Genomic DNA, 230686 nt, shown 5'->3' with positions numbered 1-230686 from the left:
TTGTGCACACCGCGCGACTCGTCGTTGCGAGCCCATACCCCGGCGATGTGACCGCTCGGCGGGACAAAGGAGTTACGGCCGACCGACGGGTCGAAAACCTTGATCCACGGGTAGTAGAGCGTCGCGAACTTCGAATCGAAGCCGGCCGTGTCCATCCGCCAGTTCTTGATCTGCTGCGGCGACAGCCCGGGGGGAGCGTCCAGAATGGCGACCCGGTCGCCCATCAACTCGCAGTGCGCGATCAGGGCCTGCTGCACCGCGATGACGGTCTCGTCGTCGACGATCCCGCGCTGGTGGGCGCTCATCAGGTCGGGCACGGACACCATCGTGATCTCGTCGATGGCCTCCAGCCCGCCGAAGCCCGTCCGCTGGTCCGCGTCACCGATGTAGCTGTCGGCCGACACCTCCACCGCGCCGGACCCGGCCGGAGCGGGGGCCGAGCCTGCCTTGGCCGCGAGCACGACCGTACCGGCGTCGGGCTTTGTCGACGCAGCGGCCCGGCTGACCTCCTCCAGGGCGATGATCTGCGACTTCTCTTTGACCTTGGTGACGACGTTGTCCTTGCCACGGCGGGTGGACACCGAGGGGTAGCTCTCCTTCTCCTCCCCGTCCACCTTGATCACCAGCTTGAACGCCTCGCTCGGCGGCGCCTCGCCCTCCGCGCCGGCGACCTCGACGGTGATCTCACCGGTGACGCCCGGCAGGGCCCGCACCCGGAAGCCGCCGAGCACCGCCTCGGCTGCGGACGCACCGCCCGCGGTTCCGCCGGCGGACCCGCTCGACAGTTCACCCGCGCCGCCGTTCCCGCTGTCTCCGATGCGGACGACGTAGCAGTTCCCGCCCCCGTTGGCGAAGTACCCGTACACGGCCGACGCCAGATAAGACCCCTCGACGAAGTCGCCGAAGGCACCCACGTACTGGCTCCAGTTGGTGACGAGCGTCGGCTCGTTCAGGGGCCCTTGCGGGGCGAAGCCGAGAAACGCGGCGACCGAGGTCCCCACTCCCTCGATCGGTCGTGCCCCGGCCTCCAATTCTTCGACATAGACGCCCGGGGACAGATACGACGGCATATCCACTCCTCCTTGACCTGCGGTCGAAGCTGAGTCTGACTCCGGCCCGCGATCACCTGGAACGTGTCGTCGTCCGCCGCGCGGTGCACAGCCCACTGCCCGATCAGGCACCCCGTCCTTCCCCCGGCCGTACCCACCCCTCTCGTGTACGAGTGGGCACGAACCAGAACACTTGCGGCCATGAAGGCGGCGCCGGACAAAAAGACCAGCGCGAGGACCAGCGCGGCACCGGCCCACCAGGCGGCCCCTGCCCAGGCCCGGGCCACGGTCGAGGAACCGACCTCGCCCCTCGCGGCCTCGGGGCCGGAGAGCGCCCCTCCAGCGGGCCTCACCCCGCAGCAGTTGCGTCTGCTGCAGGCAGGGGCGGGGAACGCGGCGGTGGCCCGGCTGGTCGTGCAGCGCCAGGCGGCGGGTGCGCCTGCCGCGGACGCCCCGGCTCCGCCGGTCAAGACGCCGCCGTCCGCGTCGCCCGCCTTCCAGAACCTGAAGTCCGAGGTGCGGGTCAAGAAGACCGCGGCCTCCCGGCACGCTCCCGCCGCGACGGAGTCGAAGGCCGCACAGAACGCCGCCGTCGCCCCGCCGGACGACAAGCAGGCCCAGGGCAAAGCCGCGCAGGCCGAGAAGATGAACGCCGCCAAGCCCGGCGTGTTCGACAAGGCCGGGTTCATCGCCGCCGTCAACCAGGCCATCGCCGCGCAGGCTCCGAAGAACCTCGACGAGGCCGACAACTTCTCCGGGTCCGGCAAGGCGGAGGCGGTCAAGGGCCAGGTCAGTGGCCAGGTCAGCCAGGGCAAGGCCGCCTCGGCCAAGGAGATCGACACCGCCACGAAGGCGGGACCGGACCTGTCCAAGGCCCAGGACAAGCCGGTCACCCCGCTCACCCCCGACACTCCCCCGCCCGCCCCCGGCGCCCCGAACCCGGCGGGTGCGGTCCCCGCCACGCAACCGGACGCGGTCACCGACTTCTCCGGCGGTCCGCAGCAGGTCGACCAGCAGATGGCCGAGGCCGAGGTCACCGAGGACCAGCTCGCCAAGGGCAACGAGCCCCAGTTCACCGACGCCTTGGCCGCGAAGAAGGAGGGCGAGCAGCACTCCGCCGCCGCCCCCGGCGCGGCCCGCGGCGCCGAGGCCAAGCAGCTCGCCGCCGCCAAGCAGGGCGCGGCGGCCACCGGCGCCCAGGCGATGACCGGTCTGGCCGCCGCCCGGACCGCCACCGGCAAGCAGGTCGACGGCGGCAAGGGCGCCGCCAAGTCCGCCGACGAACGCAAGCGCGCGGAGGTCACCGCCCGTCTGCAGAAGGTCTTCGACACCACCAAGACCGATGTGGAAAGCACGCTGTCGGGTCTGGACAAGCTGGTCGACGAGAAGTTCACCACGGGCGAGAAGGCCGCGCGGGACGCGTTCACGGCCGACCACAAGCGCCGGATGGACGCCTACAAGGACAAGCGGTACTCCGGCTGGACCGGCAAGCTCAAGTGGGTCAAGGACAAGTTCGCGGGCATGCCGGAGGAGGCCAACCAGCTCTTCCAGGAATCACGCAAGCTCTACGTCGCGCAGATGCAGCAGGTCATCTCGTCCATCGCCGATGTCATCGGCACCGAGCTCGGCAGGGCCAAGGACCGTATCGCCAAGGGCCGTGCCGAACTCAAGGCCGAAGTCGACCGACTGCCCGCCGATCTGAAGAAGTTCGGCCAGGACGCGGCCAAGGACTTCACGGAGAAGTTCGACGGACTGGAAGCCGACGTCAACGCGAAATCGGACCAGCTCGTCCAGGACCTCGCGCAGAAGTACACCCAGGCCGTGAACGCGGTCGACGACGAGATCAAGAAGCTCCAGGACGAGAACAAGGGCCTCATCGCCAAGGCCAAGGACGCCGTCGTCGGTGTCATCCAGACCATCATCGAGCTGAAGAACATGCTGCTCGGTGTCCTGGCGAAGGCCGCGACCGCGGTGATGAACATCATCAAGGACCCCATCGGGTTCCTCCGCAACCTGGTCACCGCCGTCGCCGCCGGCCTTCACCAGTTCATCGGCAACATCACCGAGCACCTCAAGAAGGGCCTGATCTCCTGGCTGTTGGGCACCGCCGTCAGCGCGGGGCTGGCCCTGCCCGCCAAGTTCGACCTCAAGGGCATCATCCAGCTCATCGGCGGCATGCTGGGGCTGACCTGGGCCAACATCCGTGCCCGCATCACCCGCAAGGGCGTCCCCGACCAGGCGGTCACCGCGGCCGAACAGTCCGTGCCCGTCGCGCAGGCCCTGCAGAAGGAGGGCCCGGCAGGCGCGGTCGAACACATCAAGGCCTCGGTGGGCGACCTGAAGTCCACGATCCTGCAGAAGCTGACCGCCTATCTGATCCCCACCGTCATCGTCGCCGGCATCACCTGGATCGTGTCCCTCCTCAACCCGGCGTCGGCCTTCATCCGCGCGGTCAAGGGCATCATCGACATCGTCACGTTCGTGGTGACCCAGGGCGCCCAGATCATGCAGTTCGTCAACTCGGTGCTGGACGCGGTCATCGCCATCGCCGGCGGCGGCCAGGCCGGCGTCCCCGCCCTCATCGAGGGCGCCCTGGTCGCCTCCATCCCCGTCCTCATCGGCTTCCTGGCCGCCCTGCTGGGCGTCGGCAACCTGGCCAACAAGGTCAAGGAGGTCTTCCACGCGGTCGCCAAGCCGGTCAGCAAGGCGATCGACAAGATCGTGGACTTCATCGCGAAGGCCGCGAAGAAGCTGTGGGGCAAGGTAAAAGGGAAATCTCCCGCAAAGAATGACCCTCGGACATCAGCCGGAACACCAAAGAACAGCTCGACGGCTGCACTGGGGGAAGCGATGTCACTGGTCAAGCCCGGCGCAACCGTCGAGGAGATCAAGAAGGAACTTCCCGGAATCCGCCAAAAATACACCCTACGCACCCTCACACTCATCATCGACCGCACCCAAGACACCAAGACCGAAATTCATTTTCGAGCCGTCAATAGCCCTGGAATAGACAGCCCAAAGCAGACAGTCGACAATAGCGATGCAGGCGACGAGGAGGTTCGCCTGATCGACGACGGAAAAACGTCTGCGGACGACCGCAAGCAGCTACTCGCTGACGCCCGAAGTTTGATACAGAACGAAGCAGTAGTGCAAGCCGTACTGAATACATTTCGCACAAACCCCAGCAAGAAGAACATATTCGTATTCAAATCGATAGTCAGCAAGAAACTGGTCAACGGCTACCGCATCGACAAGAATATGGCCGGCCAGGAACTGCGGATGCACTACTTCGGCCTCCACATCGAGCAGACAGCGAAGGTGGAAGGGGTGCAGAGGGCAGGAAAATCGGGTGGCTCTATAGGGTCTGCGTACGTAAAGCCCATGGACATCAACGGAGACACTCCCGTACCGTCCTTGGCGCTCGACTTCTACGTGACTCCCAGCATCGAAAAGGCAGGAATCCGCGGCGTTGGCACTCAGTTGTTCAAGATCTCAGCTGATCATTTCCGCACTCAGCACAAGGCGGTCGCCGGCGAGTGGTTCACCTTCGACTGGTACAAGTCAGACCAGTTGGGACGCCCCGCCATGTCCACCAACTTGGTAAAGTACATAGAAGCGAGAAAAAACAAGCTGCCACCCGCAGAGGCAGTAAAGGAAACCTGGACATACAAGCGAGCCCGGGAGATCTATGGCGACGTCGACCTGCAGGTGGATGTCGAGGAGCTGGCAGACATATTCAACCCGCCTCCCAATACCCAGATCGTCAAGGTCCGAATGAAACCGCGAGCGTGAGCAATGGAAGTCCAACTCTTCGACGGCGAAGGCAGATTTATTTTTCGCATCAAGTTGTCCGAAAAGATTTGGCCCACCGTACGTCACGCTTTCCAAGATATGTCGATCACACTCGATGGCGAGCCGACAGCAAATTGGGACTGCGAATTCGCGCCGAATGTGACAGCTGGACTGCTGCGGGATCTCGAGGGAATACTGCTGCAGTATCGCGACCGCGCATTGGCCAGAAAGCGCGTTGGAAATTTCGGCGAAGTGACCGAGACCATCCTAGGTGAAAATCTATGGATCGATCCAAGGCATCCGGAGGACCAAGAGCTGCAGAGGTTGAACCTCCTCTTCGTTGCACTGCGCGATACCATCGAATCAGACCAACGGGTACATCTATTCACCATGCCTCACCTGGGTTCGATCGAGCACAGACTCGCCTGGCTACTGAGGGAAAATCCACAGGGGGTTCTTGAGCCAGACATTGCAGCACTCCTTTTCCGCTCTTTCCAGCAGCTTCAGGATGCCACCACCAATGAGCACATCAAAAGCTCACTCCGCCGCGACGCAGAGAAAATCACAGATACCCTCGAACAATCGATTCGTCTACTGATCAGCTGGCAACTCGCCCACCACTCACAAATCGGCGCGCTACAGGCAACCAAGAAGCTCGAGGTTGTCCTGATATAGAAACCGACACAGATCAGAGACTGCGCGCTTGCGCATTCCGTGCCGGTAGAGCACTTTCTGGCCGGGTGCAGGTTGTGTTCCAGGGGGCCGGTGTCGGTGGAGCGAACTCTCAGCCCGCCAATCGGCGAGACCGGAGCAGGAGTTGCGGCTTGGTCCTGCGGCGCACAGCTTCACCGGAGACCAGTGGTGCACGCCGAAGCGGGTCAGGAGCTGATCAGCCGGCTCTTCCACGTCGGCCACACGGTCCAGGGTGTGTGGAACTGCTCATACGTCACGGGTCGTCGTGCCAGGTGCCGGGGTGCCAGGCCGTCGAGCGGAACGAGGCGGCAGCCAGGCCCTGCCGGTGGTGTGGATCAGGCGGTCGGCGAGCCTGTCCGGGACCGGTTCAGGCCGGGGGCGTTCAGGGAGCGCCGGGTCCCCGGCCAGGCGACCCAGACGTCGGAACACCTCGCCGAGCCGCCGAAACCCAGCGGAATGCAGCCAGCCACGGCGGTTCCCAGCGTGTCTGTCGTTGGATGGCATCCGGCCCTGGTTCACGTCCTCCAACGGCAGTCCTGGGACCTGCTGCCCCTGGGACTGCCCTCCCACCGGCGTCGCGGCCACGGCAATGTGGCGGGTGCGCTCGGTGCCTTACCCCATCACTGGTGAGCCGTGAGTGCGCCAGCGCTTGTCCCCCATCCGGTCACGCGACGAGCAGGTCCATGTACTGGCCGAATTCGCTGGCCAGCGTCAGTCGGCCCAGTTTTTGGTATTCGCGTTGGACGGCGTGGATCAGCTGTCGCATGGTCAGCGGTGAGCCGGCCTCGGCGGTGAGGTAGGCGGCTGTGACGGCGATGGAGCGGATGTTGCCGCCGGCGAGTTCGAAGGAGGTGGCGCAGAAGGGGAGGTCGAGGTCGCCTGTGCCGGGGAGGAGGGGGGCCAGGCAGCGGTCCCAGAGAGCGAGGCGCTGCTCGGGGTCGGGGACGGGGAAGTCGACGACGAGGTCGAGGCGGCGGGTGAAGGCGTCGTCGAGGTTGGCGCGGAGGTTGGTGGCGAGGATGGCCAGGCCGTCGAAGGACTCCATGCGCTGGAGGAGGTAGGCGCTCTCGACGTTGGCGTAGCGGTCGTGGGCGTCCTTGACCTCGGAGCGTTTGCCGAAGATCGCGTCGGCCTCGTCGAAGAGGAGGACGCCGTTCACCCCGGCCGCTTCGGAGAAGATGCGCTCGAGGTTCTTCTCCGTCTCGCCGACGTATTTGTCGATCACGGTCGAAAGGTCGACGGTGTAGAGGTCGAGGCCGAGGTCGGCGGCGATGACCTCGGCGGACATGGTCTTGCCGGTGCCGGAGTCGCCCGCGAACAGGGCGACGACGCCCCGGCCGCGGGCGCCGCCGGGGCGCATCCCCCATTCGCCGAGGACACGGTCGCGGTGGCGGGCGCGAGCGGTGAGTTCGCGGAGCTGGGCGAGGGTGTCAGGAGGGAGGACGAGGTCGTCCCAGCCGACGGCGGGTTCGATGCGGCGGGCGAGGAGGTCGAGACCGGCGGAGTTCTGGGCGCGGGCGCCGCGGCGTACGTGATCGGGGCGCAGTTCGGCGTCGTCCAGGAGCGCGTTCTGGGCGGCGCTTCGGGCTGCCCGGGTGATCTGTTCGGGGGTGAGGAGGAAGGGGGCCAGGAGGTTCGGGATGTCGAGGGCGGCGGGCGCGGAGGTGCCGTACGCGGCCTGCCACAGCTCGGCTCGTACGGTCGGCTCGACGCGCGGGGCGCGCAGCAGCAGGGGCGGACGGGTGGACCAGGCGGCGTCCCACGGTATGCGGCCGACGAGGACGACGGGGACCGGGGTGTCCGTCAACTGCCGTAGCAGCGCGGCCCGTTCGCGGTCCCGGTCCAGGGCGTCGACCGGGGCGCAGACCAGACCGGCGCCGGTCAGCCGGGCCTCGCGCACGGCGGTGCGCACGGCGTCCACGGGGGCCGGGTCGCGGGTGAGTCGGGCCAGGTCCAGGGCGAGGGCGGGGCGTCCGGCCAGGGCGAGAGCGGTCGCGGCGAGGGCCGGGCCGGCGCCGCCCTGGTCCTCGCGCAGGTAGGCCAGGGGAACCTCGGCCGCGAGGGCTCGGGCCAGCGGGGCGGCGTCGCCGACGCCGGGCACGGGCGGGGCCGGGGTCAGCAGGTCGACGACCCGGGGGTCGGGGGTGTCGTCGCCGAGCAGGTGCGCGGTGATGCGGTCCGGTACGCGCAGGGCGCGCCCGAGGAACGGGCGGTCCGGGTCGTCGATCAGCAGCAGACCGCCGGAGAGCAGGGGCGCGGTGGCGCCGAGGCGGGCGCGGGCGGAGGCGTCCGCCGGGGACAGTCCGCACAGCGCCAGAGCCAGGCCGATGGACGGGCGGCGCCGGGTGACGTCGTCGTTGAGATAGCCGTAGAACGCTTCGAACCGGGCGTCGAGATCGGGCAGAAGGGCGATGAGCAGGATCTCGACGTCGAGGTCGGTCAGGGCGAGGCCGGCCGCCAGGCGGCGCAGGCTGGTGGGCGGGTCGGCGGTGTCGGCGCGCGTCTCGGCCTCGGCGTGCCGGTCGGTGTCCGTGCGGTCGGGGGCGGCGGGCCGGGGCGGCGTGTTCAGGAGGCGGTCGACGGCGTCGTCGGTGAGGTAGAGGCCCCGGAAGGCGTCGTCGGGGTTGGGGTCGGTCTCCCTGCGGGCGGCGACGGCGCGGCGTACGCGTTCCTCGACGAGGACCACCCGGTCCAGCAGGTGGCGAAGGCTGGGGTTCTCGGCGATGGGATGCTCCTCGCTCCGCTCGGTGGGTGCGCCGGGTGGGGTGCCGCGGGTCGTGCGTGGTCGGCCGCGCGGTCCCCCACGTCCGTCAGGGGGCGCGGGGCCGTGCCGCGTCTCGGCACGGCACCGCGTGCGGCACTTGGCCGGCGCCGACGGCGCTCGGGGTCAGCCGGGCCGCGCCGCCGCCGGGGCACGCCGTCCCGAGCCCGCGCCGGATCCCCCCGGGGGTCCTGACCACCGGGGCGCTCGGCGGCCCGTGCTCATTCGCGGACGCGCCGGACCCGCGCCGGCCGCGGGCGACGCGCCGCCGGGTCGTCCGCAGCGTCGGCTTCCCGCGCTCCGGTGGGGCCCTGGCCGGTGCGCCGGGTGTCCTCCATCCCGAGCCGCAGGCCGCCCTCCTCGGTGACCGGCGGCGCCGCCGGAGCGACCCCGGTGCCGACGAGGGGGAGGCTGATGACGAGGTCGAGGGAGGGCTTCAGCTCGCCGCCGAGCGCGCTCCACACGTCCGCGAACGCCCGGTCCTCGGGGGGCGGCAGCGCGATGGTCATCGGCACCGACAACGGAAGCCCGGCCAGTGAGCCGGTCATGTGCTCGGTGGGCATGGCGTCGCTGCTCAGCAGGCACAGCAGCAGGGACGACAGCAGGCGGTGTTCGTCCTCGGGGCGCCGGGTCCAGGCGGTGATCAGGTAGGACAGCTTGAAGTACCGGGGCGGGCGGTGCCGGGCGATGACGGTGCCGCGCTCGTCGTACTCGTTGGACAGGCCGCGGGAGCGGCGGCGCATGTCCTCCCGGATGTCGTAGAGGTAGAGGTTGACGGTGGGGGCGTTGACCTTGGCCGCCCACTCGCGGGTGGGTGCGTCGAACATGACGCTGACCTGTGTGCCGCTCAGGGCGTCGTTCCGGACGAGGGCGCGCAGTGCGTCGTCCACCTCGTGGATCACGGTTCCTCCTCCGGCGTTCTCATCCGCGGCCGATGAAGTCGGGTGGCTGGAGGCTGCGGGGCACGACGAGGACCTGTGGGCCGGTGACCGGGTCGTATCCGGGTCCTGTGGCGTTGAGCAGCCGTGGTCCGGTCCGGTCCTTGCGCAGGACGAGGACCTGGGTGCGGAACGTTCCGTCGGCGCCCACCCGTACCGGGACCGTCGCCGCGGTGATGCCCTGGCTCCACTTCAGTTGTACGACGGTGCCGGCCGGGAAGTCGCGGCCCTCGGCGAGGACGACGTCGCCGAGCCGGGCGACGGCGGGCCCGGCGGTCAGCACGGGCTTGAGGACGCGGAGCGGGCGCGTGTCGGTGTTGTTGGCGACGCGCGGGTCGGTCGGCGTGCCGACGACCCGGCCGGTGAGGGTGCCGCTGACGGCCTTGTCGTAAGAGAGCCGGGTGGTGACCTGGATCCGGGCGCCGGCCGCCAGGGTGCAGGGGAGGCGGGCGGTGCAGCGGTCCTGGAGGCTCACCATGGTGACGGGACCGGGTATCCCGGGGGTCAGGACGATGTTCGCGGCGGGGTCCGGTCCGGCGTTGGTGAGGGTGAACGTCGCCGTGACGGTGCCGCCGGTGAAGGCGGGCTGCGGGTTGACGGCGGCGGTCACGGCGACATCGGCGGAGGGCGCGACCGGCACGGGCGGGATCAGGACGACGGTCACGACGGCGGTGTCGCGGCCGGTGTTGCCGGCCTTGTCGGTCGCCGTGCAGGTGACGGTCGTCTTCCCGAGCGGGAAGTTCGACCCGGAGGGCGGGGTGCAGGTGGTGGGCAGGGTGCCGTCGACCACGTCCTGGGCGGTGGCGGTGTACGCGACGGGGACGCCGTCCGGGCTGAGGGACCGCACGGTCCGGTCGTCCACCTGGACGACGGGCAGGCCGTCGTCGACGACGGTGAAGACGGCGGTGTCGGTGCCGGTGTTGCCGGCGGCGTCGGTCGCGGTGCAGGTCACGATGGTCTCGCCGAGCGGGAAGGTGGAACCGGTCAGGGGCGTGCAGGTGACGGCCAGGGGTCCGTCGACGAGGTCCTGGGCGGTGGCGGTGTACTCGATCACGGCGCCGTCGGGCCCGGTGGCCGGCTCGGTGCGGTCGTCCACGGTGACCACGGGCGCGGTCGTGTCGACGACCGTGATCTCGGCGGTGTCGGTGCCGGTGTTCTCGTGTGCGTCCGTCGACGTGCAGGTGACGGTGGTCTTGCCGACCGGGAAGGTGGAGCCGGGGGGCGGTGTGCAGGTGACGGTCGTCGGGCCGTCCACGATGTCGACCGCGGTGGCGGTGTACTCGACGGCCGCGCCGGCGGGACCGGTGGCCTCCACCGTCAGGTCGTCGACGGTGACGACGGGCGGGGTGGTGTCGACGACGGTGACGACGGCGGTGTCCTTGCCGGTGTTCTCGCGGGAGTCCGTCGCCGTGCAGGTCACGGTCGTCGCGCCGATCGGGAACACCGAGCCCGACGGCGGCTCACAGGTGACCGGCACCGTCCCGTCGACCGTGTCCTGCGCCGAGGCGGGGTACTCCACGACCGCGCCTGTGGGGCCGGTGGCCTCCGCGGTGGTGTCCTCGACGGTGACCAGGGGGCCGGTCGAGTCGGTCACCGTGAACTCGGCCGTGTCGCGGCCGGTGTTGCCGGCGGCGTCGGTCGCCGTGCAGGTGACGGTGGTCTTACCGATGGGGAACGTCGAGCCGGAGGGCGGCTCGCACACCGTCTTGACGTCGCCGTCCACGATGTCCGTGGCCGTGGCCGGATACGTGATCACGGCGCCGTCGGGACCGGTCGCCTCGGCGGTGCGGTCGTCGACGCTCACCACCGGCGCGGTGGTGTCGACGACGGTGAACACGGCCGTGTCGCGGCCGGTGTTGCCGGCCTTGTCGGTCGCCGTGCAGGTGACGGTCGTCTTCCCGAGCGGGAAGCGCGTCCCGGAGGACGGCAGGCACGACACCGGGACGGCGCCGTCGACGTTGTCGCGCGCGCTGGCCGGGTAGTCGATGACCGCGCCGTCCGGGCCGGTGGCTTCCACCGTGCGGTCGTCGACGGTCACCACCGGGGCGGTCACGTCCTTGACGGTGATGCGGATCTGTTCCCGGTAGGCCGGTTCGGCGGTCGGGCCGAGGAGGAACTGGACCGTGCAGGACAGTGTGGAGCCCTGCGGCGCGTCCGGGGCCACCGTGATCCGCTCGCTGAAGGAGGCGGTCTGGCCGCTGGTCACCTGGACGCTCGTCGGCGAGAGGGAGACGCCCAGCGAGGGGTTGCAGTCGACGAGTCGGTGGCTGACGACGACGGGCAGGTTCGTCAGGCCCTGGACGATGGCGTTCGACACATCGCCCGCGTTGATGCCCTGGAGGTACGTGCCGCCGGTGGCCTGGGTGACCTGTCTGGCCTGGCCGGTCTGGTCGAGTCCGTTGCCGCCGACGCCGACGGCGAGGACCTTGACGCCGGTGCTCTGGAGGGTCTTGACGACGTCGGCGAACCGGCGTCCGTTGCTGGGGTCGTGGGTGGGGGCGTCACCGACCAGGACGACGATGGGGCTGGCGCCGTCCCTGAACGGGTTCCGGCCGCCGGCTCCGGTCGCCACCTCGTGGAGCGCGTTCCCCCAGTCCTCCGGCGTGTCGCCGCCGCCGGAGGCGGTCAGGGCGTTCACGCCGCGCTGGATGGCGGCGCGGTCGGCGGTGAATGCCTGGTGCAGCATGAAGAGCCGGCTTCCACCGCCCACGTCGCCGAAACTGGCGACGGCGAAACGGGAGTCGGGCTGCACGCCGAAGACCTGGTTGACGATCGTGGGCAGGTTGTTCTTCACATTGGTGATGACGCTGCCCATGCTCCCCGTGTTGTCCACCAGCAGCACCACGTCCGGCTTGGGCGGCACCGCCGGGGTCTGCACCTGTTTGGCGACGGTGATCGAGGCGCCGGGATTGAGGGACTGCTCCACCAGTGACGGCGTGACCGGGGAGGTCGAGGCCGCCGCCTCCGGGACCGCCGCCGTCGGGGTGGACGGAGAGGAGGACGAAGGGGAAGGGGAGGGCGAAGAGGAGGACGAAGCCGTCGCCCGGGCCTGCGGCGTCGTGTCTGAGATGCCGGCCCCTACCGCGCCGAGCGCGAGGACCGAGGCCATCAGGCCCGCCCTCAGCCGGAACAACCGCACGACTTCCCCTCCCGATCGGCGTCTGCCCAACCGTCCCCGGCGCCGCTCTTCGACGGAGCGGCGCATGGGACACGCGTTTGGGAAGTGCGGTCTGCCCTTCAGGGCAATCCGTCTCTCCCTTCGCCGCCGAGGCGGCGCGGCTTCCTCAGATCAGCCCTTGCCGCAGCGCGTAGGCGACGACGTGCGAGCGGTTGCGCAAGTGCAGCCGGGTGACGAGGTCGTGCAGGATGTTCTTGATGGTCCGTTCGGAGTACGCGAGTTTGGTGGCGATGTCCCCGGTGTCGTACCCCTCGGCGACGAGTCGGACGACCTCGATCTCCCGGTCGGTGAGCCCGCTGAAGTTCAGGCCGCGCGGCGCCAGGACCTGGCTCTGCAACTGGCCGACCTGCTCCAGCAAGCGGCCCAGCAGGTCCGCGGGAACGCTTCCCTCTCCCCTGGCCACGGCGTTGATCACCTGCACCAGCCGTTCCGGCGTCGCCTCGGACCGGCGCAGGACGCCCGCCACTCCGCACTCGGCGGCGCCGACCAGTTGCTGATCGTCGATGCGGGTGGCGACCAGCGCCACCCGGGCGGCGGTCGTCCGCCGGATGTGGCGCAGGGTCCGCAGCGACTCCTCGTCTATGGTGTCGACGACGACCACCACCACTGCGGCGGCCGGTTCCTCCCCCTCCTCCTGCAGCCGGATCTCCGGCCGAGGCCGCAGTTGGGTGGCGACCCCCGCTCTGGAGATCGGGTCATCTGCGCGCAGGCACACAACTATCCGGTCCACACCAGTCTCCCCCCTGGTCGAGCGCATCGCGGCGCGTCGAGCAGTATGCGGCAGGCGACTCCACGCAAAGTCAACAAGGCGTCAATGGGCACCTCAGCTTCCCGAAAGTCTTCCTGTCAGGCCCCTGCCGACCGATACCGCCGGCCTTATTGTGCCGATCATGACAACTGCGGCGAGCCTGGACACGACCGCTGTGACCGCCGAGCCTGGTGGGCTGATCCAAGTCCCCCTTCAGGTACGCAACTCCGGCAGCACGGTGGAGGAGTATCGCTTCGAGGTCGTGGGCCCGGCAGCGGCCTGGGCGACCGTCGAACCAACGAGCCTTTCGCTGTATCCGGACAGTACGGGCACGGCGGTTCTGGCATTGAGCCCGCCCCGAAGCCCGGATGTGCCGGCCGGGGACCTCCCGTTCGGCGTGCGGGTGGTGCCCACCAGCGCCCCCGACACGGCGGTGGTCCCCGAGGGCGTCGTCACGGTCCTGCCGTTCGCCGAGATCACCGGGGAGCTCGTGCCCCGCGGATTCGACGGCGCCTGGCGCGGCCGTACGGACGTGGCCATCGACAACCGCGGCAACATCCCGATGACGGTGCAGCTGGCGGCCCAGGGCGACAGTTCCCGGGTGCGGCTGGGCTTCGCCCGGGAGACCGTCGAGCTGCCGCCGGGTGCGGCCGAGCTGACACGGCTCACCGCGCGTCCGGCGCGGCGGCTGTGGCGCGGTGCTCCCGTCGTGCATCCCTTCCAGGTGGTGGCGAATCCCACGGGCGACGCGCCGCACGAATCGGTCGCTCTGGACGGCACCTACCAGCAGGACGCGATACTGCCGCGCTGGCTGCCGCGCGCCCTTGTGGCGGTGGTGGCCGCAGCGGCGGCCCTGGCCATCGTGTGGTTCGCCCTGCTGCGCCCGGTGGTGCGGTCGGCGGCGCGGGAGGAGTCCCAGAAGCAGGTGGCCGCCGTGCTGTCGCCCAGCCCCGGGGCGTCCGGCGCGGCGAGCGGCGGTGGCTCGTCCGGTGCGTCGGCGGGCTCCTCCGGAACCGGACAGGACGCGGCGGGCGGTGGCTCACCGAGCTCCGGCGCCGCGGCGGGATCGAATGCCGGAAGCACCGGCGGGGGCTCGGGCGGATCGGGCAGCGGAAGCGGCACCGGGGGAAGCGGGGGCGGAGGTGCGGTGGATCCGCGCAGTGCTCAGACCGGGGTCAAGGACTCGGTGGGCGGCGGCTCGACGGCCGACACGGTGTACCGCGTCCCGGCCGGTCAGGTGTTCGACCTGACAGACCTTGTGGTGCAGAACCCGCAGGGCGACTCCGGCACCGTCGTCATCGCCGCCGGCAGCCGGACTCTGCTGACACTGGCGCTGCAGAACTTCCGTGACCAGGACTACCACTTCGTCACCCCGATCGCGGTGCCCGCCGGGGGACGGATCACCATGACGGTGACCTGCAGTGAGGTGGGACGGCCGGTGGGCGGTCCGACGCCGTCCCAGTGCGACGAGTCGGTGCTGGTCGGCGGGACGCTGCGGGGGGCGCCCAGCGCGAGCCCGTCGCCCTCCGCGGCCTGACCGTGCGTTCGGGCAAGCGGGGTTGAGCCGGCTGGATCAGGCCCCCGGGCATGAGCCCGGGGGCCCCTGCCGGTCATTCCTCGCCGGACTCCTCCTGCTGCTCCTCCTCGGACCGCTGGACGAACAGCCCCTGTACGTCGGCGGGTTCCTCCTCCTCGGACTCCCGCTGGACCATCGCGGACGGCCCGGGTGCGGCCACCGCCCCCTCCGTGGCCTGTGCTGCCGGGGTCGGGGCGGACATGACACGGTCGGCATTGGCGCTGGCCTCCCGCTCATACCGGTCCGAGGGGTCGCTGACCCGGATCCCACCGGGTGCCGTGGTCCCGTCGACCGGGCCGCTGCGCTGCTGCATCACATGGGTCAGCTCATGGGCGAGCGTCGTACGCCCGGCATGGGACGACGGGTCGTAGGCATCGCGCTGGAAGACGACGTTGTTGCCGACGGTGTAGGCGTGCGCGCCGACCGACTTCGCGGACTCGTGCGCCGCGTCGCCCGTGTGCACCCGCACGTCGGAGAAGTCCGCGCCGAGCTTGTCCTCCATGTCGGAGCGGACGTCGGCGCCGAGGCTCTGCCCGGAGCCGGACCCGACGACTTCGTGCACGGGTGAGCGCTGCGGCGCGGGGGACTCCTCGTCCTGCTCCCGCTGCAGCATGGCGCCCACCGCACTGTTGCCGACGGCACGCTGCAGCGTGCCCATGCCGGACGGGCCCAGAACATCGGGGCGGCCTGCGGCTGCCGCTTTGAACAGCCGCGAGTCGTCGGTCTGGGACTGCCTGTGGCCGGCTTGCTGGTGGTCGTCGTCGTGCTCGTGGTCATGTACGTGGTCGGGCATTTTCAGCTCCCTGGAACGTCCATCGGCAGACCTCTCTCACTCTGACACTGCCTCAGCGTGCCCGCCCGGTACAGGCATGCGGCTGCCTACGGGAGTGCAGCCGCAGCTGCCCGATGAGGCAACCGTCGCCCAGGGGCCGGGTTCGGGGTCACGCCGCGGCGTCGCCGGGCGGCGGGGCGGTGGAGTTGCGCAGCACGAGTTCGGTGCCGACCTCCATGTGCTCCATGAGCAGCTTCTGCCCTTCGATGAGGGACAGCAGCGCGCGGGCTGCTTTCTGCCCCATGTCGTGCAGCGGCTGACGCACGGTGGTGAGCCCTGGAAAACTCTGTGCCGCCTGCGGAAGGTCGTCGAAGCCGACGACGGAGAAGTCGGTGGGTACGTCGAGGCCGCAGGACCGGGCCGCGTCGACCGCGCCGAGTGCCATCAGGTCGGCGCCGGCGACGATCGCGGTGGGGCGGTGTTCGGTGATCAGACGTGTGGCGGTGCGAAAGCCGCTGGCGTAGGAGAAGTCGCACGAGGCGACCAGTCGTTCGTCGACTTCCAGGCCGGCGAGTCGCATCGCGTCCTCGAAGCCCTGGAAGCGGATGGACGTGCTTTCGAGGTCCTCCTCGCCGCGGAGGTAGGCGATCCGGGTGTGGCCGAGGTCGAGCAGGTGCTGCGTGCCCTGACGCATCCCGTGGTAGTTGTCGACGGTCAGCCGGGGCAGCGGTACGGCCAGGCGGCGGGGGTCGATGATGACGCAGGGCAGCTTCTGCCGACGCAGCAGCTCGACCGTCTCGTCCTCCAGTACGGGGGCGATCAGCAGTACGCCGTCGACGAGGCCACGGGTCAGGAACTCGATGCGGTCCTTCTCGCGCACCGCGTCGTGGTACGAGGCGTTGACGAGCAGTTCCTGCTCGGCACTGGCCAGCTCGTCGGCGACGCCGCGGAGGATCTCCAGGCCGTACTGGCTGGTCAGATCCAGGGCGATGAGTCCGATGAGCCCGCTGCGGCCGTTCTTGAGGTTGCGGGCCGAGACGTTCGGCCGGTAGCCGAGTTTCCCGGCCACCTCCATGACGCGGCGTCGGGTCTCCTCGGAGGCTCCCGGCTTGCCGTTGACGACGTTGGACACGGTCATCGCGGAGACGCCGGCCTCCTCGGCCACCTGCGCGATGGTCACCCGCCCTGCCACCCGAACTCCTTCTGCCCGATCTCGGCCACCCGGCACGCGCAGACTTTAGAGCCTGGTCTTCGTCGCGCCAGCCACATACTCAGGAAAACTTTAACGATAAGTTGCACACGGGTCAACGGAACCTCCAGCGAGAGCACGGTTCGGCCCCGCGAACAGGGTGGACGTGACGGGCTTGCACGGAAAGCCCGGAAGATACGACCCCTCGCGCCAGGCGGGTCGGCCACGGAAAGTTACGTATAGATGTCGGCTAAGTTTTGCGTTACAGTCCCGGCCAACGGCAGGCACCGTTCGCCGCAACTCGGGGCGACCGGCCCTTTTCCACACGTATCAGCGCTGCACCCACACGGCACAGGCTGATCGACTCAAAAACCCCTTCAGACATGACAAGTCGGTCCGTACCGACGGGTGAGGTGTGCAATGAAGCGCTCTGGGAGACGTCTCGCGGTCGCCACCACGGTCGCCGCCATGGCGGTGTCGCTGGCCGCGTGCGGAGGCGGGTCGTCCGGCGCCTCCAGTGACGGCACGGTGACCATCCATGTGCAGGCATGGAAGGGCGGCGGCGCCGAGCCGGCCAACGTCGCGGAGATCAACAAGGCCTTCGAGAAGGCCCACCCCAAGATCAAGGTCGACTTCGAGTACATCACCGCGAACGACACCTACCTGCAGAAGCTCCAGCCGGAACTGCTCGGCGGCAAGGCCGGCGACGTCATCATGGTCGACACGGACAAGATGAAGAAGTGGGGCGCCTCCGGCTACCTCGCCGACCTCTCCAAGGAGTCGTGGGCGAGCAAGATAGCCCCGGACGCCAAGCCCTTCGCCCAGTCCGACGGCAAGACCCTCGCCATGCCGATGGAGCTGATCGGCATCGGCCTGTACGCCAACATGGACCTGCTGAAGAAGGCGGGCGTCACCGAGGTCCCCGCCGACTGGCCGACGTTCCTCGCCGACCTCGCCAAGGTCAAGAAGGCCGGCATCAACCCCATCGCACTGCCCGACAAGTCCGGCTGGACCGGCAGCTCGGTCTTCCAGGCCGCCGGATCGACCAGCGTCTACCAGAAGAACAAGCAGTGGGACGCCGACTTCCTGGCCGGCAAGGCCTCCTTCGACCCCGACTGGTCCGATCCCCTCACCCAGTTGAAGACCCTGGAGGACAAGGGGTACGTCAACTGGAAGAACCAGCTCGGCATCGACGAGTGGTCCCAGGGCTCGCAGGACTTCAGCGCCGGCAAGAGCGCCTTCTGGTACCAGGGCGCCTGGCAGGTCTCCAACGTCAAGAAGGCCGGCTTCCCCGTCTCCTTCGCACCCTGGCCCGGCGGCGGCCAGGGCACCAAGCCCAACGGGATGCTGTTCTCCGGCACCATGTGGGCCGTCAACTCCCAGTCCCAGCAGGGTGACGCGGCACGCAGTTACGTCGACTTCTGGTCGCAGAGCGCGAACCTCGCCCAGTACCTCGACGCCGAGCACGCGGAGTCGCCGTTCACCGGCGGCACGACGCCGGAGAGCACCGAGACGACGGCCTTCACCACCGCGTTCAAGGACGGCCGCTACCGGATCCTGCCGTCCGACTCCTGGTACGGCGCCACCGCCGAGACGGCGATCGGCTCGAAGATCCAGGCCTATCTGCTGGGCACGGAATCCGCCGCGCAGACGCTCAAGGACATCCAGACCGCGGCGTCCGCCAAGTAACCCCGCCCCCTGGTCGGCCGTGGCGGGGGCGAGGTCGGCGGTGCCGCCCGCCCCCGCCACGGCAGTCCCGGGCAAGAGGAGGATCCCCGTGTTCCATCGACGGCGCGCCACGATGGCCGCCTTCCTGCTTCCAGCGATCGTCGTGTACGGCCTGTTCATGCTGTATCCGCTGGCCCGCGGCGTCTATCTGAGCATGACCGACAGCCTGGGCGGCCCGATCGCGAACTTCGTCGGCGCCCAGCAGTACCGGACCATGGCCGACGACCCGGCCGTCACCGCCGCCCTGTGGCACACCGTGCTCTACGCGGTCGTCGTGGTGGTGGCGCAGAACGGCCTCGGTCTGCTCTTCGCGAGCATGCTGTTCCGCCGCCCCAAGGTCCGCCGGGCGCTCAGCGTCGTACTTCTCACGCCGACGTTGATCTCCCCGGTGATGGCCGCCTTCATCTGGTCGTACCTGTTCGCCCCCGAAGGCGGCATCAACGCCCTGCTGGACCTGGTCGGCCTGCACGGCCTCAACCACGTCTGGCTCGGCGACACTTCGACCGCCCTGTACTCGGTGGCCGCGGTCAACATCTGGATGTTCACCGGCTACTCCTGCGCGATCTTCCTCGCCGGCTATATGAACCTGCCGACCGAGCTCCTGGAGGCGGCCGCACTGGACGGGGCCGGCGGCTGGCGGCGCTTCGTCAGCATCGAATGGCCGATGCTCGCCCCCGCGCTCACCGTCAACGTGACCCTGAGCCTCATCGGCTCCCTGAAGGTCTTCGAGTTCCCCCTCGTGCTGACCAACGGCGGCCCCGCCGGAGCCACCGACACCCTGACCCTGCTGGTCTACCGGAACGTCTTCGGCGGCGGGAAGTTCGCCTACGGCGTCGCGCTGTCGGTCGTCCTTCTGGTGACCGTGGTCGTCCTGTCCAGCGCGACCTCGTCCCTGCTCCGGCTCCGTGAGCGACGCATCTGATGGAACCCGACGGAAACGGAAGCTGACGGATCATCACCATGACTTCAGACACCGCGACTTCAGACACCATCGCACCGGACGGCCCGCCGGTGTCCGGCCCCCGGCCCGCCGACCGGCACCCCGACAGTCGTAGGACGGCCAAGGCTCCCCTCGGCCGACGGCGCCGACTGACCGGCGGTCTCGGCACCGTGCTGCTGTGCCTGTGCACGCTGCTGTTCGTCCTGCCGTTCCTCTTCACGGTCGTCACCTCGCTGCGCACCGCCGCCGATGTCGCCCGCTCCCCGCTGGGCATCCCGCACTCGCTGACCCTGAAGAACTTCGCCGACGCCTTCGGCCAGATCCACTACGGGCCCAGCACCCTCAACACCCTGCTCATCACCGGCCTTTCGTGCGTGGCCATCACCGCGATCGGCTCGCTCGCCGCCTATCCGCTCGCCCGGATCACCCAGCACTGGTCCACCGCGGTGTACCGGCTGTTCATCCTGGGCACGTCCGTGCCGGTGTTCGTCGTGGTGGCGCCGCTGTATCTGCTGATGCGCGACCTCGGCCTGCTGGACACCTACGCGGGCGTCGTCCTCATCTACACGGCCCTCAACCTGCCGGTCGCCGTGTTCTTCTACACCAGCTTCATCCGCACGATCCCGGCGGACCTGGAGGAGGCGGCATCGATCGACGGCTGCGGCGCCTTCCGGACGTTCTTCACGATCATCCTGCCGCTGCTGCGCCCGGTCACCAGCACGCTGCTGACCTTCGTCGCCCTGCAGATCTGGAACGACCTGCTGGTCCCGCTGGTGTTCCTGCAGGACCCCGGCAAGCGGACCGTCATGGTCAACGCGTACTCCTTCATCGACCCGCACACCGTGCAGCCGACCACCCTCTTCCCGGCCGCCCTGCTCGGCGTCCTGCCGCTGCTGGTCATCTTCGCCTTCTTCCAGCGCCAGGTGGTCGCCGGTCTGTCCGCCGGCGCCGTCAAGTCCTGACCTCGCCGGTCCGCAGCCCCCTCCGCACCCGACGACCCCACCGTCCGAGGGCGACGCCCCCTGCCCCGACGCACCCCGATGTCCCGGAAGGACCCTCCACCGATGTATGTGGTCTCCTACTTCACCGACGCCGACGAGGCGCTCCACCTGGGCTACAGCCACGACGGCCACGACTTCGTGACCGTGAACGGCGGCCGGCCCGTGCTGCGCGGCACGGTCGGCACCGGCCGACTCCGGGACCCGTTCATCGGGATCGGCCCCGACGGCCTGTTCCATCTGCTGGCCACCGACGGCTGGACGAGCCCCTACATCGTCCACGCCACCTCGGCCGACCTGCTCACCTGGTCGGACCAGGAACTCGTCCCGGTCATGGCCGAGGTGGCGGGCGCCCACAACGCCTGGGCGCCGGAGTTCTTCCCGGACCGCCGCACCGGCCTGTACCACCTGCTCTGGTCCTCGGTCGTCGAGCCCGGCAGCAGCGCCGAGGGCCGCGACTACGAGCACGTCGGCCAGAACCACCGCATCTGGCACTGCACCACCGAGGACTTCAGAACGTACTCGGAATCCGCCCTCTTCTTCGACCCCGGCCACTCGGTCATCGACGCCACCGTGCGAGAGCTGGACGGCGGCGGATTCCTCATGGCCTACAAGGACGAGCGCGGCACCAACGACCTCGCCACCGCGCACAAGGACCTCCACCTGACCACCTTCGAGACCCCCGGCGGCCCGTACGCCGCCTCGACGGGACCGGTCACCCCCTCGGTGGTGGAAGGCCCGTCGATCTTCCGCCGCGGAGACGAGCTGGTCATGATCTTCGACCACTACCTGGAGGGGCGGTACGGAGCGGTCCGCAGCAAGGACGGCGTGGACTGGGAGTCCGTCGCCCTGACGCTGCCGCCGGGCATGCGGCACGCCTCCGTCCTCGAGACACCCGACCTGGCGGCGCTCCCGCCGCGGTGAGACGACCGCGGTCAGGCCCCGCGGTGCGGCCCGCGGCCCCGCCACAGACTCCGGGCGATCCGCTTCGGCAGCCGCCCGGTGCAGGAAGATCCGCGTCGCGGCCCGCGGCGCGCAGGACACCTTCACCCAGCAAGGAACGTCGCGATGAAGCGTCGCAGAACGGACCGCCCGGGCGTCCGGGCATCCCGCATCCTCACCCTGCTCGCCACCCTGGCGGGAGCCCTGCTCCTGCCGGCCCACACCGCCCTGGCCGCGGGTACCGCCCACTACGTCAACTGCTCGGCCGCCTCCAACGGCAGCGGCACCCAGGCCAGCCCCTGGAACTCGGTCGGCAGCGTCAACAGCACGTCCTTCACCGCCGGGGACAGCATCCTCTTCGCCGCCGGCACCACCTGCACCGGCCAGCTCACCCCCGGCGGCTCGGGCGCCTCCGGCAGCCCCGTCACCATGGGCTCGTACGGCACCGGCGCCAAGCCCGTCATCGACGCCAACGGCGCCACCGGCCCCGTCATCCACCTGCTGAACCAGCAGTACTGGGAGATCGGCGGCCTGGACCTCACCAACGCGGCGTCCTCGCCCGCCTACCGCTCCGGCGTCCTCGCCGAGAACAGCTCCGGCGGCGTCCTGCACCACATCCGGGTGCACGACATGAGCATCCACCACATCAGCGGTTGGTCGGGCGGCTGGTACGCCACCAACGCGGGCGTCGGCGTCCAGACCGACCACACCACCCCCGTCTCCACCTGGGACGACGTGGTGGTCGAGAACAACACCTTCGACCATGTCGACCGCATCGCGGTGGCCGTGACCCCCGACGCCGACGGCCAGGGCACCGGCCTGACCACCGGCACGGTCATCCGCAACAACACCATGACCTACGACGGCGCCGACGACATCCTCGTCGTGAAGAACGACGGCGCCCTCATCGACGGCAACAAGGCGGGCTACGGCGGCGCGAAGAACACCTGCCCGCCGTCGGGCCAGTACTGCAACGGCGCCTCGGCCGGCATCTGGATGTCCGGCAGCACCGACACCGTCGTGCAGAACAACGAGGTGTACTGCCATGTCAACGGCGCCGACGGCACCGGCTACGACGTCGACTGGGGCAACCACAACACCACGTTCCAGTACAACTACAGCCACCAGAACCTCGGCGGCTTCATGCTGGTGATGCCGCCCTTCACCATCGCGGGCGAGCCCACGTCGACCGTCCCGAGCGACGGCACGGTGATCCGCTACAACATCAGCGAGAACGACGGCACCAACGCGGGCTGCCCCGCCGCCGGCACCCCGACCCATGGCACGGGCGTCTTCCACTTCGTTGGCAACATCCCCAACCAGAGCGGCAGTTCGGTCGCCGTCCCGCTCATCTACAACAACAGCATCTACGTCAACCAGAGCGGCCTGAACACCCCGATCCTGTACTCGCGCAGGGGATCGAGCGTCACCGGCACCCTCTCCTTCCGCAACAACGCGGTCTTCAACTACGGCACCGGCGGCTACTTCACCACCAGCTCCGGCTCCGTGTACTCCAACAACCTCTTCTACGGCAACCACCCGTCCTCCGAGCCCACCGACTCGGCGAAGGTCGTGACCGACCCCCAGTTCCGCAACCCCGGCAACGCGGCCACCTCCTCCTCGTACACCGGCAAGAACGCCTACCAGGTCCACCCGTCCTCCCCGGTGATCCGGGCCGGCGCGGTCATCAGCGGCAACGGCGGCAAGGACGCCTTCGGCAACACGGTCTCCGCCACGGCCGCGCCCAACATCGGGGCCTACAACGGCGTCGGCGGCAATCTGCTCTCCAACGCGGGCTTCGAGACGGGGGCGTTGAGCCCTTGGACCCAGGCCGGCGGCGCCTCGTCCTCCGTGCCGAACACGAACGCCCGCACCGGCGGCTACGCGCTGACCACCGCGGCGAGCGGCAGCGGCGCCAACCAGTCACTGACCGTCCTCAGCCCCAACACCACGTATCTGCTGACCGGTTGGGCCAAGGTGGCGAACGCGGGTGAAACCCTCGCCATCGGCGTCAAGGGCTTCGGCGGCACGGAGACCTACACCAACATCGCCACCACGTCGTACACCCAGGCGGCGGTCCTCTTCACCACCGGCTCCGCCAACACCTCGGCCACGGTCTACTGCTGGAAGAACAGCGGCGGCAGCGGGGCAGGCTACTGCGACGACCTCGCGGTCGAGCCCCTGGCCTCCGCCGCCAACGCGGTCACCAACCCGGGCTTCGAGAGCGGCGCCCTGACTCCGTGGACCCAGAGCACCGGGACGGCGTCCGGTGTCGTCGCCTCGAACGCCCGCACCGGTACGTACGCCCTGCAGACCGGAGTCAGCTCCAGCGGCGCGATCCAGACGGTCAGCGGCCTCACCTCCAGCGGCGGCTATCTGCTCGCCGCCTGGAGCAAGGCGGCCACCGCCGGTGAGGAGGTGGCGGTCGGCGTCAAGAGCTTCGGCGGAACAGAAACGTATCTGCGGAACTCGACGACGTCCTACGCACAGCAGCCCGTCTTCTTCACCACCGGCGCCGCCACCACCTCGGCCGCGACCTACTGCTACAAGAACTCCGGCTCCGCGGCCGGCTACTGCGACGACTACACGCTGATCAAGCTCCCCTGACCCGACGACCGATTCCCGGCAGGAGAACCTGAGCAGTGGGCGGGCCGGTGGTAGGTGCGTCCGACCCGCCCACAGGAGAGGAGTCGATCAGGGAAAGCGGACGGTGACGGTGAGGCCTCCCGGGCTGCCGGGTTCGGCCGTCGCCTCGGTTCCGTGGGCCTCGGCGATGGAGCGGACGATGGCGAGGCCCAGCCCGTGGCCGGTGGCGCCGACGCGGTCCTGGGCGAGTCCCCGGAACGGCTCGAACAGGTCCGGTACCCGTTCTGCGGGCACGGTGGGCCCGTCCGATCGCGTCCTCACCCTGCGCAAGGGCAAGCTGACGGACGAGGCCCGACCACAGCCCCTCTGGTCGTAGGTGAGGGTGTACGCCGGTGCCAGGTGCAGCGCGAATCCGGCCGGGCCGCCGGACTCCTCGGCGAACTGTGAACGGCCCCGCCCACCACGACGTATACGACGAGGTGGGGGATGAGAACTCGGCCGTGTGGCACACGGCGAACGGCCGGTAGGCGAAGATGGCAGTCGTGTCACCTGATCATGTGACCGGGCACGAGAGACGTACCGGAGCAGGCCGGGCCAGCCACGCGGGAGCGTGTACGCGGGCCGGTCTGTTCGCCGTGCTCGGCACCGTGCTCGCGACCTTCGGGCACCACGCGGTCGCCGACGGCACAGTGCCCTGGCGGCTGGTGGCCGTGTTGATCGTGGCGCAGTTCGCGGCGGTCTGGCCGCTCGCGCGGCGCCGCTACGCGCCGGTCGCCACCATCGCCTGCACCCTGGCGACACAGGGGGCTCTGCACCTCGCTCTGTCCTACACGGACGGCGCTGCCTCGATGACGATGCCGCAGCACGCGATGCACGCCGGGCACATGGCGTCCGCCGCCGGGGACGGTCACTCCTGGCATCACGCGGGAGCGGCGATGACGGCCGTGCACACGCTCGCCGCGCTGGCGGTCGCGTGGCTGCTGCACCGGGCGGACGCGGGGATGACGGCGGCGCTCGGCACGCTGCACACGCTTGCCAGGGCGGCGGTGGCCGCCCTCGCCCAGGCGTTGCCGCGGGCGGTCGCCGATCCGGAGCGGGCACTGCTCGGGCTGCCCGCCGGGCGGACCGGCGCCTTCTTCGCGGTGGCGGCTCGGGCATGGGAAGAAGTACTGGAGTACGCGGTGGTTCGCAGGGGGCCACCGCGGCGGGAGCACCCTCCGGTCCTTCACCGGTCCCGGCCGCCCCGACGGGCGCGGGGCCGGATTCTCCCGTATCAGCAAGGAGTTCCCCTGTGTCCTTTGTTTCTGCTTTCGCCCGCCCGACGGCGCGTGCCGGCCGTCGTTTCGTAGTGGCCGGCGCCGTCGCGCTGACGGCGACGCTCGCCCTGGCCACACCGGCCGCGGCGCACGCGGAGGTCGAGGCCGACAATCCTCAGGCCCTGGCGGAGAACGTCACCCTGACCTTCGTCTGCGAGGCCGAGTCCGCCTCCGCAGGCTTCAAGGAGGTGCGAGTCGTCCTCCCGGCAGGCATAGCCCCCACCGACGTCACCCTCGGCGAGGCCCCCAAGGGCTGGAAGCTGACGGCCACCGAAGACGGCTACACCGTCGGCGGGCCGGCGATCAAAACCGGGGTCGACGCCGAGCACACGATCAAGGTCCGGCAGCTGCCGGATGCGAAGGAGCTCGCGTTCAAGACCATCGACACCTACAGCGACGGGGAGATCTCCCGCTGGATCGAACTGCCCACCGGCGGCAAGGAGCCCGAACAGCCCGCCCCGGTCCTGGAGTTGAAGGCCGCGGCGCCGGGAGCCAAGTCGGTCGCTCCGAGCCCGACAGCGACCCAGAGCACGGTGCCCACCACGGCCGCCGCATCCCCCTCCGCCTCCGCCTCCCCCACCGCAACGGAGTCGGACGCCACGCCGGCCGCCAGTGACACGGCCGCCGACGAGGACGAGGGCATGTCCTCCGGCGTCCTGGCCGGTGTGATCGTCGCCGTCCTGCTCGTCCTGGGCGGCGGAGCCTGGTGGCTGGTCAAGCGGCGGGCGGCCTCGTCCGAGAGCTGAGGTTCACCGCCGTCGCCCCGGGGCTCGACCGCCCGGGGCGACGGCCGACGGACTGCCGTGAACGTTCTGGGGTCGGCTCGCGTCACAGTGGCAGCCGAACCGAGGGAGTTCCCATGGCCGACGAACGTTCCCGTCCCCGTTTCGTCTCCGCAGCCGCGCTGGCCGCGACCCTGCTGTGCGCCACCGCAGCCTGCGAATCCTCGCCGTCCTCGGAATCCCCCGGGAAAGACCGGCCGAAGACCGCCTGGGTCGAGCCCGCCTCCTACACCTACACGCTGACATCGCTCACCCAGGTCCTGGCGGGAACCTTCCGCGTGACGGTCCGGAACGGCGCGGTGGCCGAAGCCGTCGGGCTCGACGAGGACAGCCGACGCCAGGCACAGGAGCAGCCGGATCGAATCCCCACGATCGGCGGGCTGTTGAAGACGCTGGCAGAGGCCCGCAGCGACGGCGCCGACACCGCGGACGCGGAGTACGCGGCCGACGGGCGCCCCGTGCGGATCTCCCTGGACCGGGACGAGAACTCCATCGACGACGAAGCCCAGTACACGATCAGCTCCTACGAACCCACCCCCGGCTAGCGCGACCGCTCCCACTCACCGGTCGGGCCCGGCGGCCGCGTCGCCCACAGGGACCGCTTAGCATCACCGGTGATGAGGAGCCGGGCGCAGTCGGCGCAGCACAGGACCCGCGGGGCGCGGTGGACCACGCACGTCACGTTCCTGTGCCCCGCCCTGGCCGTTCTGCTTGCAACTGCCGTGATGTGCCTGGGCTATGTGGCACACGGAAGCGGCGACCACGCCGCTGCGACGACGACCGCGGCAGGCGCTCCTGCCGAGCACCACTCGGCGCCGGCCGCATACGCGGGTGACTGTCCCTCAGGGGACGTGTGCTGCGCTCAGGCGTTCCACCACGTGACGGGAGTGCTCGTCGCACCCGTCCAGCGGTCCGCGGCGGTCCTGCCCCGTACGCCGGGCCTCCCCCGGCGGCCGGACGGCCCCACGCTCCTCGCCCGGCCTCCGCCGGCCGTCGGCGCTCCCGATCTTCACGTCCTCCAGGTGCAGCGGACCTAGACGGGTGCCGTGGCGCCGCGCACCCGCGCCCGCGCCGAACGCCATCCACTCACCCCCTGCACCCACCGCCGTACGGCGGGAAGAAGGGCTCAGCCATGAGCAAGACCAGCAAGAAGGCCGCATCCCTGTCCCGTAAGGCCCGCATCGAGGAGATGCGGCGCGCCGAGAAGGCCCGCGACCGCAGAAACCGCGTCTTCGCCATCACGCTCGGCACGGTCGTCGTCGCCGGGCTGGCGGGCTGGGGCGCGTACGCCGTCAACAGCGCCGACGAGAAGTCCGAGCAGCAGGCCGCCGCCGCGAAGGAGCCCGTCTCCGGCGAGAAGACGTGGAACGCGAAGAAGCTCACGCAGAACCACGTTCAGGGCCAGGTCGACTACCCGATGAACCCGCCCGTCGGCGGCGACCACAGCCAGGCGTGGATGACCTGCAACGGCACCGTCTACACGAAGGCCATAGCGAACGAGAACGCCGTGCACTCCCTGGAGCACGGGGCGGTCTGGGTGACGTACAACTCCAAGGTCGCCGAGGCCGATGTCAAGGCCCTCGGCGACAAGGTGGCCAAGACCCCGTACACGCTGATGAGCCCCGTCGAGGACCAGTCCGGGACGATCACGCTGTCGGCCTGGGGACGGCAGCTCACCGTGGACAAGGCGTCCGACCCTCGGGTCGAGCAGTTCCTCACCAAGTACGTCCAGGGCCCGCAGACGCCCGAGCCGGGAGCAGCCTGCACCAACGGACTGACGTCCGCATGATGCCGGGCCCGGCCTGCTGAGTCCGCCGTCGGACGCCGCCGCCCGGCGGCGTTCGGCGGCGTTCGACCGGGCCTCGAGCCCGGCTAGGGCGCCAGGACCAGCCGTCCCCGTGTCCCGCCCTCCGCGAGCCGGGCGTGGGCCTTGGCCGCGTCCGCCAGGGCGAACGTCTCGGCCACCCGCAGTGTCAGCACGCCGTCGTCCACCAGCCGGACCAGCTCCGCCAGCCGGGCCCCGTCGGCGGCCACCTCGACCGCGGCGGTCCGCACGCCCCGCACGGAGGCGGGCTGGGCCCCCGGGATCACCCCGGCGAAGGCGCCCCCGTCCCGCACCCACGCCAGCGCCCGCTCACCGAGCTGCGCCGCGTCCAGGACGGCGTCGGCCCCGCCGGCCGCGACCTCACCTGTGCTGAAGTGCGCGGCGCCGAGAGACCGTACGAACTCCTCGTCCGCCGGCCGGGCCACGCCCGTCACCGTGACCCCGCGGTGTGCGGCCAACCGCACCGCGAACCCGCCGAGCGCGCCCGCCGCCCCGGTCACCACCAGCGACTGTCCGGGATCGAGCGACAGCAGGTCCAGGGCCTGTGCGGCGGCGAGCGCGTTCAGTGGAAGGGTGGCCGCGTGGACGGTGTCGACCGTCGTCGGGGCCTTGGCCACCGCGGACGCCGGGACGACGATGTACTCCGCGTGCGAGCCCAGCTCGGCGCCCATGCCGTAGTGAAGCGCGACGACCTCCTCGCCCACCTGCCGGTCGGCTCCCGCGCCCACCGCGTCCACCGTCCCGGCGATGTCCCAGCCCAGCCCGAGCCGTCGGCCCGCCCCGCCGAACGCGCCGACGCGCACACCCGCGTCCACCGGGTTCAGCGCGGCCGCCGCCACCTTGATCCGCACCTCGCCGGCGCCTGGCTCCGGTGTCTCCACCTCGACGATCTCCACGGCCTCGGGCCCGCCGAACGAGGTCACCACAGCAGCACGCATCACACTCAACTCCCCATGTCAGGCAATTCGCGGCGGGGTCTTCGCCGCTGCGCACAACCCTAGGAAGAGTTAGTATCCAGGGGATAGTAGTTACCTGAAGGTGCCTACCTACCCATGAGGTGAGCCATGGCGACGAAGACGGCGGCCCAGCAGCGCGAACAGGCCCGGCACGAGTACGACGCGTTTCTGCGCAGCTGCCCCACCAACCAGCTCCTCGACCGCATCAGCGACAAGTGGATCAGTCTGGTCGTCGCCGCCCTCTCCGTCGGCCCCCAGCGCTACAGCGACCTCAACCGCACGATCGCCGGCGTCAGCCCCAAGATGCTCACCCAGAGCCTGCGCAGCCTCGAACGCGACGGCATCCTGACCCGCACGGTCACCCCGTCCGTCCCGGTCCGCGTCGACTACGAGCTCACCCCGCTGGGCAGCAGCCTCGCCCAGCTCCTCACCGCCGTGAAGACCTGGGCGGAGACCCACTTCGACGAGGTCCACGCGGCCCGCGACCGCTACGACACCGACCACCGCGACCCCGCCTGAAGCCGACGCCGTTGCGCCGCTGAGCCCAGCGCGAGCTGGATACAATTTGGGCACGAACGACTTCGCGCGATGCGGCCTCGCGGCTGCGAAGGAGTGTGCCTGTGCCCGGCCACCGATCCATCACCCAAGCCGAGAAACTGGCCGCGGCCAAGCTCGGCGGGGTTCCCGTCCGCACGGAGCGGATGGCCGCCGTCGCCAATATCTACCGCGCCGCCTCGGCGGTCCGGCAGCATCTGGAGAACTCCGTGCTGCGCGGCGCCGACCTCACCTGGACGGCGTTCGTCGTGCTGTGGGTGGTGTGGATCTGGGGCGAGTCGGAGACACGGCACGTGGCCGAGGAGGCGGGGATCTCCAAGGGGACGCTCACCGGGGTCTCGCGGACGCTGGAGAAGCGCGGGCTGGTGCGGCGGGCCGCTCACCCGACGGACGGCAGGCTGGTCCTGCTCAGCCTCACCGAGGAGGGCGAGGCGCTGATGCAGCGGCTGTTCCCCGCGTTCAACGACGAGGAGGGCTTCGTCACCGCGCAGCTGACCGACGAGGAGTGCCGCAGCCTCGCCGACGGACTGCGGCGCGTGGTGCTCCAGGTGGAGGAACAGGGCGAGGAACGCCGCCTGGCCCTCCTCGACGGCGCGTCCCCGGCACCGCGTCGCAGCGGCCGCCGTCCACAGAGCTGAGGCCGCGCGCCCTTTGTAGGCGTTGCCGAACCGCACGTGGACGGCGACGGCGTCAGCGTCTCTCGCGGGCCGCTCGCACGAGGGCGTCGAAGAGGCCCTGTTGGGCGGGGTCCTCGTGGGCGGTGTCCTCGGGGTGCCACTGGACGGCGGTGAACCAGCCTGGCGCGCCGGGAAGTTCGAGCCCTTCCACCGTGCCGTCGGCGGCGCGTGCGGTGACCGTGAGTCCTGCCCCGAGCCGACTGGTCCGCTGGTGGTGGTAGCAGGAGGCCAGGGCCTTCTCCGCGCCGGTCGCCTGCTCCAGCAGCGTGGCGCGCTGGATCGCCACCGGGTGCAGGAGGTGGCGGTGCTCGCGGTCCGGGCCGCCCATGTCCTGTTCCAGGGTGCCGCCGAGGGCGACGTCGACGACCTGCAGACCGCGGCAGATCGCCAGCAGCGGTATGCCCGAGTGCAGTGCGTGGCGGGCGACTTCGAGGTCGAAGGCGTCCTGGAGGTCGTCGACGTCGTACACGGCGTCATGGGTGTCGGCGGCGCCGTAGCGGTGTGGGGCCAGGTCGCCTCCGCCGGGGAGCAGGACGCCGTCGAAGCGGGCGAGGCGGGCGGCGACGTCCGAGTCCGCGGGGTGGATGCCCGCCGGTTCGCCCCCCGCCCGCCAGACGGCCTCGATCAGCGCGCGGGCGTTGACCTCGGCGGCGTACCGCAGCGCGGAGGTCGTGGCGGAGAAGCGGGCGGGGATCGCGATGAGCGGTCGCGGGGGCGTCGTCACAGCTGGATCCACGTGGTCTTGAGTTCGGTGTACTTCTCCAGGGCGTGGGCGGACTTGTCGCGGCCGTTGCCGGACTGCTTCACGCCGCCGAAGGGGACGGTCAGGTCGCCCTCCTCGTAGCAGTTGACCCAGACCGTGCCGGCCTTCAGGGCCCGGGAGACCTTGTGGGCGGTGGACAGGTCAGAGGTCCACAGGCCGGCGGCGAGCCCGTACTCGGTGGCGTTGGCGAGGCGTACCGCCTCCTCCAGGTCGTCGAAGGCGAGGACGGAGAGGACGGGTCCGAAGATCTCCTCCCGGGCGAGCCGCATGCCGGGGTCGACCTGGTCGAAGACGGTGGGCCGCAGATAGCTGCCGCCGGTGTCGGCCAGGGTGCGTTCGCCGCCGACGCGCAGCCGCGCGCCTTCTTCGCGGCCGGTTCCGACATGGCCGAGGACGCGTTCCAGATGGCTCTCGCCGACCAGTGCGCCCATCTCGGTGGCGGGATCCAGCGGATCCCCGACCCGCAGTTCCCGGGCACGCGCCACGATCGCCTCGGTGACGCGTTCGGCGACGGACGAGTGGACGAGCAGCCGGGAGGGGGCCGTGCACATCTCCCCCTGGTTGAAGAAGATGCCCCAGGCGGCGGTGGCGGCGGCCTTCTCCAGGTCGGGGGCGTCGGGGAGGATGATGTTCGGCGATTTGCCGCCGAGTTCCAGCCAGACGCGCTTGAGGTTGGAGTCGGCCGCGTAGCGCAGGAAGTGGCGGCCGACCGCCGTGGATCCGGTGAACGCGAGGACGTCGACGTCGGGGTGCAGTCCGATCGCCCGCCCGGCCACGGGCCCGTCGCCGGTCACCACGTTGAGCACGCCCGGGGGCAGACCTGCCTCGGTGGACAGCCGGCCGAGCAGCAGCGCGGACAGCGGGGAGTTCTCCGACGGCTTCAGCACGACGGTGCAGCCCGCGGCGAGCGCGGGAGCCACCTTCCAACTCGCCAGCGTCAGCGGGAAGTTCCACGGCACGACGGCGCCGACGACTCCGGCCGGCTCCCGGGTGACCAGGGCCAGCGCGTCGGGAGCGGTGTGCGGGGACTCGTCGGTCTGCTTGTCCGCCGACTGCCCGTACCAGCGGAAGGTGTTGATCGCGGCGCGCAGTTCGATGTCGTAGGCGTCCGTGATGGGCTTGCCCATCTCCAGGCTGACGGTCAGGGCGAGCTTCTCCCGCTGCTCTTCGAGGAGTTCCGCGATGCGCAGCAGGATCCGGCCGCGGTCGGCGGGGGCCAGACGCGGCCAGGGGCCCGTGTCGAAGGCCCGGCGCGCGGCGGCCACGGCCAGGTCGACCTCGGCGGGCCGGGCGTTCGCGACCTCGGCGAGGCGTCGCCCGTCGCGCGGCGAGACGACGGTGAACGTGGAGCCGCTGCCCGGCTCGTTCGCACCGTCGATGTGATGCTGTCCGGGCAGGCTCAGGTCCTTGGCGCAGTCTTCGGCGCGGCGTAGCAGCTCTTCGTGGGTCAGAGCCAGGCCTGGCATCCGCTTCCCCTTCGTGTCTGTTTCCTGTCCGTACGGCACCCGGGAGCGGGTGCCGGGTGCCGTACCCGACCATCGGCGCGGCGGCGGGATCAGCCCGCGGCTCGGGAGTTGTGCCGGGTCAGCCGTGCCGTGACGAGTCCCAGGACCAGCACGGCCGGGACCGACAGCTCGAGCCAGACGGCGGTGGTCCGGTCGCCGCCGATGAGCGTCGTGAAGTTGTCCAGGATGAGCCAGATCGAACCGGCGATGCCGAGCGCTCCCAGGATCGGCGCGATCAGTGTGTTCCAGGGCCGGCTGTCGACGCGCGAGCGGCGGAAGTAGACCACCACGGAGACCGAGGTCAGGAAGTACAGGAGCATGATCCCCAGCACGGCGATGCCGCTGAACCAGGAGAAGAGCGTCAGCACCGGGTCTTTGCCCAGCACCGCGAACGGCATGACCATCGCGACGGCGATCACGGTCTGCACGGCGCCGGCCGCCCAGGGCGAGTGACGCCGGTTGACGGTGGTGAGGCCGTGCGGCAGCAGTCCCTCGCGGCCCAGGGAGAACAGGTAGCGGTTGGCGGAGTTGTGGAAGGCCAGGATGCCGGCGAAGAGCGAGGTGGCCAGCAGGACGGGCAGCACGTCGTCGGTCCAGGCGCCGAACTGGGCGCCGATGGGTGCGAAGACGAACGATGCGGCGTCGCCGGACTCCACCGCCTTGCCCGCCTCGGCCGTGACCTGGGACGCGCCGTGCGCGGAGACCAGCATCCAGGAGGTGAAGGCGAAGAAGCCGGTGATCACCGCGAGGGACAGATAGGTGGCCCGCGGCACGGTCTTCTTGGGCTCTCGGGCCTCCTCGCCGTAGATGGCGGTCGACTCGAAGCCGAACATCGACGCCACGGCGAACATCAGCGCCACACCGGGAGCGCCCTGCAGTGCGGCGTGCGGCGAGAAGCTGTCGGCGACATTGAGGCCCTCGGGACCGCCGCCCTTGAAGAAGGTCACGAGGGAGAAGACGGTCAGGATGCTGAACTCCGCCAGGACGAAGACGGCCAGGACCTTCGCTCCCATCTCGATGCCGACGGCGCCGAGGATCTGGACGATCACCATCGTGACGAGCGCCCAGACCCACCACGCCACGTGCGTGTCGGTGTAGTGCTCGACCAGGCCGCTCACCGTCGCGCCGTACAGCCCGTACATGGCGGCCTGGATGGCGCAGTAGGCGAAGAGGGCGACACCGGCGCTGCCGGAGCCGGTCGGTCGGCCGAGGCCCTTGCCGATGTAGGTGTAGAAGGCGCCGGCGTCCACGACGTGGCGGCTCATGGCCACGAAGCCGATGGAGAACAGCAGGATCACGACGCCGACCGCGAGATACGCGGCGGGAACGCCGGCTCCGTTGCCTATCAGGATGGCGATGGGCACGGCGCCGGCGATGCCGGTCAGCGGCGCCTGGGCGGAGAGGACGAAGAACACGATGCCCAGGACGCCGAGCGAATCGGGCTTGAGCCTGCCTGTCATGGATGAATCTTGCGCGGTGTGCGGGGCAACCGCCGTCTGACTGTCCACTCGGATCACCTGCCGGGACGGGGAAGGGGACGGGAAGGTAAGCGCGGGGGGATTCGTTTCGATCCAAACGAGTTGCCTCATAGTGGGCTGGAACTATCCGTTTGGCAAGGGATCTGGTGGAGATTTGAAAAGGCCCCGGACGCGAGGCGTCCAGGGCCAGGAAATGCTCCGGTCAGACCGTCATGCGCCGGTCTCGCCGCCATTGCCGCCATTGCCGCCGTCGGCGCTGGCGCCGTCGGCTCCGTTGGCGTCGAGAAGCCTCAGCAGGGAACGCAGCTCCTCCAGGGCCGCGTCCGTGACCTCGGGCTCGCCGAGGACGAGTTGATGCAGCACGAGACCGTCGAGCGCGGCGAAGACCAACCGGGTCAGCGCCCGGTCCGCACCGGCCGGCAGCATCCGGCCGAGCTCGCGCTGGGCGGCGTCGAAGTACTCGTCGTACAGCTCGCGGATCTGCGGCAGCAGCTCCGGGCGGCGCCGGGACTCCAGCAGCAGTTCATACTGGAACGCCTGGGTGTCCGGAGTCGCCGTGACCATGTCGGACAGTCCGGTCGAGAAGTCCGCGACCCTGCCGGTGCCGGGCTCGAGCGCGCTGATGCTCAGCGAGGTGCGGATCGTGTGGGCGAGGGCCTCCTCGATCAGCGCGTCGCGCGAGCCGAAGTGATGCACGACGAGCCCGTGGGTGACGCCGGCCTCTTCCGCGACCGCCCGGTAGGTGAGCTTGCGCAGTCCGCCCCGCGCGACGACGCGTACGGCGGCGTTGAGCAGGGCTTCGCGGCCTTCGCCGTACTGCAGGCGCTTGCGGGGCTGTCGGCTCGGGGAGGCGTCCGCGGACTCGGTCATGCAGGCGACCCTATCCAAGCGGACCGCAGGTCACGTTCTCGTGTCATCGCCTGGGCGCGCGGATGCCGCGGAACTCCCAGTCGCCGCCGAGCGCGGTGGACAGCACCTCCTCCGACTCGGTGGGCTGGGCGCCGACGTCGGCACGGACGGCGGTCGGACCGGTGACGACGTGGTTGGTGAGCCGTCCGAGCCCTTCGACCTCGACCTCGACGACGTCGCCGGGCTGGACGGGGCGGGAGTTGGCCGGGGTGCCCGACAGGAGCACGTCGCCGGGGTACAGGGTGATCGTCCGGGCGATGTCGGCGACGAGGTAGTGCATGTCCCACTTCATCTCGTCGGTCGAGCCGTCCTGCACCACCTCGCCGTTGACGTACGTCCGCAGCCGCTTGCCGTGGAAGTCCCAGTCGGTGACCAGTCCGGGGCCGAGCGGGCACAGGGTGTCGGAGCCCTTGACCCGGAGCATGGAGCCGGCGTCGGTGTCGCGGAAGTCGTGCAGTCCGTAGTCGTTGGCGATCGTGTAGCCGGCGATGTACTCCCCCGCCTCGGCCGGGGAGATGTTCCGCGCGGTCCTGCCGATGACGATGGCGACCTCGCCCTCGTAGTTGAGCCACTTGCAGCCCTCCGGGCGCACGATCGCGCCCCGGTGGGAGTTGAGGGAGGAGGTCGGCTTGTGGAAGTAGGTCGGGGCGTCGGGCAGGCCGATGCGGAACTCGTCGACGCGGCTGCGGTGGTTGAGGTGGACGGCGATCACCTTGGAGGGGACCACCGGCGGGAGGTGACGGGCCTCCTCGATCTTGACACGGCGGCCGTCGCCGACGACGAGTTCCTCCCCGTCCCGGACGGTTTCGACGACGGCGCCGTCGACGAGGATGCGGCGGTATTCGGGCATGGCGGCCTTCCTAGGATCGGCGGTGCGGGTGGTGGGGCGCGGCGGTCACGGGGGCTCCCGTGCCGGTCCAGCCGTCGGCAGGGCGGTCGAACCAGAGGTGGACCTGGCCGGTGCCGACGGAGTTCTCGTACTCGCCGTACTGGCGGGCCCCGGCCGTGCAGGCCTGCTCACCGAGGGCGCCGGCCAGCATCAGATAGTGGAAGAACTTCGCCTCGGGCTTGAACTTCCAGAACTCGTCCATGGTGTCGAGGACCTTGTCGTGACGGCCCTCCTTGAACCAGGCGATGCGCTCGCGGTCGGCCTCGCGGGCTTCCGGGGTGCGGATGTGCACCGGGTCGCTGGCCTCGTGGTCGCGGATCTCGCGCAGCGGCCAGAACGTGTGCGAGAGCGCGCCGGAGGCGATGAGCAGGACCCGCCGGCCGGGAGTGGCGGCGATGCCGTCGGCCAGCGCCCGGCCGAGCCGCAGATGATCCTCCATGTCGCCGGTCTGGCAGACCCCGATGCTCACCCACCGCTTGTCGGGCAGCCCCTCGCCGAGGAACTTCCAGAGGTTCGTGGTCGCGTAGTAGACCGGCAGGTAGTCGTCCTCGATCGGGGTGATCCAGGTGCCGTGCCGGTCGGCGAACGAGGCGATGCTGTGGGCGAGTTCGGGATCGCCGGGGAAGTCGTACGGCATCCGGCACATCCCCCGCGGCAGCTCCTCGGAGGTGAAGAGGCCCGCGCGCCGCTGCTGTGCGGTGACGACGAACTCGACGGTGGTCGCCCAGTGGGAGTCGAGAACGACGACGGTGTCGTAGTCGTCCCGCTCGAAGACCTCCCGGCGGAGCCGGCGGAGTCCGGTGACGAGGGTGATCTCCTTGCCCTCGTTCAGCTCCAGCCGGTCGGCCTCCGGGAGCACGATGGTGGGGACATGCGCGAGCAGGCCCGCCCCGACGATCTCACCCATGGTTCGTCCACCCCTCGGGCGCGGTGACGGTGTTCTTCAGGTCGCAGTAGAAGTCGAAGCTCCAGGTGCCGCCCTCGCGGCCGACGCCCGAGAGTCGGGAGCCGCCGAAGGGGGCCTGTAGATCGCGGACGAAGAAGCAGTTGACCCAGACCGTGCCCGCCACCAGCTGTGCGGTGACGCGTTCGGCGCGCTCACGGTCGCCGGTGGCGAGCGTGGCGGCCAGTCCGAAGCGGGTGTCGTTGGCCAGGCGGACGGCTTCTTCTTCGGTGGCGAAGGTCTGCAGGGTCAGGACCGGGCCGAACACCTCCTCCTGGACGATCTCGGAGTCCTGGGCGACGTCGGTGAGAAGGGTGGGCGCGTAGTACTGGTCGCCCTTGAGGTGCCCGCCGATGACCGCGCGCGCCCCGGCCGCGATCGCCCGCCGCACAAAGCCGTCGATCTTCTCCAGCTGGCGGGGGTGGATGTTCGGGCCCAGGTCGGTGGCCTCGTCGCGCGGGTCGCCCTGCGTCAGCCGGGCGGCCTTCTCGACGAACCGGCGGGTGAACTCGTCGGCGATCGTCTCCTCCACCAGGAAGCGGGTGGCGGCCAGGCACACCTGCCCGGCGTTGTCGTACTGCTCCACCGCGAGGTCGACGGCGAGTTCGAGGTCGGCGTCCGCGAACACCAACAGCGGTGACTTGCCGCCGAGTTCGAGGCTCAGCGGGGTCAGGTTGGCCGCGGCCGACGCCGCGATGCGCCTGGCGGTCGGCACCGAGCCGGTGAAGCTGATGCGGCGCACGTCCGGGTGCGAGGTGAGCGCGTCGCCGATCTCCGAACCGTAGCCCTGGACCACGTTCAGCACCCCGGCGGGCAGCCCGGCCGCGGCGGCGATGTCGGCCAGCAGGGAGGCGGTCAACGGCGACCACTCGGCAGGCTTGAGGACGACCGTGTTGCCCGCGGCGAGGGCCGGGGCGACCTTCCAGGTGGCCAGCATCAGGGGCGCGTTCCACGGCGTGATCAGCACGCAGGGTCCCGCCGGATCCCAGCTGACGCGGTTGGTGTGACCGCGTGTCTCGAAGTCCTCGTGGTCCAGCCTCAGCAGCCAGTCCGCGAAGAACCGGAAGTTGTGCGCCACCCGGGGCATCACACCCCGACGGTGGGAGCGCAGCAGGGCGCCGTTGTCATGGGTCTCGACGATCGCGAGCTCTTCGATCCGCTTCTCGACGCCGTCGGCGACGGCGTGCAGGATGCGGGCGCGCTCGGCGGGAGAAGTGGCGGCCCAGGCGGGAAAGGCCTCCTTGGCGGCGGCGACGGCCGCAGCCGCCTCCACCGCCGTACCGCGGGCGATCTCGCCGAGGACGCTTGCGTCGATCGGCGAGACGTCGGTGAAGGTCGCGGCGGAGGCGACGCGCTCACCGCCGATCCAGTGCCGGGTGTCGACGGCGACCCCGGCCACCGTGAGCGTGTGTTCGGTCATGTCCGGTCTCCAAGTCCTGTGATGCGTACGGGGGTCACTCGGCAGACGCTTCGGACGTGCCGGACTCCAGCAGCCGCCCGCCGTCCCAGACCACGCCGACCTGGCGGTAGTACGCGGCAATCGGCTCCCGGATCTCCAGCCGGGCCAGCTCCTCGGTGGGCGCCTCGAACAGCTCCAGCTCGGCGTCGCCCACCCACGGCCGGCCGCCCTCGAACGACGCCGCCCCGGTCTCGATCAGCTCGTCCAGCGCGAGGCCCTTGCCCTTCTCGATGGACGGCAGCCAGCGGTGGTGGGCCATGGGATGAGCGTTGACGAAGCCGTTGGACTCGGCCGGCTCGCGCAGGGTGACCACCGTCTGCGCCAGCCGGCGGTCCGCCGCGGCCAGCGTCGCGCCGAAGCGGGCGCCCGCCTCGATGCGCGGAGCGGGCCCGTACGGATGCGGACGCGTCTGATGGATCGAGCCGAGCTTCTTCGGATAGCCCTGGTGCAGACCGCGGGCGACGGCGAAGTCCTTGTCGACCCAGATGTACACGCACCGCGAGTACGTCCGGCCCCGGTACTTGCAGCGGACGACCGCGAAGGCCTCCTTGTACTGGGCGAGCACCGGGTCGAGCAGCTCCGCTCCGGACGCCGAGCAGGACTGCCAGTCCGCCCAGATCAGCGCCACCGCACCTGGGTCCTCGTCGGCCAACTCCAGGGATTCGGGGAGCAGTTCGCGCACCCGGTCCGGGTCGGTGCGGTACTCGACGGTGAGCAGGTCGCCCGAGTACCGCCAGGGCGGCGAGGGGATCAGCGACGACGAGCCGGTCGCCGTCTTGGGATGGAAGTAACCACGGACGCTGGCCATGACAGGGGTTCCTTACGCGGTGAGGGCGGGCTGCTCGAGCAGTTCGGCGCGGTAGCGGGCGGCGGCGGACACGGCGGCGGGACCGCCGAGGGCGACGACGCCGACCAGCCGGTCGTGGCGGTGGTAGCCGATCAGGGCGTCGCCGTCCGGGTCGCCGTCCAGGACACGGACGTCGTCCTTGCCGAGCCCGGGCGCGCCGAAGGCCTGGAGCCGGAAGTCGTGCTGGTCGCTCCAGAAGGAGGGCAGCGGTGCGAAGGGGGCCGGGTCCGCTTCGGCACCGACGAGGTGGGCGGCCAGCGCCCTGGCCGCGTGCCTGGCGGTGTCGGTGGGGATGCACCAGTGCTCGACGCGGCGCGGCACACCGTCGTAGCGGGCGTTGGGGAAGCGGGCCACATCGCCGACCGCGACGACGTCCGGCCGGCCGCCGACGCGCAGAGCCGCGTCGGTGAGCACGCCGTCGGACAGGTCGAGGTCGTTGCCGTCCAGCCACTCGGTGTTCGCGAGGGAGCCGACCGATTCCAGCACGACGTCCGCGGGCAGGACCGTGCCGTCGTCGAGCGCCACGCCCGTGACCCGGTCGTCGCCCTCGAACCCGGTGACGCCCGTGCCGAGCGCGAAGCGCACTCCGCGTTCCTCGTGCCGCTCGAGCAGGGCACGTGCGACGAGTTCGCCGAGCGGGCCCACCATGGGCAGCGGGAGCGGGTCGACGACGGTCACCTCGGCCACGCCGAGTCCCACGGCGGTGGCGGCGACCTCGCAGCCGATGAAGCCCGCGCCCACGACGACCAGGCGCACGCCCGGTCGGGTCAGCTCCTCCCGCAGGCCCTGGGCGTCGTCGAGGGTGCGGACCGTGTGACGGCCGGCGAGGGGGCCCGGGCAGCGCAGCCGCCGTGGCCGCATGCCGGTGGCGACGACCAGACCGTCGTAGGGGATCGTCTCGCCGTCGTCGAGTTCGACGGTGCGCGCCGACAGGCCGGCAGCGGCGATCCTCGCGCCCAGGCGCCATTGCACGTCGGCCACGCTCGGGCGGAGCCGGAAGGCCAGCGATGCGAAGGGCGCCTTTCCGGCGAGGACCTCCTTGGAGAGCGGCGGCCGGTTGTAGGGCATGTGCGGCTCGTCCCCGACGATCGTGATCGCTCCGGTCCAGCCCGCCGAGCGCAGTTGTTCGGCGGCGCGCAGGCCGGCCATCGAGGCGCCCGCGACGAGGACGCGTCCGGTGGCGGTTTCGGTCATGGGGCCTCAGTCCTCGATCCGGATGGCCTGCAGGGGGCAGACGTCGGCGGCTTCCTCGACTTCGTCGCGCAGGGCGTCGTCGGGGTCGCCGACGTAGCCCAGACGCCCGTTCTCGTCGAGTCGGAAGACGTCGGGCGCGGCGAAGACGCACTGACCGTGGTCCTGGCACTTGTTCATGTCGACGACGACCTTCATGGCCGACCTCCAGTTCATTTGACTCCAAACAACATAGGAAGCGGCCCACCCCTGGTCAATACCTGTCCACCTGGATAATTTTATTGACACCACCCCTTGTGGACCCCTGGACCCCTCCCTATCGTTTGGCACCAAACAACATGGATCGGGGGGCGCCCCCGTCCATCCGCCCCCGAGGAGACATCGGTGAGCGCATCTCAAAAGCCGGACGTCGGCCGGCACCAGGAGCGGCTGGCCGCGGAGGGCATCGACGTGGTCCGGGTGACCTATCCCGATCTCATCGGCACCGACCGCGCCCGTGACGTCCTGCTCGACCAGCTGCCCGCGGCCTGCGCGCACGGGCTCGCCTTCTGTCGCGCCGTCTACCACACCTCACCGCAGGGGGACGTCGTCCCCGTGGCCGGCGGCCTGGACGCGGGCCTGCCCGACATCACCGTCCGCCCGGACCTCGACACCCTGGTCGCGCTGCCCTGGGAGCCCGGGGTCGCCGTCTGTCTCGGCGAGGCCGTGGACGCGGCGACCGGGGCGCCCGCCCCCGAGTCGCCCCGCGACCTGCTGCGCTCGGTGCTCGACCAGTGCGCCGAGCAGGGACTGCGCCCGGTCGTCGGCCCGGAACTCGAATACTTCCTCTGCGACGAGAGTCCGGAGACCGCGACCGGATGGAAGCGCTACTCCGGCGCCACGGGCGCCGTCTACACCTCTGGCCTGCGGGCCGACCCCGACAACCATCTCCTGCGGACCCTGCGCGCCCTGCGCGATCTCCGCATCGGCGCCACCACCGGCAATCACGAGTTCGACGGCGGCCAGTTCGAGATCAATCTGACCCACTCCGAGGCCCTGTCGGCCGCGGACCGCGCGTTCCGTTTCAAGAGCGCCGTCAAGGAGCTGGCCCGCAAGGAGGGCCGACTCGCCACCTTCATGGCCAAGCCGTTCAACGACGCCGGCGGCTCCGGCTTCCACCTCCACCTGTCGTGCGAGGCCTCCGACGAGGAAGGTGCCTACAACACCCTCGACGACCCTTCGGCCCCCTACGGGCTGTCCGCCACCGCGCGCCACGCGATCGCCGGCGTCCTCGCCCACGCACCCGCGCTGGCCGCCCTCGCCAACCCGACGATCAACTCGTACAAGCGCTTCGGCCCGGACACCCTCGCCCCCTGGCTGATCGACTGGGGTCTGGACAACCGCAGCGCCATGGTCCGCATCCCGCCCGAGCGCGGCGCCGGCGCCCGCCTCGAAATGCGGCTGGGCGACGCGAGCGCCAACCCGTATCTGCTGATCGCGGGCACGATCGCCGCCGCGCTGCTCGGCATCCGGGCGGGCGAGGAGCCCCCGGCCCCGCTGGAGGGCTACGGCTACGACCCGTCGCGGGCCGCCGTGCTGCCGACGACCCTGGCCGCCGCCCTCGACGCGCTGGAGGCGGACACCGCACTGGCCGAGGTGCTCGGCAAGGACTTCGCCTCCTCCTACCTCAGCTACAAGCGCAACGAGGTCGAACGCTTCCAACGGCACGTCACCGACTGGGAGTTCACCGAGTACGCCTACCACCTGTGACCTCCGGAGAACCGCACATGACCGAGATCCTCACCCCCGCCGCGAGCGAGCCCATGCGGCTGGCCGACGTCGACCTCGCCGACCTGGACAACTTCACCGACGGCGTCACCCCCTGGCGCATGTTCCACACCCTGCGCCACCAGGACCCGGTGCACTGGCAGCCCGAGGAGGCCCCCAACTCCGGCTTCTGGGCCGTCACCCGGCACGCGGACATCGCCCGCGTCGACCGTGACGCGGAGACCTTCACCTCCATGAAGTTCGTCAACCTCGAAGAGGTCGACGAGGACCAGATCAAGAAACGCGCCTCGATCCTGGAGCTCGACGGAGTCCGCCACCGCGCGCTGCGCAGCCTGCTCCAGCGTCAGTTCGGCGCGAGCGTGATCAACAGCTACGCCGACTTCCTGCGCGGGCTCACCGCGAAGACCCTGGACGCGGCCCTCGCCAAGGGCGGCTTCGACTTCGTCGCCGACGTCTCCGCCGACTTCCCCATCAACGTCCTGGCCCGCCTCCTCGACGTCCCCCCGGAGGACAACCAGCAACTGATCGACTGGGGCAACCGCATCATCGGCAACACCGACCCCGACTATGCGGACGTCCTGCTCGGCAGCGCGGAGAGCGAGAAGTACCGCGATCTGCCCTTCCGCTCCCCCGCCTCGCTCGAAGTCTTCGAGTACGGACGGGAGTTGGCCCGGCAGCGGCGCGGCGGGAACGGCGCCGACCTGGTCTCCAAGCTGGTCAACGAGACCCCGCGCGACGGCGTGCCCCTCTCCTCGCAGGACTTCGACAACTACTTCCTGCTTCTGGTGGTGGCCGGCAACGAGACCACCCGCCACACCATCACCCACTCCATGCTGGCCCTCCTCCAGCACCCCGAGCAGCTCGCCCGGCTCCAGGAGAACCCCGCCCTGATCCCCACCGCCGTCGAGGAGTTCCTGCGCTGGGCCTCCCCCGTCTACCACTTCCGCCGCACCGCCACCCGAGACGTCGAACTCGGCGGCAAGCAGGTCCGGGAGGGCGACAAGGTCGTCATGTGGTACGCGTCCGGCAACCGCGACGAGGAAGTCTTCGGCAACCCCTACGACTTCGACGTCGCCCGCGCCGACAACGACCACGTCACCTTCGGCAAGGGCAGCCCCCACCTGTGCCTGGGCAACCTGCTCGCCCGCACCGAGATCCGCATCATGTTCGAGGAGCTCATTCCCCGCATCGCCGACATCCGGCTGGCCGGCGCCGTCCCCCGAGTGCGCTCGAACTTCGTCAACGGCATCAAGAAACTGCCGGTCGAGGTGACCCTCGCCTGACCCGGACCCGGACCCGGACCCGGACCCGGACCCGGACCTGGCCCCGGACCCGCTCCCCCTACCTGTGAGGATCCACGATGCCCACTCCCCGTATGCAGCTCGTCCTCAGCGAGAACTGGACCATGACCGGCGGCCGCGCGGATCTGCCGACCGTGGTCCGCTGGGCGCGCGAGGCCGAGGACGCCGGATTCGACGCCGTCATGATCAGCGAGCACATCGTGCTCGGCCCGGACGCCGGGGCCGACGGCATCATGGGCAATCCCCGCGACTACGCGCTGCCCGGCAACCAGGACCCCTCCATGCCCTGGCCCAACTCCCTGATCCTGCTCGCCGCCATCGCCTCCGTCACCGAGCGGGTGGGCCTCGCCGCTTCGGCGGTGATCGCCCCTCTGCGCCACCCGCTGCTCCTGGCGCGCGAGCTCGGCACCCTCGATCTCCTCTCCGAGGGCCGGCTGACGGTGCTGCCCAACGTCAGCTGGAGCCGCGACGAATACGACGCCCTCGGCGTCCCGTTCACCCGACGCGGCAGGCTCCTCGACGAGCACCTGGAGATCTGGGCGAAGCTGTGGGGGCCGTCTCCGGTGTCCCATCACAGCGAGCACTACAGCTTCCAGGACGTCTACTTCGAGCCCAAGGCCCATCGCCCGAGCGGGCCCCGGCTGTGCTTCGGCGGGGCGGGCATGCACGAGGCGATGGTCCGCCGGATCGTCCGGTACGGCCATGCCTTCAACCCGCTCGGGCAGGTGCAGCCCGAGGAGATGCAGCGGCTCAAGGAGGCGATGGCCGCCGCGGGGCGGGACATCGCCGAGCTGGAGGTGATCGGCGGCACCCGCGCGGTCTTCCCCGACGACTCCTCCTGCGCCGACCTCGCGCAGGCTCTCGAGCCGATCCCCCGGCAGCTGGCGCAGGGCTTCACGACCTTCTGCATCAAGCCCTCGCAGTTCACGGACGACCCGCGCGCGGTGGGCGCGTTCTGCCGCGAGGTGATGCGCCGTGTGGAGTCCATGACCGCGTGACGGCGGCGACGCGGGTGCGGGCCGCCGCCGTCACCGCGTGGAGGGGCGGCGCAGGTGGGTGGCCAGGGGCCCTGATCTGGCAAGGCCCGCAGATCCTCGAGACTGATGCCGGCGGGCGTCGGGAAAGCTTGGGTGGAGCGACATTATGCTGGTGGAATGGTTGAGTCGCTGCCTTCCGCGGTCACGGGTCGGTGGCGGCGGAGCGCCGGGTTCATCGTTCGCGTCGGGCGTCGCACGCTCGTGGAATCGCTGTTTCTCCTTACCGCGCCGTTGAGCGCCGTTGTCGGTCTGCTGCTGGTGGTCGGCGGCCTGTGCGTCGCAACGGTCGGTTCGTTGTTGCCGAGCGGGGCGCCCGTCACCACCCGGGCGCTGGCGCTAGCGCGGTGGCCCGGCGATCTGGAGTGGTGGCGGATCGGCAAGGTGCGCTTCCGGACGGGCGGGGCACAGGGCGCGGGCCGGCGGCCGAGGTCGAAGGAGACGGCGGATACGGCTGATCCGGGGCTGTGGCTCGACCTGGCGCACGCGGTGCTGGTGCTCCCCGTCGTCCTGGTCACCTCGGTGGTGACGGTGTTGTGGTGGTTCGTGGGAGTCGCGACCGCCACGTACCCCCTGCGCAGCGAGGTCGCGCCTGAGCCGCTGCGACCGATGCCCCTGACCCTGTACGCGGGCAGCAACCGGTCCCACATCTCCCTGAGCCTGGGGCTGACGTCGCCGGCCGAGCGGCTCGCCTTCGCGATCACGCTGGCTGTGCTGCTGCTGTCCACCCTGCCGCTGATGACCCGGGTGTGCGTCGCCGCCCAGGCTGGTCTTGGGCAGGCGCTGCTTTCCAACATGTCCGCGTTGCATCGCAGGATCAGCGGTCCGGAGCAGGAGCGCGACACCGCCCGCGCGCAGGCCGTCGCAGCGGTGACGGCCGAGGCCACCGCCCTGCGCCGGCTCGAACGTGACATCCACGACGGGCCCCAACAGCAGCTGGTCCGGCTGGCGATGGAACTGGGCCGCGCCCAGCATCACTTCGACCGTGATCCGGAACTCGTCCGGGTCGCACTCGCCGACGCGGTCGTCCAGACTCAGCAGGCGCTGGACGAGCTGCGGGCTCTGTCACGAGGCATCGCCCCGCCGATCCTCGCCGACCGAGGGCTGCGGGAGGCGCTCACCGCCTTGGCCGCGCGCTGCGTCGTCGCCGCAGAACTCGACGTCGGTCCCATCGGCCGTCGGCTGGACGACGCCGTCGAGACGGCCGCGTATTTCGTGGTCGCCGAGGCGCTGACGAACGTGGCCAAGCACAGCCACGCCCGCCGGTGCATGGTCGGAATGCGCCGTGCCGAGGGAGTTCTGCGGGTGTGGGTGACGGACGACGGGGTGGGCGGAGCGACCTCCGCCAAAGGACACGGACTGCAGGGGTTGGCCGACCGGGTGCAGGCGGTCGGCGGCCGCCTGCGGATCAGCAGTCCCGAGTACGGTCCGACGACGGTCACCGCGGAGCTGCCATGTCGCTGACCTCGGGCGGAACAAGGCCTGACACACCGCCTGGCGCGCACTCGGCTCCTGCGGCCCGGGATCCACTGCGGATCGTCGTCGCCGATGACGCGGTGCTGCTGCGCGAGGGCCTGGTCCGCCTGCTCGCCGAGGACGGCCACGAGGTCGTGGCGGCGGTGGGGGACGGCCCAGCCCTGGTCGAGGCGGTGCTCGCGCACCGCCCGGACGTGTCGGTCGTCGATGTGCGGATGCCGCCGACGCATACGGACGAGGGCCTGCGGGCGGCGATCACCGCCCGCGGACAGTTGCCCGGCTCTCCGATGCTGGTGCTCAGCCAGTATGTGGAGGTGTCCTACGCATCTGATCTGCTCGCGGATGGTTTCGGTGCCGTCGGCTATCTGCTGAAGGACCGGGTCGCCAAGGTCGAGGAGTTCCTGGACGCCCTGTACCGGGTCGCCCGTGGTGCGACGGTGCTCGACCCTCAGGTCGTCGCCCGGTTACTGGCCGTACAGCGCCGGGACGACCCGCTGGGCGTACTGACCGCGCGTGAACGGCAGTTGCTGGCTCTGATGGCCGAGGGCCATTCCAACTCGGCCATTGCCCGGCGGCTGGTGCTCTCCGGCAGCGCGGTGGAGAAGCACATCGGCAATGTCTTCGCGAAGCTCGGTCTGCCGCCCGACGACGCCCAGCACCGCCGGGTGCTCGCCGTTCTCGCCTACCTCAACGCCTGATGGGCCATCACCATCCACCCTTGATTCTCTCCGCCCGCCCGCATGACGCGGATCACGTCCGAGGTGTGGCAGGCCATACCCCAAGTGGATGGCGGACCGCAGTGACCGGGTGAGCGCCGGCGCGAAATAGTCGTCATCACGCGCCATGGTGGCGATCAGTAGGGGGAAAAAATGAGACATCGTCTTGTGAGAGTGTTGGGGGCGGCGGTCGCGGTGGGCAGTGCGGTGTTGGGGGTGCTGTCACCCGCACACGCCGATTCGGCTGTTGCCAAGGGCGACGCCCAACGCGCTGCGGACGTAACTGCGTCCGTACTGCCGAATGCGCGATTCGTGCTTGCCGGGTTCGGGCTCGCCAACAGTTGGCGGGTCGATCGCCATCCGCGATTCATGGCCGACATCACCGGTGACGGGCGCGCGGACATCGTCGGTTTCGGTGACACCGAGGTCCAGACCGCCGTGGCTCGCGGGGACGGCACATTCGCGCTTGCGGGCGGTACCGCCGGTCTCGGATACGGCAACGGCTGGCGGGTCGGTCGGCATCCCCGCTTCGTCACCGACGTCACCGGTGACGGGCGCGCGGACATCATCGCCATCGGCGATGACGGGGTCTACACGGCCATCTCCCGTGGGGACGGCACATTCGGCCCGGCCCAGTTCGCGCTGAACGCCTTCGGGGCGAACACGAGGCTGCCCAGCGAGTTCTTCACCGGAGACGTCAACGGGGACGGCCGTACCGATCTCATCGGCATCAGCGATCGCCGGGTGGACATCGCCTTGGCGCAGGGAAACGGCGGGTTCGCCGCGCCCATACTCGCCACCACCGAGTTCACCACCGTCATCAGCACGTTCAGCAACTTCCGGGTCGTCGATGTCACCGGCGACGGACGCGCGGAGATCCTGGCGGTCAAGTTCGACACGTCAGCGCACATCGTGTCGGCCAGTCCGAGGAATGACGGAACTTACGCCGCGTCGCGGCGCGCGCAAACGAACGCGACATCAGCATTCCAGCTCATGGACGCGGTGACCGACGTCACCGGCGACGGCCGCGCCGACATCGTCGCATTCGGCCAGATCGAGCCTCAGTCGTACGTCGCGGTATCCAATGGAGACGGCACATTCGCCGACTTCAGAGTCGCCAGCAACGACTTCGGGGCGGGAGCAGGCTGGCGTGGTGACCGGCCTGAATTCGTGGCCGACATCACCGGAGACCGGCGCGGCGACATCGTCGGGTTCGGCACCGACGGGGTCTGGACGGCCAACGCGCTCGGCAACGGCACCTTCGGGACTCCGCAGCGCGTCGTCACGGACCTCGGATTCAACCAGGGCTGGCGAAACGCTCAGCATCCCCGCCTCGTGGCCGACATCACCGGCGACGGACGCGCGGACCTCATCGGGTTCGGCCAGGCCGGGGTCTACACGGCTGTGGCCCTCGGGGACGGCAGCTTCGGATAGTCGACGGAGCCTGGCGCTCCGTGAGCACAACCAGGGACAGGCCCCCGACCTTGAGGTGAGTCTCTCGTGACGGACAGCGGTCACGGCTGACCGATCGCCTCCGCAGTCGCGGCATCCCGGATCTACGAGGGCCCAGCCGGCGTCATGCCGACTGGGCCCTCTCACCTGAGCGGATGAGATGAGCGTCTGCTCCGGCGCCAACTGCACCCTCAAGCTCAGGACGCGGAGGCGCCCCACACCGCCCGGTACCCGGCCCGGTAGTCCGTGGAGCTCTCGAACAACGCCCCCTCGGCCGGCAGGTTGTCGTCCTTCGTGACGAGCGACCACCCCAGGCCCGAGGGGGCCGGCTGCGCGCCGGCGAACACCCGGTTCAGCGCGTCGGCCGCGGAGTACGCCAGCCGGCCGAGCGACGACCCGATGCACATCTGAACGCCTCTGCCCGTGCGCAGCGCGGACAGGGTGTCCTGCGAGCACTCCCCGCCGGCGGCGATCAGCCCGGGCCGGTTCGCCGTCGCCAGCGCCTGTTGGATCCCCGCGGTCACGATGAAGTCCTCGTCGACCGCCACCGCGTCGGCCTGCGGGGCCTTCAGCAGCGCGGACTCGAACTTCTGCCGGATCTGCGGGATGTCCTCGGGGGTGATGTCCACGGTGCCGACCACGCTGCACCCCTTACAGGTCGCGATCTCCTCGGTGAAGCCCTCGGCGAGGTACTCGCCCAGGGCCACCCCGCGGAAGCGCACATGCACCACCTTGGCCCTGCCCTTGGACTGCGCGATGATCCAGTCCGCCCGCAGCCTGCCCTGCTGCCGCAGGAACTCCGCGGTGGACGGCACGGTGGAGACAAAGGTCGCGTTGCCGTCGAACATCGACGCGCCCCCGCCCTGCCGAGGATCGCTGCAGTCGAAGGCCGACATTCCGACGATCTTCGTTCCGGCGCTCCTGGCCTCGGCCAGCGCCGCCTTCACCGGGGCGCAGTCGACCGCGTCGAGGATGATGCCCGACGCCTTCGCGGCGACGGCCTGACGCACACACGCGGCCCAGGCTCCGCCCGCGTTGTTGCGCCCGTCGCAGACCGACACCTTCCAGCCCAGGGCCTGCCCGGCCTCCTTCAGGCTCTTCGTCATGACCGCGATGTTGGGCACCTGCTCGAACGCGGACACGATCCAGACGTTCCTGCCCTGGACCGCGCTCGGTCCGGTGGTGGGGACCGGCCCGTCGATTCCCTTGACGGCGGCCTGCACGGCGGCCGTGGCGGCGGCGGGCGCCGTGCCTCCTGCGGAGGAGCCTCCTGCGGTCGAGCCGGTGGCGTCGGCGCCGGTCGACGAGCAGGCCGTCGTGCCCAGCACGCAGGCGACGGCGGCGGCGAGTACGGCTCGGCGAAGCGGGGATGAGTTGCGGTTCATGATCGCTCGTTCCTGTCCTGGGTGAGTGCGTCCGCGGCACGGTGGACAGGAGTGTGCGACCCGGTGCCTCCCCCCGATTGACGCCCACGGCACAGCGGTTGACCGCCACGGCAGTCCTGGACGGAGGCGAGCCGCGCGGCCGGTCCAGGTCTGCGCCGAGGCCGGTGCCGAGGACTCGCCGAGGGCTGTGCCGCGCCGGTCAACAGCAACGCCCTGACGGTCAACACCGTCGAAGAGGCCCCGGTCACACTCGACAGCCAGACACCCAGGGAAGGTGAACCGAAAATGAATCCCTTCGATTCAGCCGTGAGTCTGGCCCGCGCCGTCAGGTCCAGGCAGCTCAGCCCGGTGGAGCTCGCAGAAGCGTACCTGCGCCGCGTCGACCGCCACGACCCGCAGCTCAACGCCTTCGTGTGGCGCAACGACGAGGACGTCCTGCGCGCCGCGAAGGAGGCCGAACGCGCGGTCATGTCCGGCGACGAGCTGCCGCCCTTCCACGGGGTGCCGATCCCGGTCAAGGATCTCAACTCGGTGGCCGGACAGCCGAACACCTTCGGCTCGGCCGGCACCTCGGACGCGCCGAGCGAGGAGACGGACCTCAGCGTCGAGCGGCTGCTGGACGCGGGGTTCCTTCTGATGGGACGGACGAACACCCCGGAGATGGGCCCCATGTCCGTCACGGAGAACCGCCGCTACGGCGTCACCCACAACCCGTGGGATCCACGCTTCAGCCCAGGCGGATCCAGCGGGGGCGCCGCCGCCGCGGTGGCCGCCGGTCTCGCCCCGCTGGCCCAGGCGTCCGACGGCGGCGGCTCGATCCGTATGCCGTCCTCGGCCTGTGGCCTGGTGGGTCTCAAACCGAGCCGGGGGCGGGTGCCCATGCGGGTGCCGGCCTGGGAGCACTCGGCGACGGACGGCGCCATCACACGCCATGTCGAGGACGCGGCCGCCGTCCTCGACGTCATGTCGACCCCGGACCTCCTGGGCTGGTACCACGCCCCCGTCCCGCACCGGCCCTTCGCCGACGAGGTGGGAAGGGACGCCGGACGGCTCCGGATCGGGCTGCTGCTGTCCGCCCCGACCGGAGTGCCGGTGGACGAGGAGTGCGTCGCGGCGGCCACCTCGCTCGCCCGCACCCTCGAAGGCCTCGGCCACGAGGTCACCCCCGTCACACCGCGCTTCTTCTCCCAGGAGGCGGCCCAGGCGTACATCGAGCTCGTCATCCCGTCCGCGCTGCACCTCGTGTCCTACGAGCGGCCCGAGCTCGCCGAGCCCTATCTGCAGGAGCTGCGCGCCCTCGCCCTGACCCGCAACATCGCCGAGTACGCCCGGGGAATGGCGCTCCTGCACCGGGAGTCCCGGGAGGTCGTGGCGCAGTGGGGCCGTGACTTCGACGTCCTGCTGACCCCGACCATGGCCTGCACTCCCCCGCCCGTCGGCACCGTCGTCCAGGAGAAGAACGCCGATCCGACCGGGTTCCGGCTGACCGAGACCCAGATGATCTCCTTCACGTTCTTCGCCAACCTGACCGGCCTGCCGGCGATCAGCCTCCCCGTGCACCGCACCGCCGCGGGCCTCCCGGTGGGGGCGCAACTGGTGGGCGGCCCGTTCGACGAGGCCACCTTGATCCGGCTCGCCGCTTCCGTGGAGCCGCTGTACGCGTGGACCACCGCGGTCCCGGACGGCCTGCGATGAACGCCCCGCCCGAACCCGCCGTCCAGCCCGCCGTCCGACTCACCGGTATCCACAAGTCCTTCGGCGGCGTGCCCGTCCTGCGCGGGATCTCGCTCGACGTCCGTTCCGGATCCCTGCACGCGCTGCTCGGCGGCAACGGGTCGGGAAAGTCCACCACGTTGAAGATCCTGGCCGGGGCGCATCGCGCGGCGCCCGGCGGCGCCATCCGGATCCACGGCAAGGAGCATCCGACCGCCCACTACTCCCCCGCGCGGGCTCGCGCGGCCGGCCTGCGCTTCGTCCACCAGGATCTGGGCCTCGTCCCGGATCTCACCGTCGGCGAGAACTTCGCCCTCGAAGGCGGCTTTCCGCGCCGGTTGGGGACCGCCGTCGACTGGCGGGCGCTGTATCGCAGGACGCAGGAGCATCTGGACCGGGCCCGGGTGGCCGTCGACGCGCGCACGCCGGTGGGGTCCCTGCGTCCCAGCGACCGCACGCTGGTGGCCATCGCCCGCGCCCTGCGCGACGACGACCCCGCGATCACCCTCGTCCTCGACGAACCCACGGCCCGGTTGCCCCAGCACGAGGTCGATCTGCTGCTGCAGTCGCTGCGCGAGTGCCGCGAACGCGGTCAGACGATCATCTACGTCAGTCACCGGCTCGCCGAGGTCCTGGAGATCGCCGACCATGTGAGCGTGCTGCGCGACGGCGTGGTGACGGCGGACGTCCCCCGGTCCCGCACCGACCGGGCGGGCCTGATCGAGGCGATCACCGGCGCGACGCTCCCCGAGCCGGGGCCCGGAGCCGGAGTCGGAGTCAGGCGCCCGGAGAGCGTCGGGCCGCCGCTGTTGCGCGTACGCGCCCTGTCGGCCGGTGCCGTGCGGGCGGCGGATCTACGGGTGGCCGCCGAAGAGGTGGTGGGGGTCGCGGGCCTCGTCGGCTCCGGACGCACCTCTCTTCTGCGCGCCTTGTTCGGGGACCTGCGCGTCCGCGGCGGATCCGTCGAGCTGGCGGGCCGGCCGGTCACCGTGAGCGATCCGCCCGCCGCGATGCGGCTGGGCATCGCGATGATCCCGGAGGACCGGGGCGCGGACGCGAGCTTCATGGACCGACCGCTGTGGGAGAACATCTGCGCGGCCGGCCTGGGCGAGCACTGGCACGGCTGGCGGATCGACAAGCGCCGCGAGCGCGCCGAAGCCACCGCTCTCGTCGCCCGCTACGGGGTGAAGGCGGCCTCGCCCGACATCACGTTCGCCGCTCTCTCGGGCGGCAACCAGCAGAAGGCGGTGCTGGCCCGCTGGTTCCGCGGCTCCCCGCGGCTGCTGCTGCTCGACGAGCCGACCCAGGGTGTGGACGCGGCGGCCCGAGCGGACATCCACCGGTTCGTCCGCAGCCATGTGGCGGACGGCAACGCGGCCCTCGTGGCCAGTTCCGACTTCGAGGAACTGGCGGAACTCTGCGACCGGGTGATCGTCCTGCGCGAGGGGCGGACCGTCGCGGAACTCATCGGCGCGGAGCTCACCGAGTCCCGCATCTCCCAGTCGGCGCAACAGGATCGGACGGACGAACATGTCGACGCGCCTTGAATCCCCGGACCGGCAGCAGACCGTCACGGCGCCCGCCGAGCGGCCGACGCCCCTTCGGCATCGGCTCCTCGGACCCCGGTACGCCCTGACGCTGGTGCTGATCGCCATGATCGTCGCCTTCTCGGTGCTGCCCGCCTCGGGCACCGCTTTCCGCAGCCCGGAGAACATCCAGGCGATGCTCGCCAACCAGGCGGTGGGCCTGACGGTCGCCCTCGCCCTGCTGTTCCCCATGGCGGCCGGCTACTTCGACTTCTCGGTCGGGGCCGTGACGGCGATGTCCTCGGTGGTCGCGGCGACGGCGCTGTCCCGCTTCGGGCTTCCCCTGCCGGTCGCCGTGACGCTGGCGATCGTGTCGGGAGCACTCGTGGGCCTGCTGCTGGGCATCCTGGTGGCGGTCTGGGACATGAACGGCTTCATCGCCACGCTGGGCGCCGCCACCCTGCTCGGCGGGGTGATCTTCGCCTACACGGGAGGACTGCAGATCACCGACGGCATCCCCGCCGGCCTGACCGACCAGGGTTCCCTCGACATCGTCGGCGTGCCGCGGATCGCCGTACTGGCCGCAGTGCTGGCCGCGGCCGCGTGGTTCGTCACGAGCCACACCCCGTTCGGACGGCAGCTCTTCGCGACCGGGTCGAACGCGCGGGCGGCGGAGCTGGTCGGCGTGCGGGTCGTCCGGGTGCGGCTGCTGTCGTTCGTGCTGTCGGGCACGATGGCGGGGATCGCCGGGGTGCTGCTGCTGGCCCGGCAGGGCGCGGCCACCTCCGACAACGGCATGACCATGCTCTTCCCGGCGCTCACCGCCGTGCTGCTCAGCACCATCACCCTCGACCTGGGCCGGCCATCGGTGGCCGGCACCGTGATCGGCATTCTGTTCGTCGCCGTCAGCGTCAGCGGCCTCACCCTGCTCGGCGCGCCCGCATGGGTGGGGCCGGTGTTCAACGGTGGCGCGCTGCTGGCGGCGGTGGCCTTCACCCGGCTCGCGGCGGGAGCTGTTCGTTCGGGATGAAACGAGCTACTCTCCGGGCTCAGGAGGCCGATGAGCGATGAACCACGGGCTGCGGGAGCGCATCATCTTCGCGGATGCGCCCGACGACTGCTCCGGGCCGACGGAACCCGGGCCGACCGTGATCCTCCGGTCGCCCGGTGAGGTCGCCGAACCGGAGACCTTCTCCCTGGGCACGTTGACCTGCACCGCCTTCTCCTCGGGCGATCCCGTCGAGGTCGAGTCCGTCCGGGCGCAGCCCAGGGCGGGCATCGCCGTGGGTCTGGTGCTGGCGGGCGAGACCACGGTCAACCAGGCGGGCAGGTCGGTGGCCCTCGGGCCCGGTCAGTTCACGATGTACTCCGGGGCGCAGCCGTTCACCATCTCCGCGCCGGTCGCCCACTCCTACCTGGCCATCGCGGTGCCGCTGTACTCGATCGGACGGCAGTTGGTGGGACTGCCCGAGATCCTCGCGTCCTCCGAGCTCAACCGCACCACCAGCGGCTCGATCCTCTCCGCCGCACTGACCTGCCTGGCCGGCGGCCACACCGATCTGACGGCTCGCGCCCGGGTCGAGCACGGCAACGCCGTCCTGTCGCTGATCCACGCGGTGATCATGGACCATACGTCGGGAGAGCCGCCGAGCCGGAAGCTCTCCCTGTTCAACCAGCTCGCGCAGTGGATCGAACACCATCTGCGGGACGAGGTGCTGGACGCGGAACGACTCGCCGCGGCGCACCATCTGTCCACCCGGTACGTCCGCCATGTCTTCGCCGAGCAGCACTCGACGGTGTCCCGGTACGTGCGCCAGCGCCGTCTGGAACGCGCCTGCGCCGACCTCACCGACCCTCTGCAGGCCTCGCTCTGCGTCGCGGCCGTCGCCCGCCACTGGCGCTTCGACAACGCCTCCGTCTTCAGCCGGGCCTTCAAGGCCCAGTACGGCCTCGGCCCGCAGGCGTACCGGCAGGCGAACTCCCGCCTCTGAGCGGCGAGTTCAGAGACCTGCCTCCAGGACCCGGTCGGCGAGCCGCCGACCGGGTCCGGGCGTCATACGCTGAGCGCCGCCCGCACGGTGTGTTCGGCTTCCGTTCCTCCCGCTCCGGAGGACGTCACCCGGCCCGCCTCCAGGACGTAGTAGCGCTGAGCCGCCCGCATCGCGAAGCCCACGTGCTGTTCGACGAGGAGGACGGACAGGCCGCCGCGTCGCGTCAGGGCGAGGATCGTCTCCTCGATCTCCGCGACCACGGACGGCTGGATGCCCTCGGTCGGCTCGTCGAGGAGAAGGAGCCTCGGGCGGGTGATCAGGGCCCGGGCCAGGGCGAGTTGCTGGCGCTGACCGCCGGACAGCAGGCCGGCGCGACGGCCGGACAGCTCACGCAGCACCGGGAACAGATCCAGCGCCTCGGCGACGGCCGCCTTGCCCTCGGGGCGTCCGTCGGCGACGAGTTGGAGGTTCTCGGCCGTGGTGAGGTGCGGGAAGGACTGCTGGCCCTGCGGGACATAGGCCATGCCGCGGGCGACCCGCTCGTTGGGGGCGAGGCGGGTGATGTCCTCGCCGTCCAGCAGGACGGTCCCGCCCTTCGGCCTGATCAGGCCCATGGCGGCGCGCAGCAGAGTGCTCTTGCCGGCTCCGTTGTGGCCGAGGACGGTCGCCACGCCGTTCTTCGGGACGGAGACGGTCACGCCGTGCAGCACGGTGGTGCGGTCGTAGCCCGCCTGGACGGAACTGATCTCCAGCATGGTCGTCACGCCTCCTCGGCGACGGGTACGGCAGCGGGTTCGCTCACCGGCTCCAGGTCGGACGCACGTCCCAGGTAGACCTCCTGGACCTTGGCGTCGGCCTGGACCTCGGCGACCGAGCCCTCGCTGAGGACCTTGCCCGCGTGCAGGACGCTGACGCTGCGCGCGAAGGAGCGCATGAAGTCCATGTCGTGCTCGATGACGACGACCGTGTGGTCTTCGCTCACCCGCCGCAGCAGCTCGCCGGTGGCCTCGCGTTCGTCGTGGCTCATGCCGGCGACCGGCTCGTCGAGGAGGAGCAGTTTCACGTCCTGGACGAGGAGCATGCCGATCTCCAGCCACTGCTTCTGTCCGTGGGCCAGCACCCCGGCGGGGCGGTCGCGCAGCTCGGTGAGGCCGGTGGTCTCCAGGGCCTTCGTCACCGGCTCCGGTATGCCCTTGCGGCGTCGCAGCAGGGTCAGGGGGCCGCGCCCGGCGCCCGCGGCGATGTCGAGGTTCTGCAGCACGGTCAGTTCCTCGAACACGGTGGCCGTCTGAAACGTACGGCCGATGCCCTTGCGGGCGATTCTGTGGACCGGTCTGCCGAGGAGTTCCTCGCCGCCGAAGCGGACCGAGCCGGTGGCCTTGACCAGGCCGGTGACCGCGTCGACCAGGGTGGTCTTGCCGGCGCCGTTCGGGCCGATGAGGAAGCGCAGGTCGCCGGGGCGGATGTCCAGGTCGACGCCGTCGACGGCGGTGAACCCGTCGAACGTCACCCTGAGGTCGCGGACGGTCAGTCCCTCGCCGCTCATGCTGTCTCTCCAGTCGTACGGGTACCGGGGGTACCGGCAGGGGCACGGCGCTTGCGCAGGACGACGCCGAGGGAGGCCAGGCCGCCGGGCAGGAAGCCCACCGCCACGACGAACAGCAGGCCCTGGAGGTACGTCCACGCGGCGGGGAAGGCGTCGGAGAGCGTGCTCTGCGCCCAGGCCACGGCGATCGCGCCGAGCACCGCGCCCACCAGCGAGGCCCGGCCGCCGACCGCCGCGCCGATGACGAAGCCGATGGAGGGCACGATCCCGATCAGGGCCGGGGAGATGATGCCGACGGCCGGCACGAAGAGGGCGCCCGCGAGGCCGGCCATGCCGGCCGCGACGACGTAGGCGACGAGCTTGACGTTGGCCGGGTTGTAGCCGAGGAAGCGCACCCGCTCCTCGGAGTCCCGTACGGCGATGAGGAGTTCGCCGTAGCGGCTGACGAACAGCTGGCGGGCGGCGGCCATCAGCAGCAGCAGGACGACGGCGATGATGAAGTACACCGTGCGCTGGTTGACCGGGTCGTCGAGCGAGTAGCCGAGGAAGCCCTGGATGTCGGTGAGACCGTTCGTGCCGCCGGTGGTCGCCTGCTGGCCGACGAGCCAGATGGCCAGAGCGGCGGCCAGGGCCTGGCTGAGGATCGCGAAGTAGGCGCCCTTGACGCGGCGTTGGAAGACGAAGAAGCCGAGCAGCGCGGCGACCGCCATCGGCAGCAGCACGGTCATGGCGAGCGCGAAGCCCGGGTTGGCGAAGGGCTTCCACCACCACGGCAGCGCGTCGCCGGTGCCGTACAGCTGCATGAAGTCGGGCAGCGTCTCGCCGGTCGCGGCGGCGTCGGCGAGCTTGAGGTGCATGGCCATGGCGTAGCCGCCGAGGCCGAAGAAGACGCCCTGGCCGAGAACCATGAGTCCGCCCCGGCCCCAGGCGAGGCTGACCCCGACGGCGACGATCGCGTAGCACAGGTACTTCGCGAGGAGGGAGAGGCGGAAGTCGGAGAGGGCGACGGGGGCGACGGCGAGGAGGAGCACGGCGCCGAGGAGGAAGGCGCCGGGGACCCGGAGGCGTGCCCGCAGCGGGGTCGAGGGCTGCGTCGCGGCGGGGGGTGTGGGTGTGGTCGTCGTCATGCCAGGCTCCGGGTGCGCAGTGTGTACAGGCCCTGGGGTCGCCACTGGAGGAAGGCGACGATCGCCACGAGCACGATGACCTTCGCGACGCTGACCGTCGTCGAGTACTCGAGGACCGACTGGAGGACGCCGAGCGCGAAGGCGGTGATCACGCTGCCCTTGAGCTGCCCGATGCCGCCCACGACGACGACCAGGAAGGCGTCGACGATGTAGTTGGTGCCCATCGTCGGGCCGATCGGGCCGACCAGGGTGAGGGCGACGCCGGCCACGCCCGCGAGCCCCGAGCCGATGAAGAAGGTCATGCGGTCGACCCGGCCGGTGGCGATGCCGGACACCTCGGCGAGGTCGCGGTTCTGCACGACGGCCCGGATGCGGCGCCCCAGCGGGGTGAGCCGCAGGATCAGCGTGAGGGCGAGGACGCAGAGCAGGGCGAGGCCGAGGATGAACAGCCGGCTGCTGGCGAAGGTGACGCCGCCGCCGAGGGAGACGTTGCCGGTGAGCAGATCGGGCGCGTGGGTCTGCACGTTGGGGGCGCCGAAGACGTCCCGGGCGAGCTGCTGGAGCATCAGGGAGACACCCCAGGTGACCAGCAGGGTGTCCAGCGGCCGGGTGTACAGACGCCGGATCAGCAGCCATTCCAGCAGGGCGCCCATCGCCCCGGCGACCAGGAAGGCCACGGGCAGCGCGACGAGCAGCGAGAGGCCGGCGCTGCTGATGGACTTCTGCAGGACGTACGTGGTGTAGGCGCCGGCCATGATGAACTCGCCGTGCGCCATGTTGATCACGCCCATCTGCCCGAAGGTCAGGGTCAGACCGAGCGCGATGAGCAGCAGGACGGCACCGATGCTGATGCCGGTGAAGGACTGGTTGAGGACGACCGTCATGAAGCGGCTCCGGGTCGGGGACGGGAGTGCGGGCTTGCCATGGGCGTGACCCGGCCCCGTGCCGGGGCCGGGTCCCACCGCGGGGGTCCGGGGATCAGGACAGGCCGGAGGCCCAGTCGTAGCCCTTGAGGTACGGGTCCGGCTTGATCGGGCTGCCCGAGTTCCACACCTCGGTGATCAGGCCGTCCGCACCGACCTTGCCGATCCGGGCGGTCTTGTAGACGTGCTGGCTCGCGCCGTCGACGGTGACCTTGCCCTCGGGGGCGTCGAAGGTGATGCCGTCCGAGGCCGCCTTCACCTTGGCGACGTCGAACGAGCCCGCCTTCTCGACCATCGCCTTCCACAGGTAGACGGAGATGTAGGCGGCCTCCATCGGGTCGCTGGTCGGCTTGTCCTTGCCGTACTCGGCCTGGTAGGCCGCCACGAACTTGGTGTTGGTCGCGCCCGGCGTGGTCTCGTAGTAGTTCCACGCGGTCAGCTGGCCCTCCAGGTACTGGGTGCCGATGCTCTTCACCTCCTCCTCGGCGATGGAGACCGACAGCACCGGCATGCTCTTCGCGGTGAGCCCGGAGGACTTGTACTCCTTGAAGAAGGCCACGTTGCTGTCGCCGTTGAGGGTGTTGAACACGGCGTCCGCGCCGGAGCCCTTGACCTTGTTGACGATGGTGCCGAACTCCGTGGAGCCGAGCGGCGCGTAGTCCTCGCCGACCACCGTCATGCCCTTGGCCTTCGCATACGCCTTGATGATCTTGTTGGCGGTGCGCGGGAAGACGTAGTCGCTGCCGACCAGGTAGAGCTTGGTCAGGCCCTGCTTCTTGAGGTAGTCGAGCGCGGGCACGATCTGCTGGTTGGTGGTGGCGCCGATGTAGAAGATGTACGGCGACTCCTCCAGGCCCTCGTACTGCACCGGGTAGAAGAGCGGCGACTTGTACCGCTCGAAGACCGGCTTGACGGCCTTGCGGCTGGCCGAGGTCCAACAGCCGAAGGTGGCCGCGACCTTGTCGTCCTTGATCAGCGCCTCCGCCTTCTCCGCGAAGGTGGGCCAGTCGGACGCGCCGTCCTGGCTGACGGCCTTGAGCTTCTTGCCCAGCACACCGCCGGCCGCGTTGATCTCCTTGATGGCGAGCAACAGCGCGTTGTGGACGGTGACCTCGCTGATGGCCATGGTGCCCGACAGCGAGTTCAGCAGACCGACCTTGACGGTGCTGCCGGCGGTGTCCGCCTTGGCGGCGGAGTCCGACGACGTGTCACTGCCCGTCTTCGCGCCACAGGCGCTGAGGGCCGCGGACGCGCCGACCGCCGATATGCCGACCAACAGGCCACGTCTGCTGATGCTGAGCCCGGACATACGAAACCTCGACTCTGGGGAGGGAAGGAGCGGAACGCGCTTCAGGGAAGGGGGTGTTGGCGCACAGCCTGCGAGGAAACTGTTTCCGGAGAGTTTCGAAGCAATTGAAGAACAGTTTCCAGTGGAAGCAAAAATGTGGACCAAAAGAAATGATCCGCAGCCAATTAATGTTTCCCAGGGAAAGGATCTGTTTTCCTGTAGGCTCGAGCGGGCGACCCCGCGCGGGGATCAGCAGGGCTTCGAGCGGAGGAGTGCGATGGCGAGGCGGCCCCAGGATCTGCTCCGGCTGCTGACACGGGCCGAGCGCCTCTCCGTGCGCCGGGTCCAGGCCGTACTGGACGAGTTCGACTGCTCGGTGGAGGCATGGCGGGTCCTCGACCTGCTCTCCGACGGGCACGGGCACAACATGACGGCCCTCGCCGACCACGCCTTCCTGCCGGCCCCGAGTCTCACCAAGCTGATCGACCAACTCGTCGACCAGAACCTGGTCTTCCGCAGGATCGACCCCACCGACCGGCGCCGCGTCCTGGCCCACCTCACCCCGCGCGGCCGGCAGCGGTGGCAGCGCATGGCCCGTGAAGTGCGGGCCGACTGGGCCGAGTTGGAGCCTCTGCTCGGAGATCTCGGCGAGGCGGAGGGCGCACGGCTGGAGGTGCTGCTGGATCAGCTGGCGGCAGCGCTCGAAGAGGGCCGCAGCGCCGTCACGACAACTCGTGCGGAGCGCTCAGCTGGGCGAGAACGTTGAAGTCGAGCCCGTCCGCCTGCGCGAGGTAGATGCGCTGCCGCACGTGCCGGCCGTCCAGGCTCAACAGACCGCGCGGGCCTTCGTACGAGACGCGTTCTGCTGCCGCGCCGATCGCGGCCATGTCCAGGGCGCGCGCCCGTTCGATGAGCGCCGCGAGCAGCAGCACACCCTCGTAGCAGGACTCGCCCAGGCTGCCGGGGGTCGGCGCCTCCGGCCCGAAGCGGTCGGCGTACTGGCCATGGAAGTCCATGGTGTTCTGGTCGGCCAGCGAGGCGAAGAACCCGGCCGTGCTGAACAGGTCGACGGTGGCTCCCGGGCCGCTGCCCAGCAGCATGTTCTCGTCCATCAGCGTGCTCAGCCTAAGACTGCGCTGGTCGAGCCCGGAGGCGGCGAAGGCCCGGTTGAAACGGACCGCGTCACTGCCCACCAGGAGCATCAGCACGCCGTCGGCGTCCGCCCGCTCGATCCGCCGCAGCACGTCCCCGAAGTCCTCGGCGCCGAGGGGCAGGTACGCCTCGCCGCAGACCCGCCCCCCGCAGTCGCGCGCGTAGCGGCGGGCGGCCCGGGCGGTTCGCCGGGGCCAGACGTAGTTGTTGCCGACGACGAACCAGCGGCGCACGCCCCGGGTCTCGGTGAGCAGCCGCATCGCGGGCAGCAACTGCCAGGAGGGCGTCTCGCTCGTCATGAAGACGCCCTCGGTGCGCTCCCCGCCCTCGTACAGGGCCGTGTACACGTACGGCACACGATGCGCGACCCGTGGCGCCACCGCCTGCCGCACGGAGGAGATGTGCCAGCCCGTGACGCCCTGTACCGCGCCCGTCGCCACCAGGGCCTCGACGTCCTCGGCGACCTTGTGCGGGTCGGCCCCGCCGTCGACCTCGATGAGCCGCAGCTCCTTGCCGAGGACTCCGCCCGCCTTGTTGATCTCCTCGGCCGCCAGCCGTGCGCAGGCCTCACAGGTGGGGCCGAAGATCCCGGCAGGCCCCTGCATCGGGTACACGAGCGCGACGTTCAGGGTGGAACCGTCGGCCGTGACCCACTCGGGGGTGTGGAGGCGGAGCTGCGGCCGGTGCATGGGCACATGATTGCCTGACCGGCGTCCCCGCCCAAGAGCGGGTCCGCATCGAGAGACGATACGCAGGGCCTGGGTCGGCTGCGACGGTGGTCGGTTCAGACGTTGCGGCGGTACTGGCCCCCGACCTCGAAGAAGGCGTCGGTGATCTGCTGGAGCGAGCAGACCCTGGCGGCGTCCATCAGGACGGCGAAGACGTTGCGGCCGCTCACCGCCGCGTCCTTGAGCGCGACGAGGGCGGCGTGCGCCGGGTCGCGATGGCCCTCCTGGAAGCCGCGCACCCGCTCCAGCTGGGAGCGCTTCTCCTCCTCGGTGGCGCGCGCCAGCTCGATGACGCCGGGTTCGGCGGTGTCGGCGTGGGGGTTGCGGAAGGTGTTGACGCCGATGATGGGCAGGGTGCCGTCGTGCTTGCGCTGCTCGTAGAGCATCGACTCGTCCTGGATCCGGCCGCGCTGGTAGCCGGTCTCCATCGCGCCGAGCACGCCGCCGCGCTCGCTGATCCGCTCGAACTCCTGGAGCACGGCCTCCTCGACCAGATCGGTGAGCTCGTCGATGACGAACGACCCCTGGAGGGGGTTCTCGTTCATCGCCAGGCCCCACTCCCGGTTGATGATCAGCTGGATGGCCAGGGCCCGGCGGACGGAGTCCTCGGTGGGGGTGGTGACCGCCTCGTCGTAGGCGTTGGTGTGCAGGCTGTTGCAGTTGTCGTAGATGGCGATGAGCGCCTGGAGGGTGGTGCGGATGTCGTTGAAGTCCATCTCCTGGGCGTGCAGGGAGCGTCCTGAGGTCTGGACGTGGTACTTCAGCTTCTGCGACCGGTCGTTCGCCCCGTACTTCTCCTTCATCGCGACGGCCCAGATCCGGCGGGCCACCCGGCCGAGGACCGAGTACTCCGGGTCCATGCCGTTGGAGAAGAAGAAGGACAGGTTGGGCGCGAAGTCGTCGATGCGCATACCGCGCGCGAGGTAGGCCTCGACGTAGGTGAAGCCGTTGGCGAGGGTGAAGGCGAGCTGGCTGACGGGGTTCGCGCCGGCCTCGGCGATGTGATAGCCGGAGATGGACACCGAGTAGAAGTTGCGGACCTGGTGGGCGATGAACCACTCCTGGACGTCGGCCATCATCCGCAGGGAGAACTCGGTGGAGAACAGGCAGGTGTTCTGGCCCTGGTCCTCCTTGAGGATGTCGGCCTGCACCGTGCCGCGGACGTTCGCCAGTGCGTGCGCGCGGAGTTCGGCCGCCTCCTCGGGGGCGGGGTCGCGGCCCTCGGCGGCGCGGAACCGGTCGATCTGCTGGTCGATCGCGGTGTTGAGGAAGAACGCGAGGATCGTCGGCGCGGGGCCGTTGATCGTCATGGAGACCGAGGTGGTGGGCGCGACCAGGTCGAAGCCGTCGTAGAGCGTCTTCATGTCGTCGAGGGTGGCCACCGACACGCCGGAGGTACCGACCTTGCCGTAGATGTCGGGGCGCTCGCCGGGGTCGCGGCCGTAGAGGGTGACGGAGTCGAAGGCGGTGGACAGGCGGGTGGCCGGCTGGCCCTCGGAGAGCAGCTTGAAGCGGCGGTTGGTGCGGAACGGGTCGCCCTCGCCGGCGAACATCCGGGCCGGGTCCTCGCCGTCGCGCTTGAAGGGGAACACCCCGGCGGTGAAGGGGAAGGAGCCGGGGAGATTCTCCGCGCGCCAGAAGCGCACCAGCTCCCCGTGGTCGGTGAAGCGTGGCAGGGCGACGCGGGGGATCTTGTTGCCCGAGAGGGACTCGCGGGTCAGCTTGGTGCGGATCTCCTTGTCCCGGACCTTCACCACCTGCTCGTCACCCGAGTAGGAGGCCAGGACGGCCGGCCAGTTCGCGAGCTGCTCGCCCACGTCCTGCGGGAGCCGCCGACGGGCGTCCTCCAGCAGCGCCCGTACGTTGCCGGCGTCGGAGCCCGCCTCGACGAGCTCGCCCTCGACCGCCGCCAGGCGCTGCACCCGCCTCGCCGCCTCGGCCAGCCGCTCGGTGCCGGCGTGGTAGGCGCGTACGGTGTCGCTGACCTCGGCGAGGTAGCGCACCCGGTCGGCCGGGACCACCTGCCGGATGCCGGAGGAGTGGCGGACGTCGACCGGCGTGAGCGCGCCCTCGGTCAGCGGCAGTCCCCGCTCGGCCAAGGTGGCCTTGAGGTGCTGGTAGAGCGCGGTGACCCCGTCGTCGTTGAAGGTGGCCGCGGAGGTGCCGTACACCGGCATCTCCTCGGGCCGCATCCCGAACGCCTCACGGTTGCGGACGAGCTGGCGGCCGACGTCGCGCAGCGCGTCCTTGGCGCCGCGCCGTTCGAACTTGTTGATCGCCACGACGTCGGCGAAGTCGAGCATGTCGATCTTCTCCAGCTGCGAGGCGGCGCCGAACTCCGGCGTCATCACATACAGCGAGGCGTCGACGAACGGCACGATCGCCGCGTCGCCCTGGCCGATGCCCGGCGTCTCCACGATCACCAGGTCGAACCCGGCCGCCTTCACCACGTCGATCACCTCGGACAGATGCTCCGGCAGCTCACGGCTGCCGCGGGTGGCGAGGCTGCGGAAGAACACCCTGTTCCCGTCGAGGGAGTTCATCCGGATCCGGTCGCCGAGGAGCGCTCCGCCGCCCCGCCGCCGGGTCGGGTCGACCGCGATCACCGCGATCCGCAGCTTGTCCTGCTGGTCCAGCCGGAACCGGCGCACCAGTTCGTCGGTGAGGGACGACTTCCCCGAGCCGCCGGTGCCGGTGATGCCGAGCACCGGCACCGGCCGCGCCGAGGCCCGCAGCCGCTCGAGGAAGTCCGGGGGGAGCTTGCCGAGTTCGGCGCCGGTGACCGCGCGCGCGACCGCGAACCGGTCACCGGCGAGCACGGCGTCGACATCGGCCGACCCGCTCTCCCACAGATCGAAGTCGCAGTCCCGCACGACCGAGTTGACCATCCCGGCGAGGCCCATCCGCTGCCCGTCCTCCGGGGAGAAGATGGTCACCCCGCCGGCGCGCAGCCGAGCGATCTCCTCGGGCACGATGACCCCGCCCCCACCGCCCACCACACGGACGTGGTCGGCTCCCTGGGCGCGCAGCGACTCGACCAGGTACTCGAAGTACTCGACGTGCCCGCCCTGGTACGAGGAGACGGCCACGCCGTGCGCGTCCTCCTCCAGCGTGGCGTCCACGACCTCCCGAACCGAGCGGTTGTGCCCGAGATGGATCACCTCCGCGCCCTGGGACTGGAAGATCCGCCGCATGATGTTGATCGACGCGTCATGCCCGTCGAACAGGGCCGAAGCCGTGACCAGACGAACGGGGTGCACGGGACGATGCAGATCACTCATGGGGCCTTCCCCGATGTCCGGAAGAACGCTGACACCTAGATAGTAGGACGTCCTAGTAAATTCCTGGAAGCCGTGACGGCCATGTGACCAGCGGCACAGCGGAACGGCGGCCGACCCCGAGGGGGTCGGCCGCCGTGGTGACGACATCGCGATGCCGCTGGTCAGCCCGTGATCACCTTGTCGGTCGCCAGACTCTTCGTCCGTGCAGTGACCGTGCTGCTCAAGGATTTCGCGGTGCTGGAGACTCCCGCCTCGTCCGCGCCGGCCTTCTTCGCCTGCGCGGCGAGGGTGTCGAGCGCGTCGAGCGCGTATCCGGAGCCGTAGAACTGCTGGTACAGCTTCTTGTACGCGGCGTGGTACGGGGAGTCGAAGGCGTCCGTCGCCAGGAAGCGCTCCTTCAGGACGTTGCCGCCCATGCCGCCGCCTCCGGCGCCCTGTCCGGCGCCCTGTCCGGCCCCTTGTCCACCGCCGCCCTCGCCGTCGGCGTTGCCGTTGCCGTTGCCGTTGCCGGGGAATTCCGGCATGCCGGAGGGCGTCCCGGAGGGCAGGGTGTCGCCTTGCGGTGCTCCTTCCTGTGCCATCCCGCCGCCTCCGCCTCCGCCTCCACCTCCGCCCATGCTCGTGCTGTCGTCGGGCCCGGTGGTGACCGTGCCGCTGAAGGTCAGGTTGAAGTCCCAGCCCAGGACGGAGAACTTCTCGGTGCCGAGGTCGTACCAGAGCACGTAGTTCTTGCCCGGTCCGGCCATGTCGTCGAAGTTCAGGAGCAGGTTCTGCGTCGCCACGTACGCCGCGAAGGAGTCCACGTCGACGTACCTGTCGAGGTCCTCGGCGAACTCCTCGTCCGACGCCTGGTCGACCCACTTCAGGAGCTTCATCACCGGCGAGAGGTCCTGGCTGCCCTTCATGTTGAGCTGCTTGAAGGACGTCTCGTACTCGGTGGGATCGTCTCCCACGTAGTCGAAGCTCCCGCCCGCGCGGGCCTTGTACGCCACGCCCTCGGTCGCGATCTCCGAGTCGACGAAGTCCTTGCTCGGGTTCTCGACCATGAGCCGGGTCACGGCCGGGCGGTCGTTGACCTTCATGGCGGTGAAGGTGAACTCCTCCGCCGTCTGGCCGGACTTCGCCATGAGGGACAGCGACAGCGCCTCGTTCAGCGGCAGGGCCTCGTCCACGCCGGGGCGCAGCGAGAGCTCGCGGTGGCCCTGGTAGGCGCGGCCCTCGACGTACTCGTCGATGCTGATGAGCCAGGGCAGTTCCTCGGGCTTGGACGCGGAGAGGTTGAACTGCGTCATGCCGCCGCCCCCACCGCCGCCCATCATCCCGCCGCCCTGCTGACCCTGCTGCTCACCCTGCTGGTCCTGCTGACCTTGCTGCTCACCCTGCGGCCGGCCCTGCTGCTGACCGCCGTCCTGCCGGCCGGTGTCCTGCTGCTCGCCCGCCTGCGCCTGGGGGCCGCCCTGACGGCCGCCGCCCTGGCCGCCGCTGCGGAGGCTCTGGAGCGTGGAGTTGCCCTTGAGGCGGATGCCGACGTCGTTCAAGTACACGCCGTCGACGGTGAGGTCGGCCTCGATGTACTCCTTCTCGCCCTCGTCCTGGTACTTCTCCATCATGTCGTCGAAGTCGGTCTGGCTGTACTCGAGTTGGATCGAGTGCGCCTGCGACTCGTCGAACAGGTCGACCGCTCCCGTGATGTTCTCGGTGATCTCGTCCGCGTCCGCCGTGGAGGCACTGGTCACGAACGGCGTGACGCGCACGTCCCCGAAGAAGATCAGCAGGACGGCCATCCCCGCGGCCAGCAGACCGGCCGGCTTCCAGTGGTGGCGCAGCCGCAGCGGAACGCGGTGCACCAGCCGCTTGCGGGGGGCCGCCATCAGAGGTCCGTCTGGTCGTAACCGGTCAGCACCGTCACGCGCTGCCCCATGGTGCGCTCCTGCAGGGCGGCGACCAGCTCACCGGGCTCATGCCCCTTCTTGATCCGGACGGTGTAGAAGACCTCGGTCAGGGTTCCGCCGCGGATGGACTCGGTGGAGACCAGCTCGAACTCGTCGGTGTGGCGCAGGAGTACGTCCTGGATCGCGTGGGTGTAGTCCTCACCCGCGGGAACCTGGACCTTGACGACCTGACGCTGGACGTTGAGGGCGAACCAGTTGAACTTGCTCATCGCCAGGATGACCAGGGTGATCACGACACCGCCGACCGCGGCCAGGGTGTAGAAACGGGCGCCGCAGGCCATGCCGATGGCCATCGCCAGGAAGATGAAGCCGACGTCCCGTGTCTCCTTGACCGCGTTGCGGAAGCGGACCACGGACAGTGCGCCGACCAGGGAGAAGGCGCGGGCCAGGTTGGAGCCGACGACCAGCATGATCAGCGCGACGATCATGCCGACGATGACCAGCGTCTGGACGTACGACTGGCTGTAGGAGACGTTCTTGTGCGTGGCCCGATAGACGTAACCGATCATCGTGGAAAGCACGAAGGACAGGGTCATGGCGAGCACGATGTCGGTGACGCTGAACGTGCCGCTCAGGTCCTGAAGGTCGAGATTCACGAGTGGAGTGCCTCCGTGGTGCGATGCTTCGTGGGGGACGTGGGGGACGCGGGATACGTGGGGGTGGGGATGCTGACAGATGCCGGGAGCAGGTCCTCGTCCCGGACGTGGAAGACGGACCTGGGGGCCAGGCCGAACGCCTCGATGCTCTGGACGTACTTGGAGACCCGGATCAGGCTGAGGTTGCGCCTGGCCGCCAGGTCGGTGATCCAGTAGGGGGTGCGCTCGTTCACCTTCACCTCCATCACCGTCATGCGCGGCGGGATGATGAACCGGTTCTCGGGGTTCGCCGTGCCGAAGTGGAAGTCCCGGTCCCGGCCGCGGATACGGCGGTCGAAGGTGACGCGCAGCCCCATGTCCTGGTCGCGGCCGACCAGCGCCTCACGCTGGTAGCCGGTGACGGCAGTGGGCTGGAGGTTGAGCCTGACCACCAGCTCCAGGACCTCGTTGACGAAGGCCCGCTCCTTCGCGGAGTGCTCGATCAGCTGCCGCTCGTCGCACAGTTGCCGGGCGGTGGCGTACGGCAGGGTGATGCGGCGCTTCTGGGTGACCCGGTTGACCCGCTGCTTGATCTCCACACAGACCGGGGAATCGTCGGTGACGCCGTCCAGGTCTCCGTAGTGGCGGATACGCAGTTTGCGGCGGAACTTCAGGCCCTCGATCTTCTCCCAGTAGAAGCGGAGCTGAGGTGTGTCGTAGTACAGGCTCCACACGCCGTAGCCGCCGACCGGGCTGTGCAGGTCACGGTCCATCCGCTCGCCCAGCTCGTCGCGGATCTGCGCCGCCTGCTCCACCGGCACCAGGTACTTCAGCTCGTACCGGTTGAAGGCGTGGAGTCTGCTGGCCACCCGCAGCACCTCTTCGTCCGCGACCGCAGGCGGTGAACCTCCCGCCGTCGCGGGCGCCTTGTCGCCTCCGGTGCCTCCGTCGCCCGGACGGCGGCGCTTCAGCCAGCCAGCCATGACTCCCCTTCAGATGGTCGGCGATCAACTCCTTCCACGTAAGGAACCGGTAAGAAATGAAAGGCCGATGAAGGCCGTCTCTGAACGCAATGAGTACTGAACATGAACACACGGTTAATGAAGATGATCCCGATGTGGGCGCCGGACTTGTCGGGCGGCGCGCAGCAGATCCCGCAGCGCCAGTGCCGCCGACAGCGGAGTGACGGGCAGTGCGACATGGACGGTCCGGTGCAGGGCCCGGTCGGTGAGGGGACGGAGAACGAGTTCGTCGGGGACCGCCCAGGCGGCCAGCGAAGGGACCAGGGCCACTCCCAGCCCGGCGGCGACATAGCCGAACTTCCCGGTCCATTCCGCGATGCGGATGACTTTCCTCGGGGTGAAACCGGCGCGGGCGCACGCGTCGGCGAGCATCGTGGGGCGGTCGCCGTACGCGCCCTGCAGCCAGGCTTCGTCGTGCAGTTCACCCAGGTCGACGGTCTCGGCTTCGGCCAGGCGGTGTCCGCGCCGGAGGGCGACGAGCAGTTCGTCGTCGCACAGTTCGGTCGTCGTGACGCCGTCGGCCGAGGGCAGCCCGGACGGGTAGTCGCTGACGACGGCAAGGTCCAGCGACCCGTCCGACAGGCGGCGCATCAGCGTGTCGGTCGGGCCCTCGACGGCGACGATCTCGACCTCCGGTCTGGCCTCCTGGAGCGCTCGCAGGGCTGCGGGCACCAGCGAGATGTTGGCGGTGGCGAACGCGCCCACCTGCAGCAGCCCGCCGTGTCCCGCGTGCAGCACGGCCAGTTCCCGCTCCGCCCGCGACAGCCGGTCGAGCACGTCCAGGGCATGCCGGTGCAGCGCGCGCCCGGCGGGGTTGAGCCGTACGCCCCTCGGGAGCCGTTCGAACAGCGGGCCGCCCGCCTGCTGTTCCAGCGTGGCGATCCGCCGGGACACCGCGGACTGCGTGTAGCTGAGCCGGACCGCCGCCTTGGTGAACGACCCCGTCTCGGCCACCGCCACCAGCAGCCGCAGCGCATCGATCTCGAACACGTCTCCCCGCCCGTTCGTCGCGACACATTCCTCGGACACATTCCTCGGACGCATTGATCCCATGCAATCCAGTCGCTGGTGGAATGCCTTGCTCACTTCTACCGTCGAATGCACGGCGGTGCCCGGGAAGCTCGGAAGGTCCGGAGGATTCGGAAGGTCCGGCAAGGGGGACGGGCGCCGCCGCCCCATGCCCACCGGATCCAAGGGGGAAGTGTGCTGTTGTCGACGATGCTGGACGATCTGCGGGAGCTCGTGCTCTGCGAGTCGTTCTCGGCCGACCATGCCGCGGTGGCCCGCAGCGCCGAGGCGGTCGCCGCCCTCGGCACGCGGCTGCTGGGGACCGAGCCGGAGACGATCGTGATCGACGGAGTGACCCATCTGCGGTGGCGGTTCGGCGCCCCGAGCGTGCTGCTGGTGGGACACCACGACACGGTGTGGCCCATGGGCTCGCTCCAGAACCACCCCTGGTCGCTGGCCGACGGGATCGCCCGTGGGCCCGGAGTCCTGGACATGAAGGCGGGCCTGGTGCAGATGTTCCACGCACTGGCCTCACTACCTTCTCCGGACGGAGTGTGCGTGCTGGTCAACGGGGACGAGGAAATCGGCTCGCCCACCTCCCGGCAGCTGATCGAGGAGAGCGCGCGGGACGCTGTGGCCGCCTTCGTTCTGGAGGCCGCCGCGGACGACACGGGCGCGCTCAAGATCGCCCGCAAGGGCACCTCACGGTACGAGGTCGTGGTGCACGGCAGGGCCGCTCACGCCGGTCAGGAACCGCACAAAGGGATCAACGCCGCCGTCGAGGCAGCTCATCAGGTGCTGGCCATCGCCGGCCTCGAGGTCGCGACGGGAGCCGCCGACGCGTCCCGCTCCCTCCTGGGCGCCGCGACGGTCACACCCACCCTGGTGTCGGCAGGCAGCTCCCGCAACACGGTGCCCGCGCTGGCCCGGGTGTCGGTGGACGTGCGCGTGCCGACCCCGGCGGCGCAGGACCGGGTCGACGAACTCGTACGCGGACTCACCGCGCTGACGCCGGGCGCCCGCCTGGAGGTGCTCGGCGGTGGCCAACGCCCGCCCATGGAGCCGGAGTCCTCCGCCGAACTGTTCGCCCTCGCCTCCCGGCTCGCCGCGGAGCTGGGCCAGGAGCCGCTGCGGGGGCTCGCCGTCGGCGGTGCGTCGGACGGCAACTACACGGCGGCCGCGGGCTGCCCGACGCTGGACGGCCTGGGCGCCGTGGGCGGCGGCGCTCACGCGGACACCGAGCATGTCGAGGTCGCGCGCATGGTCCCGCGCACCCGGCTGCTCGCTCAGCTCATCGCTCGAACCCGGCAACGCCCCGACCGTGTCAGTGGCGGCCGTTAGCATCCCGGGCATGAGTGGACATAGTGCGTCGGCGGGCTACCGCGTCATCACCGTGGCCGAGGCGGAGGAGCGGTTCGGCGTCTCCGCCGACGTCAGTCATCCGTACCAGGACTTCGCCGACGAGCAGGAGATACGGCTCTACGAGGGCGGTCTGCATGTCACGGGCGGCTTCGACGCGGAGCCCGACGGCGACTGGGTGCCGTACAACACGATCGTGGACGGTGATCTGACCGTCGGCGGCGACCTGGAGTGGTGGGACTCGGCGAGCGGCAACTTCCTGCTCGTCACCGGCGATCTGCGGGCCCGCCATGTGCTGCTGTCCGGCTGTCCGAACGTGGTCGTCCGGGGGGACCTGACCGCGTCCGGCACGGTCCAGGGCAGCTACGGCGACGACGGCGGCTGCCTGGAGGTCGGCGGCCGCACGCACGCCCAGAGCGTCATCAGCACCCTGTACTTCACCATGCACTTCGCCGAGCAGCCGGACGCGCTGCTGATCACCGGCTCCCACAGCGTCAACTGCCCCGTCGACTTCACCGACGACGAGCTCGACGAACTCGTCCTGCCCGAACTCCTCGACAAGGACGGCACCGCGGACGAACGCGGCATCAGCGCCGCCCTCCGTGCGGGACAGCCGGTCCTGCGCCCCGGCATCCGGCCCAGCCATCTGCTCGCGCTGGACGAACTCGACGCCCTGCTGCCGCGCGCCGCGGAGATCACCGAACTCGACCTGTCGGAGCGCAAGCTCCGCCGACTCCCCGAGCAGCTCCACGCCTTCGTCAACCTGCGGGTCCTCTCCCTCGCCGGCAACAAAGACATCGACAGCCTGGACGAGCGCATCGGCGACCTGACCGCCCTGGAAGAGCTGAACGTCTCCGGTCTGCGGCTGACCGCCCTGCCGGCGAGCATCGGCCGTCTGCGCGAGCTGCGCGTGCTGAACGTCTCGCGCAACGAACTCACGTCCCTGCCCGAGCAGATCGGCGACCTTCCCCGGCTGGAAGTGCTGCGGGCCGGCGATCTGAGCTGCCCGGTCCCCGACGCCGTCGCCCGGCTGAGCACCCTGCGCGAGCTGGACCTGTCGAACCTGCAACCGGGCGAGTACAACTCGCCGGTCCCGTTTCCGCTGGCGGTGACGCGGCTGCCGGCCCTGCGCCGCCTCGACCTCTCGGCCATGTTCCTGGAGACGCTCCCCGACGACCTCCTCGCCCTGACCACTCTCGAAGAGCTGGACCTGCGCGGCTCGCTCTCCGCCGAGCTGCCCCGACTGCCCGACCTGGCCCGGCTTCCCCGTCTGCGGGTGCTGCGCCTCAGCGGCAACACACGCTGGTCCTTCCAGCCCGATCCCGATCGCGCACTGCTCTGCGGTGTCTGGGACATCACCACGCTGGAACACCTGGAGATCGACCGCTGGGGCCGGCGCACCGCGGGCGGCGAGGTGCTGCGCACCGCCTTCGCCAAGCTGCCCGAGGACGCGTTCGCCCGTATGCCCGGGCTGCGGCGGCTCGACCTGTCCTTCAACGAGCTGACCACCCTGCCCGAGTCCCTCTTCGGACTCCGGGACCTCGAAGCGCTCGACCTGCGCCACACCGCCCTCGACAAGCCGACCGCCGACCGGGTGCGCACCGTGTTCCCCGACGCCCGACCGGATCTACGCGAAGCCGACGCACACACCTGAGACCGCCAAGGGCTCGGGTCCGGTCGTCGCCGTCGGCTTCAGAATGAGGCCCCCGAGGGCAGAAACCCTCGACCGCGCCGGTGACCGCGGGCTCGACGGCAGTCAGCTTCGAGGGGCGGGCACCGGGAAGAGCAGGCAGCTGCTGGTGGCGTGGGCGAGCAGACGGTCCGTCGCGTCGAACAGCTGGGCCTGCGCGAGGGCGGTTTGGCGACTGCTGCTGACAACCGTGCCGACGGCGCGCACCGTGCCCGTGTCCACGGTGATCCGCCGCAGGAACTTCACGGTCAGGTCGAGCGAGGTGTACGCCATGCCCTGCGGCAGGGTGGACTGGACGGCGCAGCCCGCCGCCGAGTCGAGCAGGGTCGCGAAGACGCCGCCGTGCACGCTGCCGATGGGGTTGTAGTGCTCCTCGCCCGGCGTCAGGGAGAAGACGACCCTGCCGGGCTCCACCTCGTCCAGGGCCATGTCGAGGGTGGTGCCGATGGGCGGCGCCGGCAGCCTCCCCTTCTGCAGTTCGCGCAGGAAGTCGATGCCGGACATGCTCCCGGCGGCCTCCGCCAGGATCGCGGGATCCTCCCATTGATACGTGCGTGTTCGCCCCACGGCCCAGCGCCTTCCCTTCCGACCTTTTCATCCGACTGCTGCACCCGCAGCTCCGCGTCTGACTTCTTCGAGTGAAGCTAGCCTCCGGCTCACCTGACTGTCAATGATGAAGCCAGCCCGCTACGATGGCGGGATGGAGTGGCTTGAGGCGAGCACGGAGAACTGCCCCGTCCAGCGCACGCTCGACGTGGTCGGCGAGAAATGGACGTTGCTGATCCTGCGCGACGCCGTCAACGGAGTGCGCCGCTTCGACGACTTCCGCCGCCACATCGGCCTCTCAGAGGCCGTCCTCAGCGACCGCCTGCGAAAGCTGACCTCGGCCGGCATCCTCAAGACCGCCCCCTACCAGGAACCCGGCAGCCGCGCCCGCAACGAGTACCGCCTGACCCGTAAGGGCTGGGACCTGTGGCCCGTCCTGATGGCACTGACCCAGTGGGGCGAGGCGTACGCCGTCGGCTCCGAAGGCCGCCTGCTGGACGTCCGCCACAGCGACTGCGACGCCCCGGTCCGCGTCGTCGTCGAGTGCTCCGCGGAGCACTCGGCCCTCACCCCCGGAGAGGTCACCGCCCGGCTGGGCCCGGGGGCCGTCCGGCGGCGGCCGTAGTACTCCGTAGGGGTACGACAGGCCGCGGCCCGGCCGCGCGGGGCAGCTTCCCGTCGCCCGCTCCCGCGTATCACCTGTGCCGGGTGAGGTCCGGGGGCTGGTCCGGGCGGAGCATCACGGGGAAAGGGTGCCGTCAGCCAGTCCCCCGTCCCAGGGCACGCCGGGGAGAACAGTCCATGCGCTACGAGATCCGCGTCGACGGACATCTGTCGGAGACGCTGAAATGCGCGTTCCCGGAGCTGGACCAGGTGGTGATGTCCGGCCAGACCGTGCTGTTCGGACACGTCATCGACGAGGCGCATCTGTATGAGCTCCTGGACCGCTGCCAGAACCTGGGCCTGCGGCTGATGGAGATGCGTCAGCTGCCGGAGTGAGCGGCCCGAGCGGCGGCCCGGGCAGCGGGCCCGATCACCCCCGGTGGGTGACGCGGTGGGCGGCGGCGGGCGGCACGCTGATTCGGTCAGGTCACCACACACCGCCCCGTCGGCGGTACGGACGCGGCCCGGCGGACCGTGCGAGGAGGAGCCATGACCGTTTCGCATGGTCCGGCGCCGCGTTCCGGACCGGAGCAGGAACCCGGCGGGGCGGCCCCCGGAGCGGTGGGCGACGCCGCCGACGTGCTGGCCGCCCTGGGGCGTTCCTGGACGTGGATCCTCGGTTCCGCCGTCGTCACGCTCGTCCCCGGCATCCTGGTGCTGGTCTGGCCGGACGAGACGCTGCACGTCCTGGCGGTCCTCATCGGCCTGTATCTGCTCGCGACCGGGCTGTTCCGGTTCGTCGCCCTCTTCGCTCTCTTCGCCCACGAGGACCACGGCGGGCGGGTGACCGGGCTCCTGCTGGCCGTGCTGTACGTCCTCGCCGGGGTGCTGTGCCTGCGCAACCCGCTGCAGACCATCACCGCGCTCTCGCTGATCGTCGGCGCGCTGTGGCTGGTGTCCGGCATCCTCACGCTCTACACGGCCATCGCCGCCAGGGACCTGCCCCACCGCGGGTTCGTCCTCGCCCTCGCGGTGCTCGGCATCGTCGCGGGAATCGTCGTGCTGGCCCTGCCCACCGAATCGGCCCGGGCGCTGACCCGGCTGCTCGGTCTGTGGCTCGTCCTGCTCGGCCTGGGCGAGGCGGCGGTCGCCCTCGCCTGGCGGGCCGCGCTGCGCCGGGCGGGGGTCACGGACCCGCCCGGCGGAGCCCACACCGGCTCGAGCGCCTGAAACACCCGGGCGGAGCCATGGCTGCCGGCTCCGCAACAGGACCGCCCCACCCCGGCGAACCGGGCCATACGGTACGACCGACTACGGCAGGCCACGGGCGTGAAGCACCGACGGCTGCGCAAGGCGGGCCGTCCTGGTCGTGCCGGCCGGCGCCGAGGTGCTCGCCGCGACCGGCTGGTACCAGGCGGTCACCACCTAGCCGTACGGCCGTGGTCCGCGCCGCTGAGCGTGGGGCCGAGCGAGCCGCCCGGCCTCACCCTCCGGTCAGCCTCACCCTCCGAGGGTGAGGCACCCGCCGATTGCCGTGTGCACGCTGAAGACGGCACGGAACGGGCGCTCGCCCGGGACGGCCTTTCGGGCGCAGGCCCGGAACGGAGGAGAGAGATGAGCGGGCAGACATATCTCGCGTACGACTTTCCACTGCTGGGCGCCTTCTGGACGATGCTGGTGTTCTTCCTGTGGATCATGTGGTTCGTCCTGCTGTTCCGGGTCATCGTCGACGTCTTCCGCGACGACGACCTCAGCGGCTGGGCCAAGGCGGGCTGGCTGGTGTTCTGCATCGTCCTGCCGTTCCTGGGCGTGTTCGTCTATGTGATCGCCCGGGGGAAGAACATGGGCCACCGCGAGATCGCGCAGGCGCAGGAGCAGCAGAAGCAGTTCGACGACTACGTCCGGGAGACCGCCAAGGGTTCCGGCGGTAAGTCCAGCAGTGTGGACGAGCTCGCCAGACTGTCCGAGATCAAGGCCCACGGCGACATCACGGAGGAGGAGTTCCAGCGGGCCAAGGAGCTGGTCCTGAGCGACTACGGCCCTCCGGTACGCCACTGAGCCGACCGCCCCACGACACCGAGGACAGCGAATCGAGGCTAGGTCATGACTGTATCGCCCACCCCTCACGCACACACCGACTCGCACGCAGCCAAGCGACACTGGGCCGCGGGCCTGACGGTCTTCGCCGCCGTCACGCTCATGATCACCGGGGTGCTGGACATCTTCCGCGGGATCATGGGGATCGCCGAGGACGACGTCTTCGTCACGACGCCCAACTACGTCTTCCAGTTCGACCTCACCGGCTGGGGCTGGCTCCATCTGGCCCTGGGCGCGGTCGCGGTGATCGTCAGCCTGGGGCTGTTCCAGTCCGCCCTGTGGGCCCGGATCGGGGGCGTGGCCATCGCCGGACTCATCATCATCGCCAACTTCCTCTCCCTGCCGTACTACCCGGTGTGGTCGGTCGTGACGATCGCCCTGTCCGGGTTCATCATCTGGGCGCTGTGCGTGGACCGGCCCGAGTCGTACGGCGGCGACGGTGCACGGTGACGAACGAGCCGAGCGGATCGCGGACTTCATCGAGCCGCTGAGGGTGGAGCCGGGGTCGAAGGTCCGCCTGGGCCGGGACTTCGACCCTCGTGACAAGGCCGGTCTGAAGAAGCGGGAAGGGGTCGAACTGCTGCGGGCCGGGGTCGAGTTGCTGGCGGAGTACCAGCAACGGCTCGCCGCTCAGGACACCTACGGCGTGCTGCTCTGCCTGCAGGCGCTGGACGCCGGCGGCAAGGACGGAACGATCCGTCATGTGATGAGCGGCGTGAATCCGCAGGGCGTGCGGGTGAGCAGTTTCAAGGTGCCCTCCGCCGAGGAACTGGACCACGACTACCTGTGGCGTTACGCCGAACGGCTGCCCGAGCGCGGCGGGATCGCCATCTTCAACCGCTCGCACTACGAGGAGGTCCTCGTCGTGCGCGTGCACCCCGAGCTCCTCCTGCGGCAGCGGCTGCCCGGCCACGCGCGCGGATCGGGCGTCTGGAAGCGGCGGTACCGGGAGATCAACGACTGGGAGCGCCACCTCACGGAGAACGGGTTCAAGGTGGTGAAGATCTTCCTGAACCTGTCGAAGGAGGAGCAGCGCACCCGGTTCCTGAAGCGGCTCGATCTGCCGGAGAAGAACTGGAAGTTCTCCGCCGCCGACGTCCGGGAGCGCCAGTACTGGGACGACTACCAGCGCGCGTTCTCCAGGATGCTGTCGGCGACGAGCACGGAGTGGGCGCCCTGGTACGTGGTGCCGGCGGACCGTAAGTGGTTCGCGCGGATCTGCACGGCGGCGATCCTGGCGCACACCCTGATCGACATCGACCCCCGGTACCCGGAGGTGGACGAGGAGACCCGCAAGGACCTGCGCACCGCGAAGCGACGGCTGGAGCGGGAGGCTCCCGAGGGCCTGCCGGCCGACCCGTACGCGGCCCGGCATCCGTCGGCGGCGAAGAAAAAGCGCGGCTAGAGACCGCTGAGGGACCTGACCGGCCAGGATCGGAGGCAGGACGATGACGGTGCAGCCGGATTCCGTGGGCGTACAGCAGCGGGCTTCGCAGGGCGACGACTGGTACGCGCGTTCCCCGGCGGAGGTCGTGGCGGCGCTCGGCGTCGATCCGGCGGTCGGACTCACCGCCGCGCGGGCCGCCGAACTCCGCGCCGCGCAGGGCCCGAACGCGCTGCCGGAGGAGCGCCGGACGCCGGCCTGGCGGCGGTTCCTCGATCAGTACCGCAGCTATATGCAGCTCGTTCTGGTGGCCGCGGCGGTGGTCTCGCTGCTCATCCAGGAGTGGACCACCGCGGTCCTGCTCCTCGTGCTGACCCTGCTGAACGCCGTCGTCGGCCTGCGTCAGGAGGGCAAGGCCGAGAGCGCGATGAACGCGCTGAAGTCGATGATGAGGGCCACGGCGCGGGTGCGCAGGGACGGCACGGAGGCCGAGATCCCCGCGGAGCAGCTCGTCGTCGGCGACATCGTGCTCGTCGCGGCCGGGGACCAGGTGCCGGCGGACGGGCGCATCGTCGAGGCGAGCGCGCTGCAGATCGACGAGTCGGCGCTCACCGGCGAGAGCGTCCCCGCGGCGAAGGGCACCGCCGCGCTGCCCGGCGGAGGGCGGCTGCCGCCGGGCGACCGGACCAACACGGCGTTCATGAACACCCCGGTCACCCATGGCAGCGGGCTGCTCGTGGTGACCGCGATCGGCGCGGACACCGAGCTGGGCAAGATCTCCGGGATGCTGGCGGCCACCGAGAAGGAGGTGCCGCCGCTCACCAAGGAGCTCGACACGCTGACGCTGTGGATCACGGGTGCGGCCGCACTCACCATGATCGTGATGTTCGTCCTGGGGCGCAGCCGGGACGAGGCGTGGGACGCGCTGTTCGTCAGCGCGGTCTCGCTGGCCATCGCGGCCATCCCCGAGGCCCTGCCGACCGTGACCCAGGCGATCCTCTCCGTCGGGAGCCTCAACCTGGCGAAGCGGAACGCCATCGTGAAGGAACTGCCGTCGGTCGAGACCCTCGCGTTCACCTCGGCGATCAACTCGGACAAGACCGGCACCCTGACGATGAACCAGATGACGGCCGTCGAAGTGCTCAGTCCGACCGACAAGTACACCGTCTCGGGCACGGGTTACGGACTGGCGGGGAAGGTCCACCACGCCGCGGGGTCCTCCGCGGGCATCGAGGACGCGATCCTGCCGTATGTCGTGGCCAGCGACGCGAAGCTGGTGGACGGCCAGGTGGTGGGCGACCCGACCGAGGGCGCGCTGCTCGTGCTCGCCCACAAGGCGGGGCTGGACACGGACGCCACCAGGGAGTCGCTCCCCCGTCTCGCGACCCTGCCGTTCGACCCGGACTACAAGCTGATGGCCACCTTCCATTCGACCCACGACGCCGACGGCCGTCCCGTCGTGCGCTGTTTCGTCAAGGGCGCGGCCCCGGCGGTGCTGGCGCGGGCCGCCACCGCGCTCGCGGCCGGCGCGACCGTCCCGTGGGACGCCGGTCTGCAGGGCCGCGCCGAGACGGCGATCGAGCGGATGGGCGGCGAGGGACGCCGGGTGATGGCCGCGGCCACCCGGGACCTCGACCCGGCCGGGTTCGACGCGGACGGCGACCTGCTCGCGTATGTCACCGAGCTGCGGGTGAGCAGTCTCGTCGGCATGGTCGATCCGCCCCGCGACGAGTCGAAGAAGGCCGTCACGGACGCCCGGGCGGCGCACATCCGGGTGCGCCTGGTGACGGGCGACGACGTCACCACCGGGACGGCGATCGCCCGGCAGATCGGCATCCCCGGCGAGGCCGTCCTCGGCGCCGACTTCGCCGCGATGAGCGAGGCGGAGCGGCTGGCCCGCATCGACGACATCGGCGTCGTGGGGCGGGTCGCGCCGGAGCACAAGGTGCTGCTCGCCGACACGCTCAAGAAGAAGGGCGACGTCGTGGCGATGACCGGGGACGGCGTCAACGACGCGCCCGCCATCAAGGCCGCCGACATCGGCATCGCGATGGGCAGCGGCACGGACGTGGCGAAGAACGCCGGCCGCATGATCCTCTCCGACGACGACTTCGCCACCATCGTCTACGCCGTGGAGCAGGGCCGCACGATCTACGACAACCTCACCAAGTACATCCGGTTCGTGCTGCTTCTGCTGGTCACCTTCGTGCTGACGTTCCTCGGGGCGACCGTCCTGAACATCGCGGCGGGTGAGCCCTTCACCCCGCCGCAGGTGCTGTGGATCCACTTCGTGGTCAACGCGTCCTTCGGCTTCGCGCTCGGCTTCGACCGGGAGAGTCCCGGGCTCATGAGCCGCAGGCCGCGACCGCGCGGGGAGTCGGTGCTCACCCGGTCCGTGCTGGTGACGGTCGGGCTGGGCGGTCTGGCGATCACCTGCGCACTGCTCGGGCTGATCAAGCTCGGCCAGGCCCACTTCGACAGCGTCGAGACCGGTCGGTCGATCGCGTTCACCGCCTTCGCGCTCTGTCTGATCGTGGCCGCGTTCGAGTGCCGCAGCGAGACGGAGTCCGTGCTGACGCCGGCCACCTTCGACAGCAGGCAGATGAACTGGGTGGCCCTGACCCAACTCGTCCTCGCGGTGGCGGTGACCCAGTTGGACGGCTTCCGCCGCATCCTGGGGACGACCGAGATCGACGCGCGGCAGTTCGGCTGGGCCCTGCTGAGCGCCGTAGCGCTGCTGCTCGTATGGGAACTGGGCAAGCTGCTGGCCAGGCGGTCGCGGCGGGCCGTACGGTCGGGGGCGGCGGAGCGGGCCGTGGAGGTCGGGTGAGCATGAGTGCCGGATGAGTCGGGGGGCGGCCACGCGGTGCTGTCCCGGCTCCGGGCCGTCCCCGGGATCCGTGCGCTGTCGTCGTACCGGCGCGAGTGGCTGGTCAAGGACCTGATCGCGGGGATCGTCCTGACCACCCTGCTGGTGCCGCAGGGCATGGCGTACGCCGAGTTGGCGGGTCTGCCGGCCATCACCGGCCTGTACACGACGATCCTCTGTCTGCTCGGCTACGCCGTGTGCGGGCCGTCGCGCATCCTGGTGCTGGGCCCGGACTCCTCGCTCGGACCGATGATCGCCGCCACCGTGCTCCCCCTGGTGGCGGCGGACGGGGATCCCGACCGGGCGATCGCCCTGGCCTCGGTGCTCGCGGTCATGGTCGCGGCGATCATGATCCTGGCCTCGGTGGCGAAGCTCGGCTTCATCGCCGACCTGATCTCCAAACCGACGATGATCGGCTACATGAACGGCCTGGCCCTCACCATCCTGATCGGCCAGCTGCCCAAACTCCTCGGATTCAAGGTCGACGCGGACAACCTGATCGGGGAGTGCGTCGGTCTCGTGCAGAAGCTCGCCGACGGGGCCGCGGTGCCGGCCGCCGCCACGGTCGGCGGTTGCGGGATCCTCCTGATCCTGGTGCTCCAGCGGTGGCTGCCGAAGGTCCCCGCGGTGCTCGTGATGGTGGTCCTGGCGATCGCCGCGACCGCGGTCCTCGACCTCGGCGAGCACGGCGTGGACCTGGTCGGGGAACTCCCCGAGGGCTTCCCGCCGTTCACGATCCCCGACGTCCGCCTCGCCGATCTCGCGCCGCTGCTCGGCGGTGCGCTGGGCATCGCCCTGGTGTCGCTGGCCGACACGATCTCCAACGCGTCGGCGTTCGCGGCCCGCGGCGGGCGGGAGGTCCGCGGCAACCAGGAGATGACCGCGATCGGCGTGGCGAACCTGGCGGCCGGCCTGTTCCAGGGCTTCCCGGTCAGCGCCAGCGGATCCCGCACGGCGGTGGCGGAACGGGCGGGGGCCAGGAGCCAGCTCACCGGAGTCGTCGGGGCCGCGCTCATCGTCGTCATGCTGGTGCTGGCGCCGGGCATGTTCCGCAACCTTCCCCAGCCGGCCCTCGCCGCCGTCGTCATCACCGCCTCGCTGTCCCTGGCCGACCTGCCGGGGTCGGTACGGCTGTGGCGGCAGCGCCGGGCGGAGTTCCTGCTGTCGGTCGCCGCGTTCCTGGGGGTGGCGCTGCTCGGCGTCCTGGAGGGGATCGCCATCGCCGTGGCCCTGTCCGTCCTCAATGTGTTCCGGCGCGCCTGGTGGCCGTACAACACCGTGCTGGGACGGGTGAAGGACCTGGAGGGCTACCACGACATCCGCTCCTACCCGCACGCCGAACAGCTCCCGGGCCTGGTGATCCACCGGTTCGACGCCCCGCTCTTCTTCGCCAACGCCAAGGCCTTCCGCGACGAGATCAGACGGCTGGCGCGCACGGAGCCGAGGCCGCGCTGGATCGTGATCGCGGCGGAGCCGATGACCGACGTGGACACGACCGCGGCGGACGTTCTGGAGGAACTCGACCTGGAGCTCAACGCCGAGCACATCCACCTCGTGTTCGCCGAACTCAAGGACCCCGTGCGGCGCAAGATCGAACGGTACGAACTCACCCGCACCATCGACCCGCGGCACTTCTTCCCCACCGTGGAGTCCGCCGTCGTCGCCTTCCGGAAGTTGTCGGGAGCGGACTGGCCGACATGAGCCGGGCAGTGAGCCAGGCGCGGCCGGCCACGCCTGCGCGGCCTATTCGTCGCTGCGGACGTAGGTGTCGCAGAGGTCGCGGACGGCGGGTGGCACGGGCGATCGGTGGGACCACCCGCAGACGGTGCCCAGGTCGTAGGAGGGCTGCGGCCGGGCGGTGCTCGGGCGTTCGGCCGGACGGCGGGGTGCGGCCGGAGCCGCGGGCCGGTGACGGGTTCGCGGGGGCGTGACGGGCCGCGGCTGTGCGGGGCGCACCGGTGTGCGCGGCCGCGTCGGAGGGTCCGCGCGCGGCGCCCGGGGCCCGGCGGTGCCGACGGAACGCGGCTCGGGGGCGGGGCGGTCCTGACCGGCGTGCTGTTTCGGCGCCCGGGTGGGGGCCGTGGTGACCAGGGCGGTGCGGGCGGACGCCTGGCTCGGCGCCGGGACGCGGGACGGCGTACGGGCGGCGGCCGGGGCCATGGCCGGGGGCGGCGGGGCATGAGAGGGGACGGCGACGCAGCCTGCGGTGAGCAGGGCGGCGGCGAGGGCGGCGACGGCGAGGGGGTGGCTCATGCGCATGCCCCCAGGGTGGCGGCGCGTCGTATGACGCCGGGGCCGCCTCGCTGATGATCACCGGCACGGGTGATGTGCGGGGGCGGGCAAGGCAGAGCCGTGCCCCGAGCCTCAACGAGGGTGCGGCTGCCGGAGGTTGAGGCGGCCGGGGCGCTCGTGCCGCGTGAAGTTCCGACCGGTCGCAGCCGGCCGGGGCAGCAGAGGAGCCGACCGGTCGCGAGGTGGTGGGCGGAGGCCGGTGCGCGTCGAGGGTGCGCAGGTCGTCGGCGGAACGTACGGTGGCGTCCTGGTGTTCGACCTTGACATGGTGGAGGCGGCATGGCCGGCAAGAAGGCGGCGCAGCTGCCGCGCAAGCCGTACGAGAAGGAACTGCTGCGCCTGCAGACCGAGTTGGTGAAGCTGCAGGAGTGGGTGCGGGCGACGGGCGCCCGGCTGGTGGTGGTCTTCGAGGGGCGGGACGCGGCGGGCAAGGGCGGCACCATCAAGCGGGTCGCCGAGCATCTCAACCCGCGCGTGGCACGGATCGCGGCCCTGCCGAAGCCGACCGAGCGGGAACGCAGCCAGTGGTACTTCCAGCGGTACGTCGAGCATCTGCCGGCCGCCGGGGAGATCGTGCTGTTCGACCGGTCCTGGTACAACCGGGCCGGGGTCGAGCATGTGATGAACTTCTGCACGAAGGAGGAGTACCAGCTGTTCCTGCGGCAGTGCCCGATCTTCGAACGGATGCTGGTGGAGGACGGGATCCTGTTGCGCAAGTACTGGTTCTCGGTGAGCGACACCGAGCAGCAGGAGCGCTTCCGGCGCCGGCTGGAGGACCCGCTGCGGCGCTGGAAGCTGTCGCCGATGGACCTGGAGTCGATCACCCGCTGGGAGGCCTACTCCCGGGCGAAGGACGAGATGCTGGTCCACACCGACATCGCCGAGGCGCCCTGGTTCGTGGTCGAGAGCGACGACAAGCGCCGGGCGCGGTTGAACACGATCGCCCACCTGCTGGACTCGCTGCCGTACCTCGACGTGCCCCCGCCGGTTCTCGAACTGCCGGAGCGTCCGGCGTCGACCGGCTACGAACGCCCGCCGCGCGATCTGCAGACCTACGTCCCGGACCACGCGGCGCGCCTCTGAGCGGCTGACGTACGCGGGGCTCGTGCTCGGCCATGGTCAGGGTCATGATTTCCTTTGGATCATGAGGCCGGACGACGGAAGGCGGCAGATGTCGCAGGGCTCGGGCAGACAGGTCTCGGGGTGGCGCCGGCTGCTGCCCGGGCTCGACGCGCTCCTGGGATACCGGCGTTCGTGGCTCACGGGCGACCTGCTGGCCGGCGTGACCGTGGCCGCGTATCTCGTGCCGCAGGTCATGGCCTACGCCGGGGTGGCCGGGCTGCCGCCGGTCGCCGGACTGTGGGCGATCCTCCCCGCGCTGGCGCTGTACGCGCTGTTCGGTTCCTCGCGTCTGCTGTCGGTCGGCCCCGAGTCCACCACCGCCCTCATGACGGCCACCGTGGTCGCGCCGCTCGCCGCCGGGGACCCCGGGCGTTACGCGTCGCTGGCGGCGGCCCTCGCGGTCACGGTCGGGCTGCTGTGCCTGATCGCCCGGGCGGTGCGGCTGGGCTTCCTCGCGGACCTGCTCTCCCGACCCGTCCTGATCGGCTATCTCGCGGGCGTGGCCGTCATCATGATGACGGACCAGCTGCCCAGACTGACCGGGGTGAAGAAGTCCGGCTCGGATTTCTTCCCCGAACTGTGGTCCATCCTCACTCACCTGCCGGACGCGCACCTCGCCACCGTCGTCTTCTCCGCGACCGCCCTCGTCTTCCTCTTCCTGACGGCCCGTTACGTGCGCGTCGTGCCCGGCCCGCTGGTGACGGTCGTCCTCGGCACCACCGCCGTCGTGGCCTTCGACCTCGACGACCGCTACGGGCTCAAGGTGATCGGCGACGTCCCCTCCGGCCTGCCCGGTCTCGCCGTCCCGGACCTGAGCGAGCTGCCGCAGCTCGTCCTGCCCGCGCTCGGGGTGCTGCTGGTCGCCTACACCGACTTCATCCTCACCGCGCGGGCGTTCACCGCCCCCGACGACGACGGCCCCGGCCTGGACGCCAACCAGGAGTTCCTCGCCCTGGGCGCGGCCAACCTCGGCGCCGGGGCGCTGCACGGCTTCCCGGTCAGCAGCAGCGCCAGTCGCACCGCGCTCGCCTCCTCCGCGGGCGCCCGCAGCCAGGCGTACTCGCTGGTGGCGGGGGCGGTGGTGCTCGGCGTGCTGCTCTTCCTCAGCCCGCTGCTCGCGCGGACGCCCGCCGCGGTGCTCGGCGCGCTCGTCGTCTACGCGGCGGTCCGCATGATCGACCTCGCGGGCTTCCGACGGCTGGCGTCCTTCCGCCGCCGGGAACTGCTGCTCGCCCTCGGCTGCCTCACCGGGGTCCTCGCCCTGGGCATCCTGTACGGGGTGATCGTGGCGGTCGGTCTGTCGGTGGCCGAGCTGCTGACCCGGGTGGCCCGGCCGCACGACGCGGTCGAGGGCACGGTCCCCGGGGTGGCCGGCATGCACGACGTCGACGACTACCCGCAGGCCCGTACGATCCCCGGTCTGCTCGTCTACCGCTACGACTCACCGCTGTTCTTCGCCAACGCGGAGGACTTCCGGCGGCGCGCCCTGGCCGCCGTCGACGAACAGAGCGACCCCGTGCGCTGGTTCGTCCTCAACACCGAGGCCAACGTGGAGGTGGACATCACCGCCCTCGACGCGGTCGACGAACTGCGCCGCGAGCTGACCCGACGCGGCGTCGTGTTCGCCCTCGCCCGGGTGAAGCAGGACCTCCTGGACGACCTGCAGGCGTACGGCCTCGCGGACGCCGTGGGCACAGACCACATGTTCCCGACGCTCCCGACCGCGGTGTCGGCGTACCGCCGATGGCTGACAGCGCACCCCGGGCAGCCCGAACAGCTCTGAACGGTCGGCGTGTCAGGCGGGGCGGGCCATGCCGTCGAGGCGGCGGTGCCGGGACTCGTCCAACCGGAGGTCGGCCGCGGCCAGGTTCTCCTTCAGGTGGGCGAGAGAAGCCGTGCCGGGGATCGGCAGCAGGACCGGGGAACGGGCGAGCAGCCAGGCCAGCAGGACCTGCGGAGCGGTGGCGCCGAGTTCGGTGGCGACGGCGTCGAGCACGGATGCCGGGCCGGTCGCCGCCGCGGCGACGGGGCGCCATGGGAGAAAGGCGATGCCGGCGGCTTCGCAGGCTTCCAGCACCGGCTCGTACTCCCGGTCGAAGAGGTTGTAGCGATTCTGCACGCTCGCGATCTCGGCGGTCCGCCGGGCCTCGGCCAGCTGTGCGGCGGTGACCTCCGACAGCCCGATGTGGCCGACCTTCCCTTCCTGCCGGAGTTCGTGGAGCGCGCCGATCTGTTCGGCCAGTGGAACCTTGGGATCGATCCGGTGCAGCTGGAGCAGGCCGACGCGCTCGGTCCGCAGTCGGCGCAGCCCCTGCTCGACCTGCGCGCGCAGGCTGTCCGGCCGTGCGTCGTAGGCCCAGCCCTCGGGGCCGTCGGACCGGACGACCCCCACCTTGGTGGTGATCAGCAGATTGTCCGGGTACGGATGGAGGGCTTCGGCGAGGAGTTCCTCATTGGCGCCCCATCCGTAGAGGTGGGCGGTGTCGATCAGGGTGACACCCGACTCGACGGCGTGCCGGGCCACCGCGACGGCTGCGTCCCGCTCGGGGCCGGGTTCGGTCGGCAGACGCATGGCGCCCCACCCGATCCGGGTCACCCGGTATTCGCCTCCGATGAAGAAGGCGTCGGGTGTCTCAGGCGTGTCAGGCGGGTCAGGCGTGCGCGAAGTCATCGGTTCCCCCTAGTCGTCGGGCGGTGGTGCCGACGACACGGTAGTGCGGTGGTGCTGTCGCGGCCGGAGCCTCGTTCGGCTCGGCGGTCAGCCAACGGAGCCGGTCGGCCGGCGGTCCCGGCTCGCGCACCGTCGGCTCCGTGTCGGCGAGGATCGTCACGTGCAGGTCCGGGAGTGCGTGCAGGGGGGTCAGGTCGACGGCGGGGGCGGCGGCGAGCCGCAGATCGAGGGTGAGTCTGCGCAGCGAGGGGAACGTGGTCGTCAGTCCGTCGAGGTCGGGCTCGTTCACGAGGGAGGGCAGCTTCAGGGCACGGATCCGGGGCAGTGCCGGAAGTCCGCGCAGTTCTTCCCCGGGGTCGGTGATGGGGAGTTGGAGGGCGAACAGCTTCGGCAGGGCCGCCAGTTGGGCGAAGAGTTCGTTCAGTGGGGTCGGCTGCCAGACGGCGAGGCCTTGCAGGCCCGTCCACCGGTGCAGGGCGTCCGGTTGAAGGTCCGGGCTCGACACCGAGAGTCGTGCCACCGACGGGTTCGGCGGTGGCAGCTGCGCGTACAGTCCGATCGGCAGCCCCTGCAGATGCAGTTCGCGCAGTCCGTCCATCGTGGCGACGACCTCGAGGTCCTCGGGGAGCAGGAGCGAGGCGTCCAGGCCGAGGGTGGTGAGACCGGAGCCCGCGAGGTCGCAGACGTCCACGATCCGGGCGGTGGAGTCGACGATCAGATGCTTGATCCCCGGGCGCCCGCGCAGGAAGGACAGATCGGTCAGGGCCGGGTTGCCGGTGAGGACCAACCGGTCGAGCGGGGTGTGGGGCAACTGCCGGTCCAGCTGGGCGGCGGGGAACGCTCCGTCGACGACGACACGCGTGAGCGCCCCGAGGTGGTGCAGGGGCTGGAGCATGTGGTCGCGGTCGACCAGGATCTCCAGATCGTCCAGCCGCATGCCGGCCAGGACCTCACGCGCGTAGGGCTCGGCCGGGAAGTCCCCCCATGCCGAGGCCAGGAACTGGCGCAGCGGCCGGCTCGGCTGTGCCGCGTACGCACGCACCAACGGGAGGCAGCCGACAGTGCCGATCTTGGACAACGTCGTGGCCACGAGGAGTTGCACGCCCTCGGGCAGACCTTCCGGGCCCGGAAGCACGGGCAGGACATAGGCGCCCAGTTTGGCCACTTCGGTCGCCTGGAGCACGTCCTTGGGCGGCATGAAGGCCTTGAGGCGCTCCGCGACGGCCTCGCGCTTGTCGTGCGGAAGGAAGACGGCCTCGGCCGCGCAACTCGCGGCAAGGAGGTGCAGGTTCCAGCGCTGGTGCCCGTCCTGGGCGTCCCCCTGGGCCACCAGCTGGTCGACGACCTTCTCGATCTCGGACGTCCGACAGTGGCCGATGGCGAGCAGGACGACGTCCTGCCACTCCTCCTGGCCGGCGTGGCCCAGCAGTTCCTGCAGACAGTCGCTGTCCTGGAACTCCCGTGCGGCGAGGTAGTCCTGGAAGGTGCGGTGGATGAACTGGATGCTGTCCTGGGTGCGTTCCTCGAGCACCCCGCTGCGGTTGAGCATGTGCCGCAGGACGGCGTCGACGGAATGCCGCACCGCGTGCATGCCCCGAAGCACCGGAATCAGCTGCCGCTCGGCCTGTTCATGGGACAGCTGCGTCTGACCGTTGCGCACCAGCCAGACGGCGATGCGCTGGAGCAGGAGCTGATGCTCGTCCCAGGCAAGGGTGACGCCCTCCGTGTCGGGGATCTTGCGGTGCGCGTCCCGTTTTCCCAGCAGCATCTTCAGCGCCGCCATGTACAGCTCCGGGCGGCTGACCGGGAGGTCTCCGGCGTTGCGCCGGTGCAGGGCGCAGATGACCGCGCACAGCAGAGGGGTGCGGGCCAGGTTGCGCAGTGCCGGGTTGCTCGTGAACTTTCCCTTGAGCGCGGCTTCCAGTTCGGCGAGCTGGCCGTTCTCCTCCGCCGTCACCGACCGGTCCAGGCGTGCGGTGTCGTGCCAGGCGTGCACGAAGGTCTGGATGTCGGCGTCCCGCATCGGCAGCAGGCGCAGCTCCCGGAAGCCCTCGTGGCCGAGCCAGTTCATGCCCACGGCGAGCGGGCGCACCGTGACGAGGCAGTGCAGGCCGGGGTGCTCGGACAGCAGATCGCCGAGCCATTGGCGGGCGTCCGTCCGGTCGCCACGGGGTACCTCGTCGAGGCCGTCGACCAGCAGGAGCCCGCGTCCGGCGGCCAGCACCCGGCGGGCCCAGCCGGGCGGGGCGTCGTCCGTCATCAGCCGGGCGGCCCGGTCGAGTTCGCCCGGCCGGGGCAGACCGTCTCCCCTGGCCCGGAGGTTGCGCATGGGGACGACGAACGGCACGAGTCCGTTCAGCGGTGCGAGGCTGCCGCCGAGCGTGCCCGAGGCGGAGTGCGAGGCGAGCCACCACACCAGCGTGGTCTTGCCCGCGCCGGCCTCGCCGCGCAGCAGCACGTACGGTCCCCCCTGCGCCAGCAGGTCGTCGACGCGCCCGGGGCGGGACGGAGCGCCCGGGGACGCCGATGACGGATGTGCCGGCTGAGTGCTCTCCGCCTCCAGATGGAGGTAGGCGGTGTCCAGGTCCCAGCGGGACTCATGGGCGGTGAGCTCGTCGAGTCCGATGATGTCGATCTTGCGATAGCGGTTCTTGACGGCCCGCCGGTACTCCTGCTCGAACTCCTCGTCGCGGCGGTGCGTCTCGGCGACGTCCTCCAGACGTGGCAGGAGCAGCCCGGTCTCGGCGCCTGCCGACGTCCGCAGCTGCTCGGTCAGGTGCTCCGTTTCGACGGGAGCCGCCTCGATCCGCATGTGGTCGCGCCCACGCGGGACTTTCGTCACGATCCCCAGCAGCACCCCGCCGGCGAAGACCGGGGCGCCGGAGAGCCCGGCGAGCGGGGACGAGCGGCCGTCCGTCTCGGCCGCCGGCTGACGCCGGAACTCGCAGACCATGACGTCCGGCCGCAGTCGGCTCGCCATGGGAAGCACGGTGACCTCGTACTGGTCGCACTCGATCTCAGCGCTGACCGGGTCGCGTTGTACGGCCGGAAACCCGATGATCTGGCAGTCGGCGACAGGCTGCGACGTGGCGATCCGCCCCAGCCGGGTCCGGCCCAGCGGCTGCAGAAAGTCCTGCCCTGCCACCTCGTTGCGCGTCCGCAGCAGGGCGAGGTCTCGATCGGTGTCGATCCACTGCACCTCACAGGTCACCCACTCGGAACTGCGCGGGTGGATGATCCTGGCGGTGCGCGGCGGCCGGGTGGGGAGGAGGACGAGCTTGGGCGGCCTGGCCCGGAGATCCTTGACGCCCTCGGGATGCCGTACCCGTGCTCTGGGCGGCCCGGTCAGCACATGGGCCGCGGTCAGGACGTGCCGGGGGCCGATCAGCACCCCGGTGCCCTGTTCGTCACCGCTGACCAGGACGACCCGATCGGCCGCGGAGACTGCGCGGAGCACGGCGGCGTCCCTGTCCCCCATTGCGCCCCCCGTATCAGACCCTTCGAACCTTTGAGGCCAGCCCCTGAGATCGCGAATCTACCCGGGACGGCGCACTCCAGTCACGAAGGTCGGCCGAGGGTGAGCAGTTCCTCGTAGAAGCCGCCGAAGCCTCGGTCGGGGTCGACGAGGTGGATCTCGAGGATCCAGTGGCAACGGCGCCCGGCCTTGTCGGTGCGGCGCAGGGGGGTGTCGTTGGCGGGGGTGATGTACGACTCCGTGTCCGCGCCGTCGATCCACTCGTGCGGGAACTCGCCGACCAGGTGCCCGGCGTGCCAGCCGCCCAGCTCCCACCCGGCCTCCTTGGCCAGCCGCTGCACCTCGGCGTGCAGCCCGGCGCCGGTGATCCCCGGATCGGCCTCGAAGAAGCGCCGTCCAGCCGCGAACACCTCGGGCAGGTCGTCCCGCAGCCGGTGCTTGACCGGGTCGTCGCCCAGGACGAAGGTCCGCCCGAAGTCGGCCTCGTACTCCTCGAAGATCGGCCCGAAGTCGGCGAACACGATGTCGTCGGCGCCGATCACCCGGTCCGGTGGGTTCTCCCGGTAGGGCTTGAGCGTGTTCGGGCCGGAGCGCACGATGCGCTTGTGCCAGTGCCGGGTGGTGCCGAACAGTTCGTTCGCCAGGTCCCGCACGCGATCGCTGACCGCCCGCTCTCCCTCGCCCGGCGCGACCAGCCCGCGCGTCTCGATCTCCGCGAAGAGCCGGGCGGCCTTCGACTGGGCGTCCAGCAGCCGTGCCGCGCGCGTGGGTTCATCATCAGCCATGGTGGCGAACGTACGGTTCCGGGTCCTTCCCGGGCAATCGAATACGGCAGTCCGGCCGCCTCAGGCGCCGTGCCGACGGCGTACGGGCCCTCTCCCCACGCTCTCCTCCACGCCCTCCCCACGCCCGCTTCACGTCCACGCGGTGTAGGCGCCGTCGACGCGGATCTCGTCGATGCCGCTGATGTGGCGGGCCCCGCAGCGGTCCTGGGGCAGCACGAGCTGGGGGCCGGCGCGGTCGAGCGGGGTGTCGTCGACGGTCACCGCGAGCAGGACGGGAGCGCGGCCGAAGTCCGGGTCGATCTCCGCCCACGACAGCAGGGCGTGGTGACCGTCCGCGCCGCGTACGGCGATCAGGAAGCGCAGCCGGTCCTTGCGGCGGGCCGGGTCGAAGACGGGACCGGCGTCGACGAGGACCTCGTGCAGGAGCGGTCCGGTGAACGTGTGGCGCTGGACGCCGCTGGTGGCGCACTCGAAGCTGACCTGTGCCCGGCGCTGGGGCCAGGCCAGCAGTTCGGCCACCGTCAGACGGCCCGGGCGGGCCAGGTCACCGGCGAGAACGACTTCCGCCGCCAGGCCGGCGGCCGTGCCGGGGGCTGCGAGGGACTGACTCACGGGCTTCCACCTCCCGAATGACGGTACCCGGGCGGACGTACCGTACAAACGCACATGCCAGGCCAATGAATCCGTGATCCAGCTCATGCAATGCCACAGGAGACTTACACCTCGCATTTGCGGCACTATGATCGACGTATCCGCACGGTCGGTCGCAGTAATTCGGTCGCAGTAATAGGGAGTAGATCCGTGATGACCCGTTCCACGCGCCGGACCCGCCGGACCTTGCAGGCGGCCGCCGCGGGAGCCGCCGCGCTGCTCGCCCTGAGCGCCTGCTCCTCGTCCGACGACTCGGCCTCCACCACGTCGGGCTCCTCGGCGTCGGCGTCCTCCTCGCCGAAGCTGTCCGGCACGGTGACCGTGTTCGCGGCGGCCTCGCTGAAGGAGAGCTTCACAGCGCTCGGCGCGGCGTTCGAGAAGGCGAACCCCGGCACCAAGGTCACGTTCAACTTCGGCGGCAGCGACACCCTCGCCGCGAGCATCACGGGCGGCGCTCCGGCCGATGTGTTCGCCTCCGCCAGCCCCAAGACCATGGCCATCGTGACGGACGCGAAGGACAACGCCACCGAGCCGGCCACGTTCGTCCGCAACCAGCTCGAGATCGCGACCCTGCCGGGCAACCCCGACAAGATCGCCTCCCTCAAGGACCTCACCAAGTCCGGTCTGAAGGTCGTCCTGTGCGACAAGACCGTGCCGTGCGGCGCCGCCGCCCAGAAGGCCCTCGACGCCGGCAAGCTGAAGCTGACCCCCGTCTCCTACGAACAGGACGTCAAGGCCGCCCTGACGAAGGTCGAGCTGAAGGAGGCCGACGCGGCGGTCGTGTACAAGACCGATGTGCACGCGGCCGGTGACAAGGTGGAGGGCGTGGACTTCCCCGAGTCGGCCGACGCCATCAACGAATACCCCATCACCCTCCTCAAGGACGCCCCCAACGCGGAGGCCGCCAAGGCGTTCATCGCCCTGGTGCAGTCCGCCGAGGGCCAGCAGGTCCTGACCGAGGCCGGGTTCCTGAAGCCGTGACCTCCCCGCACGACAAGTCCGCCGCCGTGGCCGACACCCTGAGGGGCGGGCCACGGCGCGGACGTGTCCGGGCACGTGGACCCGCGAGCGGCCGGGGCGTCCCGCTTCCGCTGCTCGTGCCCGCGCTGCTGGGGCTGACGTTCCTGGTGCTGCCGCTGATCGCGCTGCTGGTGCGCACGCCCTGGCGCAGCCTGCCGGCACAGCTGACCAGCACGGAGGTGTGGCAGGCACTCCAGCTGTCGCTGGTGTGCGCCACGGCCGCCACCGCCGTGAGCCTGGTGATCGGAGTGCCGCTGGCCTGGCTGCTGGCCCGGGTCGAGTTCCCCGGACGCGGTCTCGTGCGCGCCCTCGTCACCCTGCCGCTCGTCCTGCCCCCGGTGGTGGGCGGTGTGGCGCTGCTGATGGCGCTCGGCCGCAACGGGATCGTCGGGCAGTGGCTGGACGACTGGTTCGGGATCACGCTTCCCTTCACCACGGCCGGAGTGGTCGTGGCCGAGGCGTTCGTGGCGATGCCCTTCCTGGTGATCAGCGTCGAGGGCACCCTGCGGGCCGCCGACCCCCGCTACGAGGAGGCGGCCGCGACGCTGGGCGCCTCCCGCTTCACCGCGTTCCGCCGGGTCACGCTGCCGCTGATCGCGCCGGGCATCGCGGCGGGCGCCGTGCTGGCCTGGGCCCGGGCGCTCGGCGAGTTCGGCGCCACGATCACCTTCGCCGGCAACTTCCCCGGCCGTACCCAGACCATGCCCCTCGCCGTCTATCTGGCGCTGCAGAGCGACCCGGAGGCGGCGATCGCCCTCAGCCTGGTGCTGCTGACCGTGTCGATCGCGGTGCTGGCCGGGCTGCGCGACCGTTGGATGACCGCCGGATGACACACACCGAGAAGTCCGCGCAGGGGGCCGTCGAGGGGCCGAGTGCCGGAGGAACGGGCGCCGAGAGTCCGGATGCCGGAGGAATGGACGCCGAGAGTCCGGGTGCCGGAGGAATGGACGCCGAGGGGCTGGACGCACGTCTCGTCGTCGAGCGTGGCGCCTTCCGCCTCGACGTCGCGTTGACCGCCGCGCCCGGTGATGTAGTCGCCCTGCTCGGCCCGAACGGCGCCGGCAAGACGACCGCCCTGCGGGCGCTGGCCGGCCTGGTCCCGCTGACGGGCGGTCATCTGCGCCTGGACGGCGCCTCGTTGGACCGTATGCCGCCGGAGTCCCGCCCGGTCGGCGTCGTCTTCCAGGACTACCTGCTCTTCCCGCACCTGTCCGCGATCGACAACGTGGCCTTCGGTCCGCGCTGCCAGGGGGCGAGCAAGGCGGAGGCCCGGGCGCAGGCCGCCGAATGGCTGGAGCGCATGGGCCTGGCCGCCCACGCCGACGCCAAGCCGCGCCGTCTCTCCGGCGGCCAGGCCCAGCGCGTCGCCCTCGCCCGGGCCCTGGCCACGCATCCGCGACTGCTCCTCCTCGACGAGCCCCTCGCCGCCCTCGACGCCCGCACCCGACTGGAGATCCGCGCCCAACTCCGCCGCCACCTGGCCGAGTTCGAGGCGGTCGCCGTCCTCGTCACGCACGACCCGCTCGACGCGATGGTGCTCGCCGACCGGCTGGTCGTCGTCGAGGACGGCCGGGTCGTCCAGGAGGGCTCCCCGGCCGACATCGCGCGTCACCCGCGCACGGACTACATCGCGCAGTTGGTCGGCCTGAACCTCTACAAGGGCCGGGCGGACGGCCATACGGTCCTGCTCGACGCCGGCCCCGCGATCACCACCACCGAACCTCTGACGGGCCCCGTGTTCGTCGCCTTCCCGCCCAGTGCGGTGACGCTCCACCGCGACCGGCCCACCGGCTCCAGCGCCCGCAACCTCTGGACTTGCGAGGTCGCCGGCCTGGAGACCCACGGCGACCAGATCCGCGCCGACCTCACCGGCGAACTCCCCCTCGCCGCCGATCTGACGACCGTGGCCGCGGCGGAACTGGGCCTCCACCCGGGCGCCCGCGTCTGGGCGACGGTGAAGGCGACGCAGACCCACGCGTATCCGGCCTGACGCGACACGGTACGGCGTGCGGCGTCAGACCTGCGGCGGGCGGGCCGGACTGCGAGAGCCAACAGCCCGCTCAACCCCCAACGCACCCCCAGGCCCCCCCCGGGCCCCCAGGACCCCGGCGGCTGACGGCGCGGAGGCCCCGCCTCTGCGCCCCGCGCGCGTCAAAGCGCTCCTGCGGACCCGCCGCGACGACGGGCAGTGCCTCGTCGGTCCGCATGATGGTCCGGCAGGCCCGCCGCCCGGTGCGTGCACGGCCTACCGGTACAGGGGCGGCCGCTCGGTCAACTCCACCTCGACGCGCCCGCCGTCCCGTTGGGACCGCACGCCCGCCTCGCACACGGCCGCGGCGGCGTAGCCGTCCCAGACGCTCGGGCCGGTGATCTCCCCGCGGCGGGTGGCGTCGACCCATGCCTGGACCTCGCGGTCGTAGGCGTCCTCGAAGCGTTCGACGTAGTCCGGTGCGATGCGTCCGCTCCAGCGGCCGTCGGCGTTGACCCGTGGCCCGTGCTCGTCGCCGATGCGCGCGGTACCCCGTTCGCAGACGGCCTCGGCCTGCACCTGGTAGCCGTAGCCGCAGTGGCCGAAGATCTCGACGTCGACGACGGCGCCCGACTCGGTTTCGAAGAGGACGAACTGTGGGTCGCTCATGCCTGCGGGGGCCTGGGACGAGGGCGTCGGCTTGTGCACGGTGACCGCTGTGATCTCCTGGTCGAGGAGCCAGCGTGTCACGTCCATCTCGTGCACCACCGAGTCGTTGATGAGCATCTCCTCGGTGAACCACGCAGGCATGGCCGGGTTGCGGTGCCGCTGGTGCAGCATCAGCGCCCGGCCCAGCTCGCCGCCGTCGAGAAGCCGCTTGAGCTGGAGATACTCGGTGTCGTAGCGGCGCATGAAGCCCACCTGGATGCGCCGGTGGCCGAGTCGTTGTTCCGCCTCCAGGACACGGAGGGCGGAGGCCGCGTCGGGCGTGAGCGGCTTCTCGCACAGCACTGGCAGGTCCCGGCCGAGCGCTTCGAGCAGGGCCGCCTCGTGGGCGGGCCCGGGTGCGGCGATGAGGACGGCGTCCACGTCCTGCGCTGCCATGGCGAGCATGGGGTCGGTGTACGCGGTACAGCCCTCGATCGCGTCGGCCAGGGTCCTGACGCGTTCCGCGTCGATGTCCGCGACGGCCGTCACGCGGGCCCCGCTGATGACGTGCTGGAGTCTGCGGACATGGTCCGCGCCCATCTTGCCGGTGCCGACGACGGCGACGCGCAGTGCTCGCTGAGATGACATGAATGACATGGATGACATGTTCCGATGTCTCCGGTCACTTCGGCGGTACGACGGTGATGACGACGTCGCCGATCTTCTGCCCGGCCCGCACGCCCGCCGTCCTGAGGAACGACAACACGTAGTGCGAAGCCGACTTCTCGGCTCAACTACGCTGGGCGCCAATGACGTTCATGGACACGCCACCATCGCCGTCCGACGCGGAGCGGGCCGACGGATCAGCGGTCCTGATCGGCGCTCCGGCCGGGCAGCCGGAGTTCGCCGAATGGGCGGCACTGCGTTCGCACGGCGTGGGCCGGGCGCGCACCGCCGCATCCTGGCCGAGCGTCGCGGTCGAGGGCACCCGCGGGCAGATCCGGTTCTCCCGCACGCCGGGCATCGGCGTCTGGCAGTGGGCCCGGCCGTCGGTCCAGGTCGTCGATCGCGACCCGGCGGAACCCGATCGCTTCCGGATCCGCCACACCGGCTGAGGGAGCACGGAGGTCCGACTCCCCGGTTCGACCGACAGTCCGACCCGGCCGACGGCCCGCCTGCTTATCCGTTTGCCGCCGGCCGGCCCGGTCGGATAGGAAGCTTGCATGCTTAGGGGCGACAAGGTCGGGCTCAGGGCCCGGCACGAGGACGACATCCCGATCCTGCGGGCCGAGCTCTACGACGACGTGGTCAACGCCTCGCGGGCCGAAGGCCGGCCGTGGCGGCCGATCACGCCCGGCTCGAAGGACTCGCGGCTCGTCGTGGACGACAAGGAGCAGGGGCACGTCCCGTTCTCCGTGGTGGAGCTGGACGGCGGCACACTGGTCGGCACCGCGACGCTGTGGGGCATCGACAACCACAACCGGTCCGCGCACATCGGCCTCGGACTGCTGCCGTCCTCCCGCGGCCAGGGCTACGGCACCGATGTGGTCGCGGTGCTGTGCCACTACGGATTCGTCGTGCGCGGTCTGCAACGCCTGCAGATCGAGACGCTGTCGGACAACGCCGCGATGCTGCGCTCCGCCGAGCGCAACGGCTTCGTCCGCGAGGGCGTGCTGCGCTCCTCGGCCTGGGTGATGGGCCAGTTCCTGGACGAGGTGCTGCTCGGGCTCCTCGCCCAGGACTGGAAACCGGACCCGCAGGGCTAGGGCCCGAGCGCTCAGGGGCGGCCGCCCTGCGGGACCGGCAGGGCGTCGAGTTCGGCCAGGTCGTCGGCGCTCAGCCGGACGTCGGCGGCGCCGGCGTTGTCCAGCAGGTACTTCGGCGTCTTGGTGCCGGGGATGGGGACGACGTACTCGCCCTGTGCCAGCACCCAGGCCAGCGCCACCTGCGCCGAAGTGGCGCCGATGCGCTCCGCGATCTGCTTGACCCGGTCGGCGATGGCGAGGTTCCGGGTGAGGGCGTCCGGCTGGAAGCGGGCCAGCCCGCGGCGGAAGTCGTCCGGAGGCAGGTCGTCGAAGGACGCGAAGCGGCCCGTCAGAAAGCCCCTGCCGAGCGGCGAGTACGGCACGAAGGCGATGCCCTGCTCCTGGCAGTACGGCAGCACCTCGACCGTCCAGTCCCGCGTCCACAGCGACAGCTCGGACTGCACCGCCGTGATCGGGTGCACGGTCTGGGCCCGCTTGATCTGCTCGACGTCCACCTCGGACAGGCCGAGGTGGCGGGCCTTGCCCGCGGCCACCGTCTCGGCCAGGGCGCCCACGCTCTCCTCGATCGGCACGGCCGGGTCGACGCGGTGCAGGTAGTACAGGTCGACGTGGTCGGTGCCCAACCGCTTGAGGCTCTCGTCGATCGAGCGGCGGATGTGTTCCGGTCGGCCGTCGTTGCCCACCACCGCGTTGCCCTGCTCGTCGCGGGTGAGGGCGCCGACCTTGGTGGCCAGCACCGCCCGCTCGCGGCGGCCGCCGGCCAGGGCCCGGCCCAGCAGTTCCTCGTTGGTGAAGGGGCCGTACACGTCGGCGGTGTCCAGCATGGTCATGCCCAGGTCGAGAGCCTGGTGGACGACCGAGATCTGGGTGTCGATGTCGCGGGGAGCGGCCTGGTCGTAGGCGTGGCTCATGCCCATGCAGCCGAGTCCGATCACGCCGGTCTCGGGGCCGTTCGGTCCGAGGGTGGTCGTGTGCATGAAGGCTGGTCCTTTCCTTCCACAGGGTCGTTCGGTGGGCGGAGGTGCTCCATGAAAGCGTCCGTGGCGACGCCGTGCCAGTCCTCCCCCTCACAGCCGATTATGATCTTGGTCATGACTGTGCAGAGCTTTGACAAGACGCCTTCCCGCAAGCAGCGACTTCAGGAGAAGCAGCGCCGCCAGCTGGCCGTGGTCGACACCGTGGACAAGGCCGAGGTCAAGGTCCACAAGGCGGAGGCCGAACTCGCCGTCGCCGTCTCGGAGGCGGTGCAGGTGTTCGGCGGCGAACTGGCCGCATCCGAGGAACTCGACATGCCCATCGAGGCGATCCGCCGTTTCCTGCGCATGGTGGAGGACGAGCCCGCGGATTCCGCCACGGACGAGGAAGCGGACCTCGTCACGGCGTAGGCGCCACGTCAGACTCGTGTTGCCGCGGCAGGGCGGGCGGGTGTACCGGCCGCCCCGGTCGGGTGGGCTACCGGGCGTGCGAGAGGGCCCAGTCGAGGGCGTGGTCGGCGACCTCCTCCCAGCCCGGTGCGGCGGGCAGCAGGTGCGGCCTGCCCGGGAACTCCTTCACCTCGGTGACCGTGTTCGACTTGTAGTGCTTGGCGTTGGACTGCTGGACCTTGGGCGGCATCAGGTGGTCCTTCTCGCCGGAGATGAACAGCAGCGGGACCCGGGCGTCGTTGTGATAGTCGACGTAGATGCTCTGGTGGCCGGGGCGCAGGGTGGCCAGGGCGCTGTCCCAGAAGATGCCGCCGGAGGCGGGGATCGCGTACCGCTCGTACAGCGCCGTCGACTCCTCCTCGGAGAGGGTGTTGGCGAAGGCGTAGTGCCACTGCTGCGCGGTCAGACCGACCGCCCGGTGCCGGTTGGCCGGGTTCTTCAGCACCGGGAAGGCCGCCTTGATCTGGGTCAGCGGCACCACCGCGACCCCTTCCGTGGGCGCGGAGGAGATCGCCACCCCGGCCGCGCCGAGGCCCCGGTCGAGCAGCAGCTGCACGAACACGCCGCCGGCGGAGTGACCGATCAGGACGGGCGGCTCGTCCAGCCCGCGGACCAGGGTCTCCAGGCTCGCGACGATCTGCTCGACGGTGACCTTCTCGATCGGTGCGGGATCGGCGTTGAGGGCCTCGACCTCCGCCTCGAAGCCCGGGTAGGCGGGCGCGAGGACGCGGTATCCGCGCTTCTTGTAGTGGTCGACCCAGTGCTCCCAGCTGCGGGGTGTGACCCAGAAGCCGTGGATGAGGACAATGGTGTCCGGGGTGCTCATGGCTGCTGCTCCTTCCGGAGGGTGTCAGCGGGTGGCGCGGTACGCGGGGTCGATCTGCCGTACGACGACGTCCGGCCGGGACATCATCACGACGTACGAGGCGCCCTTGACCTGGGCGGATCCGCTACCGGCGCGCTCCGCCACGAACCGCTGCAGGGCGGGCGGGACGACACGGTCGGCGCCGACGACGACATACCACGACGGTAGGCCCTCCCAGGCGGGTACGCCGCTGGGCCCTGCCGGAGTCCCCCAGCCACTGGCGACGCCACTCCCGACACGGCGTACTCCCCCGAGCCGAGCCGTAAACGCACGAGCCGTAACCGCGTGTCGCGACCGGCTCGCGGATGGGAGGGTGTGAGGGCTGCTGTCCACTCGACGGAAGAGAGCCCTTCGGCATGGCCGTCATCCACCACACCACCCTCAAGCCGACCAAGCTGGAACTGCTCACGTCCTGGCTGCCCTCCCGCCCGTGGTACGGCGGCGGGGCGGGCCGACCGGAGTTGACCAAGGCCGGCGGCTTCCGGCTGGACGATCCGCAGGGCGCGGTCGGGATCGAGTTCATGGCGGTCACCGACACCTCCGGCAGCCACCCGGCCGGTTACCTGGTGCCGCTCACCTATCGCGGCGCCCCGCTCGACGGGGCGGAGCACGCCCTCGTCGGCACCATGGAGCACGGGGTGCTGGGGCGGCGCTGGGCCTACGACGGCTGCCACGACCCGGTGCTGGTCGCCCAGTTGTCGGCGCTGTTCGAAGGCCGGGTCCAGGCCCAGGACCAGAACACCACCGACGCCCCCGACCGGGAGGTCACCCACTCCTACACCGGTGCAGCCCCTCTCCCCACGGACTTCGGCGGCACGGTCACCGACGACCGAGAGGGCACCGAGCTGGCTGCGCCGCAGGGCATCACCCTCCGCTTGCACCGCGTCCTGCGCCCTGTCCCGGACGGCCGGTCCCTCCCTCCGCAGGGCACGACCGGGCATCTCGCCGGCGCCTGGCGCCTACCGGACGGCACCCGCGCCCGAGGGCTCTTCGCCACCTTGCACACCAGCCATCCCGCCTAGGGCTGCCCCGGCGGCCAGATGCTCATCGCCGCAGGAGGTCGAACGGAACGTCCCGCCACAGTGCGCGTAGGGCGCAGGCGGTGTCGTCGTTCGTGTGGTCTTCCGGGACGGACCAGAGCCTCACCGTCGTGGCGGCGTCGGTGACCGGGGGCCAGCCCGGGTCTCCGCAGGCGGCGAAGTCGGCCCATGCGCGCAGCATGCGGCGGGACAGGGCACGGTCCTGTTCGTCGGGGGCGGCGCCGATGAGGAAGGCGGCGCCGTCGGCGTCCAGGTTGCCGAAGGCGAAGGGGATGTCGGCGGTGTGCCAGGGTCGGGTCTCGCCGCTCGGGGTGGGGCGTCTGCGGGCGAAGCGCGACAGGTGCGCCCGGCCGCCGGCCCGCACGTGATGCTCGGCGAGCCGGGTGCTGTACTCGCCGAACGTCGCGTCGCCGAACAGTGCGAGGTAGCGGTCGAGGACCGGGGCGTCGGGCAGCAGCGCACGGTAGCCGGGGACCAGGGACTCCGGGAGGCGGAGAGCCCTGGCGAAGTCGGCGAGTTCCGACTCCGAGGTGACCTCCCGTACTCCTCCGACCTCGTGCAGGAACCAGTACTCCTCCAGGGTGTGGCACACCAGGAGGTCCACGTCACGGGAGACGCCGGAACCCAGCGCGGAGAGCGGGTCGACGGGCAGTACGTCGCCGTCGACGACAGGCTGGAAGAGCACCGGGTCGTAGGCCTGGACCGCCGTGACGGGATCGTCCCCGCACTGCGCGGCGACGTTGTCGGAGGCGGCCAGCAGCCGCTGCGGCGAGACGGAGCGCAGTCCGTCGCCCGTCGGGGCGACCGCGGCCTCGGAGGCGATCCTCGAGGTGATCGCGGCGGCGACCTCGACGGTGAAGAAGGCGTTGGGCACGCTGTGGACGATGGCCCTTCGGAACAGGCCACGGGCCTCTTCCATCGCCATCAGGCAGGCGATCGATCCCGCTCCCGCGGAGTGCCCGGCGACGGTGACCCGGTCGGGGTCGCCGCCGAACTCGGCGATGTTGTCCCGGACCCAGGCCAGCGCGGCCGTCTGATCGAGCAGTCCTCGGTTGTCGGGGAAGCCCGGCACATGGCCGAACCCCTCGAAGCCGACCCGGTAGTTGCAGCTGACCACGACCACTCCGGCACGGGCGAGCGCGGTGCCGTCGAAGTCGGGCTGGGCGGAGGAGCCGAAGGTGTAGGCCCCGCCGTGGATCCAGAACAGCACGGGCAGCGGGCCGCCGTCCGGCGGGGGCCGCGTCCACACATTGACGGTGAGGACGTCCTCGTCGCCGGGGCGCCACACCGGTGACCCGGGCAGCTCGACCGACTGCGGCGCGATGGGTCCGAAGTCGCCGCAGTCCCGCGGCGTGCTCCAGCCGACGACGGGCTGCGGCCCACGGAAACGGTGGCGGCCGAAGGGCGCGGCGGCATACGGGATGCCGAGGACGACCGTGCCGCCGTCCGGTGAACGCCTGCCGCGCACACGGCCGTTCGTCGTCCGGAATTCCGTCCCTGCCGGTGTGTTGTCCCCCATGCGCCACCAGCCTCTCACGGGGAGGCGGTGGCCCACCCGGAATGATCCGTGGTCACGGACCGGCTCGGCGCGGCGCGGCCGCTGACCTGTTGCCTCGGCTCTCGGCGATCACTAGAGTCGGCCGGGTGACTGCCGGGTCGGCCATGGGCCATGCACGAGTGAGGTTCCCGGCCTCGGCGTGAGCGCGAGGCGGGCAAGAGCCCCGCCGCCTTTTCCGAGTCCTTCTGCCCGGCGCCCGTCTGCGGCGCTGCTTCCAGCGGATCCCAAGACCCGGAGACACATCACACATGTCGAACGAACAGCAGTACCCGCACGCATCCGAGCTGCCGACGGCCTCCGTGCAGTTGAACCACACCGCCGTGTACGCCAGGGACCGGCAGCTCTCGGCCGAATTCCTGGCCGTGGTCCTGGGGTTGAAGGTCGGCGCTCCCTTCGGGCCGTTCCTCCCTGTCGATCTCGGCAACGGTGTGACACTCGACTACTACGAGAAGCGCGACGAGTCGATCCAGTCGCAGCACTACGCGTTTCTCGTGCCCGACGAGCAGTTCGACAGCATGATCGCCCGCCTGGAGGCGGTCGGGGTCACCTACTACGCCGACCCCAGCCACACCGAACCCGGGCGGATCAACCGTCTGTTCGGCGGTCGCGGCGCGTACTTCGCCGACCCGGACGGCCACAACCTGGAGATCATGACCCGGCCTTACCTCCGCCCCCGCGATGTACGGATCTGATCAAGAAACCGCAGCTCGTTCGTGACTTTGTGCGCGTTCGGTTCCGGCGGCCACCAGGCAGGCCGAAGTGCCGTCTAGATCAGCGAAATGTCCATTGGACGAGCCGCTGTCACGTGACGCCACCCGGCCCGTCCTGTCCCGAAACGGTGTCCCGCATTGAACGTTCGAGTCTTGCTCACCCGCCGGTCTCTCGCCGCCGGCACGGCATTCGCCGGTGTCGCCGCCGCTGTGCTGGTCGGCCAGGGCGGGCTGCACACGGTGGTCGGGTGCGGGATCGCCAACGACGCCACGCCGTCCCTGACCGCCGAGGACTGGGTGGCCAACGCGGACCATGCCGTCGTGGCTACGCCGACACGTGAGCAGGACACCGACCGCCGCGACTTCCGGACGGGACCGGTCCGGTACCGGACCGACCGCACGGTGACGCTCCGCACGGACAGCGTGCTGTGGTCCGCCGACTCCCCGAGACGTGCGTTGGGCGAGAACTTCGACATGGCGGCAGCCGGTTGGAACGTCTACCGGAACAGCGGCACACGCATCAAGCGCACGACCGCCGAGGCGCCGCGCCTGGAACCCGGCCACACCTACCTCCTCGCCCTGCGCTGGACCGATGAGGGTTGGACCGTCCTGGGCGAAGGCGCTGCGGTGCCCTTCGACGACCACACCGTCGGCCAGGGCGAATGGTGCGGACGCACCCTCTCGAAGGAGGACGTGGCTCTGGGCGAGGTCTTCTCCCGCTCCGACGACCACAGCCTGGAAAAGACCGTGCACGGCCAGGACGAGGCGGCGGTGACCCGCGAACTGCGGCGCGCCCTCGACGCGTAGTGCGCTCGAGTCCGCCGCGGCCGGCGAGAGCGCCGGCAGCCCGCTCACTACGCGGTGCTCGTACGACGATGATCTGCCACGCCGGTCGCTGCGGCCCGCGCCGCCTCGACCCTCCCCAGCACCTCCGCGCTGTCGACGAACTGGTCCACGGCGCCGACCGTCGGCAGCGCCCGGACCGCCGGATCGCTGACGCGGTCGAGCAGCGCCGCCGCGAAGCGTCGGCACGTCGTCGTGGCCGGGTCGAGCGGATCGGTGAGTTCGCGCTGGTTGTGCAGGCCGGCGACAGCCTCGAACGCGGCCGTCAGATGCTGTTCACGGCTGTGCCGGTCCGTCGCGGCAAGGACTGCGGTGAGGGCCGGAGTGAGCTGCGGGCCCGCGGAGGTGCGGGCGAAGGCGCTGCCGAGCCACTGGTCGCCCGGCGGGTAGTGACGGTCCATCAGGAGGCACAGGCGCATCAGGTCGCGCACGAGACGGGCGGCGACGACGGCGGAGCCGAGTTCGTCGCCCGCCTCGCCGCAGCCGTCGACGAGGGCCTCTTCCTGGGCGATGCGCTGCCACTGGCAGGCCAGCACATACAGCCACAGGTCGCGCGGATACCAGCGCAGGGCGGCGCGCAGCGGGGCGAGTACACCCAGGCCGTCGTGGAAGACGGCGCCGGCGGTGACTCCGGCGAGGAACTGCGTGGGGGTGGCCAGCCAGTCCAGCGGGGTGATGTGCGACGAGGGGGCGAAGCCGAGCGTGGCCGTGAACCAGGAGGAGACATGGGTGACTTCGACCGTGCGGTGGACCGGTGCCTGAGTGAGGTGCGTCGGCCGGCCGTGGAAGGTCTTCGGGAGGTGCTCGGCGAGGTGGTGTCTGATGCGTCCCGCATGGCGGGAGACGTCCCCGGAGCGGAGGAAGAGCTGCAGGCGCGGGACGCGTTCGTGGTGCGCGGAGTGTGCGGTGTCCAGGCCGAGCACCTCGGAGCCGGAGCCCAGACGCGCGGCGGAATGAGGTATTCCGGGTGCGGCTTCCTCCAGTAGAGGGCGTATGAGCTCGGTGTAGAAACGGCGGGAGAGTTCTAAGCCAGGGATGAAGGGCGGCATATTCGTGATGCTCATGTGAAGGGCCTTGCCGATCCGGTGACGATCATGCGCCGGAATCCGGGCCCACGCGACAAAGTTTTCGGCCGCCGTCGCCGGCGGGCCTCCGGTGCACGGCCGCTCGGCCCCGCCGACGGGTCGCAGCCGTCGCCTGCGTACCGTGGGCGGTACGAGATGAAGGAGAGTTGGCGGAGTTGACCTTGGTGGATCTGTGGTGAACCGTACCCCCGTGCCCGGGTCGCGCCGTGTTCGGCGACGTCCGCCGGTCCCCGTACCGCGCGCCCAGGACAGCTACGGTCCGACATTCCGCGAGGTGCTGCCGGGCTTCCTCAAACTGGGCCTGGCCGTCGGTCTGTCGGTCGCGCTTCTCGCCTGGGCGCACCGGCTCGGCGTCCTCGGCCTGACTCCGGGACTGGCCGTGCTCGGTGCGGTCGCCGTGGTTCTCACCCGCTGGCGTCGTGCGGCGGTTCGCCGCCGCCGCGGCGTCTACACCGCCGCGGAGCTCGTACTCCTGGACGACGACCAGCTGATGGCGGCCGTCGAACGGATACTGCGGCGCGACGGCTGGGACGCCATCGCGATGCCGAGTCGGGGACGGCCGCGTCTGTACGCGCGCGACAGTGGCGGCCGACGGCTCGATGTCGTCCTCAGCCCGGCGGAGAACCCGGCGGACGACGAGGCCCGGACCCGTCTCCTTCCCACGGAAGAGTCCCCACAGCCTCCGGACGACGAGGCGATCCGCCTCCTCGTGACCAGGCCCTCGGCCGGCCGCACCGATGCCGCACGGCCGCCCCTCCCGAACCACGGCGTTCTGCTCGGCGGCCGTCACCTGCAGCGGTGGGCCGCCGGAACGCCGCTGGACGAGCTGGTCCTGCTGGAGAGGCGCGACAAACCGCAGGGATCCCGGCCGAGTTGAGTCATCGCGCCCGGGCACCCCGAATCTCCTCGCGGCGTGGTGGCTCGGGGGCTGGTCAGAGCTGGTCAGGGCTTGGCGGGTGATCCGTCGTGCACGACCGGCACCTCCCGGGCCGCGTCGAGTCGGGTGCGCAGGTGTGCCGCGTCCTGGCCGGGCGGCAGGCCGTAGGCGCGGCGGTACTCCCGGTTGAACTGGGTGGCGCTGACGTATCCGACCGCCTGCGCGGCCTGCACCGCCGTCACTTCGCCCGCGAACAGTCGCCGTCGTGCCTCCTGCAGCCGCAGGTGTTTCTGGAACTTCAGCGGGCTCATCCCGGTGGCCGCCTTGAAGTGCCGGTGGAGCGTGGCCGGGCTCATCCGGGCCACCTCGGCGATCTCGTCGATGCCGAGGGGCTCGGTGTAGTGGTCGCAGATCCAGCGGGCCGTGGTGCGGATCCGGGCGGCGGCGGAGTCGGACAGCGACCAGTGGCGCAGCACAGGTCCGAGGGGGCTGCGCAGCAGCCGGTAGAGGATCTCGCTCTCGATGCGGGGAGCCAGGGGCCCGATGTCCTCCGGGGTGTCGAGGAGCTGGATCCACCGGGTGACCGCGTCGACGAGTTCCGGGGCCATCGGCGCGGCGATCTCCGCGGTGGCGGGCTGTGGCGCCGGCGGGCCGGCTTCGTCCAGTTCCAGCTGCACGGCGGCGAGGGCCCGGTTGTCGAGCTGCATGACCGCGGCGCGGTAGGGCACCTTCTCGAAGGCGGCGGTGACCGGCAGGTCGAGGGTGACCAGGAGCATCTGGCCACGGGGGGTGGCCCAGCTGCGGTCTCCCGCCACGGTCCGCTTGGATCCGTCGGCGATGAAGCAGATCATCGGCTCGTACGTCACATGGATCGGCTCGATGAGCTCGTCGAGCGCGACCAGGGACAGCCTGGGCACGGCGGTCTCCGACCACGGTCCCTGGCAGTGCCGCTCGATGGCGTGGGCGAGGCGGTCCAGCATGAGTCACACCCTTCGGGCGTTCGCTTCCCTTGAGAGGATCAGGCAATCCTATGCGAGCAGCGCCCCATGACGTCCGGGCGCCGCGTTCCTAGCGTTGAGGTATGACACAGCACGACAGGACACTCCCCCACCGCAGGCTCGGCACCCAGGGTCTGGAGGTCGGCGCCGTCGGCCTGGGCACAATGGGCATGACCATGGCCTACGGCACCCCCGACGAGCAGGGCGGCCTCGACACCATCCGCCGCGCGTACGAGCTCGGCGTCACGTTCTTCGACACCGCCGAGCTCTACGGCATGGGCACGGGCAGCAACGAGCAGCTGCTGGGCCGGGCCGTGAAGGCCTTCCGCGACGACGTCGTCCTCGCCACCAAGTTCGGCTTCGACCTGAGCGATCCGAGCAATGTCGGGGCCCCGGACAGCCGTCCCGAGCGAATCCGCACGGTCGCCGAGAACAGCCTGCGCTACCTCGGCACCGATCACATCGACGTGCTCTACCAGCACCGGGTCGACCCGGACGTTCCCATCGAGGACGTGGCCGGCACGGTCGGCGAGCTGATCGCCGAAGGCAAGGTGCGGTACTTCGGGCTGAGCGAGGCCGGCCCCGACGTCATCCGGCGCGCCCACGCCGTACAGCCCGTGTCCGTGCTCCAGACCGAGTACTCGGTGTTCGAGCGGGCCGTGGAGGTCGACGTACTGCCGGTCGTCCGCGAGCTGGGCATCGGCTTCGTGCCGTACTCGCCGCTGGGCCGCGGCTTCCTCACCGCCGCCGTGAAACCGGCCGCCGAGTACGACGAGGGCGACATGCGCAGGTGGGACGAGCGCTGGCAGCCCGGGAACTACGAGAGGAACCTGGCCGCCGTCCGCGAGCTGACCGCCCTGGCGGAGGCCAAGGGCATCGCGGTCACCCAGCTGGCCCTTGCCTGGCTGCTGGCCCAGGGCGACGACATCGTGCCCATCCCGGGCACCCGCAGCCCCCGGCGCCTGGCGGAGAACGTCGCCGCCGCGCACGTCACCCTCACCGCCGAGGACCTCGCCCGCGTCCAGGAGCTCCTCCCCCACGGCGCGGCCGGCGCCCGCTACCCCGCGGCCTACATGCCCACCTGGTAACAGCCGCACCCCCACACCCCGAACGAACGCCGTGCCGGACACAGAACGCCCGGCACGGCGCGGGCGCGGGCGCGGCACAGCGTGACATCGCCTTGGACTGCAGGTCCAGAGCTGGACACTCTGTCCAGACCCGGTTATCGTTTCACCCCGTGAACACCCCGAACACCCCGAACACCCTGGCCGATCCCGACACGCCCTTCGCCGTCGTCGACGTGCACAGGGCCCTGCGGAACATCGACCGCCTCGCAGCCAGGGCGTCCGGGCTCGGCGTCGCCTTGCGCCCGCACGTCAAGACCGCCAAGAGCCTCGACGTCGCCGCCCTCATGAACGGCGGCACACCCGTCACCGTCTCCACCCTCGCCGAGGCCGAGGCGTTCGCCGACGGCGGCTACACCGACATCACCTACGCCGTCGGCATCGACCCGCACAAGCTGCCCCGCGTGATCGCGCTCCTGCGCCGTGGGGTCACCCTGCGCGTCCTGCTGGACAGCACCGAGCAGGCCACGTCCGTCGCCAAGGCCGCCCGCGAGGCCGGCCTCCGCATCCCCGCCCAGATCGAGATCGACTGCGACGGCCACCGCGGCGGCCTCAAGACCGACGCACCCGCGCTCGTCGACATCGGCCGGATCCTGCACGACGCCGACTGCCTGGACGGCGTCCTGACCCACGCGGGCGAGTCCTACTTCGCCTACACCCGCCAGGAGCAGCGGCTGGCCGCGGAGAACGAACGCGACACCGCCGTCACCGCCGCCGAGAAGCTGCGCGCGGCCGGGCTGCCGGTGCACACCGTCAGCGTCGGCTCCACCCCCACCGCCCACGCCGCCGAGGACCTCACCGGAGTCACCGAACTGCGCGCCGGCAACTACGTGTTCTTCGACCTGGTCATGGCCGGACTGGGCGTGTGCCGGCTCGACGATCTGGCCCTGTCGGTCGTCGTCACCGTCATCGGACACCGCCCCGAGTACGGCTGGATCCTGACTGACGGCGGCTGGATGGCCATGTCCCGCGACCGCGGCACCGCGAACCAGTCCCAGGACCAGGGCTACGGCCTGGTCGCCGACCTGTGGGGGAACCTCGTCCCGGGCCTGGTGATGAGCGCCGCGAGCCAGGAACACGGCACCCTCACGGCCCGCGACGGGGCCGTCCTGCCCGATCTGCCCATCGGCACGCGGCTGCGCATCCTGCCCAACCACGCCTGCGCGACCGCGGCCCAGCACCGCGGCTACCACGTCGTCGACAGCACACTGCCGACGACCGACGCACCCGCCGTCCAAGCAGTCTGGGACCGGGTCAGCGGCTGGTGACCGGCCTCGGCTACGGCGCGCCCGGAAGGCGTACCGACTGGGCGTGCCGGAACACGTCGCGTGGATCCCAGAACGCCTTGGCCCGCTGCAGCCGCGCGTAGTTGGCCCCGTAGTACAGGTGGTGCCAGGGCTGGCCGTCCTCCGGGTCGTTGAACGCGGGATCGCCCAGGTCGACGTCGGGGTAGTTGATGTAGCAGCCGTCGGTGTTGACGTCGGGCGACTCCGGGGTGGGCAGCACGGGCACGCCGCCGGTCTCCGCGTACATGTCCTGGTAGAGCTCCCGGATCCACTCCAGGTGCGGTGCGGCGATCTCGGGGTCGGCCAGGGCGTCCTGGTAGTCGAAGACCCCGTCGTGGTTGGCGTCGTCGTCCCAGCTCCAGTAGGTCTGATACTGGAGTTTGAGCACGGACGAGCGCTGCGGCACGGCGGTGGCGAACGGGTCGACGTCGTTGACCCGGCCCCCGTAGGAGTCGACCTGGACCAGGGCGTCCTCGTTCGAGTAGCCCGTGGTGAGGCGGTCGAAGAGCACGCCGAGCTGACGCTCGGTGAAGTTTCCCGTGTGATAGGCGGACTTGTACTTGCCGCACCGGCTCGGGCCGGAGCCGTTGAAGTTCTGGGTCGCCGTCAGCCAGGGCAGCCGGGTGGGGATGAACTGGTCGCTGAGCGGCGGTTGTTCGCCCATCGGCAGGTCGAACACGGCCTGCGGGTACTCGGGCTCGGGGGCGATCCAGTTCAGGAAGCAGTTGAGTCGCTCGATCGAGTCGTCCCGGGTGCCGTCGAGCTGGACGACCAGTCCGATCTTGCCCTTGGCGAGGTTCGTCAGCTTGAACAGCGTGAACAGATCGCTGTAGTCGAAGTCGCGCAGGCACCCGGGGCCGCCCTCCCCCGTGCGCTCGGCCACGAAGAACTCGCCGTAGCGGTGCACCAGGGACTTGAACTTGTCGGGGTCCCCGTCGGGCCCCGCGAAGAGGCTCCAGTCCCAGGCCACCGCCCTGGTCAGCACCTGGGAGGGCGGCTCGGGCAGGCCGCGGAACCAGTAGCGGGTGACGACGCCGAAGTTGCCGCCTCCGCCTCCGGTGTGCGCCCACCACAGGTCCTGGAGCGCCGGCTCCGGGGAGTCCTTGCGCGCCACGGTGACCTCGGCGTGCGTCCGGTCGCGTACCGTGACCACCTCCACGGCATACAGATAGTCGACCGTGAGCCCGTGCAGGCGGGAGAGCAGACCGAAGCCACCGCCCGAGATGTGGCCGCCCGCTCCGACGGAGTAGCACGAGCCGCCGGGCAGGGCGAGGCCGTAGCGCCGGTACAGCTGGGTGATGCTGTGCCAGTTGGTCGCGCCCGCCTCGACGCAGTACGCCTCCATCTCGGCGTCGTAGTGGACGCCGTCCATGGTGCTGACGTCGAGGATGACGGCGACGTCGTCGCCGCAGACGAAGTTCTCGTAGCAGTGCCCGCCGGAGCGGACCGTGATCCGGCGCGGCGGGGAGGCGCTGCCGGCCGTGCCGGGGAGGTAGGTGTTGAGCGCGGCGACCACATCGGCGGTGCTCGTGGCCACCACCACGTAGTCGGGGCTGGCGACCCACCGCTGGTTGAAGCCCCGGCGGAGCGCCTCGTAGCGGGGGTCGCCCGGACCGACCTCGGTCGGGCCCACGGGCGGGAGTTGACGGGGCGCGGCGGGCATGGCGATACCTCCACAGCAGACGACGGGGGCGGGCTACGAAACGCGGATCACGGAAGTCAGGTCACGAAAGGCTATTGACTCGTCACGTTCCGTGACTCCGCCGTTCGGGTGACGGCCGCGGGCGCAAGGAGCAGAGCACCGTGACACCCGCGCGCTCCCGCACGCCTGCCGAGAGTCCGACGGCGCGCTGCACCCAGACGTGCGAGCCCTCGCATGAACCCGTCGCCCCGCCGGTGTGCCGGGTCGGCCTTGCGCGGGCGCTCCGCGAGCATGACCCACGCGAACCTGCCCCGGCAAAGGTCTCGGGGGTCGCCGAGGAGAGGGAGCACCGTGAGCGTCAGCCGTCGGGCTGGTCGGCGGTGCACGGGCTGCCCTTCGCGCCGCGCTCCGGCGGTCACGACTACGCCGGCTACTCCACCACCCGCGGCCTGCTCATCAGCCTGCGTCGGATGAACGGCGTGACGGTCGACGACACCCGGCTGCTGCTCGGCGGCGGAGCGACCAACTCGGATGTGTACGCCGCCCGGGCCGCGAACCTCTACTTCCCGGGCGGACGCTGCCCCGGAGTGGGGGTCGCCGGGCTGACGCTCGGCGGCGGTCTGGGTTTCAACGACCGTAAGTGGGGCCTCACCTGCGACCGGCTCGCCGAGACCCGGGTGGTCCTCGCGGACGGCTCACTCGTGCGGGCGTCGGACACCGAGAACCCGGATCTGTTCTGGGCCTGCCGGGGCGGGGCAGGCGGCGACTTCGGCATCAACACCGGCTTCGTCTTCGACGCCACCTCGGTCGCCGATCAGGTGGCCACGGTCTTCGAGCTGTCCTTCGACCCGAGAACCGCGGTCCGTCTGATGGACATGCTCCAGGAGCTCCTGCGCTCCGACCGCGGCAACGACTTCGACATCCGGATCGGGTTCAAGAACCCCGGCGACGAAACCCCTGCCGTCATCGCCGTACTGGGCCAACGGCTGGGCACCCAGGACGAGTTGAACGCGCTGCTGGCCCCGGTGCTCGCACTCGGGCCGACCCGGCGGTTCATCGAGCAGCGCCACTTCTGGGACGCGCAGGAACGCCTCATGGAACAGCCCGGACCGGGCAGCGCCACCGCCTCCAAGTCCCTGGCGCCGAACCGGTGGTTGAGCCCGGGAACCGTCGAGTCCATCGTCGAATGGGTCCGCGCCTGGCGTCCCGGCACACCCGGGAACGCCGGCTACGTCACGCTGTTCGCGATGGGCGGCAGCAGTGGCGAGCCGACGGCGACCGACACGGCGTACCCGCACCGCGACGCCACGTTCGTCATCGACATCGGCACCCACTGGGACCCCGCCACCCCGCCCGAGGTCGTCCAGGACCTGCTCGCCCAGACCCGCGCCATGCACCGCACCCTGCGCCGCGACCTGAGGACCTCGGCGGCCTACGTCAACTTCCCCGACCCCGACCTGCGACAGTGGCAGACCGCGCACTACGGCCCGAACTACGACCGCCTGCTCGAGGTCAAGCACAGGTACGACCCCACCGGCCTGTTCCGCTACGACCAGGCGATCGGCGTCCAGCCCGTATGAAGGCCGCCCACTGCTCACCACTTCGCTCCGAACGGTTCCGTCCTTGCTGAAATGCAACAATGCATGCCTCATCCGTAGTATCACTACGAACGACAGGGCAGCAGTAACTGCTGGCGCGGGCTCCCGGCCCGTGGCCTGTTGGGGCCATGAAGGAGCGTGAAGATCATGTCTGAGACCACGATCGAACCAAACGGGGTGACCTCCCAGTACGCAGCTCAGGTGACCGGCGACCTGGAGCGCAACCTCAAGGAGCAGGAACTGCTCGCCGATGAAATCGCCGCACTGCAAGGGAAGTTGGCGGCCCTGGAGCAGGACCGCACCGTGCTGCTGAACGTCCGGCAGGCCCTCGGCGTCGAGCCCGCCCCGGCCACGGCGGTACCCGCACCCCGCGAGGAGGCGGCCCCGGCCCCCGTCGTCGACGCCCCCAAGAAGACGACGGCCAAGAAGTCCGCCCCGGCCGCCCGCAAGTCGGCCGGCAAGACGCGGACGCCCCGCACGGCGACCGCCGAGCCGGCTCAGCCCTCGCTGGTCTCCCTGGTCCGCGAGCACCTGGCCGGTCAGGACGAACCGCGCTCCGCGGCCGAAGTGGCCCAGGCGCTGGGGCAGCTGCATCCCGAGCGCGGCATCAAGACGACCGTCGTGCGGACCACCCTCGAAGGGCTGGTGGCCAAGACCCACGCCCAGCGCAGCAAGCAGGGCACGTCCGTGTTCTACACCTCCCCCGATGCCTCGTCGCGCGCTGACGAGCAGGACCAGGACCAGTCTGCTTGACCCCCGACACCCGAACTGCATGGAACGATCTGTTGCAGGAGTTCCGCCCGCCGCACTCCGACTCGGACCCCTACACACCGGCGATGTGGACCCTGCTACAGGCCGCAAGTCGACACCCGCTGCTGCGCACGATGCATCCCGGGCTGTCGACGACCATGCTCACCTTCTCCCGGACGGATGACTTCTCCGCACGTGAGGGCGAGCGTTTCCCCGTCATCGGCGCTGCCGCCGGAGAGTTCGGCGTGTGCGCCTATCCCGTCAGCGAGGACAACATCCTGCTCGTCACCGACGATGTCGAGGAGGCCGTCGCCTTGGCTGCCCGCCTCTTGGCCGAGCAACTCGGCTCCTCGACACCGTCCGAGAATTCGACCGACCGATGACAGCGCTGTTGCTGCCCACCTCCATGGACGGGGACGGTTGCGGTCGGCGGCCAGGTGCGGTCAGCTCGCCTCGGCGGTCGCGGCGACGCGGAAGCCCACGGTCGAGTAGCGGCCCGACGGGTCGCGGCCCTCGCCGCGGTAGAGGGCGGTGCAGCTGTTGAGGTTGGCGTACCAGGAGCCGCCGCGGATGGCGTTGACCTGCTGACCCATCTCACCGCCGTGGGTCGCGGTGATCACGGAGGTGGTCCACTCCCAGCAGTTGCCGCAGAGGTCCAGGACGCCGTCGGCACTGGCCCCGCCGGGGTAGGCGGTGACGGGGGTGGTGTAGCCGCCGGTGGCGGTCAGGGCGTCGTAGACGTCGGTGTAGATGAAGCCGGTGCGGCTCGCGGTGACGTTCCAGCCGGCCACGGTTCCGGTGCTGCCGATGGAGAGGATCTCGGAGAGGGGAAAGCTCCGGCCGTACAGGTCGGAGCCGGTGGCGGTGTAGGTGGCCAGGTCCGAACCGTGTTCGGCCAGTTCGTAGGCGGCACACACCGCCATGTAGTTGTAGTTGCTGGTCAGGACGAGGTCGGAGTAGGTGGTGCCGGCCTGGTCGCCCCAGGGGTAGGCGAGGGCGTCGGGGCCGGAGGCGGCGTTCTCCCACTCGGCCTCGGTCGGCAGGCGGAAACTCCAACCGGCCGCGTCCGCCTGGTCGTTGAGCCAGTCGCAGTACGCGGTGGCCGAGGCGAGGGAGATCGCCAGGACGGGGTGATCGGCCTTGCCCTCGGGGTAGGTGCCACCGTCCCAGTAGGCGGGGGTCTCACGGCCGGAGTCGGTGACGAAATCCAGGTACTGGGCGTTGGTGACCTCGCAGACGCCGAGCCAGTAGGCGGCGTCGATGGGCGAGGCCTCGCCCGAGCCCGCCGTTCCGGCGACGTCGGTGGCGAAGACGAAGGACGGGTCGGCGGCGATCTCGACCAGGTCCTGACCCGCCACCGCAGTCATGGTCGTGGTCGGTGCGGCGGCCCGGGCCGGCCTCACCAGGCCGGCCGTACCCGCCAGCGAGAGGAGGGCGAGGAGGGTCCTTCTGCTGATGCCTGGGGCGGTCGCGTTCATGACGGCTCCTGAGGATGAAGGCGTGGCGCTTATCTGCGCATGGCTGATACTCCATCAGCACCCGCCACCTGTCGACACTTTGACCACAAAGTCTCTCGATACTGAGCTGTGAGCATCACAGCGTCGACAGTTTGCAGTGCGACCCTCACTTCACCGGTTCACGCGCCCGACCCCTGGTGCAGACCGGCGGCCGCATCCGCCGCCTGCCGTGTGACATGGGCGGCCGCGCGAGCGGCCCGTCCGGTGACTCGCCAGGCGACCATGCGCAGGGCGGTGGCCGGGGCCGGAGGGAAGACGCCGAGCTGGCCCAGCATGGTGATGTCGTCGCGGACCGCCTCGTGCCCCACCACCTTGCCGTCGCGGAGATCGAGGACATGGATCTGCTCGAAGTCGATCTCACGCCCCGTAGGGGGGATCGCCTGGTCCAGGACGCCGTCGCGGAAGCGGACGAAGGGGCCGGTGTGACGGCCTTGCATGCGCAGCCGTATCCAGACCTGGTCGTCGTTGCCGGCCGTGGCGAGGTCGGGGAAGCGCAGGTCACTGAAGGCCGACCGCATCCACGCGCCCGAGGCGAGGACCCCTGCCGGTCCGGGCGTCGCGCACGCCAGGGGCGACACGGCGGCTTCGCGGTTGCGGAAGTCCTTGTGCACGACGTCGACGGCCAGTTCCGGATCCCCCGTTGCGAGGATCCGGAAGAGACCGCGAGCCAGGTCCGTGGCGTCCATTCCCATGTTTTTTTCCGTGCCTTCCATCGACTGGGCTGCTTGTGGTGTGCGCGCTGTGGAATTGAGGTTATAGGACGCCTAATGAATAGGGAAACGATGCCGTCATGTTGGCTACCATGACGGCATGCCCACCAAGCGCCCGTACGTCTCCCCCCTGCGTGAGCAGGCCGCAGCGCAGACGCGTGCGCTGATCCTGCGGCGGGCGGCCGAACTGTTCGCCGAGCGCGGCTACGGGCGGGTGACCGTGGCGGACATCGCCTCGGCGGCCGGCGTCGCGTCCAAGACCGTCTTCGCGAGCGTCGGGAGCAAGGGCGACATCCTGGACCAGATCGTCGACCTGGGCGTGGCGGACTCCGGCCATGAGCAGGCCATGCGGCACATACTCGCCTTGCGCACACCCGAGGCGGTTCTCGAGGCGCTGGCCCATGGCACGCGGATGGGCAACGAGGGCCAGTTCACGGTGCACGAGGCCATCCGCAAGGCGTTGCCGGTTCACGAGACCGGCGAGGCGCTGTGGGAGCGGGCCACCGCGGCGTATCGGGGCGCACTGCGTGCCACCGCCCACCACCTGCACACCCTGGCTCCGCCGCCCTCCTGTTCGGTGGCGGAGACGGCGGATCTGCTGTGGTTCTGGTTCGGCCCCAATGGCTGGCGGACGCTGGTGGTCGACAACGGCTGGTCATGGGACCGGGCCGAGAAGGTTCTCTACCGCCTCGCCGTCGCCGGTCTTCAGTGAGCCTCATCAGAAAGTGCGGACAGTGAGCACGTAAGTGGGCGTGCGGACGGCCCGAGGGAGTCACCTTCGAGCGGCTTCTCGCTTGCGCCGATCATCCGCCGCCGCGCACCCCGAGCACCCGCTAGCTTCCTGCTCTCGATCCGTTCGACGCGCCGACTGCGCCGGACGGGACGGGCGTTGCGCCGGAAGCACCGCGAACACCGCGCGCGTACGCCCGTGTTCATCGCGGCCCGCGCCCCGGGCCCTTCGGAGGGGGAAGCATCCATGTCCCGTATCGCCGCCGCAGTCTCCCGCGTCTCCCGGCGCAGGCATCGGACGAGTGTCTGGGCGGGAGCGGCCACCGCGGCCGTCGCAGCGGTCGCCACGACGCTCGCGGTGGCTCCGCCGGCCGCGGCCGCCACGTACCGGTACGACTGTCGTCGGCTGTCCGGAACCGGTTCCTACAGCAGTCCGCTGAACCTCGGCAATGTCACGGGCCGGACCGTGGTGGCCGTGAACTGTCCGCCGCTGACGTCCGGGGCGGGGTACGCGAACCGCTACTTCGGCTTCACCCTCACCCGGCCCGCCCGGGTGCCGTCGTACGCGGGCGCGTCCTTCGTCCTGAACCAGGTCCAGAAGTCCGCCGTCAACCCCTCGTTGAGCTCGGGTCCGTACACGATCATGCATACCGGCGCGGGGCTGTGGACATACGACCGCAACGGCGCGTTCAACGGGCGCTACCTGCCGCTGGCACCGCTGCCCGGCGGACGTGGGGTGCTCGCGGCGGGCACCTACCGGCTCAACCTGCAGAAGCTCGACTCGCCGCTGCGCTCGTTGAGCACCCCTTGGTTCGACGTCGTGGTCTCGACGCCCTGACCCCGGGCTGACCGGCCGAGGCCGGTCCAGGTCCGAACCAACCGTGCCGCCAAGGCACTTGGACACCTCGGCGTCACCCGGAATTCCTGATTCAGTGTTTCCGGAGGGGATGCAAGCGCGTTCTATGTAGCTAGATTTTGGCATGCATGCAACACGCCCACCCCCGCATCCCCTCTGGAGACACTCCCCCATGCGCAGACTCCTTGCCTGTCTGGCGACCGCCGCCGCGGCCCTCGGCGGGCTCACGGCAGCCGCTGCTCCGGCCGCGGCCGCCACCTCAGGCAGCTTCAGCGTGCTCACCTACAACGTCGCCGGACTCCCCGAGGCAATCTCCAGCGCCTCCACCCCGCGTGACACGAGCACCACCGAGATCGGCCGGCGCATCGCCCCCTACGACATCGTCAACGTCCAGGAGGACTTCAACTACCACGCCTACCTCTACTCCACGGACACCCACCCCTACCGCACCGCGACCAGCGGGGGCGCGGGCATCGGCAGCGGGCTGAACACCGTCTCCGACTATGCGTGGGACGGCGACGACTTCGAGCGCTCCGGCTGGAACGACTGCCAGCTCGACTCCGGCGACTGCCTCACCCCCAAGGGCTTCACGTTCATGCGTGAGCGCCTCGCCGAGGGCGTCTACGTGGACTTCTACAACCTGCACACCAACGCGGGCACCAGTGACGGCGACCTCGCGGCGCGCGCGGCCAACCTCGCCCAGCTCACCTCCTTCATCTCCACCCACTCGGCCGGCAACGCCGTCGTGGTGATGGGCGACACCAACACCCGCTACACCCGCTCCGGTGACACCATCGCCGAGTTCGCCGCGGCCAACGGACTCACCGACGCCTGGGTCAAGCTCATCCGCGGCGGCGTGGCCCCCGCCAAGGGCAGCGACGCACTGGTCTGCGACCAGACCGGGGCCACTGTGCCCAACACCTGCGAGGTGGTCGACAAGGTCCTCTACCGCGGCAGCAAGCTGGTCACGCTCAACGCGAACTCGTACAACAACGAGCACGCCGCCTTCCTCACCAGCGACGGCAAGATGCTCTCCGACCACGACCCGATCTCGGTCGGCTTCAGCTGGTCGCAGAACGCGGACTTCCAGCTCAGCGAGCAGTTCGGCGGCCCGCACGGCGACTACTACCAGGACATCGACAGCGTCCCGGCCGCCGCCCGCGCCACCAAGATCTCCCTGAACGCCGGATCCCGCGTCGACCAGGTCGGCATCACGCTGAGCAACGGCACCACCCTCACCCACGGCGGCACCGGCGGCACCGCGTCCTCCCGGACGCTGGGCAGCTCCGAGTACGTGACGACCGCGTACCTGTGCCAGGGCGTGAAGGACGGGCACACCCGGATCTTCTACGCCAAGTTCACCACCAACCTGGGCAACACCCTGGCCGGTGGCACGACCACCTCCGACTGCACGACGCGCACCGCTCCCTCGGGCTGGCAGATCGCCGGCTTCCACGGCCGCGCGGGCGACGAGCTCGACAAGGTCGGCTTCATCTACACCAAGCGCTGATCACCTGCCCGCCCCGGCCCGCTGTCGACGACCGCCCCGTCGACGGCGGGCCGACCGCATACTGGCGACATGCATCTCGGGGTGGTGGCAGGGATCCTCTACTGCGTGCAGTTCAGCAGGGAGCTGGACGACGACGAGGTCGCGCGCATCACGCGCATGACCTTCGAGCAGCCGCTCTACGGTCTCACCACCGAGGAGCAGTACGAGGGGATCGAGGCGGCCCTCGCCGTCGACGACTGGCAGGACGCGCTGTCCTGGCAACCGCACACGGAGCCGGTGGTCCGGGACTTCCTGCGGCGCGTGCTGGAGCGTCTGGACGCCCAACGGCCGTGGCCGGAGCCCCCGTTCCGCAATCTCGGCTACTCCCGCTGGCAGGAGTTCCGCCAGGGGACGCCCCTCGCCCGGCTGCGGCTGTACGCCCCCGCGCAGGATCCGATGCACGTACGGCTGCGCACCGTCCCGGGCGACGAGGACCGGCTGCGGGGAGTCGTCCTGCGCCTGCGGTCAGGCGACGAAGTCGCCCTGGTGGCCTCGCCGGCGCCGGACGGCGAGGAGGCCGTGCTGATGGCCGTGCCGCCGCACCGGTCCGCGGCGGAGATCGTCGAGGCGTTCGTGAGCTGCACGGGGTACGCGCGCGAACGGGTGTCTGCGGCGCACGGGTGACCCGTCAGTGGGACTCCCGGCTCACCTCCGAGCCGCTGGAGCCGATGAGGAAGTCCAGGTCGGCGCCGGTGTCGGCCTGTTGGACGTGGTCGACGTAGAGGCGTTCCCAGCCGCGTCGGGGGTTGGCGTAGCCGGTGACGGTGGCCGCGTCGGGGCTTCTGCGGGCGAGTTCGTCGTCGGGTACGTCGAGGTCGATGCGGCGGGCGTCGACGTCGAGGGTGATCCAGTCCCCGGTGCGGGCCAGCGCGAGGGGGCCGCCCGCCGCCGCCTCCGGGGCCACGTGCAGGACGACGGTGCCGTAGGCGGTGCCGCTCATCCGGCCGTCGCAGACCCGGACCATGTCGCGGACGCCCTGTTCGAGCAGTTTCCTCGGCAGCGGCATGTTCGAGACCTCGGGCATGCCCGGGTAGCCCTTGGGGCCGCAGCCGCGCAGGACGAGGACGGAGTCGGCGTCGACGTCGAGATCGGGGTCGTCGATGCGGGCGTGGAAGTCCTCGACGGAGTCGAAGACGACCGCCCGGCCGCGGTGGCGCAGCAGATGCGGGGAGGCCGCGGCCGGTTTGACGAGCGCGCCGTCGGGGGCGAGGTTGCCGCGCAGGACGGCGATGCCGCCCTCGGCGACCAGCGGCTTCGCGCGGGTGCGGATGACGTCGTGGTCCCAGATCGGGGCGTCGTCGAGGGAGTCGACCAGGGGGCTGCCGGTGACGGTCAGCGCGTCGGGGTCGAGCAGGTCGCGTACCTCGCGCAGCACGGCGAGCAGACCGCCCGCGCGGTGGAGGTCCTCCATGAGGAAGCGGCCGGCGGGCTGGAGATCGACGAGCACCGGGACGCGGGAGCCGATGCGGTCGAAGTCGTCCAGCGACAGGTCGACGCCCAACCGGCCCGCGATCGCCAGGAGATGGACGACCGCGTTGGTCGAGCCGCCGATCGCGGCCAGCGCCACGATCGCGTTGTGGAAGGACGCTTTGGTGAGGAAGGCGCCCGGTCGGCGGTCGGCGGCGACCATGTCCAGCACCAGCCGGCCGGTGTCGTGCGCGGCCGCGAGCAGCCGGCTGTCCGGGGCGGGGGTCCCGGCCACCCCGGGCACCACCGTGCCCAGCGCCTCCGCCACCAGCGCCATCGTCGAAGCGGTGCCCATCGTGTTGCAGTGCCCGCGGCTGCGGATCATCGCCGACTCGGAGCGGACGAACTGCTCCTGGGACAGCGTGCCGGCCCGGACCTCCTCCGACAGCCGCCACACGTCCGTGCCGCAGCCCAGCGGCGTGCCGCGGAAGGTCCCGGTCAGCATCGGGCCGCCGGGCACCACGACCGCGGGCAGATCCACCGAGGCGGCGGCCATCAGCAGGGCGGGGATCGTCTTGTCGCAGCCGCCCAACAGGACGACGCCGTCGATGGGGTTGGCCCGCAGCATCTCCTCCGTGGCCATCGCGGCCATGTTGCGCCAGAGCATGGCCGTGGGCCGCACGTTCGTCTCGCCCAGCGACACCACGGGCAGGTCCAGCGGGATGCCGCCCGCCTCGTACACGCCGTTGCGCACCGAGGCCGCGACCTCGTTCAGGTGCGCGTTGCAGGGGGTGAGGTCCGAGGCGGTGTTGGCGATGGCGATCTGCGGCCGGCCCGTGAACGCGTCGTCCGGCACTCCGCGGCGCATCCACGCCCGGTGGATGTAGGCGTTGCGGTCCTGACCGGCGTACCACTGCGCGCTCCGGAGCCTGACCATGGAACCTCTTCCAATAATCGGTACGGCTGTCTAAAGTTCGGAACGCGATGGAGCATACGCAGACGTACGACGGATCGACAGACCCCGACAGCGGACGGCTGGTGGGCTCCGACAGGGTGCTCGCGGTCCTCAAGGAACTCGCGCGGCACCCCGACGGTGTGGGCCTGGACGAGCTGACCCGGGCGATCGGCAGCCCGAAGCCGACGGTGCACCGGGCCCTCGGCGCGCTGCGCCGGGCCGGTCTCGCCGACCAGGACGCCCGCGGCCGCTATGCGCTCGGGGACGAATTCCTGCGCATGGCCTTCGCCCACCACGAGGCCCGGCCCGAGCACGTCCGCGTCCGCCCCGTGCTGGAGGCGCTGGCGCACCGGTTCGGCGAGACGGCGCACTATGCGGTCCTGGACGGCCGTGAGGTCGTCTACCGCGCCAAGGTCGACCCGCCCAGCGGAACCGTCCGGCTCACCTCGACCGTCGGCGGCCGCAACCCCGCACACACCACCGCGGTCGGAAAGCTGCTGCTCGCCCGGCAGTTGGGCACCCTGGACGAGGTCGAGGTCGAGGCGTGGATCGGCGACTCGCTCCTGGAGCGGCGCACGCCGAGGACCCTGTGCACGGCGACCGTCCTGCACCGCGAGCTGCGCGCCACCCGTGAGCGGGGCTACGGCCTCGACGACCAGGAGAACGAGATCGGCGTCAACTGCCTCGCCCTGCCGGTGTATCTCACCTCGCCGACGACCCCGTCCGGAGCCGTGAGCATCAGCGCCCTCGTCTACCGGACGCCGCTGACCGCCCTCGTCGACGCGCTCGACGAGATCCGCTCCCTTCTCGGCCCCCTCGCCGAGCCGCACTCCTGAAGCCCCGTCCCTCATCGCATCGACCGAACCCTGGAGTCCGACCCGTGTACCTCATGCGCATCGGCGCCCCCGGCGCCGAGAAGCCCGTCGCCCGCGTCGACGACGAGACCTACGTCGACCTCTCCGACGTCGTCGCCGACTTCGACGAGGCGTTCTTCGGGTCGGGCGGCATCGACCGCGTCCGTCCCGTCGTGGCCGAGCGGGCGGCGGCGGGCCGGGTGTCCCGCTTCGCCGGGGAGCGCGTCGGCGCGCCCATCGCACGTCCGCACCAGCTCCTGTGCATCGGGCTGAACTACCGCGACCACGCGGCCGAGAGCGGCATGCCCGTTCCCGACGAGCCGATCCTGTTCACCAAGTCGCCCAACACCCTCATCGGCCCCGACGACGACGTACGCATCCCGCGCGGCTCGACCAAGACCGACTGGGAGGTGGAGCTGGGCATCGTCATCGGCCGCCGCACCAGCTACCTCGACTCGGTGGACGAGGCACGCGACGCCATCGCCGGCTACGTCGTCGTCAACGACGTCAGCGAGCGGGCGTTCCAGCTGGAGCGGGGCGGGCAGTGGGCGAAGGGCAAGTCGGCCGAGACGTTCAACCCGGCGGGCCCGTGGCTCGCCACCGCCGACGAGATCGACGACGTCCTCGAACTGGAGATGTGGCTGGACGTCAACGGGGTGCGCCGGCAGAGCGGCAGCACCAAGACGATGATCTTCGACCCGTACTTCATCGTGCACTACCTCAGCCAGTTCCTCGTCCTGGAACCCGGCGACCTGATCAACACCGGCACGCCGCCCGGCGTCGGCATGGGCCTCAACCCGCCCGTGTATCTCCGGCCGGGCGACGTGATGGAACTGGGCATCCAGCACCTCGGCGCCCAGCGCCAGCACGTGCTCGGGCCCCGGTGATGTCCCGCCGCATGCGCGCGTTCGTGCTGACCGCCCCCGGCGCGTACGAGGTCCAGGAGGTCCCGGCGCCGGTGGCGGGCCCCGGCGAGGTCGTCGTCGACGTCGAGCGGGTCGGCGTGTGCGGCACCGACATGGAGTTCTTCACCGGCGCGATGGCCTACCTCCACCAGGGTCACGCCGACTATCCGATGCGGCTGGGCCACGAGTGGTCCGGCCGGGTGGCGTCGGTCGGGGACGGCGTGGACGCCGGCTGGCTCGGTCGACGGGTCATGGGCGACACCATGCTGGGCTGCGGCGGCTGCCGCCGCTGCCGTCGGGGCCGGCAGCATGTGTGCGAGCAGCGGCAGGAGGTCGGCATACGCGGCGACCGGCCCGGCGCGCTGGCCGAGCAACTCGCCGTGCCCGCCTCGTCGTTGCACGCCCTGCCCGACTCCGTCGACGCCGTGCTCGGCGCCCTGGTGGAGCCGGGCGGCAACGCCCTGCGCGCCGCTGAAGCCACCGCGACCGGAGCCGGAGACCGTGCCCTGGTCCTGGGCCCCGGCACCATCGGACTGCTGGTCGCGATGTTCCTGCGCGCGGCCGGCACGGAGGTCCACCTGATGGGCCAGACCGAGGGCTCGCTCGCCTTCGCCCGCACGCTCGGCTTCGAGCACGCCTGGACGCGGACGTCCGCCCCGGACCTGCCCTTCGACGCGGTCGTCGACGCCACCAACGCCGTCGAACTGCCGCAGTGGGCACTGGAGTCGGTCGAGCCGGGCGGCCGTCTCGTGTACATCGGGCTGGCCGGCGTGCCGAGCAGGATCGACACGCGTTCCCTCGTGCTCAAGGACGTCACCGCGGTGGGCGTCCTGTCCGCCTCACCCGGTCTGGACGCCGCCGTCCGCGCCTACGCCGACGGATCCGTCGACCCCCGCCCCCTCGTCGCCACGACCGTGGGCCTCGACGAGGTCGGCGCGGTGCTCGCCGGTGAGCGCCCGGACCGGGCCGGACCGGGCCCCAAGATCCATGTCGACCCCCGGCCCGGCGGTCCCGCTACAGCCCGGGCCTGACCGTCCTGCGCCACAGCTCCCGCGCCTCCGCCGCCACTCCCGGCACCGCCAGCAGCAACGGCTCGTCGTACGCCGGGAGTCGCGGCGTCGCCGTCGCGCCCGCCTCCGTCGCGATGAGGAGTGCGGGGAGGCCGTCCACCGGGTGGAACGCGCCGATCGCCGCGGCCGAGGCGCGCCCCGCGGCGACCTGGACCAGGGACAGGGCCGTCGAGCCCATCACGCGTACCGTGCAGTGGCGGTCGGCCAGTTCCGCCAGCAGGGCGTCCTGGCCGGGCCAGTGCGCGTGCGCCGCCCACTCCGTCATGAAGACGTGGCCCGTCAGCGTCGCGCGGTCCGCCGCCCTGATCGGGGAGCCGTTCAGCTGTGCTCCCCCGCCCCGGGTCGCCGTGAACACCTCGCGCCGCCACGGGTCCGCCACCACGCCCAGCAGCGGGCTCCCGTCCGGCTCGGCCAGACCCATGGAGAAGGAGCACCAGCCGAGTCCGTGCGCGTAGTTGGTCGTTCCGTCCACGGGGTCGATCACCCAGTGCGGCGCGCCCGACACGCCCGGCTCGACGCCGTACTCCTCGCCGTCGATGCCCCAGTCCGGGAACTCTCGCCGCAGCGCCGCCCGTACATGCCTCTCCACCTCTTCGTCGGTGTCCGTGACGATGTCCGCCGGGCCCGCCTTCTCCCGGACCGGACCGGTCGGGGCCGCGCCCGTGCCGGTTCCGCGGATCGTCCGGCACGCCCGATCGGCCAGCTCCACGGCCACCCGCAGGGCGCGGTCCACCTCATGTTCGGTCACAGCTCTTCACCACTCCGTTTCCGTCGACGCCGACGATCGCCTCCATACCCCAGGAGAGCAGCTCACAGTGCCGCCGTCCGGACGGGACGACGGACAGCCCACGGCCACGGTCTGAACATCTCGGAGTTCGTCGGGGTCGCCGCTCGCTGCGCGATTACCTGACGGGTAATCGACCGTCGCCCCGGAGCCCGGCACAGTGATCACACGGCCGCGCCGACACCGCGGCTGCGGACCGGGACCGACCGAGGAGAACTCCATGACCACGTACGCAACCGCCGCCGAGCGCTACTTCGCCGCCTGGAACGCCGACGGGGCCGAGGCGATCGCCAAGGCCGTGTCCGAGGCCTTCACGGAAGACGCCACCTACACCGACCCGCTGGCCGACGTGGCGGGCCACGACGGCATCGCCGCCGCCATCGCCGGCGCCCAGGGCCAGTTCCCGGGCTTCGCGTTCCGGCTGAAGGGGGCGGTGGACGGCAACCACCACATCGCCCGCTTCTCCTGGGACCTGGTGTCGAAGGCCGACGGCTCCTCCCCGGCCGGCGGTTCCGACGTCGTCACGCTCGCCGAGGACGGCCGCATCAGCACCGTCAGCGGCTTCCTGGACCGGGTGCCGGGCGCCTGAGGACGGCAGAGGCACACATCGGGATCGCGCGGGCGGTCGGCGCGACGGCACTCACCGCGGACGGCTCCGTCGTGGCCTCCTGCCTGATTAGGGACAATGCCGTCGTGTTCGGCAGGATGGGGGCCATGACCGAGATCCGTACCCCCCGCCTCCTCCTGCGTCGCTGGCACGACGACGACCTCGCGCCCATGGCGGAGATCAACGCGGACCCCCAGGTCATGCGCTGGATCGACGACGGCGCCGTACGCGACCTGGAGCAGACGGCGGGGGACATCGAGCGGTGGGAGGAGGAGTGGGACGAGGAGGGCTTCGGCCTCTTCGCCGTCGAGCTGCTGGCCTCGGGCGAACTGGCCGGCTTCACGGGCCTGTCCCTGGTGGAGGGCCTGCCGGACGTACCGGCCGCCGTCGCGATCAGCTGGCGGTTCGGCTCGTCGTTCTGGGGTCAGGGATACGCGTCCGAAGCCGCCCACGCCACCTTGGAGTTCGCGCTCCAGGACCGCGGTCTCGACCAGGTCATCAGCGTCACCCGGGCGGGGGACGACGCCTCCGAGAACATCATCCGCAAGCTCGGTATGACGGAGGAGCGGGAGACGGTCGATCCGGTGTACGGCTTCCCGCTGCGCGTCCATGCCATCGATCTCACCGAGTTCGAGGGCTGAACCGGCTGAGGTAGGCGCCGATGGGCGGGCCGACGACCTTGCCCGCCCGCAGGATGTGGTGACCTCTCAAGAAGGTGTCGGTGACCTGGGCGGTCAGCTCGAAGCCCTCGAACGGGGTGTACTCCTGCGTCGACTCCGACTCCGCGGCGCGCACGGTCCAGGTGCGGTCCGGGTCGACCAGGGCGATGTCGGCGTCGAAGCCGGGGGCGAGGCTGCCCTTGGCACGCAGTCCGTAGCGCCGGGCCGGGTTCCAGGAGGTCAGCGCGGCAATCCGGCCCAGGGGCAGGCCGCGCCTGGTCCCCTCGGTGAGCAGGCCGGGGAGCAGGTACTCGGCGCCGCCGAAGCCGGCCTTGGCGAGGAAGACATCGTCCGAGGGCTCGCCGAACTTCACCTCCTCGCGGCAGCACGCGTGGTCGCTGACGACCCAGTCGACGGTGCCGTCGAGCACGTGCTCCCACAGCGCCTCGACGTCGTCGCGGGGCCGCAGCGGCGGGTTGACCTTGCCGCCGAGGCCGTGCGCGGTGGTGATGTCGGCGAGCAGATGCCCGACGGTCACCTCCCGGCGGAAGTCGATGTGCGGGAACGCCCGGCTCATCCGTACGGCCGCGTCGACCGCCTTGCGGGACGACAGATGCAGCAGGTTGATCGTGGGCAGCCCGGTCTCGTGCGCCAGGTAGGAGGCGACCGCGACCGCGAGGCCTTCGGAGTGCTGCGGCCGGGAGGCGCTGTAGGCGGCGAGCCCGGTCAGGTCGCCCGCCTCCTCGACCAGCCTGGTGTAGGCGGTCATGATCTCGGCGGTCTCGCAGTGCAGGGAGAGCGAGATCTCGTCGGCGAGGTCGGGGAACCGCTCGCGGGCGGCCTGTACCCCGCGCATGACGAACTCGAAGTGCGCGTAGTCGTACCGTTCGTCCTCGGGGAGCATCAGAAAGGCGTTCTGGTCGGCCGACCTGCCGTGGAGGCCGTGGCTGCCGTAGAACATGAAGACCTTGAACGAGGTGACGCCGAACCGTTCGATCAGGTCGGGAATCTCGTCGATGTGAGCGCGTGAGATCGGCGCGAGATGGAAGCCGTAGTCGACGTGCGCGCGGCCGGAGGCGGCGGCCAGCACCTCGGGGAAGAAGTCGGCGTACGCACCGGCCTTGTTGAGGTAGTAGCGGCCGGTCCGGGTGTAGGTCAGGGCGCTGGTGACGCCGCCCTGTGCGCTGGCGCGGCTCTCGGTGGCCGCGTCCTCGGGCAGCGGGTGGTAGATCCCCCAGTGCTGGTGGGCGTCGACGACGCCGGGGAACGCGAGCCGTCCGTCGGCGTCGACCACCCGACGGGCGCCTTCCGTGGCGATGTCGGGGGCCACGACGGCGATCCGGCCGCCGCGGACGGCGATGTCCGCGGGGCGGGCGTCATCGTGGTCGTGGGTGACGACACGGGCGTTCTTCACCACCAGGTCGTACGCGGTCATGCCGGCCTCCTGCCGCTGTCGTCCCAGGTTGGTCATGCGCCGATCACCCGGTTCTCCTCGGCCCAGAAGACGAGCCGCTTCTGGGCGAACCGGATGACGAAGTGGGCGATCAGCCCCAGTACGGAGAGCACCACCAGGACGGCGAACATCCCGGCGATGTCGAAGTTGTAGTTGGTCTGGAGCAGGAGGTATCCGAGTCCTTCCTTCGCGCCGATGAACTCGCCGACGACGGCGCCGAGGATCGAGAAGACGATGCCGATGTCCAGGCCGGCGAAGAGGAACGGGAGCGCGCTCGGCAGCCGCACCATCCGGAACACCTGGAAGCGGCCGGCGCCGAACACCGTGAGCATCTGGATCCGGTCGGCGTCGGCCGAGCGCAGTCCCTCGATCACGTTGACGAGCACGGGGAAGAACGAGATCACCGCCGCCATGACGACCTTGCTGGTCATGCCGAAGCCGAACCAGACGACGAACAGCGGCGCGAGCGCCACCTTGGGCACCGTCTGGAAGGCGACGACGTACGGCATGAGAGTGCGCTCGATCAGCCGCACCTGCGAGATCGCGGTGCCCAGCGCCAGCGCCGCCGCCACGCCGAGCAGAAAGCCGTACAGCGACTCCAGGACCGTCACCTTGAGATGGCCCCAGAACAACGGGTCCGCCAGCTGCGTGCGGAGGGCGGCGAGGATCTGTGAGGGGCGCGGCAGCAGGTAGTCGTCGATGCCGAAGGCGGGGACGGCGAACTCCCAGGCCAGCATGACGACGACGAAGACGGCGGGCACGAGCAGCAGTTCGGGGCGCTCCCGCAGCTGCTCCCGCAGATCCACGCGCAGCCGCTTGCGGAGTCGCTCGGGGTGCCGCTTCATGAGTCGATCGCCCAGGTGGCGTCGAAATGCCGGCGGATCCGCTCGACGAAGACTCCGGCCCGGTCCGAGGCCATCGCGCGGAGTGTGCGCGGGCGTTCGAGCTCGATGTCGACGATCTCGGCCATGCGGCCGGGGCGGGGGCTGAGCACCACGACCCGGTCGGAGAGGAAGACGGCCTCGGGGATGGAGTGGGTGACGAACACGACGGTCTGGCCGCTCTCCCGCCAGATCCTCAGCAACTCGACGTTCATGGACTCGCGGGTCAGGGCGTCGAGCGCGCCGAAGGGCTCGTCCATCAGCAGCACGGCCGGGTCGTGCACCAGGGCCCGGCAGATTCCGGCGCGCTGCTGCATCCCGCCGCTCAGCTCATGCGGGTGTCTGCCCTCGAAGCCGTCGAGGCCGACCATCGCGAGCAGCCGCTCGGCGCGCTTGCGGTACACCGAGGCGTCGAGCTTCCGCACCTCCACGGGCACCATCACGTTCTGCAGCACGGTGCGCCAGGGCAGGAGGGTGGGCGTCTGGAAGACCATGCCCACCTCGGGCAGCGGGCCCGTCACCTCGCGATCGGCGACGCGGACCGTGCCCTGGCTTCTGGGGACGATCCCGGCGAGGATCTTCAACAGGGTGGTCTTGCCGCACCCCGAGGGGCCGACGACCGAGAGGAACTCGCCGCGTCGGACCGTGAAGGTGACGTCCGAGAGGGCGTGGGTCGGCTCGGACCTGCGCGGCCGGTAGGTCTTGTGCAGTCCGGTGACCTCGATCCAGCGGTCTTCGTCCACGCTCACCCGGCGGACTTCGCCTTCGCGATCACGGGCGCGGGGTCGAAGTCGTTCGCGCCCTTGAGCAGGCTGGGGTCCCACAGTTGCGGGAGCGGGACGTCCTCGGTGAGCTGGCCGGCCGTCCTGGTGTAGGCGACGGTCTTGTTCCACTCCGTGTCGCTGATCGCGCCCCAGTCCTTGAAGCTCTCGGGCTCACCGGCGGCGGGGACGGCGGTCTTGATCCACGCCTGAAGGGTCCTGGTGTCGTCGGCGATGCGGTCGTCGGCCTTCTTGCCGGTCAGCAGCTGGGGGAAGGCCCGGTATCCGTCGCGCATGGCGGCCTCGGGGTTGACGGCGGAGAAGAGCAGTGCCTTGTAGGAGGCGCGCAGGTAGCGCGTGAGCACGTCCTTCTTGTCCTTCAGGGTCTTCTCGGTCACCGCGTAGGTGAGGGAGCGGATGCCGTCGAACGCGTCGGAGTTGTCGAGATAGCGCAGCTCGGCACCGGTGTTCTCGATGGTGGCGTACGCCTGGGTGTACAGGGCGAGCACGTCGACCTTGCCGTCCTGCAGGGCGGCCAGGGCCGGTGCGCCCACGCCGACCGGCAGCAGGTCGACGTCCTTGGCCGCGTCCAGTCCGGCGTCGTTCACGTACGCGCGGGCGTAGGCGGCGGAGCCGGAGGCGAGGCTGATGACGCCGATCTTCCTGCCCTCGAGGTCGGCCGGGCTCCTGACCTCACTGCCGGGCCGGACGGCCATGCGCCACGGCCAGTTGCGCACCAGGCCCCCGATGGCCTTGACGGGGACGCCCTTCTCCCGTGCGGCGAGGACGGCTCCCGCGTCGGCCGGCGCGATGTCGGCGCTGCCCGAGGCGACGGCCTGGACCGCGGCCACCGACCCGTCGGTGTTGATCACGTCGACTTTCAGCTTCTCCTCGGCCAGATAGCCCTCGGCGTCGCCGACCGCGTGGGTGGCGACCTCTTCCTTGGGGGCGATGACGGCCGAGGGAACGGCGAGTCGGAGTGCGGCCCGGGCGTCCGGGTCGCCGTCGGAGGACGACGAGGGCCCGTCCGCGCAGGCGGAGAGCACCGCGAGGACGGCGACGCCGAGACCGAGTCGTAAGAGCGGTTTCATGTTCCGTGCCTTTCGTTGCCGTGCCGCTCGATGAGGTCGGCGGCGGTGCGCAGCCCGTCGCGGGCCCGGATGGTCGTGGAGGCTTCCGTCAGCCTGTGCCGCAGGCGGGTGTCGCCGAGCAACTTCGCCAGGGCGCCGTGCAGTTGGGCGTCGGTGAAGCGGTACGGGTCGAGGCGGACGCCGTAGCCGAGCTCGGCCAGCCGCTGGGCGTTGTCGTACTGGTCCCAGAACAGCGGGAGCACGATCATGGGTTTGCCGAAGTGGAGGCTCTCGGTGGTCGTGTTGTTGCCGCCGTGGGTGATGACGAGGTCGACGAGCGGGAGGATCCGCGTCTGGGGGAGGAACTCCGCGCCCCACATGGTGGGAGGCAGCTCGATCTCGTCGTGCAGCGGCCCCTTGGAGACGATGTAGCGGTGCGGGGTGCGCGCCAGGGAGTCGATGATCCGGCGCATGAGGCCGACGTCGGCGGAGCCGAGGGAGCCGAGGCTGAAGTAGATCAGCGCGCTGCCCTCGGGCCGTTCGGCCGCCTCCGGCGGCAGGGTGAACTTCTCGTCGGTCTCGCGGACGGAGGAGTCCAGCCGGTGCCAGGAGGGGCCCAGCGGGCGGGCTTCGGCGTAGTCGGCGAGCTCCGGGTAGAGGTAGAGGTTGAGGTCGCCGTCGTGGATGAACTCCAGGTCGGGCAGCGGTCTCGCGCCCTGGTCCACGACCCAGGCGGCGAACTCGGCCCAGATCTCGCGGTGGGTGCGGTCGTACTCGGCACGGAACTCGGCCCAGCCCGCGCGGTCGCCGGCCGGGTACCCGGAGAAGGGCGGCGGCACGTGTTCGCCCTTCATCTCCAGCGGGTTGCAGGAGACGATGCGCACGAAGGGGACGTCCGCCGTGGTCAGGGCGGGGAAGCAGACGACGTTGTCCTCGACGATCACGTCCGGCCGGACCCGGTCGAGGATCTTCCTGAGCTGGGGTTCGCAGTACCGGGCGCCGGCGACCAGCTCCTCCCAGACCGGTCTGACCCAGGTGCCGAGCTGTTCGATCGTGGGCTTTCTGAACTCGGGGGCGGTGTCCCGTACGAAGTCCTTCCAGAACTGGCCCGCCTCCTGGGGCTGTTCGGGCGGCGGGGCCAGGTCGACCAGGTCCTCCTCGAAGCCGAGCGGGGCGAGTCTGCCCTTCCAGGACGCCTCCGCGGCGAACACCACGCGGTGCCCGCGGCGGCGTAACACGTCTCCGATGCCTATGCAGTTGTTGGTCGGACCGTAGGCGCTCTCCGGTGCGAAGAGGATGGTCAGGGTTCTGTTCAAGGGGGTCGAAGGGGTCAAGGGGTGTCTCCCGTCGTCTCGATCAGTACCGCGTCCTCCGGGTCCCAGGACAGCGCGACGCGGGTCCCGGAGGTCACCGTGGCCGGGCCCGGGACGGTCAGCAGGACCGGCCGGTCGAGACCGGGGACCGTGACCGCGATCCGTGAGGAGCCGCCGAAGTAGCTGATGTCCAGCACCGTGCCGTGCAGGGGAGCGTCCGCGTCCCGGGCGGCGAGCCGGATGCTCTCCGGGCGTACCCCGACCAGCCCCGCCGTGTCGCCGGCCGGAGCGGGCAGGACGCCGACGCCGGGCACGTCGAGTCCGCCGACGGGCAGCAGCCGTCCGGAGAAGACGTTGTTGGCGCCGACGAAGCCCGCGACGAACCGGCTCCGGGGGCGTCGGTAGAGCTCGACGGGGGTGTCGACCTGCTGGACGCGTCCGCGGTCCAGGACGGCGATCCGGTCGGCGAGCGACATGGCCTCCTCCTGGTCGTGGGTGACGACGAGGAAGGTGATGCCCACCTCGTGCTGGAGGCGTTTGAGCTCCAGCTGCATCTCGGCGCGGACCTGTTTGTCGAGCGCCGACAGCGGCTCGTCGAGCAGCAGCACCCGGGGTCGTTTGACGATGGCGCGGGCGAGGGCGACCCGCTGCCGCTGCCCGCCGGACAGCTGGTGCGGCCGTCTGCGGGCCTGTGCGGTCAGCCCGACGGTGGCGAGCACGGCCGCGACCCGTTCGCCGATCTCCGCCCGGGCGAGCCCTTCCCGCGCCAGCCCGTACGCGATGTTCTTCGCCACGTTCATGTGCGGGAACAGCGCGTACGACTGGAACATGAGGTTGACCGGCCGCCGGTGCGCGGGCACGCCCAGGAGGTCCCGGCCGTCGAGGGCGACCGTGCCGCTGTCCGGGGCCTCGAATCCGGCGAGGACACGCAGCAGGGTCGTCTTTCCGCAGCCGCTCGGGCCGAGGAGGGCGAAGAACTCGCCCTCCGCGATGTCCAGGCTCACCCCGTCCAGGGCGGTGACCTCGCCGAACCGCCGGGTGACGGCGTGGATCCGGATCACAGCGCCTCCGTCGGTCGGCTGACGCGCTGGGCGGCGATCACCACGGTGAAGCTGACCGCGAGCAGCAGGGTGGCGAGCGCGTTGATCTCCGGGGTCACACCGAACCTGATCATCGAGTAGACGACGATCGGCAGGGTGGGGTCCTTCGGGCCCGCGGTGAAGAAGGCGATGACGAACTCGTCGAGCGAGAGCGTGAACGTCAGCAGCGCGCCCGCCACGATGCCGGGGGCGAGGGTCGGCAGGGTGATGCGCAGGAACGTGGTGACCTCGCCCGCGCCGAGGTCGCGCGAGGCCTCCTCCAGGGAGGGGTCGACGTGGGCGATCCGGGTGCGGACGACGGCCGTGACGAAGGCGAGGCCGAAGACGGTGTGGGCGAGCAGCACCGAGTACAGGCCGAGGGTGGCCGAGACGAGCGAGTAGAGGGCGAGCAGGCCGATCGCCGGCACGATGTCCGGCAGGACGGCGGGCAGCGCCGACAGGGCGGGCAGCAGCCGCGAGCGGCTCGCGTGGCGGGCGAGTCCCACGGCGAGCAGCGTGCCGAGGACGGTGGACAGGGCGGTCGCGCCCGCGGCCACGATCAGCGTGTTCGCCAGACCCCGCAGGACCTCGTCGTCGTCGGCCAGCGTGCCGTACCAGGCGGTGCTGAACCCGGACCACTCGTAGGGGCTGTCCGAGCGGTTGAAGGACATCACCACGAGCACCACGACGGGCGTGTAGAGGAACGCGTACGTCACCCACAGCGGGAGGAGCCTCACCCGGCGCATCAGCGGCCGCCCAGCCGGCGCCCGGCCCAGGCCTGGGCCATGAGCAGCAGGACCAGGAACGCGATGAGGGCGAGGGCCAGCACCGAGCCGAACGGCCAGTCCCGCGCCGTGAGGAACTGGTCCCGGATGAGGTTGCCGACCATCACCGTGTGCCCGCCGCCCAGCAGTTCGGGGACGACGAAGTTGCCGAGGCTGGGCACGAAGACGAAGACACAGCCGGTCAGGACGCCGGGCAGGGTGTGCGGAAAGGTCACGCTCCAGAACGTGCGGGCCGGGCGCGCGCCCAGGTCGGCCGAGGCTTCGAGCAGCCGGGGGTCGACCCGCTCGATCGCCGAGTACAGCGGCAGCACCATCAGTGGGAGATAGGCGTAGAGGAGGCCGAGGACGACGGCGGGCTCCGTGTAGAGGAGTTTCAGCGGCCGGTCGATCACCCCGATGCCGGTGAGGGCCGAGTTGACCACGCCTTCGCTGGACAGCAGCACGATCCAGGCGTAGGCGCGGATCAGGAAGTTGGTCCAGAACGGCAGCACGACCAGGACCAGCGCGACCGTGCGCCGACGGGCGGGCAGCCGGGCGATCGCGTACGCGGTCGGGTAGCCGAGGAGGAGCGCGAGCAGCGTGGTGACGCCGGCGATGCGCAGCGAGTCGGTGAGGACGCCGACGTAGAGGGGGTCGGCGATCCGGGTGAAGTTCTCGCCGGTCGCTCCGTCCTCGTAGGCGATCCCGCCGAAGCGGCCCCGGCGGAAGAGCGTGTAGCCGATCAGCAGGGCCAGCGGCAGCAGGAGCAGGACGGCCAGGTACGACAGGCCCGGGCCGAGCAGGACGAGACGGGCTCGCACGCGTGGTCCTCCGGCCGCCTTCCCCCGGCGGACCATCAGCCCGCGGTGACTTCCGTGACGATCCGGGCGTACGCCGTCGCGGCGTCCCCGAGGTCGACGGCGGACTCACCCTTGAGCAGTTGCTCGGGGGTCATGGTGAGTGCCGGGTAGCTCTTCAGCAGGGCAGGGTCGAGTTCGGCCATGGCGGCGGTGTTGGGGACCTTGTAGAAGATGTTCGAGGCGACCCAGGAGTGCACCTTCGCGTCGAGGACGTAGTCGATGAAGGCGTGCGCCGCCTCCTTGTTCTTCGACGACTTGAGGACGACCATCGTGTCGGTCCACAGGTCGCTGCCCTCCTTGGGGACGACGAAGCCGATCCTCTTGTCGTCGGTCGGGCACCAGCCGTCCCAGGCCTCCGCCAGCACGGCCTCCCCGGACTTGAGCCGGTCGCCGAAGGTGGTGTCGTCGTAGGCGAGGAGCCCGTCCTTCGCGGTGAGCAGCAACTCCTCGACCTGGGCGAGCTGTTGTTCGTCGGTGGTGTTCACCGAGTAGCCGAGCGCCTTCTGCGCGGGGAGGAAGAGCCAGCGTTCGGTCTTCAGCATGGTGGCCTTGCCCTTGACCGCGGCGCGCGGCTTCAGCAGGTCGTTCCAGCTGTCGGGGGTGTGGCCGACGAGGTCCTTGCGATAGCAGAGGCCGGTGGTGCCCCAGGTGTACGGGACGGAGTAGACGTTGCCCTTGTCGTGGGCGAGCCGCGCGGCGAGCGGGTCCAGGTTCTTCAGATGCGGGACCAGATCGTGGTGGACGGGTTCGAGCAGCCCCTGCGCCGCGAGCGCCTGCGCGTACTGGCCGGAGACGAACGCCACGTCGATGCCGCTGTCGGCGGAGGCGGTCAGTTTGGCGACGATCTCCTCGTTGGTGCTGTGCTTCGCGACGGTCACGGGCGGGCCGACGGCCGACTCGAACCGGGCGGGAAGGTCCTCCGGCAGATAGCCGTCCCAGTTCGAGACGGTGAGCCGCTGTTTGCTCAGGTCCGCCTCGGGGTCGAGTGACGCGGAGGCGGCGGGGCCGCTGCCGCCGGGTCGGCCGTCGCCGCCGCAGGCGGGCAGCAGGAGCGCGAGGGCGGCCGCCGTCGCCGCTGCGGACACATGCCTGAACCTCAGTGCGCCTGACACGCCACTCCCTTGCTGTCGAGATCAGCCGGCTGAGCGTGGGTGGTGCCCGGTTCGCCGAACGGCTCACGGGCAGGCATCGGTTTCCGGAGTCTCGCACCATTGGCATGCACCGGGCAAGACGGCCTTTTCGTCTGGCACTGTTCTCGTCCCGTGCGGACGGTGGAGTCCGATACGCTCCACGGCGTGAACGACAGCCACCCCGGCCTCCGATGGGAATTCCTGGCCGAACGTCCGGAATGCGCAGGCTTCCTGACGGTACGAAACCGTACATACCGCTACCCGGACGGCCGCCAGGACCACTGGGACATCCTCTGCGGGCCGCGTACCGTCGCGGTCGTCGCCTTCACCGAGGACGGACAGGGACTGCTCGCCCGCCAGTTCCGGCCGGGCCCCGGACGGGTCCTGGACGAACTCCCGGGAGGCGTCGTCGAGCCGGACGAGACGGTCGAGGCCGCGGCGGCCCGGGAGCTCCTCGAGGAGACCGGCTACCGGGCCGGGAGCGTCGAGCTGGTCATGAAGACCTACCTCGCCTCGTACGCGACCCACGTCCGGCAGGCGGTGCTCGCCCGGGACTGCCGCAGGGTGGCCGCGCCGAGCCCGGACGCGGCCGAGTTCATCGAGCCGGTCGTCCTCCCGAGGGCCGACTACGTACGGCACGTGCTCACCGGCGACCTCACCGACGCCGACATGGGCCTGGCCGGGCTCGTCGCGGCGGGGCTGCTCGCACCGGTCGCGTGAACCCGCGCCTGGGCGTGGCGACGGGTCAGCCGCGCAGGCCGGTCAGCAGCCGGTCCGCGGTCTCGGGGTCGGTCTCCACGTAGAGCCGGGTGCAGGGTTCGGTCGCGGACGGCCGGACCGCCACCCGGCCGTGCCGGCCGTCCTCGAAGACGGCCGTGGCGTCGGCCCGACCGCACCGGTCCCGACGCCAGCCCGGCAGCAGAGCGCGGACGTCGGACAGCACCTCGTCGGCCGGCCGCCGCAGCGCCCGGGTGAACTGCCGGTAGGGGTGGAGCCGCCGTAGCTCCGCCACCGCGTCGTCGACCGCCTCGCAGCCGGGGAAGGTGCGCAGCAGCAGCGACAGCGCGGCCAGGCTGTCGCGCTCGAAGTAGCCGTCCCCGTTCGTTCCCGACCAGACCAGGGCTCCGTTGGGCTCCAGTCCCAGCACGGCGGCGCGGTCGGACCGCCAGTCGGCGAGGACGTGCTGGAAACCGACCTCCGTCCGGGTCACCGCGACCTCGCGGCCGGTCTCGTCCGCCGCTCGGGAGATCATGAGCGGCGCCACGTCCGTGGTGATCAGCCGTCGCACGGGCAGGCCCGCGCGCAGCAGGATCGCGGCCTGTTCCGCGCTGCCGACGGTGCGGGAGCGCCGGGTGTACAGGACCAGGCGGTCGCCGTCGCCGTCGACCATCGCCACCAGCCCGCCGCCCGGTTCCCCCGCTGCGCGCAGGGCGCGGTCCGCGCCGGAGTCGGCCTGGGGGCGCAGGGTGGGGTCGGGGGTCTGTCCGGCGAAGAAGGGCAGCGGCCGGGCCCGGGAGAACATCAGTTCCGGCAGTCGTGCGGCCAGCTCGCCGACCGCTCCGTGGGCGGCGTCGACGATCAGGGCGCCGTCGAAACGGGCGGCGGCGTCGGCGAGCGGCCGGCCGACGGCACGGGTGTAGGGCTCCAGGACGTCGAGGGTCCGATGGGGGTGACGGGGGATGTCGAGGGCGACGTCTCCGGGGGCCGCGCCCTGCCCCGCCTTGCAGCCGTGTCCGTGTTCGTCGCGCAGTTTGACGCCGAAGTAGCCCGGCGGGTTGTGGCTCGCCGTCATGACGACCGCGGCTCGCAGGTCCGGGTCTTCGTGGACCAGGCGCCCCAGGGCGGGCGTGGGCGCCGGGCCCGTGGCGAGGACGCACCGGACGCCGCGGTGGGCCAGGGAGTCCGCGGCCAGGTGCGCCAGTTCGCGGGAGCCCGCGCGGCCGTCGTGGCCGACGAGGACCGCCCGCTCGTCGGCGGAGGCGAGTCCTGTGAGGACGGCGAGCAGGTCGCGTTCGGACCAGTCGGGCCCGGGCGTGCCCCGCAGGCCGTCGGTGACCGTGGACAGCGAGCGCATCACGTGCCTGCCTTTCTTGTCGGCGGCGGCGACAGCAGACGGCCGAGACGCCGGGGAGCGTCCGCGCCTGCCGCTGTGGCCAGCCATGCGTCCAGGGCGGCGGGCCGGACCGCTGTTCCGTCCTCGTCCGCCGCGGTGCGGAATCCGCCGCCGGCCGCTGCGACGGCCACCGCTCCCGGCGCGTGGTCCCAGGGCGCGGCGACCCCGGCCCGCGGCGGCAGGACGGCCGCCCCGGCGCGGGCCAGGGCCACCAGCGCGAGCTTGACCCCGGCCGTGGGCACCGGCCGTACCTCGTACCCGTCCAGCCGGTGCCGCGCCAGCGCTTCGCGGACTCGGCCGACGTGCCGCGGGCCGGTCAGCACACAGCGCGGTCCGAACCACGGCAGGGCGTCGACGTCTCCGGCCACGTGCAGGGTTCCGGCCGCGGCGGTCAGCCTCACCCGGTAGGCGGGCAGGTCGAGCACGGAGGCGACGGGACGGCCGCCGTCGACGAGACAGACGCCGATGGCGTAGCTGTCGCGGCCGTCCAGGAAGGGCGCGGTGCCGTCCAGCGGATCGATCAGCAGACAGCGGTCCGGGGTCGGCTCCAGCGTGCCGCGCTCCTCCTCCGCGACGACCGGGAGGTCCGGCCAGCGCTCGCGTGCCGCGTCGATCAGCAGGCGTTGGAGGCGCAGGTCGAGGTCGCAGACCGGTTCCACCCCGCCGAACACGTTGTTCTTCGAACGCGGCTCGGTCGGGGCGCGGCGGAAGTCGGCGACGACCGCCCGGCACTCGTCCAGCGCCCGGCCGACGGCATGGCCGAACACGGGGAACGGAGGGATCGGGGGGACCGGGATCGGGGGGACCGGGATCGGGGGGATCGGGGGCTTCATCCCGACACCGCCGCCGCGTCCGGCCGTTGCAGTCCGCTGCCGAGCAGCGGGTCGGCCCGCAGCGGAAAGGCGCCCGCGATGTCCTCCAGGACGTGCGGGGCGCCCGCCCAGACGTCGGCCAGGCGCAGCAGCGACTCGGCGCGGTCGTCGGGGCCGTGGTGGAGGGAGGTCCACGGGGCGCGCTCGGCGAGCCGCTCCAGGAAGTTCCGGCGCAGGACGTCCGGCGGGCGGAACAGGGAGCCGTTCAGCACGAGGGCGTAGGGGGCGTTCGGGGCGACCCGCGCGGTGCGCAGTGCGGCCAGCGTCCCTGCGACGAGTTCGTCGGCGGCGGCGTGGACGAGTCCGGCGGCGACCGGGTCGCCGCCGCCCGCGCAACTCAGCACCTGCCGGGCGAACTCGGCGACGGCGGGCTTGGCGCCGTCCCGGTACACCGCGGCGAACAGCGCCTCCCCCAGCGGAACGCGGGCCGTCGGCGCCGGGTGCGGGTCGCACCACTCGCGGGCGGCCTCGGTCAGGGCCGTCGGGGCCCCGCGGCCGTCCAGCGCGCGCACGGCCGCCCGTAGGCCGGCCACGGCCAGATGGTGGCCGCCGCCCTCGTCGCTGAGCAGCCATTCCAGTCCCGACGCCCGGGACCAGCAGGGCCCGTTGCGCACGGCGAACCCCGTTCCGGTTCCGGCGACGACGGCGCAGACCGGCACACCGGCGTCGACGGACAGCAGCGGCGGAACGATGTCGTTCGTCACCAGCACGGGGGCCGCGGCGCGGCCGACGCGGTGGACGGCCGTGCGCAGGAGTCCGGTGAACTCGTCGGCGCACCGGGCCGTCGAGGCCGCCCCGTGCGCCGCGATCACGGCCCGCGGCGGTGCGTCGACGGCTGTCTTCCGCTGTATCTCGGCGAGCAGCCGGACGAGTTCGGTGAGCGCGCGTTCGCCGCCCACCGATCGCGGATTCGTCGAGCGCCCCTCGGCGACCGCCAGCACCGCGCGGCCGTGGGTCAGCGCCGCCCAGGTGCGGCTGCCGCCGCCTTCGAGCAGGATCCGGTCGCCCTCGGCGCCCGTCACCGCGTGCTCCAGGTGTCGAGCCGGGCCAGCGCCTCGTCGAAGGCCGAGCGGGGAATGTCGTCGACCACGGTGCACCGGCCGGGCGAGCGGGGGACGACGAGGTGGAGCACCCCGTTGCGCACCCTGCGGACCGTGTCCAGCTCGTCCCAGACGCGGGGCCGCAGTTCACGGGGCATGGTGATGGGCAGCCGGTGGTCGATCAGGAGGGCGAGGATGCGGTCGGCGTCCCGGGCGCGGGAGCGTCCCGTGGCCAGGCCCACGCCGGTCGCCACGGCCAGTCCGGCGGCGACGGCCTCGCCGTGCGGCACCCGGAATCCGCTGACCGCCTCATAGGGATGGCCGAAGCAGTGCCCGAGGTTCAACAGTCGGCGCAGGTCGCCCTGTTCGAAGGGGTCGGGACCCAGCAGGTCGAGCTTGGCCCGGAGCGCGGCGCGGACGATCGCCTCCCACGGCAGGTCGCTCAGCTCTCGGCCGACGCCGTCCTCGAGGAGGGCGAAGAGCGCGGGGTCGGCGATCAGGGCGACCTTCACGACCTCCGCGAGTCCGTTGGACAGGTGATGGGGGGACAGGGTGCGCAGCAACTCCGGGTCGACGAAGACGGCCACGGGGTGGTGGAAGGCTCCGATCAGGTTCTTCGCGCCCTGGTAGTCCGCGCCGCCCTTGCCGCCGACGGCCGCGTCGACCTGGGCGAGGAGGGTGGTCGGGAGCAGGGCGTAGGGGATGCCTCGCATGTAGGTGGCCGCGGCGGCGGTGGTCAGGTCGCACACCACGCCGCCGCCCAGGCCCAGCACCAGGGTGCGCCGGGTCGTGCCCGCACGGTGCAGCGCGTGCCAGAGCAGGTCCAGGCCGTCCGTCGTCTTCGCGGACTCCCCCTCGGGCACGAGCACCGTCTCCCGCGCGAGCCCGCTCTGCCTCAGCACCGCGTCCACCGCCGGCAGATGGCACCGCGCCGCCCCACGGTCGGCGACCAGCACGAGACGGTCCGCGCCCTGCTGCTCCGCCAGATCGCGCACCATGACGCCGATCCGGCCCAGCAGTCCGCTCTCCACGTGCACGAGATAGCGGTGAGCGCGGTTGACCGCCACGTCGAATCCGCCGCTCTCGGTGTCGCGGTGCAGCAGCCGCGAGAGGCCCGGCATCATCGGAGTTCCTTCAGCACGCGCTCGGTGACCGCGTCCGCGGACAGGCCGGCGGCCTCGAAGAGGGACCGGCTCGGCCATCCGGCGATGCCGTAGCCGTCTGCGCCCAGCGCGATGCCGCCCTCCGGGAGCAGCGAACCGAGCACGCCGGAGGGCGCGTTGTGCAGGCTCACCGCCAGGGCGCCGGGCGCGATGTACCGCTCCCGTCCGGCCCGCGGCAGCCGGCCGAACCTCGTCGGGCTGACGACCTCCAGGACCCGCACGGCCCGGTCGGCGTCGCGGGCGAGCCGCTCCGCCACGTCGAGCGCGGTCTCCCGCATCGCTCCGGCGGCCACCAGCACCACCTCGGGGCGGGGATGGCCGCGTATCTCGCGCACGCCGTCGTGCAGCGGCGCCCCGGCGCAACTGCCCAGACCGTGCCGCACCGGCACCGCCTCGTGCGGCAGCCGCAGATAGGCGGGACGTCCGTCGGCCAGGGCCTCGACCGCCAGTGCCTTCGCCGTGTTGATGTCCGCGGCTTCGAAGACCTCCAGTCCGGGCAGCGCCAGCAGGGCGGCGAGACAGCCGTCGGACTGGACCATGGGGCCCAGCGGATCGCCCAGCCCGCCGGAGGTGCCGACCAGCAGCACCGGCAGTCCGGGGAACACCAGGGACTCGCGGATCTGGTCGAGCATCCGCCAGTAGAAGCCCTCCATGGAGAACAGCACGGGCGCCAGGCCGCCGGCCGCGGCGCCGCCGGCGAGCGAGGCCGCGTCCTGTTCGGCGATCGCGCACTGCAGCACGTCGGAGCCGGGGTCGGTCCAGTGCCAGGAGCCGGTGCGTTCCATGCGGGGCAGCAGCCCGGAGTTGCGGATGGCGTCCGGCGCCATCCACAGCATCGGCAGGCCGGAGAGTTCCTCGGCCAGTTCGGCGCCCAGCGCCTTCTTGGCGACCACGACATCGCCGACGGGATGATCCGAAAGTCGCTGCAACAGTGCGGAGCGGGTACGCCACGCGGCGCCGGCGGCCTCGGGTTCGGGCACGGCGCGCGGCCCCTCGCGCAGTCGGCGGGCCGTCGGCCGCCGGGCGTCGACCACCGCGAGCGCCCGTTCCAGGAGCGCGCCGGTGTCCAGCGCCGGGAGGTGCTCGGGCGACGCCTCGGCGCTCAGCGTGTTGCCGCCCTCCACGTCCGCGGCGAGCCCGCGGCCCTTGACCGTGCGCAGGACGAGCACGGTGGGGCGCGGGTCCTCGGTGGGGCGGAGTTCGCGGGTGAGGGCGGCCAGGTCGTGTCCGTCGACCTCCCGGACGCACCAGCCGAACCCCGCCCAGCGGGCCGCCCATTCGTCGACCGGCAGCCGGATGACACTGCCCGAGCCGTTGGCGTCGACCAGGGCGACCAGGTTGCGCAGCCCCAGCCTGGCGGCGGTCATGGCCGCCTCCCACACCTGCCCCTCGGTGCACTCCCCGTCGCCGAGGACGACGAACGTGCGGCGCGACCGCCCGGCCCTTCGGTCGGCCAGCGCCAGCCCCGCGCCGAAGCTGAGGCCCTGGCCGAGAGCGCCGGTGCTCATCTCGACCCCTGGGAGGGAACCGCGCCGGGGCATCCGCGGCACCGGGTGTCCGACCTGCCCGAAGCCGGTCAGCTCCTGCCACGACATGCCGGGCATGGCGCCGAGGGCCCACAGTGCCGCGTACCAGGGCGCGGCGGCGTGCCCCTTCGAGTAGACGAGCCGGTCCCCGTCGTCGGTCCCCAGCGAGGTGGCGCCGGAGAAGTAGAGCGCGGTGACGGCCTCGACGGCCGAGGAGCTGCCGCCGGGATGCTTGTTGGCCGCCAGCACCCATGCCCTGATCCCCTCGGCGAGGGTCTCCAGTTCTGCCGGGCCGGGTGTCGAGTGAGGCGTTCGCGTCATGCCGTTTCTCCTTACTCGGGTTCGTCACGCGGGTTCGTCACGCACGTTCGTCGTGCGGGTTCGTCACGCGGGTTCGTCGTGCGTCGGGGCGGAGACGAGCAGCCTGCGCAGATGGCGCCGGCGGTCCGTGAAGGCGGTGCGGGCGTGCATCATGCGCCAGTTGTCCCAGATGAGGACGGCCCCCTCCTCGATCTTCACCGCGAGCCGGTGCCCGGCGAAGAAGCTGCGCGCCTGCGTGATGTAGTCGGCCATCAGGTCGTCGTGGTCCACGCAGCGTTCGTCACAGGGCACCCGCACCACCAGTGCCTCCGGGCGGTGCTCGACCAGGGGATGCCGGCATTCGTAGGCGACGCCGGCCCGCGCGAGGACGTCGGTGGGCCGCCAGGTGTACTCCCGCTCCGCCAGTCGTTTCACCTGGTCGGACGGCAGCCCGGCCACGAAGGCGTACCCGTCGGCGAGTGTCGTCTCGCCGCCCGGTCCGGCGGCCTGGCGGACGCACCACAGGGCCTGGTAGCGGGGCGGCGGCCCGGGAAACTCGAACCACTCGGTGTGCGCGAGCAGTTCGCGGGTGTTGGCGGGCAGGTGGACGGTCTCGTCCGCCGCGGGGTCGGGCGTGACGTCTCGGACGATCCGCCCGTCGTACTGGGGAACGACCTGTCCCAGGCGGCTCAGCTGGGCCAGGTGGTCGAAGGCGGGCGGTACCCGGCGCACGTACACCCGGCCCGTCGCGGCGAGACACTCCCTGACCCGGCGCACGTCGAGTTCGCTCCCGCCCGACGACGACTGGTCGATGACGGCGACGCCTGCGTTCACCGGCTCTCGCCTCCCTTCATGGCCAGGACCGCGGGCAGCACCTCGCGGGCCAGCAGTTCGAGGTGTCGGAGGTCGCCGAAGTCGACGACCTGGTGGTAGACGCGGGTGACGCCGAGCGCGGCGTAGGCGGCGAGCCGCTCCACCACCTGCGAGGGGTCGCCCGCCACGGTTCCCGCCGCACCCCTCTCGCCCGCACCTCTCTCGCCCGCACCGCTCCCTCCGGTGCAGTGCAGGCGCAGCAGGACGGAGTGGCGCAGGGACGCCGGGTCGCGGCCCACCGTCCGGCAGGCCCGTCGTGCGGCCTCGACGGCGGTCCGGGCGTCCTGCACCGAGGGGCGGGCGATGTTGTGCTCGTCGGCGTACCGCGCCGCGATCAGGGGGGTGCGCCGCGTGCCGCGCCCGCCGACGACCAGGGGCGGCATCGGCCGCCGGTCGGGGCGTTCCCGCCACAGGCGGCGCACGATCTGCAACTGCTCCTCCAGCACCGCGAACCGCTCCCGTGCGGCGCGCAGCGGAATGCCGAGCGCCTCGTGCTCCGCGGCGAACCACCCGGCGCCGAGGCCGAGTTCGACGCGCCCCGCGCTCATGTCGTCCACCTGCGCCACCATGGCCGCCAGGACCGTGGGAGGCCGGTAGGCCGCACAGGTGAGGAGGCTGCCGAGCCTGATCCGCCGGGTCTCGCGGGCCAGGCCGGCGAGCGTGACCCACACGTCGGTGGTGACGGTGCCCGCGGTGCTGCCGGGCCGGTGGTCGAGGAAGTGGTCGGATCGGAAGACCCCGCCGAAGCCGAGCTCTTCCGCCGCCTGCGCCACCCTCAGCTGCTGGGCGTAGGTCGCGCCGCACTGGGGCTCCATGCTGAGGTAGAACTGCACGCCCGATCCCCCCGTCATGAGGTGTCCCCGGCCGTGTCGACCAGGCGGTCCCGCCGGTCCGGCGAGGGCCGTCTCAGAAGTTCCGCGTACAGGCGGTCCGTCGTGCCGAACACCGAGGTCGACAGCAGGGTGTGGGCGGGCACCACGGAACCGGGCAGCAGGACCGAGGACACGACGGACGCGTGCGGTCCGATGACACAGCCCCCGCCGATGACGGTCGGTCCGTGGATGCGGGCGCTGCGGTGCACCTCGACGTCCGGGCCGATGAGGACGGGGCCGTGGGCGACCCGCGCGACGTCGCCCGCCCCGCACGGACCCGCCGGGGGCAGATAGCGGCTGGCCGAGGATCTGCCGGTGAGCGCTTCGATGTTGCTGTCGTAGAACCGCTGCGGCACTCCCACGTCCCGCTGGTAGACGGCGCCCGCGTCGAAGACGCCCAGGGGCAGGTCCCGGGTGGGCAGGCGTGGGAGCACCTGCTCGGAGAAGTCGCAGAAGCCCTGCGCGGGGACGAGGGAGAGCGCGCGGGGGTCCACCACCCAGGCGCCCGTGGACCCCAGGCGCGAGGGACTGGCCGCTCCCGGCTTGAAGAGGTAGGCCGAGGCGAACGGGCCGTCCGCGACCAGGAAGTCCCCGTCCCACCGCGCGGGGTCCTGCGGGGTGACCGCGACCGTGACGGCCGCGGGGTGCGCCCGGTGGTGCCGCACGAGTGCGGCGATGTCGACGCCGGCGATGATGTCGGCCGGGACGACGACCGCCGGAGCGTCGGCCAGGTAGGCACGGTGGTCGCGCAGCGCGCCGCCGGTTCCGGACCGCCGGTCCTCCCACAGGAACTCCATGTGCGGGCGCGGGTCTTCGAGCGGCTCTTCGAGAGCGCGGACGTAGTCGACGACGGGCCGGGTGTCGGGGCCCACCGTGATGCCGATCTCGTCGACGCCGGCCTCGCGCAGGCTCTGGAGCACGTACCACAGGACCGGCCGGTTGGCGACGGGCAGCAGTGCCTTGAGGACCGCCCGGGAGACGGGGCCGAGCCGGGTGGCGCGGCCGTTGGCGAGGATGAGTGCCTTCATGCGGTCAGCCTCCGTGCGAGGAAGCGGTCGGGCGAGGAAGCGGTCGAGGTCTACGAGGTCACACGTGCTCGGCGAGCAGGATCCTGCGCAGGTGCCGCACCCGGTCGGCGAAGGCCTGGCGGGCGTGCATCATGCGCCAGTTGTCCCAGACCAGCAGCGCCCGTTCCTCGATGCGCACGGCGATCTCGTGGTCCTGGAAGAACTGCCGGCCGCGTGCGAGATAGCCGTCCATGAGCGTGTCGAAGCTCTCGCAGCGGTCGTCGCAGGGGAAGCGCACGATGAGTTCGTCCCCGACCGGTTCCAGCAGCGGGTGATCGGCCTCGAAGCGGATGCCGAGGCGCTGGAGGACGGCGCTGGGCGTCCAGGGGTACACCGAGGCCTCCAGCCGGCGCCGCTCGTCCGGGCCGAGCCGGTCGACGAACTCGTAGGCGTCGGCGAGGGTGGTCTCACCGCCCGGTCCCTCGGTCTGCCGCACGCACCACAGGGCCACGTACCGGGGCGGGTTCCCGGGATACTCGAACCACTCGGTGTGCGGCATGAGTTCGCGGGTGTTGGAGGCCGAGTAGACCGAGTTGTCGACCGCGGACTCCGGTCGCACCTCGCGTACGACGACGCCGTCGAACTGGGGTATCGGCGCGCCGAGCCGGCTCAACTGGCCGACGTAGTCGAAGCCTTCGGGCACCGGCCGGACGTACGCGTAGCCGTCCCGGGCCAGTGCCTCCTTCACTCGGGGCAGGTCCAGTTCCGTGGTGGAACCGGCGGTCAGGTCGATGGAACTCACGGTCTCGGTCATGCTTCACTCCGATCGTTCAGTCCGTTCAGGTCGGTTCACTCAGGTGCGGCGGGTGCCGGTGAGCACGTGGTGCAGGCGTCGGGGCAGGTACCAGGCGAGCAGCCGGAACCGGTGCCACCAGCCGTACTCGAGCGTGGCCAGGGCGAGGAGGTACTCGTGCACCCTGAACGCGCGGTGTGCGCCGGGCAGGAGGGCGGTGCGCCATGCGCCGGCCTTGGAGCCCAGGAAGAGGTTGGCGGTGATGATCTCGTCGTAGGACTCCCGCAGCCTCGCGTCGGTGACCTCGGGGCCGCCGTTCGCCCGGTAGCCGTCGCGCAGGGCGCGGTGCCGATAGCTCAACATGCCCTGCAGGTCGCCGGTCTCCTGGAACCAGGTCGTCGACTCCTCGGCGTGGGCCTGGTTCTCGCGGGGCCGGCCGCCGCGCAGGGCGCCGAGGCTGTCGCGGACGTCCTGGAGCGCCCGGTAGGCCGCCACGGACCGGCTCCGGTCCTCGGCCGCGTCGGCGTCGGCGTCGGCGTCGGCGTCGGCGTCGGCGTCGGCGTCCGCCACGGGCTCCGGCATCCGGGCGAGCAGCCGGCGGGCGAGCGGGCGCAGGTCGGGGGTGCGGTGCATGTGCTCGATGACCCTGTTCAGGGTCTCCTCCAGGGCGTAGGACTCGTCCGTGCCCTCGGCGACATGGCGTCGGCACCGTCGCAGCCACACCCAGGCGGGCAGCAGCCGTCCCTGCGCCCACAAAGACGCGCCGATGCGTTCGGCACGCAGGAAGTGGTCGGGGCCGTCGGCCGGGGCCCGCCACCACATGCGGCGCAGGGTGCTCCAGGCGCCCGCCTCCCACAGCAGCCGGGAGCGGACGGCGCGCAGCTCGACGGGGTCGTCGGTGCCGGTGGCCTGCGCGTCGAGCAGTCGGCGGACCTCCCGGTGCAGGCCCAGCGAGCGGTACAGGAGGAAGGTCGCGCGGCGGCGCTCGGCGTCGGTGACCGGCAGTGCGGGGTCGGCCGTGGCCCGGCGCGGCGGGTCGCCCAGCGGTTCCAGGCCCCAGCGGCGGGCGATCTCGCCGACCAGGAGGTCGGTGGGCCCGCACAGGACGTGGACGTCGGCGCCGGCCCGGCGCAGCAGGGTCTGCAGGGCGATCGGGTCGCGTTCGGGCACATGGGGCTCGTGGCCCGCGTGCATGACCCACAGCACACGCAGTCCGTGCAGGGCGTCCGGGGGGAGCGCGGCGACGAACCGGTCGACGTCGAAGTAGTCGCTGCCGCTGTAGCCGAGGACGAGCACGGCGCGGTGGGCGGACAGCAGGCGCCGCAGCCGTTGGATCTCCGCGTGCGGGAAACCCGTCCGGATCAGGCTGAGGGTGGCGCCGAGCGCCTTGCCGTCGGGCGAGTCGGCGAAGGAGCCGTGGAAGTGGTGGACCGCGTCATGGGGCACGGGCCGGCCGTGGCGGGCTTCGTAGGCGCGCTCGACGCAGGTGTCGAAGTTCGCGGTGACATGCCGGCCGCCGAGGGCGAGGTGCCCGGCGGCGAAGGCGTGCAGCCGGTTCGGCACCGCGCTGCGGACGTCGTCGAGGATGTCGAAGGTGCCGGGGGAGGCGTCGGGGCGGGCCCGGGCGGCGGCGTCCAGCGCGGTCTCCAGCCGGGGCAGCCGGGAGGTGGGCAGGGTGGTGTCGTAGGCGCACAGGGGGCTCGTGCGCAGGCCGACCACCTGGTGGTAGGTCAGCACCCGGGCCAGCGCGCCCGCTTCGAAGAAGGCGTCGAAGACCCGCCGGGTCAGTTCCGGCCCGCTGGGCAGGCTGGTGGGCCCTTCGACGGAGATGCCGGCCCCGGACCAGATGAGCACCTCGTCCGGGTCGAGGCCCTCGAGCAGCGCCGCGGCCTCGGCGACCGCGGGAACCGGGGCCGTCACGACGCACCCGCCTGTGGATCGCCGTCGGAGGACGGAGACGGCGGGGACGGCGGGGACGGCGGGGACGGCGGGGTCGACGGCGGCGACGGGTTCGGGGCGCCGGGCAGGGCCGCCTCCCAGAGGGCGTCGAAGCGGCGCAGCCAGTACTCGTACCAGTGGGGTGAGGACCGGCGGTCCAGGACCACATGCATCCGCTCGTTGATCGTGCCGTCGGCGAAGCCGTGGAACTCGACGACGACGGTGCCGTCGACGCTGTCGCCGTCGACGACGAGCAGGCTGAAGCCCGGGTTGAACGGCAGTCGGCGGCAGGCGAAGCCCTCGATGCCCTCGAGTCGTCGCAGGGCGCGCAGCGAACTCTGCAGCGCGGCGCCGAGGTCGAGGTTGTCGTCCAGTTGGGTGGCGGCGTCCGCGACGGCGCGGGGGGACGAGTCGAGGAGGACGATCCGGACGGTCCCGCCGCGTTCGAGGATCAGCCGCCGCAGGTCGTCCGCGCCCGCCAGCACGTTGATCGCGGAGGGGCCGTAGACGCGGAGGTCGCGGGCGCCGTCGAGGAGTTTGCGCAGCGGGCCCAGGTCCTCCCGGCGGCGCAGCACCTCGTCCGGTGTGGCCGGCGGCCGGGCGGGCGGCACCGCCGTCCGGAAGACGAGCAACGCCAGGGCGCCCACGGTGAACTGGGCCAGTCCCTTGGTTCCGACCTGGTTGGAGAGGCCCAGCCCGACGAGGGCCAGCCCCAGGAGGAAGAAGGCGTACGCCTCGATGTGACGGCCGTGCCGGATGTCGTCCACGACGCGGCCGATGCCTCGACGCAGGTTGTCCACTCGCGTGCCTCTTTCGCATGAGCTGCCCGGTGCTGTGCCGGTTGCTGTCCCGATTGCCGACCTTCACGACTGAACCGGCTGCCGCCGAGCGGCGACAAGGCGTGTTCGTGTCCGATCCGGGCCGTGTTGTGTCGGGAGCGTGTTGGATGCGGGGGGCCGGTGGGGAGGACAGGTGAATGGCGACATGGCAGAGCGGGTCCGGCACGCCCGCGGGGATAGATCTGTGTCTGACGGCGCTGCACCGGCGCGGCGTCCTGGGCACCGTGGCCGTGGTGAACGCGTTCCGGGCGGCGTATCCGGACTACGAGCGGTCGGACTCGCTGGTCAAGGCGATGCTCAACGGCAGCCGGGAGCCCCGACCCGACTTCGTGAACCGGCTGGCCCGGCTGGCCGGGGTGCCGGTGCGTCAGGTGTTCGCGCAGCTCGGCTGGTTGCCGCCCGAGGAGGCGGCCACGCCGAGCGTCCCCCATCTGATGCGGCAGCTGCGCACGGGCATCGCGGCGGCCGGTCGGCTCGCCCGGGACGTGGAGGAGCCCGGGTTCGACCGGGCGCCGGCCGCGGCCGCGGCGGCGGTGCTCGCGGACCGGCACGCCGCCGGCCGGTTCACGGTCTCGCTGTCCGCGGTCGAGTCGGGCAGCCGCTATCGCGCCCCGCTCATGGACGTGGCCGAGTTCCGGCTGCGGGCCGGAGCGAAGCCGCTCGCGCAGTACCGGGCGATCGCCCTCGCCGACGGCGGGCTGCCGGGCGAGACCCTGGCCGCGGTGCGGCGCGCGGAGGCGGACGGCCACTCCGACTACTGGACGGTTCGACTGGAGCTGTCCGCGCTCACCCACCGCACGCTCCGGCACCGCGGCGAGTACAGCTGGCAGGGACAGCCCGGCAGCCGGGTCTGGCTGGACGCCGAGGACGGGCACCGGCCGCGGCATCTGCTGGTGCAGGACCGGATAGCCGGGCTGCGCCGGGAGGCGGTGCCGGCCGCGGCCGCCCGGTGGAGCGAGCGGGGCGTCGTCCCGATCGTCGTGATCGGTCACCGTCCGCTGGCCGGCGGGGCCGCCGCGCTGCTCGCGGAGGCGCTGGGGCTCGGTTACGTGCTGCCGCGGTCCGGCGAGGAGATCCTCGACGACGGGATGTTCGTACCGGTCCTGCGCACCCCGGTGCACGGCCGGGTGGAGGCCTGGCTGTCGGTGGCGGAGCATCTGCGCGGCCGGGCGGCGGCCGGAGAGGCGTGGCCGGCGATCGTCCTGACCCGCCCCTATGTCTTCGCCGACGTCGACCGCTACGGCCCGCTCGCCCTGCGGGAACTGCTGCGGCTGCCGGCTCATGTCGTGTGTGTGCGGCCCGCCGAGGCGATGCTGCGCTGGTGGGCGGCGCGCCGTGCGGGAGCGGGTCCGGCCGGCGCCTTCGACGCGGCGGCCTGGGTGGAGCGCGAGCTGCGGGTGTACGAGACGCTGGAGAGCGTGCTGGGCGAGCGGCCCGCGGCACGGACGCTGCTGGTACGGGTGCCCGAGCCGGACGGCCCGTTGCCGGTGGACGGGTGGGGCTGGCCGGACGAGGTGAGCGATCTGCAGCCACGGCTGGCCTGGGCGGTGCTGGACTGGCTGGACCGGACCGCCAACCGCCGGGGACCGAAGCTCTCCGGGCTGCTGCGGCCGGGGCTGCTCGCGGAGTGGGCGCCCACTCTCGACGAGGATCCCGGGGTGTCCGCGTTGGCGCGGTGACCGGTTCGGTGAGCCGCGGTCGGCTCGGAAGACTCAGAAGACGTCGTCCGGTTCTTCCGGATCTGCGCTGCCGTGTACGTGGTCGGTGCTCATCGGTTCACCTCCCTTCCTGTGCCTGATGTCCGTGTTCCTGGGGACCGAGGCCGCGTTGCCGCCCGGCTGAAAGCTCCCCTCGGTGCCGGGCGGCGCGGCGGCCCCGGTCCGAGGAAGCCACTCCCCGCGGACCGGGGACAACCTGTTGCCCCGAGCCCGGACGAGCCCCGACAGTGGTCGGACAAAGCCGGACACGTCCCACAGGCCGTGCCACCGGCTCATACAGCTTCGGGGGAGGACGAATGTCCGAGAGACAGAGCGGGCACCATCGACGCCGTGATGACTGCGATCCGAGGGCGATCACCTCGGTCTCGGACTTCGCCCACCAGTTGACGCAGGCGCGCCTGCGGGCCGGACTCACCGTGCGTCAGGTCGCCCGGGCGGTACGGGTCGCGCCGAGCACGGCCGGCGACTACTTCTCGGGACGCCATCTGCCGCCGGTGCGAGCCCCCCACCTGCTCACCGCCATCCTGGCCGTGTGCGGCATCGAGGCCCAGGAGTCGCTGGACCACTGGCACGAGGCCCTGGTCCGGGTGCGGATGGCGCCGGGGCGGCCCCCGGCCGGCGCCCCCGCCCCCTACCGCGGACTGCAGGTCTTCGAGGAGGAGGACGCCGACTGGTTCTTCGGCCGGGAGGAGCTCACGGCCACCCTGACCGGGCGGCTGCGTCTGCTCGCCGGTTCCGGCGGGGGCCTGCTCGCCGTGGTCGGCCCCTCGGGCTCGGGCAAGTCGTCCCTGTTACGGGCCGGGCTGATTCCCGCGGTCCGCGGCGGGGCGCTGACCGGCCCCGCGGGCGGACCGGGCACCTCGGACGGGGTCGTCCTGATGGTCCCGGGCCGTGACCCGGCGGAGGAACTGGCGGCGCGGCTGCGGGAGTTGGGCGCAGACCGGTCGCCGCTGGTGGTGGTCGACCAGTTCGAGGGGCTGTTCACCATGTGCGGCCGCCCGGACGCGCGCTCGCGCTTCACCGAACTGCTGGGGAGCCTGCGGCCCGGACTCGTCGTCATCGGGCTGCGGGCCGACTTCTACGCGCAGGCCCTGCGGTTCCCGCTGCTCGCCGACGCCCTGCAGAACCGGCAGTTGGTGGTCGGCCCGATGAGCCCCGACGAGATGAACCGGGCGATCACGGGACCGGCCCGCAAGGCCGGCCTGGAGATCGAGAGCGGCCTGGTGGAGCTGCTGTTACGGGACCTCGCGCCGCGCGCCTCGTCCGGCGGCGACGCCGACCCGGGTTCCGCCGCCCACGACCCCGGCGCCCTGCCCTTTCTGTCCCATGCCCTGCACGCCACCTGGCAGCGGGCCTCCCGCAGCCGGCTCACCGTCGCCGCCTACCGGGACAGCGGGGGCATCCGGGACGCCGTGGCGCACACCGCCGAAGCCGTGTTCGCCGAACTGTCCGACGTACAGCAGGACATCGCCCGGCTGATCTTCCTGCGCCTGGTGCATGTCACCGACGACACACTGGTCTCCCGGCGGCGCGCGCAGTGGGGCGAGTTGCTCGACCGGGCCGAGGGAGCGCGGTCGGCGGAGCCGACGGCCGTCCTGGCCGCCTACGTCGAGCAGCGGCTGATCACTGCCGACAGCGACACCGTGGAGATCTCCCACGAGTCGCTGCTCACCGCGTGGCCACGGCTGCGGGACTGGATCGGCGCCGACCGCGACGGGCTGCGCGTCCATCAGCGGCTGACCGAGGCGGCGCGCAACTGGAAGGAGTCCGGGCGGGACGCCGGTCTGCTGCTGCGCGGCACCTCGCTGGCGCTGACCGGTGAGTGGGCGGCCGACGCCGCGCACCGCGATGCCGTCAACACCGACGAACGCGTCTTCCTCGATGCGTCGTTGCTGCACGAGGAGCAGGAGCGGCGGGCCGCCCGCAACCGCACCCGCAGACTGCGCCAACTGCTCGGCGTGGCGCTGGCCCTGGTGCTCGTCGCCTGCGGTCTTTCGGTGTACGCGCAGCGTCAGCGGGACCGGGCGGACCGGGCCCGGACCGAGGCCGTGTCGCGTCAACTGGCCGCGGAGGCGGGCCGGATCGGCGGGCACGACCCCTCGGTCAGCGCCCAACTGGCGCTGGCCGCCTACCAGACGGCACGGACGCAGGAGGCGCGCGCACGGCTGATGGACTCCTCGGCGGCGCCCTCGGCCACCCGGTTGAACGGCTTCACCGGGCTGGTGCAGTCCGTGGTGCTCGACAGCGGGAGACGGCTGCTGGCCGCGGGATCGTCCGACGGCACGGTCCGGTTGTGGAGCACCACGGACCGGACCCGGCCCCGGCGGCTGGCCCGGCTGCGCGTCTCCTCCCGACTCGCCGTCTTCGCGGTCGCGTTGAGCCCCGACGGGCGCACCCTGGTGGCCGGCGGCGGGATGGGCCTGCTGCACCGCTGGGACATCTCCGACCCGGAGCGGCCGAGCCCGCTGCCCGATCTGCCCGGGAGCCCGGACGCCACCGTCTACTCGCTGGCGTTCGCCCCCGACGGGCGGGGGCTGGCCGTGGCGGGCGCGGATCACACCGTCCGGCTGTGGGCGGACGGGCGGACGGCGGGCGCCGCCGCGCCGCCGACCGTGTTCCGCGGCGGCGACGACTACCAGCAGTCGGTGGCCTTCAGCCCCGACGGTTCGCTGATCGCGGCGGCGGGGCACGACGGGAAGACCCGGCTGTGGCGCACCGCGGGCACGGGCCGGGAGACGCCGATCGCGACGCTCGGCGGGTTCGAGGGGCCCGCGCTGGGGGTGGCCTTCAGTCCCGACGGCCGTTCCCTGGCGGTGTGCAGCCAGGACCGCACCACCCGGCTCTGGGACATCGCCGACCCCACCCGTCCGCGCGCCGCCGGCACTCCCGGCGGCAAGGCCACCAGCTGGCTCAACGCCGTGGCCTTCAGCCCCGACGGCGGCTCGCTCGCCATCGGGGGCAGCGACGACGCCGTCCGGCTGTGGGACCGCGATTCCGGTTACGTCACCGCGACGCTGCCGCATCCGGGGGCGGTCACGTCCATGTTCTGGTTCGACCGGCAGACACTGGTGACCGGCTGCGCCGACGGCGTCCTTCGCCTGTGGTCGCTGCCCGCCCCCGTGCTGACCTCGGCGCAGGGCGTCAACGCCCTCGCCTACAGCCCCGACAGCAGACTGATGGCCATCGGCACCCTGGAGCTGCAACTGTGGGATCTCGCCCGGCATCAGCCGGTCGGCAGGGCGTGGAGTCCCGGCGCCGACGCGTTCGTCCAGTCGCTGGCCTTCTCGCCCCGGGGGCGGACCCTGGCGGTCGGCTACAGCGACGCGATGGTGCGTCTCTTCTCGTACACGCTCACCGGTGATCTGACCCCGCTCGGTCCGGCGTTCCGGGTGGCGAAGAGCGGCACCGTGGAGTCGCTGGCCTTCAACCGGTCCGGGACGATGCTGGCCTCGGGCGCCGACGACTCCACCGTACGGCTGTTCGATACGAGCAGGCCGGCTCGGGTGAAGGCGCTGCGCACGCTCGCGGGAGCCACCGACGCGGTGCTGTCGGTGTCCTTCACGCCGGACGGACGGCACATCGCCGCCGGCAGCATCGACCGGGTCGTCCGGGTGTGGGCCACCGCCGGGAAGGACACCCGGCCGCTGGTGTCCCTGGGCGGGCCGACGGGCTACGTGTGGTCGGTGGCGTTCAGCCCCGACGGACGGCTCCTGGCCGCCGGCAGCGCGGACCGCACGGTGCGGATGTGGGACACGCGCGACATCCGCCGTCCGGTACGCGTGGGCCCCGAGCTGACGGGCTTCGCCAGCTATGTGTACTCCCTGGCGTTCAGCCCGGACGGCGGCACCCTCGCGGCCGGCAGCACCGACTCCACCGTGTGGCTCTTCGACGTGACCGCTCCCCGCAGGCCCGAGGTGCGCGCGGTGCTGACGGCCGCCTCCGGCCATGTCTACGCGGTCGCCTTCAGCCCGGACGGCGAGAGTCTGGCCGCCGGCGGCGAGGATCACACCGTCCGGCTGTGGAAGACGGACACGGACGCCATCGCACGCCATCTGTGCGAGAGCCGGGGGGACCCGCTCAGCGAGTCCGAGTGGCAGCGTTTCTCCCCGTCGGCCGCGATCGAGCCGAGCTGCCGGTGAACCGGCCCGTCCGGCGCCCGTCGGTCCTCGGCCCTCGGTCCCCATGTCGCGCCTCGTGTCGGCGGGTCGGCGTGTCAGTCCGCGAATTCCGGAGGGAGCAGTCCGCCCACCGGAAGGAGATCGAAGAAGTCGTGCTCGGCCGCGGGCGCGTACCGCACGATTCCCGCGAAGCGGGGTTCGCGGACGGTGACCTGCGCGATCGCCTCGGGAGCGGCGTCGTCCAGCGACTCGCACACCGTGCCGTGCCAGTACCCCGCGCTGTTCAGCGCGTCTGCCGTCCCCTCCGCCGGTTCGCCGGAGGAGGAGAGGTTCACCGCCAGGTACAGCCGCTGGACGCCCTTGTCCGCGCAGGCCCGCGCGAGCCGCCTGCCGGTGAGTCCCTCGCCGCCGCTCTCCCCCGGGGCGAACTGCGCCAGCATCACCAACAGCGGAGCCTCGCCCACGCAGGGCCAGCTCTGTGCGAAGGAGAAGACGCCCGGGTCCCCCGGCTCCAACTCACCGCTGTTCTGCGGCCCGTAGCCGATGCCGGCGCCGGATCCGGGCCGGACGCGCCCGTCGAAGTAGGCCCACCGCCAGCCCTCGGCCCGTCCGTCGGCGTTGCCCGCCTCCGCGCCCTGCCCCCAGCCCAGCATGTAACGGGTGTCGCGGACCTTCGGCGTGGCGGGCACGTCCGGCGGTGCGCTGATGCCCGCGTCATAGCCGTCCTGCCAGGCTCTGAGCTCGACGGGCACGAACACTCCGGGCTCGTCCGGGACCGGGTGGGGGTTGTGCTGGGGCATTCCTGCCTCCTGGTTCGTGGCTCGTTGCTCGTTGCTCCTGGCTCGTGGTTCGTGGCTTGCGGTTCGTTCACCAACTGGGCTTCGCGACATTGCCGTAGACCCAGCTGGACCCCGTCGACATCTCGAAGTGCAGGTGCGGTCCCGTGGAGTTGCCCGTGCTGCCGACCTTGCCGAGCTGCTGCCCTGCGGCGACCTTCTGACCGGACTTCACCTGCTTCTGCGAGAGATGGCAGTAGGTGTAGACATGGCCGTTGTCCGCTGCCAGGCCGAGCCACTGGCCGTACCCCTTGGGGTCGACCTTCGAAAAGGCGATGGTGCCGCTGCGGACGGCGACCACGGGGGTGCCGACCTTGGCGGCGTAGTCCTGACCGGTGTGCCGGCCGACGCCGTCGGGCTTCCACTTGTACGGTCCGGGGCTGAAGAATGCGAAGGTGACCGGGTGGCCGGGCACGGGCGAGGGCACATGTCCCTTGCCGGTGGGTGCGACGGCGCCCTTGCAGTTGACGGCGAAGCCTGCGGCGCGGCCGAGAGCGGTCAGCGAGGTGCAGCCGGGTACGCCGTCGGCGTCGCCGCCCTTGAAGCCCTGGGCGATCTGCTCGGCCCGGTAGGCGGCCTTCGTCTGCTCGCCGAAGAGGCCGGTGGGCCCGTCGGGAATCTTGCGACCCCGCTTGATCAGGGCCTTCTGTACGGTACGTACATCCTCGTTCTTCTTGCCGAACTGGACGTTGGACAAGGCGACCATGGGGAGCTCCTAGTAGCCGTGGGCGGCCCGGTGCGGATCCGCCTGCTGCACGCGTGCGGCGAAGTTCGAGCCGGACCGGTTGACGTGATAGCGGTCGCGGACGTAGTTGACCGTCGCGCACATGTCCGCGACCACGTCGTAGGGCGTGGTGGCTGTGCCTGTCTGGTGGTAGGCGGCGAACGTGGTGGGAATGCACTGGGTGGCGCCCCGCGAGCAGTTCTGCGGGTGGCCGTCGGGGGCCTTGCGCCCGCGCGCGTTGACGTCGGACCTGTTCACCCGACTCCCGGGGGCGTTGTGGGAGGACTCGCGCGCGGTGATCGTGGTGAGCGCCGGGACGCCGAACTTCGGGTCCATGCCGGTCAGTCGGCACGCTTTCTGGGCGTACCGCTGCATGGCTGCCAGGCCGGAGTCGTCCCCGGGGTCGTGGTAGGTGACCTGGGCGAGGGTGAGCCGTCCGTTCCTGGAGGGTGCGGCGACGCCCTTGCAGTCGACGGCGAAGCCTGCGGCGCGGCCCAGTGCGGTCAGCGAGGTGCAGCCGGGCAGGCCGTCGGCGTCGCCGCCCTTGAAGCCCTGGGCGATCTGCTCGGCCCGGTAGGCGGCCTTCGTCTGCTCGCCGAAGCGGCCGGTGGGCCCGTCGGGAATCTTGCGACCCCGCTTGATCAGGGCCTTCTGCACGGTACGTACATCCTCGTTCTTCTTGCCGAACTGGACGTTGGACAAGGCGACCATGGCGGCCCGGCTCCTCTCGTCAGTTCCAGCCCGTCACGGTGAGCCGGACGCGCGCGTCGGCGCCGAGGATGTCCACGGTGGTGTCGGGCAGCCCGATGTCGGCGACCCACGTACCGAGGGCGGGGTCCTGGTCCTCGAGGGCCGGGTTCGTCGGCACGTAGTCCCTGATGGGGCCGTCGATGTCCGAGTTCCAGGTGGCCCACACCTGGGAGCCGCCGGCATCGGTGCCCACGTCGACGACGAGGATGTCGTCGAAGTCGGCTGTCTGCTCGATGTGGTCGTCGAAGTCGAAGATGCCGTCGTGGTGCTTGCGCAGGGACAGGATCCGCAGATGCAGCGCGTAGCGCATCGCGTCGGAGCCGTTGGGGCTGATCAGGCGCGTGGCCAGGAAGGTGGTCGCCAACGGGACTCCCTCGGGATCCGGTGCGGTGAACGGCAGTTGGATCGGACACCACTGGGCGCTCATCCGCTCGTGCATCGCGATCTGCAGACCGCGTATCGACAGGCGGACCTCCGCCTGCCATGCGGTGTCCGCGTTCTGCTGCAACTGGTGGTCGACCAGGGCGGCGTGCACCTTGAGGTCGCCGAACAGGAACCGCCGAAGATTCTGGTAGCCCTCCTCGGAGTTGACGAGTCCGTAGCGTCCGCTGTGGCTGCGGTGCACATAGGCACGTTGGGCTCCGGGGACGTACGCGTTGTCGATCTGCACCAGCCCGTCGCTGCGGGCGCCGACCGCGGCGGACGACAGCCCGTGCGCCACGTCGTAGTCCTGTGGATTCGTGCCGACCAGGCAGAAGACCCGGTCGAGGGGGAAGGCGAACGGCTGCCCGTCGCCGGCCGGCATCGCCCGAGGATCCCAGCCGTCCGGCGGCTCGTCGCCCGAGCCCGCGCCGGGCGTCAGGTACTGGTACATCCGCTCACGGCCGAAGATCTCGGCGCCGTTGATGCCGATGGCGTCCCGCAGCCGCTCCAGCACGCCGAATCCGAGGTCGAAGGTGATGCCGCCGTGCGGGGTGCCGTAGGTGAAGAGGTCGGCCACGCAGTCGGTGGGCTCACGCCCGGCGTCCGGAAGGATCTTCTGGATCAGACAGCGGCAGATCAGGCCGCCCATGGAGTGGGCGACGAGATGGACGCTCGGGGCCCCGGACTTCGCGGTGACCTTGTCGATCAGCTTCAGCAGATCCCGGGCGGCGTCCTCCATCCGGAATTCCTCGGGCTTGCCTCCCCAGGTGCTCGCCGAAGGGTCGTAGAAACGGTGTATCCAGATGGTGTTGGGCGGGACGCCGGCCTGGGTGTCCAGGAAGAGCTGCTGACTGCCCTCGACCAGGATCTGATACTGCTGGTCCTTGTGGAGGCGCAGCAGCGGGCCCTCGAACTGGTAGAAGCCCGGCTTGTTCTCCGAGCCGATACGGATGTGTGTGGAGCCCGCGTTGAACCCGTAGAACGGGTCCGTCACGGCGCCGTCGATGCCCGACTGGCCGCCGGCGAAGCCGCGGACGTAGATGATGGGCAGATTCTGGGGGTTCGACATGGCGTCCGCCCGGGGTCAGCCTTCACCGATGCCCGGCAGCCAGGTGTCCGGGTGGTCGATGAAGATGTTGGAGACATATCCGCCGAGCGCGGGCACGAACGCCCACGCGTCGTTGCTGTGACCCGCCGTGTCGACCCGGTCGCCCCGGGCCTGGCAGGTCACCGTCACCGGAGTCGGCGCCGCCGGCACCGCGACGACCGGAGCGTCCAGGCGGGGCTGCGCCCGTACGTTGACGCTGGTGCCCCAGGCCTTGAGGGTTTCCAGGCTGTTCGCGGCTCTCCAGGACATCGCGACCTCCAAGCGGGAAAGTCCGCACAGTGGCGAAGGACGCTGTTGCGCCGCGGCCCAGGCTACGAAGCCGCCGTCAGCACGGCGTCACCCTGTCGTCACCGGGCAGGCAGGCCCGCCCGACGGAGTTGCAGAGCCTGGCCGGCGGCCCGAAACTGGGGATGGAGGCCTCCTCGACTCAAGTGGCACGCCGCAAGTGGCAGGCCCTCGGCGCAGCACCAGGCCCTAGCGAGGCGGTCAAGTTGGTGTCTCCTCCCCCACGGTTGCGGTTGCTCGGCCAGTTCCGGCTGGAAGTCGGCGACGAGACCGTCGAGCTGTGCCGCAACGGCCAACGGCTCCTTGCGTTCATGGGCCTGCGGCAGCGGGTGTGCCGCACGGTCCTCGCCGGCACCCTGTGGCCCGAGGTCACCGAGGAGCACGCCAGGGGCAGCCTGCGCACCACTCTGTGGAAGCTGCCGCGCGGGGAGCCGCCGCTGATCGGTTGCTGCGGAGACTCGCTGCGGGTCGCACCGGCCCTGTGCGTGGACGTCCACACCCTCACGCAGACGGCGCTCGGCGTGGTGCAGTGCCGCGACCCGGCTCTGCACGCGCTGCCGCCGCAGGAGCTGCTGCTCGGCGAGGACCTGCTGCCGGGCTGGGACGAGGACTGGGTCCTAATGGAGCGGGAACGCCTGCGCCAACTGCGGCTGCACGCGCTCGACGCGCTGGCCGAGGCGCTGATCCGACAGGGGCGGCCGGCCCTCGCGATGGAGGCGGCGTGGGCGAGCGTCCGCACGGAACCCCTACGGGAAAGCGCCCATCGGGCCGTCGTGTCGGCGCATCTCGCGGAGGGCAATGTCAGCGAGGCGCTGCGCCACTATCACGCGTTCTGCCGCCTGCTGAACGAGGAACTGAGTGTCGATCCCTCACCCCGGTTCACCCGGCTCCTCACGGAACGACTGTCTCAGCGACGTTCCTGACGACGAAAGGAGGCCTGTTCCTCCACGGCCGCGCCGATCCCCGACAGTGTCGGGGCCTGGTCCGGCGAGGCCGCCAGCCGAGGCAGGACGAAGGTCCACAGCTGCGTCACGCGCTCCACCGACAGCCAGTCCCGGTCCTCCGCGCCCAGCACGTCGAACCCCGCCGTCGCCGCCACGATCGCGGTCGTCGCGGCGTCGGCCGACACATCCTGCGCGAGTTCCCCCGCATCCTGCGCCTGCACCAGGAGATCGTGCACCCACAGCCGCCACCAGTGCAGGATCTGCGCCCCGCTCTTGCGGGAGGGATCGCCGCTCAGCCGGAAACCCGCCCTGATCAGGGGATCGCCGACCATGGCCAGGAGCAGACTGCAGGATGTGTGCAGGAGCGACTGCAGCAGCGTGTCCGCCCCGCTGCGACAGCGCTCCGCCAGCCTCTGCGCGGAGTCCGCCGCCAGCCGCTCCACCTCCCCCGCGAGATCGCTCTTGCTGGCGAAGTGAAAGTGCAGGGCGCCGGTGCTCACTCCGGCCCGCTCGCTGATGACGGGAAGGGAAGCTCCGACATAGCCCTCCGCGGCGAACACCTCGGCCGCCGCCCGGACCAGGGTCCGACGTGTGTGCACCGCCCGCGCCTGCCTGACCATCACGTTTTCCTCCCTCAGCCCGCACGGGCAACGGAAGACCGCGCCCCCTGCGCCCGCCGAAACGTGGAGAGCATCCCACCGGGACCCGCGCGAAGTAAACCGCATGTTCGGTATATTTGGTGCTTCAGTGGCGCGCTTTCGGCATGATGCCGCCGGACCGGGCCGGTCCGGCGGCATCCTCGGCAGAACGCCTCCCCGGTCAGTCGTGCGCGGGCGCGAGCAGTACGGGCAGCGAGCGGTAACTGTTCATCAGGAAGCTGGGCAGCGGCTGGAGTTCATCCGGTCGGCAGGCGAGTTCCATCCGGGGGAAGCGTTCGAAGAGCGCGGCGAACGCGCTCTCCGCCTCCACCCCGGCGAGCGGAGCTCCCATGCAGCGGTGCGGTCCATGGCCGAAGCCGAGGCCGTCGCCGTCCTTGCGCAGCACGTCGAACCGGTCGGCGTCCGGTCCGTAGCGCTCGGGGTCCCGGCCGCCGGCCGCGAAGGAGACCAGGATGGCCTCGCCCTTGCGGATGAGCACCCCGTCCAGGTCGATGTCCTCGACGGCGAACCGCATCGGCGAGTACGCGCCGGGCGTGTGCACCCGCATGGTCTCGGTCACCACGTCCTGCCAGGTCGCCCGCCCCTCCCGGACGTGCTCCAACTGCTCGGGCCGCAGCAGCAGCGCCCCCACCGCGTTGGTGATCAGGGCGGCGGTGGTGTCCTGTCCTCCGGCGATCATGAGGAAGAGGGTGCCCAGGAGTTCCTCCTCGCTGAGCCGGTCGTCCTGGTCACGCGCCTCGATCAGCAACGACGTCAGATCGTCGCCGGGTTCGGCCCGTTTGGCCTTGACCAGCTCCGACAGCCGTACGAAGGCCTCCAGGCGCGCCGCCTCGATCTCCTGCCCGCTGATCGTCGTGCCGAACACCGTGTGCAGCGCCGCGCACAGGGCGTCGGTCGCCTCGCCCTGCGGCACCCCGAACAGCTCGCAGATCACCCGCATCGGCAGCAGCTCCGCGAACGAGGACCGCAGATCCACCGGCACACCCGGCCGGGCCGCCGCGAGCCCGTCGGCGAGCCCGTCGACGAGTTCGCCCGCGATCTGCGCGACGCGCGGTCGCAGCGCCTCCGAGCGCCGTGCGGTGAACGCCGCCGCCACCAGCCGGCGCAGCCGGGTGTGCGAGGCGCCGTAGGCGAACAGCATGTTCTCGTTCACCACCCACGGGTACAGCGGCCACTCCTCGGTGATTCTTCCCTCGATGAACTCGGGCCAATGCAGGCGCGCGTCCTTCGAGACCCGGGAATCGGTCAGCAGCCGCTCCACATACTGCTGCCGCAGCACCGCCCAGGCCACCACACCCCCCGGCAACTCCACCTGTACCGCGGGTCCCTTGGCCCGCAGCATCGCCGCCTCTCCCGCGAGGTCACGCCCCGTCACATCAAGGGCGTAAGGGCAGGCAGTCGTATTCATCGTCGTACTCCCTGGGGTCGTCTTGCGGGCTTCGGCAGTCGCACTCGCCCGGCGAGCCGTTCACCCCACACCACTCCCCGCGTCTCACCACCCCCAACCACCACTCCCGACCACCGCTCCACGGCAGCCGGTCAGCCGGTGGACTGGGGCTGCCTCGCCTCCCCGGTCGACCGCATGGCCTCCTCATAGACCCGGGCGCCGCGACCCGGCGTCGTGTCCAGCTGCAACAGCACCCCCGGCACCGCGACCCCCGCCATCAGGTGCCGCTGGAGGTCCGCCACCCGCTCCGGCAGGTCCGCGTGCCCCGTCATGACCTTCGACAGCACCTGTACACCCGTGAACGCCCCCACGAACATCCGCGCGGCGGCGGCCACATCGATGTGCGGCAGCAGTTCCCCCCGGTCCTTCGCCCGCCCCAGCACCTCCGCGTTGCGAGCGATCCACCCGTTCATCGGCACCCGCCGGTCCAGCCCGTCGCTCGGCGCTCCCTGATCCACCGTCAGACGGATGCTGCCCTGCACCAGCGGATCACCCATCCACAGCAGATGCGCCAGCACGAACGCCTCGTCCAGCCCCTGCTGCAGCATCAACTCCCGCGTCGGCACGGCCGGAACGGCCTCCAGCTGACAGGCGAGCACCGCCTGCGCGAGCTCCTCCTTGGAGGCGAAGTGGAAGTACAGAGCGCCCTTGGTCACCCCGGCGCGGGCGAGGATCCCCGCGATCGTCGCCGCCTCGTACCCCACCTCCGCGAACACCGCCGCGGCCGCGACGAGGACGGCCCGCCTCGTTCGCACGGCCCGTTCCTGCAGTGCCACGCCCCACCTCCGAGGTAGCTTCCCCGCGATTTCCGGCTTCGGAAAATATACCGACAGGTCAGTCTCCTGCCACCGCGTGGGGCTCGCGGCCTCGCCCCCGGGACGCCGGAACAGAGAGCACCAGCCGTACCAGATCCGCTCATCCGACACAGCCACCACTGAAATCCCGCCATCTGCGCCCTTGCGGTTTGCCGATTTCTGTCTTGATTACAAAACCGGTAGGTCCGTATCTTCTGGCTCACTGCACATCCAGACATCCAGTTTCCGGATCTGCGACAAACGGGGAGAGGGTTCATGGCCCTTTTGGCATTCCACAGCGGAGAGCGCCCCACCGGGCCACACCGCGTCGACGACGTCGGCCCCGTCACTGAGACCGTCCATGAGCTGACCCGGCTGCTGTTCGACGAGGACGGCGAGGGCGAGCGGGTCCACGCCCCCTGGCGCCGGCTCATCGCCGAGGACGTCTTCCGCCATCGGCCCGGCCTCACCCCCGAGCAACGCGCCGCGCAGTCCTACACCTGGCTACGCCTGGTCAACGACACCCTCGACGACCCCGAATCCCTCGCCACCGACGTGGCCCTCCTCACCGCCCTGCACGAGTGGGCGGCCATCGTGGAGGGGGGCGGAGGCCTCACCACCGTCGCCAGCATCCACTACAACCTCTTCCTCGGCAGCCTCCTCGACCACGACGCCGACCCCCTGAGAGACCTGACCGAGTTCACCGCCCTGCGACGCATCGGCACCTTCCTGTGCACCGAGCTCGACCACGGCAACGACGCGCCCGCGCTGGAGACCACCGCCCGCCTCGACCCCGAGACCGGCGGCTTCGTCCTGCACACCCCCCACCCCGGCGCCGCCAAGTTCATGCCCAACACCAGCGCCCTCGGCGGCCCCAAGTCCGCCGTGGTCGCCGCCCGTCTGCTGATCGACGGCCGTGACCACGGCATCTTCCTCTTCCTGACGCCTCTGACCGACCACAGCGGCCCCCTGCCCCACATCACCGTCACCCCCCTCCCGCTGCGTCCGAACGCCCCCGTCGACCACTGCCTCACCTCGTTCGACCAGCTGCCGCTGCCCCGCCAGGCCCTGCTGCAGGGCGAGCACGGACGCCTCGGTCCCGACGACTGCCTCACCAGCAACCTCGGCAACCGGCGAAAACGCTTCCTCACCTCCATCGCGCGCGTCACCGCCGGGAAGCTCTGCATGAGCGCGGCGGCCGTCGGCGCCTCGCGCGCCGCGCTCGCCATCGCCGTCCGCTACGGCGACCACCGTCGAGTCAGCGGGACCCGGCCCGGTCAGCGCATCCCCATCAACACCCACCGCACCCACCACGGGCGACTCCTCCAGGCCGTCGCCGGCGCCTATGCCATGACCTTTCTCCACCGCTCGCTCACCGCCGAGTGGACCCGCCACACCGCCGACGACCGCACCCGCCTCGAACGTCTCATCGCCCTCGCCAAGGCCTGGATCACCTGGCAGGCCCGCACCATCGCCCTGGAGGCCCGTGAGCGTTGCGGCGCGCAGGGACTCCTGCCCGCCAACCACCTCGCCGGCTTCCCCGAGTACATCGAGGGGACCATCACCGCCGAGGGCGACAACCTCCTCATCACCACCAAGGCGGCCGCCGAGCTCCTGCACCACCCGCCGACTCCGCCCGCCCCCGACCCCGGCCCGCCCCACCTCACCAACCCGCGCTTCCTGCGCAACCTGCTCGCCCACACCGAGCACTCCTTCCACGCCCAGGCCCACAGCGCGCTGCGCAACGGCCCGGCCCACGACCCGCAGGCCCGCTGGAACACCGCGTCGGCGCCCGCCCTCCAGCGAGCTCACACCCACACCGCTCTCCTGGCGGCCGACGCCCTGCTGGCGGCCCTCACCCACACCGCTCACCAGCCCACCCGTCAGCTCCTCACCGAACTGACCACCCTCCACCTCCTGGCCCAGCTCACCCCGCACACCGGCATCCTGCTCGCCGACGGGCACATCGCCCCCCACCACATCCACGAGCTCCCCGCGACCGTCGACGCCCTCACCGACAGCCTCCAGCCCCGACTCACCACCCTCACCGAGGCGTTCGACCTCCCGCCCCAGTACCTCGACGCCCTCCCGCTCATCTCCACTCGATGAGCGGGAGCGGCTCCCGCAACAGGTGTGCTGTTCGGGCAGGCTACGGCTTGCGGCCCACGCCGCAGTAGGCGTCGACAGCGACGGCGAAGTTGGCTGAATCGTCGTGGTCGGCACGCCACTTCGTCACCTGGACGATCCCGGGTTCCACCAGCTCCAGCCCGTCGAAGAAGCCACCGATCTCCTCGATGCTGCGCACGTAGTACGGCACGGCGCCGCTCGAGTTGTAGGCCTCCGACGCGGCGATCATGCCCTCGCTGGTGGCGGTGCTGTCGCTGATGACCAGGTGGCTTCCGGACGGCAGGCCGGCCATGAGCCGCCGGACGAGGTCGCGCGCCTGCTCGTAGTCGGCCACGTGGCCCAGCGTGTTGAGGATCATCAGGCCGACCGGCCGGGAGAAGTCAAGGGTGCCCGCGGCGGCTTCCAGAACGGCTTCCGGGTCGTACAGGTCCGCGTCCAGATAGGCGGTCTTGCCTTCCTTCGTGCTCGTCAGGAGGGCGTTCGCGTGGGCGAGCACGACGGGGTCGTTGTCGACGTACACGATGCGGGCGTCCGGGGCGACGCGCTGGGCCACCTGGTGGGTGTTGTCGGCGGTGGGGAGACCGGTGCCCACGTCCAGGAACTGGCGGATGCCCTGCTCTCCGGCCAGGTGGGTCACCGCACGGCCCAGGAAGTGCCGGCTGGTGACGGCCACGTCGACCAGCCCGGGGAAGATCTCCTTGATGTGGTCGCCTATCTCCCGGTCGACCTCGTAGTTGTCCTTGCCCCCGACGAAGTAGTTCCAGAACCGGGCCGAGTGCGGCTTCGACGTGTCGATCCGGCCGGGTGTTCCCACAGTCGCGTCGGTCTGGGAGGTGGAATCCGACACAGCAAAGCCTCCTGCACAGGTACGTTGATGATCAGGGGCTCCAACCTAGGCGAACTTCCTTTCGACGCATGGACGTTGAGAGCGCTTGCCATCGCACGGCATGAGGTTTCGGCCAAGTCGGGGGCCGGGCGAGGCGGGCCCCCGACGGTCGCTTCAGGCGGCTGTGTAGCCGAGTTGGCGCCTCATGTACGGGGTCATGAGGGTCTTCGCCTTGGCCAGTACCGAGGTGCGGCCGCCCAGCACCGCGCTCTCGCCGCCCGGCACCGGCAGCAGGGTCAGTCCGTCGGCCGCGCCGAACGGCACGATGAGCGGGGTGCGCTGGATCGGCCGGTAGAGGCGGGGCTCCTTGCGGTGCCTGCCGGAACTGTGCAGCTGTACGCGGATGTTGTGGGCGGCGAGGTCGGCCTGGGCGAGCGCGGCGGGGGTGATCTTCAGCTCGGTGGCGTCGTTGACGTCGCCGACCGCGAACACGTCCGGACGGCCGCCGACCCGGAGTCTGCGGTCGACCTTGACGTGGCCGCCGGGGTTCAGCCAGTCGCCGTGTCCGGCGAGGCGCAGCCAGAGCGTGTTGGGCGTGGTGCCCGTCGCCCAGAAGGAGACGTCGGCGTCGACGATGTTGCCGTGTGCGTCGCGGTAGGTGCCGAAGTCGTTGCCGGGGGACATGAACGAGTCGAGGCGGACCTCCACGTCGTGGGACTCCAGCCAGGCCAGCGCCTTGCGCCCGGCCCGCTCGCTCCCCGTGGAGTGGAGCAGGGTCGGCCCGGAGTGGGCGAGCGTGACCCGGGCGTCCGGCCGGGCCAGGCGTATCTCCGCGCTGAGTTCGACGCCGGAGGGGCCGCCGCCGACGACCAGGACATGTCCGGCGGCGGCGATCTTGCGCTGGTGACCGGCGAACGACTTGATCGTCTCTTCGGTGGTGGTTCCGGTGAAGCGGGCCGGTTCGGGGTAGTCGGCGCCGGTGGCGATCACGACCACGTCGTAGGGGAGCCGCTCGCCCGTCGCCAGTACGACCTGCCGTTCGTCGGTGTCGATGCGGGTCGCCTTCCCCACCACCACGCGGCCCTCGTGCAGGAGTCGGTCGTACGGGATGAAGGGGGTCATCGACCACTCCGGGCGCACGCCGGCGCGGAGGGAGGATATACGGTGGAAAAAGACCTCTTTGCGGTCCACCAGGGTGACCCTCGCGGTCGCGTCCAGCCGTTTCGCCAGCCGGACGCCCGCGTAGCCGCCACCGATCACCACTACGTCGCCGTCGCGCACGCGCGTCTCCTGTGCATGGGGGGAAAGCGAGCGGCACGGCGCGTGGACTGCCTCGGCCACTCGAACTGCCGACGAGCGTAGCGTTTGAATTCTCAAGTTCGCAGGGAACGATGTGGACGTTCCGTGAAGCACTGCGTGTTGGCAGGTGTCACCAGCTTCTGAGATCGGCGTCGGCGGCGGCCGTCACGACGCGGTCCCGTTCGGCCGGTGTGAACAGGCCCTCGGACAGCCAGGCGTCGGCCAGGCCGCGGACCGCGTCCACGAAGCGGGCGGAGGCCGTGAACGGCGCCTGCGCCCACAGGACGTCGAGGAAGGTCAGGCCGTCGCCGCGGGCGCGGTTCGGCACGCCCGAGTCGGTCGCGCCGAAGACGACGACGGGCTCCGTGCGCTTGAAGTAGGCGTGGTAGCGGGTGTCGTCCGCGAGGTGGAAGGGGGCCAGGGTCAGGCCGTGCGTGGTGAAGTGGTGCGGGCGGCCCTCGGGGCGGATCGGGTCGGCGAGGTCGCCGCGCAGCGTGAAGTCCTTGTAGAACGAGAACGCCCGCAGGCTCGTCGCCCGGCTCCGCGCGACCAGCAGGATCGGTCCGTGGAACAGCGACTGGACCGTCGGATCGTCCGGGGCCCTCTCGATGCGCAGGCGGTAGGGGGCGGACACCGTGACCCGGTCGCCGCGCTGCCAGGTCCGGCTGAGGGTGAGGTAGCTGCCGGGCACCGCCCGCGCCTGCTGCCGGACCCCGTTGACGGTGACCGTGAAACCGGCCGTGGCCCAGGACGGAACCCGCAGCTTCAGGTCGAGGCTGCCGCCGCCCTCACGGAACGTCAGGGTGCGGACGCCTTCGGTCGGGTAGGCGCTCGTCTGCTCGACGACAAGGCCCCGCTCCGGCCACCGCAGCGTCGAGGCGAGGTAGAGGTTGACGTACAGGGCGGCGCCGTCGGCGGAGTGGAAGTACACCGAGTCCTGGTACTTGGTGTGGTTCTCCATGCCGGTGCCGCCGCAGCAGGTCCCGGTGTTGCCGTACTCGCGCACCACTCCCGGGCCCATGCCGACGAAGTAGGTGACCTCCGGACCGGTCGAGCCGACGGCGTCCCGACGGGAGGCCAGGATGTGGTTGGTCAGGCCCCGCTCGTAGTGGTCCAGGTAGGCGGCGTCCGGCTCGTGGAAGAACAGCTGCCGGCTCAGCTTGAGCAGGTTGTACGTGGCGCACGTCTCGGCGTTGTTGTCGCCCAGGGTGGCCGCGACGGCGCCCCGGGCGCGGAACATCTCGCCCTGGCCGGTGCCGCCCAGGCTGTAGGTGCGGGGGCCCGCGACCATGCCCCAGAAGTTGCGGGCCGCCGCCGCGTACTGCTCCTCCCCCGTGTGGTCGAACAACCGCAGATAGCCGGTGAACTGGGGGATGTGCTGGTTGGCGTGCCGGCCCTCCAGGATGTCCCGGTCGGCGGCGCAGGCGTCCAGCAGCGCGGTGTTGTCGAAGCAGCGGGCGGCGGCGAGGTGTTCGGGCCGTCCGGTGAGGGCGTGCAGGTCGGCCAGCACCTCGTTCATCCCGCCGTACTCGCCGGCGATGTAGATCGACCACATGCGCTCCAACTGCGCCTTGGGCAGCCGGCCGAGTCTGCTGTGCACCCAGTCGCCCATCGTGGACGCGACGGCGAGGGCCTGCGCGTTCCCGGCCAGGGAGTGCGCGTCGAGGAGACCGCGCATGATCTTGTGGCAGGTGTAGTAGGGCGCCCAGATGGTGGGGTAGGTCGTGTAGCTCTCCAGCAGGATGAACTGGGTCTCGGGGTAGGCCGCCAGATAGCCGGGGTGGGTGGGCTTCGGCGAGCCGTGGTCCGCGAACGCCTGCTGGCAGAGGGCGAGTTCGGCCACGAGATGGTCGAGCTTGGCCTTGAGGGCGGCCTCGCGTGTGTCGGCGTACGCCTGGGCCACGAGGGTGAGGAAGTGTCCGGCGTAGTGGCCGCGCAGATTGCCGTCGGCGGTCTCCCAGCCGCCGGGCGGCTGGGCGCCGCGGGTGTCGAGCCCCGCGTTGGCGCGGAAGACGGCCAGGATGCGGTCGGCCGGGTAGGCCCGGGCGTAGCCGAGCAGCAGGTCGCGCTTGCGGCGGAACACGCCGTCGCCGAGGGCGACCTGGTCGAGGGGGAAGGGCTGTACCGCCCAGGTGGAAGGGGCTGGTGCCGCCGGGGCGGGGGTGACTCGGTCGCGTGCCGTTCGGTCGGGTGTCGCGGCCTGCGCCGCGGGGGCGGCGGCTGCGAGTGGGCCGACGGCGGCGCCGCCTGCGGCCAGTTTCAACACCTTGCGGCGGGTGGGGGGTCGGGACATGTCTCGGACTCCGATCATCGGTCGTCGGTGCTGTCCGGCCGTGAGTCGTGCGTCGGCAGCCACACCCTCATCGTCGAGGGCCCGCGGTTCGCCCAGGAGTGGTACGGGACCAGGACGATCCCCGCGCGCCCGGCGGCCGAGGGGCCGGTGGCGGCGTCGAACGGGCGGTACGGCCAGGGTTCCTCGGACTGTGCGTCGTCATCGGTTGCGTCCCCGTCGACCACGACGGTGCCGTCCGGACCGTCCTGCGGTGCGGTGGACGGATCCACTCGTACGACGTCGACCTCGTGGCCGTACGGGAGGTCCACGGACTCGGCGCAGTACACCAGGGGCCCGCGCTCGACGGCAAGGGTGCCTCGTACGGCGTCGATGCGCGGGTCGGGCGCGGTCCAGCGCGGCCGTACCGGCAGGTCGAGGCGGATCTCGTCGCCGGGGCGGAAGACCTGGGTGACGGTCGCCGTCCCGGGGGCTGCGGCTCGGCGCGATCCGTCGGGGGCGGTGAGCCGGGCGGCGCTGCCCCGCGTCCAGTCGGGGACGCGCAGGGACAGGGTCCACGGGTGGTCCGGGGCGCGGTCGACGCGTACGGTGACGCTCCCGCCGTGGGGGTAGTCGGTGCGCACGGTCAGTGCGAGGCCGCCGGTGGCGATCTCCGCGTCGGCGTACTGGTGCAGTTGGATGCCGTGGTCGTCCGCCGTCGCCAGGTAGGCGGGGAGGAGGGCGAGGGTGCGTGCCACGTTGGTCGGGCAGCAGGACACCGCGAACCAGGGGGCGCGCAGGCTCGACTCGGCGCGCGGGCTGTCGGTGTCGGCCGGGGGGACGGTGCCTCGGCGGCGCCGGTGCAGGGTGTTGGCGTAGAAGAAGGCCCGGCCGTTCTCGGCGGGTGAGGTGGCGACCACGTTGAAAAGGGTCCGCTCGGCCAGGTCGGCGAAGCGCGACTCGCCGGTGGCGAGCAGCAGCCGCCAGCTGAGCATCACGGAGGCCACGCCGGCGCAGGTCTCCGAGTAGGCGCGGTCGGGCGGCAGGACGAAGTCGTCGCCGAAGGCCTCGTCCCGGTGGTGGGAGCCCATGCCGCCGGTGAGGTAGGTACGCCGGGCGACCGTGGCCTCCCACTGTCGTACGACCGCGGCGAGCAGATCGTCGTCCCCTGTCTCCACCGCCACGTCGACCGCGCCGGACGCAAGGTAGAGGGCCCGCACGGCGTGGCCCCGGAACACGGTGGCCTGCCGCACGGGCAGGTCGTCCTGGTAGTAGACGCGGCCGAACTCGCCGTCGGCGAGCGTGCGACGGCCTCGGCGGTCGACGAAGAGCCGCGCCTGGTCGAGGTAGCGCTGCTCCCCCGTCGCCCTGGCCAGTTCGACGAGGGCCGGTTCGATCACCGGGTGCCCGCAGACGCGCTCGATGCCGCCCGGGCCGAAGGTGGCGCACACATGGTCGGCGGCCCGCCGGGCGATCTTCGCCAGCTCTCCGTCGCCCCCGGCGCGGATCTGGGCGACGCCTGCCTGGATCAAGTGGCCGTAGCAGTACAGCTCATGGCCCCATTCGAGGTCGCTGTACCGGGCCTGCTGGCCTGGCCGGTCGAAGGCGGTGTTGAGATAGCCGTCGGGTTCCTGGGCGGGGGCGATCGCCTCCGTGATCGCGTCGAGCGCGTTGCCGTGTCCGCCCTCCCAGGCCATGGCTTCGAGCAGCTTGTAGACGTCCGAGTCGGCGAACTCCCGTCCGCGCCTCTCGTGTTGGATGCGCCCCGCGACGGCGGCGCGGAAGTTGCCGATCCAGCGGACGCGTTCCATCCAGTCGTGGCAGTGGTCCAGCGTGGCGGTCGCGTTGGTGTGCCGGCGCCGGGCCCAGAATCCTCCGGTGATCCGGACCTCGTCCAGGCCGAGCGGTCGCAGTCGGCCGCGGCTCGGCGCCACGGGCACTGCGGACCCCACGGGCCCGACGGATGCCCCCTGCGTGTTCTCCTTCACCGCGTCATCCCTTCAGCGCACCCGACATGAAGCCCCGCACGTAGTGCCGTTGCAGCAGCAGGAAGAGGAGCAGACAGGGCACGGCGAGGACCACCACCCCGGCTTCGGTGGCGCCGTAGTCGACGGCGCCCATGCTCTGTTGTCGCAGGTTCGCGACGGCCAGCGGCAGGGGCGCCTTCTGGCTGTCCGAGATGAGGATCAGGGGCGCGATGAAGTCGTTCCAGGCCGCGAGGAACGCGAACAGCCCCACCGTGATCAGCCCTGGCCGCACGGCCGGAAGCAGGACCCTGCGCAGCGCGCCCGCCGTGCCGCAGCCGTCGACGAGCGCGGACTCCTCCAGTTCGCGCGGCACCGCCTCGAACGAGATCCGCATCATGAAGGTGGCGAACGGGAGTTGGAACATCGTCAGCACCAGGCTCAGCCCGAACAGCGAGTTCTGCAGGTGCAGCCTGCCGAGCAGCACATAGAGCGGGATGAGCAGCGTGGCGTAGGGAACCATGAGGATGGCCAGGGTCAGCAGGAACAGCAGGTTCTTGCCCGGGAACTCGAAGCGGGCGAAGGCGTAGCCGCCGAGCAGGGACACGCCGAGGGTGAGGGCGACGGTGAGCGCTGAGACCAGGGTGCTGTTGCCGAGGTAGCGCCACAGCCCTGCGTCGTAGTCGAGCAGCGTCCGGTAGTTGCCGAGGCCGTAACCGGTTTCCTGCGCGGTGCCGGGCTGCGCGCCGACCGACGCCCAGGCGTTCCACACCAGGGGAAAGAGGAAGATGACGGCCAGTCCTCCGGCGACGACGTAGTAGGGCGTCCGGCCGAGGGCTCGGGTGAGCACCGGTGACTCCTTTCCGCGAGAGGCGCGGGTCATGACTCGTCGGCGTGGCGCAGACCGCGGAACTGCAGGACGTTGAGCAGCAGCAGTGCGGCGAGCACGAGGATCGACAGGGCCGCCGCGGTGCCGAGGTTCAGCCGCTGGAACGCCTCGCGGTAGATCAACTGCACGACGGTGACGGTGCTGTTGTCCGGTCCGCCCTTGGTGAGGACGAAGAACTGGTCGAAGGCGAGCAGCGATCCGGTGGCACAGAGCAGCAGGGACAGCGCGAGCGACGGACGCAGCAGCGGCAATGTGATGGAGCGGAAGATCTGGCCTCTGCTCGCGCCGTCCGTCCGGGCCGCCTCGTACACCTCGTGCGGGATGCGCTGGAGGCCGACGAGCAGGATCAGCATGTAGAAACCGGCGAACTTCCAGACGATGAGGAACACCGTCGACAGCAGGGCGGAGGTCGGCGTGCCGAGGAAGGACACCGGGTCGTCGACGAGGCCGAGCTGCTCCAGGATGCTGCTGAGTGGCCCGGTGGTGGGGCTGTACAGGCCCCAGAAGAGCAGGGAGGCGGAAGCGAGGCCGAGGGCGCCGGGCAGGAAGTAGACCGTGCGGAAGAAGCCGGCGCCGGGACGGGACTCCTGCACGAGCAGGGCGAGGAGCAGGGCCAGGCCGAGCAGGACGACGGTGACGATCACGGTGTAGAGGAGGGTGAAGCGGACGGCGGGCCAGAACAGGGTGCTGTCGGTGACGTCGGTGTAGTTCTCGGGGGCGTTGGCGCCCTGGTTCCCCGCGAGCAGCGGCCAGTCGCTGAGCGACATCTGTCCGACGAGGAGGAGGGGAAGCAGGAAGAAGACGGCGACGAACAGGGCCGTGGGCGCGGCGTAGCCGAGGCCCTGAAACGTGCGGGAGGCCCGCACTTCAGTCGGCCAGCGAGGCGGTGACCGCCTTGTTGTCCTTCTCCACCGACGCCCCGTCGCCGAAGACGGCGTCGCGCATCAGGGACAGCCAGGGCCCGTTGGGGTCGTTGAAGGTCTGGCCGAACTTCAGGGCATACGGGGTGCGGCCGTCCGCCACGAGCTGGTTGACGGCGACCAGGCGTGGGTCCTCGGCCGAGTACTTGTTGGCGGCGAGGTCGGTGCGGGCCACGACGTCCTTGTGTGCGGCGACGACGTCGACCTGTGCCTCGTCGCCCAGTGACCAGGCGAGGAAGTTCCAGGCCTGGTCGGCCGACTTGCTGGTGGCCGAGATGCCGATGGCGTCGCCGCCGACGAAGGTGGACCTGCCCCCGTCGGGGCCGGGGATGGGTGCGACGCCGAGGTCCAGGTTCTTGGGCATCAGGCCCAGGGTGGTCGACGGCATGGGCATGATGCCGACCTTGCCCTTCGGGAAGACGCCGGTCCAGGTGGCGCCCGTCTCGTCGCGCGCGCCGGGCGCCACGATGCCGTCCTTCACCCAACCCCGGTAGGTGTCGTAGACCTTCTTCGCGGTGGCGGAGTCGAGGTTCGCCGCGGTGCCCTCCTCGTTCAGCACCTCCTCTCCCCCGGCCCAGATGGACGGCCACCAGGTGAAGACGCCGCAGCCGCCGCAGTTGCCGCCGAAGAAGGTGCCGTCGACCCCGCCGCCCAGCGCGTCCACGGCCCGCGCCTGTCGGTCCCATTCGGCGAGGGTGGTCGGCGGCTTCGCGGGGTCGAGCTTCGCCTTGCGGTAGAGGTCCTTGTTGTAGAAGAGCACCGACAGGTCGAGGGTGTGCGGGACGACGTACTTCTTGCCCTCGTACGTGCCGGCCCTGATGTGGGACTGGGCCAGCGCGTCGGCGAAGGGCAGGGCGTCGATGCGCTCGGTGAGGTCGGCGAAGAGGCGGCTGGTGGTGTAGTTGGGCACGAACACCACGTCGGAGGCGAAGAGGTCGGGAAGGTCGCGGGAGCCGGCGGCCGCGCCGACCTTGGCCTGGTAGTCGTCGGTGGGGATGACGGTCAGTTCGATCTTGTTCTTGTGGCCCGCGTTGTAGGCCTTGACCAGCGCCTCGCTCTGCGGCCGGGTCGCCGCCCGGGTCCACATCGTCAGCGTGGCGCCGTCGTCGACGCCGGTGGCGTCCGCCGGGCTTCCTGCCGCCCCGCCGTCCGAGCCGCCGCCGTCCCCCGACCCGCAGGCCGTGATCAGGCTCGCGGCGGCGAGGAGCGCGACGACGCCGGCGGCGAGCCGGCGGATGGGTCTACGTGGTCCGGTCGTGCTCCCCATGACGATCCCCCTAGTGTGGGTTCTGCGACGGAAAGGAACCGAAAAGGCTTTCTGAAAGCTAGAACTCGACTGATGGTCCGTCAATCCCCTTGGCCGGAACCGCTGTCGGGGTGGAGGGCGAGGCATCGCCGAAACCTGTGAAACCGCGCTCGACGCACTCCGCCCGAAATCTTTCGCGTACGGTTTACGCACGCAACGCGAGACAGGAGCCCCTCCATGACACCGGCCGCCGGCCCCTCCCGTTCGCATCCCGCCACGCTCAGCGACGTCGCCCGGCTGGCCGGCGTGTCCATCGCCACCGCCTCCAAGGCCCTCAACGGCCGCAGCCAGGTGCGCGCCGAGACCCGGCAGCGGGTGATCGAGGCGGCCGAGCGGCTGGCCTTCCGGCCGAACCAGCTGGCGCGCGGCCTGCTCGTCGGGCGGTCGGGCACCGTCGGTCTGCTCACCAGCGACCTGGAGGGCCGGTTCAGCATCCCGATCCTCATGGGTGCCGAGGACGCCTTCGGCGCGGGCGAGGTCGCGGTCTTCCTGTGCGACGCGCGCGGCGACGCGATCCGCGAGCAGCACCATGTCCGCGCGCTGCTCGGGCGCCGGGTCGACGGTCTGATCGTGGTCGGCAGCCGCACCGACCCGCGTCCCTCCCTCGGCCGTGAACTGCCCGTCCCCGTGGTCTACGCGTACGCGCCGTCGGACGATCCGGCGGATCTGTCGATCGTCCCCGACAGCGTCGACGCCGGTCGGATCGCCGTGGAACACCTGCTGGCCTGCGGCCGGACCCGGATCGCGCACATCACCGGCGACCCCGGGTACCTCGCGGCGCAGGAGCGGGCCGAGGGCGCCGCGGCCGCGCTCGCCGACGCCGGTCTCGCCCTGGTCGGCGAACCACGGTTCGGGGCCTGGTCGGAGGGGTGGGGCCGGGCGGCCACCGCACTGCTGCTCGACCGGCAGCCGGACGTCGACGCCGTGCTGTGCGGCAGCGACCAGATAGCCCGTGGAGTCATGGACGTGCTGCGCGAGCGTGGTCACCGGGTGCCGGAGGACGTGGCGGTCATGGGCTTCGACAACTGGCAGGTGCTGACCGCCGCCTCGCGCCCGCCGCTGACGAGCGTCGACATGAACCTGGAGCAGGTCGGGCGCGCGGCCGCGCACGCCTTGTTCACCGCGATCGGCGGAGCCCGCCGCTCGGGGATCGAGACGGTGCGCTGCCGGGTGGTCATCAGGGGCTCGACGGCACCGCTGTCCTGAAGCGAACGCTGTCTTGATGCGAACGCCGTTCGCTCACAGGTCTCTTGACACTGCATCAGCTCGCTTCTACGTTGCGAAAACCTTTTAGGTGCCCTTTCCGTGCCTCTCGTCACCCCCACTCAGGGAGCCTCCGATGAGAAGACCGCACGCCTTGTTCGTCGCCCTGGTGCTGATGCTCACCTCGCTGCTCGCCGCGCCGTCGGCGCATGCCGCGCAGACCATCGGGTTACCCACCTTCACCGGCCCCGCCGTCCCGTCCCCGCCCGTCGCCTACACCCCCGGCGACATGATGCGGAGCATCTACGACGCGGAGAGTTCGGGAACCGATTTCTGGATGGACCGGCTGCTGGCCCGCACCGGCGACGACCCGGCCGGGCCCTGGCTGATGAGCCGGGGGCGCGCGGTCTTCATGAAGACCCACAACCCCGCGGTGCTCGGTTTCGGCGGTCAGGTCGCCTACTGGGAGAGCATCAGCAACAACAACGCCTACACGGTCGCGATCACCCCGGGCACCTTCACCGAACAGGTGTCGCAGCGCCGACAGACGCCCAGTCACTGGAAGAGCGTCCACACCACCGGCTCGATCACGGTCACCCAGACCAAGTTCATCACCGACAACAACGTGGCCGTGACCAACCTGTCGATCAAGAACAACGGCACCGGCTCCAGCACCCTGCAACTGCGGGCGACCTCGCCGTACGCCACCTCGGGCACGGGAGTTGAGCTGACCGGCCAGGTCAACGCCTACAACAACCTCACCACCATCCGGCCGAGGCTCACCGGCGACGGCTTCAGCGTCTCCAGCGGGGGTCTCAACCGCTCGGTGACCGTCGGCGCCGGAGCCACCGTGACGGCCAAGGTGGTGATGGGCTTCGTCACCGACGAGATCCCCGAGTCGCTGACCGAGTACAACGCCTACGCGGGCTACTCGGCCGACACCGCCTTCGCGACCCATGTCAGGGCCTACAACCTGTGGTGGGCGCAGAACGTGCCCTACATCGACGTACCCGAACCGGCGATCAAGAAGAACGTCTACTACCGCTGGTGGTTGATGCGCTTCAACAACCTCGACGCCGACATCCCCGGGCAGACCTTCCAGTTCCCGACGTCGACCGAGGGCGTCCTCGGCTACAACAACGCGATCGCGCTCACCCAGCCCATGCACATCGACGACCTCAAGTACCTGCGCAACCCGGCCTACGCGTACGGCGACTGGCTCAGCGCCGGCCAGACCTCCAAGGGCGGCCGTTTCCTCGACAACCCCGGGGACCCGGAGAACTGGTCCAACAGCTACACCCAGTACATCGCCGAAGCGGCCTGGAAGAGCTATCAGATCCACGGCGGACAGCCCGCGATCGCCGGCAACCTCGCCCGGTACGCCGAGGGTGACGTCAAGGGCCAACTCGCCTACTACGACCACGACAACAACAAGCTCATCGAGTACGACTGGGGCGCGCTGACGGGCAACGACGCCGACGCCGTCTCCTTCCACTGGAAGCCCGGCAACATGGACCGCGCCGAGTCCGCCTACCAGTACAGCGGCGCGCTCGCCGCCGCCGAGGCCTACGAGGCGATCGGCAACACGGCGAAGGCCACCGAGATGCGCACCCTCGCGACGCAGATCAAGGACGCCATCGTCAACGTGCTGTGGAACCCCAGCCGGCAGTTGTTCGAGCACCGGTTGAAGTCGACGAACGAGTGGGTGCCCTGGAAGGAGATCAACAACTACTACCCGTTCGCGGTAGGCGCCGTCCCCAACACCACTGCCTACAAGCAGGCGTTGCGCCTGTACGACGACCCGGCCCAGTACCCGATCTTCCCCTTCTACACGGCCAACCAGGTCGACAAGCAGGCGGCGGCCGACGCCGGGGAGCCGGGATCCAACAACTTCTCCACCATCAACTCCACCGTGCAGTTCCGGCTCTACTCCTCCGTGCTGCGCAACTACTCCAACTCCTGGATGAGCGCGACCGACTACAAGAAGCTGCTCTACTGGAACACCTGGGCGCAGTACATCGGCGGCAACACCCAGTGGCCCGACGCCAACGAGTTCTGGGCCGACTGGAACGGCACCGGCATCGACTACCGGTCCTGGATCCACCACAACATCCTGGGCAGCAGCAACTGGACGGTGATCGAGGACGTCGCGGGGCTCCGGCCGCGCAGCGACGCCAAGGTGGAACTCTCCCCGATCGACATCGGCTGGAGCCACTTCACCGTCAACAACCTCCGCTACCGCAACGCCGACCTGAGCATCGTCTGGGACGACCCGGCCGACGGAGTGGTCCGCTACCCCGGTGTTCCGGAGGGCTACTCGATCTACGTCAACGGCAACCGGGCCGCGACCGTCAACTCGCTGGTGCCCTTCACCTGGGACCCGGCCACCGGTGACGTCACCACGAGCGGCACGGTCACCCACCACATCGCCGTCGCCGGTCTGCAGGCCCCCAACCAGGTCGTGCAGAGCAGCCCGCGCATGGTCGACATGCTCGCCAAGGCCGGCGTCGACCTGACCGCCGACCTCACCGACCTGGCCGCCGGGGCGACGGCGTCCGCCTCCTACACCGGCTCCGGCAGCAGCACCTCCGGCGCGGTGGACGGCTATCCCACGAACGAGCCGTTCTGGGGCGCGGGCGGGTCCGCCAACAGCCAGGACTGGTACGAGCTGAACTTCGGCGCCGCCCGCACGCTGAACGAAGTACGGCTGTACTTCAAGGACAGCCGCCCGGCGAGCACGACCTACCGGGCCCCGTCCGCCTACACCATCCAGTACCACGACGGCAGTTCCTGGGTGAACGTCCCCGGCCAGACCAAGAGCCCGGCGCTGCCACGGGCCAACTACAACCTGGTGCAGTTCCCGGCGGTGAACGCCCAACGCGTACGGGTCCTGGCCACCAACGCCTCCGGCGCCAAGACGGGCCTCACCGAGGTCAAGGTGTTCAACCGGGGCGGCGTCCAGCCACCCCAGCCACCCGCCAACCAGGCGACGTCCGCGACCGCTTCGGCGTCGTACACCTCCCCCTGGGAGAGCGTCGCCGCGGTCAACGACGGCATCGACCCGCCGTCGTCCAACGACACGGTGAACCCGCGCTGGGGGACCTGGCCGGAGACCGGCCAGCAGTGGGCCGAGCTGACCTGGCCGACGGCGAGGACCCTGAACAAGGCCGAGGTGTACTTCTTCGACGACGACCAGGGCATCGACATGCCGACCGCGTGGAAGCTGCAGTACTGGAACGGCAGCGCCTACGTCGACGTACCCGGCGCGAGCGGCTACCCGCTGGCCAAGAACCAGTACAACACCGTCGGCTTCACCGCCACGAGCACCACACGCCTGCGGGTGCTGCTCACCGGCAACGGCGCCAACTCCGTCGGCCTCCTCGAAGCAAAGGTGTACGGACCGTGACCCGTTCCAGATGCCTGTCCGCACTCATCGCCCTGTTCACCGTGGCGGTCGCGTTCCTCGTGGCGCCGCCCGCCTCCGCCGCCGTCGCCTTCACCTCGACCGGCGTGAACCAGAACGGCGGCAACTGCCTGGACCTGCCCGGCAGTTCGACGACCAACGGCACTCAGCTCCGAGCCTTCACCTGCTCCTCGGGCGCGAACCAGAGCTTCGGCTACACCCTGGTCTCCGGGACGAGCGACACCTACACGGTCACCGCGCAGTCCGGTCAATGCGTCGACGTCTACGGGGCGTCCACAGCCGACAATGCGGCGATCATCCAGTGGCCGTGCCACGGCGGCACGAACCAGCAGTGGCGGCTCGTTCCCGTAGCGGTCTCCGGAACGGACAAGACCTTCAACCTGGTCTCCGTGAGCTCGGGCAAGTGCGTCACACCGAGTGGCGGTTCCTCGGCGTCCAACACCGACCTGGTGCAACTGCCGTGCGCCACCGCGAGCGGCAGGGTGTGGCGGCTGCCCGCCTTCAGCGGTGGCGGCACGACTCCGCACACGTTCACCAACCCGCTCTCCCAGCACGGCCCGGACCCCTGGCTCACCTACTACGACGGGTACTACTACCTCGCCACGACGACCTGGAACTCGACGGTCACCATGCGCAAGGCGAGCACCCTGGCGGGGCTGGCCACGGCGACCGACCAGGTGGTCTTCAACCTGACCCGGCCGAACGGGGCGGGCACGATGTGGGCGCCGGAGTTCCATCTGCTCGACGGCCCCGACGGCAAGCGGTGGTACTTCTACTACACGGCCGGGCGTGAGCCGTACGACCTGGGCACCCAGCGGATCCATGTCCTGGAGAGCGCGGGCCTGGACCCGATGGGTCCCTACAGCTTCAAGGCCGACCTGCTCGACCCGACGCAGGACAACACCTGGGAGCTGGACCCGGGCATCCTGCAGCTCAACGGCCGGCTGTATCTGCTCGGCACCTTCTACAACGGCTCGCAGCCGATGTTCATCCGGCCGCTGTCGAACCCGTGGACCGCGAGCGGCACCCGCCGCGTGCTGTCCACCCCGACCTACAGTTGGGAGACGGTCGGCGGCGCGGTCAACGAGGGCGCGGAGGTCCTGCAGCGGGGCGGCAAGACGTTCATCGTCTACTCCGCGAGTCACTGCTCCACGCCCGACTACAAGCTGGGGATGCTGACGTACAACGGAACCGGCGACCCGCTCGACTCGGCCTCCTGGGTCAAGTCGCCCAACCCGGTGTTCCAGCGCTCCAACGCCAACGGCGTCTACGGCCCCGGCCACAACGGCTTCTTCAAGTCGCCCGACGGGACCGAGGACTGGATCGTCTACCACGCCAACAACTCGGCGAGCGGCGGCTGCGACATGAACCGCACCACCAGGGCGCAGAAGTTCACCTGGAATGCGGACGGCACTCCGAACTTCGGCACCCCGGTGGCCCTGGGCGTCCCGCTCACCTCGCCGTCGGGCGAGTAGCGCGAGCAGCGGTCGTCGGTCAGCGCAGTCCGGCGAGGAACGGCGCGAGCGTGTGGATCAGCGTGTTGTGCGCCGGGGCGGCGAACAGCGGGTCGAGGTGGTTCATCCCGTCGTCGGTCTCGTAGACGGCGTACGGGACCCGGGAGTCGGCCACGACCTCGCGGGTGGCCGAGACGATCGTCCCCTTGGCGTAGCTGGTCTGGAACGCGTACAGCGGGGTGTCGAGAGCCTGGGTGTGGAACAGTCGCAGGCCCAGTGAGCGGGCGAGGTCGGAGTCCGCGTACGGGTCTGCGACGTCCAGGTCCACGGACAGGCGGGCCGGCCAGTACCACTCCCACACCGCCGGTGTGGGACCGCCCGCGTATCCGGCCGCCACGCGGCTGAGGGGAGTGATGCCCGTGTCCACCCAGCCGCGGACGTCGACGCTCTCCGCGAGCCGGCCCGAGTGCACGCTGATGACGTTGGGCCAGCCGAACCCGGCGTCCACCAGGGCGCCGAGCAGGCCTGCGTTGGTGACGGGGACCGGTGGGCGCAGGGCGTCGGGCATCCTGGGTTGCAGGACCGAACGTCCCGCCGGGTCGGTGTGGGCGTACCGGCCCGCGAGCTGGTACCAGATCTGGGTGCTCTCCGCCCGGTCGCCCAGCCCGACGCCGCTCAGGGTGAGGTCGAAGACCGCTCCGCCGTCGATGGCGGCGAGACGTTCGCGCACCTCCTCCGGTGCGTTGTGTATCGGGTCGCCCGTCCCGTCGAAGGACCCGCGCACCCCGCCGTCGATCAGGACGAGAGCCGTGAGCTCGCGGTGGCCGGGACGGCCGTCGAAGTCCCAGGCGGCGTAGGTCATCGCGGTGGTGGCGCCCCAGGAGTGGCCACCGAGCACCACGCGGCGACGGCCGCCGCAGGAGGCGGTCCGTACGACCGTGTCGAGGTCCTCCAGGGTGCGGGACAGGCCCCACCGCGCGGCGAAGGCGGAGGCTGCGGGGTCCTGCGAGCGGTAGTGGCCGTCGAGGTAGTAGGCGGCCGGGTCGGCGGTGGCGAAGCCGGAGCGGTCTGCGAGGTTCTCCTCGCGCCGGTCGACGGCCCACACCTGCACTCCGGGCACGGACGCGACGAGGTCGCGGGCGAGCTGCCGGAAGTCGTTCGCCGCCCCGAAGAATCCCGGGACCAGCACCAGGACGGTGTGCGCGCGGTCGGGGCCGACCTTGAGGACATGGACCCGGTCCGTTCCGGCCGGACCGCCGCCCGCGCCCACCGCCAAGGGAACGTACGGCTCCGGGCCGACCGCCGAGCGCGGCCGCCCGGCTCCGACGGCCGGACCGCTCAGGCCGGACGCGAGGGCGAGCCCGCCGACCGTCGCGCCCAGCAGCGCCCTGCGTGACAGAGGCCGGGTCATGCGGCGCACCCGCCCACGCGCCGGGTGCCGAGCGCGATGTCGTCCATGCGGACGTCGTACGAGGAGGGGGCGGGGTCGGCCTGGTAGAGCTGCCAGCCCAGCTTGAGCGTGTCCATGCGTGGGAAGACGAAGTCGTCCGCCGTGCCGCCGTGCTGCTTCGTGGAGACGGTCAGTTCGGACTGCTCCACGCCGTCGAGGTAGACGGTGACGCGGTTGTCGCTCGCTTCGAGGTGGAACTCGACGCAGGACCAGGCGGCGGCCGTGGCGGGGGCGGAGGTCTTCCAGGACGTCCAGTCGCCGGTGGGGCCGAGATCGGAGCCGACACCCCAGAAGTTGCCCCGGTCGGTGGGGGCGTACTGGCCGCCCAACGGGCGTACCAGGGTGGGGACGTCGGAGCCGGAGGCCTCGGCGATCGTCCAGTGCGCCCAGTCGGGGGCCGTGGGGAACCGGTCCACGCGCAGTCGCAGCCGGGCCCAGAAGCTGTTGCCGACGGGTGCGAGGTCGGAGAGCACGAGGAAGGCGCGGCCGTTGCCTTCGGTGCGCAGCCGCAGTTCGCGGCCGTGGCCGGTCGAGCCGGGTTCGACGGTCAGCGAACCGTGGGAGGTGTCGGTGGTCCAGCCGCGCCCCGCGGTCACCGGACCGAGCGGGAGACGGTCGAAGCTCTCCCTGACGAAGGTTCCGTGCGGGGCGGGGGCGGCCGGGGCGGAGGGACTTGCCGAGGCGGTGGGGGGTATCGCGAGCAGCGCGGCCGAGGTGGCCGACAGCGCGGCGGCGATCTTCCGCATGCGTGTCATGGCCACAGTGTGCAACATGCGACACAGCGGTCACACAGCCTGGTCCCCCAACAGCAGCCCGGGGCTTGCCGGTTGGGGAACGGAGGGCGCACCGGCACCGGCACCGGCACCGGCATCAGTCGGCTTGCGGATCAGGAGCAGCGCCGCGTCGTCGTGCAGGCGGCCGCCGACATGCGCCAGCAGTTCCTCGTGGATCGCGCCGAGCGTACGGGCCGGCTGGTCGCAGAGGTGGCGCGCCAGTCCGTCGACGAGCGGATAGAACTCCCGGTCACGGTCGCGGGCCTCGATGACGCCGTCCGTGTAGAGCAGCAGCTGGTCGCCGTCGGCGAAGGGCAGCGTCTGGAGGCTGGGGGTCTGGTCGGTGAGGGCGCGCAGGCCGAGGGGCGGGGCCGGATGGGCGGTCTCCACCGCCGTGACGTCTCCGGACACAGGCATCAGCAGCGGGGGCGCGTGTCCGCAGTTCACCATTTCCAGCTGCCCGGGCCGCGGGTATCCGGCGACGACGGCGGTGACGAAGTCGTCGGGGCCGAGGTTGCGGGCGAGACTGCGCTCGATCCGTTCGACGACGGCGAGGAGATCGGGTTCGTCGTAGGCGGCCTCGCGGAAGACGCCCAGGACGAGTGCGGCGGTCCCCACGGCCGGCAGCCCCTTGCCGCGCACATCGCCGACGATCAGCCGCACGCCGTAGGGGGTGGGCAGCAGCGCGTAGAGATCGCCGCCGATCCGGGCCTCGGCGGCCGCTGCGCTGTAGCGGACGGCCACCTCGAAGGGGCCGACCGTCGCCGGGACGGGCTTGAGCAGCGCGTGCTGGGCGGCTTCCGCGACCGACCGGACGGCCGCGAGCACCCGTTCCCGGCGCGAGCGCAGGCCGGCGGCCAGGACACCGGCCAGGGTGACGGCCGTCAGCGCGGTCAGCACGGCCGCCAGCTCGGGGCCGGGAGCGTCGTCCCGGATGCCGAGGGCCGCGCCGAGTCCGGCGGCGAGGAGGCCGACGCAGAGGACACCGCGCGGCCCGTTGGTGGCGGCGGCCAGTGCGGGGCCCGCCGCCAGCAGGGGCAGCCAGATCATCCCCGCTCCGCCGAGGAGGTCGCCGAGCACGATGAGGAAAACGATCAGGACGGGGAGGACGGGGAGCACCGGCAGGACGGCGCCTGCCGCTCGGTGTCGGTACAGGTCGTGGTTCCGGGCCTGACTCACTTCGTCCGCAGTCCTCATCTGTGCGCCGGGGCAATGTCGAAATGTCCGTTTCATTCAGGAAACCGGTTACCTCGGGCCCTTACAAGGATCAGATTTTCAGATAGTGAACGATCACCCGGTGAGCGAAAGACCCCTGGTCACGCGGCTTGCGGTCGGGATCAGCCGGGCTCGGATCTGCTCCAGTCGGGGCAGCCGGTCCGCGGGCAGGGAGACGCCGAGCGAACCGAGGGTGTCACCGCTGTAGACGGGGACGGCGACACAGACCGTGCCGAGGGCGTACTCCTCCAGGTCGGTGACGGCCGGGGCCACGGGAGAGGAGTCCAGCTGCCGGAGCAGTACGGGGGCGCTGGTGATGGTCTTCGGCGTGAGGTCGGACAGACGGTGCCGGGAGAGGTAGTCCTGGCGGGCCTCGTCGTCCAGCTCCCGCAGCACGCTCTTGCCTAGCGCGGTGGCGTGCCCGGCGTCCTCGAAGCCGACCCACAGGTCGACACGGGGCGCCCGGGGGCCGTCGACGATCTCCGCGACCCGGATCTCGCCGTCTTCATAGAAGGTGAGGTATGCGGCGGTCGCGAACTCGTCCCGCAGCGCGGCGAGCGTGGGGCGGACCCGGCTGAGCAGCGCCTGTCCACGGCTCGTGGTGTGCAGTGACTGCAGCCGGTCCCCCAGGATGAACCCGCCGTCCTGGAGTTTTCGCAGGTAGCCGTCGTGGACCAGGGTCCGCAGCAGGTGGTACGTGGTGGCCAGGGGCAGCTCCGTCTCACGTGCCAGCTGTTTCGCCGGCGCGCCGTTTTCGTGTGCGCTCACCGCCTCCAGCAGCCGGAAGGCCCGCTGCACGGAGCTGATGAGCGTGGGGCCGTCCCGCGCACCCATACGACCAGCGTGCGCCGTCCACCCGGCACAGGCAAGGCGGTCGAAGATCAAGTTAGGGTGTGGGGCGAATGCGCCGCGGTCGATGCGACGAACCGCGGTCGCGAAGGACTTGCCGCAGGGGGACGGGGATGAGCGAGCTCTACGCGGGCGCAGAGACCGACGTCGAGGAGGTCCTGCCGCCGCCCGGGACCCGCGAGCTCCCGGAAGCCGACGACACCGCGGAACCCGTCGAACCGCTGGACGACCACGAACCCGGCGACGCGGAGAGCTCCGTGGCGGAGCCGGAGGCTCCGGACGAGGCCGCCGACGACTCGCAGCCCTCGCCGGAGGACGACGAGGAAGCCGAGCCGCTCGAACCGCTCGACGCCGATGACACGGACGAGGCGGAGGAGGCGGAGGCGGAGGCGGAGGAAGCGGCCGACGGCACGGACGAGGCCGAGGGCGTCTCCGAGACCGATGCGAAGATCGGCGAGCTCGAGAAGCAGGGGCATGGGCCGCAGCGTCACCTTCATCCGACCTCGGAGGCCCTCAAGGAGCGCAAGGGCGAGCCCAAGACCGACGCGAACGACGACGTGGTGATCAAGAACAACGGCCATGTGCGAACCATCAACCACGTGAACCCGGAGACCGGCAGCACTCAGGACGTCAAACCGGACGGGACGACGAGTCCGCACCGGTGCGGCGACTACGCGACGAAATTCACGAACGCGGAGGACTACGTTCTCGCCGAGGAGTATCTGCGCGAGAAGGCGATCGACTCCGGGGATTTCAAGGTCACGGCCAGTATCGAGGAGATCTTCGGCCCGGGAGACCACTCGGACAGGTTCGAGGGCTATTACGTCGACCCGGACAACCCGACAGGCGCGGACGATTCCGTGAACCATCTCCCCGTGGACTTCGAGGACGGTCATATCGTCGCCGTCTACAACCCGGGCACCGGTGACCTGCACACGATGTACCCCAATCCCGAGCCGGGACGACACCCTTAAAGGAGACACGTATGGACGCCAGGACCAAGAAGTTCATCGGCAGTGCCTTCGGACCCGACTATGTGAACGAGCCCGAGGTTCTCAAGGAGGGGATTCAGCGGAGTCTGGCCGATCCCGGGCCCTTTTCGAAGGCCTCCGAGGCCCAGCGTGACGGATTCGCCGAGGTGATCCGCACACGTGGGCTGTCGCTCGCCGAATGGGAGGACCTCACGGAGGGAGTGCTCTCCTTTTCCGGCGAGGACGATCTGTACGCCTATCTCGAGAAGGCGTACGACTATTTCTTCGGTGACGCCGCGGAACTGCCGCCCCACCCCGGGGACTGACGGACCAGTTCCTCGTCGCCCCCCTGCGTCGCCTCCCCCCACCGGGGAGGCAGGATGGGGGCATGAGCGTAGTCAAGATCAACGTACTGACCGTGCCGGCCGAGCAGCGGGAGACCCTCGAGAAGAGGTTCGCCGCGCGGGCCCACGCCGTGGAGAACTCCGACGGTTTCGAGTGGTTCGAGCTCCTCCGCCCGGTCGAGGGCACCGACACCTACCTCGTGTACACGCGGTGGCGTGACGAGGAGTCCTTCAAGGCATGGCTGGAAGGGCCGATGAGGGCGGCGCACCGGGGCGGCGCGGAGGGCGAGCAGGCCAAGCCCGCGGCTTCGGGCTCGACCCTGTGGTCCTTCGAGGTGGTGCAGCAGGCGGCGCCGAAGAGCGAGTAGTCCCTCTGAGGGCCGGTCCGGACGGCGGGTGGACGCCGTGGCGTCCACCCGCCTGGGGCCGTCAACCGCGGTAGACGGCGATCTCGGTCAGCGTCGGGGTGTACTGCTCCGTCGCGATCTTCCCGGTGAGCGCCACCCGCAGCCGGGAGGTCGTCACGGTGCCGAAGCCGGTCACGGTGAGGTCGTGCCCGATGCCGGTGGCACGGCTCGCGAAGGTGACCCAGGCGCCGGTGGCGGCGTTCCATCGCTGCAGGTCGAACGACTGCACCCGCGGATTGGTGCCCGAGTCGGTGTACTCGTCCAGGTAGATCTCGTCGAAGGCGGTGTCCGCGCCGAGGTCGATGTCGAGGGTGATCGGATAGGCGGCGGCGTCCGCGGCGGCCCAGCGGGTCGTGAGACTGCCGTCGGTCAGCTTGTCCGCGGTGAGCGTTCCGTTCGCTCCCGGGTGGGTCGAGCTCGCCGTGACCGGTCTGCCGAGCGCGAGGTCGACCCGGTTGTCCGTCTCCTCCTCGATGGGGTCGTCGTCCACCGGATCGGGGACCCGCGGGCCGATCCGGCTCTCGGCGATGCCGATGTCCGGTGCGTCGCCGTAGTAGAGGGGCGTGCCCAGGAAGTCCTCCGCGCCCAGGTGCGGGTTGTAGCGGCCGGCGTCGACGAGCGGGGAGTCGTCGCGCAGCGCGAAGTGCGCCGCGGCCTCCCGGATCCGGTCCACGCCCGCTCCGGTGACGTAGTCGGCCGGGTCTCCGACGAACCGGGGATCGGCCCGGGTTCCCCTGGGGTCGGCCGGTTCCTGGGTGGAGTGGGCGCCGCCGGCCTCGTAGTAGTCGTTGTTCGAGAAGACGGCCTGTCGTAGCGCGCCGGTTCTGCGGTACCAGGGCGTCGACGTCGTCGTCGAGGTGTTGTAGAAGATGTTGTTCAGGAAGTAGACCCGGCTCAGGAACGTCTCGTCGTGGACGTAGTCGAGGTCCGCGCCGTCGTAGACGAAGGTGTTGTTCGTGACGTACGTCGGCGAGTAGTTCGTCGACAGCATGTTCTTCACCAGGACGCCGTTGTCGTTGACGCTCAGGTTGTAGCGGGCGATCGAGTTCGAGCTGTTGCCCATGTAGGCCATCCAGCCGGCGGCGTTGTCGTGCGAGTAGTTGAACTGGTACGTCACGTTGAAGTTGGTGTACTCGAGGTCCCAAGGGGTGCCGTCGTACTCGTTGTTCGGGCCGCCGTAGACCTCGTTGTACTGCATCACCGAGTCGGCCCCGGCCCACAGGTAGAGCCCGCAGGAGACCGCGTCGTAGCGCTTCAGGAACCCGTTGACCTCGTTGTACTCGACCGTCATGTTCTTGGTGTTCGCGAGCTGGATCGCGCCCTGGCCGATGCTCTCGGCGTAGTTGTGGCCGATGTAGACGTCCCGGCTGTACAGGTCGCGGGTGCGCACCCAGAGCTGTTCCCAGCCCTCGTGCCACTTCCCGCTCTCGTCGTACTGGCCGGCGTTCGCGCCGTCGGCCGCGAACCAGTTGAACGCGAACTGGACGGCATGCAGTTCGACGTTCTCGAAGGTGTTGTTCTCGATCCGGACGTCCTTGAAGTGGTGGCCGCCGGTGCCGTAGTCCTTGTAGCTCTTGCTGCCGAAGACCTGGAAGTCGACCGCGCCGTAGTGGATCTTCTGCCAGTGGCTCGGGCCGTCGAGGTTGTGGACGAACACGTTCGAGATACGGAAGTGGTCCATGACGCTGTCCGCGCCGGCGGCCAGCAGGTCGGCATTGATCGAGACCATGATGCCGTCGCGGACGTACGTCCCGTCGGTGATGTCGGTCGCGAAGTCGTCGTCGTTGGACAGTTCGACGTTGTTGATGTCCCAGTACTGCTGGTTGCGCAGCACGATCGAGCCGGTCAGTCCGACGGTGGCCGGGTTCTTGGTGCCGTCGGCCCTGAACGGGCTCGACACCTTGCCGTTCGTCGCGATGTACGGCCGGCCCGCGTTCGGGTCGCCGTACGCCGAGACGGTGATCGGCCTGCCCGTGCTGCCCGAGCCCTTGGGCCACAGCTGCTGGTCCTGCCACTGCTCGCCTGCCTTGAGCAGGATGCGGTCGCCGGGCGCGAACGTCGTCGCGTTGGCCTTCGCGAGGGTCCGCCAGGCGGTCGCCGGGGAGGTGCCGGCCGCGGTGTCACGCCCCAGCGTGGCGTCGAGGTAGTAGTCCTTGCCGCCGGTGGTGTTCGGCGTGTTGCCCGGCCAGACGGCCTTGACGGCCACGCGGGCGGGGGTGCGGTGCGGGACTGTCGTGGCCTGCGCCGCGGGCACGAGCGCGGCGACGAGCAGCGCGGCGAGCAGGGCGACGAAGCCCGCGTACAGCATCCGTACGGAGCGTGGTGGTCCGGTGTCGACGGGTCTCATGGCTGCACGTCCTCTGCGTTGATGGCGTCCACCGCCGAGGTGTCGACATCGATGTCGCTGTGGTCGACGCGGCGCTGGAGGTACTGGTCGAACTTCTTCTCGACGAGCGACTGACGGATCCGCCGGGAGTACTCGGCGAAGGCCTTGTCGTCGTCGACGTCCTCGCTGACGAGCTCGTAGTAGGTGATCTGGCCGGTGCCCGGGACGGGGGCGGAGATCGCGCCCGGTGCGAGCGGGCCGAGCACCGCCATGAGGTCCTGGTCGTGGGCGTTCGGCCCGGTGGAGCCGCCGCCGTCGTAGGTGCCGGTCGTGAGCCTGGCCCCGGGTTCCCGGGCGGCGACGGCCGCGAGGCTCCCGGCGGCGGTCACCCGCCGTTGCAACCCCGCGGAGTGGTCCGCGGGTGCGTCGGCCGGCACCGGCACGACGAGCTGCCTGTACTGGTAGGTGGTCGCGTTGGCGCTCCAGTCGTCCCGGTCGGCGGCGAAGGCCTTGCGGACCTCGGCGTCGGTGACCTGGAGCGGGGCGTCGGCGCCGCCCGTGCCGAGCTGCTTCTCGAGGTTCGTGGTGAGCTCGGTGAGCCGGTGGGTGTAGTACTCCTCGGGGGAGAACCGTGTGACGCCGTAGACGGTGCGGCCCGCCGCGATGCCCGCGGCACGGGACCGGTTCTCGTCGGACAGCTCGGCGAGGAAGTCCGCGTGGTCCACCGAGTCGACGAGCCCCCGTTCCTTCGCGAGGACGAGCGTGGTCTTGTCCCGCCAGATCTCGTCGAGCGCACGGGTCTCCAGCCGCTGGAGCGCGGTCTTGTCACCGGCCTTCGCGTTCCAGTCGATCGTGCCCCGCAGGCGGTACTCGTTGCGCAGTTCGTTCTGCACGGTCGGCGCCAACCGCCGCATGTGGAAGAGGAGTTCGTCCCGGGTCACGGGGTGCCCGTCGAGGGAGGCGACCCGGTCGGTGGTGCGGTGGCCGAGCAGCGTCAGACCGGCTGCGGTCAGGGCGACGAGGGCGGTGCACAGGCCTGCGACGATCAGGGCGACGGCCCGGCGCGAGAGCCTGCGGGCGGTGACCGGCGTACGGGACGGGCTCGCCGCGCGCGAGGCGCTCGGCCTGCGCGAAGTCTTCGGCTTGCGGGAAGTGCTCGGCTTGCGCGGGGTGCCCTGTCCGGGCAGCGTGCCCTTCATCAGGCCGCTCCGATCGCGGCCACCCGGGCGACGACCGGGGTGTCGCGCGCCTGCGGCACCTCGACCCGCACGGCGTCGACCTCGGCCGGACGGAACGTCAGGAAGCGCTGGTGGCCGACCGCGTTCGCCTCGGCGAGCGTCGTCCAACGGCCGTCCCACCGGCGGCCCCGGATCACGACGTGCTCGATGCGCTGGCCCTGGGCGATGTCCTCGCCCACGACGACCGCCTCGACCGTGCGGGGTCCGGCGAACTCCAGGGTGACACTCGGCAGGGGATCTGGCGCGTTCGGCCGCCAAGGGGCGCCGCCCCTGCCGGGCCACGCGGTCGCCGCGTCGCCCGCCGTACCGGAGGAGACCGTCACGGTCGCCGCCTCGATCCGCCGCGCGCGGAAGTCCTCGATGCGCCGCCCCAGTTGCTCCAGCACCGCCACGTCGGCGCCGCGCAGCCGACCGTCGGCGGCCGGCGGGACGTTGAGCAGGAAGCAGGAGTTGCCGCCGACGGCCCGCTGGTGGACGGTGAACAGCTCGTCCACGGTGCGGACTTCGGCGTCCTCGGCCGGATGGTGGAACCAGCCGGGCCGGATCGAGGTGTTGACCTCGGCCGGGTACCAGACGAGGTCGTCCTCGTGCCCGGCGAGCGCGGCGCGGCTGCCGAGGTCGCGGTCGTCGCTGCGCACGAGCCGGGCGAAATGGCCGTCGTCCGCCTGCTGGGAGCGGTCGGCGGTGCGCTCGGCGTCCTGGAGCGCACGCGGTACCACGCTCCACTCGTCGGGACGGGTGTCCCCGGCCTCGTTGCCGCACCAGCGGACGTCGGGCCCGCACACGCTGATGACCGCGTCCGGCTGGAGCTCGCGGACCACCGCGTAGTACCGCTCCCAGTCGTAGAACTGGCGCCTGCCGTCCGGGCCCTCGCCGTTCGCGCCGTCCAGCCATACGGAGAACACCGGCCCGTAGCGGGTGAGGAGTTCGGTGAGCTGGGCGACGTAGAAGTCGTCGTACGCGGTCCCGGAGCCGTAGGACGCCTCGGTGCGGTCCCAGGGGGAGAGATAGATCCCGAACCGCAGGCCGTGCCGTCGGGCCGCCGCGGCGACCTCCGCGACCACGTCGCCTGCGCCGCCCCGCCAGGGCGACGAGGCGACCGAGTAGGCCGTGGCGTCGCTGGGCCACAGGCAGAAGCCGTCGTGGTGCTTGCAGGTGAGGATCACTCCGGTCATCCCGGCGCTCTGCAGCGCCGTGATCCACTGGTCGGCGTCGAGGCCGGCCGGGTCGAACAGCGCCGGGTCGTCGTGGCCCTCGCCCCACTCCCGGTCCGTCATGGTGTTCATGCCGAAGTGCAGGAAGCCGTAGAACTCCATTTCCTGCCAGTCGAGTTGGCGCTCACTCGGCCGGACCTCCGCCAGCGCCCGCCCGGTCTTCGCCGCCGCGGTCACCGGAACCGCCGGTTGTAGGAGGCGAGCAGGGCCAGCAGCGCGGCCAGCGCGCCGAGCATGACCGCGAGGTGCCCCCAGCCGACCGTCGTGCGCGCGGTGACGACGAGCGTGACGCATGCTGCCGTGACGAGCGTACGGGCGGCGACCAGCAGCGCCGTACGCGTCGAATCCTTCATGTCGGTTTCCTTCCGGGGTCGCCTGCGGGGGGGGCGGTCAGCCCTTCACGCCGCCGGCCGCGATGCCCTCGATGAGCCGGCGCTGGATGACCGCGTAGACGATGAGGACGGGCACGATGACGATGACCATGCCGGCGTAGAGACGCCCGTAGTCGGCCGCCGCCTTCTGCGCGGTGAACAGGTTGAGCAGGCCGACCTGCAGTGTCTTGCCCTCGCCGGGGAGCAGGGTGAGCGAGATGATGAAGTCGTTCCAGTAGGCGAGGAAGTTGAACAGGATGGCGGTGGTGACCGCCGGGCGCGCCATCGGGAGCATGATCCGGGTCATGATCCGGAAGCGGGAGGCCCCGTCCAGGGCGGCGGCCTCCTCGTACTCGACCGGTATCGACCGGAAGTACGCGGTGAGCAGATAGATGGTGAACGGGATCGACGTCGCCGCGTAGACCAGCGACAGGACCGCGGGGTTGTCGATGAAGAAGCCGTCGGGGAAGACGTCGACGAGCGCACGGTCCCAGTCGACGAGCATGAGGAAGATCGGTACGACGATGTAGTTGACGTTGACGAACAGGCCGCCCAGCAGCGCGATCTCCACGAGGCGGCGGCCGCGGAACTCGTACCGGGCGACGACATAGGCCGCCGGCACGGAGACCGCCATGACGAACACCAGGCCGAGCAGCGTGACGAGCACCGAGGTCAGGAAGTACCGGCCCATGTGCGCGGTGACGAACGCGTCGGAGTAGTTCTGGAAGTGCAGGCTCCTGGGCAGGGTCCAGGGGCTGCCGAAGAACTCGCCCTTCTGTTTGAGCGAGGCGAGCAGTACCCAGGCGACCGGCACGGCGATGGCCAGCGCGAGGGCGACGACGAGGGCGTGGGTGAGCAGCCGGGCGGCGCGGGGGCGAGAGACGGGGGGTGTGGTCATGGGTGTCCGTCCTCAGAACTGGAGTGGCTCGCGCCGTGTCGCCCGGCTCACCAGCAGCGACACGAGGAACGAGAACGCGAAGACGACGACACCGATGGCCATGCCGTAGCCGTACGAGGAGTTCGTGTACGCCTGCTTGTACATGTAGTTGAGCAGGACGTCGGAGGAGCCGTCGGGGCCGCCGCCGGTCATCGCGCGGACGAGGACGAAGCTGAGGTTGACGGAGCTCATGATGAAGAAGGTCAGCGTGGTGCGCAGGGTCTGCCAGATGAGCGGCAGGGTGAGGGCGAAGAACTGGCGGACGGCGGACGCTCCGTCGAGTGCGCTCGCCTCGTAGAGCTCCTCGGGGATGCTCGCCATGCCCGCCATGTAGAGGACCATGTAGTAGCCCAGCGACTGCCAGACCATCGCGATCGCGACGGAGTAGATCACGAGCTTCTGGTCGCCGAGCCAGATCTGCTGCCAGCTGTCGAGGGAGAGCAGTCGGAGCGTGCCGTTGAGCAGGCCGTTCTTCTGGTCGTAGACGGCGGAGAAGATCGCCGCGATGACGACCACCGAGAGCACGTTCGGAATGTAGAGGACGAAGCGGTAGAGGCCCCGGCCGCGCAGCTTCTGCCGGGTCATGATCGCGGCGAGGAACAGGCCCGAGCCCATCGTCACGACGGTCACCACGACGAGCAGCGCGACCGTGTTCTGGAAGGCGCGCACGAACTGGTCGTCGTCCAGGAGGCGGCTGAAGTTGTCGAGGCCCACGAACCGCAGGTCCGGGGAGAACCCGCTCCAGGTGTAGAGGGACATCCGGAACACGTTCACGGTCGGGACGACCATGAACACCGCGAAGAGCACCAGTGCGGGCAGCAGACAGGCGAGCACGAAGCCGGTGTTGCCTCGCTTGCGGCCCGGGCGGGGGCTCGCGGGTGGCGGTGCCTGCCGTTTGTCCGGTGCGGGTGGGGTGGAGAGGGGGGTCGCCGTGCCGGTCCGCACCTCAGTCGCCCGCCTCGCGCAGCTTCTCGCTGGCCTCGCTCAGCGCGGACTGCCACTTGTCCTCGGTGGTGTCGCCGCTGATGACGCTGTTGGCGGTGTCGAAGAGCGTGGCCTTGATGTCGACTCCCTCGACGGGCGCGGTGCTCGCGAACCCGCCGACGAGCGCGGCGACCGACGGATCCTCGTACACCTTGTAGAACTCGGCGTTCTCCCCGGTCAGGCCGGCGGCGATGCCCTCGATCGGCTGGATGGCGTCGGACTTGGCGAAGGTCTTCGCCGCCGCGTCGGAGTAGAGATAGGCGATGAAGTCCTTGGCGGCGTCCTTGTTCTTGGCGGCGCTGGGGACCCAGACCGACTCGACCGACGTCGTGATGTAGCGCTTGCTGCCCGCAGTGACGGCCGGCAGCGGTGTCAGGGCCCACTGGAAGCCCGTCGCGCGGGGCGCGTCCGCCATCTCGCCGACGATCCAGGTGCCGTTCGGCATGAACAGCGCCTTGTCGTCGAGGATCAGCTGCTGGTTCTTGGTGAAGTCCTGCTCGTTGGCGTACCCGACGGTGGTCGGCGCGGCATAGCTCAGCAGCCGCGTGGTGATGTCCAGGGCCTTACGGGCGTTCGCCGACTTCCAGACGTCCTTCTTGTACGTCATGACGTCGGTGTAGAACTGCTCTCCGCCGATGTCGGCGAGGAGGGCGAAGAAGTACGAGTCGAGGTAGCCGGCGGTGGGGTAGGTGAACAGGGGTATGCCCTGCTTCTTGGCGGTGTCGCCGAGCGCGAACATCTCGTCCCAGGTGGCGGGCGTCTTCCAGCCCTTCTTCTCGAACAGGCCCTTGTTGTAGAAGAGTCCGGTCGGCGCGTAGTACATCGGCATCAGATATGTCTTGCCCGCGCCGTAGGGGTCGGTGTTGAGGTTGCCGACGATCCCCTCGGTGAGCTTGTCCCCCACGGTCTTGTCCTCGCCGGGGACCTTCGTCTTCAGCACCGGTGTGAGGTCCTCGAGGGCCTTGTCCTTGATGAGGGTCTCGGTGAGGGCGGCCTTGCGGCCCTGGCCGAGGACCACGACGTCCGGGTAGCGGCCCGCCTTCATGTTCGGGGTGATCTCGTCCTCGATGCTCTTCGAGATCTGCAGCTGGACATCGATGTCGGGGTGCGCGGCCTCGTACTCCTTGATGACCTGTGTGTACATGGCGCGGCCGTAGCCGCCTTCGAGGGCGGCGACCTTGAGGGTCGTCCGGCCGGAGTCCGAGCCGCTCCCGTCGCCGGACGAGCAGCCGGCGAGCAGTCCGAGCACGGTGACCGCGGTGCCCGCGAGGACGAGCGATCTCCTCATAGGGGGTCCTTCCCATGGACAGAACAAGCCCGGTAGCCACCCGGATTGTTACGGTGGCACCGATAACATGAGGCCTTACGGTGGCACCGATCCCAGGCGGACGCAAGGGGCCCACGGGAGCCTTTTCGGGATACGGGTCAGGAGCGGCGCGGCGGGGCCGTGGAGTCGCGCACCGACAGCGAGGCGGTGCCGGCCGGCTGGTCGACGCCGGCCTCGTCGCCGTGCAGCAGCAGGGCGACGGCCGCCGCGCCGTAGCGGTAGAAGTCCTGCCGCACGGTCGTCAGCGACGGCGAGCAGTAGGCGGCGAGGGCGATGTCGTCGACGCTGACGATGGACACGTCCTCGGGGACCGAACGGCCGCGCTCGCGCAGGGCGCGGATCACCCCGAAGGCCATCTCGTCGCTGGCGACGAAGACCGCGGTCACTTCGGGGATCATGGCGATGATCTGCCCCTGCCGGAGGCCCGAGTCGGGCGACCAGTCGCCCTCCAGGACCGGCGGCGGCTCGATCCCGGCCGCGGTCAGGCACTCCTGCCAGCCCTGCCGCCGCTGCCGTGCCTCGATCCACTCGTCGGGCCCGGAGACGTGCCAGACCTGGCGGTGGCCGAGGTCGAGCAGGTGCTGGGTGGCGATCCGGCCGGCCTCCTGCTGGTCGATGCCGAGGACCCGGGCCCCCGCGGTCCGCGAGCCGTCGAGGGTGACGGTCGGGATGTCGCGGGTGATGTCCTCCATCTTCGGCGTCACGGAGATGAGCGGCACGGCGATGACGAAGCCGTCGACGCCCTGGTCGGCGAGCTTGGACAGGGAGCGCTCCATCAGGCCGGTGTCGAGCGCGGCGATGGTCGCGATGTTGACGGCGTACCCGGCCTCGCCCGCCGCCGCCTCGACGCCGGCGGTCACCGCCGAGCGCGAGTAGTACCCGCCGGACGCCAGCAGCACCAGTCCCAGGGTGTGGCTGCGCCCGGAGGACAGTGCCCGGGCGGCGCTGTTGAACCGGTAGCCGGTCTGTTCCACCGCGGCGAGGACGCGCCGCCTGGTGTCGGGGTTGACGTTCGGCGAGCCGCGCAGCGCGCGTGACACGGTCTGCGCCGACACCCCGGCGGTCCTGGCCACGTCGGCCATGCTCGGCTGCCTCGGCCTCTCGACGCCCTCGGTCATGGCGCGCCCCTCTCCCGCGGCCTGCCCGCGACGTCGTCCCTGTGGCTGATCCTATCCGTCTTGTTACGCATGGCATCGATAACATACGCTCGCCCCGTGACTGAGCCGAGCACGACCCCCATCTCCCCGGCCCACACCACGACCGCCGCGCTGACCTGGCAGGGCGGCCGCCTGTACCGGCAGGGCGTCCCCCATCGCATCCTGTCCGGGGCACTGCACTACTTCCGCGTCCATCCCGACCTCTGGCGGGACCGGATCCGTCGGCTCGCCGACCTCGGGCTCAACACGGTCGACACCTATGTGCCGTGGAACTTCCACCAGCCCCATGCGGATCGGGCGCCGCGCTTCGACGGCTGGCGGGACCTCGAGCGCTTCGTGCGCACGGTGGACGAGGAGGGCCTCGACGTCGTCCTGCGACCCGGCCCGTACATCTGCGCGGAGTGGTCCAACGGCGGCCTGCCGAGCTGGCTCACCGGCCGGGACGTCGCGCTGCGCAGCTCGGACCCGGCGTTCACCACGCCCGTCGGCCGCTGGTTCGACGAGCTGATCCCGCGCCTCGCCGCGCTCCAGGCCTGCGCGGGCGGGCCGGTCGTGGCGGTGCAGGTGGAGAACGAGTTCGGCAGCTTCGGCGACGACCAGGCCTATCTGCGCTGGAACCGGCGGGCGCTGATCGCGCGAGGCATCCGGGAACTGTTGTTCACCGCCGACGGACCCACCGAGCTCATGCTGGACGGCGGCACCCTGCCCGGGACCCTGACGGCCGTCACCCTGGGCTCCAAGCCCGACGCCGCCCGGGAGCTGCTGGCGGCGCGGCGACCGGCCGAACCGTTCGTGGTCGCCGAGTTCTGGAACGGCTGGTTCGACCACTGGGGCGAACGGCACCACGTCCGCGAGGTGGAGAGCGCGGTCGGCACCCTCCGCGGCATCCTCGCCGACGGCGGCAGCGTGAGCATCTACATGGCGCACGGGGGCACCAACTTCGGACTCTGGGCCGGCGCCAACGAGGACCAGGGGCGACTGCAGCCCGTCGTGACGAGCTACGACTCCGACGCGCCGATCGCCGAGGACGGCGGTCTCACCGCCAAGTTCTTCGCCGTGCGCGAGGCCCTGGGCGCCCACGGCCCCCTCCGCTCCCCCGCGCGTCTGCCCACGCTGGCCCCGGCACGCGTCCCGCTCGCCCACCGTGCCGACCTGCTCGCCGGACTCCGCTCGGCGTCGGCACCGGCCTCGACCTCGACCGGGGCGCGCCCCGCCACCTTCGAGCAGCTCGGGCTCGACGCCGGCATGGTGCTGCACACCGCGCATCCGCGCATTCCGGCGGGCGAGCACCGACTGCTCCTCACCGACGTACGCGACCGGGCCCTGGTCTTCGTCGACGGCGCCCTGCTCGGCGTCGCCGACCCCGGCGCGCCGCAACTCCCCCTGCACGGAACGGGTGCGGTCGTACGCCTGGAGGTCCTGGTGGAGAACCTCGGCCGGGTGAACTACGGGCCGGGCATCGGCGGGCACAAGGGCCTGCTGGGCCCCGTCCTGGTCGACCGGCGGATCGTGCACGGCTGGGACAGCACTCCGGTCGCGCTGCAGGAGTGGTCCACTGCGGAGCTGTCCGAGGCGGTCCGCGGCGGTCCCGCGACCACGGACGCCGGGTTCGCCGTCGCGACAGTGCAGGTCGACTCGCCCGCGGACACCTTCCTCGCGCTGCCGGGGTCGAGCCGCGGCCTCGTCTGGGTCAACGGGTTCCTGCTCGGCCGCTACTGGGAGATCGGGCCGCAGGTCACCCTGTACTGCCCGGCGCCGCTGCTGCGGGCGGGCGAGAACACCGTGACGGTCCTGGAACTGGAACGGCTCGGCGGAATCCTCGAGTTGCGCGACCGCCCCGAACTGGGACCGCCGCAGGAGTACGTGGAGGAGTTCGACTGACGCGGCCCGCGTGTGGCGAGGCCCGCGTGACGGACGTCGGCGCCGCCCGGCCGGCGCCGTCAGCTCTGGGTCGGGGCGAGCACCACGAAGTCCGCGTCGGACGGGTCGAGGCAGACGGCGAGACGGCCGACGCCCTCCGCGTCCTCCGGTCCCATCTGCACGGTGCCGCCGTTGCCGGCGACGGCGGCGACCGCGGCGTCGCAGTCGGTGACGGCGAAGACCGGATGCCAGTACGGCCGTCCGTTCGCCAGGGCGAGGACCTCCTTGCCGACCTCCATCAGACCGCCCTGCATGCGCGCCTCGGGCGCAACCCCCGCCGGGGTGATGAGCGTGTACGTGCCGCCGCCGCCCGGCATGGCCATGTCGCTGTACTCCCAGCCGAAGACAGCGCCGTAGAACTTCTTCGCGGCCGCTGCGTCGCTCGTGTAGAGCTCGGTCCAGGACAGTGAGCCCGGCTGGTCCGCCAGCTCGAAGCCCGCGTCCTGCCCCGGCTGCCAGACGGCGAACTGGCCCCCGAGCGGGTCGCTGTACTGCGCCATCCGACCCCATTCGTCGAGGTCCCTCGTCGGCACCCGCACCGTGCCGCCCGCCCGCTCGACGGCCTGGGACGTGGCGTCCGCGTCCGTGACCCGGTAATAGATCATCCAGGCGGAGCGCGCGCCCTCCTCGGTGAGCTTGCCGAGCCCGGCGACGACCTTGCCGTCCTTGCGGAACATCCCGCCTTCCATGTCCTCCCCCGCGCCCTCCATCTCCATCGGCTCGTACGCCCAGCCGAGCACCGCGCCGTAGAACGCCGCGGTGGCCGGGACGTCGGGGGCGCCGAGGTCCAGCCAGCAGGGGGCGCCGGGGGTGAGGTCGGTGGTGATCACGACGGTTCCCTTTCGCAGGTGCTGTGTGTCACCAGCCTGACACCCGACACCGCCCGTCGCGCGTCGGCTGCCTCCGTCGCCGTCCCGCGTCTCCCCTCGCCCGTCCCGCGTCTCCCCTCGCCCGCCGCCCGTCCTCAGGTGACGGTCAGTCCGTAGGCCCGGTCGAAATGCTGGGCCACGAGGTGTCCGGCCCCGTCGCAGGAGAGCTGCCAGTCGTTGACGCCGGTCTCGCGGCCGTCGGTGAAGTTCCACAGCAGGCGGCCGGAGGCGGCGTCGATCGCGTAGAAGCCGTTCTTGTTCTCGAAGGCCGGGACGTAGAGGGTGCGCGCCCCCACCGCGATCGGGTTCTCGACATTGAGGCGGGGAGTCTCGCAGAACCAGCGCCGGGAGCCGTCGGCCGCGTTGAAGGCGTGGACGCCGTAGGGGTCGGTGCCGGTGGCGTAGACCGTGTTGCCGGCCGCCCCGAGGGAGGCGTACATGCCACGTTCGGCCTTCGTCGACCAGCGGGGCTTCCCGGTGGTCAGCTCCAGGGCGAGGAGCTCGGAGCCGATGGCGAAGACGGTCTGGCCCAGCACCGCAAGGCCCGGCCGCAGGTCGTAGCCCACCTGGTGCCGCCAGCGCAGGCTGCCGCCGTCCCGGCTGTCGCGGACCGAGACATTGCGCAGTCCGTCGGCGTAGACGAAGTACTGGGAGCTGATGACGGGCTTCAGCGCAACGCCGACGTCCTCCGGGTCGATCGGTATGACGAGGGCCTGGCGGGCCGTGAGATTGACGCCGAAGACCGCGGCGGTGGAGGTCGCGACGCCCTGCTCCGCCGACTGACGCTCCAGACTGGCCCCGAGGACCACGGCGATGGAGCCGTCATAGCTGCCGAGCAGCTGATCGAACTGGTAGTCCTGGCCGAAGTCGAGGGTGAACCGCTCGGCGCCGCTGGCCACGTCGACCCCGATCAGGGTCGCGCCGGTGCCGAGCGCGACCGCGGCGCCGTTGGTCAGCACAACGGGGGTGGGCGAGAGGCTGATGCCCTGGTAGACCCATTTGGGCTGAGCGCCGTTCTTCACGTCGAGGCAGATCATGTTCCCGGGGCGGGTCTTCAGCAGGGCCGTGCCGTTGCTGAAGACGGCCGGGGCCTGCAGCAGCGGGCCGCCGCGGTAGACCCAGGTCGGCTCGGGGGCCGGGCCGAGCGGGCGCACCGTCTGTCCGCCGGTCCTTCCTCGGGTCACGAGGGCCGCTCCGCCGACGAGGGCGGTGGCGGCCGCGGCGGCGAGGATCACACGCCGGGTGACGGCGGAGCGGGCGGGGGCGCGGTGGTTCACGGGCGTGGCGGAACGTTCCGGCAGTGCCTCCTCCGGGCGCGAGAAGGACTCCGCTTCCGCCGGCCCTGAGCCCTCCCCGGCAGTCGGCTGCGCCATGCCGGCGGCTCCGACGGCATAGGTGCCGACGCCACCCGTTCCGCGGGCGCAGCCCTCTCCGGCCCCGCCGTCGTCGGCCGTGCCGTACGCCGAGCGCCCCGCCGTCGCCCGACCCGAGCCGTACCGACCCGAGCCGTACCGGCCCGACGCGACCGGCTCGGGGGCGGGTACCTCGGCGGAGGCCGGCGTGGGAGCCGGGGCGGCGGCCGGTGCGGGCGCCGAGGCGCGGGGCGGCGCAGAGGCGTTCGCCCGGACCGGGGCGGGGACCGGGGTCCGCGCGAGGTGGTCGAGGTCCATCGCGGCCGCGCGGTGATCGGCGACCATGGCGGCCACGCGCGCGGGCAGCCACCCATGCGTCAGCACCTGTTCGGCGCCTCCGGGAGCGCAGGCCGCCGAAAGTCGGTCGGGGCTGATGCGAAGGGCCGGGTCCTTGGCGTGACAGAGGCTGATGATCTTGTCCAGCGGCTCGGGTACCCGGGTCAGGTCGGCCGAGCCGTGGACCACCTGGTAGAGCAGAGCGGCCACCGCGGCTCCGCTGAACGGCGAGTGTCCGGACGCGGCGAACGCGAGCACCGAGCCGAGGCAGAAGACGTCCCCCTCCGGCCCCATCGGGTCACCGGTGGCCTGCTCCGGACACATGTATTCCAGGGAGCCGAACAGGCCTCCGGTGCCGGTGAGTTCATAGCCGTCCCGGGCGCGGACGATGCCGAAGTCGATGACGCGCGGGCCGTCCTCGGCGAGCAGCACGTTGGACGGCTTGAGGTCGCGGTGCACCAGCCCTTCGGCGTGCACCGCGATCAGCGCCTCGGAGATGCCCGCGCCCAGCGCGAGGACCGTCTCCACCGGCAGCGGGCCGTGGGCGGCGACCGCCTCGGCGAGGGTGGGGCCGGGGACGTAGACGGTGGCGAGCCATGGCGTCTCGTCGTCCGGCGCGGCATCCACCACGGGGGCCGTGTAGACGCCGCCGACCGCCGCCGCGGCCGCCACCTCGCGCCGGAAGCGGATGCGGAAGTTCTTGTCCTCCGCCATCTCGGGACGGATGACCTTGACGGCGACGGTACGGCCGGCCGACGACCTCGCCAGATAGACCCGGCCCATACCGCCCGCGCCGAGCCGGGCGAGAAGACGGTAGGGGCCTAGCTGCTCGGGATCTTCTGGGCGCAGTGGCTTCATGCCCTCAGCCGCCTGTTCTTCGTGGTGACGGGTGGGAGTCCCGTGCACGCTGCGGGGGAAGGCCCGGTGGGGGTCTGGAAACAGACTAGGGGCAGAAGTGGCTGACGAGACCACTTCCCGACGGCTGTCATCGATTACCCGAAGGTAGGTGTTCACCTCTTCTTCCGCCCCTGGAACCCCATTTGAGGCGTCGTCAGAGATCGGGTGACACGTGCTCGCCCTGCGGGAACAGTGCGCGATGAGCAACAAGTGCAGGATGAAACCACTCACACGTCCCAAGACGTCCGATGTGCCGAACGTCACCCCGCCCGCCTGCGATCTTGGCGCCGTCCGGCCCGAAGACCCTCGGTCAAGGTCGCGGGGCGGCCTCCAGGTGGTCGGCGACGAGCTCGGCGAACTCGTCCGGGGTCGCGAGGCGGATGCCGAGCGTCTCTGCCTTGGCCCGCTTGGATCCGGCGTTCTCTCCGGCCACGACCAGGGTCGTCTTCTTCGAGACGCTGGAGGAGGAGCGGCCGCCGGCGCGTTCGATGAGCTCGTTCATCTGGTTGCGGCTCAGTTTCTCCAGCACCCCGGTCATCGCGCCGGTGACGACCACGGTCATCCCGGCCAGCGCGCCGCCCACTCCGTCCGCTCCGTCCGCCTGGTTCGCCCCCTCCGAGCCGTCGTCGTCGCCGTCGCCTTCGCCTTCGGCGGCCTCGGCCGTCCTCGGGGCGGGCGGGGTGGCGCCTGGCTCGGTCATGTTCACCCCGGCCGCGACCAGTCTGTCGATGAGCGGGGCGAGTTCGACGAGTTCGGCGACGATGGACGGGGCCTTCTCCGTGCCGATGCCGTCGACCTGCTGGATCGCCTCGGCGTCGGCGGCCCGCAGATGGTCCATGGTGGCGAAGTACCGGGCGATACGGCGGGACATGGAGCGGCCGGTGCCGCGGACGCCGAGCGCGCACAGCACCCTCGACAGCGGCTGCGCCTTGGCCGCGCCGATCGCGGCGAGCAGGTTGTCGGTGCTGGTCTCCCCCATCCGCTCCAGCCCCAGGAGCTGCTCACGGGTGAGGGCGAACAGGTCGGCCAGGTCCGCGACCAGGCCCGCTTCGACGAGTTGGACGACGCGGGTGTGGCCGAGGCCTTCGATGTCGAGCTGGTCGCGGCCCGCGGCGTAGGAGAGGGAGGCGACGAGGTGGCAGTTGCGGCCGTTCTCGCAGCGCCAGCGCTGTTCGCCGGTGTCGATGCCCGAGCCGCACCGCGGACATGCCTCGGGGAAGACGATGGGCTGTTCGTCGCCGGTGCGCAGATGGGCGACGGGGGCTTCGACGCGGGGGATGACGTCGCCCGCCCGGTGGACCATGACGTGGTCGCCCAGGCGCAGATCGCGGCGGGTGATGTCGGCCGGGTTGTGGAGAGTGGCGTAGGTGATGGTGGAGCCGTCGATCTCCACCGGCTCCAGGACCGCGCGGGGGGCGATGATGCCGGTGCGGCCCACGTTCCACTCCACCGCCAGCAGCCGGGTGATCTTCTCCACGGCCCGCAGCTTGTAGGCGGTCGCCCAGCGCGGTGCTCGCGAACCCGATCCCGCGGCTTGCTGGTCCGCCGCCAGATCGGCCTTGACGACGATCCCGTCGATCCCGAACGGCAGCGAGGCGCGCAGTGCGGCGATCTCCGCCACCCTGGCCAGGACCTCGTCGACGGTGTCGGCGGTGACGCCGGGCACGGCGGTGGTGGCCGTGGTGTTCACCCCGTACGCGGCGGCCCGCGCCATGAGCTCGCTGTGGGCGCAACTCTCCAGCGTCTCGGGCGACGCCGGGTCGGTGTCGGCGAGGGGCAGCAGTCCGTAGCCGAAGAAGGTCATCGGCACGGTGTAGGCGCGTTCCCTGGCGCGCAGGGTGCCCGCGGCGGCGTTGCGCGGGTTGGCGAACGGCGCGCCGCCGTGCGCGGTGCGTACCTCGTTGGCGTGCTCGAACTGCTCGGTCGTCATGAGGACTTCGCCGCGCACCTCCACCGTGACCGGCTCCGCCAGCTCGTCCGGCAGGCCCACGACGGTACCGATCGCGTGCGAGACGTCCTCCCCGGCCGTCCCGTCGCCCCGGGTGATCAGCCGCGTCAGTCGGCCATGGGTGTAGCGGGCCGCGATCGCCAGGCCGTCCAGCTTCGGCTCCACGCTGTAGCGCTCCACCTCCCGGCCGATGCGTCGGGTCAGCGAAGCGGTCCAGGCCGTGAACTCCTCCGGCGAGAACACGTTGTCCAGGCTCAGCATCGGCGCCGTGTGCGGGACATCGCCCTCGACGGCGCCGCCGGCCACCTTGCCGGTCGGCGAGTCGGCCAGCACCTGCTCCGGGTGTTCGGCCTCCCACACCGCGATGGCGCGCACCAGCCGGTCGTAGGCGTCGTCGTCCAGCCCCGAGGTGCCGGCCGCGTAATAGGCGGCCGACGCCTTCACCGCATCCTCGACCGCCTGCGCGTAGGCGACGGCATCCACAATCACTGCACCGGGTGTTGTCATGGTCGACATCCTGCCTCCCACCACTGACAACGCCCTGGGAGTGCCGCCGCGCCCGCTCCCCGCCCGTGGGCCTCCCGGCAACCGCAGATCCGCCGAGGTCGCGGGTCGTACGCCGCAACTTCCCGCCTCGCCCGCTGACTTGACGCGCCATCATATAGTTGCGAACGGCACGCGGTGATCCCTTGTCCCACGCCGCGCGGCCGGAATCCCACTGGAAAGGCACGACCCTGCGGAACGAACCGCACAGCCGCACCGACGACGCGTCCGCCGCTCTGTCCTCGCCCCGCCGGTCGGCTTTCTCCCCCGCGGCCGACGTGATCGGCTCGGAACTCGACCTGCGTATGACCGGCAGCCACGTCGTGCACGCGCTGACCCCCGGCTTCTGCGACGCGGCCTCCGTGTTCCTGCTGGAGCGCTGGCGTGTCGAGGAGAACGCGCACGTCGGCGTGGACCCGCCCCGGATCGAGGCGCGCCGGACCGCGCTGCGCGTCGGACCGGGCGCGCTGGAGGACTGGGAGAGGATGCTGCCGGTCGGCGAGGTGATCGCCTTCCCCCGCGACACGCCCTACGCCCGTGCGCTCACCGCCGGGCACGCGCAGGTGCACAGCGCCGTGGACCCGCACACGTCCGAGCGGCTCATCGCCTCCGGGGACGGTGCGGCGCGCGCCGTCGACCTGCTGCGGGTGGCGTCCTTCCTGGTCGTCCCGCTGCGGCTGCGGGACGTGGCGATCGGCTTCGTGACCTGCACACGAGGACCGGACCGGCCGTCGTTCACCCCCGCGGACGTGGCCGCCGTGGAGGCGCTGGCCGCGCGGGCCGCCGTAGCCCTGGACAACGCGCGCCGGTACGAGCGTGAGCGGCGCACCGCGCTCGCCATCCGCAACAGTCTGCCGCCCGGCACAGCCCAGGAGTTCGAGGGCTGCCGCACCGCCCACGGCTGTCTGCCCGCGGGGCAGGGCAACCTCGTCGGCGGCGACTGGTCCGATGTGCTGCGGCGGCCCGGTGACCGGGTGAGTCTGATCGTCGGGGACGCCATGGGGCACGGTCCGGAGTCGGCCGTCGCGATGATCCAACTGCGCACCGCGGTCCGTACGTTGGCGGCGCTCGACATCCCGGCGGCCGATCTCATAGGCCGGCTCGACACCCTCGCCGGGGACTCCCCCGGCGTCTCCTTCGCGACCTGTATCTACGCCGAGTGGGACGCCCGGCAGCGCACCTGCACACTGGTCGGAGCGGGCCACCCTCCCCCGTTGCTGCGCGGCCCCGACGGCCTGACGGCCCCCGTCACGCTGACCGGCGCGGGTCTGCCCCTCGGGCTCGGTGCGGGCAACTACGAGGAAACCGTGCTGAGCGTGCCGGATCCGGCCCTGCTGGTGCTCTACAGCGACGGTCTGGTCGAGTCCCGGGACGCCGACATCGACCAGGAGATCAGCCGCCTCGCGCGCACGGTGGACGCGGCAGCCGCCGTCGAGCCCGTCGGCGGCGACGGCTCGGACATGCTGCCGTCACTGCCGTCCCTCTGCCATCGGCTCCTGCACGCGCCCTCCGGCGCGGCCGGAGCCGACGACCGCACCCTGCTGCTGGCCGAACTCACGCCCGTCGGCTCCTAGTTCAGCCCCCTGGCTCGCTCAGGACGTCAGGGTCGCCCATACCGCGTTGCCGCCCGTGAGTCTCGACCGGTCGACGCCCCAGGCCTCGGCGAGCTGCTCCACGAGGAGCAGTCCGCGGCCGCCCTCGTCGTCCGGACCGGGCTCGCAGCGGGGCAGGCCGCGGCCCGTGCGGTCCTGGTCGTGCACCTCGAGGCGCAGGCACCCGTCCGTGACCAGCCCGACCCCGCACAGGAACCTGGTGCCGAGCGTGTGCCGTATGGCATTGGTGGCCAGCTCGGAGAGGAGCAGGACGGTGTCCGCGCACAGCTCGCCGGGCAGGCGCCACGCGCTCAGCCGCGCGCCCATGGAGTGGCGGGCCACCGAGACGCTGGAGCGGTGGGCGGGGAGTTCGAGCCAGTGTGTGCGGTCCGGACTCCAGGTGTCCAAGGGCTGAGGGGAGATCGTGTGGGGGGTCACGATGGTCGCCTTCCGTGGGGGGCGGGAGCAGCGGCCGGAGGCCGGGGAAGGTGAGCAGGAGGCCTGGGAGGAGGGGGTGTTCCGGGCGGGCCCTGCGCCGTGAACGCCCGAGCGGCCCAACTCCGTCGGGGGTGGGGGAGCTTGATGCGGGAACGCTCGTGTTCGGCGGCGCGGTTCACACAACTAACTATGCTCGCACCTAAGTTCAGGCTGCAACCGACTGCCTGATAATTTCAACAAGCCGATATCCGTCTGTTCACGTCATCCGGTCACGGTCAGACTGGTGTCGGCGGCAGACCTTCAGGGTGAGTGACCTTCAGGAGGCGGAGCGTGAGCGAAGGCCGTTCGGGCACGGGCAGCGGCGGCACCGGTACGCCCACCGTTCTGCGCATGATCCTCGGCCGGCGACTGCAGGAGCGTCGTCAGAACGCGGGCGCGTCGCTGGAGGACGCGGCCAGGGCCCTGCGGGTCAAGCCCCTGACCATCCGCCGGCTGGAGAAGGCGGAGGTCGGCCTCAAGCCGCTCTACGTGGAGATCCTGCTCGAGACCTACGGGGCCGACCCGCAGGAGATCGAGGAGTTCGTCGCCCTCGCCGAGCGGGCCAACGAGCCCGGCTGGTGGCATCCGTACCGGGATGTGCTGCCGAGCTGGTTCAGCGGCTACGTGAGTCTGGAGACCGGCGCCAAGACCCTGCGCACCTACGAGCCCCACTACGTCACGGGGCTGCTGCAGACGCCCCGCTACGCACGCGGGGTCCTGAGCGGGGGCTTCCCCAACGACCACGACGACGACCTGCGGCGACGCGTGGACCTTCGGCTGCAGCGCCAGAGCCTGCTGGAGAGAGCCGACGCCCCCACGCTGTGGGTGGTGATGGAGGAGGCCGTGCTGCACCGGGTGGTGGCGGCTCCCGAGGTGATGCGGGAGCAGATCGACCGGCTGCTGGAGGTCTCGGAACTGGAGCACGTAAGCGTCGACGTCGTGCCGTTCACGGCCGGCGCCCACGTCGGCGCGTGCGCCCCGTTCACCTACTTCCGGTTCGAGGAACCCGAACTGCCCGACATCGTCTACACCGAGATCCTCTCCGGCGCCGTGTACCTGGACCAGCGCTCCGACGTCGCGGCACATCTGGAGGCGCACAACCGCATGTCCCTGCTGACCTCGGACACGGTCAGCAGGGCACTCCTGAACCGTATGCGCAAGGAGTACTCATGACCGGCATCGACAGCCATGTCCACGACGTCTACAACGGGATGCCCGCCGCCGACCTCGGCGAGCAGGGCTGGGAGTCCCCGTGGAGCGGCCCCAACGGGGGGCAGTGCGTGCAGACGAAGCAACTCTCCGACGGCCGTGTCGCGATGCGGCAGTCGACCGACCCCGCCGGTCCCGCGCTGATCTACACCCCCGAGGAGATGGCCGCGTTCGTCGCGGGAGTCAAACGGGGCCTCGCCGACCACCTCGTGGCCGGCTGACCACCTCTCGGCCGGCCGACCACCTCGCCGGCCGGCCGGCCACCTGGCGGCCGGCCGAGGCCTGAGCACACACCCCCCATGCACACCACCGAAGGGCACCGCACATGACCACCTCGAACGCCTCGCGGGACATCGACACCAGCAGGCCGCACTCCGCCCGGATGTACGACTACTACCTCGGCGGCAAGGACCACTTCGAGGTCGACAAGCAGGCGGCCGAGACCGTCGCCGCGGCCTACCCGGGCATCTTCGTCTGCGCCCGGGAGAACCGCGCCTTCATGCACCGCGCCACCCGGGTCCTCGCGCAGGAGCACGGCATACGCCAGTGGCTGGACGTCGGCACCGGCATCCCGACCGAGCCGAACCTGCACCAGGTCGCCCAGTCCGTGGTGCCCGAGGCGCGGGTCGTCTACGCCGACAACGACCCCCTCGTCCTGAAGTACGCCGAGCGGCTGATGCGCAGCACGGCCCTGGGGCGCACGACCTACGTCGAGGCGGACGTCAACGACCCCGGCGCGCTGCTCGACGCGCCCGCGCTGGCCGAGGTGCTGGACCTGGACAAGCCGGTGGCGCTGTCGCTGAACGCCCTCATGCACTTCGTCACCGACGCCCAGGACCCGTACGGCATCGTGAGCCGGCTGCTGGCCGTGCTTCCCTCGGGCAGCGCGCTGGCTCTCAGCCACTGCACACCCGACTTCGACCCGGCCACCTGGCAGAAGGTCACCGACATCTACACGGCCGCCGGAACGCCGGTGCAGTTCCGCTCGCAGAACGACGTCGCCCGGTTCTTCGACGGGCTGGACCTGCTCGACCCGGGCGTCGCGGTCGGCCACCGCTGGCGTCCGGACAGCGCCCCGCAGGCCACGGACGCCGAGGTCAGCCTCTGGACGGGCGTGGGCATCAAGCCGTAGCAGCCCGGCAGACCGGCGGACCGGCGCAGAAGCCGACGTCATGCTCCGCCGCCCGGGCCCTGGTGCTCCCGGTCGGGCAGGCCGTCCAGGCCCGTGTCGAGCATGATGCGGTCGACGGTCTACGGGAGGGTGCTGTCGGCGCCGATGACGGTCTCGGCGCCGTCCGGCAGCAGATCGAGGTCCCGGTACCAGTCGCGCAGGTCCGCCTCGCCGACCTCGTCGGCGTACGGCTTGGTGGCGTGGCGCACGAGCGTCTCGGCGAACGGCACGTGCAGGTAGTAGCCGTGGGTCGGGCCGCGATGGTCCGCGCGCAGCCGCGCGAGCATGGCGCCGTAGCGGTCGGCGTACAGGATGCCCTCGAGGACGACGTGGTACCCGGCGTCCAGGGAGTAGCGGGCGACGGCGTCGATCAGCCCGATGTTCGCCGCGCCGGGCCGGTCGTGCTCGCGCAGCACGACGCGCCGCAGGTTGTCCTGCGCGACCAGGGCCAGGCCCCGACCGAACCGGTCACGCAGACCGGCCGCCACCGACGACTTGCCCGAGGCGCTGTTCCCGCGCAGCACGATCAGCCGGGTCTCCCGGGTGCCCACCATCACACCGCCACGCTACCGGGACCCGCGAGGGCGTCATGAGTACGACGACTCATGACGCGGGCCGCGACGCACGCGAGGATCGACGGATGACGAGAATGAGACGCACGGAAGTCCGGTTCGGAATACCGCTGTTGGCGATCCTGGCCGTACTGGCCGCGGGGTGCGGAACCGAGCGGGCGGCGGACACGGCCGGTGACGGCGGCTCCTCTCGGGCCGCAGCACGGACGCCGAGCGCGCCGGTGGACCTCCCGTGCCCCGGCGAGAGCCCCGCACCGACGCCCACGTCGAGCGTGCCCGCCCCCGGCTCCCCCTCCGCCTCCGCCACACCGCCCGTCGACCACTACGCCGAGAACCACGGCTTCATGGTGCCGATCCCCTTGCACGGTGAGCGCCGCTGTGACGGGCTCGCGGCCGCCGACCGCATCGAGGCCGCGCTGGAACCGCTGCGCGAGCGCGGCGACTTCGCCCCGGAGAGCACCCGTGGCGTGCTGACCGGTCTCGGCTACTCCGCCGGGAAGGTGCAGTCGTACCAGAACGGCCCGACCGGGGTGAGCTTCCTGGTCGACGCCCGTCCGCTGTGCCTGGAAGGCACGATGAACTCCGGGGGCACGAAGGTGGACGCCTTCGCCGGCTATCCCGACCACACCGGCTGCGACCGTCCCTCCGGCGGCCACTGAACCGTGTACACGTGAAAGCCCTGTTCGAGCTGGTCGAAAACGCGAACTGGTGTACGTGGATGGGTCATTGGGACGTAAGTTGTGGCTCGAACTGCTCACGCCTCGGCTGAAAGACGGACGCACCTCATGACCGACCATCAGAACATCGACACGTCGGTGCCGCACTCGGCCCGCATCTGGAACTACTGGCTGGGCGGGAAGGACAACTACCCCGTCGACGAGCAGGCCGGCGACGCGTACACCGACGTCTTCCCCGGCATCGTCACCATCGCCCGCAGCAGCCGGGCCTTTCTGCGCCGCAACATCACCCACCTGGTCTCCGAGGCGGGCATACGGCAGTTCCTGGACGTCGGGACGGGCCTGCCGACCGCCGACAACACCCATGAGGTCGCCCAGCGCCTCGCCCCCGAGTCGCGGATCGTCTACGTCGACAACGACCCGCTGGTCCTGGCGCACGCCCGCGCTCTGCTGACCTCCACCGCCGAGGGCGCGACCGCCTATGTCGACGCCGACGTGCTGGACCCGGAGCGCATCCTGGCGGCCGCCGCCGAGACGCTGGACTTCAGCCGCCCCACCGCGCTGATCCTCAGCAACATCCTGGGCCACGTCGCCGACTACGACCAGGCGCTCGCCATCGTCACCCGCCTGATGGCGGAACTGCCGTCCGGCAGCTACCTCTCCGTCAACGACGGTTCGCGGGGCATCGACCCGGTCTTCGAGCAGGCGCAGGACGCCTACAACGAGAGCGGCGCCGTCCCCTACAACCTGCGCTCCGTGGACGAGATCACGGCGTACTTCAAGGGCCTGGAGCTCCTGGACCCGGGGGTCGTCTCGGTCCCCCTCTGGCGCCCGGAGGCCGGCTCCCCGGCCCCGGCGGTCATCGGCGAACACGGCGGCCTGGCCCGCAAGCCGTAGCCGCCCCGACTCGTCGTCCACGCCCCCGCTCACAGCAGCCGGCGGATGTCCCCCCGCACCCGGTAGAAGCCGCCGGCCGCTGTGTGCAGGGCGTCGACGACGTAGCGGGCCCCGGGTTCGCGTATCTCGCGCGGGAACTGGACGTTCCAGGACGTGTCGTAGCCCTCGGAGACGACGTGCACCCGGACCCGGCCGGCCTCCTGGACGCACTCGACGACGATCGCGCCGGAGGGCGCCCGGTCCAGCGTGGCCAGCGCTGCGGCGGCCGTGGCCGAGGCGTAGGTCGGCAGGGCGGCGGCGAGCTTGACGTCCCGGGCCACCGGCACCGTGCCCTGCTGCGCCGCGGCGACGGCCGTCTCGCTCGCGTCCACGCACACCAGCGAGCCGTCCGTGGTCACCAGGTACAGGCGGTCGTCGCGGTACTGCATCGACAGGGCCGAGCCGCCGCCGGTGCCGAGCTTCCACAGACGCGTGCCGTCCCGGTCGAAGCAGTAGACGGACGACGACGCGTCACCGGCGAACACGAAGCGCCCGCCCGGCGAGGTGGCGCACGAGTACACCGCGCTGTCGCAGCCGTACGTGGCCTCGACCGTGCCGGTCGCCTTCGACAGCCGCTGGACCACCCGGTGCGCGGTTCCCGCGTACACGGCGTCGTCCTCCTGCCAGCCGAACAGGACGCCGCCGCGGGTGGGCGTGTGCCAGAGTTCGCCGCCGCCGTCGGGGGCGTAGGCGGTGACGCCCGCGTGGTGACCGTGGTAGACGGCACGGTCGTCGGCGCGGACCATCCAGGCGTGCTCGCCCTGGCTGCGCCGGGCCCACTGGTGTTCGTCCTCGTGGTCGATGACGGTGAGCCGGCCGTCACGGTCGGACACGTTCAGGATGCCCTCGTGGATGTCCAGCCAGAAGATGTCGACGTCGGCCGAGATGTCGTAGGCGGCGAACGGCAGCTTCGAGGACAGGTCGTAGACCTTGCCGTCGTCACAGCCGGCGTAGATCCAGAACTCGTCGGCGACCAGGCACTTCACACCGTCCGGCAGGCTGAAGCGGGCGAGGACGCCGCCTTCGTGGTCCAGGGTGTAGACGTCGCCCGACTGGTTGCCGACCCAGCAGTGGTCGTCGTCCACGTGGATGCCGAACGCCGAGGAGCCGGTGGCGAACCGCCACAGCACGGGTGCCACGGCGCGCGCGGTGGAGGGCGCCGAGGCCACCTGACGGCGGGTCACCGAACGCGGGGCGCGCTGCCCGACGACGGCCGGGGCGTATCCCTTGCGGACCTTCTCCCCGACCTTCTTCGCGGCGGCGGCCCGCGCCTTCTCGGCGGTCGGGAACGTCGTCGTCTGCACTTGGCCGGTGGCGCCGATCCGCCCGTACCGCACCGTCACCACCGCGCCGTCGACGGTCACTTCGTAGAACTTGTGCGCACCGTCGCCGTCCTGCGACAACTCCAGATACGTCGTCGACACCGTGCTGGACGCGGTAGACATGGCAGAACCCTCCCCAGGGTGGACCCGCGGCCGTTCCGGCGGGTCCCACTGATCGAACCGTAGGCGCAGGCACTGACAATCGCCCTCGCCGGCCTCCCCGCGGTCAGCTCTCGGAGTCCTTCGTCGTCCGGCCGGGCGGGGCGTCGCCGGCGGTGAGGTGTTCGAGGACCTCGACCAGTTCCTGGCAGGCGCGTTCGACGGAGCGTCTGGTGTTGCGCTGCTCGGTGATCACCGCGGAGAGCAGCAGGGCGGTCAGTGCCATCGTCCCGTTGAAGGCCTGGAGCTTGATCATCACTTCGATTCGGGACAGGCGGTCGAACGGACCGACCTCGTCCGTCGCGGCGATCGTGGCCATGACCGAGGTGAAGAGGGCGCACAGCATGCTGCCGGCGAGCTGGAACCGCAGCGCCGCCCAGATCAGCATGGGGTAGACGAGGAACAGCAGGCTGACGGGGCTGTGCGTGGCCAGCGGGACGAGGGCGACGGCGACGAGGACCAGGCCCGAGGCCTCTTTCCAGCGGGACAGCCGCAGGGGGCGCTGTATCGCGTGCAGCACCAGCAGGACCGGCGTCACGATCAGCACGCCCATCGCGTCGCCGACCCACCAGGCCAGCCAGACGGGCCAGAAGCTGTGCGGGTCGAGCCTGCCGGAGAGGACCAGGAGGCCGACGCCCACGGTCGAGCTGAGCAGCATGGCGGTGAGCGCGCCCAGGAAGACCAGGGCGAGGCCGTCCCGCAGCCGGGCGAGGTCGTTGCGGAAGCCCACCTTGCGGAGCATGAGGTACGCGCAGACGGGGGCGGCGGTGTTGCCGACGAGGTTGCCCAACACCAAGGGCCGCAGCGAGGTCAGGGACATGATGACGAGGAGGGCTCCGAGGGCGATGCCCGCCCAGGTGCGGAGCCCGAAGACCAGCAGGCAGGCCACCGCCACTCCGGTGGGCGGCCAGATGGGGGTGAAGATCGCGCCCTCGACCACGAGCTCCCGCATGAGTCCCAGCCGCCCGGCCGCGTAGTAGCTGAGCGCGACGGCCAGCGTCAGGACGGCGAGGACGGCTGGTCGGCGCAGATCCTGGGTACCCACCACAGCAGCCATCAGACACCGGCGCGGCACTGTCGGCGCGGCGAGACGCGCCGTGACGGGCCCCTTGGGGCCCTATGGCTGAACCCGGGGTATCTCCGGGCCCACGAGTCCGTCGTGGCCCACCACGAGTACGGCCGCGTCGTCCTCGTGTCCCACGCGCTCGGCGCCCTTGATCACCGCGGCGGCGAGCGAGCCCGCCGTCATGCCCGCGACGGCGGCGATACCCGCGAGCCGTACGACCTGGTCGAGGCCCTCCTCGACGGTCAGGGTCGGGCCCTCGACGACCCCGTCCGTGAGCAGCACGAACACTCCGCCCTTGGTGAGCCGGTAGCGGGTGACCGGGTAGTCCATGCCCTCCTGGACCCCGAGGGGCGGTCCGCACTCGTCCTCGGCGACGCCGGACTTGCCGTCGGCCGTGGCCCACACGCACGGGATGTGGCCGGCCCGGGCGCTCTCCAGGACCCCGGTGGCGGGGTCGAGCCGCATGAAGGTGCAGGTGGCGAAGAGGTCGCTGCCGAGGGAGAGGAGCAGGTCGTTGGTCCGGGCGAGGAGCTCGCCGGGCTCGCCGGTGACGGAGGCTAGGGCACGCAGGCCGACCCGGACCTGGCCCATGAACGCGGTCGCCTCTATGTTGTGGCCCTGGACGTCGCCTATGGACAGGCCTATGCGCCCGTCCGGCATGGTGAAGGCGTCGTACCAGTCGCCGCCCACGTTGAGGCCGTAGCAGGCGGGCGCGTACTTCACGGCCAGCCGGAAGCCGGGGGCCACGGGCAGGTCCCTGGGCAGCATTCCGCGCTGGAGGGCGAGGGCCAGCTCGACGCGGGAGCGTTGCAGCTCCGCGCGCTCGCGCGCCTGGGCGGTCAGCGAACCGAGTCTGGCCAGCAGCTCGTCGCCGTCCTCCGTGGGACGCTTGCGGGACATTGATCACTCCGGCGGGACGGCGGCTCGTCAGGAGGGCAGCCACATCGGGCAAACCTCATATTTTACCTTTACAGGATGATAGCGGCCTCGAGGCCCGGCCCGAAACGGGGCCCGGAGAGGTCCGGGCCGGTATTGCGCCGGGCCGATGCGGGCGAGGAGGATGCCCACCGCGACGGCCTTCGGTCACCAACGGCATCGATACGAACCCCAAGGGGCATCCGAGCGTGAACATATCGATCGAGAGCATGCGCGACGCCGATGTTCCAGCTCGTCTGTTCGAGGCCGCCCTGAACCAGACCTCGCTCCTCAAGGCGGTACTGCCGGACGACATCGAGAGCCAGAGGGAGAGATTCGTCCGCGATATGCGGCAGGGATCTCCACGTAGTCCGGTATTCACCTACCCCGAGACGGATGCGGCCCGCGTCGAGCCCCTGCGGCAGATCGTGGACGAATACGGTGCGCACGACGAACCGTTGATCCGGTTGATCGCGGACGAGGCGTCGAAGCACCTCGCAAGATTCCAGGCCTGCGTGAGCCACGAGGCCGAACGCATGACTCAGGCATTGTCCGATGAGAACGGGGTGCCCGACGAAGAACTGCTCGCCGAAGCCCTCGAAATTCTTCGGGAGAGAAAAGAGCGGACTCCGCCCGGAGAGGAACAGAGATTCTCCGCCGCGGATGTGCTGAAAGCCGTGGAAAAGACACTCGCCGCAGAGGGTCTGACCGATTGGAAGCCCCAGATCCATCCGGAGATGGCCGCCCGGATGAGCGTCAGGTCAGGGAACCGGTCGGTGAACATCCGCGCGGATCTGCGTCTCGGGGAGAACGAACTCGTCGGGCTCGTCACACACGAGATCGGCACCCATGTCTTTCGATGGGAGAACGCGCACCGAGTGGCCGATGTCCTCTGCGTTCGACTGTCCGGGGCCACCGCCACGGAAGAAGGTCTGGCCGTCTGGAACGAACAGCGGGCGACCGGCGGGAAATCGCTCGACCCGAGATTCGCCCTGCGCGTCGTCGCCGTGCACACGGCATTGCGCGGGAGTTTCGTGGACGTCGTCCACGCCCTGCTGCCTTTCGTGCCGGTCGAAGCGGCCTTCGACGTGGCGACGCGCGTGAAACGCGGACTCGTCGACACCGCCGAACCCGGCGGCTTCGTCAAGGACCATGTATACCTGGCCGGCTATCGCATGGTGCGGGAACACCTGGATCGGAATCCCGACGAACACGATCTCCTGATGGCCGGCAAATGGCCGCTGAACCGCCTTTCCCTGCTCCGGGACGCGGATGTCGTCTCCGAGCTCGGCGACGACATCCGACGACCCGACGAGCGCTTCATCGAGCGGGCGCGCGACCTCGTGCGGGACATCTCCATGGCTCGGTGACCAGCTCCGCGACCGGGTCAGGTACCGGCTCAGCGACCAGCGGGTTCATCCCCATCGGCAGGAGCGCCCCGCTCTTCGCCCACCGGAAGGGGCGGCTCGTCCCCGTTCCGCACGCGCGGCACCCGACCGCCCTCCGCAGACGCCGTCCCACTGCTTGCGAGCGCCGCGGCGACCTTCTCCGTCCACTCCTGATTCGGCACCTGCTCGTCGATGTCGAACACCCGCCCCTTTTTGAACGTTCCGAAGACGATCGAATCGACAGGGACTTCGTACTTCATCTCGAACTGCCTGCCGATCCCGGAAAGGCCGTCCCGCACGAAGCAGCGGAACCGGAAGTGGGCCCGATTGGCGTCGCCGCGCGTACGCTGACCCGCGAGCAAGAGGAGATCCGCCTCCTGTCCGCCGTAGGCGATGGTGTAGGTCCCGAGCTCCTTGTCGTTGGCCTTGTCCTTCTTGCGCCCGCTGATCGACATCGGGTCCGGCCGGCCTCGGGGAATGAGCTTGCTCTTCGTGGCGCCGCGCTCGTTCGGATAGAGGAGCGTCAACTCGAACCGAGGCTCCACGAGCGCACGCCGGGTCTTGTTGGAGATCTTGATGCTGTAGCGAAAATCCTGTTTCTCCTCGGACCACCAGGCGGAGATTTCGGGAGAGATATCGATTCGCGGCCTGAGCATCCTCAGACCCAACAGTGAGAGTCCCGAGGCGGCGAGAGCGGATGCGGTCTTCTCAACGATTCCGATCAGCAGATCCATGCGGCAGCGAAGCACCTTCTACGATGACGGATCATGAATGGAGCGAGACTGAGCGCTGAAGTGTGGCACAACACCAGGCCGGGGGGAACCCGGTCCGACGTCGGTAATGAAAGGGTTACGCGATTCTGTCGGAACAGGGCAGAGTCGAGCAGATTCGCGCATCTCCTGGAGTTCCCGTGCGCCGACCCGAGGGGTGTTCGGTCACCGGCCGCTGCGGAATCCTGAAGGGACGACGAAGCGGCGAGGTCGGTGCGGGGATCCAGCTCGCCCCGCACGCCACCCGCGTGCTGCGCCGGCTGGACCGGCTGGACCTGCTCGACGCGGTCGCCGCCCGGGCCGCACACCCCGCCCAGGTGAGCTTCCGCAGCTGGTCCGACGGAGCGGAGATCTGCCGCCACGCGTTGGGGCACGAGGCCGAGGACGTGTTCGGAGCGCCCTACCTACAGCTCCACCGGGCTGATCTGCACCAGGTCCCGGCCGACGGCGAGCGCCTGGGGGCGGACCTGGTCGTGGCCGCGGGCGAGGACTTCCATCTGCCGGACGGACCCGAGGCCGAGGCGCGCGACGCCCGTATCGCGGCCCATGCCGCCGGGCACAGGTTCATGCCTCGGGCGAGGACATGGACGCAGTGACCGGCGCCGCCGGACGGTCGGCCGCCTCCCGGTCCGGGGCCAGGGCCAGCGGCTGGGCCGCGTAGGTGATGCGGACGACTCCGTCGGCATGCCGTTGTGTGTCGCCCTGAACGCCGAACACGTCGTGCAGGAGGTCCGGCGTCAGGACCTCCAACACCGGGCCGGCCGCCACCACTTCGCCCTCGTGCAGGACGACCAGGCAGTCGCAGAGGCGGGCGGCCAGGTCCAGGTCGTGCAGGACCGCCAGGGTGGTGATGCCGGTGCTGCGGATCAGGTCCAGGAGTTCGAACCGGGCACGGATGTCGAGGTGGTTGGTGAGTTCGTCCAGGACCAGCAGCTGCGGCCGTTGGGCCAACGCCCGTGCGAGCAGGACGCGTTGGCGTTCGCCGCCGGAGAGGGTGGCGTAGTCCCGGTGGGCGAAGGGGCCGACCCCGCAGCGGGCGACGGCTTCGGCCACGGCGTCGCGGTCCTCGGCGCCGTCGCGGCCCAGCAGTCCGTGGTGCGGGGTGCGGCCGAGGGCGACGAACTCGGTCACGGTCAGGCCGGTGGTGGTGCCGGCGTCCTGCAGGACGGCCGCGGTGCGGCGGGCGGCGGTGCGGGCCGGGAGCTCCCACACGTCGTCGCCGCCCACCCTGACCACCCCGTCGGCCGGCCGCAGCGAGCGGTAGACCGTGCGCAGCAGTGTGGACTTGCCGCTGCCGTTGGGGCCCACGAGCCCGACGACGTCGCCCTTGGCGGCCTCCAGGGTGACCTCGCGCAGGATCGGCTTGCGGTCCAGGGTGATGTGGAGCTGGTCCACGGTCAGTTTCATACGGTGTCCAGGCCCTTGTTGCGGCGTAGCAGCCACAGGAAGAAGGGGGCGCCCAGCAGGGCGGTGAGGATGCCCAGGGGGAGTTCGTTGGGGCGGGTGAGGGTGCGGGAGAGCAGGTCCACGAGGACCAGGTAGACGGCGCCGAGGAGGGCCGTCAGGGGAATCAGCCGGCGATGGTCGGCGCCCACGGTGAGGCGGACCAGGTGGGGGATCATCAGGCCGACGAAGCCCACCCCGCCCGCGACGGAGATGACCGTGCCGGTGAGCAGCGCGCTGATGACCAGCAGGACGGCCCGCAGCCGGTTCACGTCCACGCCGAGCGCGGTCGCGGACTCGTCGCCGGCCAGCAGGGCGTTGAGCCGCCGTCCGAACAGGGTCAGCAGCACCGTGCTCGCCAGCACGACGACCGTGACGGTGGGCAGTTGGCTCCACTGGGCGCCGGCCACACTGCCCAGCATCCAGAACATCACCGTCCGCAGTTCGGTGGGCGTCGCCAGCAGTTGGACGAAGCTCGTCATCGACAGCAGGACATAACCGACCGCGACCCCCGCCAGCACCACCCGGGTGGGGGCGAGCCGGCCCTGTCGTTGCCCCAGGACGAAGACCAGCGCCCCGGCCGCGAGGGCGCCGACGAACGCCGCACCGGACACGCCCAGACCCGCGAGCCCGCCGAGCGCGACGCCGCCGAGGGTGATGACCAGGACCGCGCCGAGTGAGGCGCCGTAGGAGAAACCGAGGACGACGGGGTCGGCGAGCGGGTTGGAGACCAGGGTCTGCAGCACCGCCCCGACCACGGCCAGGCCCGCGCCGACCAGGGCGGCCAGGACGACACGCGGGGCCCGGAACGTCCACACGATCTGGTCCAGCGCCGGGTCGCCGGTGGCGCCTCGGCCGGTGACATGGTGCAGGAGGATCCCCCACACGTCACCGACCGGGATGTTCACCGCGCCGATGCTGACCGCCACCACCATGACGGCGACCAGCACGACCGTCAGGATGCCGACGGCGAGAGACAGCCGAGGGCCGTTCAGACCTTGTCGGGGTGCAGCATCTCGGCGATCTTCGCCACGGCCAGATCGTTGCTCGGGCCGAGGTACATCGAGTCCGACAGCGCCACGTACGTGTTGTTCTTCGCGGCCGGCCACTGGGGGAACTCCTTCAACAGCGTCTTGGCGTAGGCCGCCGGGTTCGGGTCGTTGTAGCCGATGACGACGAGCGCGTCGACGTCGGTCGCGGCCACCTTCTCCTTGCTCAGGTCGGCGAAGGACGTCTCGGAGGCGTTCTCGAAGGCGTTGGCGCCGCCGGCCTTGGCGAGGATGTCGTTGTAGATGCCCTTGGCGACGACCGAGCTGAAGTCGTTGCCGCCCATGGCCATGTTGGAGAACAGCACCATGACCTTGGGCTGCTTCTCGCCCTTCACCTTGGCGGCGATGTCGGCGATGCGCTTCTCCGAGGCGGCGATCAGCTTCTCGGCCCGGTCGGAGACGTTGAAGACCTTCCCCATGTCGCGCAGCAGCGTGTAGCTGTCGGCGATGGTCATCTTGGTGGTGTCCTGGTCACAGCCCTGCGGCGACACATATGTGTGGGCGCCGACCTGCTTCAGCTGCTCGCGGGTGGCGAAGCCGTTCTTCTCGTCGAAGCCGTACGACGTGGTGGACAGCACCAGGTCCGGGCGCAGGCCGATCATCGCCTCGCGGGGGATGTCGTAGGCGTCGTTCAGTTTCACGTCACCGGTGGGCAGGGCCTTGATGGCGGCGGCCCGCCCGGAGACCTCGGACATGCCGTAGGTCTGCTGGTTGGCGACGATCTTGTCCTGGACGCCGAGGGCAAGGAGGGTGGAGACCTCGGCGACCGAGGCGCCGTTCATGAGGACGACCCGGCTCGGCTCCTTGGTGATCTTCTCGGAGGCTCCGCAGTTCTCGAGGGTCACCGGGTAGCCGGACTGCGCGGCGGCCGCGGACGCGTCGCCGGCGGCGGCGCTGTCGGTGCCGGTCGAGGAGTCGGCGCAGGCCGTGGTGACCAGACAGAGGGCGCCGGCCAGGGCGACGGCTACGGGCCGTTTCTTCGACATGCTGGCTCCTTGGTGCGGGGGCTCGTGACGGGCGGGGGGCTCTGTTGCAGTAGTCGGAAGCAAGGGAGGGCGAGTTCCCGGCGATGCCCAACTAAGTTGCGGAGGACGGGAGATGGCTCGGTGCGGGCAGCGCGCCGGTGCTGACGCAGTGGTCGAGGTAGCGGAAGACGAGGTCCCGGTCGACGGGCGGGGAGGCGATGCCGCTGCCGCGCAGACCGTGCACGACGTTGTCGGCGCGGACGCGCCCCAGTCGGAGGTCACTGTCGGCGCCCCAGGAGTCGAAGAAGGCCAGCGTGGTCGCCGCCGCCCCGGAGGACTCCGGGAGTTCGGCTCTCCACCGGGCCAGGGGCAGACGGCGCAGCGGATAGCCGTACTCCTCCAGCCAGTCGTGGACGTCGTCGAGCCGCACCGGGGGCGCGGTCGCGTGGTTGAAGACGGTCGCTCCGGGCGGCCCCAGCGCGAGGTGGACGACGGCCCGGGCGGCGTGGTCGACCGGTGTCCAGATCTCCTCCTCGAACAGTTCGGGGACGATCCCGGCGGGCACCCCCGCGCGCAGCACGCTCCACAGGAAGTCCCGCTCGTTGACGTAACCGGTCTCGTACGGGCCGACGATCCTGCCGAGCCGGTGCACGGTGACCGGGATCCCCCGCTCGGCGGCCTGTTCGAGGAGCCGCTCGGCCGCCCACTTCGACTGCTGGTAGCCGGAGCGCAGTCCGGGATGGGACGGGAGGAACGCCTCCGGCACCTCGGGGCTCAGGGCGAGCGGCGGGGCGACGGAGAGGGTCGACACGAGGTGCAGGGGGATCGGGCGTACGGCCGCCATGCGCAGCAGGGCCCGGGTGGACTCGGTGTTGGCGGCGCGCAGGGTGGTGTACTCGCGCAGGATGCTGACGGTCGCCGCGTTGTGCAGGATCGCGTCACAGGTGCGGGCGAGCTCGGCGAACTCCCGGTCGTCCAGGCCGAGTCCGGGGCGGGCGAGGTCCGCGGGAACCGCCGTGATCCGCCGCCGTGCCGGGTCCGGAAGGACGATCCGGTGGGTGTCCAGGGCCTGGTGCACGCGGGCCGTGGCCTCGGCCGGGCTCGGCGCGCGGACGGTGCAGACGATCTCCGCGTCCGTGCTCGTCAGCAGCCGGGCCAGCAGGTGGACGCCGATGAAACCGGTCGCGCCGGTGAGCAGGATCCGCTCCGGTGGGCCGTCGGCCGCCCGGGGGCCGCCGCCGGGGCGGATGTCCGGGTCGAGGACGGTGTCGGCGAGCAGGGTCTCCGGGAGCGCGGGAGCGGCTGCCTCCGGCCGCTCCCGCAGCAGGCGCGCGAGTCCGGCCGCGGTCGGGTGCTGGAAGAGCCAGGCGACCTTCACGTCGCGGCGCAGTGCGACGCCGAGCCGGTTGGCGACCTGGATGGCCTGGAGGGACTGGGCCCCGAGGTCGAACACATCGTCCTGGGGGCCGACTTCGGCCACTCCGAGCACCCGTTGCCAGGCTGCGGCGACGGTGTGTTCCAGGGTGCCGGGCTGCCCGGTCGGAGGAGCCGGCGGAGTCCGCGTCATGAGCGCGTTCCGGTCGATCTTCCCGGTGCCGGTCCGGGGGAGGCTGTCCGGGAACTCGACGGCGGCCGGGATCATCGCCGCGGGCAGCGTCGTGCGGAGGCGGTCCCTGATCTCGGACGGGGCCGGGCCTGCGGACCCGTCGCGGACGACGTACGCGATCAGTCGCCGGGTGCCGTCCTCCAGCGCCTGTCCGACGACGGCGGCCTCGCGGACCCCCGGACAGCCCAGGAGCGCGCTCTCCACCTCGGCGGGGTGCACCCGACGTCCGCCGATCTTGAACTCGGCGTCGGAGCGGCCCAGGTGGCGCAGTTGTCCGTCGTCGCCGAGACGGACGAGGTCGCCGGTGCGGTAGGCGCGGGGTGCTCCGGGGAGGGCGTGGAGCGGGGCGAAGCGGGAGGCTTCCGCAGACGCCTCCCCTCGGTAGCCGACGGCCAGGTTGCCGCCCAGGAGGTGGAGTTCTCCGTCCACGACCGCCGCGCGCGTACCGGGCAGCGGACGTCCGATGGGCACGTCTCCGGGTGCGAGCGCGGGGTCGTGGAGGTCGGCGACGGTGGCGACGACGGTGGCCTCGGTCGGGCCGTAGGTGTTCAGCAGCCGGACGGACGGGCCGACGGCCTTGCGCCAGCGGTCGACCCGTTCGGGGAGGGCGGCCTCCCCGCCGATGACGACGGTCTGCACCTCGGCGGGGAGGGCTGCGGTCCCGGTCGAGACGGCATGGGCCAGTTCGTGCCAGTAGGCGGTGGGCAGGTCGAGGTAGCTGATCCGCGCCCGGGCGCAGGCGGCCAGGAAGTCGGGGACCGAGTCGGTCATGTCGTCGGTCCGCACGACGAGCGTGGCGCCCGCGCACAGGGTCAGGAAGATCTCCTCGACGCTCGTGTCGAAGTGCAGCGGGGCGAACTGCAGGACCCGGTCGCCGGGTCGGGGCCCGTAGCGGTGTGCGGCGCCGGCGACGAAGTGCGCCAGCGCGTGGTGGGCGATCTCGACGCCCTTGGGGCGGCCGGTGGAGCCGGAGGTGTGCAGGACGTAGGCGAGGTCGTCCGGCGTGGGGGCGGTGGGGTCGGTGGGGTCGCCTGGGCCGGGCCCCCGCAGGTCGGTGTGGGCGGCGGGCGTCAGGACGAGTGCGGGGCGGGCGTCCGCCAGCAGCTCGGCTCTGCGCGCCGGGGGCACGGTCGGGTCGAGCGGGCAGTAGGCGGCTCCGCAGGCCAGGACGCCGAGGACGGCGGTGATCGCGTCGATGCCACGGGGCAGGGCCACGGCCACCAGGTCGCCGCGCCCGATCCGGCGGGCCGCCAGCCGGCGGGCGAGGTCCCGCACTGAGCCGAGGAGCTCCGCGTACGTCACGCTGCGTCCGTCGTGCTCGACGGCGACCGAATCGCCGCGTCGGGCGGCCTGTTCGGCGATCAGGTCGAGCACCGGACGCACGGGACCGGGCAGCGGACCGCCGTCCAGGACCGGGACGGCCTCGCGCGCCCGCAGCTCGCCCAGCGCCCGGTCGGGAGCGGCGACGGCGGCCCCGAGCAGGGCGAGGAGCCCGGCCTGGAACGCGGCGAGGTCCGTCTCTTCGTAGAGGTCGGGGTTGGCGTCCACGGCGATGCGCAGGCCCGCGCCCTCGGAGCGGTCGTAGACGTTGACGGACAGGTCGTCGACGGGCCCCGCGGAGACGTTGTGGACCGTGCTGCGGTGTCCGGCGAAGCGGAGGTCGTACGCGAACGGCATAATGTTGACGCCCGGGCCGGACAACCGGCGCTGTCCGCCGACGAGTTTGAGGTCGCGCCGCAGCTGTTCGTAGCGGTAGCGCTGGTGCGGCAGTCCGGCGCGCAGCTCTCGCGAGACCCGGGCCGCGAGCTCGCGCAGGGTGTCCGGGTCGTCGACGCTCACGCGCAGGGGCAGGATGTTGCGGACCGTGCAGGGCACCCGGAGGGCGACGGAGCCGAGCCGGCCCATGACCGGCAGGCCGAGGACGATCTCCGGGGCGCCGCTCGCGTGGTGCAGCCCGGCCGCGGTGACCGCCAACAGGACGTCCGGCCAGGTGACTTCGAGGTCGTGGGCGACGGCGCGCAGGTCCGCCGTCCGCGCCGGGTCGAGGTCGACCACCCGTCGGTGGAAGGCGCGCGCGGGCAGGGCCGTGCGGCCGGCGGGTGTCGCCACCCGCGGCCGGTCGGTGAACCGGTCCGTCCAGTAGGCGCGGTCCGCGGCGAAGCGGGGCGACTCGCGGTAGGCGTGTTCCTCGTCCCGCACCGAGGCCAGAGTGCCGAAGCCGCTGTCCGGCACCGGTTCGCGCGCGACCAGGGAGGTGTAGACCTGGGCGACCCGGCGGGCGACCAGCGACAGGCCGAAGCCGTCGAGGGCGATGTGGTGGACGCGGTGGTACCAGAGGTACTGCTCCCGGGCGATCCGCAGCAGGGCGTGGCCGAACAGGGGGCCGCGCGTGAGGTCGACCGGGCGGGCGATGTCCTCGTCCATCCAGGCCAGCGCCGCCGCGCGCGGGTCGGGTGCGGCGGTGAGGTCGGCCGTGTGCAGCCGCCAGTCGCCGGCCTGGGCCGCGGTCTCCCAGGGGCGGCCCTGGTCGTCGGTGACGTAGACGACGTTCAGGGCCTCCGTCTCCGCGACGACGTGGTGCAGTGCCGCGTCGAGGACGGCCGCGTCCACCGGGCCGTGGATGTGCGCGTACTCGGCCGTGTTGTAGGCGGGGCTGTCCGGGTCGAGCCGCTGGCCGGTCCAGATGCCTTCCTGGGCGGCCAGCAGCGGACGGCGCACCGTCATGCGGTCCGCCCCTGCCGCGCGGAGAGCAGCTGCCACCACTGGGCGAACGAGGTGCACTCGGCGAGTTCGACGAAGGTGACGTCCACGCCGGTCTCCCGCCACCGTTCGAGGAGCGTGACGATGCGCAGGGAGTCCAGCCCCGCGTACAGGGGGTTCTCGTCGAGGTCGACTTCGTCGGGCCGCTGGTGCAGGTACTCCGCGAGGTCCGCGCGGAAGCCGTCCAGCGTGAGGGGAGCAGGCATGTCGTTCTCTCCAAGGGCCGAGGGGGGGCCGGTCAGTTGACCTTGCGGGCGGAGTCGCTCCAGAAGCGGTCGCGCAGTTCGCGGCGCAGGATCTTTCCGCTGGGGTTGCGCGGCACGGCGTCGATGAACTCGTAGCGGGCGGGCAGCTTGAAGCTCGCCAGCCGCGGGACGAGGAAGGTGTGCAGCTCCCGGGGGCTGGGCCGGTGGCCGGGCGCCGCGACGACGAAGGCGTGCACGTACTCGCCCCAGCGCTCGTCGGGGGCGCCGACGACGACGGCCTCGGCGACGCCCGGATGGGCTTCGAGCACGTTCTCGATCTCGGCCGGGTAGACGTTCTCACCGGCGACGAGGACGGCGTCCTTGATGCGGTCGTGGATGAAGAGGTAGCCGTCCTCGTCGAGGTAGCCGGCGTCCCCGGTGTGGATCCAGCCGTCGACGAGGGTCTCGGCGGTCTTCTCGGGCAGCCCCCAGTACTCGACCATACGGGCGGGCGTGGCCAGACAGACCTCGCCGACCGCGCCCGGCGGGAGCTCCCGCCCCGCCCCGTCGATCACCTTGGCGCGGACGCCCGGATACGGGCGTCCCGCCGCCTGCATGAGCGGGCCGCCCGGGACATGGGCGGCCGGGGGCAGACAGACGGCGGTGTTGCCCGTCTCGGTGAGCCCGTAGATCTGGGCGAACTCGCAGTCCAGGACGGCGAGGCTCTCCTCCAGCAGGGCCTCGGAGATCGGGGAGCCGCCGTAGACCGTCTTGCGCAGGGTGGTGAAGTCCTTCGCGTCGACGCCGGGTTCGGTCAGCATCATGCGGAGCATGGCCGGGACGACACAGGCGGTGGTGACGCCGAGGTCGCGGATGAGGTCCACGGCCCGGCGGGCGTCGAAGGCGCGCATCGCGACGACGGTCGTCCCCGCGTCGAGGTTCTGCGTGGCCCACCACAGTCCGCCGATGTGGAAGCCGGGGATGCCGATGAGCGCGATGTCGCCGGGCCGCCAGTCGATCCAGTCCAGCCCCTCGCTCGCCAGGGCGTCACGGATCGCGAAGAAGCTGCGGTGCGCGAGGACCACGCCCTTGGGCAGGCCGGTGGTGCCGCTGGTGTAGAGCTGGGCGACGGGGGTGTCCGGGGTGGCGTCGAACTCCGTCTCCCCCTCGGCGTGTTCGGCGCGCCATGCCCGTATCGAGCCCAGGGGGACGACCGTTTCGGGAGGCGCGCCCGGCAGATTCCCGACAATCGGCGCGAACTCGTCCTCCAGGAAGAGGAGTCTCGTGCCGGAGTCCTGGAGGATATGGCCGACCTCGGGCGCGGTGAGCCGCCAGTTGACGGGGACGAGCACCGTGCCGCTCTTGGCGCAGCCGAACAGGATCTCGTAGTAGTGCTCGGACTCCTTGCCGAGATAGGCGACCCGGTCGCCCGGGGCGAGTCCGGCGGCGCGCAGGGCGTGGGCGATGCGGTTGCTCTCGCGGTGCAGATCGCCGTAGGTCAGGGTGCGGTCCTCGCAGAGCACGGCCGGAAGGTCGGGCCGGTGCTCGGCGTGACGGCGGGTGGTCTGGACAAGCGTCTTCATGACGGACGGCCCTTCGGCGGTCAGGGGATGTCGACGAACGCGAGGGTCGCCTCGCCGTCGCAGCGGCCGGTGCCCGTGTCCCAGAAGCGGTAGACGGTCTCGGCGTACAGGAACGGGCTGCCGTCGGCCGGTGCGCGCCGGGTGACGGAGCGGAATTCCATCTCCCCCGAAAAGGCACGGGGGTCGACCGGGCGGCGGAAATTCGACGAGAAGCGGGCGATGAGAATGTCCGGCAGCTGGTGCTTCCAGAAGTCGTCCAGCGTCCATGACGCGAATCCCGTACCCAGCCCGTCCCGCACGGACCGGGCGACGAGGTAATACATCATCTGGTTGTAGCAGATGTTCACCTCGACGGAATTCAGATGGCCGGTGTCGTCGATGTAGCACGACTCGGGAATCTCGAAATCGCAGCGGGCCGCGGTCCGTCCGGCGTCGCCTTCGGTCACGACGGCCGAACGCAGGTACTTGCAGTGGTCCTTGTACGGCAGCAGCACCTGTGCCAGCAGGGCTTCGTCCGTCATGCCGCCCTGATCCCGTCGTGCAGCCCGCGCTCGTCGTGCACGGTGACGCGGTAGGAGACGGTCGGCTCGGGCGTCGTGGTGTGCCGGGCGCGGTGGACGAGGCTGCGGTTGTCCCAGATCAGCAGGTCGCCCTGCTCGAAGCTCTGGAGGTGGATGTTGTCGTGCTCGAAGGTCTCGTCGAGCTGGCCGGTGGCCTCGAACAGCCGCTTGAGGAGTTCCTCGTCGAGCGGTTCGCCGCGCTCGTCCTCGATGCCGACGGTGAAGCCCTCGCTGACGTAGAGGACCGTCTCGCCGGTCATGGGGTGCGTGAAGGCAGTCGGCTGGACGACGGCCGGGGTCTTCCGCTCGACCTCCTCGATGATCTCGGAAAGGGGGCGGTAGACATCCTGGGGCCGGATCTTGAAGTACTTGCGAACGGAGTGCCGGCAGCGCGTTCCGACAATCGCCCGCTGAAGGTCATCCGGCAGTTTCCGGTACGCCCGCCCCATGTCGATGAAATACGTTCCGCGGTTCTTCTGCGGGATGACCTGTGGGTATATCAGGGTTATCCCGAAGGGGTCCGGCATGAACTGGTAGTCGGCGTGCCAGAATTTTCCGGTCTTCGGTACGCCGATCTGCTTCCCGTTCTCCGGAACATTGGAGGAGACGAATATCTCCGTGACCTCGGGATGCTGGTACATCGGCTCGTAGTAGGTCTCCGGCCGGCCCAGTCGCTCGCCGAGCGCGAGAAACTCCCGGGGAGAGAGGTCCTGGCCTTTCAGGACGGCGATCTTCTTCGTGTAGACGGCGGTCTTGAGCGCCGCGATGTCGGCGTCCGAGGCGGTGGTGTGGTCGAAGCCCTCGACCGTGGCGCCGAGTGCCTTGCCGGGCTGGTCCTGGATTTCCATGTCCGTGGTTCCTTTCGCTTTCCGTCCGTGTTCCGTCCGTGTTCCGCTTGGTTCAGGCAGTCGCGCGGCGGCGGGCGTCGATGAGTCCGGCCAGGTCGCCGAGGGTGAGGTCGGGTTCGAGTTCGTCGTCGCCGATCCGCACGCCGAGGTCGCGCTCGATGCGGATGCTGATCTCGACCGTCGTCAGGGAGTCGACGTCGAGTTCGCCGAGGGTCGCCGCCGGGCGGATCCGGTCGGCGGGGGCGTCGTGGAGTCTCACGAGGAGTTCGACGAGTTGCTCGTAGGCGGTGCTCATGGCGTCGTCCGTTCTGGTCGAGGAAGCGAGGAGGGCCAGGTCAGCAGGCAGGAACCCCAGGTGAGGCCGCCACCGAAAGCGGTGAGCAGCAGTCGGTCGCCGGGGCGGACGATCCCGCGCGCCGCCGTGTCCGACAGGGCGAGCGGGATGGACGCCGCGCCCGTGTTGCCGACGGACTCGACATGCGTCACGCACCGCTCCCGGGGCAGACCGAGGTCGTCGGCCACCGAGTGCAGGATCCGCAGGTTGGCCTGGTGGGGCACGAAGTGGTCGACGTCGTCGATCTTCCAGCCGGCCCGGTCCAGCGCGGCCCGCGCCGACTCGGCCATGCGGGTCACCGCGTGGCGGTAGACCTCCTTGCCCCGCATCCGGAAGTGCCGCTCCTCGCGGCTGGGTTCACCGGGCCGGGAGCGCTGCCGGGAGCCGCCGGCCGCGACCATGATCAGGTCCTCGTGGGCGCCGTCGCTGTGCAGGTCGAAGTGGCCGACCGCACCGGGCTCGGCGCGGTGTCCGGCGCGCAGGACGACGGCACCGGCGCCGTCGCCGAAGATGATCGCGTTGGCCCGGTCCAGCGGGTCCACGATCGTGGAGTACGTGTCCGCCCCGATGAGCAGCACCCGCTCGGACACGCCGGCCGCGATCAGCCCGGCGGCGGAGGCGAGTCCGTAGACGAAGCCGGTGCACACCGCGCCGACGTCGAAGGCGGCGGCACCCGTGAGGCCGAGCCGTGCGGCGACCGCGGGGGCGGTCGCCGGGCAGGTGTGGTCCGGGGTGGCCGTGGCGACGACGACGGCGTCGACCGTGTCCGTACCGGCGGAGGCGAGGGCCCGCCGGCCGGCTTCGACGGCCAGGTCGGAGGTCGCCTGCCCGGTCTCGACGACGTGCCGTCGGCGGATCCCGGTCCGGGTGCGGATCCAGGCTTCGTCGGTGTCGAGCCTTCGCGCGAGGTGCTCGTTGGTCACCACTCGCGGCGGCACGTAGCCGGCCAGCCCGCACAGAACGGCGGCCGGAGACGCCGGGGAACCGGCGGCGATGGTGGACATAGGGGTTCTCCTGGCATGACGGAGGACGGACCGGGCGGCCCGGGGACGGGCGGGGCGAGGCGGGGACGGACAGGGCGAGACGGGCGTCAGGCAGGGCGAGGCGGGCGTCAGGCAGGGCGAGGCGGGCGTCAGGCAGGGCGAGGCGGGCGTCGGGAGTCGGAAAGGGAGGTCGGAAGTGCCTAGGGGCTCGTGCTCCCGGCGGTCCGGGTGGCGTCCGCGCCGCCGATGGCCTCACCCGGCCCGGCGGTCGGAGCGCCGCGGCCGAGGGCCGGCAGGACGAGGGCGCCGAGGGCGAGGGCGGCCGCCGTCGCGAAGACGGCGGTACGGATGCCCTCCAGGAGTCCGGGGCCCGAGGCGCTCTGTCCGACGCCGCCGGCGACCGCGACCAGTGCGGCGAGGCCCACCGCGCCGCCCACCTGCAGGGTGGTCGACGCCAGCCCGGAGGCGATGCCCTGGTCATCGGCGGCCACCCCGGCGGACGCGGCGATCCACATCCCCGTCCACACGGCGCCCTGGCCGAGCCCGAGCAGCACGATCCCCGGCAGGAGTTTCGGATACGAGCCGTCCGAGGTGAGCGCCAGACCGAGGGCCGCCGCCCCGGCGGCGCCCAGGACCATGCCACCCACCAGCATGCGGCGCATTCCGAAGACGGACACCGCCCGTTCCCCGGCCTGCGTGCCCACGGCCACCACCACGGCGGGCACGAGGAACGCCAGCCCGGTCGCGACCGCGCTGTAGCCGTGAACCGTCTGGAAGTAGAGGGTGAGGAAGTACGGCACCGAGCTGAACGTGGCGCTGAACAACGCGGTCACACCCATCGCCACCAACAGCCCTCGGTGCGCGAACATGCGTGCCGGTACGAGCGGTTCGGGCGATCGCCGCTCCACGACTGCGAACAGCGTCAGCAGACCGGCCGAGAGCCCCGCGCTGATGAAGGCCGTGGGCGTGGTCCAGCCCTCCGCCGGGGCCTGCACCAGCAGGAACACCAGAATCGTGATGCCACCCGTGGCGGCGAGCGCTCCCGCCACGTCAAAGCGCCGGGTACGGTCCCACGGACCGTCCGCCGGGAAGAGCAGCCACCCGGCCACCGCGAGCACTCCGGCGATCGGCACGTTGACGAAGAACACCGACGGCCAGCCGAACGCCTCCACGACGACCCCGCCCAGCAGGGATCCGAAGCAGAGCCCGCCGGCCCCCGCGGCCCCCCACACGGCCAGGGCCCGGTTCCGCGCGGGCCCCTCCTCGTACAGGGTGTTGATCAGGGACAGCGTCGCCGGGAAGAGCAGGGCGCCGCCGAGTCCCTGGACCGCCCTGACGGCGACCAGCACGCCCGACGACTCCGACAGTCCGCCCACGAGGGACGAGCCCGCGTACAGCAGCGCCGCCAGCACGAACATCCGGCGCCGGCCCAGCAGGTCGGCCGCCCGGCCGCCCAGCAGCAGGAAGCCTCCGCTGGTCACGACGTAGGCGCTGACCACCCATTGCAGGTCGTGGTCGGAGAATCCGAGGCCCGCGCCGATGTCCGGCAGCGCGACGTACACGATGTTGTAGTCGAGCGAGATGACGAGCTGCCCCAACGCCAGAACAAACAGGGACATCATCCATCACCCCCTCAGGAATCACAGAATCCGGAATTCCATGGAAGGGAATTCCGAATGGCAGATCATTTTCCGTCACCGTAGCAGCCCGATTCGAGCTTGGGAATGACCAATTTTTACGACCGCACATCGATGTATTCCGCATTCCCGGATATCGGGGCAGCCCTGGGAGCCGACAGTACGGAACTGCCGGCCGGAAAGCACAGGTATTTCACTGGTTGAATTCCTGCCCCCGCTTAATTCCTACCCCCTTGTCACCGCCGCTCAATTTCCTGCGCTGTCCTGGCCCGGGCGGACGACCACCGCGAGTGTCCTGACGGTGCCGCTGTGCTCGAAGTGCAGGGTGAACGACACGAGATCGCCCGATTCCCAGCCCGACTTGGCCGGCACGACGACGTCCACGCCGTTCGGGGACATGGCGAGGCTCTCGCCGGCCGCGACGGCGACGGAGTCGACCGTCTGCGCGGCGGCCGAGCCGGTGCCGGCCATCCGGTGCCGGCTGAGGCGGGACTCGCCCGTCCCGGCCTCTGCGGAGGTCACCTTCAGCAGCCGGTCCGCCGCGCCCCCGCTGTTGGTGACCCGGAAGAAGGCGGCCGTCTCGGCGACGTCGGCGGAGGGCAGGAACACCTTGCCCTCGGTGACCTCGATACGCGCCGGACTGCCGGCGTTGCCGTAGGCGGTCCAGGTGCTCAGACCGCCGAGCGCGAGACCGCACGCGGCGACGGGCGCGAGCGCGGCGAGCAGCGTGTCGGCGAGTCGGCGACGGGCGGGCCGCCGAAGCCCCTGTTCGGTCATCCGGCGGCCTTCCTGAAGGGCGAGAGCCTGGGCGTGGGCTGCCGGCCACGCAGCCGCAGGCTGTTGGCGACGACGAGCACCGAACTCGCCGACATGGCTGCCGCGGCGAGCATCGGATTGAGCAGACCGACCATGGCCGGCGGGACGGTGAGGACGTTGTAGCCGAAGGCCCACACCAGGTTGACCCGGATGGTGCCCAGCGTGCGCCGGGCGAGCCGTACCGCGTCCGCGAGGGCCTCGATGTCGCCGCGGACGAGGGTGACGTCGGCGGCCCCGATGGCCACGTCCGTGCCGCTGCCCATGGCGATCCCGAGATCGGCGACGGCCAGCGCGGCGGCGTCGTTCACGCCGTCGCCGACGACCGCGACCCGGTACCCCTGTTCCTGCAACTGCCGTACGAGGTCGGCCTTGTCCTGCGGGGTGCGCCGGGCGTGCACCTCGTCGATGCCGAGCGCGTCGGCGACGGCCAGGGCGGGCGCCTCCCGGTCACCGGTGGCGAGCACCGGGCGGACCCCCAGCCGCCGCAGCCGGTCCACCGCCCGGTGACTTCCGGGCCGTACGACGTCCCCGATCTCGATCAGGGCCTCGGTGTGGCCGTCCACCCGGACCAGCACGGGCGTGCGGGCGGCGGATTCGGCCTGCGCCAGCGCGTCCTCGAGGACGGCGGGCAACTCGTCGGCCGGTGCGAGGACTTCGACCAGCCGCCCCGCCGCCCGGCCGCGCACTCCCCGCCCGGGCAGGGCGCTGAAGTCGCTCACCTCCGGCAGCCGCCGTTCGCCCGACTCCCGCCGGGCGTACGCGCAGACGGCCCGGCCCAGCGGATGCTCCGAACCCTGCTCGACGGCCCCCGCCAGCCGCAGCGCCTCGTCGCGGCCGAGCCCGTCCGGCACGGCGGTGACCCGGGCGACGCTCATATGCCCGGAGGTGAGCGTGCCGGTCTTGTCCAGGACGACGACGTCGAGCTGTCGCAGCCCCTCCAGCGCCTGCGGCCCGGTGACCAGGACGCCCAACTGGGCGCCCCGGCCGGTCGCGGCCATCAGCGCGGTCGGCGTCGCGAGGCCCAGCGCGCAGGGGCAGGCCACGACCAGGACGGCCACGCTCGCGGTGACGGCCGCCTGCGGATCGGCCCCGGCGCCCAGCCAGAACCCGAGCGCGGTGGCAGCCAGCGCCAGCACGACGGGCACGAAGACACCGGCCACCGAGTCGGCCAGCCGCTGCGCCCGCGCCTTCCCGGCCTGCGCCTCGGTCACCAGCCGGGCGATCCGGGCGAGTTGGGTGTCGGCGCCGACGGCCGTGGCCCGTACGAGCAGCAGCCCGCCGGCGTTGACGGCCCCGCCGACCACCGCGGAGCCCGGTCCCACCTCGACGGGCTCGCTCTCTCCGGTGACCAGGGAGAGGTCGACGGCGGAACTGCCCTCCACCACCTCGCCGTCGGTGGCGACCCGCTCCCCCGGCCGCACGACGAAGACCTGCCCCACCCCCAACTCCTCGATGGGGACGAGTCGTTCGGAGCCGTCGTCCTCCCGGACGGACACCTCCTTGGCCGCGAGCCGGGCCAGCGAGCGCAGCGCAGCCCCGGTCCCGCGCCGGGCCCGCGCCTCCAGGAACCGCCCGGCCAGCACGAACAGCGGTACGCCGACGGCCGCTTCGAGATAGACGTGCGCGACGCCGTCCGAGGCGGTCGGCACCAGCGTGAACGGCATGCGCATGTCGGGGTCGCCGGCGCCCCCGAGGAACAGCGCGTACGCCGACCAGCAGAAGGACGCCGCCACGCCCAGCGAGACCAGCGTGTCCATGGTCGCGGCGGAGTGCCGCAGGCCTCGTACCGCGCGCTGGTGAAAGG

The 230686-nt window shown here is 71.1% G+C and carries 199 protein-coding genes and 1 pseudogene (2 of these 200 only partly in view); 82 read left to right on the top strand and 118 right to left on the bottom strand.

All coding sequences use genetic code 11. From position 1 onward, the window contains the following. On the bottom strand, positions 1 to 1070 hold the 5' portion of the coding sequence (locus ABZ725_RS07865) for a phage tail sheath subtilisin-like domain-containing protein (RefSeq protein ID WP_358801854.1). 505 nt of this gene lie to the left of the window's left edge; the window shows 1070 of its 1575 coding nt (coding positions 1-1070); the start codon lies at positions 1068 to 1070; the stop codon falls past the left edge of the window. Between the two features lie 342 nt (positions 1071 to 1412). Here ABZ725_RS07865 and ABZ725_RS07860 point away from each other — a divergent pair, with 342 nt between their 5' ends. Both ABZ725_RS07860 and ABZ725_RS07855 read left to right on the top strand, forming a co-directional pair. Then, the gene (locus tag ABZ725_RS07860; RefSeq protein WP_358801853.1) at positions 1413 to 4841 is read left to right on the top strand and encodes a hypothetical protein; all 3429 of its coding nucleotides are present in this window, start codon (positions 1413 to 1415) and stop codon (positions 4839 to 4841) included. Positions 4842 to 4844: 3 nt separating this feature from the next. Beyond that, the gene (locus tag ABZ725_RS07855; RefSeq protein ID WP_358801852.1) at positions 4845 to 5516 is read left to right on the top strand and encodes a hypothetical protein; all 672 of its coding nucleotides are present in this window, start codon (positions 4845 to 4847) and stop codon (positions 5514 to 5516) included. Positions 5517 to 6198: 682 nt separating this feature from the next. Here ABZ725_RS07855 and ABZ725_RS07850 read toward each other — a convergent pair. The 4 genes from ABZ725_RS07850 to ABZ725_RS07835 form a co-directional block, all read right to left on the bottom strand. Continuing rightward, the gene (locus ABZ725_RS07850; protein WP_358801851.1) at positions 6199 to 8220 is read right to left on the bottom strand and encodes an ATP-binding protein; all 2022 of its coding nucleotides are present in this window, start codon (positions 8218 to 8220) and stop codon (positions 6199 to 6201) included. Between the two features lie 296 nt (positions 8221 to 8516). After that, positions 8517 to 9197, bottom strand: coding sequence for a DUF4255 domain-containing protein (locus tag ABZ725_RS07845; RefSeq protein ID WP_351917942.1), 681 nt, complete (start codon positions 9195 to 9197; stop codon positions 8517 to 8519). Between the two features lie 19 nt (positions 9198 to 9216). Further along, a complete protein-coding gene (locus ABZ725_RS07840) occupies positions 9217 to 12372 on the bottom strand; it encodes an HYR domain-containing protein (protein WP_358801850.1) in 3156 nt (1051 codons plus the stop codon). 145 nt (positions 12373 to 12517) lie between these two features. Next, a complete protein-coding gene (locus ABZ725_RS07835; protein ID WP_351917938.1) occupies positions 12518 to 13141 on the bottom strand; it encodes a response regulator transcription factor in 624 nt (207 codons plus the stop codon). Between the two features lie 160 nt (positions 13142 to 13301). On the opposite strand from ABZ725_RS07835, the gene ABZ725_RS07830 reads away from it, so the two are divergent. Next, positions 13302 to 14696: a hypothetical protein gene (locus ABZ725_RS07830; protein WP_358801849.1), complete on the top strand. Its 1395-nt coding sequence runs from the start codon at positions 13302 to 13304 to the stop codon at positions 14694 to 14696. A gap of 73 nt (positions 14697 to 14769) precedes the next feature. Here the strand turns inward: ABZ725_RS07830 and ABZ725_RS07825 are convergent, their stop codons facing one another. Together ABZ725_RS07825 and ABZ725_RS07820 are read right to left on the bottom strand one after the other, a co-directional pair. After that, the gene (locus ABZ725_RS07825; protein WP_358801848.1) at positions 14770 to 15528 is read right to left on the bottom strand and encodes a DUF4157 domain-containing protein; all 759 of its coding nucleotides are present in this window, start codon (positions 15526 to 15528) and stop codon (positions 14770 to 14772) included. 148 nt (positions 15529 to 15676) lie between these two features. Then, positions 15677 to 16699 carry a LacI family DNA-binding transcriptional regulator gene (locus ABZ725_RS07820; protein WP_358801847.1) on the bottom strand — a complete coding sequence of 341 codons (1023 nt, stop codon included), beginning with the start codon at positions 16697 to 16699 and terminating at the stop codon, positions 15677 to 15679. A gap of 417 nt (positions 16700 to 17116) precedes the next feature. Here ABZ725_RS07820 and ABZ725_RS07815 point away from each other — a divergent pair, with 417 nt between their 5' ends. The 5 genes from ABZ725_RS07815 (at position 17117) to ABZ725_RS07795 (ending at position 23911) form a co-directional block, all read left to right on the top strand. Then, positions 17117 to 18385, top strand: coding sequence for an ABC transporter substrate-binding protein (locus ABZ725_RS07815; RefSeq protein WP_358801846.1), 1269 nt, complete (start codon positions 17117 to 17119; stop codon positions 18383 to 18385). An 88-nt stretch (positions 18386 to 18473) separates the two neighbouring features. Continuing rightward, entirely contained in the window at positions 18474 to 19346 is an 873-nt protein-coding gene (locus tag ABZ725_RS07810; protein WP_358801845.1) for a sugar ABC transporter permease, read from the top strand. A gap of 38 nt (positions 19347 to 19384) precedes the next feature. Further along, positions 19385 to 20326, top strand: coding sequence for a carbohydrate ABC transporter permease (locus ABZ725_RS07805; protein ID WP_358801844.1), 942 nt, complete (start codon positions 19385 to 19387; stop codon positions 20324 to 20326). Positions 20327 to 20428: 102 nt separating this feature from the next. Further along, positions 20429 to 21286, top strand: a complete 858-nt coding sequence (locus tag ABZ725_RS07800; RefSeq protein ID WP_358801843.1) for a glycoside hydrolase family 43 protein — start codon at positions 20429 to 20431, stop codon at positions 21284 to 21286. A 144-nt stretch (positions 21287 to 21430) separates the two neighbouring features. Further along, positions 21431 to 23911, top strand: a complete 2481-nt coding sequence (locus tag ABZ725_RS07795) for a carbohydrate binding domain-containing protein (protein WP_358801842.1) — start codon at positions 21431 to 21433, stop codon at positions 23909 to 23911. A gap of 87 nt (positions 23912 to 23998) precedes the next feature. Here the strand turns inward: ABZ725_RS07795 and ABZ725_RS07790 are convergent, their stop codons facing one another. Beyond that, positions 23999 to 24211 (bottom strand): ATP-binding protein, encoded by a 213-nt coding sequence (locus tag ABZ725_RS07790; RefSeq protein WP_358801841.1) that lies wholly within the window; start codon positions 24209 to 24211, stop codon positions 23999 to 24001. Positions 24212 to 24447: 236 nt separating this feature from the next. Between ABZ725_RS07790 and ABZ725_RS07785 the strand changes: the two genes are divergently transcribed. The 5 genes from ABZ725_RS07785 (at position 24448) to ABZ725_RS07765 (ending at position 27777) form a co-directional block, all read left to right on the top strand. Beyond that, entirely contained in the window at positions 24448 to 25239 is a 792-nt protein-coding gene (locus ABZ725_RS07785) for a hypothetical protein (RefSeq protein ID WP_358801840.1), read from the top strand. Then, positions 25239 to 25952: a DUF1775 domain-containing protein gene (locus ABZ725_RS07780; protein WP_358801839.1), complete on the top strand. Its 714-nt coding sequence runs from the start codon at positions 25239 to 25241 to the stop codon at positions 25950 to 25952. Before ABZ725_RS07785 ends, ABZ725_RS07780 begins: the two co-directional genes overlap by 1 nt. 113 nt (positions 25953 to 26065) lie before the next feature. After that, on the top strand, positions 26066 to 26533 hold the full coding sequence (locus ABZ725_RS07775; protein WP_358801838.1) for a DUF6174 domain-containing protein: 468 nt from the start codon (positions 26066 to 26068) through the stop codon (positions 26531 to 26533). A gap of 72 nt (positions 26534 to 26605) precedes the next feature. Beyond that, entirely contained in the window at positions 26606 to 27025 is a 420-nt protein-coding gene (locus ABZ725_RS07770; RefSeq protein WP_358801837.1) for a hypothetical protein, read from the top strand. Positions 27026 to 27120: 95 nt separating this feature from the next. Then, positions 27121 to 27777: a DUF3105 domain-containing protein gene (locus ABZ725_RS07765; RefSeq protein WP_358801836.1), complete on the top strand. Its 657-nt coding sequence runs from the start codon at positions 27121 to 27123 to the stop codon at positions 27775 to 27777. Positions 27778 to 27860: 83 nt separating this feature from the next. Here ABZ725_RS07765 and ABZ725_RS07760 read toward each other — a convergent pair whose 3' ends face one another. Then, on the bottom strand, positions 27861 to 28751 hold the full coding sequence (locus ABZ725_RS07760; protein ID WP_358801835.1) for a zinc-binding dehydrogenase: 891 nt from the start codon (positions 28749 to 28751) through the stop codon (positions 27861 to 27863). 126 nt (positions 28752 to 28877) lie between these two features. Here ABZ725_RS07760 and ABZ725_RS07755 point away from each other — a divergent pair, with 126 nt between their 5' ends. Both ABZ725_RS07755 and ABZ725_RS07750 read left to right on the top strand, forming a co-directional pair. Beyond that, complete coding sequence (locus ABZ725_RS07755) at positions 28878 to 29288, top strand: helix-turn-helix domain-containing protein (RefSeq protein ID WP_358801834.1); 411 nt, start codon at positions 28878 to 28880, stop codon at positions 29286 to 29288. Positions 29289 to 29389: 101 nt separating this feature from the next. Next, positions 29390 to 29962 carry a MarR family transcriptional regulator gene (locus tag ABZ725_RS07750; RefSeq protein WP_358801833.1) on the top strand — a complete coding sequence of 191 codons (573 nt, stop codon included), beginning with the start codon at positions 29390 to 29392 and terminating at the stop codon, positions 29960 to 29962. 52 nt (positions 29963 to 30014) lie between these two features. On the opposite strand, the gene ABZ725_RS07745 is transcribed toward ABZ725_RS07750, so the two are convergent. The 10 genes from ABZ725_RS07745 to ABZ725_RS07700 all read right to left on the bottom strand — a co-directional run bounded on the left by ABZ725_RS07745 (position 30015) and on the right by ABZ725_RS07700 (position 40183). After that, complete coding sequence (locus ABZ725_RS07745; RefSeq protein WP_358801832.1) at positions 30015 to 30725, bottom strand: gamma-glutamyl-gamma-aminobutyrate hydrolase family protein; 711 nt, start codon at positions 30723 to 30725, stop codon at positions 30015 to 30017. Further along, the gene (locus ABZ725_RS07740) at positions 30722 to 32230 is read right to left on the bottom strand and encodes an aldehyde dehydrogenase (RefSeq protein ID WP_358801831.1); all 1509 of its coding nucleotides are present in this window, start codon (positions 32228 to 32230) and stop codon (positions 30722 to 30724) included. The genes ABZ725_RS07745 and ABZ725_RS07740 overlap by 4 nt, the downstream gene beginning before the upstream one ends. Before the next feature lie 89 nt (positions 32231 to 32319). After that, entirely contained in the window at positions 32320 to 33777 is a 1458-nt protein-coding gene (locus ABZ725_RS07735; RefSeq protein ID WP_358801830.1) for an APC family permease, read from the bottom strand. 180 nt (positions 33778 to 33957) lie between these two features. Continuing rightward, positions 33958 to 34617, bottom strand: a complete 660-nt coding sequence (locus tag ABZ725_RS07730; RefSeq protein WP_358801829.1) for a TetR family transcriptional regulator — start codon at positions 34615 to 34617, stop codon at positions 33958 to 33960. 43 nt (positions 34618 to 34660) lie between these two features. Beyond that, positions 34661 to 35506: a fumarylacetoacetate hydrolase family protein gene (locus ABZ725_RS07725; RefSeq protein ID WP_358801828.1), complete on the bottom strand. Its 846-nt coding sequence runs from the start codon at positions 35504 to 35506 to the stop codon at positions 34661 to 34663. 10 nt (positions 35507 to 35516) lie between these two features. Further along, positions 35517 to 36452, bottom strand: a complete 936-nt coding sequence (locus ABZ725_RS07720; protein ID WP_358801827.1) for a 3,4-dihydroxyphenylacetate 2,3-dioxygenase — start codon at positions 36450 to 36452, stop codon at positions 35517 to 35519. Beyond that, positions 36445 to 37908: an aldehyde dehydrogenase gene (locus tag ABZ725_RS07715; RefSeq protein WP_358801826.1), complete on the bottom strand. Its 1464-nt coding sequence runs from the start codon at positions 37906 to 37908 to the stop codon at positions 36445 to 36447. The genes ABZ725_RS07720 and ABZ725_RS07715 overlap by 8 nt, the downstream gene beginning before the upstream one ends. Before the next feature lie 34 nt (positions 37909 to 37942). Then, positions 37943 to 38755, bottom strand: a complete 813-nt coding sequence (locus ABZ725_RS07710; RefSeq protein ID WP_358801825.1) for an acetoacetate decarboxylase family protein — start codon at positions 38753 to 38755, stop codon at positions 37943 to 37945. A 12-nt stretch (positions 38756 to 38767) separates the two neighbouring features. After that, positions 38768 to 39988: an FAD-dependent oxidoreductase gene (locus tag ABZ725_RS07705; protein ID WP_358801824.1), complete on the bottom strand. Its 1221-nt coding sequence runs from the start codon at positions 39986 to 39988 to the stop codon at positions 38768 to 38770. 6 nt (positions 39989 to 39994) lie between these two features. Next, positions 39995 to 40183, bottom strand: a complete 189-nt coding sequence (locus ABZ725_RS07700; RefSeq protein ID WP_232655021.1) for a ferredoxin — start codon at positions 40181 to 40183, stop codon at positions 39995 to 39997. Between the two features lie 186 nt (positions 40184 to 40369). Here ABZ725_RS07700 and ABZ725_RS07695 point away from each other — a divergent pair, with 186 nt between their 5' ends. From ABZ725_RS07695 to ABZ725_RS07670, 6 genes are all read left to right on the top strand, one after another. After that, complete coding sequence (locus tag ABZ725_RS07695; RefSeq protein ID WP_358801823.1) at positions 40370 to 41734, top strand: glutamine synthetase family protein; 1365 nt, start codon at positions 40370 to 40372, stop codon at positions 41732 to 41734. A gap of 17 nt (positions 41735 to 41751) precedes the next feature. Continuing rightward, complete coding sequence (locus tag ABZ725_RS07690) at positions 41752 to 43035, top strand: cytochrome P450 (protein WP_358801822.1); 1284 nt, start codon at positions 41752 to 41754, stop codon at positions 43033 to 43035. 77 nt (positions 43036 to 43112) lie between these two features. Next, positions 43113 to 44051 carry a TIGR03619 family F420-dependent LLM class oxidoreductase gene (locus tag ABZ725_RS07685; protein ID WP_358801821.1) on the top strand — a complete coding sequence of 313 codons (939 nt, stop codon included), beginning with the start codon at positions 43113 to 43115 and terminating at the stop codon, positions 44049 to 44051. A gap of 105 nt (positions 44052 to 44156) precedes the next feature. Further along, positions 44157 to 45551 (top strand): sensor domain-containing protein, encoded by a 1395-nt coding sequence (locus tag ABZ725_RS07680; RefSeq protein WP_358801820.1) that lies wholly within the window; start codon positions 44157 to 44159, stop codon positions 45549 to 45551. Between the two features lie 65 nt (positions 45552 to 45616). Then, positions 45617 to 46261 (top strand): response regulator transcription factor, encoded by a 645-nt coding sequence (locus ABZ725_RS07675; RefSeq protein WP_351919500.1) that lies wholly within the window; start codon positions 45617 to 45619, stop codon positions 46259 to 46261. Between the two features lie 213 nt (positions 46262 to 46474). Beyond that, positions 46475 to 47713 (top strand): VCBS repeat-containing protein, encoded by a 1239-nt coding sequence (locus ABZ725_RS07670; RefSeq protein WP_358801819.1) that lies wholly within the window; start codon positions 46475 to 46477, stop codon positions 47711 to 47713. A gap of 215 nt (positions 47714 to 47928) precedes the next feature. Here the strand turns inward: ABZ725_RS07670 and ABZ725_RS07665 are convergent, their stop codons facing one another. After that, positions 47929 to 49116 carry a substrate-binding domain-containing protein gene (locus ABZ725_RS07665; protein ID WP_358801818.1) on the bottom strand — a complete coding sequence of 396 codons (1188 nt, stop codon included), beginning with the start codon at positions 49114 to 49116 and terminating at the stop codon, positions 47929 to 47931. Positions 49117 to 49401: 285 nt separating this feature from the next. Between ABZ725_RS07665 and ABZ725_RS07660 the strand changes: the two genes are divergently transcribed. Genes ABZ725_RS07660 through ABZ725_RS07645 form a run of 4 tightly spaced genes read left to right on the top strand, consistent with a single transcriptional unit; the run spans position 49402 to position 54346 of the window. Next, complete coding sequence (locus ABZ725_RS07660; RefSeq protein WP_358801817.1) at positions 49402 to 50811, top strand: amidase; 1410 nt, start codon at positions 49402 to 49404, stop codon at positions 50809 to 50811. Beyond that, positions 50808 to 52376 carry a sugar ABC transporter ATP-binding protein gene (locus tag ABZ725_RS07655; RefSeq protein ID WP_358801816.1) on the top strand — a complete coding sequence of 523 codons (1569 nt, stop codon included), beginning with the start codon at positions 50808 to 50810 and terminating at the stop codon, positions 52374 to 52376. The genes ABZ725_RS07660 and ABZ725_RS07655 overlap by 4 nt, the downstream gene beginning before the upstream one ends. Continuing rightward, complete coding sequence (locus tag ABZ725_RS07650; RefSeq protein ID WP_358801815.1) at positions 52360 to 53385, top strand: ABC transporter permease; 1026 nt, start codon at positions 52360 to 52362, stop codon at positions 53383 to 53385. Before ABZ725_RS07655 ends, ABZ725_RS07650 begins: the two co-directional genes overlap by 17 nt. Positions 53386 to 53422: 37 nt before the next feature. Continuing rightward, the gene (locus ABZ725_RS07645) at positions 53423 to 54346 is read left to right on the top strand and encodes a helix-turn-helix domain-containing protein (RefSeq protein WP_358801814.1); all 924 of its coding nucleotides are present in this window, start codon (positions 53423 to 53425) and stop codon (positions 54344 to 54346) included. 62 nt (positions 54347 to 54408) lie between these two features. Here the strand turns inward: ABZ725_RS07645 and urtE are convergent, their stop codons facing one another. The 5 genes from urtE to urtA all read right to left on the bottom strand — a co-directional run bounded on the left by urtE (position 54409) and on the right by urtA (position 59251). Then, on the bottom strand, positions 54409 to 55101 hold the full coding sequence (gene urtE / locus ABZ725_RS07640; protein ID WP_358801813.1) for an urea ABC transporter ATP-binding subunit UrtE: 693 nt from the start codon (positions 55099 to 55101) through the stop codon (positions 54409 to 54411). Positions 55102 to 55106: 5 nt separating this feature from the next. Next, on the bottom strand, positions 55107 to 55892 hold the full coding sequence (gene urtD, locus ABZ725_RS07635; RefSeq protein WP_358801812.1) for an urea ABC transporter ATP-binding protein UrtD: 786 nt from the start codon (positions 55890 to 55892) through the stop codon (positions 55107 to 55109). Continuing rightward, complete coding sequence (gene urtC, locus ABZ725_RS07630; protein ID WP_358801811.1) at positions 55889 to 57019, bottom strand: urea ABC transporter permease subunit UrtC; 1131 nt, start codon at positions 57017 to 57019, stop codon at positions 55889 to 55891. Before urtC ends, urtD begins: the two co-directional genes overlap by 4 nt. Continuing rightward, positions 57016 to 57903 carry an urea ABC transporter permease subunit UrtB gene (gene urtB, locus ABZ725_RS07625; protein ID WP_358801810.1) on the bottom strand — a complete coding sequence of 296 codons (888 nt, stop codon included), beginning with the start codon at positions 57901 to 57903 and terminating at the stop codon, positions 57016 to 57018. Before urtB ends, urtC begins: the two co-directional genes overlap by 4 nt. A 94-nt stretch (positions 57904 to 57997) precedes the next feature. Then, positions 57998 to 59251 (bottom strand): urea ABC transporter substrate-binding protein, encoded by a 1254-nt coding sequence (gene urtA, locus ABZ725_RS07620; protein WP_358801809.1) that lies wholly within the window; start codon positions 59249 to 59251, stop codon positions 57998 to 58000. 256 nt (positions 59252 to 59507) lie between these two features. Between urtA and ABZ725_RS07615 the strand changes: the two genes are divergently transcribed. Continuing rightward, positions 59508 to 59996 carry a MarR family transcriptional regulator gene (locus ABZ725_RS07615; protein WP_358801808.1) on the top strand — a complete coding sequence of 163 codons (489 nt, stop codon included), beginning with the start codon at positions 59508 to 59510 and terminating at the stop codon, positions 59994 to 59996. Here ABZ725_RS07615 and ABZ725_RS07610 read toward each other — a convergent pair. The 6 genes from ABZ725_RS07610 to ABZ725_RS07585 all read right to left on the bottom strand — a co-directional run bounded on the left by ABZ725_RS07610 (position 59953) and on the right by ABZ725_RS07585 (position 68930). Next, on the bottom strand, positions 59953 to 61071 hold the full coding sequence (locus tag ABZ725_RS07610) for a substrate-binding domain-containing protein (RefSeq protein ID WP_358801807.1): 1119 nt from the start codon (positions 61069 to 61071) through the stop codon (positions 59953 to 59955). The genes ABZ725_RS07615 and ABZ725_RS07610 overlap by 44 nt on opposite strands. Positions 61072 to 61166: 95 nt before the next feature. After that, positions 61167 to 64391: a fused isobutyryl-CoA mutase/GTPase IcmF gene (gene icmF, locus ABZ725_RS07605; RefSeq protein ID WP_358801806.1), complete on the bottom strand. Its 3225-nt coding sequence runs from the start codon at positions 64389 to 64391 to the stop codon at positions 61167 to 61169. 161 nt (positions 64392 to 64552) lie between these two features. Beyond that, positions 64553 to 66262, bottom strand: coding sequence for a CotH kinase family protein (locus ABZ725_RS07600; protein WP_358801805.1), 1710 nt, complete (start codon positions 66260 to 66262; stop codon positions 64553 to 64555). Next, a complete protein-coding gene (locus ABZ725_RS07595; protein WP_351918333.1) occupies positions 66262 to 66939 on the bottom strand; it encodes a DUF4956 domain-containing protein in 678 nt (225 codons plus the stop codon). The genes ABZ725_RS07600 and ABZ725_RS07595 overlap by 1 nt, the downstream gene beginning before the upstream one ends. Next, a complete protein-coding gene (locus ABZ725_RS07590; RefSeq protein ID WP_358802075.1) occupies positions 66936 to 67787 on the bottom strand; it encodes a polyphosphate polymerase domain-containing protein in 852 nt (283 codons plus the stop codon). The genes ABZ725_RS07595 and ABZ725_RS07590 overlap by 4 nt, the downstream gene beginning before the upstream one ends. A gap of 228 nt (positions 67788 to 68015) precedes the next feature. After that, the gene (locus ABZ725_RS07585) at positions 68016 to 68930 is read right to left on the bottom strand and encodes a LysR family transcriptional regulator (RefSeq protein ID WP_358801804.1); all 915 of its coding nucleotides are present in this window, start codon (positions 68928 to 68930) and stop codon (positions 68016 to 68018) included. 228 nt (positions 68931 to 69158) lie between these two features. Between ABZ725_RS07585 and ABZ725_RS07580 the strand changes: the two genes are divergently transcribed. Beyond that, entirely contained in the window at positions 69159 to 70289 is a 1131-nt protein-coding gene (locus ABZ725_RS07580; protein WP_358802074.1) for a M20 family metallopeptidase, read from the top strand. A 10-nt stretch (positions 70290 to 70299) separates the two neighbouring features. Continuing rightward, the gene (locus tag ABZ725_RS07575) at positions 70300 to 71961 is read left to right on the top strand and encodes a hypothetical protein (protein ID WP_358801803.1); all 1662 of its coding nucleotides are present in this window, start codon (positions 70300 to 70302) and stop codon (positions 71959 to 71961) included. Positions 71962 to 72063: 102 nt separating this feature from the next. On the opposite strand, the gene ABZ725_RS07570 is transcribed toward ABZ725_RS07575, so the two are convergent. After that, positions 72064 to 72564 carry a PaaI family thioesterase gene (locus ABZ725_RS07570; protein WP_358801802.1) on the bottom strand — a complete coding sequence of 167 codons (501 nt, stop codon included), beginning with the start codon at positions 72562 to 72564 and terminating at the stop codon, positions 72064 to 72066. 133 nt (positions 72565 to 72697) lie between these two features. Here ABZ725_RS07570 and ABZ725_RS07565 point away from each other — a divergent pair, with 133 nt between their 5' ends. From ABZ725_RS07565 to sulP (ABZ725_RS07530), 8 genes are all read left to right on the top strand, one after another. Beyond that, the gene (locus ABZ725_RS07565; protein WP_358801801.1) at positions 72698 to 73168 is read left to right on the top strand and encodes a helix-turn-helix domain-containing protein; all 471 of its coding nucleotides are present in this window, start codon (positions 72698 to 72700) and stop codon (positions 73166 to 73168) included. 176 nt (positions 73169 to 73344) lie between these two features. Then, positions 73345 to 73542, top strand: a complete 198-nt coding sequence (locus ABZ725_RS07560) for a hypothetical protein (RefSeq protein WP_351918323.1) — start codon at positions 73345 to 73347, stop codon at positions 73540 to 73542. 153 nt (positions 73543 to 73695) lie between these two features. Next, positions 73696 to 74376, top strand: coding sequence for a DUF308 domain-containing protein (locus ABZ725_RS07555; protein WP_358801800.1), 681 nt, complete (start codon positions 73696 to 73698; stop codon positions 74374 to 74376). 384 nt (positions 74377 to 74760) lie between these two features. Continuing rightward, positions 74761 to 75204 carry an SHOCT domain-containing protein gene (locus tag ABZ725_RS07550; RefSeq protein WP_358801799.1) on the top strand — a complete coding sequence of 148 codons (444 nt, stop codon included), beginning with the start codon at positions 74761 to 74763 and terminating at the stop codon, positions 75202 to 75204. Positions 75205 to 75249: 45 nt separating this feature from the next. After that, complete coding sequence (locus ABZ725_RS07545; protein ID WP_351918317.1) at positions 75250 to 75693, top strand: hypothetical protein; 444 nt, start codon at positions 75250 to 75252, stop codon at positions 75691 to 75693. Beyond that, positions 75683 to 76648 (top strand): polyphosphate kinase 2 family protein, encoded by a 966-nt coding sequence (locus tag ABZ725_RS07540; protein ID WP_358801798.1) that lies wholly within the window; start codon positions 75683 to 75685, stop codon positions 76646 to 76648. Before ABZ725_RS07545 ends, ABZ725_RS07540 begins: the two co-directional genes overlap by 11 nt. Positions 76649 to 76691: 43 nt before the next feature. Next, positions 76692 to 79457, top strand: a complete 2766-nt coding sequence (locus tag ABZ725_RS07535) for an HAD-IC family P-type ATPase (protein WP_358801797.1) — start codon at positions 76692 to 76694, stop codon at positions 79455 to 79457. A 6-nt stretch (positions 79458 to 79463) separates the two neighbouring features. Then, positions 79464 to 81197, top strand: coding sequence for a sulfate permease (sulP, locus tag ABZ725_RS07530; protein ID WP_358801796.1), 1734 nt, complete (start codon positions 79464 to 79466; stop codon positions 81195 to 81197). Positions 81198 to 81239: 42 nt separating this feature from the next. Here sulP (ABZ725_RS07530) and ABZ725_RS07525 read toward each other — a convergent pair whose 3' ends face one another. After that, positions 81240 to 81755, bottom strand: coding sequence for a hypothetical protein (locus ABZ725_RS07525; protein ID WP_358801795.1), 516 nt, complete (start codon positions 81753 to 81755; stop codon positions 81240 to 81242). 312 nt (positions 81756 to 82067) lie between these two features. On the opposite strand from ABZ725_RS07525, the gene ppk2 reads away from it, so the two are divergent. Beyond that, positions 82068 to 82871, top strand: a complete 804-nt coding sequence (ppk2, locus tag ABZ725_RS07520) for a polyphosphate kinase 2 (RefSeq protein ID WP_358801794.1) — start codon at positions 82068 to 82070, stop codon at positions 82869 to 82871. An 88-nt stretch (positions 82872 to 82959) separates the two neighbouring features. Further along, positions 82960 to 84693 carry a sulfate permease gene (gene sulP / locus ABZ725_RS07515; RefSeq protein ID WP_358802073.1) on the top strand — a complete coding sequence of 578 codons (1734 nt, stop codon included), beginning with the start codon at positions 82960 to 82962 and terminating at the stop codon, positions 84691 to 84693. A 12-nt stretch (positions 84694 to 84705) separates the two neighbouring features. On the opposite strand, the gene ABZ725_RS07510 is transcribed toward sulP (ABZ725_RS07515), so the two are convergent. From ABZ725_RS07510 to ABZ725_RS07495, 4 genes are all read right to left on the bottom strand, one after another. Further along, positions 84706 to 85482 (bottom strand): aldo/keto reductase, encoded by a 777-nt coding sequence (locus ABZ725_RS07510; RefSeq protein WP_358801793.1) that lies wholly within the window; start codon positions 85480 to 85482, stop codon positions 84706 to 84708. 79 nt (positions 85483 to 85561) lie between these two features. After that, positions 85562 to 89038, bottom strand: coding sequence for an NACHT domain-containing protein (locus tag ABZ725_RS07505; RefSeq protein WP_358801792.1), 3477 nt, complete (start codon positions 89036 to 89038; stop codon positions 85562 to 85564). Between the two features lie 101 nt (positions 89039 to 89139). Next, the gene (locus ABZ725_RS07500) at positions 89140 to 89841 is read right to left on the bottom strand and encodes a M24 family metallopeptidase (protein WP_358801791.1); all 702 of its coding nucleotides are present in this window, start codon (positions 89839 to 89841) and stop codon (positions 89140 to 89142) included. 129 nt (positions 89842 to 89970) lie between these two features. Then, positions 89971 to 90453: a molybdopterin-dependent oxidoreductase gene (locus ABZ725_RS07495; RefSeq protein ID WP_358801790.1), complete on the bottom strand. Its 483-nt coding sequence runs from the start codon at positions 90451 to 90453 to the stop codon at positions 89971 to 89973. 192 nt (positions 90454 to 90645) lie between these two features. On the opposite strand from ABZ725_RS07495, the gene modA reads away from it, so the two are divergent. The 3 genes from modA to ABZ725_RS07480 all read left to right on the top strand — a co-directional run bounded on the left by modA (position 90646) and on the right by ABZ725_RS07480 (position 93502). Next, positions 90646 to 91473, top strand: a complete 828-nt coding sequence (gene modA, locus ABZ725_RS07490; RefSeq protein ID WP_358801789.1) for a molybdate ABC transporter substrate-binding protein — start codon at positions 90646 to 90648, stop codon at positions 91471 to 91473. Next, complete coding sequence (gene modB / locus ABZ725_RS07485; protein ID WP_351918295.1) at positions 91470 to 92342, top strand: molybdate ABC transporter permease subunit; 873 nt, start codon at positions 91470 to 91472, stop codon at positions 92340 to 92342. Before modA ends, modB begins: the two co-directional genes overlap by 4 nt. 83 nt (positions 92343 to 92425) lie before the next feature. Next, entirely contained in the window at positions 92426 to 93502 is a 1077-nt protein-coding gene (locus ABZ725_RS07480) for an ABC transporter ATP-binding protein (RefSeq protein ID WP_358802072.1), read from the top strand. A 255-nt stretch (positions 93503 to 93757) separates the two neighbouring features. Here the strand turns inward: ABZ725_RS07480 and ABZ725_RS07475 are convergent, their stop codons facing one another. Continuing rightward, positions 93758 to 94777 (bottom strand): Gfo/Idh/MocA family oxidoreductase, encoded by a 1020-nt coding sequence (locus tag ABZ725_RS07475; protein WP_358801788.1) that lies wholly within the window; start codon positions 94775 to 94777, stop codon positions 93758 to 93760. 215 nt (positions 94778 to 94992) lie between these two features. Between ABZ725_RS07475 and ABZ725_RS07470 the strand changes: the two are divergent. Further along, a pseudogene (locus tag ABZ725_RS07470) lies at positions 94993 to 95244 on the top strand (amino acid ABC transporter substrate-binding protein); the annotation flags it as partial. Positions 95245 to 95352: 108 nt separating this feature from the next. Beyond that, positions 95353 to 95895, top strand: coding sequence for a GNAT family protein (locus ABZ725_RS07465; RefSeq protein ID WP_358801787.1), 543 nt, complete (start codon positions 95353 to 95355; stop codon positions 95893 to 95895). Positions 95896 to 95906: 11 nt separating this feature from the next. Here ABZ725_RS07465 and ABZ725_RS07460 read toward each other — a convergent pair whose 3' ends face one another. Next, entirely contained in the window at positions 95907 to 96872 is a 966-nt protein-coding gene (locus ABZ725_RS07460; protein WP_358801786.1) for an aldo/keto reductase, read from the bottom strand. Positions 96873 to 96986: 114 nt separating this feature from the next. Here ABZ725_RS07460 and ABZ725_RS07455 point away from each other — a divergent pair, with 114 nt between their 5' ends. Continuing rightward, positions 96987 to 97280, top strand: a complete 294-nt coding sequence (locus ABZ725_RS07455; RefSeq protein WP_358801785.1) for a hypothetical protein — start codon at positions 96987 to 96989, stop codon at positions 97278 to 97280. Positions 97281 to 97347: 67 nt separating this feature from the next. On the opposite strand, the gene ABZ725_RS07450 is transcribed toward ABZ725_RS07455, so the two are convergent. Both ABZ725_RS07450 and ABZ725_RS07445 read right to left on the bottom strand, forming a co-directional pair. Next, on the bottom strand, positions 97348 to 98145 hold the full coding sequence (locus tag ABZ725_RS07450) for an alpha/beta hydrolase (RefSeq protein ID WP_358801784.1): 798 nt from the start codon (positions 98143 to 98145) through the stop codon (positions 97348 to 97350). 24 nt (positions 98146 to 98169) lie between these two features. Then, on the bottom strand, positions 98170 to 98517 hold the full coding sequence (locus ABZ725_RS07445) for an alpha/beta fold hydrolase (RefSeq protein WP_358801783.1): 348 nt from the start codon (positions 98515 to 98517) through the stop codon (positions 98170 to 98172). Between the two features lie 23 nt (positions 98518 to 98540). On the opposite strand from ABZ725_RS07445, the gene ABZ725_RS07440 reads away from it, so the two are divergent. Continuing rightward, entirely contained in the window at positions 98541 to 99206 is a 666-nt protein-coding gene (locus ABZ725_RS07440; RefSeq protein ID WP_358801782.1) for a 1,4-alpha-glucan branching protein, read from the top strand. Positions 99207 to 99228: 22 nt separating this feature from the next. On the opposite strand, the gene ABZ725_RS07435 is transcribed toward ABZ725_RS07440, so the two are convergent. Next, on the bottom strand, positions 99229 to 100743 hold the full coding sequence (locus ABZ725_RS07435) for a carboxylesterase family protein (RefSeq protein WP_358801781.1): 1515 nt from the start codon (positions 100741 to 100743) through the stop codon (positions 99229 to 99231). Positions 100744 to 101030: 287 nt separating this feature from the next. On the opposite strand from ABZ725_RS07435, the gene ABZ725_RS07430 reads away from it, so the two are divergent. Next, entirely contained in the window at positions 101031 to 101474 is a 444-nt protein-coding gene (locus ABZ725_RS07430) for a VOC family protein (protein ID WP_358801780.1), read from the top strand. A 156-nt stretch (positions 101475 to 101630) separates the two neighbouring features. After that, entirely contained in the window at positions 101631 to 102299 is a 669-nt protein-coding gene (locus ABZ725_RS07425) for a hypothetical protein (RefSeq protein ID WP_358801779.1), read from the top strand. A 47-nt stretch (positions 102300 to 102346) separates the two neighbouring features. Here the strand turns inward: ABZ725_RS07425 and ABZ725_RS07420 are convergent, their stop codons facing one another. After that, positions 102347 to 103399, bottom strand: coding sequence for a DUF4037 domain-containing protein (locus tag ABZ725_RS07420; RefSeq protein WP_358801778.1), 1053 nt, complete (start codon positions 103397 to 103399; stop codon positions 102347 to 102349). A 196-nt stretch (positions 103400 to 103595) separates the two neighbouring features. Here ABZ725_RS07420 and ABZ725_RS07415 point away from each other — a divergent pair, with 196 nt between their 5' ends. Further along, on the top strand, positions 103596 to 104297 hold the full coding sequence (locus ABZ725_RS07415) for a hypothetical protein (protein ID WP_358801777.1): 702 nt from the start codon (positions 103596 to 103598) through the stop codon (positions 104295 to 104297). Between the two features lie 65 nt (positions 104298 to 104362). On the opposite strand, the gene ABZ725_RS07410 is transcribed toward ABZ725_RS07415, so the two are convergent. Beyond that, positions 104363 to 105277, bottom strand: coding sequence for an AraC family transcriptional regulator (locus ABZ725_RS07410; RefSeq protein WP_358801776.1), 915 nt, complete (start codon positions 105275 to 105277; stop codon positions 104363 to 104365). 101 nt (positions 105278 to 105378) lie between these two features. Here ABZ725_RS07410 and ABZ725_RS07405 point away from each other — a divergent pair, with 101 nt between their 5' ends. Next, positions 105379 to 106383 (top strand): aldo/keto reductase, encoded by a 1005-nt coding sequence (locus ABZ725_RS07405; RefSeq protein WP_358801775.1) that lies wholly within the window; start codon positions 105379 to 105381, stop codon positions 106381 to 106383. A gap of 149 nt (positions 106384 to 106532) precedes the next feature. Next, the gene (locus ABZ725_RS07400) at positions 106533 to 107687 is read left to right on the top strand and encodes a DSD1 family PLP-dependent enzyme (protein ID WP_358801774.1); all 1155 of its coding nucleotides are present in this window, start codon (positions 106533 to 106535) and stop codon (positions 107685 to 107687) included. Positions 107688 to 107697: 10 nt separating this feature from the next. On the opposite strand, the gene ABZ725_RS07395 is transcribed toward ABZ725_RS07400, so the two are convergent. Then, positions 107698 to 109368: a BBE domain-containing protein gene (locus ABZ725_RS07395; protein ID WP_358801773.1), complete on the bottom strand. Its 1671-nt coding sequence runs from the start codon at positions 109366 to 109368 to the stop codon at positions 107698 to 107700. A 140-nt stretch (positions 109369 to 109508) separates the two neighbouring features. Here ABZ725_RS07395 and ABZ725_RS07390 point away from each other — a divergent pair, with 140 nt between their 5' ends. From ABZ725_RS07390 to ABZ725_RS07380, 3 genes are all read left to right on the top strand, one after another. Next, on the top strand, positions 109509 to 110927 hold the full coding sequence (locus tag ABZ725_RS07390; protein ID WP_358801772.1) for an FAD-dependent oxidoreductase: 1419 nt from the start codon (positions 109509 to 109511) through the stop codon (positions 110925 to 110927). Positions 110928 to 111092: 165 nt separating this feature from the next. Next, positions 111093 to 111698: a hypothetical protein gene (locus tag ABZ725_RS07385; protein WP_358801771.1), complete on the top strand. Its 606-nt coding sequence runs from the start codon at positions 111093 to 111095 to the stop codon at positions 111696 to 111698. After that, entirely contained in the window at positions 111695 to 112078 is a 384-nt protein-coding gene (locus tag ABZ725_RS07380) for a DUF6193 family natural product biosynthesis protein (RefSeq protein WP_358801770.1), read from the top strand. Before ABZ725_RS07385 ends, ABZ725_RS07380 begins: the two co-directional genes overlap by 4 nt. Before the next feature lie 60 nt (positions 112079 to 112138). Here the strand turns inward: ABZ725_RS07380 and ABZ725_RS07375 are convergent, their stop codons facing one another. Both ABZ725_RS07375 and ABZ725_RS07370 read right to left on the bottom strand, forming a co-directional pair. Beyond that, positions 112139 to 113173 carry an SUMF1/EgtB/PvdO family nonheme iron enzyme gene (locus ABZ725_RS07375; protein WP_358801769.1) on the bottom strand — a complete coding sequence of 345 codons (1035 nt, stop codon included), beginning with the start codon at positions 113171 to 113173 and terminating at the stop codon, positions 112139 to 112141. Between the two features lie 158 nt (positions 113174 to 113331). Further along, a complete protein-coding gene (locus ABZ725_RS07370) occupies positions 113332 to 113898 on the bottom strand; it encodes an ester cyclase (RefSeq protein ID WP_358801768.1) in 567 nt (188 codons plus the stop codon). A gap of 124 nt (positions 113899 to 114022) precedes the next feature. Here ABZ725_RS07370 and ABZ725_RS07365 point away from each other — a divergent pair, with 124 nt between their 5' ends. From ABZ725_RS07365 to ABZ725_RS07350, 4 genes are all read left to right on the top strand, one after another. Then, positions 114023 to 114634: a helix-turn-helix domain-containing protein gene (locus ABZ725_RS07365; protein ID WP_358801767.1), complete on the top strand. Its 612-nt coding sequence runs from the start codon at positions 114023 to 114025 to the stop codon at positions 114632 to 114634. 264 nt (positions 114635 to 114898) lie between these two features. Further along, the gene (locus ABZ725_RS07360; RefSeq protein WP_358801766.1) at positions 114899 to 115489 is read left to right on the top strand and encodes a hypothetical protein; all 591 of its coding nucleotides are present in this window, start codon (positions 114899 to 114901) and stop codon (positions 115487 to 115489) included. A gap of 190 nt (positions 115490 to 115679) precedes the next feature. Beyond that, on the top strand, positions 115680 to 117017 hold the full coding sequence (locus ABZ725_RS07355) for a jacalin-like lectin (RefSeq protein ID WP_358801765.1): 1338 nt from the start codon (positions 115680 to 115682) through the stop codon (positions 117015 to 117017). 69 nt (positions 117018 to 117086) lie between these two features. After that, positions 117087 to 117680, top strand: coding sequence for a hypothetical protein (locus ABZ725_RS07350; RefSeq protein WP_358801764.1), 594 nt, complete (start codon positions 117087 to 117089; stop codon positions 117678 to 117680). Positions 117681 to 117684: 4 nt separating this feature from the next. Here the strand turns inward: ABZ725_RS07350 and ABZ725_RS07345 are convergent, their stop codons facing one another. Continuing rightward, entirely contained in the window at positions 117685 to 119400 is a 1716-nt protein-coding gene (locus ABZ725_RS07345; protein ID WP_358801763.1) for an IlvD/Edd family dehydratase, read from the bottom strand. A gap of 47 nt (positions 119401 to 119447) precedes the next feature. On the opposite strand from ABZ725_RS07345, the gene ABZ725_RS07340 reads away from it, so the two are divergent. Genes ABZ725_RS07340 through ABZ725_RS07330 form a run of 3 tightly spaced genes read left to right on the top strand, consistent with a single transcriptional unit; the run spans position 119448 to position 122208 of the window. Next, positions 119448 to 120254 carry an IclR family transcriptional regulator gene (locus tag ABZ725_RS07340; RefSeq protein ID WP_358801762.1) on the top strand — a complete coding sequence of 269 codons (807 nt, stop codon included), beginning with the start codon at positions 119448 to 119450 and terminating at the stop codon, positions 120252 to 120254. 44 nt (positions 120255 to 120298) lie between these two features. Beyond that, positions 120299 to 121159, top strand: coding sequence for a fumarylacetoacetate hydrolase family protein (locus ABZ725_RS07335; RefSeq protein ID WP_358801761.1), 861 nt, complete (start codon positions 120299 to 120301; stop codon positions 121157 to 121159). 11 nt (positions 121160 to 121170) lie between these two features. Continuing rightward, positions 121171 to 122208: an alcohol dehydrogenase catalytic domain-containing protein gene (locus ABZ725_RS07330; RefSeq protein WP_358801760.1), complete on the top strand. Its 1038-nt coding sequence runs from the start codon at positions 121171 to 121173 to the stop codon at positions 122206 to 122208. On the opposite strand, the gene ABZ725_RS07325 is transcribed toward ABZ725_RS07330, so the two are convergent. Beyond that, positions 122192 to 122995 carry an inositol monophosphatase family protein gene (locus ABZ725_RS07325; protein WP_358801759.1) on the bottom strand — a complete coding sequence of 268 codons (804 nt, stop codon included), beginning with the start codon at positions 122993 to 122995 and terminating at the stop codon, positions 122192 to 122194. The genes ABZ725_RS07330 and ABZ725_RS07325 overlap by 17 nt on opposite strands. A 256-nt stretch (positions 122996 to 123251) precedes the next feature. Here ABZ725_RS07325 and ABZ725_RS07320 point away from each other — a divergent pair, with 256 nt between their 5' ends. Further along, positions 123252 to 123620: a nuclear transport factor 2 family protein gene (locus ABZ725_RS07320; protein WP_358801758.1), complete on the top strand. Its 369-nt coding sequence runs from the start codon at positions 123252 to 123254 to the stop codon at positions 123618 to 123620. Positions 123621 to 123745: 125 nt separating this feature from the next. Then, entirely contained in the window at positions 123746 to 124279 is a 534-nt protein-coding gene (locus ABZ725_RS07315) for a GNAT family N-acetyltransferase (RefSeq protein WP_358801757.1), read from the top strand. Here ABZ725_RS07315 and ABZ725_RS07310 read toward each other — a convergent pair. Genes ABZ725_RS07310 through ABZ725_RS07270 form a run of 9 tightly spaced genes read right to left on the bottom strand, consistent with a single transcriptional unit; the run spans position 124260 to position 133563 of the window. Next, positions 124260 to 125732: a dihydroorotase family protein gene (locus ABZ725_RS07310; RefSeq protein ID WP_358802071.1), complete on the bottom strand. Its 1473-nt coding sequence runs from the start codon at positions 125730 to 125732 to the stop codon at positions 124260 to 124262. The two genes, ABZ725_RS07315 and ABZ725_RS07310, sit on opposite strands and share 20 nt — an antisense overlap. A gap of 32 nt (positions 125733 to 125764) precedes the next feature. Then, on the bottom strand, positions 125765 to 126595 hold the full coding sequence (locus ABZ725_RS07305) for an ABC transporter permease (RefSeq protein ID WP_358801756.1): 831 nt from the start codon (positions 126593 to 126595) through the stop codon (positions 125765 to 125767). After that, positions 126592 to 127380 carry an ABC transporter ATP-binding protein gene (locus ABZ725_RS07300; RefSeq protein WP_358801755.1) on the bottom strand — a complete coding sequence of 263 codons (789 nt, stop codon included), beginning with the start codon at positions 127378 to 127380 and terminating at the stop codon, positions 126592 to 126594. The genes ABZ725_RS07305 and ABZ725_RS07300 overlap by 4 nt, the downstream gene beginning before the upstream one ends. Continuing rightward, positions 127377 to 128483, bottom strand: coding sequence for an ABC transporter substrate-binding protein (locus ABZ725_RS07295; RefSeq protein WP_358801754.1), 1107 nt, complete (start codon positions 128481 to 128483; stop codon positions 127377 to 127379). Before ABZ725_RS07295 ends, ABZ725_RS07300 begins: the two co-directional genes overlap by 4 nt. Beyond that, the gene (locus ABZ725_RS07290; protein WP_358801753.1) at positions 128480 to 129778 is read right to left on the bottom strand and encodes a nucleotide disphospho-sugar-binding domain-containing protein; all 1299 of its coding nucleotides are present in this window, start codon (positions 129776 to 129778) and stop codon (positions 128480 to 128482) included. The genes ABZ725_RS07295 and ABZ725_RS07290 overlap by 4 nt, the downstream gene beginning before the upstream one ends. Positions 129779 to 129792: 14 nt before the next feature. Further along, on the bottom strand, positions 129793 to 130836 hold the full coding sequence (locus ABZ725_RS07285; protein ID WP_358801752.1) for an ABC transporter ATP-binding protein: 1044 nt from the start codon (positions 130834 to 130836) through the stop codon (positions 129793 to 129795). Next, positions 130833 to 131600: an ABC transporter permease gene (locus ABZ725_RS07280; RefSeq protein WP_358801751.1), complete on the bottom strand. Its 768-nt coding sequence runs from the start codon at positions 131598 to 131600 to the stop codon at positions 130833 to 130835. The genes ABZ725_RS07285 and ABZ725_RS07280 overlap by 4 nt, the downstream gene beginning before the upstream one ends. After that, positions 131600 to 132439 carry an ABC transporter permease gene (locus ABZ725_RS07275; protein WP_358801750.1) on the bottom strand — a complete coding sequence of 280 codons (840 nt, stop codon included), beginning with the start codon at positions 132437 to 132439 and terminating at the stop codon, positions 131600 to 131602. The genes ABZ725_RS07280 and ABZ725_RS07275 overlap by 1 nt, the downstream gene beginning before the upstream one ends. 35 nt (positions 132440 to 132474) lie before the next feature. Next, positions 132475 to 133563, bottom strand: coding sequence for a spermidine/putrescine ABC transporter substrate-binding protein (locus tag ABZ725_RS07270; protein ID WP_358801749.1), 1089 nt, complete (start codon positions 133561 to 133563; stop codon positions 132475 to 132477). Positions 133564 to 133773: 210 nt separating this feature from the next. Here ABZ725_RS07270 and ABZ725_RS07265 point away from each other — a divergent pair, with 210 nt between their 5' ends. Continuing rightward, positions 133774 to 134328, top strand: coding sequence for an NUDIX hydrolase (locus tag ABZ725_RS07265; RefSeq protein WP_358801748.1), 555 nt, complete (start codon positions 133774 to 133776; stop codon positions 134326 to 134328). A 25-nt stretch (positions 134329 to 134353) separates the two neighbouring features. Here the strand turns inward: ABZ725_RS07265 and ABZ725_RS07260 are convergent, their stop codons facing one another. From ABZ725_RS07260 to ABZ725_RS07210, 11 genes are all read right to left on the bottom strand, one after another. Continuing rightward, complete coding sequence (locus ABZ725_RS07260) at positions 134354 to 135682, bottom strand: hypothetical protein (protein WP_358802070.1); 1329 nt, start codon at positions 135680 to 135682, stop codon at positions 134354 to 134356. Then, positions 135682 to 136488 carry an inositol monophosphatase family protein gene (locus ABZ725_RS07255; RefSeq protein ID WP_358801747.1) on the bottom strand — a complete coding sequence of 269 codons (807 nt, stop codon included), beginning with the start codon at positions 136486 to 136488 and terminating at the stop codon, positions 135682 to 135684. The genes ABZ725_RS07260 and ABZ725_RS07255 overlap by 1 nt, the downstream gene beginning before the upstream one ends. Positions 136489 to 136550: 62 nt before the next feature. Next, positions 136551 to 137615, bottom strand: coding sequence for a BadF/BadG/BcrA/BcrD ATPase family protein (locus ABZ725_RS07250; protein WP_358801746.1), 1065 nt, complete (start codon positions 137613 to 137615; stop codon positions 136551 to 136553). Continuing rightward, on the bottom strand, positions 137612 to 138757 hold the full coding sequence (locus ABZ725_RS07245) for a 3-dehydroquinate synthase family protein (protein ID WP_358801745.1): 1146 nt from the start codon (positions 138755 to 138757) through the stop codon (positions 137612 to 137614). Before ABZ725_RS07245 ends, ABZ725_RS07250 begins: the two co-directional genes overlap by 4 nt. Beyond that, entirely contained in the window at positions 138754 to 140643 is a 1890-nt protein-coding gene (locus ABZ725_RS07240; RefSeq protein WP_358801744.1) for a hypothetical protein, read from the bottom strand. Before ABZ725_RS07240 ends, ABZ725_RS07245 begins: the two co-directional genes overlap by 4 nt. Positions 140644 to 140706: 63 nt before the next feature. After that, positions 140707 to 141456 carry a TauD/TfdA family dioxygenase gene (locus ABZ725_RS07235; RefSeq protein ID WP_358801743.1) on the bottom strand — a complete coding sequence of 250 codons (750 nt, stop codon included), beginning with the start codon at positions 141454 to 141456 and terminating at the stop codon, positions 140707 to 140709. Continuing rightward, on the bottom strand, positions 141453 to 142346 hold the full coding sequence (locus ABZ725_RS07230) for an LLM class flavin-dependent oxidoreductase (RefSeq protein ID WP_358801742.1): 894 nt from the start codon (positions 142344 to 142346) through the stop codon (positions 141453 to 141455). Before ABZ725_RS07230 ends, ABZ725_RS07235 begins: the two co-directional genes overlap by 4 nt. Beyond that, positions 142343 to 143395, bottom strand: coding sequence for an NDP-sugar synthase (locus tag ABZ725_RS07225; RefSeq protein WP_358801741.1), 1053 nt, complete (start codon positions 143393 to 143395; stop codon positions 142343 to 142345). Before ABZ725_RS07225 ends, ABZ725_RS07230 begins: the two co-directional genes overlap by 4 nt. A 58-nt stretch (positions 143396 to 143453) precedes the next feature. Further along, complete coding sequence (locus tag ABZ725_RS07220; RefSeq protein ID WP_358801740.1) at positions 143454 to 144188, bottom strand: TauD/TfdA family dioxygenase; 735 nt, start codon at positions 144186 to 144188, stop codon at positions 143454 to 143456. Positions 144189 to 144227: 39 nt separating this feature from the next. Continuing rightward, positions 144228 to 146087, bottom strand: coding sequence for a hypothetical protein (locus ABZ725_RS07215; RefSeq protein ID WP_358801739.1), 1860 nt, complete (start codon positions 146085 to 146087; stop codon positions 144228 to 144230). Further along, entirely contained in the window at positions 146084 to 146905 is an 822-nt protein-coding gene (locus tag ABZ725_RS07210; protein ID WP_358801738.1) for a hypothetical protein, read from the bottom strand. The genes ABZ725_RS07215 and ABZ725_RS07210 overlap by 4 nt, the downstream gene beginning before the upstream one ends. 176 nt (positions 146906 to 147081) lie before the next feature. On the opposite strand from ABZ725_RS07210, the gene ABZ725_RS07205 reads away from it, so the two are divergent. After that, positions 147082 to 148623, top strand: coding sequence for a hypothetical protein (locus tag ABZ725_RS07205; RefSeq protein WP_358801737.1), 1542 nt, complete (start codon positions 147082 to 147084; stop codon positions 148621 to 148623). Between the two features lie 335 nt (positions 148624 to 148958). Next, positions 148959 to 152801, top strand: coding sequence for a helix-turn-helix domain-containing protein (locus ABZ725_RS07200; RefSeq protein WP_358801736.1), 3843 nt, complete (start codon positions 148959 to 148961; stop codon positions 152799 to 152801). Between the two features lie 74 nt (positions 152802 to 152875). On the opposite strand, the gene ABZ725_RS07195 is transcribed toward ABZ725_RS07200, so the two are convergent. From ABZ725_RS07195 to ABZ725_RS07175, 5 genes are all read right to left on the bottom strand, one after another. Beyond that, the gene (locus ABZ725_RS07195; protein WP_358801735.1) at positions 152876 to 153580 is read right to left on the bottom strand and encodes a hypothetical protein; all 705 of its coding nucleotides are present in this window, start codon (positions 153578 to 153580) and stop codon (positions 152876 to 152878) included. Between the two features lie 67 nt (positions 153581 to 153647). Continuing rightward, positions 153648 to 154322 (bottom strand): peptidoglycan DD-metalloendopeptidase family protein, encoded by a 675-nt coding sequence (locus tag ABZ725_RS07190; protein ID WP_358801734.1) that lies wholly within the window; start codon positions 154320 to 154322, stop codon positions 153648 to 153650. Between the two features lie 9 nt (positions 154323 to 154331). Continuing rightward, a complete protein-coding gene (locus ABZ725_RS07185; RefSeq protein ID WP_358801733.1) occupies positions 154332 to 155051 on the bottom strand; it encodes a peptidoglycan-binding protein in 720 nt (239 codons plus the stop codon). 19 nt (positions 155052 to 155070) lie between these two features. Further along, positions 155071 to 156582 (bottom strand): hypothetical protein, encoded by a 1512-nt coding sequence (locus ABZ725_RS07180; RefSeq protein ID WP_358801732.1) that lies wholly within the window; start codon positions 156580 to 156582, stop codon positions 155071 to 155073. Positions 156583 to 156597: 15 nt separating this feature from the next. Beyond that, entirely contained in the window at positions 156598 to 156870 is a 273-nt protein-coding gene (locus tag ABZ725_RS07175; protein WP_358801731.1) for a hypothetical protein, read from the bottom strand. 245 nt (positions 156871 to 157115) lie between these two features. Here ABZ725_RS07175 and ABZ725_RS07170 point away from each other — a divergent pair, with 245 nt between their 5' ends. After that, on the top strand, positions 157116 to 157829 hold the full coding sequence (locus ABZ725_RS07170; protein ID WP_358801730.1) for a BTAD domain-containing putative transcriptional regulator: 714 nt from the start codon (positions 157116 to 157118) through the stop codon (positions 157827 to 157829). On the opposite strand, the gene ABZ725_RS07165 is transcribed toward ABZ725_RS07170, so the two are convergent. From ABZ725_RS07165 to ABZ725_RS07155, 3 genes are all read right to left on the bottom strand, one after another. After that, on the bottom strand, positions 157814 to 158470 hold the full coding sequence (locus ABZ725_RS07165) for a ScbR family autoregulator-binding transcription factor (protein WP_358802069.1): 657 nt from the start codon (positions 158468 to 158470) through the stop codon (positions 157814 to 157816). The two genes, ABZ725_RS07170 and ABZ725_RS07165, sit on opposite strands and share 16 nt — an antisense overlap. 199 nt (positions 158471 to 158669) lie before the next feature. Next, positions 158670 to 159917 carry a cytochrome P450 gene (locus ABZ725_RS07160; protein WP_358801729.1) on the bottom strand — a complete coding sequence of 416 codons (1248 nt, stop codon included), beginning with the start codon at positions 159915 to 159917 and terminating at the stop codon, positions 158670 to 158672. Positions 159918 to 160048: 131 nt separating this feature from the next. Continuing rightward, complete coding sequence (locus ABZ725_RS07155) at positions 160049 to 160732, bottom strand: ScbR family autoregulator-binding transcription factor (protein ID WP_358801728.1); 684 nt, start codon at positions 160730 to 160732, stop codon at positions 160049 to 160051. 294 nt (positions 160733 to 161026) lie between these two features. Here ABZ725_RS07155 and ABZ725_RS07150 point away from each other — a divergent pair, with 294 nt between their 5' ends. Then, positions 161027 to 162859: an acyl-CoA dehydrogenase gene (locus ABZ725_RS07150; RefSeq protein ID WP_358801727.1), complete on the top strand. Its 1833-nt coding sequence runs from the start codon at positions 161027 to 161029 to the stop codon at positions 162857 to 162859. Positions 162860 to 162899: 40 nt separating this feature from the next. Here ABZ725_RS07150 and ABZ725_RS07145 read toward each other — a convergent pair whose 3' ends face one another. From ABZ725_RS07145 to ABZ725_RS07115, 7 genes are all read right to left on the bottom strand, one after another. Then, entirely contained in the window at positions 162900 to 163724 is an 825-nt protein-coding gene (locus ABZ725_RS07145) for an SAM-dependent methyltransferase (protein ID WP_358801726.1), read from the bottom strand. A gap of 153 nt (positions 163725 to 163877) precedes the next feature. After that, positions 163878 to 164984 (bottom strand): FAD-dependent oxidoreductase, encoded by a 1107-nt coding sequence (locus tag ABZ725_RS07140; protein ID WP_358801725.1) that lies wholly within the window; start codon positions 164982 to 164984, stop codon positions 163878 to 163880. 148 nt (positions 164985 to 165132) lie between these two features. After that, the gene (locus ABZ725_RS07135; protein WP_358801724.1) at positions 165133 to 167295 is read right to left on the bottom strand and encodes a beta-L-arabinofuranosidase domain-containing protein; all 2163 of its coding nucleotides are present in this window, start codon (positions 167293 to 167295) and stop codon (positions 165133 to 165135) included. A gap of 14 nt (positions 167296 to 167309) precedes the next feature. Continuing rightward, positions 167310 to 169211: a beta-L-arabinofuranosidase domain-containing protein gene (locus tag ABZ725_RS07130; protein WP_358802068.1), complete on the bottom strand. Its 1902-nt coding sequence runs from the start codon at positions 169209 to 169211 to the stop codon at positions 167310 to 167312. 52 nt (positions 169212 to 169263) lie between these two features. Continuing rightward, on the bottom strand, positions 169264 to 170085 hold the full coding sequence (locus tag ABZ725_RS07125) for a carbohydrate ABC transporter permease (RefSeq protein ID WP_358801723.1): 822 nt from the start codon (positions 170083 to 170085) through the stop codon (positions 169264 to 169266). A gap of 29 nt (positions 170086 to 170114) precedes the next feature. Then, complete coding sequence (locus tag ABZ725_RS07120; RefSeq protein ID WP_358801722.1) at positions 170115 to 170990, bottom strand: sugar ABC transporter permease; 876 nt, start codon at positions 170988 to 170990, stop codon at positions 170115 to 170117. 1 nt (position 170991) lies between these two features. Further along, entirely contained in the window at positions 170992 to 172311 is a 1320-nt protein-coding gene (locus ABZ725_RS07115) for a sugar ABC transporter substrate-binding protein (RefSeq protein WP_358801721.1), read from the bottom strand. 216 nt (positions 172312 to 172527) lie between these two features. Here ABZ725_RS07115 and ABZ725_RS07110 point away from each other — a divergent pair, with 216 nt between their 5' ends. The 3 genes from ABZ725_RS07110 to ABZ725_RS07100 all read left to right on the top strand — a co-directional run bounded on the left by ABZ725_RS07110 (position 172528) and on the right by ABZ725_RS07100 (position 178452). Next, a complete protein-coding gene (locus ABZ725_RS07110) occupies positions 172528 to 173556 on the top strand; it encodes a LacI family DNA-binding transcriptional regulator (RefSeq protein ID WP_358801720.1) in 1029 nt (342 codons plus the stop codon). 133 nt (positions 173557 to 173689) lie between these two features. Then, positions 173690 to 176959, top strand: coding sequence for a discoidin domain-containing protein (locus ABZ725_RS07105; protein WP_358801719.1), 3270 nt, complete (start codon positions 173690 to 173692; stop codon positions 176957 to 176959). Beyond that, positions 176956 to 178452 (top strand): family 43 glycosylhydrolase, encoded by a 1497-nt coding sequence (locus tag ABZ725_RS07100; protein ID WP_358801718.1) that lies wholly within the window; start codon positions 176956 to 176958, stop codon positions 178450 to 178452. Before ABZ725_RS07105 ends, ABZ725_RS07100 begins: the two co-directional genes overlap by 4 nt. Before the next feature lie 19 nt (positions 178453 to 178471). Here ABZ725_RS07100 and ABZ725_RS07095 read toward each other — a convergent pair whose 3' ends face one another. The 4 genes from ABZ725_RS07095 to ABZ725_RS07080 all read right to left on the bottom strand — a co-directional run bounded on the left by ABZ725_RS07095 (position 178472) and on the right by ABZ725_RS07080 (position 182703). Beyond that, a complete protein-coding gene (locus ABZ725_RS07095) occupies positions 178472 to 179842 on the bottom strand; it encodes an alpha/beta fold hydrolase (RefSeq protein WP_358801717.1) in 1371 nt (456 codons plus the stop codon). Beyond that, positions 179839 to 180636, bottom strand: a complete 798-nt coding sequence (locus ABZ725_RS07090; RefSeq protein ID WP_358801716.1) for a hypothetical protein — start codon at positions 180634 to 180636, stop codon at positions 179839 to 179841. The genes ABZ725_RS07095 and ABZ725_RS07090 overlap by 4 nt, the downstream gene beginning before the upstream one ends. Before the next feature lie 30 nt (positions 180637 to 180666). Beyond that, positions 180667 to 181779, bottom strand: a complete 1113-nt coding sequence (locus tag ABZ725_RS07085) for a PP2C family protein-serine/threonine phosphatase (RefSeq protein ID WP_358802067.1) — start codon at positions 181777 to 181779, stop codon at positions 180667 to 180669. A gap of 165 nt (positions 181780 to 181944) precedes the next feature. Then, complete coding sequence (locus ABZ725_RS07080; protein WP_358801715.1) at positions 181945 to 182703, bottom strand: IclR family transcriptional regulator C-terminal domain-containing protein; 759 nt, start codon at positions 182701 to 182703, stop codon at positions 181945 to 181947. Positions 182704 to 182831: 128 nt separating this feature from the next. Here ABZ725_RS07080 and ABZ725_RS07075 point away from each other — a divergent pair, with 128 nt between their 5' ends. The 3 genes from ABZ725_RS07075 (at position 182832) to ABZ725_RS07065 (ending at position 184401) form a co-directional block, all read left to right on the top strand. Next, entirely contained in the window at positions 182832 to 183692 is an 861-nt protein-coding gene (locus ABZ725_RS07075) for a hypothetical protein (RefSeq protein WP_358801714.1), read from the top strand. An 11-nt stretch (positions 183693 to 183703) separates the two neighbouring features. Continuing rightward, positions 183704 to 184015 carry a hypothetical protein gene (locus tag ABZ725_RS07070; RefSeq protein WP_358801713.1) on the top strand — a complete coding sequence of 104 codons (312 nt, stop codon included), beginning with the start codon at positions 183704 to 183706 and terminating at the stop codon, positions 184013 to 184015. Between the two features lie 62 nt (positions 184016 to 184077). Beyond that, complete coding sequence (locus tag ABZ725_RS07065) at positions 184078 to 184401, top strand: antibiotic biosynthesis monooxygenase (protein WP_351913515.1); 324 nt, start codon at positions 184078 to 184080, stop codon at positions 184399 to 184401. A 61-nt stretch (positions 184402 to 184462) separates the two neighbouring features. Here the strand turns inward: ABZ725_RS07065 and ABZ725_RS07060 are convergent, their stop codons facing one another. From ABZ725_RS07060 to ABZ725_RS07025, 8 genes are all read right to left on the bottom strand, one after another. Further along, the gene (locus tag ABZ725_RS07060) at positions 184463 to 186787 is read right to left on the bottom strand and encodes a discoidin domain-containing protein (protein WP_358801712.1); all 2325 of its coding nucleotides are present in this window, start codon (positions 186785 to 186787) and stop codon (positions 184463 to 184465) included. Further along, positions 186784 to 187965 (bottom strand): hypothetical protein, encoded by a 1182-nt coding sequence (locus ABZ725_RS07055; RefSeq protein WP_358801711.1) that lies wholly within the window; start codon positions 187963 to 187965, stop codon positions 186784 to 186786. Before ABZ725_RS07055 ends, ABZ725_RS07060 begins: the two co-directional genes overlap by 4 nt. After that, a complete protein-coding gene (locus ABZ725_RS07050; protein WP_358801710.1) occupies positions 187965 to 189395 on the bottom strand; it encodes an alpha-L-fucosidase in 1431 nt (476 codons plus the stop codon). Before ABZ725_RS07050 ends, ABZ725_RS07055 begins: the two co-directional genes overlap by 1 nt. Further along, positions 189392 to 189571, bottom strand: a complete 180-nt coding sequence (locus ABZ725_RS07045; RefSeq protein WP_358801709.1) for a hypothetical protein — start codon at positions 189569 to 189571, stop codon at positions 189392 to 189394. Before ABZ725_RS07045 ends, ABZ725_RS07050 begins: the two co-directional genes overlap by 4 nt. 37 nt (positions 189572 to 189608) lie before the next feature. Continuing rightward, positions 189609 to 190487: a carbohydrate ABC transporter permease gene (locus ABZ725_RS07040; RefSeq protein ID WP_358801708.1), complete on the bottom strand. Its 879-nt coding sequence runs from the start codon at positions 190485 to 190487 to the stop codon at positions 189609 to 189611. 12 nt (positions 190488 to 190499) lie between these two features. Continuing rightward, complete coding sequence (locus tag ABZ725_RS07035; protein ID WP_358801707.1) at positions 190500 to 191471, bottom strand: sugar ABC transporter permease; 972 nt, start codon at positions 191469 to 191471, stop codon at positions 190500 to 190502. A gap of 1 nt (position 191472) precedes the next feature. Further along, positions 191473 to 192798 carry a carbohydrate ABC transporter substrate-binding protein gene (locus tag ABZ725_RS07030; protein ID WP_358801706.1) on the bottom strand — a complete coding sequence of 442 codons (1326 nt, stop codon included), beginning with the start codon at positions 192796 to 192798 and terminating at the stop codon, positions 191473 to 191475. 137 nt (positions 192799 to 192935) lie between these two features. Further along, entirely contained in the window at positions 192936 to 193955 is a 1020-nt protein-coding gene (locus tag ABZ725_RS07025; RefSeq protein WP_358801705.1) for a LacI family DNA-binding transcriptional regulator, read from the bottom strand. 69 nt (positions 193956 to 194024) lie between these two features. On the opposite strand from ABZ725_RS07025, the gene ABZ725_RS07020 reads away from it, so the two are divergent. Beyond that, complete coding sequence (locus ABZ725_RS07020) at positions 194025 to 195875, top strand: glycoside hydrolase family 35 protein (RefSeq protein ID WP_358801704.1); 1851 nt, start codon at positions 194025 to 194027, stop codon at positions 195873 to 195875. A 59-nt stretch (positions 195876 to 195934) separates the two neighbouring features. Here ABZ725_RS07020 and ABZ725_RS07015 read toward each other — a convergent pair whose 3' ends face one another. The 3 genes from ABZ725_RS07015 to ligA all read right to left on the bottom strand — a co-directional run bounded on the left by ABZ725_RS07015 (position 195935) and on the right by ligA (position 201823). Next, entirely contained in the window at positions 195935 to 196744 is an 810-nt protein-coding gene (locus ABZ725_RS07015) for a VOC family protein (RefSeq protein WP_358801703.1), read from the bottom strand. Positions 196745 to 196878: 134 nt separating this feature from the next. Then, positions 196879 to 199329, bottom strand: coding sequence for a PQQ-binding-like beta-propeller repeat protein (locus ABZ725_RS07010; protein ID WP_358801702.1), 2451 nt, complete (start codon positions 199327 to 199329; stop codon positions 196879 to 196881). Positions 199330 to 199678: 349 nt separating this feature from the next. Further along, positions 199679 to 201823: an NAD-dependent DNA ligase LigA gene (gene ligA / locus ABZ725_RS07005; protein ID WP_358801701.1), complete on the bottom strand. Its 2145-nt coding sequence runs from the start codon at positions 201821 to 201823 to the stop codon at positions 199679 to 199681. 182 nt (positions 201824 to 202005) lie between these two features. On the opposite strand from ligA, the gene ABZ725_RS07000 reads away from it, so the two are divergent. Further along, positions 202006 to 203433 carry a PP2C family protein-serine/threonine phosphatase gene (locus tag ABZ725_RS07000; protein ID WP_358801700.1) on the top strand — a complete coding sequence of 476 codons (1428 nt, stop codon included), beginning with the start codon at positions 202006 to 202008 and terminating at the stop codon, positions 203431 to 203433. 18 nt (positions 203434 to 203451) lie between these two features. Here the strand turns inward: ABZ725_RS07000 and ABZ725_RS06995 are convergent, their stop codons facing one another. Further along, positions 203452 to 203889: an ATP-binding protein gene (locus ABZ725_RS06995; RefSeq protein WP_351913544.1), complete on the bottom strand. Its 438-nt coding sequence runs from the start codon at positions 203887 to 203889 to the stop codon at positions 203452 to 203454. Between the two features lie 330 nt (positions 203890 to 204219). Here ABZ725_RS06995 and ABZ725_RS06990 point away from each other — a divergent pair, with 330 nt between their 5' ends. From ABZ725_RS06990 to ABZ725_RS06980, 3 genes are all read left to right on the top strand, one after another. Then, positions 204220 to 205101 (top strand): helix-turn-helix transcriptional regulator, encoded by an 882-nt coding sequence (locus tag ABZ725_RS06990; RefSeq protein ID WP_358801699.1) that lies wholly within the window; start codon positions 204220 to 204222, stop codon positions 205099 to 205101. Next, on the top strand, positions 205098 to 205358 hold the full coding sequence (locus tag ABZ725_RS06985; RefSeq protein ID WP_351913548.1) for a DUF397 domain-containing protein: 261 nt from the start codon (positions 205098 to 205100) through the stop codon (positions 205356 to 205358). Before ABZ725_RS06990 ends, ABZ725_RS06985 begins: the two co-directional genes overlap by 4 nt. A 104-nt stretch (positions 205359 to 205462) precedes the next feature. Next, positions 205463 to 206269, top strand: coding sequence for an SAM-dependent methyltransferase (locus tag ABZ725_RS06980; RefSeq protein WP_358801698.1), 807 nt, complete (start codon positions 205463 to 205465; stop codon positions 206267 to 206269). 119 nt (positions 206270 to 206388) lie between these two features. Here the strand turns inward: ABZ725_RS06980 and ABZ725_RS06975 are convergent, their stop codons facing one another. Beyond that, a complete protein-coding gene (locus ABZ725_RS06975; protein WP_358802066.1) occupies positions 206389 to 206862 on the bottom strand; it encodes an AAA family ATPase in 474 nt (157 codons plus the stop codon). Between the two features lie 95 nt (positions 206863 to 206957). Here ABZ725_RS06975 and ABZ725_RS06970 point away from each other — a divergent pair, with 95 nt between their 5' ends. Next, positions 206958 to 207539 carry a hypothetical protein gene (locus tag ABZ725_RS06970; protein ID WP_358801697.1) on the top strand — a complete coding sequence of 194 codons (582 nt, stop codon included), beginning with the start codon at positions 206958 to 206960 and terminating at the stop codon, positions 207537 to 207539. A 126-nt stretch (positions 207540 to 207665) separates the two neighbouring features. Next, on the top strand, positions 207666 to 208454 hold the full coding sequence (locus ABZ725_RS06965) for an SAM-dependent methyltransferase (protein WP_358801696.1): 789 nt from the start codon (positions 207666 to 207668) through the stop codon (positions 208452 to 208454). 29 nt (positions 208455 to 208483) lie between these two features. On the opposite strand, the gene ABZ725_RS06960 is transcribed toward ABZ725_RS06965, so the two are convergent. The 3 genes from ABZ725_RS06960 to ABZ725_RS06950 all read right to left on the bottom strand — a co-directional run bounded on the left by ABZ725_RS06960 (position 208484) and on the right by ABZ725_RS06950 (position 211940). Then, positions 208484 to 209938, bottom strand: a complete 1455-nt coding sequence (locus ABZ725_RS06960; protein ID WP_358801695.1) for a WGR domain-containing protein — start codon at positions 209936 to 209938, stop codon at positions 208484 to 208486. 103 nt (positions 209939 to 210041) lie between these two features. Continuing rightward, the gene (locus ABZ725_RS06955; protein ID WP_358801694.1) at positions 210042 to 211022 is read right to left on the bottom strand and encodes an MASE1 domain-containing protein; all 981 of its coding nucleotides are present in this window, start codon (positions 211020 to 211022) and stop codon (positions 210042 to 210044) included. 69 nt (positions 211023 to 211091) lie between these two features. After that, the gene (locus ABZ725_RS06950; RefSeq protein WP_358801693.1) at positions 211092 to 211940 is read right to left on the bottom strand and encodes a PP2C family protein-serine/threonine phosphatase; all 849 of its coding nucleotides are present in this window, start codon (positions 211938 to 211940) and stop codon (positions 211092 to 211094) included. 224 nt (positions 211941 to 212164) lie between these two features. On the opposite strand from ABZ725_RS06950, the gene ABZ725_RS06945 reads away from it, so the two are divergent. Beyond that, positions 212165 to 213325, top strand: coding sequence for a tyrosine/phenylalanine carboxypeptidase domain-containing protein (locus ABZ725_RS06945; protein WP_358801692.1), 1161 nt, complete (start codon positions 212165 to 212167; stop codon positions 213323 to 213325). 29 nt (positions 213326 to 213354) lie between these two features. On the opposite strand, the gene ABZ725_RS06940 is transcribed toward ABZ725_RS06945, so the two are convergent. Continuing rightward, positions 213355 to 214077: a hypothetical protein gene (locus tag ABZ725_RS06940; RefSeq protein ID WP_358801691.1), complete on the bottom strand. Its 723-nt coding sequence runs from the start codon at positions 214075 to 214077 to the stop codon at positions 213355 to 213357. A 176-nt stretch (positions 214078 to 214253) separates the two neighbouring features. Between ABZ725_RS06940 and ABZ725_RS06935 the strand changes: the two genes are divergently transcribed. After that, a complete protein-coding gene (locus tag ABZ725_RS06935; RefSeq protein ID WP_358801690.1) occupies positions 214254 to 214709 on the top strand; it encodes a hypothetical protein in 456 nt (151 codons plus the stop codon). Here the strand turns inward: ABZ725_RS06935 and ABZ725_RS06930 are convergent. From ABZ725_RS06930 to ABZ725_RS06870, 13 genes are all read right to left on the bottom strand, one after another. Beyond that, the gene (locus tag ABZ725_RS06930; protein WP_358801689.1) at positions 214678 to 215520 is read right to left on the bottom strand and encodes an ABC transporter ATP-binding protein; all 843 of its coding nucleotides are present in this window, start codon (positions 215518 to 215520) and stop codon (positions 214678 to 214680) included. The two genes, ABZ725_RS06935 and ABZ725_RS06930, sit on opposite strands and share 32 nt — an antisense overlap. Beyond that, a complete protein-coding gene (locus tag ABZ725_RS06925) occupies positions 215517 to 216491 on the bottom strand; it encodes an iron ABC transporter permease (RefSeq protein ID WP_358802065.1) in 975 nt (324 codons plus the stop codon). The genes ABZ725_RS06930 and ABZ725_RS06925 overlap by 4 nt, the downstream gene beginning before the upstream one ends. Positions 216492 to 216547: 56 nt before the next feature. Further along, entirely contained in the window at positions 216548 to 217591 is a 1044-nt protein-coding gene (locus ABZ725_RS06920) for an ABC transporter substrate-binding protein (RefSeq protein WP_358801688.1), read from the bottom strand. Between the two features lie 91 nt (positions 217592 to 217682). After that, positions 217683 to 221900, bottom strand: a complete 4218-nt coding sequence (locus ABZ725_RS06915) for an amino acid adenylation domain-containing protein (protein ID WP_358801687.1) — start codon at positions 221898 to 221900, stop codon at positions 217683 to 217685. Next, entirely contained in the window at positions 221897 to 222142 is a 246-nt protein-coding gene (locus ABZ725_RS06910) for a phosphopantetheine-binding protein (protein WP_351913575.1), read from the bottom strand. The genes ABZ725_RS06915 and ABZ725_RS06910 overlap by 4 nt, the downstream gene beginning before the upstream one ends. Before the next feature lie 32 nt (positions 222143 to 222174). Beyond that, positions 222175 to 223704, bottom strand: coding sequence for a fatty acid--CoA ligase (locus tag ABZ725_RS06905; RefSeq protein WP_358801686.1), 1530 nt, complete (start codon positions 223702 to 223704; stop codon positions 222175 to 222177). A gap of 20 nt (positions 223705 to 223724) precedes the next feature. After that, positions 223725 to 224225 carry an FcoT family thioesterase gene (locus ABZ725_RS06900; RefSeq protein WP_358801685.1) on the bottom strand — a complete coding sequence of 167 codons (501 nt, stop codon included), beginning with the start codon at positions 224223 to 224225 and terminating at the stop codon, positions 223725 to 223727. Continuing rightward, positions 224222 to 225112: a TauD/TfdA family dioxygenase gene (locus ABZ725_RS06895; protein ID WP_358801684.1), complete on the bottom strand. Its 891-nt coding sequence runs from the start codon at positions 225110 to 225112 to the stop codon at positions 224222 to 224224. Before ABZ725_RS06895 ends, ABZ725_RS06900 begins: the two co-directional genes overlap by 4 nt. A 52-nt stretch (positions 225113 to 225164) precedes the next feature. After that, positions 225165 to 225407: an acyl carrier protein gene (locus ABZ725_RS06890; protein WP_351913583.1), complete on the bottom strand. Its 243-nt coding sequence runs from the start codon at positions 225405 to 225407 to the stop codon at positions 225165 to 225167. Continuing rightward, positions 225404 to 226450 carry a beta-ketoacyl-ACP synthase III gene (locus tag ABZ725_RS06885; RefSeq protein ID WP_358801683.1) on the bottom strand — a complete coding sequence of 349 codons (1047 nt, stop codon included), beginning with the start codon at positions 226448 to 226450 and terminating at the stop codon, positions 225404 to 225406. Before ABZ725_RS06885 ends, ABZ725_RS06890 begins: the two co-directional genes overlap by 4 nt. 179 nt (positions 226451 to 226629) lie before the next feature. Then, on the bottom strand, positions 226630 to 228048 hold the full coding sequence (locus tag ABZ725_RS06880) for an MFS transporter (RefSeq protein ID WP_358801682.1): 1419 nt from the start codon (positions 228046 to 228048) through the stop codon (positions 226630 to 226632). 264 nt (positions 228049 to 228312) lie between these two features. Further along, positions 228313 to 228843, bottom strand: coding sequence for a copper chaperone PCu(A)C (locus ABZ725_RS06875; RefSeq protein WP_358801681.1), 531 nt, complete (start codon positions 228841 to 228843; stop codon positions 228313 to 228315). Continuing rightward, on the bottom strand, positions 228840 to 230686 hold the 3' portion of the coding sequence (locus ABZ725_RS06870; protein WP_358801680.1) for a heavy metal translocating P-type ATPase. The gene runs 430 nt beyond the window's last position; the window shows 1847 of its 2277 coding nt (coding positions 431-2277); its start codon lies beyond the right edge, outside the window; its stop codon occupies positions 228840 to 228842. The genes ABZ725_RS06875 and ABZ725_RS06870 overlap by 4 nt, the downstream gene beginning before the upstream one ends.

The sequence above is a fragment of the Streptomyces sp. NPDC006872 genome (assembly GCF_040635845.1).
In the GTDB taxonomy this organism is placed as follows: Bacteria; Actinomycetota; Actinomycetes; order Streptomycetales; family Streptomycetaceae; genus Streptomyces.
This window is presented reverse-complemented; position numbering and strand designations above follow the sequence as displayed.

Coding starts and splice junctions, on each gene's coding strand:
- ABZ725_RS07195 (WP_358801735.1), bottom strand. CDS start 153,580: ATGCCCCAGCACAACCCCCACCCGGTCCCGGACGAGCCCGGAGTGTTC.
- ABZ725_RS07770 (WP_358801837.1), top strand. CDS start 26,606: ATGAGGAGCCGGGCGCAGTCGGCGCAGCACAGGACCCGCGGGGCGCGG.
- ABZ725_RS07080 (WP_358801715.1), bottom strand. CDS start 182,703: ATGGGTGCGCGGGACGGCCCCACGCTCATCAGCTCCGTGCAGCGGGCC.
- ABZ725_RS07610 (WP_358801807.1), bottom strand. CDS start 61,071: ATGCACCGGCCGCAGCTCCGCCTCCACACCCCCGAGTGGGTCACGGCC.
- ABZ725_RS07165 (WP_358802069.1), bottom strand. CDS start 158,470: ATGGTCAGGCAGGCGCGGGCGGTGCACACACGTCGGACCCTGGTCCGG.
- ABZ725_RS07460 (WP_358801786.1), bottom strand. CDS start 96,872: ATGCACACGACCACCCTCGGACCGAACGGCCCCGAGACCGGCGTGATC.
- ABZ725_RS07065 (WP_351913515.1), top strand. CDS start 184,078: ATGAGCGTAGTCAAGATCAACGTACTGACCGTGCCGGCCGAGCAGCGG.
- ABZ725_RS07115 (WP_358801721.1), bottom strand. CDS start 172,311: ATGGGGAGCACGACCGGACCACGTAGACCCATCCGCCGGCTCGCCGCC.
- ABZ725_RS07440 (WP_358801782.1), top strand. CDS start 98,541: ATGGCCGTCATCCACCACACCACCCTCAAGCCGACCAAGCTGGAACTG.
- ABZ725_RS07310 (WP_358802071.1), bottom strand. CDS start 125,732: ATGACCGCGTACGACCTGGTGGTGAAGAACGCCCGTGTCGTCACCCAC.
- ABZ725_RS06900 (WP_358801685.1), bottom strand. CDS start 224,225: ATGACGGACGAAGCCCTGCTGGCACAGGTGCTGCTGCCGTACAAGGAC.
- ABZ725_RS07205 (WP_358801737.1), top strand. CDS start 147,082: ATGGCGACATGGCAGAGCGGGTCCGGCACGCCCGCGGGGATAGATCTG.
- ABZ725_RS07295 (WP_358801754.1), bottom strand. CDS start 128,483: ATGAAACCGCTCTTACGACTCGGTCTCGGCGTCGCCGTCCTCGCGGTG.
- ABZ725_RS07060 (WP_358801712.1), bottom strand. CDS start 186,787: ATGAGACCCGTCGACACCGGACCACCACGCTCCGTACGGATGCTGTAC.
- urtA (WP_358801809.1), bottom strand. CDS start 59,251: ATGTCCGGGCTCAGCATCAGCAGACGTGGCCTGTTGGTCGGCATATCG.
- urtC (WP_358801811.1), bottom strand. CDS start 57,019: ATGACGACGACCACACCCACACCCCCCGCCGCGACGCAGCCCTCGACC.
- ABZ725_RS06950 (WP_358801693.1), bottom strand. CDS start 211,940: ATGTCCCGCAAGCGTCCCACGGAGGACGGCGACGAGCTGCTGGCCAGA.
- ABZ725_RS07330 (WP_358801760.1), top strand. CDS start 121,171: ATGCGCGCGTTCGTGCTGACCGCCCCCGGCGCGTACGAGGTCCAGGAG.
- icmF (WP_358801806.1), bottom strand. CDS start 64,391: ATGAGTGATCTGCATCGTCCCGTGCACCCCGTTCGTCTGGTCACGGCT.
- ABZ725_RS07105 (WP_358801719.1), top strand. CDS start 173,690: ATGAGAAGACCGCACGCCTTGTTCGTCGCCCTGGTGCTGATGCTCACC.
- ABZ725_RS06985 (WP_351913548.1), top strand. CDS start 205,098: ATGACCGGCATCGACAGCCATGTCCACGACGTCTACAACGGGATGCCC.
- ABZ725_RS07500 (WP_358801791.1), bottom strand. CDS start 89,841: ATGGCTGATGATGAACCCACGCGCGCGGCACGGCTGCTGGACGCCCAG.
- ABZ725_RS07550 (WP_358801799.1), top strand. CDS start 74,761: ATGAGCGGGCAGACATATCTCGCGTACGACTTTCCACTGCTGGGCGCC.
- ABZ725_RS07385 (WP_358801771.1), top strand. CDS start 111,093: ATGTCTGAGACCACGATCGAACCAAACGGGGTGACCTCCCAGTACGCA.
- ABZ725_RS07185 (WP_358801733.1), bottom strand. CDS start 155,051: ATGGTCGCCTTGTCCAACGTCCAGTTCGGCAAGAAGAACGAGGATGTA.
- ABZ725_RS07645 (WP_358801814.1), top strand. CDS start 53,423: ATGAACCACGGGCTGCGGGAGCGCATCATCTTCGCGGATGCGCCCGAC.
- ABZ725_RS06920 (WP_358801688.1), bottom strand. CDS start 217,591: ATGTCGAAGAAACGGCCCGTAGCCGTCGCCCTGGCCGGCGCCCTCTGT.
- ABZ725_RS07175 (WP_358801731.1), bottom strand. CDS start 156,870: ATGTCCTGGAGAGCCGCGAACAGCCTGGAAACCCTCAAGGCCTGGGGC.
- ABZ725_RS07180 (WP_358801732.1), bottom strand. CDS start 156,582: ATGTCGAACCCCCAGAATCTGCCCATCATCTACGTCCGCGGCTTCGCC.
- ABZ725_RS07815 (WP_358801846.1), top strand. CDS start 17,117: ATGAAGCGCTCTGGGAGACGTCTCGCGGTCGCCACCACGGTCGCCGCC.
- ABZ725_RS07660 (WP_358801817.1), top strand. CDS start 49,402: ATGAATCCCTTCGATTCAGCCGTGAGTCTGGCCCGCGCCGTCAGGTCC.
- ABZ725_RS07580 (WP_358802074.1), top strand. CDS start 69,159: ATGCTGGACGATCTGCGGGAGCTCGTGCTCTGCGAGTCGTTCTCGGCC.
- ABZ725_RS07690 (WP_358801822.1), top strand. CDS start 41,752: ATGACCGAGATCCTCACCCCCGCCGCGAGCGAGCCCATGCGGCTGGCC.
- ABZ725_RS07795 (WP_358801842.1), top strand. CDS start 21,431: ATGAAGCGTCGCAGAACGGACCGCCCGGGCGTCCGGGCATCCCGCATC.
- ABZ725_RS06890 (WP_351913583.1), bottom strand. CDS start 225,407: ATGAGCACCGCCTACGAGCAACTCGTCGAACTCCTCGTGAGACTCCAC.
- ABZ725_RS07535 (WP_358801797.1), top strand. CDS start 76,692: ATGACGGTGCAGCCGGATTCCGTGGGCGTACAGCAGCGGGCTTCGCAG.
- ABZ725_RS07045 (WP_358801709.1), bottom strand. CDS start 189,571: ATGAAGGATTCGACGCGTACGGCGCTGCTGGTCGCCGCCCGTACGCTC.
- ABZ725_RS07040 (WP_358801708.1), bottom strand. CDS start 190,487: ATGACCACACCCCCCGTCTCTCGCCCCCGCGCCGCCCGGCTGCTCACC.
- ABZ725_RS07760 (WP_358801835.1), bottom strand. CDS start 28,751: ATGCGTGCTGCTGTGGTGACCTCGTTCGGCGGGCCCGAGGCCGTGGAG.
- ABZ725_RS07360 (WP_358801766.1), top strand. CDS start 114,899: ATGTCCCGTATCGCCGCCGCAGTCTCCCGCGTCTCCCGGCGCAGGCAT.
- ABZ725_RS06895 (WP_358801684.1), bottom strand. CDS start 225,112: ATGGAAATCCAGGACCAGCCCGGCAAGGCACTCGGCGCCACGGTCGAG.
- ligA (WP_358801701.1), bottom strand. CDS start 201,823: ATGACAACACCCGGTGCAGTGATTGTGGATGCCGTCGCCTACGCGCAG.
- ABZ725_RS07800 (WP_358801843.1), top strand. CDS start 20,429: ATGTATGTGGTCTCCTACTTCACCGACGCCGACGAGGCGCTCCACCTG.
- ABZ725_RS07525 (WP_358801795.1), bottom strand. CDS start 81,755: ATGCGCATGAGCCACCCCCTCGCCGTCGCCGCCCTCGCCGCCGCCCTG.
- ABZ725_RS07025 (WP_358801705.1), bottom strand. CDS start 193,955: ATGACCGAGGGCGTCGAGAGGCCGAGGCAGCCGAGCATGGCCGACGTG.
- ABZ725_RS07720 (WP_358801827.1), bottom strand. CDS start 36,452: ATGGGTGAGATCGTCGGGGCGGGCCTGCTCGCGCATGTCCCCACCATC.
- ABZ725_RS07070 (WP_358801713.1), top strand. CDS start 183,704: ATGGACGCCAGGACCAAGAAGTTCATCGGCAGTGCCTTCGGACCCGAC.
- ABZ725_RS07455 (WP_358801785.1), top strand. CDS start 96,987: ATGACTGTGCAGAGCTTTGACAAGACGCCTTCCCGCAAGCAGCGACTT.
- ABZ725_RS07755 (WP_358801834.1), top strand. CDS start 28,878: ATGGCGACGAAGACGGCGGCCCAGCAGCGCGAACAGGCCCGGCACGAG.
- ABZ725_RS07565 (WP_358801801.1), top strand. CDS start 72,698: ATGGAGTGGCTTGAGGCGAGCACGGAGAACTGCCCCGTCCAGCGCACG.
- ABZ725_RS07030 (WP_358801706.1), bottom strand. CDS start 192,798: ATGAGGAGATCGCTCGTCCTCGCGGGCACCGCGGTCACCGTGCTCGGA.
- ABZ725_RS07230 (WP_358801742.1), bottom strand. CDS start 142,346: ATGACGGGGGGATCGGGCGTGCAGTTCTACCTCAGCATGGAGCCCCAG.
- ABZ725_RS07560 (WP_351918323.1), top strand. CDS start 73,345: ATGCGCTACGAGATCCGCGTCGACGGACATCTGTCGGAGACGCTGAAA.
- ABZ725_RS07150 (WP_358801727.1), top strand. CDS start 161,027: ATGGCCCTTTTGGCATTCCACAGCGGAGAGCGCCCCACCGGGCCACAC.
- ABZ725_RS07260 (WP_358802070.1), bottom strand. CDS start 135,682: ATGCGCTCGCTGTCCACGGTCACCGACGGCCTGCGGGGCACGCCCGGG.
- ABZ725_RS06965 (WP_358801696.1), top strand. CDS start 207,666: ATGACCGACCATCAGAACATCGACACGTCGGTGCCGCACTCGGCCCGC.
- ABZ725_RS07740 (WP_358801831.1), bottom strand. CDS start 32,230: ATGCCAGGCCTGGCTCTGACCCACGAAGAGCTGCTACGCCGCGCCGAA.
- ABZ725_RS07805 (WP_358801844.1), top strand. CDS start 19,385: ATGACTTCAGACACCGCGACTTCAGACACCATCGCACCGGACGGCCCG.
- ABZ725_RS07650 (WP_358801815.1), top strand. CDS start 52,360: ATGTCGACGCGCCTTGAATCCCCGGACCGGCAGCAGACCGTCACGGCG.
- ABZ725_RS07615 (WP_358801808.1), top strand. CDS start 59,508: ATGGCGAGGCGGCCCCAGGATCTGCTCCGGCTGCTGACACGGGCCGAG.
- ABZ725_RS07240 (WP_358801744.1), bottom strand. CDS start 140,643: ATGACGCGAACGCCTCACTCGACACCCGGCCCGGCAGAACTGGAGACC.
- ABZ725_RS07225 (WP_358801741.1), bottom strand. CDS start 143,395: ATGAAGGCACTCATCCTCGCCAACGGCCGCGCCACCCGGCTCGGCCCC.
- ABZ725_RS07855 (WP_358801852.1), top strand. CDS start 4,845: ATGGAAGTCCAACTCTTCGACGGCGAAGGCAGATTTATTTTTCGCATC.
- ABZ725_RS07110 (WP_358801720.1), top strand. CDS start 172,528: ATGACACCGGCCGCCGGCCCCTCCCGTTCGCATCCCGCCACGCTCAGC.
- ABZ725_RS06875 (WP_358801681.1), bottom strand. CDS start 228,843: ATGACCGAACAGGGGCTTCGGCGGCCCGCCCGTCGCCGACTCGCCGAC.
- ABZ725_RS07730 (WP_358801829.1), bottom strand. CDS start 34,617: ATGACCGAGTCCGCGGACGCCTCCCCGAGCCGACAGCCCCGCAAGCGC.
- ABZ725_RS06880 (WP_358801682.1), bottom strand. CDS start 228,048: ATGTCCCTGTTTGTTCTGGCGTTGGGGCAGCTCGTCATCTCGCTCGAC.
- ABZ725_RS07555 (WP_358801800.1), top strand. CDS start 73,696: ATGACCGTTTCGCATGGTCCGGCGCCGCGTTCCGGACCGGAGCAGGAA.
- ABZ725_RS07705 (WP_358801824.1), bottom strand. CDS start 39,988: ATGACCGAAACCGCCACCGGACGCGTCCTCGTCGCGGGCGCCTCGATG.
- ABZ725_RS07775 (WP_358801838.1), top strand. CDS start 26,066: ATGGCCGACGAACGTTCCCGTCCCCGTTTCGTCTCCGCAGCCGCGCTG.
- ABZ725_RS07020 (WP_358801704.1), top strand. CDS start 194,025: ATGGCATCGATAACATACGCTCGCCCCGTGACTGAGCCGAGCACGACC.
- ABZ725_RS07405 (WP_358801775.1), top strand. CDS start 105,379: ATGACACAGCACGACAGGACACTCCCCCACCGCAGGCTCGGCACCCAG.
- ABZ725_RS07355 (WP_358801765.1), top strand. CDS start 115,680: ATGCGCAGACTCCTTGCCTGTCTGGCGACCGCCGCCGCGGCCCTCGGC.
- ABZ725_RS07370 (WP_358801768.1), bottom strand. CDS start 113,898: ATGGACGCCACGGACCTGGCTCGCGGTCTCTTCCGGATCCTCGCAACG.
- ABZ725_RS07320 (WP_358801758.1), top strand. CDS start 123,252: ATGACCACGTACGCAACCGCCGCCGAGCGCTACTTCGCCGCCTGGAAC.
- sulP (WP_358802073.1), top strand. CDS start 82,960: ATGTCGCAGGGCTCGGGCAGACAGGTCTCGGGGTGGCGCCGGCTGCTG.
- ABZ725_RS07220 (WP_358801740.1), bottom strand. CDS start 144,188: ATGACCGAGACCGTGAGTTCCATCGACCTGACCGCCGGTTCCACCACG.
- ABZ725_RS06930 (WP_358801689.1), bottom strand. CDS start 215,520: ATGAAACTGACCGTGGACCAGCTCCACATCACCCTGGACCGCAAGCCG.
- ABZ725_RS07190 (WP_358801734.1), bottom strand. CDS start 154,322: ATGGTCGCCTTGTCCAACGTCCAGTTCGGCAAGAAGAACGAGGATGTA.
- ABZ725_RS07075 (WP_358801714.1), top strand. CDS start 182,832: ATGAGCGAGCTCTACGCGGGCGCAGAGACCGACGTCGAGGAGGTCCTG.
- ABZ725_RS07365 (WP_358801767.1), top strand. CDS start 114,023: ATGCCCACCAAGCGCCCGTACGTCTCCCCCCTGCGTGAGCAGGCCGCA.
- ABZ725_RS07280 (WP_358801751.1), bottom strand. CDS start 131,600: ATGCGCCGGGTGAGGCTCCTCCCGCTGTGGGTGACGTACGCGTTCCTC.
- ABZ725_RS07420 (WP_358801778.1), bottom strand. CDS start 103,399: ATGAGCATCACGAATATGCCGCCCTTCATCCCTGGCTTAGAACTCTCC.
- ABZ725_RS07665 (WP_358801818.1), bottom strand. CDS start 49,116: ATGAACCGCAACTCATCCCCGCTTCGCCGAGCCGTACTCGCCGCCGCC.
- ABZ725_RS07655 (WP_358801816.1), top strand. CDS start 50,808: ATGAACGCCCCGCCCGAACCCGCCGTCCAGCCCGCCGTCCGACTCACC.
- urtB (WP_358801810.1), bottom strand. CDS start 57,903: ATGACGGTCGTCCTCAACCAGTCCTTCACCGGCATCAGCATCGGTGCC.
- ABZ725_RS07475 (WP_358801788.1), bottom strand. CDS start 94,777: ATGTCATCTCAGCGAGCACTGCGCGTCGCCGTCGTCGGCACCGGCAAG.
- ABZ725_RS06910 (WP_351913575.1), bottom strand. CDS start 222,142: ATGCCTGCTCCCCTCACGCTGGACGGCTTCCGCGCGGACCTCGCGGAG.
- ABZ725_RS07830 (WP_358801849.1), top strand. CDS start 13,302: ATGACAACTGCGGCGAGCCTGGACACGACCGCTGTGACCGCCGAGCCT.
- ABZ725_RS06885 (WP_358801683.1), bottom strand. CDS start 226,450: ATGTCCACCATCGCCGCCGGTTCCCCGGCGTCTCCGGCCGCCGTTCTG.
- ABZ725_RS07510 (WP_358801793.1), bottom strand. CDS start 85,482: ATGCGTCTGCCGACCGAACCCGGCCCCGAGCGGGACGCAGCCGTCGCG.
- ABZ725_RS07825 (WP_358801848.1), bottom strand. CDS start 15,528: ATGCCCGACCACGTACATGACCACGAGCACGACGACGACCACCAGCAA.
- ABZ725_RS07465 (WP_358801787.1), top strand. CDS start 95,353: ATGCTTAGGGGCGACAAGGTCGGGCTCAGGGCCCGGCACGAGGACGAC.
- ABZ725_RS07480 (WP_358802072.1), top strand. CDS start 92,426: ATGGACGCCGAGAGTCCGGGTGCCGGAGGAATGGACGCCGAGGGGCTG.
- ABZ725_RS07700 (WP_232655021.1), bottom strand. CDS start 40,183: ATGAAGGTCGTCGTCGACATGAACAAGTGCCAGGACCACGGTCAGTGC.
- ABZ725_RS07305 (WP_358801756.1), bottom strand. CDS start 126,595: ATGAAGCGGCACCCCGAGCGACTCCGCAAGCGGCTGCGCGTGGATCTG.
- ABZ725_RS07725 (WP_358801828.1), bottom strand. CDS start 35,506: ATGCCCGAATACCGCCGCATCCTCGTCGACGGCGCCGTCGTCGAAACC.
- ABZ725_RS07055 (WP_358801711.1), bottom strand. CDS start 187,965: ATGAAGGGCACGCTGCCCGGACAGGGCACCCCGCGCAAGCCGAGCACT.
- ABZ725_RS07680 (WP_358801820.1), top strand. CDS start 44,157: ATGCCGGCGGGCGTCGGGAAAGCTTGGGTGGAGCGACATTATGCTGGT.
- ABZ725_RS07410 (WP_358801776.1), bottom strand. CDS start 105,277: ATGCTGGACCGCCTCGCCCACGCCATCGAGCGGCACTGCCAGGGACCG.
- ABZ725_RS07430 (WP_358801780.1), top strand. CDS start 101,031: ATGTCGAACGAACAGCAGTACCCGCACGCATCCGAGCTGCCGACGGCC.
- ABZ725_RS07090 (WP_358801716.1), bottom strand. CDS start 180,636: ATGACACGCATGCGGAAGATCGCCGCCGCGCTGTCGGCCACCTCGGCC.
- ABZ725_RS06925 (WP_358802065.1), bottom strand. CDS start 216,491: ATGGTGGTGGCGGTCAGCATCGGCGCGGTGAACATCCCGGTCGGTGAC.
- ABZ725_RS07315 (WP_358801757.1), top strand. CDS start 123,746: ATGACCGAGATCCGTACCCCCCGCCTCCTCCTGCGTCGCTGGCACGAC.
- ABZ725_RS07345 (WP_358801763.1), bottom strand. CDS start 119,400: ATGGTCAGGCTCCGGAGCGCGCAGTGGTACGCCGGTCAGGACCGCAAC.
- urtE (WP_358801813.1), bottom strand. CDS start 55,101: ATGCTGGAGATCAGTTCCGTCCAGGCGGGCTACGACCGCACCACCGTG.
- ABZ725_RS06975 (WP_358802066.1), bottom strand. CDS start 206,862: ATGGTGGGCACCCGGGAGACCCGGCTGATCGTGCTGCGCGGGAACAGC.
- ppk2 (WP_358801794.1), top strand. CDS start 82,068: ATGGCCGGCAAGAAGGCGGCGCAGCTGCCGCGCAAGCCGTACGAGAAG.
- ABZ725_RS07350 (WP_358801764.1), top strand. CDS start 117,087: ATGCATCTCGGGGTGGTGGCAGGGATCCTCTACTGCGTGCAGTTCAGC.
- ABZ725_RS07395 (WP_358801773.1), bottom strand. CDS start 109,368: ATGCCCGCCGCGCCCCGTCAACTCCCGCCCGTGGGCCCGACCGAGGTC.
- ABZ725_RS06915 (WP_358801687.1), bottom strand. CDS start 221,900: ATGACGGTGCGCCGTCCGCTGCTGGCCGCCCAGGAAGGCATCTGGACC.
- ABZ725_RS06980 (WP_358801698.1), top strand. CDS start 205,463: ATGACCACCTCGAACGCCTCGCGGGACATCGACACCAGCAGGCCGCAC.
- ABZ725_RS07200 (WP_358801736.1), top strand. CDS start 148,959: ATGTCCGAGAGACAGAGCGGGCACCATCGACGCCGTGATGACTGCGAT.
- ABZ725_RS07435 (WP_358801781.1), bottom strand. CDS start 100,743: ATGGGGGACAACACACCGGCAGGGACGGAATTCCGGACGACGAACGGC.
- ABZ725_RS06960 (WP_358801695.1), bottom strand. CDS start 209,938: ATGTCTACCGCGTCCAGCACGGTGTCGACGACGTATCTGGAGTTGTCG.
- urtD (WP_358801812.1), bottom strand. CDS start 55,892: ATGAGCGGCGAGGGACTGACCGTCCGCGACCTCAGGGTGACGTTCGAC.
- ABZ725_RS07450 (WP_358801784.1), bottom strand. CDS start 98,145: ATGAGCACCCCGGACACCATTGTCCTCATCCACGGCTTCTGGGTCACA.
- ABZ725_RS06905 (WP_358801686.1), bottom strand. CDS start 223,704: ATGAAGACGCTTGTCCAGACCACCCGCCGTCACGCCGAGCACCGGCCC.
- ABZ725_RS07245 (WP_358801745.1), bottom strand. CDS start 138,757: ATGATGCCGGGCCTCTCGCGGCTGCTGCACCGCGACACCGAGAGCGGC.
- ABZ725_RS06940 (WP_358801691.1), bottom strand. CDS start 214,077: ATGGATCTGCTGATCGGAATCGTTGAGAAGACCGCATCCGCTCTCGCC.
- ABZ725_RS07010 (WP_358801702.1), bottom strand. CDS start 199,329: ATGAAGCCACTGCGCCCAGAAGATCCCGAGCAGCTAGGCCCCTACCGT.
- ABZ725_RS07135 (WP_358801724.1), bottom strand. CDS start 167,295: ATGTCCCGACCCCCCACCCGCCGCAAGGTGTTGAAACTGGCCGCAGGC.
- ABZ725_RS07375 (WP_358801769.1), bottom strand. CDS start 113,173: ATGAACGCGACCGCCCCAGGCATCAGCAGAAGGACCCTCCTCGCCCTC.
- ABZ725_RS07710 (WP_358801825.1), bottom strand. CDS start 38,755: ATGGCCAGCGTCCGTGGTTACTTCCATCCCAAGACGGCGACCGGCTCG.
- ABZ725_RS07545 (WP_351918317.1), top strand. CDS start 75,250: ATGACTGTATCGCCCACCCCTCACGCACACACCGACTCGCACGCAGCC.
- ABZ725_RS07600 (WP_358801805.1), bottom strand. CDS start 66,262: ATGGCGGCCCCCCGCAAGCGGCTGGTGCACCGCGTTCCGCTGCGGCTG.
- modA (WP_358801789.1), top strand. CDS start 90,646: ATGACCCGTTCCACGCGCCGGACCCGCCGGACCTTGCAGGCGGCCGCC.
- ABZ725_RS07715 (WP_358801826.1), bottom strand. CDS start 37,908: ATGACCGAACACACGCTCACGGTGGCCGGGGTCGCCGTCGACACCCGG.
- ABZ725_RS07575 (WP_358801803.1), top strand. CDS start 70,300: ATGAGTGGACATAGTGCGTCGGCGGGCTACCGCGTCATCACCGTGGCC.
- ABZ725_RS07340 (WP_358801762.1), top strand. CDS start 119,448: ATGGAGCATACGCAGACGTACGACGGATCGACAGACCCCGACAGCGGA.
- ABZ725_RS07160 (WP_358801729.1), bottom strand. CDS start 159,917: ATGAATACGACTGCCTGCCCTTACGCCCTTGATGTGACGGGGCGTGAC.
- ABZ725_RS07685 (WP_358801821.1), top strand. CDS start 43,113: ATGCCCACTCCCCGTATGCAGCTCGTCCTCAGCGAGAACTGGACCATG.
- ABZ725_RS07095 (WP_358801717.1), bottom strand. CDS start 179,842: ATGACCCGGCCTCTGTCACGCAGGGCGCTGCTGGGCGCGACGGTCGGC.
- ABZ725_RS06970 (WP_358801697.1), top strand. CDS start 206,958: ATGAGACGCACGGAAGTCCGGTTCGGAATACCGCTGTTGGCGATCCTG.
- ABZ725_RS07765 (WP_358801836.1), top strand. CDS start 27,121: ATGAGCAAGACCAGCAAGAAGGCCGCATCCCTGTCCCGTAAGGCCCGC.